At 57.6% G+C, this 207,154-nt stretch carries 189 protein-coding genes, 4 tRNA genes and 2 rRNA genes (1 of these 195 running past the window's edge); 92 read left to right on the top strand and 103 right to left on the bottom strand.

Going from position 1 to position 207,154, the window contains the following annotated elements; genetic code table 11:
* Window positions 1-44 precede the first annotated feature (44 nt).
* The 11 genes from H8K20_RS13070 to H8K20_RS13675 all read left to right on the top strand — a co-directional run bounded on the left by H8K20_RS13070 (window position 45) and on the right by H8K20_RS13675 (window position 14,125).
* Window positions 45-119: transfer RNA gene (locus H8K20_RS13070), tRNA-Glu, on the top strand.
* A 163-nt stretch (window positions 120-282) separates the two neighbouring features.
* A 5S ribosomal RNA gene (gene rrf / locus H8K20_RS13065) occupies window positions 283-399 on the top strand.
* Between the two features lie 386 nt (window positions 400-785).
* On the top strand, window positions 786-974 hold the full coding sequence (locus tag H8K20_RS13060; RefSeq protein ID WP_186488711.1) for a hypothetical protein: 189 nt from the start codon (window positions 786-788) through the stop codon (window positions 972-974).
* A gap of 168 nt (window positions 975-1,142) precedes the next feature.
* The gene (locus H8K20_RS13055; protein ID WP_186488710.1) at window positions 1,143-1,616 is read left to right on the top strand and encodes a hypothetical protein; all 474 of its coding nucleotides are present in this window, start codon (window positions 1,143-1,145) and stop codon (window positions 1,614-1,616) included.
* Between the two features lie 853 nt (window positions 1,617-2,469).
* Entirely contained in the window at window positions 2,470-4,317 is a 1,848-nt protein-coding gene (locus H8K20_RS13050; protein ID WP_186488709.1) for an alpha amylase C-terminal domain-containing protein, read from the top strand.
* Between the two features lie 15 nt (window positions 4,318-4,332).
* On the top strand, window positions 4,333-5,520 hold the full coding sequence (locus H8K20_RS13045) for a glucose-1-phosphate adenylyltransferase (RefSeq protein WP_341480862.1): 1,188 nt from the start codon (window positions 4,333-4,335) through the stop codon (window positions 5,518-5,520).
* Window positions 5,521-5,533: 13 nt separating this feature from the next.
* Window positions 5,534-6,664 carry a glucose-1-phosphate adenylyltransferase subunit GlgD gene (gene glgD / locus H8K20_RS13040; protein WP_105204453.1) on the top strand — a complete coding sequence of 377 codons (1,131 nt, stop codon included), beginning with the start codon at window positions 5,534-5,536 and terminating at the stop codon, window positions 6,662-6,664.
* 1 nt (window position 6,665) lies between these two features.
* Window positions 6,666-8,174 carry a glycogen synthase GlgA gene (gene glgA, locus H8K20_RS13035; protein ID WP_207721585.1) on the top strand — a complete coding sequence of 503 codons (1,509 nt, stop codon included), beginning with the start codon at window positions 6,666-6,668 and terminating at the stop codon, window positions 8,172-8,174.
* Between the two features lie 220 nt (window positions 8,175-8,394).
* Complete coding sequence (locus H8K20_RS13030; RefSeq protein ID WP_105204455.1) at window positions 8,395-10,836, top strand: glycogen/starch/alpha-glucan phosphorylase; 2,442 nt, start codon at window positions 8,395-8,397, stop codon at window positions 10,834-10,836.
* Between the two features lie 200 nt (window positions 10,837-11,036).
* A complete protein-coding gene (locus H8K20_RS13025) occupies window positions 11,037-13,043 on the top strand; it encodes a glycoside hydrolase family 13 protein (protein ID WP_186488708.1) in 2,007 nt (668 codons plus the stop codon).
* Between the two features lie 818 nt (window positions 13,044-13,861).
* Window positions 13,862-14,125, top strand: a complete 264-nt coding sequence (locus H8K20_RS13675; RefSeq protein WP_207721584.1) for a hypothetical protein — start codon at window positions 13,862-13,864, stop codon at window positions 14,123-14,125.
* Window positions 14,126-15,042: 917 nt separating this feature from the next.
* Here H8K20_RS13675 and H8K20_RS13015 read toward each other — a convergent pair.
* The gene (locus tag H8K20_RS13015; RefSeq protein ID WP_154867181.1) at window positions 15,043-16,767 is read right to left on the bottom strand and encodes a phospho-sugar mutase; all 1,725 of its coding nucleotides are present in this window, start codon (window positions 16,765-16,767) and stop codon (window positions 15,043-15,045) included.
* A 168-nt stretch (window positions 16,768-16,935) separates the two neighbouring features.
* Entirely contained in the window at window positions 16,936-18,483 is a 1,548-nt protein-coding gene (gene malQ / locus H8K20_RS13010; protein WP_186488707.1) for a 4-alpha-glucanotransferase, read from the bottom strand.
* 309 nt (window positions 18,484-18,792) lie between these two features.
* Between malQ and rrf (H8K20_RS13005) the strand changes: the two genes are divergently transcribed.
* The 5 genes from rrf (H8K20_RS13005) to H8K20_RS12985 all read left to right on the top strand — a co-directional run bounded on the left by rrf (H8K20_RS13005) (window position 18,793) and on the right by H8K20_RS12985 (window position 22,154).
* Window positions 18,793-18,909 (top strand): 5S ribosomal RNA (gene rrf, locus H8K20_RS13005).
* Between the two features lie 148 nt (window positions 18,910-19,057).
* A complete protein-coding gene (locus H8K20_RS13000; protein ID WP_186488706.1) occupies window positions 19,058-19,657 on the top strand; it encodes a chromate transporter in 600 nt (199 codons plus the stop codon).
* Window positions 19,654-20,253 (top strand): chromate transporter, encoded by a 600-nt coding sequence (locus tag H8K20_RS12995; protein ID WP_105204460.1) that lies wholly within the window; start codon window positions 19,654-19,656, stop codon window positions 20,251-20,253. The genes H8K20_RS13000 and H8K20_RS12995 overlap by 4 nt, the downstream gene beginning before the upstream one ends.
* Window positions 20,254-20,588: 335 nt before the next feature.
* A complete protein-coding gene (locus H8K20_RS12990; protein WP_154866464.1) occupies window positions 20,589-21,146 on the top strand; it encodes a hypothetical protein in 558 nt (185 codons plus the stop codon).
* A 42-nt stretch (window positions 21,147-21,188) separates the two neighbouring features.
* Window positions 21,189-22,154: a DUF308 domain-containing protein gene (locus H8K20_RS12985; RefSeq protein WP_186488705.1), complete on the top strand. Its 966-nt coding sequence runs from the start codon at window positions 21,189-21,191 to the stop codon at window positions 22,152-22,154.
* A gap of 132 nt (window positions 22,155-22,286) precedes the next feature.
* Here the strand turns inward: H8K20_RS12985 and H8K20_RS12980 are convergent, their stop codons facing one another.
* Window positions 22,287-23,459: a PatB family C-S lyase gene (locus tag H8K20_RS12980; protein WP_186488704.1), complete on the bottom strand. Its 1,173-nt coding sequence runs from the start codon at window positions 23,457-23,459 to the stop codon at window positions 22,287-22,289.
* A gap of 391 nt (window positions 23,460-23,850) precedes the next feature.
* Here H8K20_RS12980 and H8K20_RS13670 point away from each other — a divergent pair, with 391 nt between their 5' ends.
* The 8 genes from H8K20_RS13670 to H8K20_RS12935 all read left to right on the top strand — a co-directional run bounded on the left by H8K20_RS13670 (window position 23,851) and on the right by H8K20_RS12935 (window position 31,286).
* Window positions 23,851-25,122, top strand: a complete 1,272-nt coding sequence (locus tag H8K20_RS13670; RefSeq protein WP_207721583.1) for an HAD-IA family hydrolase — start codon at window positions 23,851-23,853, stop codon at window positions 25,120-25,122.
* A gap of 867 nt (window positions 25,123-25,989) precedes the next feature.
* Window positions 25,990-26,160 carry a hypothetical protein gene (locus H8K20_RS12965; protein WP_164998155.1) on the top strand — a complete coding sequence of 57 codons (171 nt, stop codon included), beginning with the start codon at window positions 25,990-25,992 and terminating at the stop codon, window positions 26,158-26,160.
* Window positions 26,161-26,350: 190 nt separating this feature from the next.
* Complete coding sequence (locus H8K20_RS12960; RefSeq protein WP_105204464.1) at window positions 26,351-27,244, top strand: MBL fold metallo-hydrolase; 894 nt, start codon at window positions 26,351-26,353, stop codon at window positions 27,242-27,244.
* 72 nt (window positions 27,245-27,316) lie between these two features.
* Window positions 27,317-28,114: a substrate-binding periplasmic protein gene (locus H8K20_RS12955; RefSeq protein WP_164998156.1), complete on the top strand. Its 798-nt coding sequence runs from the start codon at window positions 27,317-27,319 to the stop codon at window positions 28,112-28,114.
* Window positions 28,115-28,223: 109 nt separating this feature from the next.
* Window positions 28,224-28,904: an amino acid ABC transporter permease gene (locus H8K20_RS12950; protein WP_105204466.1), complete on the top strand. Its 681-nt coding sequence runs from the start codon at window positions 28,224-28,226 to the stop codon at window positions 28,902-28,904.
* On the top strand, window positions 28,897-29,628 hold the full coding sequence (locus H8K20_RS12945) for an amino acid ABC transporter ATP-binding protein (RefSeq protein WP_105204467.1): 732 nt from the start codon (window positions 28,897-28,899) through the stop codon (window positions 29,626-29,628). Before H8K20_RS12950 ends, H8K20_RS12945 begins: the two co-directional genes overlap by 8 nt.
* A 121-nt stretch (window positions 29,629-29,749) precedes the next feature.
* Window positions 29,750-30,229, top strand: coding sequence for a CD225/dispanin family protein (locus H8K20_RS12940; protein ID WP_105204468.1), 480 nt, complete (start codon window positions 29,750-29,752; stop codon window positions 30,227-30,229).
* A gap of 325 nt (window positions 30,230-30,554) precedes the next feature.
* The gene (locus H8K20_RS12935; RefSeq protein WP_164998157.1) at window positions 30,555-31,286 is read left to right on the top strand and encodes a GntR family transcriptional regulator; all 732 of its coding nucleotides are present in this window, start codon (window positions 30,555-30,557) and stop codon (window positions 31,284-31,286) included.
* A gap of 409 nt (window positions 31,287-31,695) precedes the next feature.
* On the opposite strand, the gene H8K20_RS12930 is transcribed toward H8K20_RS12935, so the two are convergent.
* From H8K20_RS12930 to H8K20_RS12895, 8 genes are all read right to left on the bottom strand, one after another.
* A complete protein-coding gene (locus H8K20_RS12930) occupies window positions 31,696-32,499 on the bottom strand; it encodes an acetyl-CoA carboxylase carboxyltransferase subunit alpha (protein WP_105204470.1) in 804 nt (267 codons plus the stop codon).
* Between the two features lie 15 nt (window positions 32,500-32,514).
* Window positions 32,515-33,354 carry an acetyl-CoA carboxylase, carboxyltransferase subunit beta gene (gene accD / locus H8K20_RS12925; protein WP_186488721.1) on the bottom strand — a complete coding sequence of 280 codons (840 nt, stop codon included), beginning with the start codon at window positions 33,352-33,354 and terminating at the stop codon, window positions 32,515-32,517.
* An 8-nt stretch (window positions 33,355-33,362) separates the two neighbouring features.
* Entirely contained in the window at window positions 33,363-34,742 is a 1,380-nt protein-coding gene (accC, locus tag H8K20_RS12920) for an acetyl-CoA carboxylase biotin carboxylase subunit (RefSeq protein WP_154866456.1), read from the bottom strand.
* Window positions 34,743-34,768: 26 nt separating this feature from the next.
* On the bottom strand, window positions 34,769-35,203 hold the full coding sequence (fabZ, locus tag H8K20_RS12915) for a 3-hydroxyacyl-ACP dehydratase FabZ (protein WP_105204472.1): 435 nt from the start codon (window positions 35,201-35,203) through the stop codon (window positions 34,769-34,771).
* Window positions 35,204-35,271: 68 nt separating this feature from the next.
* Window positions 35,272-35,718, bottom strand: a complete 447-nt coding sequence (locus H8K20_RS12910) for an acetyl-CoA carboxylase biotin carboxyl carrier protein (RefSeq protein ID WP_186488703.1) — start codon at window positions 35,716-35,718, stop codon at window positions 35,272-35,274.
* Window positions 35,719-35,755: 37 nt separating this feature from the next.
* Complete coding sequence (gene fabF, locus H8K20_RS12905) at window positions 35,756-36,991, bottom strand: beta-ketoacyl-ACP synthase II (protein ID WP_105204474.1); 1,236 nt, start codon at window positions 36,989-36,991, stop codon at window positions 35,756-35,758.
* Window positions 36,992-37,970: 979 nt separating this feature from the next.
* Window positions 37,971-38,732, bottom strand: a complete 762-nt coding sequence (fabG, locus tag H8K20_RS12900; protein ID WP_186488702.1) for a 3-oxoacyl-[acyl-carrier-protein] reductase — start codon at window positions 38,730-38,732, stop codon at window positions 37,971-37,973.
* Window positions 38,733-38,852: 120 nt separating this feature from the next.
* Window positions 38,853-39,818, bottom strand: coding sequence for a beta-ketoacyl-ACP synthase III (locus H8K20_RS12895; RefSeq protein WP_154866450.1), 966 nt, complete (start codon window positions 39,816-39,818; stop codon window positions 38,853-38,855).
* Window positions 39,819-40,172: 354 nt separating this feature from the next.
* Here H8K20_RS12895 and fabD point away from each other — a divergent pair, with 354 nt between their 5' ends.
* Together fabD and H8K20_RS12885 are read left to right on the top strand one after the other, a co-directional pair.
* A complete protein-coding gene (gene fabD, locus H8K20_RS12890; RefSeq protein ID WP_186488701.1) occupies window positions 40,173-41,093 on the top strand; it encodes an ACP S-malonyltransferase in 921 nt (306 codons plus the stop codon).
* 33 nt (window positions 41,094-41,126) lie between these two features.
* On the top strand, window positions 41,127-41,615 hold the full coding sequence (locus H8K20_RS12885) for a MarR family winged helix-turn-helix transcriptional regulator (RefSeq protein ID WP_105204478.1): 489 nt from the start codon (window positions 41,127-41,129) through the stop codon (window positions 41,613-41,615).
* 198 nt (window positions 41,616-41,813) lie between these two features.
* On the opposite strand, the gene H8K20_RS14340 is transcribed toward H8K20_RS12885, so the two are convergent.
* Complete coding sequence (locus tag H8K20_RS14340; RefSeq protein ID WP_186488700.1) at window positions 41,814-41,987, bottom strand: helix-turn-helix domain-containing protein; 174 nt, start codon at window positions 41,985-41,987, stop codon at window positions 41,814-41,816.
* A 925-nt stretch (window positions 41,988-42,912) separates the two neighbouring features.
* Here H8K20_RS14340 and H8K20_RS12875 point away from each other — a divergent pair.
* The 11 genes from H8K20_RS12875 to trmB all read left to right on the top strand — a co-directional run bounded on the left by H8K20_RS12875 (window position 42,913) and on the right by trmB (window position 53,658).
* Window positions 42,913-44,049: an aldo/keto reductase gene (locus H8K20_RS12875; RefSeq protein ID WP_186488699.1), complete on the top strand. Its 1,137-nt coding sequence runs from the start codon at window positions 42,913-42,915 to the stop codon at window positions 44,047-44,049.
* The gene (locus H8K20_RS12870) at window positions 44,039-44,497 is read left to right on the top strand and encodes an HNH endonuclease (protein WP_129589402.1); all 459 of its coding nucleotides are present in this window, start codon (window positions 44,039-44,041) and stop codon (window positions 44,495-44,497) included. Before H8K20_RS12875 ends, H8K20_RS12870 begins: the two co-directional genes overlap by 11 nt.
* A 169-nt stretch (window positions 44,498-44,666) precedes the next feature.
* Window positions 44,667-45,230 (top strand): pyruvate kinase alpha/beta domain-containing protein, encoded by a 564-nt coding sequence (locus H8K20_RS12865; protein ID WP_186488698.1) that lies wholly within the window; start codon window positions 44,667-44,669, stop codon window positions 45,228-45,230.
* Window positions 45,231-45,302: 72 nt separating this feature from the next.
* Window positions 45,303-46,022: a formylglycine-generating enzyme family protein gene (locus tag H8K20_RS12860; protein ID WP_186488697.1), complete on the top strand. Its 720-nt coding sequence runs from the start codon at window positions 45,303-45,305 to the stop codon at window positions 46,020-46,022.
* Window positions 46,019-47,842 (top strand): hypothetical protein, encoded by a 1,824-nt coding sequence (locus H8K20_RS12855; RefSeq protein ID WP_186488696.1) that lies wholly within the window; start codon window positions 46,019-46,021, stop codon window positions 47,840-47,842. Before H8K20_RS12860 ends, H8K20_RS12855 begins: the two co-directional genes overlap by 4 nt.
* 733 nt (window positions 47,843-48,575) lie before the next feature.
* Window positions 48,576-49,520: a carbohydrate kinase family protein gene (locus H8K20_RS12850; protein WP_105204486.1), complete on the top strand. Its 945-nt coding sequence runs from the start codon at window positions 48,576-48,578 to the stop codon at window positions 49,518-49,520.
* Between the two features lie 66 nt (window positions 49,521-49,586).
* Window positions 49,587-50,735 carry an SIS domain-containing protein gene (locus tag H8K20_RS12845; protein ID WP_186488695.1) on the top strand — a complete coding sequence of 383 codons (1,149 nt, stop codon included), beginning with the start codon at window positions 49,587-49,589 and terminating at the stop codon, window positions 50,733-50,735.
* A gap of 15 nt (window positions 50,736-50,750) precedes the next feature.
* The gene (locus H8K20_RS12840) at window positions 50,751-51,158 is read left to right on the top strand and encodes a secondary thiamine-phosphate synthase enzyme YjbQ (protein ID WP_105204488.1); all 408 of its coding nucleotides are present in this window, start codon (window positions 50,751-50,753) and stop codon (window positions 51,156-51,158) included.
* Between the two features lie 22 nt (window positions 51,159-51,180).
* A complete protein-coding gene (locus H8K20_RS12835; protein WP_105204489.1) occupies window positions 51,181-52,359 on the top strand; it encodes an SIS domain-containing protein in 1,179 nt (392 codons plus the stop codon).
* Window positions 52,360-52,375: 16 nt separating this feature from the next.
* Window positions 52,376-52,780 carry a secondary thiamine-phosphate synthase enzyme YjbQ gene (locus H8K20_RS12830; protein ID WP_105204490.1) on the top strand — a complete coding sequence of 135 codons (405 nt, stop codon included), beginning with the start codon at window positions 52,376-52,378 and terminating at the stop codon, window positions 52,778-52,780.
* 215 nt (window positions 52,781-52,995) lie between these two features.
* Window positions 52,996-53,658 carry a tRNA (guanosine(46)-N7)-methyltransferase TrmB gene (gene trmB / locus H8K20_RS12825; protein ID WP_186488694.1) on the top strand — a complete coding sequence of 221 codons (663 nt, stop codon included), beginning with the start codon at window positions 52,996-52,998 and terminating at the stop codon, window positions 53,656-53,658.
* Between the two features lie 258 nt (window positions 53,659-53,916).
* Here trmB and H8K20_RS12820 read toward each other — a convergent pair whose 3' ends face one another.
* A complete protein-coding gene (locus tag H8K20_RS12820; protein ID WP_186488693.1) occupies window positions 53,917-55,278 on the bottom strand; it encodes an aldehyde dehydrogenase in 1,362 nt (453 codons plus the stop codon).
* A gap of 332 nt (window positions 55,279-55,610) precedes the next feature.
* On the opposite strand from H8K20_RS12820, the gene H8K20_RS12815 reads away from it, so the two are divergent.
* From H8K20_RS12815 to H8K20_RS12805, 3 genes are read left to right on the top strand one after another with little or no spacing between them, the layout of a single operon-like run.
* The gene (locus tag H8K20_RS12815; RefSeq protein WP_186488692.1) at window positions 55,611-56,084 is read left to right on the top strand and encodes a MarR family winged helix-turn-helix transcriptional regulator; all 474 of its coding nucleotides are present in this window, start codon (window positions 55,611-55,613) and stop codon (window positions 56,082-56,084) included.
* Window positions 56,085-56,089: 5 nt separating this feature from the next.
* Complete coding sequence (locus H8K20_RS12810; RefSeq protein WP_154866431.1) at window positions 56,090-57,820, top strand: ABC transporter ATP-binding protein; 1,731 nt, start codon at window positions 56,090-56,092, stop codon at window positions 57,818-57,820.
* Window positions 57,817-59,832, top strand: coding sequence for an ABC transporter ATP-binding protein (locus H8K20_RS12805; RefSeq protein ID WP_243206533.1), 2,016 nt, complete (start codon window positions 57,817-57,819; stop codon window positions 59,830-59,832). The genes H8K20_RS12810 and H8K20_RS12805 overlap by 4 nt, the downstream gene beginning before the upstream one ends.
* Window positions 59,833-60,022: 190 nt before the next feature.
* Here the strand turns inward: H8K20_RS12805 and H8K20_RS12800 are convergent, their stop codons facing one another.
* Window positions 60,023-60,448, bottom strand: a complete 426-nt coding sequence (locus tag H8K20_RS12800) for an RrF2 family transcriptional regulator (protein ID WP_186488691.1) — start codon at window positions 60,446-60,448, stop codon at window positions 60,023-60,025.
* A 347-nt stretch (window positions 60,449-60,795) separates the two neighbouring features.
* Here H8K20_RS12800 and H8K20_RS12795 point away from each other — a divergent pair, with 347 nt between their 5' ends.
* On the top strand, window positions 60,796-60,948 hold the full coding sequence (locus H8K20_RS12795; RefSeq protein ID WP_164998160.1) for a hypothetical protein: 153 nt from the start codon (window positions 60,796-60,798) through the stop codon (window positions 60,946-60,948).
* A gap of 92 nt (window positions 60,949-61,040) precedes the next feature.
* On the opposite strand, the gene H8K20_RS12790 is transcribed toward H8K20_RS12795, so the two are convergent.
* The 4 genes from H8K20_RS12790 to rbr form a co-directional block, all read right to left on the bottom strand.
* Window positions 61,041-61,292, bottom strand: coding sequence for a kinase to dihydroxyacetone kinase (locus H8K20_RS12790; protein WP_105204497.1), 252 nt, complete (start codon window positions 61,290-61,292; stop codon window positions 61,041-61,043).
* A 425-nt stretch (window positions 61,293-61,717) separates the two neighbouring features.
* Window positions 61,718-62,776: an NAD/NADP octopine/nopaline dehydrogenase family protein gene (locus tag H8K20_RS12785; RefSeq protein ID WP_186488690.1), complete on the bottom strand. Its 1,059-nt coding sequence runs from the start codon at window positions 62,774-62,776 to the stop codon at window positions 61,718-61,720.
* A 15-nt stretch (window positions 62,777-62,791) separates the two neighbouring features.
* Window positions 62,792-64,462 carry a cobalamin B12-binding domain-containing protein gene (locus H8K20_RS12780; protein ID WP_186488689.1) on the bottom strand — a complete coding sequence of 557 codons (1,671 nt, stop codon included), beginning with the start codon at window positions 64,460-64,462 and terminating at the stop codon, window positions 62,792-62,794.
* Window positions 64,463-64,977: 515 nt separating this feature from the next.
* Window positions 64,978-65,520: a rubrerythrin gene (gene rbr / locus H8K20_RS12775; RefSeq protein ID WP_105204500.1), complete on the bottom strand. Its 543-nt coding sequence runs from the start codon at window positions 65,518-65,520 to the stop codon at window positions 64,978-64,980.
* A gap of 183 nt (window positions 65,521-65,703) precedes the next feature.
* On the opposite strand from rbr, the gene H8K20_RS12770 reads away from it, so the two are divergent.
* From H8K20_RS12770 to H8K20_RS12745, 6 genes are all read left to right on the top strand, one after another.
* Complete coding sequence (locus H8K20_RS12770; protein ID WP_154866423.1) at window positions 65,704-66,027, top strand: NIPSNAP family protein; 324 nt, start codon at window positions 65,704-65,706, stop codon at window positions 66,025-66,027.
* A gap of 38 nt (window positions 66,028-66,065) precedes the next feature.
* Window positions 66,066-66,749, top strand: coding sequence for a LiaF transmembrane domain-containing protein (locus H8K20_RS12765; protein ID WP_186488688.1), 684 nt, complete (start codon window positions 66,066-66,068; stop codon window positions 66,747-66,749).
* A 177-nt stretch (window positions 66,750-66,926) separates the two neighbouring features.
* On the top strand, window positions 66,927-67,259 hold the full coding sequence (locus H8K20_RS12760) for a hypothetical protein (protein WP_186488687.1): 333 nt from the start codon (window positions 66,927-66,929) through the stop codon (window positions 67,257-67,259).
* A gap of 42 nt (window positions 67,260-67,301) precedes the next feature.
* Window positions 67,302-67,781, top strand: a complete 480-nt coding sequence (locus H8K20_RS12755) for an RNA polymerase sigma factor (RefSeq protein ID WP_105204504.1) — start codon at window positions 67,302-67,304, stop codon at window positions 67,779-67,781.
* A complete protein-coding gene (locus H8K20_RS12750; protein WP_186488686.1) occupies window positions 67,774-68,382 on the top strand; it encodes a hypothetical protein in 609 nt (202 codons plus the stop codon). Before H8K20_RS12755 ends, H8K20_RS12750 begins: the two co-directional genes overlap by 8 nt.
* 1 nt (window position 68,383) lies before the next feature.
* Window positions 68,384-69,529: a DUF2974 domain-containing protein gene (locus tag H8K20_RS12745; RefSeq protein WP_186488685.1), complete on the top strand. Its 1,146-nt coding sequence runs from the start codon at window positions 68,384-68,386 to the stop codon at window positions 69,527-69,529.
* Window positions 69,530-69,601: 72 nt separating this feature from the next.
* Here H8K20_RS12745 and H8K20_RS12740 read toward each other — a convergent pair whose 3' ends face one another.
* From H8K20_RS12740 to H8K20_RS12725, 4 genes are all read right to left on the bottom strand, one after another.
* On the bottom strand, window positions 69,602-70,225 hold the full coding sequence (locus H8K20_RS12740; protein ID WP_154866411.1) for a DUF4358 domain-containing protein: 624 nt from the start codon (window positions 70,223-70,225) through the stop codon (window positions 69,602-69,604).
* A gap of 132 nt (window positions 70,226-70,357) precedes the next feature.
* Entirely contained in the window at window positions 70,358-71,353 is a 996-nt protein-coding gene (locus H8K20_RS12735) for a nucleoside hydrolase (RefSeq protein ID WP_105204508.1), read from the bottom strand.
* Between the two features lie 363 nt (window positions 71,354-71,716).
* A complete protein-coding gene (locus tag H8K20_RS12730; protein WP_105204509.1) occupies window positions 71,717-72,655 on the bottom strand; it encodes an AEC family transporter in 939 nt (312 codons plus the stop codon).
* A gap of 139 nt (window positions 72,656-72,794) precedes the next feature.
* The gene (locus H8K20_RS12725; protein WP_164998163.1) at window positions 72,795-73,043 is read right to left on the bottom strand and encodes a YdbC family protein; all 249 of its coding nucleotides are present in this window, start codon (window positions 73,041-73,043) and stop codon (window positions 72,795-72,797) included.
* Between the two features lie 578 nt (window positions 73,044-73,621).
* On the opposite strand from H8K20_RS12725, the gene H8K20_RS12720 reads away from it, so the two are divergent.
* The 5 genes from H8K20_RS12720 (at window position 73,622) to H8K20_RS12700 (ending at window position 78,605) form a co-directional block, all read left to right on the top strand.
* Window positions 73,622-74,248 carry a 4Fe-4S binding protein gene (locus H8K20_RS12720; RefSeq protein ID WP_186488684.1) on the top strand — a complete coding sequence of 209 codons (627 nt, stop codon included), beginning with the start codon at window positions 73,622-73,624 and terminating at the stop codon, window positions 74,246-74,248.
* The gene (locus H8K20_RS12715) at window positions 74,245-75,045 is read left to right on the top strand and encodes a protein-ADP-ribose hydrolase (RefSeq protein ID WP_186488683.1); all 801 of its coding nucleotides are present in this window, start codon (window positions 74,245-74,247) and stop codon (window positions 75,043-75,045) included. The genes H8K20_RS12720 and H8K20_RS12715 overlap by 4 nt, the downstream gene beginning before the upstream one ends.
* The gene (locus H8K20_RS12710) at window positions 74,969-75,856 is read left to right on the top strand and encodes an SIR2 family NAD-dependent protein deacylase (RefSeq protein WP_186488682.1); all 888 of its coding nucleotides are present in this window, start codon (window positions 74,969-74,971) and stop codon (window positions 75,854-75,856) included. Before H8K20_RS12715 ends, H8K20_RS12710 begins: the two co-directional genes overlap by 77 nt.
* Before the next feature lie 470 nt (window positions 75,857-76,326).
* Window positions 76,327-76,926 (top strand): helix-turn-helix domain-containing protein, encoded by a 600-nt coding sequence (locus tag H8K20_RS12705; RefSeq protein WP_186488681.1) that lies wholly within the window; start codon window positions 76,327-76,329, stop codon window positions 76,924-76,926.
* A 2-nt stretch (window positions 76,927-76,928) separates the two neighbouring features.
* Complete coding sequence (locus H8K20_RS12700; RefSeq protein WP_186488680.1) at window positions 76,929-78,605, top strand: AMP-binding protein; 1,677 nt, start codon at window positions 76,929-76,931, stop codon at window positions 78,603-78,605.
* Window positions 78,606-78,862: 257 nt separating this feature from the next.
* Here the strand turns inward: H8K20_RS12700 and H8K20_RS12695 are convergent, their stop codons facing one another.
* Together H8K20_RS12695 and H8K20_RS12690 are read right to left on the bottom strand one after the other, a co-directional pair.
* Window positions 78,863-80,245, bottom strand: coding sequence for an alanine/glycine:cation symporter family protein (locus tag H8K20_RS12695; RefSeq protein WP_186488679.1), 1,383 nt, complete (start codon window positions 80,243-80,245; stop codon window positions 78,863-78,865).
* A gap of 187 nt (window positions 80,246-80,432) precedes the next feature.
* Window positions 80,433-80,870: an RrF2 family transcriptional regulator gene (locus H8K20_RS12690; RefSeq protein WP_105204514.1), complete on the bottom strand. Its 438-nt coding sequence runs from the start codon at window positions 80,868-80,870 to the stop codon at window positions 80,433-80,435.
* A 362-nt stretch (window positions 80,871-81,232) separates the two neighbouring features.
* Here H8K20_RS12690 and H8K20_RS12685 point away from each other — a divergent pair, with 362 nt between their 5' ends.
* Window positions 81,233-82,516 carry an aminotransferase class I/II-fold pyridoxal phosphate-dependent enzyme gene (locus H8K20_RS12685; RefSeq protein ID WP_186488678.1) on the top strand — a complete coding sequence of 428 codons (1,284 nt, stop codon included), beginning with the start codon at window positions 81,233-81,235 and terminating at the stop codon, window positions 82,514-82,516.
* Between the two features lie 180 nt (window positions 82,517-82,696).
* Here H8K20_RS12685 and H8K20_RS12680 read toward each other — a convergent pair whose 3' ends face one another.
* The 6 genes from H8K20_RS12680 to H8K20_RS12655 form a co-directional block, all read right to left on the bottom strand.
* Window positions 82,697-84,781, bottom strand: a complete 2,085-nt coding sequence (locus H8K20_RS12680) for a PTS sugar transporter subunit IIC/EAL domain-containing protein (protein ID WP_186488677.1) — start codon at window positions 84,779-84,781, stop codon at window positions 82,697-82,699.
* 948 nt (window positions 84,782-85,729) lie between these two features.
* Complete coding sequence (locus H8K20_RS12675) at window positions 85,730-87,046, bottom strand: ABC transporter permease (protein WP_186488676.1); 1,317 nt, start codon at window positions 87,044-87,046, stop codon at window positions 85,730-85,732.
* The gene (locus tag H8K20_RS12670) at window positions 87,033-87,746 is read right to left on the bottom strand and encodes an ABC transporter ATP-binding protein (RefSeq protein ID WP_341480861.1); all 714 of its coding nucleotides are present in this window, start codon (window positions 87,744-87,746) and stop codon (window positions 87,033-87,035) included. The genes H8K20_RS12675 and H8K20_RS12670 overlap by 14 nt, the downstream gene beginning before the upstream one ends.
* An 11-nt stretch (window positions 87,747-87,757) precedes the next feature.
* The gene (locus tag H8K20_RS12665) at window positions 87,758-89,368 is read right to left on the bottom strand and encodes an HlyD family efflux transporter periplasmic adaptor subunit (RefSeq protein ID WP_186488675.1); all 1,611 of its coding nucleotides are present in this window, start codon (window positions 89,366-89,368) and stop codon (window positions 87,758-87,760) included.
* A 383-nt stretch (window positions 89,369-89,751) separates the two neighbouring features.
* The gene (locus H8K20_RS12660) at window positions 89,752-91,353 is read right to left on the bottom strand and encodes a HAMP domain-containing sensor histidine kinase (protein WP_186488674.1); all 1,602 of its coding nucleotides are present in this window, start codon (window positions 91,351-91,353) and stop codon (window positions 89,752-89,754) included.
* Window positions 91,331-92,041 (bottom strand): response regulator, encoded by a 711-nt coding sequence (locus H8K20_RS12655; RefSeq protein ID WP_186488673.1) that lies wholly within the window; start codon window positions 92,039-92,041, stop codon window positions 91,331-91,333. Before H8K20_RS12655 ends, H8K20_RS12660 begins: the two co-directional genes overlap by 23 nt.
* Before the next feature lie 347 nt (window positions 92,042-92,388).
* On the opposite strand from H8K20_RS12655, the gene H8K20_RS12650 reads away from it, so the two are divergent.
* The 3 genes from H8K20_RS12650 (at window position 92,389) to H8K20_RS12640 (ending at window position 95,374) form a co-directional block, all read left to right on the top strand.
* Entirely contained in the window at window positions 92,389-93,555 is a 1,167-nt protein-coding gene (locus tag H8K20_RS12650; protein ID WP_154866370.1) for an FprA family A-type flavoprotein, read from the top strand.
* Window positions 93,556-93,873: 318 nt separating this feature from the next.
* On the top strand, window positions 93,874-94,782 hold the full coding sequence (locus tag H8K20_RS12645; RefSeq protein WP_105204522.1) for an EamA family transporter: 909 nt from the start codon (window positions 93,874-93,876) through the stop codon (window positions 94,780-94,782).
* 22 nt (window positions 94,783-94,804) lie between these two features.
* Window positions 94,805-95,374, top strand: coding sequence for an SLOG cluster 4 domain-containing protein (locus H8K20_RS12640; RefSeq protein ID WP_105204523.1), 570 nt, complete (start codon window positions 94,805-94,807; stop codon window positions 95,372-95,374).
* A gap of 218 nt (window positions 95,375-95,592) precedes the next feature.
* Here the strand turns inward: H8K20_RS12640 and H8K20_RS12635 are convergent, their stop codons facing one another.
* The 8 genes from H8K20_RS12635 to H8K20_RS12600 form a co-directional block, all read right to left on the bottom strand.
* Window positions 95,593-97,077: an HAL/PAL/TAL family ammonia-lyase gene (locus H8K20_RS12635; protein WP_207721579.1), complete on the bottom strand. Its 1,485-nt coding sequence runs from the start codon at window positions 97,075-97,077 to the stop codon at window positions 95,593-95,595.
* Window positions 97,078-97,177: 100 nt separating this feature from the next.
* Window positions 97,178-99,196 carry a urocanate hydratase gene (locus H8K20_RS12630; RefSeq protein ID WP_154866364.1) on the bottom strand — a complete coding sequence of 673 codons (2,019 nt, stop codon included), beginning with the start codon at window positions 99,194-99,196 and terminating at the stop codon, window positions 97,178-97,180.
* Between the two features lie 74 nt (window positions 99,197-99,270).
* On the bottom strand, window positions 99,271-100,818 hold the full coding sequence (hutH, locus tag H8K20_RS12625; protein WP_207721578.1) for a histidine ammonia-lyase: 1,548 nt from the start codon (window positions 100,816-100,818) through the stop codon (window positions 99,271-99,273).
* Window positions 100,811-101,419 carry a HutD family protein gene (locus tag H8K20_RS12620; RefSeq protein WP_186488672.1) on the bottom strand — a complete coding sequence of 203 codons (609 nt, stop codon included), beginning with the start codon at window positions 101,417-101,419 and terminating at the stop codon, window positions 100,811-100,813. Before H8K20_RS12620 ends, hutH begins: the two co-directional genes overlap by 8 nt.
* Window positions 101,416-102,672, bottom strand: coding sequence for an imidazolonepropionase (gene hutI / locus H8K20_RS12615; protein ID WP_341480856.1), 1,257 nt, complete (start codon window positions 102,670-102,672; stop codon window positions 101,416-101,418). Before hutI ends, H8K20_RS12620 begins: the two co-directional genes overlap by 4 nt.
* A gap of 16 nt (window positions 102,673-102,688) precedes the next feature.
* The gene (locus tag H8K20_RS12610; protein ID WP_186488671.1) at window positions 102,689-104,014 is read right to left on the bottom strand and encodes an amidohydrolase family protein; all 1,326 of its coding nucleotides are present in this window, start codon (window positions 104,012-104,014) and stop codon (window positions 102,689-102,691) included.
* Window positions 104,011-105,270, bottom strand: coding sequence for a Zn-dependent hydrolase (locus tag H8K20_RS12605; protein WP_186488670.1), 1,260 nt, complete (start codon window positions 105,268-105,270; stop codon window positions 104,011-104,013). The genes H8K20_RS12610 and H8K20_RS12605 overlap by 4 nt, the downstream gene beginning before the upstream one ends.
* A gap of 374 nt (window positions 105,271-105,644) precedes the next feature.
* A complete protein-coding gene (locus H8K20_RS12600; protein ID WP_243206531.1) occupies window positions 105,645-106,751 on the bottom strand; it encodes a glycosyltransferase family 2 protein in 1,107 nt (368 codons plus the stop codon).
* Between the two features lie 208 nt (window positions 106,752-106,959).
* Between H8K20_RS12600 and H8K20_RS12595 the strand changes: the two genes are divergently transcribed.
* A tRNA-Gly gene (locus H8K20_RS12595) sits at window positions 106,960-107,033 on the top strand.
* Between the two features lie 153 nt (window positions 107,034-107,186).
* On the opposite strand, the gene H8K20_RS13935 is transcribed toward H8K20_RS12595, so the two are convergent.
* The 40 genes from H8K20_RS13935 to H8K20_RS12395 all read right to left on the bottom strand — a co-directional run bounded on the left by H8K20_RS13935 (window position 107,187) and on the right by H8K20_RS12395 (window position 134,644).
* A complete protein-coding gene (locus H8K20_RS13935; protein ID WP_186488669.1) occupies window positions 107,187-108,149 on the bottom strand; it encodes an N-acetylmuramoyl-L-alanine amidase in 963 nt (320 codons plus the stop codon).
* A 2-nt stretch (window positions 108,150-108,151) separates the two neighbouring features.
* Window positions 108,152-108,430 carry a phage holin gene (locus tag H8K20_RS12585; protein WP_186488668.1) on the bottom strand — a complete coding sequence of 93 codons (279 nt, stop codon included), beginning with the start codon at window positions 108,428-108,430 and terminating at the stop codon, window positions 108,152-108,154.
* 11 nt (window positions 108,431-108,441) lie between these two features.
* The gene (locus tag H8K20_RS12580; RefSeq protein ID WP_186488667.1) at window positions 108,442-108,729 is read right to left on the bottom strand and encodes a hypothetical protein; all 288 of its coding nucleotides are present in this window, start codon (window positions 108,727-108,729) and stop codon (window positions 108,442-108,444) included.
* 19 nt (window positions 108,730-108,748) lie between these two features.
* Window positions 108,749-108,895, bottom strand: coding sequence for a DUF433 domain-containing protein (locus H8K20_RS12575; RefSeq protein WP_186488666.1), 147 nt, complete (start codon window positions 108,893-108,895; stop codon window positions 108,749-108,751).
* Window positions 108,892-109,176, bottom strand: a complete 285-nt coding sequence (locus H8K20_RS12570) for a hypothetical protein (protein WP_186488665.1) — start codon at window positions 109,174-109,176, stop codon at window positions 108,892-108,894. Before H8K20_RS12570 ends, H8K20_RS12575 begins: the two co-directional genes overlap by 4 nt.
* A gap of 2 nt (window positions 109,177-109,178) precedes the next feature.
* On the bottom strand, window positions 109,179-110,510 hold the full coding sequence (locus tag H8K20_RS12565; RefSeq protein WP_186488664.1) for a hypothetical protein: 1,332 nt from the start codon (window positions 110,508-110,510) through the stop codon (window positions 109,179-109,181).
* Complete coding sequence (locus H8K20_RS12560; RefSeq protein ID WP_186488663.1) at window positions 110,507-111,544, bottom strand: siphovirus ReqiPepy6 Gp37-like family protein; 1,038 nt, start codon at window positions 111,542-111,544, stop codon at window positions 110,507-110,509. Before H8K20_RS12560 ends, H8K20_RS12565 begins: the two co-directional genes overlap by 4 nt.
* A 1-nt stretch (window position 111,545) precedes the next feature.
* A complete protein-coding gene (locus H8K20_RS12555; RefSeq protein ID WP_186488662.1) occupies window positions 111,546-112,397 on the bottom strand; it encodes a phage distal tail protein in 852 nt (283 codons plus the stop codon).
* A complete protein-coding gene (locus H8K20_RS12550; RefSeq protein ID WP_186488661.1) occupies window positions 112,397-114,253 on the bottom strand; it encodes a tape measure protein in 1,857 nt (618 codons plus the stop codon). The genes H8K20_RS12555 and H8K20_RS12550 overlap by 1 nt, the downstream gene beginning before the upstream one ends.
* Before the next feature lie 165 nt (window positions 114,254-114,418).
* Complete coding sequence (locus H8K20_RS12545) at window positions 114,419-115,024, bottom strand: bacteriophage Gp15 family protein (protein ID WP_186488660.1); 606 nt, start codon at window positions 115,022-115,024, stop codon at window positions 114,419-114,421.
* Entirely contained in the window at window positions 115,021-115,365 is a 345-nt protein-coding gene (locus H8K20_RS12540) for a DUF6673 family protein (RefSeq protein WP_186488659.1), read from the bottom strand. Before H8K20_RS12540 ends, H8K20_RS12545 begins: the two co-directional genes overlap by 4 nt.
* Window positions 115,366-115,377: 12 nt before the next feature.
* Window positions 115,378-115,872 (bottom strand): phage tail tube protein, encoded by a 495-nt coding sequence (locus H8K20_RS12535; RefSeq protein ID WP_186488658.1) that lies wholly within the window; start codon window positions 115,870-115,872, stop codon window positions 115,378-115,380.
* Window positions 115,869-116,294: a hypothetical protein gene (locus H8K20_RS12530; RefSeq protein WP_186488657.1), complete on the bottom strand. Its 426-nt coding sequence runs from the start codon at window positions 116,292-116,294 to the stop codon at window positions 115,869-115,871. Before H8K20_RS12530 ends, H8K20_RS12535 begins: the two co-directional genes overlap by 4 nt.
* Window positions 116,287-116,691 carry a hypothetical protein gene (locus tag H8K20_RS12525; RefSeq protein WP_186488656.1) on the bottom strand — a complete coding sequence of 135 codons (405 nt, stop codon included), beginning with the start codon at window positions 116,689-116,691 and terminating at the stop codon, window positions 116,287-116,289. The genes H8K20_RS12530 and H8K20_RS12525 overlap by 8 nt, the downstream gene beginning before the upstream one ends.
* Window positions 116,688-117,002: a DUF6751 family protein gene (locus H8K20_RS12520; RefSeq protein ID WP_186488655.1), complete on the bottom strand. Its 315-nt coding sequence runs from the start codon at window positions 117,000-117,002 to the stop codon at window positions 116,688-116,690. Before H8K20_RS12520 ends, H8K20_RS12525 begins: the two co-directional genes overlap by 4 nt.
* Window positions 117,003-117,383: 381 nt before the next feature.
* Window positions 117,384-118,217, bottom strand: coding sequence for a hypothetical protein (locus tag H8K20_RS12515; RefSeq protein ID WP_186488654.1), 834 nt, complete (start codon window positions 118,215-118,217; stop codon window positions 117,384-117,386).
* 17 nt (window positions 118,218-118,234) lie between these two features.
* Window positions 118,235-118,789, bottom strand: a complete 555-nt coding sequence (locus tag H8K20_RS12510; RefSeq protein ID WP_186488653.1) for a phage scaffolding protein — start codon at window positions 118,787-118,789, stop codon at window positions 118,235-118,237.
* Window positions 118,790-118,931: 142 nt separating this feature from the next.
* A complete protein-coding gene (locus H8K20_RS12505; RefSeq protein ID WP_186488652.1) occupies window positions 118,932-119,150 on the bottom strand; it encodes a hypothetical protein in 219 nt (72 codons plus the stop codon).
* On the bottom strand, window positions 119,147-120,607 hold the full coding sequence (locus H8K20_RS12500; protein ID WP_186488651.1) for a phage minor capsid protein: 1,461 nt from the start codon (window positions 120,605-120,607) through the stop codon (window positions 119,147-119,149). Before H8K20_RS12500 ends, H8K20_RS12505 begins: the two co-directional genes overlap by 4 nt.
* A complete protein-coding gene (locus H8K20_RS12495) occupies window positions 120,607-122,118 on the bottom strand; it encodes a hypothetical protein (protein ID WP_186488650.1) in 1,512 nt (503 codons plus the stop codon). Before H8K20_RS12495 ends, H8K20_RS12500 begins: the two co-directional genes overlap by 1 nt.
* Window position 122,119: 1 nt before the next feature.
* On the bottom strand, window positions 122,120-123,364 hold the full coding sequence (locus tag H8K20_RS12490) for a phage terminase large subunit (RefSeq protein ID WP_186488649.1): 1,245 nt from the start codon (window positions 123,362-123,364) through the stop codon (window positions 122,120-122,122).
* Window positions 123,348-123,734, bottom strand: coding sequence for a KGG domain-containing protein (locus tag H8K20_RS12485; RefSeq protein WP_186488648.1), 387 nt, complete (start codon window positions 123,732-123,734; stop codon window positions 123,348-123,350). Before H8K20_RS12485 ends, H8K20_RS12490 begins: the two co-directional genes overlap by 17 nt.
* Window positions 123,735-124,212: 478 nt before the next feature.
* Window positions 124,213-124,662, bottom strand: a complete 450-nt coding sequence (locus H8K20_RS14335; RefSeq protein WP_186488647.1) for a sigma factor-like helix-turn-helix DNA-binding protein — start codon at window positions 124,660-124,662, stop codon at window positions 124,213-124,215.
* A gap of 362 nt (window positions 124,663-125,024) precedes the next feature.
* Window positions 125,025-125,273: a hypothetical protein gene (locus H8K20_RS12475; RefSeq protein WP_186488646.1), complete on the bottom strand. Its 249-nt coding sequence runs from the start codon at window positions 125,271-125,273 to the stop codon at window positions 125,025-125,027.
* Complete coding sequence (locus H8K20_RS12470; RefSeq protein ID WP_186488645.1) at window positions 125,270-125,518, bottom strand: hypothetical protein; 249 nt, start codon at window positions 125,516-125,518, stop codon at window positions 125,270-125,272. Before H8K20_RS12470 ends, H8K20_RS12475 begins: the two co-directional genes overlap by 4 nt.
* Window positions 125,487-125,786 carry a hypothetical protein gene (locus H8K20_RS12465; protein ID WP_186488644.1) on the bottom strand — a complete coding sequence of 100 codons (300 nt, stop codon included), beginning with the start codon at window positions 125,784-125,786 and terminating at the stop codon, window positions 125,487-125,489. Before H8K20_RS12465 ends, H8K20_RS12470 begins: the two co-directional genes overlap by 32 nt.
* On the bottom strand, window positions 125,773-126,015 hold the full coding sequence (locus H8K20_RS12460) for a hypothetical protein (protein ID WP_186488643.1): 243 nt from the start codon (window positions 126,013-126,015) through the stop codon (window positions 125,773-125,775). Before H8K20_RS12460 ends, H8K20_RS12465 begins: the two co-directional genes overlap by 14 nt.
* 371 nt (window positions 126,016-126,386) lie before the next feature.
* Complete coding sequence (locus H8K20_RS12455; RefSeq protein ID WP_186488642.1) at window positions 126,387-126,755, bottom strand: hypothetical protein; 369 nt, start codon at window positions 126,753-126,755, stop codon at window positions 126,387-126,389.
* Between the two features lie 13 nt (window positions 126,756-126,768).
* Entirely contained in the window at window positions 126,769-126,996 is a 228-nt protein-coding gene (locus H8K20_RS12450) for a hypothetical protein (RefSeq protein WP_154865206.1), read from the bottom strand.
* A 103-nt stretch (window positions 126,997-127,099) separates the two neighbouring features.
* Window positions 127,100-127,534 (bottom strand): hypothetical protein, encoded by a 435-nt coding sequence (locus H8K20_RS12445; protein ID WP_186488641.1) that lies wholly within the window; start codon window positions 127,532-127,534, stop codon window positions 127,100-127,102.
* Between the two features lie 276 nt (window positions 127,535-127,810).
* Complete coding sequence (locus H8K20_RS12440; protein WP_105204561.1) at window positions 127,811-129,631, bottom strand: DUF927 domain-containing protein; 1,821 nt, start codon at window positions 129,629-129,631, stop codon at window positions 127,811-127,813.
* Window positions 129,567-130,190, bottom strand: coding sequence for a CHC2 zinc finger domain-containing protein (locus H8K20_RS12435; protein ID WP_186488640.1), 624 nt, complete (start codon window positions 130,188-130,190; stop codon window positions 129,567-129,569). The genes H8K20_RS12440 and H8K20_RS12435 overlap by 65 nt, the downstream gene beginning before the upstream one ends.
* On the bottom strand, window positions 130,187-130,717 hold the full coding sequence (locus H8K20_RS12430; RefSeq protein ID WP_243206549.1) for an ERCC4 domain-containing protein: 531 nt from the start codon (window positions 130,715-130,717) through the stop codon (window positions 130,187-130,189). The genes H8K20_RS12435 and H8K20_RS12430 overlap by 4 nt, the downstream gene beginning before the upstream one ends.
* 2 nt (window positions 130,718-130,719) lie before the next feature.
* A complete protein-coding gene (locus tag H8K20_RS12425; protein WP_105204564.1) occupies window positions 130,720-131,157 on the bottom strand; it encodes a hypothetical protein in 438 nt (145 codons plus the stop codon).
* A gap of 57 nt (window positions 131,158-131,214) precedes the next feature.
* Window positions 131,215-131,796: an HD domain-containing protein gene (locus tag H8K20_RS12420; protein WP_186488638.1), complete on the bottom strand. Its 582-nt coding sequence runs from the start codon at window positions 131,794-131,796 to the stop codon at window positions 131,215-131,217.
* Window positions 131,793-132,398, bottom strand: a complete 606-nt coding sequence (locus tag H8K20_RS12415; RefSeq protein WP_186488637.1) for a hypothetical protein — start codon at window positions 132,396-132,398, stop codon at window positions 131,793-131,795. Before H8K20_RS12415 ends, H8K20_RS12420 begins: the two co-directional genes overlap by 4 nt.
* Window positions 132,382-133,323 carry an ATP-binding protein gene (locus H8K20_RS12410; RefSeq protein WP_105204567.1) on the bottom strand — a complete coding sequence of 314 codons (942 nt, stop codon included), beginning with the start codon at window positions 133,321-133,323 and terminating at the stop codon, window positions 132,382-132,384. Before H8K20_RS12410 ends, H8K20_RS12415 begins: the two co-directional genes overlap by 17 nt.
* Window positions 133,324-133,615: 292 nt before the next feature.
* The gene (locus tag H8K20_RS12405) at window positions 133,616-133,774 is read right to left on the bottom strand and encodes a hypothetical protein (RefSeq protein ID WP_164998169.1); all 159 of its coding nucleotides are present in this window, start codon (window positions 133,772-133,774) and stop codon (window positions 133,616-133,618) included.
* Window positions 133,775-134,070: 296 nt separating this feature from the next.
* Window positions 134,071-134,370, bottom strand: coding sequence for a hypothetical protein (locus H8K20_RS12400; protein WP_105204569.1), 300 nt, complete (start codon window positions 134,368-134,370; stop codon window positions 134,071-134,073).
* 46 nt (window positions 134,371-134,416) lie between these two features.
* Complete coding sequence (locus tag H8K20_RS12395) at window positions 134,417-134,644, bottom strand: XRE family transcriptional regulator (RefSeq protein WP_186488636.1); 228 nt, start codon at window positions 134,642-134,644, stop codon at window positions 134,417-134,419.
* Window positions 134,645-134,827: 183 nt separating this feature from the next.
* Between H8K20_RS12395 and H8K20_RS12390 the strand changes: the two genes are divergently transcribed.
* The 6 genes from H8K20_RS12390 (at window position 134,828) to H8K20_RS12365 (ending at window position 138,618) form a co-directional block, all read left to right on the top strand.
* Complete coding sequence (locus H8K20_RS12390) at window positions 134,828-135,253, top strand: helix-turn-helix domain-containing protein (RefSeq protein WP_186488635.1); 426 nt, start codon at window positions 134,828-134,830, stop codon at window positions 135,251-135,253.
* Between the two features lies 1 nt (window position 135,254).
* The gene (locus tag H8K20_RS12385; RefSeq protein WP_186488634.1) at window positions 135,255-135,755 is read left to right on the top strand and encodes an ImmA/IrrE family metallo-endopeptidase; all 501 of its coding nucleotides are present in this window, start codon (window positions 135,255-135,257) and stop codon (window positions 135,753-135,755) included.
* A 277-nt stretch (window positions 135,756-136,032) separates the two neighbouring features.
* Window positions 136,033-136,350 carry a DUF2085 domain-containing protein gene (locus tag H8K20_RS12380; protein WP_341480855.1) on the top strand — a complete coding sequence of 106 codons (318 nt, stop codon included), beginning with the start codon at window positions 136,033-136,035 and terminating at the stop codon, window positions 136,348-136,350.
* A gap of 234 nt (window positions 136,351-136,584) precedes the next feature.
* Window positions 136,585-137,784, top strand: a complete 1,200-nt coding sequence (locus H8K20_RS12375) for a tyrosine-type recombinase/integrase (protein ID WP_186488632.1) — start codon at window positions 136,585-136,587, stop codon at window positions 137,782-137,784.
* Window positions 137,785-137,836: 52 nt separating this feature from the next.
* On the top strand, window positions 137,837-138,157 hold the full coding sequence (locus H8K20_RS12370; RefSeq protein ID WP_186488631.1) for a hypothetical protein: 321 nt from the start codon (window positions 137,837-137,839) through the stop codon (window positions 138,155-138,157).
* Between the two features lie 248 nt (window positions 138,158-138,405).
* A complete protein-coding gene (locus H8K20_RS12365; protein WP_105204575.1) occupies window positions 138,406-138,618 on the top strand; it encodes a helix-turn-helix transcriptional regulator in 213 nt (70 codons plus the stop codon).
* A 235-nt stretch (window positions 138,619-138,853) separates the two neighbouring features.
* Here the strand turns inward: H8K20_RS12365 and H8K20_RS12360 are convergent, their stop codons facing one another.
* The 8 genes from H8K20_RS12360 to H8K20_RS12325 form a co-directional block, all read right to left on the bottom strand.
* A complete protein-coding gene (locus tag H8K20_RS12360) occupies window positions 138,854-139,720 on the bottom strand; it encodes a 4Fe-4S binding protein (RefSeq protein WP_186488630.1) in 867 nt (288 codons plus the stop codon).
* A 6-nt stretch (window positions 139,721-139,726) separates the two neighbouring features.
* Window positions 139,727-140,686 (bottom strand): hypothetical protein, encoded by a 960-nt coding sequence (locus H8K20_RS12355; RefSeq protein WP_186488629.1) that lies wholly within the window; start codon window positions 140,684-140,686, stop codon window positions 139,727-139,729.
* Window positions 140,687-140,973: 287 nt separating this feature from the next.
* Window positions 140,974-141,621 (bottom strand): CatB-related O-acetyltransferase, encoded by a 648-nt coding sequence (locus tag H8K20_RS12350; protein ID WP_186488628.1) that lies wholly within the window; start codon window positions 141,619-141,621, stop codon window positions 140,974-140,976.
* A gap of 203 nt (window positions 141,622-141,824) precedes the next feature.
* Window positions 141,825-143,084 (bottom strand): diaminobutyrate--2-oxoglutarate transaminase, encoded by a 1,260-nt coding sequence (ectB, locus tag H8K20_RS12345; protein WP_186488627.1) that lies wholly within the window; start codon window positions 143,082-143,084, stop codon window positions 141,825-141,827.
* Between the two features lie 199 nt (window positions 143,085-143,283).
* Window positions 143,284-143,372 (bottom strand) — tRNA-Ser (locus H8K20_RS12340).
* Between the two features lie 252 nt (window positions 143,373-143,624).
* Window positions 143,625-144,779 carry an aminotransferase class I/II-fold pyridoxal phosphate-dependent enzyme gene (locus tag H8K20_RS12335; protein ID WP_105204580.1) on the bottom strand — a complete coding sequence of 385 codons (1,155 nt, stop codon included), beginning with the start codon at window positions 144,777-144,779 and terminating at the stop codon, window positions 143,625-143,627.
* Between the two features lie 13 nt (window positions 144,780-144,792).
* A complete protein-coding gene (locus H8K20_RS12330) occupies window positions 144,793-145,884 on the bottom strand; it encodes an iron-containing alcohol dehydrogenase family protein (RefSeq protein ID WP_186488626.1) in 1,092 nt (363 codons plus the stop codon).
* A gap of 111 nt (window positions 145,885-145,995) precedes the next feature.
* Complete coding sequence (locus H8K20_RS12325) at window positions 145,996-146,943, bottom strand: D-2-hydroxyacid dehydrogenase (RefSeq protein WP_186488625.1); 948 nt, start codon at window positions 146,941-146,943, stop codon at window positions 145,996-145,998.
* A 388-nt stretch (window positions 146,944-147,331) separates the two neighbouring features.
* On the opposite strand from H8K20_RS12325, the gene trxB reads away from it, so the two are divergent.
* The gene (trxB, locus tag H8K20_RS12320) at window positions 147,332-148,264 is read left to right on the top strand and encodes a thioredoxin-disulfide reductase (RefSeq protein WP_186488624.1); all 933 of its coding nucleotides are present in this window, start codon (window positions 147,332-147,334) and stop codon (window positions 148,262-148,264) included.
* Window positions 148,265-148,274: 10 nt separating this feature from the next.
* Window positions 148,275-149,567 carry a glycoside hydrolase family 10-like protein gene (locus H8K20_RS12315; protein WP_186488623.1) on the top strand — a complete coding sequence of 431 codons (1,293 nt, stop codon included), beginning with the start codon at window positions 148,275-148,277 and terminating at the stop codon, window positions 149,565-149,567.
* An 82-nt stretch (window positions 149,568-149,649) separates the two neighbouring features.
* Here the strand turns inward: H8K20_RS12315 and H8K20_RS12310 are convergent, their stop codons facing one another.
* From H8K20_RS12310 to H8K20_RS12300, 4 genes are all read right to left on the bottom strand, one after another.
* A complete protein-coding gene (locus H8K20_RS12310) occupies window positions 149,650-149,805 on the bottom strand; it encodes a hypothetical protein (RefSeq protein WP_164998172.1) in 156 nt (51 codons plus the stop codon).
* Window positions 149,806-150,044: 239 nt separating this feature from the next.
* Window positions 150,045-150,176 carry a hypothetical protein gene (locus H8K20_RS14095; RefSeq protein WP_279287518.1) on the bottom strand — a complete coding sequence of 44 codons (132 nt, stop codon included), beginning with the start codon at window positions 150,174-150,176 and terminating at the stop codon, window positions 150,045-150,047.
* An 86-nt stretch (window positions 150,177-150,262) separates the two neighbouring features.
* Window positions 150,263-150,889 (bottom strand): hypothetical protein, encoded by a 627-nt coding sequence (locus H8K20_RS12305; RefSeq protein WP_186488622.1) that lies wholly within the window; start codon window positions 150,887-150,889, stop codon window positions 150,263-150,265.
* A 40-nt stretch (window positions 150,890-150,929) separates the two neighbouring features.
* The gene (locus tag H8K20_RS12300) at window positions 150,930-152,321 is read right to left on the bottom strand and encodes a TrkH family potassium uptake protein (RefSeq protein ID WP_243206526.1); all 1,392 of its coding nucleotides are present in this window, start codon (window positions 152,319-152,321) and stop codon (window positions 150,930-150,932) included.
* 186 nt (window positions 152,322-152,507) lie between these two features.
* Here H8K20_RS12300 and H8K20_RS12295 point away from each other — a divergent pair.
* From H8K20_RS12295 to H8K20_RS14330, 14 genes are all read left to right on the top strand, one after another.
* Window positions 152,508-152,584: transfer RNA gene (locus H8K20_RS12295), tRNA-Arg, on the top strand.
* 1,035 nt (window positions 152,585-153,619) lie between these two features.
* Complete coding sequence (locus H8K20_RS12290) at window positions 153,620-154,039, top strand: prepilin-type N-terminal cleavage/methylation domain-containing protein (RefSeq protein ID WP_186488621.1); 420 nt, start codon at window positions 153,620-153,622, stop codon at window positions 154,037-154,039.
* A gap of 139 nt (window positions 154,040-154,178) precedes the next feature.
* The gene (locus H8K20_RS12285; RefSeq protein WP_186488620.1) at window positions 154,179-154,961 is read left to right on the top strand and encodes a prepilin peptidase; all 783 of its coding nucleotides are present in this window, start codon (window positions 154,179-154,181) and stop codon (window positions 154,959-154,961) included.
* Between the two features lie 34 nt (window positions 154,962-154,995).
* Window positions 154,996-156,183: a type II secretion system F family protein gene (locus tag H8K20_RS12280; RefSeq protein WP_186488619.1), complete on the top strand. Its 1,188-nt coding sequence runs from the start codon at window positions 154,996-154,998 to the stop codon at window positions 156,181-156,183.
* Between the two features lie 13 nt (window positions 156,184-156,196).
* On the top strand, window positions 156,197-157,096 hold the full coding sequence (gene pilM, locus H8K20_RS12275) for a type IV pilus biogenesis protein PilM (RefSeq protein ID WP_186488618.1): 900 nt from the start codon (window positions 156,197-156,199) through the stop codon (window positions 157,094-157,096).
* A gap of 11 nt (window positions 157,097-157,107) precedes the next feature.
* On the top strand, window positions 157,108-157,683 hold the full coding sequence (locus tag H8K20_RS12270) for a hypothetical protein (protein ID WP_186488617.1): 576 nt from the start codon (window positions 157,108-157,110) through the stop codon (window positions 157,681-157,683).
* 1 nt (window position 157,684) lies between these two features.
* Window positions 157,685-158,344: a hypothetical protein gene (locus H8K20_RS12265; RefSeq protein WP_186488616.1), complete on the top strand. Its 660-nt coding sequence runs from the start codon at window positions 157,685-157,687 to the stop codon at window positions 158,342-158,344.
* Window positions 158,295-160,625: a polymer-forming cytoskeletal protein gene (locus H8K20_RS12260; protein WP_186488615.1), complete on the top strand. Its 2,331-nt coding sequence runs from the start codon at window positions 158,295-158,297 to the stop codon at window positions 160,623-160,625. Before H8K20_RS12265 ends, H8K20_RS12260 begins: the two co-directional genes overlap by 50 nt.
* Window positions 160,618-160,977 (top strand): prepilin-type N-terminal cleavage/methylation domain-containing protein, encoded by a 360-nt coding sequence (locus H8K20_RS12255; protein WP_105204608.1) that lies wholly within the window; start codon window positions 160,618-160,620, stop codon window positions 160,975-160,977. Before H8K20_RS12260 ends, H8K20_RS12255 begins: the two co-directional genes overlap by 8 nt.
* A gap of 37 nt (window positions 160,978-161,014) precedes the next feature.
* Window positions 161,015-162,172 carry a prepilin-type N-terminal cleavage/methylation domain-containing protein gene (locus H8K20_RS14270; RefSeq protein WP_186488614.1) on the top strand — a complete coding sequence of 386 codons (1,158 nt, stop codon included), beginning with the start codon at window positions 161,015-161,017 and terminating at the stop codon, window positions 162,170-162,172.
* A gap of 25 nt (window positions 162,173-162,197) precedes the next feature.
* A complete protein-coding gene (locus H8K20_RS12245; RefSeq protein ID WP_154866323.1) occupies window positions 162,198-163,874 on the top strand; it encodes a GspE/PulE family protein in 1,677 nt (558 codons plus the stop codon).
* A gap of 13 nt (window positions 163,875-163,887) precedes the next feature.
* Window positions 163,888-164,946: a PilT/PilU family type 4a pilus ATPase gene (locus tag H8K20_RS12240; RefSeq protein WP_186488613.1), complete on the top strand. Its 1,059-nt coding sequence runs from the start codon at window positions 163,888-163,890 to the stop codon at window positions 164,944-164,946.
* A 417-nt stretch (window positions 164,947-165,363) separates the two neighbouring features.
* Window positions 165,364-168,477: an isoleucine--tRNA ligase gene (gene ileS / locus H8K20_RS12235; protein WP_186488612.1), complete on the top strand. Its 3,114-nt coding sequence runs from the start codon at window positions 165,364-165,366 to the stop codon at window positions 168,475-168,477.
* Window positions 168,478-169,322: 845 nt separating this feature from the next.
* Window positions 169,323-169,853, top strand: coding sequence for a GNAT family N-acetyltransferase (locus tag H8K20_RS14330; protein ID WP_407938514.1), 531 nt, complete (start codon window positions 169,323-169,325; stop codon window positions 169,851-169,853).
* A 97-nt stretch (window positions 169,854-169,950) separates the two neighbouring features.
* On the opposite strand, the gene H8K20_RS12225 is transcribed toward H8K20_RS14330, so the two are convergent.
* The 7 genes from H8K20_RS12225 to H8K20_RS12195 are packed head-to-tail and all read right to left on the bottom strand — an operon-like array spanning window position 169,951 to window position 174,747.
* Window positions 169,951-171,012, bottom strand: coding sequence for a type IV pilus twitching motility protein PilT (locus H8K20_RS12225; RefSeq protein WP_186488611.1), 1,062 nt, complete (start codon window positions 171,010-171,012; stop codon window positions 169,951-169,953).
* Window positions 171,013-171,016: 4 nt separating this feature from the next.
* Entirely contained in the window at window positions 171,017-171,457 is a 441-nt protein-coding gene (locus H8K20_RS12220) for a hypothetical protein (protein ID WP_186488610.1), read from the bottom strand.
* Complete coding sequence (locus H8K20_RS12215; protein WP_186488609.1) at window positions 171,454-171,897, bottom strand: type II secretion system protein; 444 nt, start codon at window positions 171,895-171,897, stop codon at window positions 171,454-171,456. The genes H8K20_RS12220 and H8K20_RS12215 overlap by 4 nt, the downstream gene beginning before the upstream one ends.
* Complete coding sequence (locus H8K20_RS12210) at window positions 171,894-172,379, bottom strand: DUF4860 domain-containing protein (protein WP_186488608.1); 486 nt, start codon at window positions 172,377-172,379, stop codon at window positions 171,894-171,896. The genes H8K20_RS12215 and H8K20_RS12210 overlap by 4 nt, the downstream gene beginning before the upstream one ends.
* A gap of 18 nt (window positions 172,380-172,397) precedes the next feature.
* Entirely contained in the window at window positions 172,398-172,733 is a 336-nt protein-coding gene (locus tag H8K20_RS12205; RefSeq protein ID WP_186488607.1) for a hypothetical protein, read from the bottom strand.
* Window positions 172,730-173,779: a type II secretion system F family protein gene (locus H8K20_RS12200; protein ID WP_186488606.1), complete on the bottom strand. Its 1,050-nt coding sequence runs from the start codon at window positions 173,777-173,779 to the stop codon at window positions 172,730-172,732. The genes H8K20_RS12205 and H8K20_RS12200 overlap by 4 nt, the downstream gene beginning before the upstream one ends.
* 44 nt (window positions 173,780-173,823) lie before the next feature.
* Entirely contained in the window at window positions 173,824-174,747 is a 924-nt protein-coding gene (locus H8K20_RS12195; protein ID WP_186488605.1) for a transglutaminase-like domain-containing protein, read from the bottom strand.
* 291 nt (window positions 174,748-175,038) lie between these two features.
* On the opposite strand from H8K20_RS12195, the gene H8K20_RS12190 reads away from it, so the two are divergent.
* The 4 genes from H8K20_RS12190 to H8K20_RS12175 all read left to right on the top strand — a co-directional run bounded on the left by H8K20_RS12190 (window position 175,039) and on the right by H8K20_RS12175 (window position 186,280).
* Complete coding sequence (locus tag H8K20_RS12190) at window positions 175,039-176,232, top strand: AfsR/SARP family transcriptional regulator (RefSeq protein ID WP_105204620.1); 1,194 nt, start codon at window positions 175,039-175,041, stop codon at window positions 176,230-176,232.
* A 248-nt stretch (window positions 176,233-176,480) separates the two neighbouring features.
* Complete coding sequence (locus H8K20_RS13920) at window positions 176,481-176,933, top strand: hypothetical protein (protein ID WP_243206524.1); 453 nt, start codon at window positions 176,481-176,483, stop codon at window positions 176,931-176,933.
* A 151-nt stretch (window positions 176,934-177,084) separates the two neighbouring features.
* Window positions 177,085-184,128: an InlB B-repeat-containing protein gene (locus H8K20_RS12180; protein WP_186488604.1), complete on the top strand. Its 7,044-nt coding sequence runs from the start codon at window positions 177,085-177,087 to the stop codon at window positions 184,126-184,128.
* 247 nt (window positions 184,129-184,375) lie between these two features.
* Window positions 184,376-186,280 (top strand): NAD(+) synthase, encoded by a 1,905-nt coding sequence (locus H8K20_RS12175; protein ID WP_186488603.1) that lies wholly within the window; start codon window positions 184,376-184,378, stop codon window positions 186,278-186,280.
* A gap of 110 nt (window positions 186,281-186,390) precedes the next feature.
* Here H8K20_RS12175 and H8K20_RS12170 read toward each other — a convergent pair whose 3' ends face one another.
* Both H8K20_RS12170 and H8K20_RS12165 read right to left on the bottom strand, forming a co-directional pair.
* Window positions 186,391-188,238, bottom strand: coding sequence for an ABC transporter ATP-binding protein (locus tag H8K20_RS12170; RefSeq protein WP_341480853.1), 1,848 nt, complete (start codon window positions 188,236-188,238; stop codon window positions 186,391-186,393).
* Entirely contained in the window at window positions 188,225-190,063 is a 1,839-nt protein-coding gene (locus H8K20_RS12165; RefSeq protein WP_186488602.1) for an ABC transporter ATP-binding protein, read from the bottom strand. The genes H8K20_RS12170 and H8K20_RS12165 overlap by 14 nt, the downstream gene beginning before the upstream one ends.
* A 266-nt stretch (window positions 190,064-190,329) precedes the next feature.
* On the opposite strand from H8K20_RS12165, the gene H8K20_RS14265 reads away from it, so the two are divergent.
* The 4 genes from H8K20_RS14265 (at window position 190,330) to H8K20_RS12145 (ending at window position 192,902) form a co-directional block, all read left to right on the top strand.
* The gene (locus H8K20_RS14265; RefSeq protein WP_186488601.1) at window positions 190,330-191,475 is read left to right on the top strand and encodes a CPBP family glutamic-type intramembrane protease; all 1,146 of its coding nucleotides are present in this window, start codon (window positions 190,330-190,332) and stop codon (window positions 191,473-191,475) included.
* Window positions 191,472-192,011 carry a nucleoside deaminase gene (locus H8K20_RS12155; protein ID WP_186488600.1) on the top strand — a complete coding sequence of 180 codons (540 nt, stop codon included), beginning with the start codon at window positions 191,472-191,474 and terminating at the stop codon, window positions 192,009-192,011. Before H8K20_RS14265 ends, H8K20_RS12155 begins: the two co-directional genes overlap by 4 nt.
* Entirely contained in the window at window positions 192,008-192,541 is a 534-nt protein-coding gene (locus tag H8K20_RS12150) for a flavodoxin domain-containing protein (protein WP_105204626.1), read from the top strand. The genes H8K20_RS12155 and H8K20_RS12150 overlap by 4 nt, the downstream gene beginning before the upstream one ends.
* A 205-nt stretch (window positions 192,542-192,746) precedes the next feature.
* Window positions 192,747-192,902, top strand: a complete 156-nt coding sequence (locus H8K20_RS12145; protein WP_186488599.1) for a hypothetical protein — start codon at window positions 192,747-192,749, stop codon at window positions 192,900-192,902.
* 466 nt (window positions 192,903-193,368) lie between these two features.
* Here H8K20_RS12145 and H8K20_RS12140 read toward each other — a convergent pair whose 3' ends face one another.
* The 4 genes from H8K20_RS12140 to H8K20_RS12125 form a co-directional block, all read right to left on the bottom strand.
* Window positions 193,369-194,301: a carbohydrate kinase family protein gene (locus H8K20_RS12140; RefSeq protein WP_186488598.1), complete on the bottom strand. Its 933-nt coding sequence runs from the start codon at window positions 194,299-194,301 to the stop codon at window positions 193,369-193,371.
* Between the two features lie 131 nt (window positions 194,302-194,432).
* Window positions 194,433-195,449, bottom strand: coding sequence for an ADP-ribosylglycohydrolase family protein (locus tag H8K20_RS12135; protein WP_105204628.1), 1,017 nt, complete (start codon window positions 195,447-195,449; stop codon window positions 194,433-194,435).
* An 80-nt stretch (window positions 195,450-195,529) separates the two neighbouring features.
* A complete protein-coding gene (locus H8K20_RS12130; RefSeq protein WP_186488597.1) occupies window positions 195,530-196,456 on the bottom strand; it encodes a carbohydrate kinase family protein in 927 nt (308 codons plus the stop codon).
* 133 nt (window positions 196,457-196,589) lie between these two features.
* Window positions 196,590-197,612: an ADP-ribosylglycohydrolase family protein gene (locus tag H8K20_RS12125; RefSeq protein ID WP_186488596.1), complete on the bottom strand. Its 1,023-nt coding sequence runs from the start codon at window positions 197,610-197,612 to the stop codon at window positions 196,590-196,592.
* A 288-nt stretch (window positions 197,613-197,900) separates the two neighbouring features.
* Between H8K20_RS12125 and H8K20_RS12120 the strand changes: the two genes are divergently transcribed.
* From H8K20_RS12120 to H8K20_RS13910, 5 genes are all read left to right on the top strand, one after another.
* Entirely contained in the window at window positions 197,901-199,238 is a 1,338-nt protein-coding gene (locus H8K20_RS12120; RefSeq protein WP_186488595.1) for an SPFH domain-containing protein, read from the top strand.
* A gap of 77 nt (window positions 199,239-199,315) precedes the next feature.
* Window positions 199,316-200,431, top strand: coding sequence for a TFIIB-type zinc ribbon-containing protein (locus H8K20_RS12115; protein ID WP_186488594.1), 1,116 nt, complete (start codon window positions 199,316-199,318; stop codon window positions 200,429-200,431).
* Window positions 200,428-201,681, top strand: coding sequence for a TPM domain-containing protein (locus tag H8K20_RS12110; RefSeq protein WP_186488593.1), 1,254 nt, complete (start codon window positions 200,428-200,430; stop codon window positions 201,679-201,681). The genes H8K20_RS12115 and H8K20_RS12110 overlap by 4 nt, the downstream gene beginning before the upstream one ends.
* Window positions 201,682-202,069: 388 nt before the next feature.
* On the top strand, window positions 202,070-204,781 hold the full coding sequence (locus H8K20_RS12105) for a bifunctional metallophosphatase/5'-nucleotidase (RefSeq protein WP_186488592.1): 2,712 nt from the start codon (window positions 202,070-202,072) through the stop codon (window positions 204,779-204,781).
* A 584-nt stretch (window positions 204,782-205,365) separates the two neighbouring features.
* Window positions 205,366-207,154, top strand: partial view of a UvrD-helicase domain-containing protein gene (locus tag H8K20_RS13910; RefSeq protein WP_341480852.1) — the 5' portion only. 1,010 nt of this gene lie beyond the right edge of the window; only the first 1,789 of its 2,799 coding nucleotides appear in the window; it begins with the start codon at window positions 205,366-205,368; the stop codon falls past the right edge of the window.

Genomic DNA, 207,154 nt, shown 5'->3' with positions numbered 1-207,154 from the left:
TAATCAGTGGGTCCCGGGTTCGAGTCCCTGATGGTGCACCACATGGCCCGTTGGTCAAGCGGTTAAGACACCGGCCTCTCACGCCGGTAACGGGGGTTCGATTCCCCCACGGGTCACCACAACGCAGAGCGTTGTGGCTAGAAAAACCCTTTGATGAACGGAGTTCATCAGTTTTGCTGGAGCAAAACACAGTGTTTTTCGGGTCACAGGGCAAAACGAGAAGGCGGCCGGAGACCTTTTTTGACAAGTTGGGTACAGCGAGAGCTGATATTCATATATAGAGTCGGTGTTGATGACGCATAGGATCCACCTGTTCCCATCCCGAACACAGAAGTTAAGCTATGTTGTGCCGAAGATACTTGGCGGGAAGCTGCCCGGAAAAATAGGTAGACGCCGACACAAAAAGACCACCTGAATAAGGTGGTCTTTTTTGTGTTTATATATCTCTACATGTCCAATTTATGTGTTTTGCCCCAAACACTGATTTTTCCTGTGTATTATTCTAATAAATAGGTACTGTTTGCACATAAACGCCAAAGATCTCGCCGTTTAAATGATATTCAAATGTCACCGCTTGTAAAAGGAACAGCCCTGTGCTACATTAAAATTACAGAGAGGACTTTCCCGCTTTTCGACATCTATCCCATAGATGATCTCCACATTTTATAGGGATAGCGCATAGAAAAACCTACCCTAGAACTTGCTGCTCTTACCTGCAAAAAGGGGTGATACCCGTGGACCGGTCTTCCCGCGACAATCTTTTTACACGAAAAACTGGTGGTGCAATGCTCACGCGTACCGTAAGTGACAATCGCCGTCACCACTGGGGCTATACGCTGGCAGCTGTTTTGTTTTTGCTGCTGATAGCTGTGTTGGTGGCGATCCCCATCCTCTGCTGGCTCAAAGATGGCACCCCTACAGAGGAGAATCTGCCCAGCGTACCTGCCGGCATAACCACTGACTTTATGTTGTGACGATGCGTAGTGCGCTCCCTTAAACCGCGCCCGCCGCTTCTAAAATCGTTGTCTCCCGGTACTGCTTGACATACGTAGGTAAATGGCGGTATTTTGCCGCTGTACTGGCACATTATAATAACAGATCGTATTTACAAGACCAACAGCGCAAAAAGTGAGGTGTCTGATATGGATGACCGCTCTGCCCGCAATCTGCCCAACTTAAAAAGTAGCCGTGAGGTATTCATCAAGCCGCTGCCGCCCAACGAGCGCGGCCGTCACAAAGTGGCCTACACCGTAGCCGCTGTCATTTTGGCACTGGTGTTGCTGGCTCTGATCCTGCTCCCTGCGCTCTTTCCCAAAGGTTTTCACTCTGTCGACTATGAACCGGGACCCGACGCAAACGCGACCGTACAGGTCGCGTTTTTTTATGCCCACCATAAAGAAATAAGATCATGGCCACATTATCACCTAAAAACAAAAAGGCAAAAAACCAATGCAGCATATACGTATACGGTTAACAAGGCCGACCTGGTTGTCCCCCGCATCATCATCAGTAAACCTAATCCACTCCTGAAAATTGACTGCCTAATATCTTTTTACCGCTGGCAGATACACAAACTAGGTGAGTTTTCCCTCTGCTCCGTCACGCAGCGAATATGAACATGAGCATGAATTCGCCCGCCGATTATATAGAGCAAGCAGTGCCTTTTTCAAAAATGTCACGCTTGCTGCCTAATCGTTTTCCCCAACTTTTACCTACAGTAGCGATCTTCTACTTTGCCCAGTAGTCGGCATGTCCTGTTTCACCTATACGAACCTCGTCGATCAGGCCTCCGCTCCTCCAGTCACCAGTCACCATTCACTGCTATATTCCATACGAACCTATCCTGCCGCCGCACCCATAATATTTATAAATACAGCCAACAGTCAGCGGCCACTCCTCCAGGGCGCCCCATCCCACTACCAGACCCTACCGGTTTCCAAGCTTTAATTCCCACAATACCTACCCTCATTTCGAAACCACTCTTTGCATCTGGCAAGCTGTCTGCCTTCCATCTACAGTCTCCCGCTCCCGCGGTCAGCCATGCTCCATGATTTCCCCTGACTGCCGGTCATTTTCAAGGCAAAAGTTTCGTCCCTTTTTACAGTCTCTCTGCCGCTTTTTCGTACAAGCTGTGCAGCGATCTCGCCACTTGAACGAGCGTTCTGTTCAATAGAACGAAAAAAGCCAAACAAAAATTGCCAAAAGGGAGAAATCAAAGAACTATCTAAAAAATAGTATAAACAATAAATAAATCGTGATATAATGAAAACACAAAATATAGGCAAAATGTTACATTGATGAGTAACTTTTCAGGTATCTGTGTGCACAGACGCCTTGCGTTTTTGTTGTCGCTTTTGCCTATTGGTCAGGGCGGCACAGGCTCGGTCAAAGCTGCACTGCGGCTGACAAAGTCCAAGCATTTTAGCACGGCACCTGTAATACTATTTATAAAGAGAGGGCAGAGAGCGTATGGGGACAACAGAAATTTTTACCCAGTCCGATAGGCAGCGCTTCGACAGCGGCGAACTCGACGTCTGCCAGCAGTTGCTGGGCTGCCACTACATAGAAGAGGACGAGCAGCACCGCTTTTCCGTGTGGGCCCCCAGTGCCCAGGCGGTGCACCTGGTAGGCGATTTTAACAGCTGGGACGACACCGCCACCCCTATGCAGCAGCAGGGCGGCATCTATAGCTGCCAGGTGTCGGGGGTCAAAAACGGCTGCAACTACAAGTACCTGGTCACCGGGGCCGACGGCGTCCGCCGCTATAAAGCCGATCCCTATGCCCTATACAGCGAAGTTTGGCCCGATACCGCCTCTCGCGTGTGGGATATCACCCATTACGCCTGGCAAGACAGCATCTACATGCGCAAGCGGGGTCGCCGCCCCGGCCGCGAAGACGCGGTCAACATCTACCAGATGCATCCCAGCTCCTGGCGGCGGCACGATGACGGCACCGCCTACACCTACCGCGACTTGGCGCAGGAGCTGCCCGGCTACCTAAAGCAGATGGGCTTTACTCATGTGCTGTTCATGCCCATCTGCGAGCACCCCCACGACGGCAGTCTCGGCTACCGTGTTGCCGGTCTCTTCGCCCCACTGTCGCAGCTGGGCACCCCGCAAGAGCTCATGTACCTCATCGACATGCTCCACCGCGAAGGCATCGGCGCCCTGCTCGACTTTCCCGGCGCAGCGCTGGCTGAGGGGCAGCACACGCTGGTCCGCTTTGACGGCACCGACCTCTACGAGCAGCCGCCCCAGGCCGGTCAGCCGCCGCTGCTCGACCTGCAAAAGCCGCAGGTGCAGAGCTACCTGCTCTCGGCCGCCTGTTTCTGGCTGCGCACCTACCATCTGGATGGTCTCTGTCTCGACGGGACAAGCCACCAGTCCCCCGGCGATACCGGTTTTGTCAGGCGCCTGGCGGCCGCCGCCCGCTCCATCTATCCGCGGGCACTGCTCATTGCCCGCGGCGGCGAAGGCGATCCCGCACTCACGCTGCCGCAGGAGGAGGGGGGCGTCGGGTTCGATATGGTCTTGCGCGGCGACTATCCCGGCGAGATGGCTGCCTATGTGCAGATGGACCATCTCTTTCGCCGCGACTACCACGACAAGCCAGTCCTGCCCATCGACCAGCGGGGCGACAACACCTTCCTGCTGGGCTACCCATACAGCCAGGTGATGGGCGGCCGCCACTCGATGATCGAAGGCTGCTTTGGCGACTACTGGCAGAAATTTGCCACCCTGCGCGCCCTGTACGGCCTGCTCTACGCCCAGCCGGGCAAAAAGCTGCTGTTCATGGGCGACGAATTTGCCCAGTTCGTCGAGTGGGATACCGACGGCTCGCTCGACTGGTTTTTACACGAGTACGATTCCCACGCCGGCATGTCCCGTTATATCGCCCGGCTGGGCCGCATCCTCACCAAATACCGGGCGCTGTACGAAGACGATCGCGGCGACGGGGGCTGCAGCTGGCTGCAGCGCGACGACCGCGACAACAGCGTGCTGGTGTTCATGCGCAACTCCAGGCCCTGGCGGGGCCGGGTGCAGCACATCGTCTGTGCGGTCAACTTCACCCCGGTGGTCCGCTACCACTACACCGTGGGGCTGCCCGGTAAAGGGGTGTTGCGCGAGATACTCAGCAGCGACGACGCCCGCTACGGCGGCAGCGGCGTCAAAAACGCCAAGGAGATCGCTGTCCGCGGCGAGTCTTACGCCGGTTTTGCGGCGAGTGCAGAAATAACGTTGCCCCCACTGGGCGCTGCGTTTTTTGAATATGTACCGGCCAGCAGGCTGTCCGGTACCGGCAGAGCAAAAAACTAGGAGGCAGGAGAGATGATTACCAAAAAGAGATGTGTGGCAATGCTTTTGGCCGGCGGTCAGGGGAGCCGCCTGGGCGTACTTACCAAAAAGCGCGCCAAACCGGCCGTTCCCTATGGGGGGAAGTATAAGATTATCGATTTCCCCCTCTCTAACTGTGCCAATTCCGGCATCGATACGGTGGGCGTGCTCACCCAGTACGAGCCGCTGGAGCTCAACGAATACGTGGGCACCGGCGCCCCGTGGGACCTGGATGCCAGCAGCGGCGGCGCGCTGGTGCTGCCGCCCTACATGAGCGGCCAAAAAGGGGAGTGGTACTCCGGTACCGCCAACGCCATCTATCAGAATATCAACTTTATCGAGCGCTACGACCCCGACTACATACTGGTGCTCTCCGGCGACCATATCTATAAGATGGACTACTCCAAGATGATCGACTACCACCGCGAAAAAGGTGCCGACGCAACCATCGCCGTCATCGAGGTCCCCATGGAGGAGGCCTCCCGCTTTGGCATCGTCAACACCGATGAGGAGGGCCGCATCGTCGAGTTTGAAGAGAAGCCCCCGGCCCCCAAATCCAACACCGCCTCGATGGGCATCTATGTGTTCAACTGGAAGACCATCCGCAGCTACCTCATGCAGGACAATGACGACCCCCACTCCGACAACGACTTCGGCAAAAACGTGCTGCCGGCCATGCTGGCGGCGGGCGAAAAGATGTATGCCTATGTGTTCAAGGGCTACTGGAAAGACGTGGGCACCATCGAGAGTCTGTGGGAGTCGAACATGGAGCTGCTCGACGAGACCCCGCAGCTGGATCTGCACGAGGACGGTTTCCGCGTCTACACCCGCAACTACGCCAAGCCGCCCCACTACATCGGTGACGGCGCCCGGGTGAAAAACTCCATCATCGGCGACGGCTGCAAGGTGCTGGGCGAAGTCGAGAACAGCGTGCTGTTCCCCGGTGTCACCATCGGCCGCGGCACCACCGTGCGCGACAGCATCATCATGCAGGAATCCGATATCGGCAAAGCCTGCACCATCGACCGCGCCATCATCGACGAGGAGGTCACCTGTGAAGACGGGGTGGTCATCGGCGGCGACAAAAAGATCACCGTGGTCGGCACCGGCGTGTACGCCACCAAAAATTCAGTGATCGCCGAGGGCGATATGATCGAGCCCGGCAGAGTGCTCAAACAGGATTAGGGGGAAGTAGATTATGATGCGCAACGACGTATTCGGCCTGGTCTATGCAGGCGAGGAAAATATCAATCTGCGGGAGCTGGTGAACCTGCGCTCGGTGTCGGCGCTGCCGGTCGGCGCCCGCTACCGGATGATCGACTTCACCCTGTCCAATATGGTCAATTCCGGCATCCGCAACATCGGTATCATCCCCAAGAAAAACTATCAGTCGCTCATTGACCACGTGGGCTCCGGCAAGGAGTGGGATCTCAACCGCAAAAACGACGGTCTGTTCATCCTGCCCCCCTATGACACCTTCGAGAACACCGGCTCCTACAACGGTCTGGTCGATACCATCAAAGGTGCCGCCGCCTATCTGCGCCGGGCCCGGCAGAAATACTGCCTGCTCACCGGCTCTTATACCCTGTACAGCGGCACCTATAACGAGATGTTCGAGCAGCATATCGATACTGGCGCCGACATTACCATCCTCTATAACGAGGAGAAAAAATGCGCCGAGAGCGGCGGCCATTTCAAAGATCTACGGCTCACACTCAACGACGACGGCCGCGTCACCGACATGCAGTACAAATCCCAAAAATCCAGCGAGAAAAAGGTGGCCATGGATGTCTACCTCATCCGCAAAGACCTGCTGGAATACCTGGTCGACGACGCTATGGCCCACGGCAAATACAACCTCATCACCGACGTGTTCATCAAAAATATCAAGAGCCTCAAGATCTACGGCTACCGCCACAACGGCTACGTGGCCCGGCTCAATTCCACCTCCGCCTACTACAAGACCAATATGGACTTTTTGCGGCCCGAGGTGCAGGAGGACCTGTTCAGCAAAGACCGGCCCATCCACACCAAGGTCAAAGACGGTGCCCCCGCCAAATACGGACAGAGCGCCGTGGTTAAAAACAGCCTCATCGGCTCCGGCTGCATCATCGAGGGCGAAGTGGAAAACAGCATCCTGTTCCGCGGCGTGTACGTGGGTAAAGGCGCCAAGATCAAAAACAGCATCGTCATGCAGGACGGCCGGGTGTACGAGAACACCTCGCTGGATCAGGTCATCGTCGATAAGCGGGTCAATGTGCGCCCCTACTCCAACTTAAAGGGCAACGAGAGTTACCCCCTCATCATCCCGAAAGGTGCGGTGGTCTAATATGGCCGAGACGAAAAAAACAACAGCCAAAAAACCGGCGGCAAGACCCCGGACCAAAAGCGTCAAAAAGCCGGCGCCCAAGCTCAAACTACTCATGGTGGGGGCGGAATGTGTTCCCTTTGCCAAGACCGGCGGCCTGGCCGATGTGATGGGCACCCTGCCCAAAGACCTCATCGCCCTGGGGATCGACTGCCGGGTGATGATCCCCTTCCACAGCGAGGCCAAAAAGAAATACGCCACCCAGACCGAGCACCTGGCCGACTTCAAGATGTTTTTGGGCTGGCGCGAGGTCTACGTGGGGGTCGAGAAGCTGGAGCTGGGCGGCGTCACCTACTACTTTATCGACAACGACTACTACTTCGGCGGCTGCCCCATATATAAAGGCGGCTACGAGGAGGGGGAGCAGTACGCCTACTTCACCCGCGCCGTGCTGGAGTGCCTGGAAAAGATCGATTTCATGCCCGATGTGATGCACGTCAACGACTGGCACACCGCCATGATCCCCATGCTCATCAAGGCCCAGTACCAAAATCGGCCGCAGGGCGGTATAAAAACGGTGTTTACCATCCACAATATCATGTATCAGGGCCAGTTCGACTTCGGCGTGGTGCACGACTGGCTGGATGTAGACCCCCGCTACTACACCCCCGACTTTATCGAGATGGGCGGCAGCGCCAACTTCATGAAAGGCGGCCTGGTCTTCGCCGACAAGATCTCCACCGTCAGCCCCAGCTATGTGGAGGAGCTCAAGACCCCGTATTACGCCTACGGCCTGCACGGGGTGCTGGCCTCTAGGGCCGACGACTTCGTGGGCATCTTAAACGGCATCGACACGGTGGAATTCGACCCCGAGAACGACGCCTACGCCCCCTACCACTTCTCGGCCGGCGACCTGGCCGGCAAACAGCTGTGCAAAGAGGCGCTGTTTGAGGAGCTGGGTCTCACTGTGCCCCCCACCACCCCCCTCATGAGCATGGTCACCCGTCTCACCCACCAAAAGGGCCTTGATCTGGTCATGCGCGTATTCCACGAGATCATGGAGGAAGATGTGGCGGTGGTCATCCTGGGCACCGGCGATGCGATGTACGAAGACTTTTTCCGCCAGATGGAAAAACAGTACCCCGGCCGGGTCTGCGCCTACATCAGCTACTCCAACGCCGTGGCCCACAAGTTGTATGCGGCCAGCGACCTGTTCCTCATGCCCTCCAAGTTCGAGCCCTGCGGCATCTCGCAGATGATCGCCCTGCGCTACGGCACGCTGCCCATCGTGCGCGAGACCGGCGGCCTGCGCGATACCGTATTCCCCTACGACGAGCAAAACGGGGCCGGCAACGGCTTTTCGTTTACCAATTTTAACGCCCACGACATGCTCTACGTCATCCGCTACGCACTGGAGACCATCAGTGACCCGGAAAAACGGAGCAATTTAGTCAAAAATGCCTTTGCCTGTGACAACGCATTTGCAGTCTCCGCGAAAAAGTATTATGATATGTTTACAAGCATAGCATAGTAACAACTGCATTTTACGAAAACTACACCGAGCAAAAGGCCCATCCGGACCGAGGGGCGCAGCCCCGCATCGGTCCTTACACTTTCGCAATACAGGGGACATGGGAGCAGACCGAAGAGGTGTAAAAGCCTGTTCGGCCTGCTCTGTCTTGTAAGGGGCCAGTCACCGCAATCGCTATGATGACAACACCGTTTTTTAGGATATAAGGGGTTATTAGTTTATGAGACAACCAAAACAGTCCGCCGAGGTCAAAAATATCGTCGGCAAGCTCAAACGGCATTTCGGCAAAACGCTCGAGAACGCCACCAAAGAGGAACTCTATAAGGCCAGCGCCATCTGCATCCGCGACGAGATCATCGATAAGTGGGTGGCCGCCAACGCCCAGGTCGAAAAGCGGGGCCTCAAGCGGGTCTACTACATGTCCGCCGAGTTTCTCATGGGCCGCGCCTACACCAATAATCTGGTCAACCTGGGCCTCAAAGAACGCTATCAAAAGGCGTTTTCCAGCTTGGGTCTCGATCTCGACGACATCGCCTGGCAGGAGCGCGACGCCGGTCTGGGCAACGGCGGCCTCGGGCGCCTGGCGGCCTGCTTTTTAGAGTCGCTGGCCACCCTCGATCTGCCGGCCATCGGCTGCGGCATCCGCTACGAGCACGGCCTGTTCCGCCAAAAGATCGTCGACGGCGAGCAGGTCGAGATGGACGACAACTGGTTAGAAGACGGCTGCGTGTGGGAGATGGAGCGCCCCGACGAGGAGGTCGAGGTGCGCTTTGGCGGCCACGTAGAGGAGTTCTGGGACGAGGCCGGCATGCATGCGGTGCACAAAGATTACAGCACCGTCATCGCCGTCCCCTACGACATGCCGGTCGTCGGGTACGAGAGCAAAATGCCCGCCACCCTGCGGCTGTGGAGCGCCCGCTCCAAAGATCCGTTCGATATCAAGACCTTTAACCAGGGCCAATACCTGCAGGCCATGCAGGAAAAAGAGCTGGCCGAGTCCATCTGTAAGGTCCTCTACCCCGACGACAACCACGAACAGGGCAAGATCCTGCGGCTCAAGCAGTTTTACTTCTTCACTTCCGCCACCATGCAGAGCATGGTCCGCTCCCACAAAGAGCGCTATGGCGACCTGCACACGCTGCCCAGCCACGTGGTGGTGCAGATCAACGACACCCATCCCACACTGGCCATCCCCGAGCTCATGCGCATCCTCATGGACCAGGAGGGCTACACCTGGAGCGAGGCCTACAACCTGGTCTCCCGCATCTTCAACTACACCAACCACACCATCCTCTCCGAGGCGCTGGAGTGCTGGGACGAGAATATGTTCAGAGCCCTGCTGCCGCGCATCTACTCCATCGTGCAGGAGATCAACCAGCGCTACTGCGAGCGCCTCAACCGCTACTATCCCGGCGATATGGACCGCATCAGCGATATGGCGGTGGTGGCCTACGGCCAGATCCGCATGGCCAACCTCTGCGTGGCGGTGGCCAGCCACGTCAACGGCGTCTCCCAGCTGCACGGCGAGATCCTCAAAAACCGCCTGTTTGCCGACTCGTATAAGATCTACCCCCGCAAATATCTGGCCATCACCAACGGCATCACCCACCGCCGCTGGCTGGCGGTGGCCAACCCCGGTCTCACCGCCCTCATGACCGAGTATATCGGCGACGGTTTTATCAAAGACTATACCCAATTTGAAAAGCTGATGGACTTTGTCGAGGACGAAGCTTTCCTCGCCAAATACGCCCAGGTCAAAAAAGAGAACAAGGTGCGCCTGGCCCAGTACCTGCAGCGCACGCAGGGCATCACCATCAACCCCGACTCGATCTTCGACGTGCAGGCCAAGCGCCTGCACGAGTACAAGCGCCAGCTGCTCAAGTGCCTGCACATCCTCTACCTGTATAATGCGCTGGCCGAAAACCCCAACATCATCACCACCCCCATCACCTTCATCTTTGCCGCCAAGGCCGCCCCGGGCTACGCCCGCGCCAAAAATATCATCCGGCTCATTAACGCCATCGGCGACCTGGTCAACAACGACCCGCGCAGCAAAGACAAAATGCAGGTGGTGTTCATCGAGAACTACGGCGTCTCCATCGCCGAGCTGCTCATCCCCGCCACCGATATCAGCGAGCAGCTGTCCACCGCCGGGCTGGAGGCCTCCGGCACCGGCAACATGAAGTTCATGATGAACGGTGCCATCACTCTAGGCACCATGGACGGCGCCAATATCGAGATCTTCGACGAAGTCGGTAAGGATAACATCTATATCTTCGGCGCCAACATCCAGCAGATCAGCCAGATGCAGGCCCACAAGAGCTATCGCCCCGGCGAGCTGTTCGAGAAGAACCTCCACGTGCGCGACGCCATCAACCGCCTCATCGACGGCACGCTGCCCGGCGTCTCCGCCCACCAGTTCTCCGACCTGTACCAGTCGCTGCTGTTCGGCGATTTCGACGGGGCCGACAAGTACTTCGTACTCTACGATCTGCCCTCCTATATCCACCGCTTCGCCAAGGCCTATGCCCTGTACTGCGACAACAGCCAGGACTGGTACAAAAAGGCGGCCATCAACACCGCCAAGTCCGGCTTCTTCAGCTCCGATCGCACCATCTCCGAGTACAATCGCAGCGTCTGGAAACTCGAAAAACTCAAGTAGTCTGGCCCGCGTCGGGCAATAAACAGTACGCTGTAAACTGTATAGTTCTCACCAGACTTCACCAATTCACCAGCTGTCAACAGCTCCCACCAGCGCCACACGCCCCGGCTTTGCCCGGGCGTGTGGCGCGTCGTGGAGTTTATGGGTGCACCCGCCGGGTGCCGCCCCCCACACTCTCTAAAAAGGCAGGAACACGCCCTATGACCTCTATGCAGGACATCCGCCACAACAGCGCCCTGTGCGCCTACCGGCTGCCTATGGGCGCCGTCTGTACCGGGCAAAAAGTCACCCTGCGCCTGCAGGCCGACCCCGCCCAGGTCGAAGGCGTCACCGTGCGCATCTTCATAAATGACCAGGGGCAGGATCACCCTATGGCCCTCGACCGCGAGGGGCTGTGGTCCTATACCTTTACCGCCCAGGCCGCCCCCGGTGTCGACTGGTACTATTTCATCATCCACACCATCGCCGGCCACACCCTGTACATGGGCCTGCCCATGGGGCAAACAGCGGGGGAGGGGCAGCTCTACGATGTGCCGCCCTGCTCGTTCCAGCTTACCGTGTACAAGCGGGGCTTCACCACCCCCGACTGGTTCAAGCGCTCCACCATGTACCAGATCTTCCCCGACCGCTACAGCTGCGGCGACCGGGCCGGCGCCCAAAAAGGGCTGGAGTACCACCGACAGATGGGCCGCCTGGTATACCCACACCAGCGCTGGGACGAGCTCCCGCTGTACGAGCCGCTGCCCGGTCAGCCCTACTACGCCCCCTGCGACTTTTTTGGCGGCGACTTAAAGGGTATCGAGCAGCACCTCGACGACCTGCGCGACCTGGGGGTCACCGTGCTGTACCTAAACCCCATCGTCGAGGCCGCCTCTAATCACCGCTACGACACCGCCGACTACAAAAAGGTCGACCCGGTACTGGGCAGCGAACAGGACTTTATCCACCTCTGCCAAAAAGCCGCTACCAAGGGGATCCGCATCCTGCTCGACGGGGTGTACTCCCACACCGGCTCCGACAGCGTCTACTTCAATAAAAACGAGAACTACCCCGGCCCCGGCGCCTATCAGGGCAAGCAGTCGCCCTACTACAAGTGGTATCAATTCGGGGCCGACCGCGACGACTACAAGAGCTGGTGGGGCTTTGACACCTTACCCGAAGTCGACGAGGAGGCCGCCGACTGGCAGCAGTTCGTCATCACCGGCAAAGACAGCGTGTTTAACACCTGGCTGGCCCGGGGCGCCGCCGGTTTTCGGCTGGACGTAGCCGACGAGCTGCCCGACGACGTCATCGAGAAGATGCGCACCGCCCTCAAGCGCCACAGTAAAGACGACGTGCTGCTGGGCGAGGTGTGGGAAGACGCCACCATCAAAGAGAGCTACGGCGCCAAGCGCACCTACGCCCTGGGTCAGGGCCTCGACAGCGTCATGAATTACCCCCTCAAAGAGGGACTGGTCCGCTATCTGCTCGGCGAGCAGTCGGCCGGGGCACTGGTCGATCTGCTGCTCATGCAGCGGGTCAACTACCCCCAGCACATGTACTACTGTCTCATGAACCTGCTCTCCTCCCACGATATCGCCCGCATCCGCACTCGGTTGGCCACCGGCCTTACCGGTCAGGGCATGGACCGCCCCAGCCAGGTGGCAGCCACCCGGGCCATCACCCCCGCACAGGACCAGACTGCCGCCGCCCGGCAAAAGCTGGCTATGGCGGCTATATTCTCGCTGCCCGGGGTACCCTGTATCTATTACGGTGACGAGTGGGGCATGCACGGCCTGCAAGATCCCCTCAACCGCGGCCCCTTTATGCGCCGCGACCGCGATATGGCCGCCTTTACCAAGCGGCTGTCGGCGGTACGCACCGGCAGCGACGCGCTCAAGACCGGTCACGTGGGCTTTGTCCACTACGGCGATGACCTGCTGGGCATCCTGCGTCTCTGTGGCCGCGAACACGACTTTTTTGGTGCCCCGGCCCAAAACGGGGTCACGCTCACCCTTATCAACCGCGCCGATGCCCCCTGCACGCAGACGATCGATCTGCACGCCATCACCAGTGGTCTCAACGCCGCCGGCCTGCACCTGCTGCGGCGGCACAGCTATGCGCTGGCGGTAGACCTGCTCAGCGGCCACAGCGTCGATGTGGCCCGCAGCAAGTTCACCGCCACCCTGCCGCCGCTGTCCGCCGCCATCTTCCAGTTAAAGCCCTAGTGTGCGGTATGCGGCCCTGTGAAAGTCCCACCGCCGATAACGGTGCAAGCTGCCCCTATACGCCCCAGTTACAAACACAGGGGTGGGGTGCCCCCTCATAAACTGCCAAAGAGCCACCGGTTATGCCGGCGGCTCTTTTATCTGCCACAACATCAGTATAACGTATGCGCCGCCCAGCCCCACAATAGGCCCGGCCCGCTGCAAAGTTACATCTGTCCCACCCAGAATAGATAATTACCTCCGCCACCACTGTGCAGCGCCCAATAGTGCCGCTTTTTTCCCTCCCGATCATCTACAGATATACCCCCAACCAAACAATATACTGCTCTTAAAAAGACCTCCCAACACGACAAGCGCGCCCACCCAGCCGGCCCTCTGTGCACGATATGAATCGTCAAGCCGGCAAACTGCCCGCTGCTGCCTGTTGCTGCCCACCGCTGCCTGCTGCTGCCCACCGCTACACACTACCGCCCGCCGCTGCCTGCCCAAACCAGAGTAACTCTCTATGGAGAACTACGGCCAACTGTAACCAAGGCCTCTCGGGGGCCCCGCTTCAACGCCACAGCTCTATTCCCATAAAGCGCCATATTTCCACATAAAGCAATATGGCAATACAGCAATACAGCAATACGGCCATAGCGCCCCTGCAAAATTTCCATCGCCTATATTGTCTATGCGGCCTATGCAGTCTGTGCGGTTTCTGCTGCCCACCCCGCAAAAAGTCTCGCCTTCGCCCATCTTTCCCGTGGCTGCCCAGCAAAAGATCTGTCGCCATCCCCGCCGCACTCAAAGCCATGGCCCGCCGGGCCTGTACAGAGTTGGGTAAGAGCTATCAAGACAGTCGGCTCATCGTGGCCCACATGGGCGGCGGCATCACCGTCGGCGCCCACCATTACGGGCGGGTCATCGACGTCAATGACGCCACGATGGGGGAGAGCGCCTTCACCTCCGAGCGCAGCGGGCGCTGCCGCTGGTGCCGGTCATCGACATGTGTTTTTCGGGCCAGTACTCCCGGCAGGAGATGGTGGATCTCATCACCAACCAGAGCGACTCTGCTGCACGGTTACACGATGACACGATGACAGTATCTTGTGCGCGTCCCTGGTCATACTCTATAAACGCGCATACATACATGCCCATGCTTAGCGCTGCGGCGTCGCTCTTCGCCGGTATCTCAACACGGCACGCCCCAGCATCCGGCTTTTGCCACACTGCTCTGCTTGTCAAAACGGCCATAAGATCATTTCAAACCGGCTCTCCTGTACATCTGTGGCTGCCTGGGTAATACCCACCGCCAAAGTTATAAAATTGTCCTGCGTATCATTTACCACCGGTACCGAATTATGGCCGCCTCCCCAAAACTGGCTCCACCAGCCCAACACCGCTCTATAAAACCCCATCCCCATCCGCATACACCTCTCCCACTTCCTACATCAGCGCCGTCCACCAAAATTCTCTGCCAAACTGCCTGTTGTCCGCCATGTGCTCTGCCTTTGGCTCTGCCGTCAACTTTTTCTGCGCTGCCTTTTACCGCAGTTGTGTACAAGGTGACGTTTCTCTCCCTGCTCGCAGTGTAAGACGTATGTACAATCACTTTCAGCCGCCCCCCAACCCCCTATAAACGTAAAAATACCCACAGCTGCCCCTAAGTAAACTCCGCCCAACGGCAGTAAAGCCGTACACGGCGCACAGCACACAACATACAGTAAACAGACACTGTACACTGTATACAGTACACAGTACACAGTGTACAGCCCCCAAGCACGCAGCACCGTGCAGCCCACAGCACACCTCATCCTCGCCCGGCAGAATATGACCCCGTACCCCACATTTATCCAAACTGTTGCACCCATGCCGCACCACATCCCACAATACATAGCTGGTCGCCCCGTCCCGCAAGTCCTCACATGATCCCCCCTAAAAAATACCTATCTTTCTCCAGCAAAAAAAGCAGTGCCGGCCGGCACTGCTTTTTTAGGATCAGGTATCTTTACAAAAACTACTTGGTCAGCTCATCCATCAGCTGGGTCACTGCCGCCACCACCGCGTCAAACTTGGCTTTGGCCGCCTCAGCAGTCGCCCCGTGGGCCGACACATAGGCTTTCAGCTTGGGCTCGGTGCCCGAGGGGCGCAGAATAAAGCTGGCGTCGTCCAGCGTGTAGGCCAGCACGTTCGATTTGGGCAGAGTCAGTGCCGTCTCGGCGCCGCTCTGCAGGTCTACCGCCTTTTGCAGCTGGTAGTCGGCCAGCGCCTTCACCGGCATCCCGCCGATCTCCTTGGGCGGCTGGTCGCGCAGTGTCTGCACCGCGCCGGTGATCTTGGCGATGCCCTCAATGCCGCTCAGCGTCTTCGACAGTACCGTCTCGTTGTAGGTGCCGTATTTTTTGTACATCTCCTGCATGGCGTCATACAGGGTCATACCCTTAGATTTGTAGTAGCAGGCCATCTCCACCACCAGCATCGAGGCGATGCAGGCGTCTTTGTCCCGCACAAAGGTGCCGCTCAGGCAGCCGTAGCTCTCCTCAAATCCAAATAAGAAGGTCCCCTTGCCGGTCTGCTCGGCCAGCTTGATCTGCTCGGCGATAAACTTAAAGCCGGTCAGCACGCTGCGCATCTCCACCCCGTAGCTGGCCGCCACCACGTCGGCCATCTCGGTCGATACGATAGAGCGCACCACGAACTCGTCGCCTTTAAAACCCTTTGCCGCCGTCTGCGACAAAATGTAATCCATCAGCAGCACGCCGGTCTGGTTGCCGGTGAGCACCTTAAAGCTGCCGTCTCCCTGCCGCACCGCCACACCCAGACGGTCGCAGTCGGGGTCGGTGGCAAACATCATGTTGGCGCCCACCTCGTCAGCCAGCTTGGTGGCCAGCGAAAAGGCGTTGGGGTCTTCCGGGTTGGGGGCCGAGACGGTGGGGAATTTGGGGTCCGGCAGCTCCTGCTCCTTCACCACGCTCAGGTTTTTGATACCCAGACGCTCCAGCACGGTGCGCACCGGAATATTGCCCGAGCCGTGCAGCGGCGAGTACACCACCTTCAGCGAATCCCGCTCCTGCTCGATGACCGCCGGGTTGTAGCACAAACTCAGCACATCGGCGTAGTACTGCTCGTCGATCTCCTTGCCGATATACACCAGCAGCCCCTTTTCCAGCGCCTCCTTTTCGTCCATGCCCACAACGGCGAACGGGTCGTCGATGGCGTCGATAAAGCTGGTCACAGTGGCGGCGTCCTCCACGGCCAGCTGGCCGCCGTCCTCGCCGTACACCTTATAGCCGTTATACTGGGGCGGGTTGTGGCTGGCAGTGATCACCACGCCGGCAGCACAGCCCAGCTTCAGCACTGCGTACGAGAGCTGCGGCACGCTGTGCAGGCAGTCGTACAAATAGGCCTTTACCCCGTTTTGGCACAGTACCAGCGCCGTCTCCAGGGCAAATTTGTCACTGTAAAGGCGCGAGTCATAGGCGATGGCCACGCCCTGCTCCTGCTTGCCGATCTTGTTTACATAGTCGGCCAGCCCCTGGGTCGAGCGCCGCACCGTAAACACGTTCATGCGGTTGGTCCCCAGGCCGATGGTGCCGCGCATACCGGCGGTGCCAAACTCCAGGTACTGGTAAAAACTGTCCTCGCACAGGGCCTCGTCGGCCTCCAGAGCGTCGATCTCCGGCTGGTACTCGGTGCCCGCCAGCGCGGTCTTCCACTGTTTATAAACGTCGGTGTAGCGCATATCTATTCCCTCCATGCTCTCTTCCATCGGCTTTTAAGCCGCCGGTCTCGCGGGCGCCTGCCCGTGTGGTCTCGGTCTATCGGGCCGGTCCTGTCCCGCGCCCGCAGTCGGGTGCGGTCGGTCCGGCTATCAAAGCGGCAGCGCCGCCTTTTCTACACGTTTAAAAGCTTACCTGTCCGCCCGCTCAAAATTTGGCCGATTATGGCCCCCCTCGCCGGCAGACTGCTCCTTTTCGGGCACGATCCGCCCGTACAGCTCGGTCATCTGCCGCAGCTGCGCCTGCAGCGCCGGGGTCAGTTGCCCCTCCCGCAGCCGCCAGGTCCAGTTGCCGCTGGCCGTCGAGGGCGTGTTCATCCGCGCCTCGCTGCCCAACCCCAACAGGTCCTGCACCTGCACGATGGCCAGATCGCACACGCTCTGCCAAGCTGCCCGCAGCATGCTGTCAGCCAGCAGGCGGGGCTGGGCGGCGCCCAGGTATGCCTGTGCGTGCTGCAGCGTCTTGCGCGGCGCAGTGGCGATCCACCCGGCCAGAGTGTCGTTGTCGTGGGTGCCCAGGTACACCACGCTGCCGGGGGTGTGGTTGTGGGGCAGGTACAGGTTGTCCGGCCCGTCGCCAAAGGCGAATTCCAGCACCTTCATACCGGGAAAGCCGGTCTCCTCCAGCAGCTGCAGCACATCGTCGGTGAGCACCCCCAGGTCCTCGGCCACGATCGACACCCGTCCCAGCTCGGTGACCACCGCCCGAAAGAAGTCGAGTCCCGGCCCTTTCTCCCAGTGCCCGCCGGCAGCGGTCCGGTCCCCGTAGGGGATCGACCAGTACCCGGCAAAGCCGCGGAAGTGGTCGATGCGCAGCAGGTCAAACAGCGAAAACGCCACCCGCAGCCGCTCGATCCACCAGCTGTACTGTTCGGCGGCCATCTGTTCCCACCGGTACAGCGGGTTGCCCCACAGCTGTCCGGTGGCCGAGAAGTAGTCCGGCGGCACCCCGGCCACCGCCGTGGGCCGCAGCTGCTCGTCCAGGCAAAACAGCCGGCTCTGGGCCCACACGTCGGCCGAGTCCAGCGCCACGTAAAGCGGCGTGTCGCCAAACAGCAGCACCCCTTTTTTCCCCGCATACCGCTTCAGGCGGGCAAACTGCTTAAAAAACAGGTACTGGATGTACACCGCGCAGTCCACCTGCTCCCGCAACAGCTGCCGGTAGTGCTCCAGCGCCTGTGGCTGCCGGCTGCGGATATCCTCCGGCCAGGTGTACCACGGCTGCTGGTCAAAGTGGCGCTTCAGCGCCACGAACAGCGCGTAGTCCGGCAGCCAAAAGGCCTGCTCCTGCAAAAAAGCATCCACCTGCCGGCGGTCCCGGTCGCGCCCCCGCTGCCAAGCCAGCTGCAGCACCGCCTGTCGGTGCCGGTAGATCTGCTGGTAGTCCACCCGCTGGGGGTCGTCCCCCCAATCAAAGTCGGCGTAGTCCTCAATATCCAAAAGTCCCTCGTCGGCCAACATATCCAGGTCGATAAAATTGGGGTTGCCGGCAAAGGCGCTGGGCGACTGGTAGGGCGAGTCCCCGTAGGTGGTGGGGCCGATGGGCAGCATCTGCCAGTAGCGCTGCCCGGCGCCGTGCAAAAAATCTATAAATCGGTAGGCGGTGCGCCCCAGCGTGCCGATACCCTGTGGGGCCGGCAGCGAGGTGATATGGCACAAAATGCCGCTCGCGCGTTCCATACGGTGATGTCAGCTCCAATCCGTGGCCAACTTCATAAAAACGCATAAAATCCAATGGTGTAATTGTACTGTATGCACTAAAAATGGCTGGCTAAAATTCTTATATTTGTATAGAATATTGTACGGGTTTCTACCGCGTAAGTCAATAAGTCGGGCGCATTTTTTGTCCGCCTCCCAAGCAAGCTCAAGCAGACCCAAGTTAGGCCCCAGCGCTGTCCGCCCGCGTTGCCTTTCAAAAAAAGTATTGACAACAGCCCTGCCGGCCGCTATACTATATTTGTATGTGCAGGGTAACAAAGCCCCCGCACTGCTGGTGTTGATAACGCATAGGCCCCACCTGTTCCCATCCCGAACACAGAAGTTAAGCTATGTCGTGCCGAAAATACTTGGCGGGAAGCTGCCTGGGAAAATAGGTAGATGCCAGCACGCACCGATAGCCCGCTTTCTAAGCGGGCTATTTTCATGTCTGTACCCGCGCCCCACCGCCGCCGGCCGCTCCCGGCCGCACGGTGTCCGCGGCACCCGCTGTTTCGGTAAAAAAGAGGAAGTCAAACCCAAAAAAGGAGAGGATCACATGAAAAAGCCCCCCGCGAAACCCGCGCAGCCCGCACAGCGCGCCCCCGGCATACTGTGGACGCTGTTTTCCACCTTCTTTCGCATCGGCCTGTTCACCTTCGGCGGCGGCTACGCCATGATCCCGCTCATCCAGCGCGACGTGGTCGAGAACCACCGGTGGATAAACGACGACGAGATGCTCGACATGATCGCCATCGCCGAGAGCACGCCCGGTGTGCTGGCGGTCAACTCGGCCACCTTCGTGGGCTACAAAGTCGGCGGGTTCCTCGGCGCCGCGCTGGCTACCATCGGTGTGGCGCTGCCCTCCTTTTTCATCATCTCGCTCATCGCCGTGTTCTACGCCCAGTTCCGCGCCCTCACCTGGGTGCAGTACGCCTTTATGGGCATCCGCGCCGGGGTGGTGCTGCTCATCCTCAACGCGGTGGTCAAGCTCTCCAAAAATCTCAAGAAAAACGCCTTTAATATCATCCTCATTTTAGCCGCCTTCGCGCTGGCCGCCTTCACCGAGATAAGCACCATCCTCATCCTCATCGGCGCGGCCATCTGCGGCCTGGTATTCAGGCTGCGGGCCATCAAAAGCGGGGAGGTGCAGGAATGAGCATCCTCTTAGAGCTGTTTTTCACCTTTTTTAAGATCGGCCTGTTCACCTTCGGCGGCGGCTACGCCATGATCCCCATGATCACCCAGGAGGTCACCGCCCGCGGCTGGATGCCGCTGTCCGGCGTGGTCGACTTCATCGCCGTGTCCGAGTCCACCCCCGGCCCCTTCGCGGTCAACATCGCCACCTTCGTCGGCACCGAGTGCGCCGGTCCCATCGGCGGCATCTGCGCCACGCTGGGGGTCATCCTGCCCTCGTTCATCATCATCCTCATCGTCGCCAAGTGCTTTATGACGGTGCAAAACGACCCCCGTGTCCGCGCCGGTCTGGCCGGCCTGCGCCCGGCAGTGGTGGGCCTCATCGCCGCCGCCGTGTTCTCGGTAGGCAAAACCGCGCTCTTGCACCTCGATGCGGTGTTCACCGGCCTCGAGGGCTTTTTCACCGACTTTCTCAACTGGCGGGCGGTGCTCATCTTTATCGTCATGTTCGTCATCACCCGCTTAAAAAAGCTGCACCCCATCGTGGTGGTGCTGCTCTCGGGGGCGCTGGGCTGCCTGCTCTTCGGCGTGCTGCCCATGTTCCTGCCCATCACCTGATCGGCATTTTGCCGTGTGGGGCGCGTGTATTCGGTATCCGAGCACGCGCCCCACTCTTTCTGCCCCGCTCCTGGTCCGTTCCTGGTCCACTTCAGAGCTGCCCCAGACCTGCCCCCGCCCGCCTTTTGCCCCCCTCACCCAACGCCCCCATTTAGGCCCCGTCTGCGCCCCTCTCAGCTCAAGGCGGCCGCGTTTTGTATTTTTTGCGGCAAGTCGTAAACATTTCTTCAGAATTTTGCGCGGGAAAACGAAATGTTCGCCGCCTATACTGAATACAGAACAAAAGAAGTAACCGCCCGGCGGTGACCGGTGCGGCGCTGAGAGGAGCATATATCATGTATCAAAAAAAATCTGGTTTTCTCGCCGGCCTGTTCTCCATCGTCCCCGGCGCCGGGCACATGTACCTGGGGCTCTCTAAAAAAGGTGCCTCGCTCATGGCGCTGTTTTTCGCCGACTGCTTTCTTTGCAGCATACCCGGCCTGCACCTGCTGTGGCTGGGCATCCCGGTCATCTGGTTTTACAGCCTGTTCGACGCGGTGAACAAATCCAACCTCACCCTGCAACAGCTCTCCTACTGGAAGACCCAGGATAAGTTCTTGTTCGAGGATCTCATCGGTCACGGCCAGCAGCCGCAAAACGCCCACAAGGCCCGCCTGATCGCCGGCTGGGGCCTGGTGGTGTTGGGGGTGTACGCCGTGTTCTACAACTTCCTGCGCCCCTTCCTGTGGGATCTCTACGACCTCATTCCCTGGCTGTACGATCTGCTCTGCAACATACCCGCCGTGCTCTTTAGCCTCGGTCTCATCGCGCTGGGCGTCTACCTGGTGCGCAGCACCCGCCAAAAAGCGGGTAAAGACCAGTCCGCCCCCGGCGGCCCCCAATGCGGGCAGTAGCGGCAACAACCGGCAAAACATGAAAAGAGGAGGCATTTACTTATGGATCAGCCCAATAACGAAAACTTCCAGCAGCGACCCGATCGACCCACTCAGCCCACCCAGCCCACCCAGTCCACCCAACCCACGCAGAGCGAACAGCCCACCGGCGCCCCCGGTCAGGGTGCCGCCCCTGCCGGCGGCCCCCAACCCGGCCCTCAATCCGCTCCCCAGTCCGGCCCCCGGCCCGGTACTGCCGGCCCGTCAGCCCCGCCTGCCGGGGCCTACCGGCAGCCCGCCGCCGTGCGGGTCCCGGCCAAACAGCCCACCCGCCGCGTCGGCACCCTAACGCTGGGGGTGGCGCTGGTGGCCATCGGCGTCGCCGCTATCCTGAGCATCGTCGATCCCAAGTTCACCATGGGCACCTTCTTAAAATTCTCCCCCGCCGTGCTCATCCTGCTGGGGGCCGAGATCATCGTCTACAGCTTTGTCTATAAAAAAGAAAAATTCCGCTACGACGGCCTCAGCATCCTCTTTTCTCTGCTGCTGGTGCTGGGCAGCGTGGGCGGCAGCGTCGCCGGCACGCTCTGGGACGAGTACGGCCCCGCCCGGTACGAGGCCCAGCAGCAGCTGGAAAAAGACGTCTACAACCAGCTGTATAACCAGGTGGCCGACGCCAGCGACGTCTGGGACGTGGATGTCTACACCAATCTCTACCGGCTCAAAGACGGCAAAGTGCCCACCCTCGACGAGCTCAAAGACAGCACCAACATCCACGTGAACGTCACTCTGCGCAGCGGCTACGCCAACGCGCAGGAGTTCGCCACCGCCTGCCGCGGTATCCTCGACCGCTTCCAAAAGACCGGCTTGCCGCTCTTCTCGGTCGACTTCTACTCCTATAATAACAGCGATGAGACTTCCGGCTTCGAGCTGGAGCTGGCCGGCGACCTGCAGATCAAGATGGGGGCCGATCAGCTGGCTCTCAAGGTCCACAACGTGGCCGACGACTACACCGACTACGAGGACTGACCGCCTCGATCCCCCACTGGCAAAACAGAGCGCCCGCCCAGGAGAACAGAGATCGTTCTCCTGGGCGGGCGCTCTGTCTTTGGCCGGCCGTCCCATTGGCCGCCGGGCGTCGGCCGGCGCCTGCCCTGGGGCCTACTGTGCCCCCAGGGCTTTTACCGCCCGCTCTATGCGCGCCAGCGCCTCCTCTAAGGTGGCCCGGGCACAGCCGATATTGATGCGCTCAAAGCCCACCCCTTCCGGGCCGTAATCCTCGCCCCAGGTAAGGCCCACCTTGGCCCTCTCTAAAAACAGCGCCCGCAGCTCTTCTGGCGGCAGCCCCAGCTGTCGGCAGTCGATCCACACCAGGTAGCTGCTCTCCGGCCGTATCACCTGCAGCGCCGGTATGTGCGCCGCTATGTACTGGCACAAAAAGTCCAGGTTGCCCGCCAAATAGGCGCCCAGCTCGTCCAGCCACTGGTCGCATGCGGGGCTGTAGGCCGCCGTCATCGCCGCCACACTAAAAATGTTGGTGGCAAAATCCATCGAGTAACCGCCCATGGCCGCGGCAAACTGCTCCCGCAGCCCCTCATCGGCGATCAGCACCGTGGCGTAGGTCAGCCCCATGATGTTATAGGCCTTGCTGGCGCTGGTGATCAGCACCGCGATTTTCTGCGCCCGCTGGCCAAGGCCCAGTATCGGGTGGTGGGCGTGTCCGTCAAACAGCACGTTCGAGTGCACCTCGTCGGCCACCAGCACCGCCCCGTAGGCGTCGCACAGCTCCACCAGCCGCTGCAGCTCCCCGGCCGTAAACGCCCGCCCGGTGGGGTTGTGGGGGTTCACCATAAAATAGATCTTGGGCCGGTACTGCCGCAGCTTCTCCTCAAAGTCGGCAAAGTCGATGGCGTAGTGCCCGTCTTTTAACACCATGGGGTTGGTCACCATCCGGCGCCCGGCGCAGTCGATGATGCGGGCGATCGGCGAAAAGTGCGGTGCCTGCACCAAAACGCAGTCTCCCGGCTGCGAGTAGGTGTCGATACACATGCGTGCGGCCACCCATACCCCCGGCGCGTTGAGCACCCACTGGGGCTCTATATGGCAGCCAAAGCGGCGGCCATACCAGCCGGTCACCGCCCGGTAATAGGCCTCGGGCTTGGCGTAGTAGCCGTACATGCCGCTGTCGGCAAGGTCCAACAGCGCCTGTCTAATGGCCGGGGCCGAGGCAAAGTCCAGGTCTGCCGTGCCCATGCACAGCACCGCCGGGTCCGGCTGGTTCCACTTCAGCGAGCCGGTGCCGCGCCGGTCGATGGGCCGTGAAAAGTCAAACACAGTATCTCCTCCTCTATATAAGTGGTGTTTACCGCTTTACTATAGCACAGCGCCGGCGGTTTGTAAACGCGCCCCAGTACGGCCGGCGCGCCCTCGACTCAGTCCGACCCAGCCCGACTCAGCCCAACTCAGCCCAACTCAGCCAAGCCCCGATCCGGCCCCAACATTGCCCCGCCCGGTCCGGCCCCAGCGCGGCACATGCCCCTGTAAGCCCGCCCCAAATCCGCCCCAAGCCCGCCTCGAGCCGCCCCCAAACCACCCCCCAAGTCAGCACCAGACCAGGCTACGGCCCCGCCTACCGCTCCCCGCCGCGCTTGTGCGGCCCGCCGGCGCCGTGGTATACTGGCTGGTGCCCGCCCGTACACCGCTCTATCCAGCAAAGGAGTCCTTTATGGCCGATCTGCTACAAGGTAAAAAAGCCGTCATCTTCGATATGGACGGCACGCTCATCGACTCCGTCGGCATCTGGAACCAGGTCGACGCGGCGCTGATCCGGCAGCTGGGCGGCCCCCAGCTGTCCGAGCAGGCGGTGCTGCGGCAGCGCGACGATCTGCTGCGCCGCTACAGCCACCGCCCCCAGCCCTATCTCGACTACTGCTGGCAGTTGGGCGCGCTGTGTCACAGCCCGCTCAGCGCCCGGCAGATACACGATCTGCGCTACCAGATCGCCGGCGACTTTCTGGTCTCGCAGGTAGACTACAAGCCCGGCGTCCCGCTCTTTTTGGCCCAGCTGCGGCAGCGGGGCCTGCTGCTGGCCATCGCCACCACCACCAAAAAGACCAATATGGATATCTACCGCACCAAAAATAAAAACCTGCTGGCCAAAGCCCCGCTCGACAGCACCTTCACGGTCATCTACACCCGCGAAGACGCCGCCCAGCTCAAGCCCCATCCCCAGATCTATCAAAAGGCGGTGGCCGGTCTGGGCCTCGCTCCCGCCGACTGCCTGGTGCTGGAGGACTCGCTCATCGGCGTGCAGGCCGCCAAAGCCGCCGGCTTGCAGGTCGCCGCCATCGCCGACCGCTACGCCCAGCACGAGGCAGAGCAGATCGCCGCGCTGGCCGACTGGCAGTTCGGCGACTACTTTCAGCTGCTGGCCGCCATCCGCGACAGCGCCCCCCGCGGCGAACTGCCGCCCTGTATCCGCCCGCTCACCGCAGCCATGCTGCGCCCGGGCCTGTTTGCCGGCTTTTCCCGCCGCCAGCTGGTCACCGACTGCTGGCGCCGCGAGGCGGGGCACTGGGCGGTGCGCCGCTGCCCCTTTATCGACCAGTGGTCCCCGTCAGACTACGGCTATCTGGTGCAGTGCCTGCAGGGCACCTTGCCCGGCGGCGGAGCGGTGTACGGCGCCTTCATCGGCGGCCGGCTGGCCGGCTTTTGCTCGGTCGAGGGCCCGCTCACCGGCAGCCGCAGCCAGTTCAGCGACCTCACCAGCCTGCACGTCTCGCAGGACCGGCGCGGCCGCGGCATCGGCCGTCAGCTCTTCGCCCAGGCCGCCGCCTTTGCCCGAACAAGAGGTGCCGAGGCGCTGTATATCTCCGCCCACTCCGCCGTCGAGACCCAGGCCTTTTACCGGGCCATGGGCTGTGTCCCCGCCACCGAGGAGCTGGCGTGCCACACCGGTCCCGAACCCTTCGACTGCCAGCTCCAGTATGCGCTCTAGACCGTATCGCACCCGGTGCTGCCGCCCGCAAAAAGTTTTGCCGCCCGCACCCCGCAGCCCTGCTGCCGGCGGCGTCAGCCCATCACCGGGCGTTTTAAAGGCCCCGCACAAGCCCCATATAAGCCCCACACAGGCGTAAAAACGCGCTATAATGTGTAGGGGGTAGGGGCGGTGAGCTCCCCGGCCCCCACCCACTGCCGGCTCTTGCTCCGGCGGTCCGCCGCGGCCGGTCGGTCGGGGGTGGTCGCGCTGTGGTCCGCCTCTGTCTGCGCTGCCGGCGGTGCTCGCCCGCTCCGGCCCTAAAAAAGAGCCTCGCATGCGGGCCGCGGGCCCCCATCCCAGCGGCCAAAAGGGCTAAAACAGCATAAAAAAAGGCCGAGTTTACAATTTCGTAACAATTTGAACAGCCGTCAGCAGCACTTCACCGCGCAGTGCTTTCTCTATAAAACCGCATACCTATGCGCTTTTTGTCGGTCCCTGCCCGCCGCCACCGCCGCTGTCGCCCACAAAAACACCGTTTACCCGTCCGCCTGCCCACCTGCCCACCTGTCCACCTGCGCCCCCGCCCGGTGGAGCGCCAACTTATTTACCCATTTACCGGTCGGCCCCCTCAGCCCCCCAGCCCCCTCAGCACGCTCCACCAGCCATCCGGCCGACAGTCCACAGTGAACAGTCCACAGTCCACAGTCTACAGTCTACAGTTCACTGTAGACGGCATACAGTAAACAGTCCGTCAGCTCACCGGCTCCGCGCTTTGTGCCGCCTCGCGGCAACCTGACCGGCATCAGCCAGCACCGGTCAGCACCGGCCGGAATTGGACCAAATAGATCGTCTCCCGCCGTCCGAGCGGGGGAGAGGAGGATACCAATGTTCGAACCCATCTACTACACCGTGCAGGATATCCGCGGCGACTACGCCATCCTGCTAGACCAAAACGGCATCGAGAACACCGTGGCTATGGCCCTGCTGCCGCCGGGCGTCGACGTGGGCGACGCACTGGTCTACGAAATGCTCTCCTACCGCATCCAGCAGCCATAAACGCTGCATGAATATGCATATTTTCTGGCGTAAATGTATAAAATGGGCATTGTGTACAGATTTAAAACAAAAATAATCCCGAGTTGTTGCAACATTTTTGAAAAATAGGGTAGACATTTGCCGTTTCTGTGCGTATAATTATACATGCACCTTACAAAAGGCGCACAGCACCGATTAAGGAGGAGCACAGATGTCTGAAATGATCGCCGACGCTGTACAGCCCAAGGCCTGGTACAAAGCACTGCCCCGGCCGCAGTACAGCACTCTCACCAAGGTAGACCAGCCCGAGGCATGGTTCGATGTCTATAAGCTCGACCACGACATCTTCGCCATCTATGAGCAGGGCCACTTCCAGGAAGTGATCTCCTATCTCATCCTGGGCGGCGAAAAAGCCATGTTGCTCGATACCGGCATGGGCATCGGCAACATCAAAAATGTCGTCGACGCGCTGACCGACCTGCCGCTGGTAGTCGTCAATACCCACACCCATTTCGACCATATCGGTTGCAACCACCTGTTCGAGCTGGTCCACGTGCTCGACCACCCCGGCGCTGTGCGAAGAATGAAAGAGGGGCTCACCCACGAGGAGGTCGCCGACAATTTAAAAGACGACTCCACCTGGTACCCCTATCCCAAAGAGTTCGATCCCGATACCTACCACATCGAGCCCTGTAACTTCACCACCATCAAAGAGGGCCATGTGTTCGACCTGGGCGGCAGAACGCTCACCGTGCTGTCCACCCCCGGCCACTCGCCCGACAGCCTCATGCTCGTCGACGAGCAAAACAAGCTGCTCTTCACCGGCGACACCTTCTATCCCGCCACCCTCTACGCCCACCTCGACTCCCACGACGGGCTCAAGTCGGTACAGAGCACCTACCGCCAGACCATGGAGCGGCTGGCGGCCCAGTACAGCGACTATACCCTCATCTGCTCCCACAACGAGCCGCTGCGCCCCGGCAGCGTGCTGGGCCAGGTGGCCAAGGCCTTCGCCCAGATCGAAAACGGCGAGGTCGACTACCAGATCGACGCCGAGGGCCTCAAAAAATACACCTTCGACGGCTTCTGTATCGTCACCGTGTAAGATCCCCCGGAAAAACAGGTAAACTGAGCGGCCATGTGCCGCATCCATATAAAAAGAGGAGAGAGTACACTTATGAAAACCATGAAAAAACTGGCCGCCATGCTGGCTGCCTGCGGCATCCTGCTGTCGCTGGCCGGCTGCGGCGACAAAGACAAGACCTTCACCGGCAAAGCCTACGAAAAAGAGATCATGACCCCCGGCGAGATCGTCGTCGGCATCTCCGCCGACTATCCCCCCTACGAGAGCATGGGCACCGACGGCAAAGTAGAGGGCTTCGATGTCGACATGGCCAACGAGCTGGCCAAGTACATGGGCGCCGAGGGCAAAGACGTAAAAGTCACCTTTAAGAATATGGACTTCTCGTCCATCATCACCGCCCTGCAGTCCGGCCAGATCGACGTGGGCATCTCCGCCTTCACCTATGACCCCGAGCGCGACTGCCTGTTCTCCGATCCCTACCTGATCTCCGAGCAGCTGGTGGTGCTGCCCAAGGGCTCCACCGTCAAGAGCCTCGACGAGCTGTCGGGCAAAAAGATCGGTGCCGGCACCGGCACCACCGGTGAAAAGGCCGCCAAAGAGAACATCTCCGGCGCCGAAGTCACCAGCCCCGGCGACTACACCGTCATGTTCGAGGCCCTCAAAAATGGCGCTCTCGACGCGGTGGTCTGCGACGGCCAGGTGGCCAAAAACAACGCCGAGGCCAACGGTTTCGTCATCATGGAAGAGCCCCTGGTAAAAGAGGAGAACTCGGTCATCGTCAAAAAGGGCAACGACGAGCTGCTCAAAGAAGTAAACGAAGCTGTCAAGCAGTTCAAGGCCTCCGACGCCTATGTCGAGCTGCAGCAGAAATGGGGCCTGACCGAGGCCTAGAGCAAAAGTCAAAAAACACAGCAGGCAGGCGGCGGGCAGGGCCCGTCACCTGTTTTCTGCTGTAAGGCCCCTTCGCCAGCCACCGAAAATATACGAGAGGAACTGTCTTATGGAAATGATTCAGAAGATCGTCACCGCCGAAAATCTGATCTTCATGCTCAAGGCGGCCGGTCTGTCGGTGGTCATCGCCACCGCCTCGCTGCTGTTCGGCACCATCCTGGGCGTGCTCGGCGCCGCCGCCAAGATCTCCAAGAGCAAGCTGCTGCGCGGCATCGCCACCGTCTACGTCGAGGTCATCCGCGGCACCCCTATGATGCTGCAGATCCTGTTTTTCTACCTGGGCGTCCCGGCCATCATGCGGGCCATCACCGGCACCCCAATAAACCCCAGCGTCTACCTCATCGGTATCGTCGCCATCAGCATCAACTCCGGCGCCTACTCCACCGAGCTCATCCGCTCGGCCATCCAGGCCGTCGACCGCGGCCAGTGGGAGGCCAGCAAGTCGCTGGGCCTCTCCTACGGTAAAATGATGCGCTACATCATCCTGCCCCAGGCCTTCAAGCGCATCGTGCCGCCGCTGGTCAGCGAGTTCATCACCCTCATCAAAGATTCCTCGCTGCTGTCCACCATCGGCGTGGTCGAGCTGCTGCAGAGCGCCAAGGTGCTGGGTGCCCGCTTCTACAACTACGTCATCCCCCTACTGCTGGCGTCGGTGGTCTACCTGGCCATGACGCTCACCATCTCCCACTTCTCAAAACGCCTGGAGAGGAGGCTTGCAGAAAGTGATTAGTCTGCGCCATATCACCAAAAAATTCGGCCAGCTCAAGGCCGTCAGCGACGCCAGTCTGGAAGTCGAGAAAGGCGAGATCATCTGCCTTATCGGCCCCTCTGGCTCCGGCAAATCCACCTTCCTGCGCTGTATCAATGGCCTGGAGGAGCCCGAGGAGGGCGAGGTCTACATCGACGGCAAAAAGGTCGATACCAAGGCCAAAAACCCCAAAGAGCTCGAGCAGATGCGCGCCAAGATGGGCTTTGTGTTCCAGCACTTCAATCTCTTTCCCCACCGCAGTGTACTCGATAACCTCACTCTGGCCCCCATCCAGGTGTTGGGCGTCTCCAAAGAGGAGGCCGAAAAGCGCGCCCGCGAGCTGCTGGCCCGGGTGGGCCTGGCCGAAAAGGCCGACGCCTATCCCGCCCAGCTCTCCGGCGGCCAAAAGCAGCGGGTGGCCATCGCCCGCAGCCTCTGCATGGAGCCCGAGATCATGCTCTTCGACGAGCCCACCTCCGCCCTCGACCCCGAGATGGTCGGCGAGGTGCTCGACGTCATGAAAGAGCTGGCCCGGGGCGGCATGACCATGGTGCTGGTCACCCACGAGATGGGCTTTGCCCGCGAAGTGGCCACCAAGGTGCTGTTTTTAGACGAGGGCCAGATCCTCGAGCAGGGCACCCCCAAAGACATTTTCGAAAATCCCCAGCACCCCCGCCTGCGCGAATTTTTGAGTAAAGTTCTGTAAAAATAGTAGTATTTCCCCGACAAAACTGATACACTAAAATTAAGGACTTACCGGGCGCCTGGCGCCTGCACCAGTCTGTGGCCCGGCCTGCCGGGCGCATATCAGAGGAGGAGTGACCACTGTGATTACCTGTAAAAATTGCGGCACCACCATGCCCGACGGGGCAGCTTTCTGTACCACCTGCGGCGTCCCGCTCGATGCCCAGGACCAGCAGTCTCAGCAGCAGCCCCCCATCTACAACCAGACCCCCGCTCCCGGCGGCGAGCAGCCGCAGTGGAGCACCCCGCCCCAGCAGCCCCCCATGCAGCCCCAGCAGCCCTACATGGGCGGCCAGCCCCCCATCAAGGGCACCATCTACCTGGTGTTCGGCATCCTCACCACCCTGCTGTGCTGTCTGCCGCTGGGCATCCCGGCCATCGTCTTTGCCACCAAGATCGACCAGATGGTCGCCATGGGCAACATAGCCGGCGCGCAGGAGGCAGCCAAAAAATCGCGGCTGTTCTCCATCCTGGCCGCAGCGCTGGGTCTGCTGGCCGTTATCATCTACTTTGTCTTTGTGGTCGTGGTAGGCGTCAGCATCGGCGGCGGCTACTACTACTGATCGCACCGGTAGCTACATAAGATCGCCCCTTTTAAAAGGGATAGATAGCGCCCGACAAAAGCCCCCTGGCCGGCAAACGGTCAGGGGGCTTTTTGTCGCCTGTTCGGGCATACAGGCAGCGCCCGCCTGTCCCGTGCCAATGTCACAAGCTGTTTTAAGATCATTTTATAAATATTATGAAAATACAGCGAAATACGCAGGTGAAATAACAAATATGACAAAAAAACATAAAAATTTATGGAGAGAATATCGCTAGATATCCACCGCCAGATTGCGCTATAATAATACCAAATACTGAGGTAGCATGTCTAAGGGGGGCAGTGGTGTGGAGCGGAGCTTTCTGTACAACAAGATCAAGCAGGACATCATGGAGCAGATCGAGCAGGGTCTCTATGTGACGGGCGATAAATTGCCCAGCGAGGCCCAGCTGGTGAGCGAGTACGGCGTCAGCCGCAACACCGCCAGCCGCGTGCTCAACGATCTGGTCACCGAGGGGTACGCCAAGCGCCATCAGGGCAAAGGTACCTTCGTCGACAACCAGAAGATCACCCAGGATCTCTCCTACGTCCGCAGCATCTCCAGCATCTTCGAGCAGAACAAAAAAGAGTCCACCAGCCAGGTGCTGGCCTACGAGGTGGTCGATCCGCCCGCCCATGTCAAAAAGTTTTTGCAGCTGCAAGACGGCGAAAAGGCGATTCGCGTCTACCGCATCCGCTACGCCGACAAAGTGCCCGCCCTGCTCAACGAGACCTATCGCAGCCACCCCCGCTTCGGCAATGTGCTCCACTACGACCCCACCACGGTATTGTCTTACGGCTACCTGCGCAAGATCAAGCACATCTACCCGGTCCACACCGAGGAAACGCTCGAGATCACCTTCTTAAATCCCGACGAGGCCGGGTATCTGGGCCAAAAAGCCGGCACCCCCGCTTTTCTGGGCCGCAGTCTCACCACCGACAATACCGGCCAACCGCTGGAGGTCTCCAAGACCATCTACCGCGCCGATATGTTCCGTTTTGCCTCCCACCTGAGCGAGGCCCCCAAAACCGAAAAGTAGCCGCCGCAAACGGCCACCCAGCTGTGTAGGATCGCGTGTCCGCACAGCTTTTTATATGATCCGCATGCCTGCCTCTCCCGGTCCCGCAGCGCCCCGCTGTCCGCCCCGTATCTATATGGGGAGCCGCCGGGTATTGCCGAGCACTGCTGGGCGGCAGTATCATAGGGCCTTGACAGCCTGCCGCCGGCGGCGTATCGTAGATATGGTCAGGTGCCATCGTGGCGGCACCTCGCGCCCGGCTACTGGGGAGATGCAGCTCCTCAGTAGCTCTTTTTTATACCTGCCGCCACTTGGTGCCACTGCTCGCGGATCTTTTCTCCGCCACCGGCCGAAAAATTTGACACCACAACAAAAAACAGGCCGGCCCCACTGGGGCCGGCCTGTTTGGCGCAGATATCTCAAATTCTGTTTAGTTGCTGGCAAATACGCCCATACCGCGAAATTTGCGGTAGCGGTTTTCCAGCAGCGTCTTGGTGCCCAAAAAGCTAAAATCCTCCAGCTCTTTTTCGATCACCTGCCGCAGCTCGATACAGGTGCGGGCGGGGTCGGTGTGGGCGCCCCCCTTGGGCTCGGGCACGATGCCGTCGATCACCCCAAACGAGAGCAGGTCCGGCGCCGTCATCTTTAAGAGCTCGGCGGCCTGTTCTTCCTTGCTGGGGTCCTTCCACAAAATGCTGGCAAACCCCCGGGGCGATATCACCGAGTACACGGCGTTTTCCAGCATGTAGATCTTGTCGGCCACCGCCATGGCCAGTGCGCCGCCGCTGCCCCCCTCGCCGGTGATGATGGTCAGCACCGGTGTCTTTAAAAACATCAGCTGCTGAATGCTCTGGGCTATCGCGTGCCCCTGTCCGCGCTCCTCGGCCCCCACACCGCAATAGGCGCCGGGGGTATCCACAAAAAAGATCACCGGGCGGCCAAATTTTTCCGCCTGCTGCATCAGCCGTATCGACTTGCGGTACCCCTCCGGGTGGGGCATGCCAAAGTTGTAGCGGATGTTCTCTTCGGTAGAGTTTCCTTTGCGGTGGCCGATCACCGTCACCGCCTTGCCGCCAATGGTACCAATGCCCCCCAGTACCGCCGGGTCGTCGCCGTATGCCCGGTCGCCGTGCAGTTCTATAAAGTCCTCAAACAGGGCCGATACATACTGGTCGATGTTGGGGCGGGCAATATTTTTGATGAGCTGCATGCGCTCAAATGCCGATTTAGACATAATTTCCGCTCCCCCCTACTTGTGATGGCCCACATGCAGCGCCAAAATGCGCTGCAGCGTCTCTTTGAGTTCCCCCCGGGGCACGATCTTGTCTACGAACCCGTGGTCCTGGGCAAACTCGGCCGACTGAAAACCCGCCGGCAGCTTGCTGCCGATAGTCCCCTCGATGACCCGCCGCCCGGCAAAGCCGATCACCGCCCGCGGCTCGGCCAAAATAATGTCGCCCTGCATGGCAAAGCTGGCCGTCACTCCGCCGGTGGTGGGGTCGGTGAGCACAGTGATGTAGAGCAGGCCCGCCTGGCTGTGCTTGCCCGCCGCCGCGCTGACTTTGGCCATCTGCATCAGTGAAAAGATCCCCTCATGCATCCGCGCCCCGCCCGAGGCGGTGAACAAAACTACCGGCAGCTTTTTGCGGGTGGCGTACTCAAACAGCCGCGCCAGCTTTTCGCCTACCACACTGCCCATCGAGGCCATCAAAAAGCGGGCGTCCATCACCCCAATGGCCACCGGCATACCGCCGATCTTGGCGCAGCCGGTCACTACCGCCTCGGTCAAGCCGGTCTGTTGGTGCAGGTTCTCGATCTTGTCGGTATAGCCTTTAAACTTTAGGGGGTTGAGGGTGCGCAGCCGCCGGTCGTGCTCTTTAAAGCTGCCCTCGTCGCAGAGCATCTCGATGCGCTGCGGCGCCGACATGCGGCTCTGGTGCCCACACAGTGGGCACACGTACAGGTTGCGTTGGTAATTTTCGCGCAGCACCTCGTTTTTGCACCGCTTGCACACCACAACGTCTTTGGGCTGCTCCACCTCCGGCACGCCCTCCAGCTCCTTGGCGATGTTGCGGTTTTTCTTAAACATGTCTAAGATCACTGTGCATCACCTCCATCGGGCTGGCTAAAGCGCGCCAGCAGTTGACTGCGCTCCAAAAAATTGGTGTCGAAATCGCCGGCGGCAAACTGGGGCGCATGGATGATGGCCATGGCCAGGTCAATGTTGGTGGTGACCCCCTCGAACAGGTACTCTGACAGCGCCCGTTTCATGCGGGCGATCGCCTGGGCCCGGTCCTCCCCATAGCAGATGAGTTTGGCCAGCATGCTGTCGTAGTAGGGGGGGATGCGATATCCCTGGTACACCGCCGAGTCCACCCGCACCCCGGCGCCGCCGGGCACGTTGAGCCCGGTGATCTGGCCGGGGCAGGGGGCAAAGTTGCGGTAGGGGTCCTCGGCATTTATGCGGCACTCGATGGCGTGGCACAGCGGCCGCAGCTGGTCCTGGCGCAGCGGCAGCCGCTCACCGGCGGCAATGCGTATCTGCTCGCGGATCAGATCCAGCCCGCACACCAGCTCGGTCACCGGGTGCTCCACCTGGATGCGGGCGTTCATCTCGCAGAAGTAGTAGTTTAAGTCGCTGTCCACCAAAAACTCCACCGTGCCGGCGCCCCGGTACCCGGCCTGCTTGGCCACCCGCACCGCGGCGTCGCCCATCTCCTGCCGCAGTGAGGCACTCAGCAGCGAGGAGGGGGCCTCCTCCACCAACTTCTGGTGCCGCCGCTGGATGGAGCACTCCCGCTCAAACAGATGGATAGTGTCGCCATGAGCATCAGCCAGTATCTGAAATTCGATGTGGCGCGGGTCCGCCACGAATTTTTCTACATACACGCGGCTGTCGCCGAACGACATGCCCGCCTCGGCGGCGGCATTTTGAAACTCGTGCTCCAGGTCGGCCGGGTCATCCACCTTGCGAATGCCTTTGCCGCCGCCGCCAGAGGCGGCCTTGAGCATTACCGGGTAGCCGATCTCACCGGCGATGGCGGCCGCCTCTTTGGCTGTAGAGACCGCGCCGTCGCTGCCGGGGGTCACCGGTACGCCGGCCTTTTTGGCGGTGTCGCGGGCGGCCACCTTGTCGCCCAGCAGGGCGATAGTGTGGGCGCTGGGGCCAATAAAGGTAAGACCACACGCCTCGCAGGCAGCGGCAAAGTCGGGGTTCTCCGACAAAAAGCCAAAGCCGGGGTGGATGGCCTGGGCGCCGGAGCCCTGGGCGGCGCCGATGATGTTTTGGATGTTCAGGTAGCTGTCTTTGGGGGCCGGCCCGCCAATACATACCGCCTCGTCGGCCAGAGTAGTGTGCAGCGCATCGGCGTCGGCGGTGGAGTACACAGCCACGCTGGTGATGCCCATATCCCGGCATGCGCGAATGATGCGCACTGCGATCTCGCCCCGGTTGGCGATGAGAATTTTATCAAACATAAGTGGGGACCTCCCTGGGTATGTGATCAGCCGATGGCAAAGGTGAGCTCGCCGTAGGCGGCCCGTTTCCCGTTGACGTAGGCTGTGGCTTTGCCGATGCCGATGGGGCCCCGGCGCTTGACGATCTCGACTTCCAGGTCCAGTGTGTCGCCGGGCAGCACCTTCTGCTTAAAGCGGGCGCCGTCGATGCCGCCGAAATAGCCGGTCTTGCCCTCGAATTCCGGCAGCGACAAAATGGCCACGGCGCCGGTCTGGGCCAACGCCTCGATGATAAACACCCCGGGCATCACCGGATTGCCGGGGAAATGCCCCTGAAAAAAGATCTTGTCGGGGGTGACGTGCAGCCGCCCCTTGGCGCGCACACCGGGCTCTAACTCGGTGATCTCGTCGACTAAGAGCATGGTGTCCCGGTGGGGAATGATCTTTTTGATCTGCTCTTGATCTAGCAGTATATCGCTCATATCTGTAACCTCTCTTTATAAAACAGCCGCTGTCTCGTGCTTTTGGCACACCAGCCCGGGCCGGGCCGCTACTGGATGGCCATGACCACCTGGTCGTACTCCACCAGGTCGCCGTTTTGGCAGAAGATGCGGGCGATCTTGCCGTCGCAGGGTGCTGTTATCTCGTTGAGCATCTTCATGGCCTCGATGATGCACAGAGTATCGCCCTTTTTCACCTCTTGGCCCACGGTGGCAAACGGCGGGCTCTGGGGGTCGGGGGCGGCGTAATAGGTGCCCACGATGGGTGAGCGCACAGGGGTGCCCGGCACCTCGGGGGCGGCGGGGGCCTCCGGGGCCTCTTCAGCGGCGGCCGGCACCGCGGCAGCTGCCGCCGGTGCGGCCACAGCGACCTGTTTGGGGGCAAACTCTACCGAGAAAGAAAATTCATCGGCAGTAAAGGAGAGGGCTGTGGCCCCCTCGGCCTTAGCGCGTGAAAGCAGTTCCAGCGCTGTCTCTTTGGCAATACGAATATCCATACTACAGTTCCTCTTCTCTCCTGGTATCCGCCGGCAGTCAGCGGTATTTTCTCACCACGATGGTGGCGTTGTGACCGCCAAAGCCCAGCGAGTTGCTCATGGCCGTCTCCACCGCCGTGTGCAGCGCCGTGCCCGGCACGTAATCCAGATCGCACGCGGGGTCGGGCTCTTTTAAATTGATGGTGGGGGGGATGACGTCCTCGGCCACGGCCATAGCGCAGACAATGGCCTCAATGCCGCCGGCGGCCCCCAGCAGGTGCCCGGTCATCGACTTGGTCGAGGAGATATGTACCTTTCTGGCCGCCTCCTCGCCCAGCGCCAGCTTGATGGCGTTGGTCTCGTACTTGTCGTTGATGGGGGTGCCGGTGCCGTGGGCATTGATGTAACACAGCTCCTCCGGGGCCAACCCCGCCTCCTGCAGCGCCAATTTCATGGCCATGCTGGGCGCCTGGCCGGTGGGGTCGGGGCTGGTGATGTGATAGCTGTCTGAGGTGCTGCCGTATCCGGTGATCTCCCCCAAAATGGTGGCGCCGCGGGCGGTGGCGTGCTCTAAGCTCTCCAGCACCAAAATTCCCGCGCCTTCCCCCATTACAAAACCGGCCCGCCGGCTGTCAAACGGCAGCGAGGCGGCGTCGGGATCGGTCGACTGGCTCAAAGCGTGCATGTTCGAGAAACCGGCCACCGCAATGGGCACGGCGCAGCTCTCGGCGCCGCCGGCTACCATCGCATCGGCGTAACCGTGCTTAATGGTGCGAAACGCCTCGCCGATGGCGTGGGTGCCGCTGGCGCAGGCCGTTACCGGACAAAAACTGGTGCCTTTCAGCCCGTACTTGATGGATATCTGAGCCGACGCCATATTCGAGATCATCATGGGGATAAAAAACGGCGACACCCGGCCGGGGCCCTTGGTAAAGATCTTCTCAAACTCGTTTTGGAAGGTCTCGATGCCGCCGATCCCGCTGCCCACGATCACCCCAAAGCGGTAGGGGTCGATATTGGCGCTGTCCAACCCGGCCTGCCCCATCGCCTCGGCGGCGGCGGCCATGGCCAGCTGGCAGTAGCGGTCCATTTTGCGGGCCTCTTTTTTTTCGATAAACTGGGTGGGGTCAAAATCTTTTACCTCGGCAGCCAAGGTGGCCTTATAGCCGTCGGTATCAAAGCGAGTAATGGGGCCAATGCCGTTTTTGCCAGCCACCGCCGCATCAAAAAAGTCGCGCACGGTGTTGCCGATAGGTGTAATGGCACCCATACCGGTGATGACTACACGGTTCATATGTTTTTCCTCCTGCATATAGGGTGTGCCGCTCTGCCCGGCCGTACCTGTGCGGCAAGATCAGAGCACAAAGACCGTCGTTTTTGCGGGCCGCTTTAGCTGCGGCGGCCCATCTATCTGTTGGGGGTATGGAACATATAAAGACAGTTGCCGGCAAGGCGTCGCTGCCACTGCCCTTTAATAATTGTGTGTCCTATCAAATTCTATCCCCTGCGCGCCTGCCGCGCCGCGCAAGCGGCGGGAGGGGCTTGGCCCCGAGAGCATATCTTGCGCTTTTCGCACTGCCTGGCGGGGATATGAGACAGACCAGACAAAATAAGTCTTATCTGACCGGTCGTGCGAACAGCATCTTCCAAAGGCCCCGAGACCGCAAGAAATGCGTTGCCGCGCAAGCGGCGGGAGGGGCTTGGCCCCGAGAGCATATCTTGCATTTTTCGCACTGCCTGGCGGAGATATGAGACAGACTAGACGAAATAAGTCTTATCTGACCGGTCGTGCGAACAGCATCTTCTAAAAGCACCGAGACCGCAAGAAATGCGTTGCCGCGTAAGCGGCGGGAGGGGCTTGGCCCCGAGAGCATATCTTGCGCTTTTCGCACTGCCTGGCGGGGATATGAGACAGACCAGACAAAATAAGTCTTATCTGACCGGTCGTGCGAGCAGCATCTTTTAAAAGCACCGAGACCGCAAGAAATGCGTTGCCGCGCAAGCGGCGGGAGGGGCGTAACCCCGAGAGCATATCTTGCACTTTTCGCACTGCCTGGCGGGGATATATGACAGACCAGACGAAAGAAGTCTTATCTGACCGGTTGTGCGAGCAGCATCTTTTAAAAGCACCGAGACCGCAAGAAATGCGTTGCCGCGTAAGCGGCGGGAGGGGCGTAACCCCGAGAGCATATCTTGCACTTTTCGCACTGCCTGGCGGGGATATATGACAGACCAGACGAAAGAAGTCTTATCTGACCGGTTGTGCGAAAAGATTACATGGCCAGCCCGCCGTCCACCACCAGCACCTGTCCGGTGATGTAGTCGGCAGCAGGGGAGGCCAGAAAAGCCACCACCCCGGCAATATCTTCTACTGTGCCAAAGCGCCGCAGCGAAATGCCCTGCTTGGCGGCCTCTACTACCTTTTCGGGCAGGGCCTGGGTCATGGCAGTGTCGATAAAACCGGGGGCCACGGCGTTGGCGGTGATCCCGCGGCTGCCCAGCTCTTTCGAGATGGTTTTGGTCAGGCCGATGAGCCCGGCTTTAGAGGAAGCGTAGTTGGCCTGTCCGGCGTTGCCGTACACCCCAGCTACCGACGAGATGTTGATGATCTTGCCGCTGCGCTGGCGGGTCATGCCTTTGGCACACAGCTTGCTCATATAAAAGGCGCTGTTGAGGTTGACATTCAGCACCTGCTGGAACTGTTCGGGTTTCATGCGCAGCATCAGCCCGTCTTTAGTGATACCGGCGTTGTTTACCAGCACATCTACATTGCCCCGGTCGGCGGTGATCTTCTCCACCGCCGCCTCACAGGCGGCATAGTCCGACACATCCCATGCCAACGCGTACACGTCGGCACCAGCCGACTGGCAGGCGGCGATAGACTGCTGCGAGATCTCCTGCGCCAGCTCGTCGTCATTTAAGCAGTTGATGACCAGGTCAAAACCGTCCTGGGCCAGTTTCAAGGCAATGGCCGCGCCGATACCGCGGGTACCGCCGGTGACCAGTGCCAGTGGCTTTTTGTTCTCGTTTGCCATATTCTACACACTCCGTAGGGTAGGGGCTGCCGGCCAACGGCCGGTGCAGCCGCAATGTATCAAAATATATCTATATCATGGTGACCGGATCATGGTGACCGGCCGCAGCAGGTCGCCCATTTAAAACTGCAGGATAGTGGCCCCCACTGTTAAGCCGCCGCCAAAACCAACGGCCAGCACCTTGTCGCCGGGGCGTATGCGGCCCTGTTCTACCTCCTCGCAGATGCACAGCGGTATACTGGCACTGGAGGTGTTGCCGTAGCGGTCGAGATCGATGGCGATACGGCTGGGGTCGAGCCCATAGCGGCGGGAAAAGCTGTCGATGATGCGCAGGTTGGCCTGATGTGGCACCAGCCGGTCGATATCGTCGATGGTGAGTTCTGCCTGTGCCAGCACCCGGTCGATGGCCTTGGGAATGTTCGATACGGCAAAGCGAAACACCTCGCGCCCGTTCATCGACAAAAAGCTGTCCACCGGGGCACAGTCGCCGTGCATATTGTTGCCCCGCAGTGCCGGTGCCAACAGTACGTCGCCTTTATCCCCCTGACACTGGCAGTTCGAGATCGGGTAACTGCAGCTGTCGTCGCTGGACAGCACCAGCGCCGCCGCGCCGTCCCCAAACAGCACACAGGTCGAGCGATCGCGGTAATCGGTAATGCCCGAGAGCCGCTCGGTACACACGATCAAAACATTTTTTGCCTTGCCGGCGCGCACAAAGCTGTCGGCAATGTCCACCGCGAACACAAACCCGGTACAGGCGGCGTTCACATCAAAAGCCACCGCGTTTTTGCATCCCAGCAGGCCCTGGATCATACAGCTCACCGACGGGGTAAAGTTGTCCGGGGTCACGGTGGTGACCACGATCAGGTCGATATCTTCCGGTGCCAGCTCGGCCCGCTGTAGTGCCTGTGCGGCGGCCTGATGGCCCATCTGGGCGGTGCCCATCTCGGCCGAGATGCGGCGCTCTTTAATGCCGGTGCGCTCGGTGATCCACTCGTCGCTGGTCTCCACCATCTGTTCTAGGTCGGCATTGGTCAAAACAGTCTCGGGCAAATAGCTGCCGCAGGACAACACTCTCATTCCCATAAATCCTATATCTCCTTTTATCCCAACTGGGCGGTAGGTCGTAAAAGGCGCCGCAAAACGGTGGCGGCACTACCTCTTATTTTAGCACAAACCGGCGGTAGGGACCTCCCTTTTTTGAAAGTTTTTGCCGAACCGGACCCGGCTCTATACAGCCGCGGTGATTTTGACAAAATGTGCGCCGGCCGCGCGGGAGCAACAGCTGCCGGCAATTAGTTTGATTGACAAACTAATTGTTTTTTATTATAATAAATCACAGTATATTTGTCAAACGAGCGGCGCCTGTGGGCGGCCGGCAGCGGTGGGGAGACCCGCATCGGCACCGGCCCGGCAGCGCCCGTTTTGCAGGAGGACAGTATGTCGATTTCGCTGTTGTTCCCGGGTCAGGGGGCCCAGTACCCCGGTATGGGAAAAGATCTGTACGAGCAATTTTCACTGGCCAAAGAGGTATACACGATGGCCGGCGACATCACCGGCACAGACGTGTGCGGCATGAGTTTTACCGGTACCGCCGAGCAGCTGGCCCAGACCGAGAATGCGCAGCTGTGTATCTTTACCCACTCCATGGCGATCGCCACGGTGCTGCGGGCGGGCGGGGCCGAGGTCGAGGCCGCCGCCGGCTTTTCGCTGGGCGAGTGCTCAGCCCTGTGCGCGGCGGGCGCCTTTTCACTGGAGCAGGGCTTTCAGCTGGTGGCGCTGCGCGGCCAGCTTATGGGCCAGGCGGCTGCAGATAACGGCGGCACTATGGCTGCGGTGATGGGTCTGGCTCCCGATCAGATCGAGGCCTGCTGTGCCGAGAGCGACGGGTATGTAGAGGCGGTCAACTACAATTCTCCCGCACAGACCGTCATCGCCGGCGACCCCGCCGCCGTGCAGGCGGCCGGCGAGCGGTGCCTGGCCGCCGGCGCCAGCCGGGTGGTCCCGCTGGCAGTCAGCGGCGCCTTTCACACCAGGTACATGCAACCGGCAGGCGAGGCCTTGACAGCTCAGCTGGCAGGCATGGCCTTTTCACCGCTGCAGCTGCCGGTCTACACCAACCTGACCGGCCGCCCGCTGGAGTCTGGATGCGACCTGGCCGCCCACCTGGGCCGGCAGATGTGCTCACCCGTGCGCTGGGTAGATACGGTACTCAACATGGTCGCCGACGGCCATCTGAAAGCTGCTGAGTGCGGGCCGGGCAAGGTGCTCACCGGCAACGGCCGCCGCATCAGCCGCGAGATGAAGGTGCACAATCTACAGACCGCCGACGATGTGAAAAAGATACTCGACAGTTTTTAAAACCGCCCCTGCCGGTAGAGGAGGTGACGGGCGTTGGATGAAAAAGACCAGATCAACCTTTTTTTGACCGATATATTCAGCAGCATCCTCACACTGGAGGAAGAGTTCATCGCCACCGTCAACCGCGATCACACCCCGGGCATTTCGGTGACCGAGGCCCACATCATCGAAAAGGTGGGCCTCGATCAGTCCCAGCGCATGGGCGACCTCGCCGCCGGGCTGGGGGTCACCATGCCCACCATGACCATCGCCATCGAGCGCCTGTGCCGCAAAGGGCTCGTCCAGCGCCGGCGCAGCGAGCAGGACCGGCGGGTGGTCAACATCAGCCTCACTGATCCCGGCCGCCAGATCTTTTTGCTGCACCAGATCTTTCACGAAAAGCTGGTAGAGAACCTGACGGCCGCCCTCAGCGACGCCGAGATCGCCCAACTGCAGAGCTTTTTGGGCCGTATCAACCACTTTTTTACCGACCTGGTGGGTAAAGGGATCCTGGCTCAGCAGGTACTGGAAGATCTGGAATAGAAAAAGTCTCCCCGAAACATCTTTTCGGGGAGACTTTTTTGTTGCACGTTATAGATGTACGTCTTTGGGGGAGAGTCTTTTTTGAGTAGGCCGGCCATGTCAAACAGCGCGTTTTTATCCTCGCCGGAAAGCGTTCGGCTCTCGCGATACACGGTGTATGTAAAAGCGACTAGAGTTGCCACATCCATATCAGACGTTTTAGCCACTGCATCCTGGGCCGATGCAGATTTTCCCCAACAGACTGCCTGTTGTCGCACCAAAGTAGCCAGAAGTTTTTGACAGCTTATCGACAGAGAGACGCTTTATCCGCCCAGCCCTGTAGTTGGATAGGGCCGACGGGGAGATACCGGTTTCCCTACAGAGGGCGGTCAAAAAACCATGAGAGGTAAGAAGTTGCCTTCATATATAAAGTATATAGAAACGGACATCTATCCGCTGCATCGGGGCGAATTTGATACGGGTCAGGCATGATCTACATGCGGGGTTGGTGGGGCACATACCGCATGCAGGCTGCATCGTGTTTTCAAATGACGGGTTGGTTTTCGTCCGCTATGGTCATTATAAGACCTTTTTCGAAATCGTATATAGGAATACAGATGAACGCATACGATATATACACGCGACACGCGCCATACGCGCAATGCTTTCAGGAGGATCAGAGAAGACCAGCCGATCTTAGACTCTACCGGCTGCCGTATCTTGGGGACAGTCCACAGCCTTTAAAAAGGAAAATTCGGATTGCCGGCGTATTACGGCGAAATCTGGAGTGCCCCCTGAGGCTGTCTTGACGGACTGTTTTAGAATAAGGAGCCGCTAAAAGACCCGCTTACCGTCGAGGTCTACGGGTGCTTTTCTATGAAAGAGGCGCTGCCTCCAGCATGTGCGGCCATGCTGGAGGTGCTCGGTGATGTGCCCAGAGACGCTCCTCCCCACGTCGTCTTTCAGCTCATATCCCAGATGCGCAATATGCGTCGAAAAATGCAGTATATATTTGTAAGAGATCCGCTGTTTACAGCGGATCTCTTGTTTTTCCAGCCCCGATCGCCGTGTACTTCGCCGCACTGGATCTGAGATGCTTATGCGCTGCTTGACGGTGATAGGAACTGTATCGGCCAACAGATCCTGTCTGGAGCACCTCTTGTAGGGAGAGACATAGAGCAAATTGACTAGGAACAGAAAGAACTGTTATGCATTTCGCGGATAGGAGCACCATCGGGGGTGTGCTATACTGTATATAATTGGATGAATTGATACAATTAGACTGAAATCAGCCAGTAAAAAAGGAGTGGACCAAAGCATGTTGTACAGGGAACTGGGAAAGACCGGCTTTCATGTAAGTGCCATCGGCCTGGGCGGAGAGCACCTGTGCACCCGCGACCAGAAGACGATCGATGCGGTCATCGGCCGCATGGTGGAGGCGGGGGTCAATATTGTCGACCTGTTTATGCCCGAAGAGGACTACCGCGACAAGATGGGTAAAGGGTTGGCCCCTTACCGGCAAAAGATGTTTTTACAGGGCCATATCGGCTCGGTGCTGCAAAACGGGCAGAGCTCCCGCTCGCGCGATATAAAGACGGCCGAGTACTATGTGCGCGACTTTTTAAAGCGCTATCACACCGACTATATCGACCTGGGCATGGTCTTTTTTATCGATACCGAAAAAGACTATCAAGAGGTTTTCGAGACCGGCTTTATCGACTACTGTCTCAAGCTGAAAAAAGAAGGCGTGGTGCGCAAGTTGGGCTTTAGCTCCCATATGGCCAGCACCGCCTACCGCGCGCTGCAGCACGGGGTGTTTGACAGCATGATGTTCGCCATCAACCCCGCTTACGACATGATCCCCACCGGCACGCCGCTCAATGAGATGATCGGCGGGGCCATTGCCGGCCAGCTCGACCCCGAGCGCCGCAAATTGTACGAGTACTGTGAGGCCAACGGCATCGGTATCACGGTGATGAAGAGTCTGGGCGCCGGCAAGCTGATGGACCCGGCCCAGACGCCGTTCTCGGTGCCGCTGAGCGTCACGCAGTGTATCCACTATGCGCTGTCAAAACCCGCTGTAGCCAGCGCGTTGGTGGGCGTGCAGACAGTGCCGGAGCTGGAGGAGGCGCTGCGCTATCTGGATGCCAGCGAGGAGGAGCGCGACTTCTCGGTCATCGCCGGCGACCTGAAAGAGAGCTTCCGCGGCAACTGCATGTACTGCAACCACTGCCTGCCTTGCCCCAAAAATATCGATGTGGCCTCGGTGCACAAGTACCTCGATCTGGCCACTGTCAGCGGCGGGCAGGTGCCCCCCAGCGTCCGCGAACACTATAACGCCCTGGAGCATACCGGCAGCGACTGCATCGCCTGTGGCTCCTGCGAACGGGCCTGCCCCTTTGCGGTGCCGGTCATCGCCAACATGAAGCGGGCGGCCGAGGTGTTTGGCCGCTAGATGTGCGATGCACGACTACGTATTTGATAAGACCAAGCGCCGATACTGCTACCTGCGCGAGCGCGGCCGCTGCTTTTACTGCGGCAAGCGGCTGAATATGAAAAATGCCACCCTCGACCACTACCTGCCCAAAACAGCCGGCGGGCCCGACAGCGTTTACGACCTGGTGCTGTGCTGCCGGTCCTGCAACCGGCAAAAGGGGGATGCCGTGCCCGAGGACTGGCAGCAGCACGTGATAGATAGCTTTTGCCGCGCGGTGGCCGACGGCGCCTTGCCGCTGCCTCCGGGCAGCCGTGAAAAGGTGCTGCAGGCCGTGGCGCAGGGGGTACAGCGAGTCACTTTAGAGGGGGAGCTGGTGCGCTTTGACGGTGCGCAGTTCTCGCTCTACGCCGACAGCCACCGGCTGGTGCGCGCGGTGTATAGGCCGGGCTTTTCACAGGCTCAGTAGCCGTGTCTACAGAGGGCAGGAGGTATTAGACCGTGATCAAAAAGCGCGCGCTGCCCCATCCCGGCAGCTGTCGCCGGCGGTTTTCGTGTGCGCTCGACTGGATGAAGTGGCATGCGCCGCCGGTCAGGTGAGCGACGTCCGCCAATACGAAATGAGAGAGGAAACGACTATGATCTTTACTAAAATAGGCAAAGCAGGTACCGAGGAGACCGCCCGTATCGCCATACAGACCGCCAAGGAGCGGGGCATCCGGCATATCGTCATCGCCAGCTCTACCGGCTATACCGCCCAGTACTTTAAAAACTGCGGGGTGCAGGTGACGGTCGTCACGCTGGCCTACGGCTCGCGCAAGCTCGGGCAAAATGTGATGGATGAGACGGTGCGCCAGCAGCTAAAAGACGACGGCTTTGCCGTGTGCACGGCGGCTCACGCGCTCTCGGCCGGTGAGCGCAGCATCTCCACCGATGCCGGCGGTATGTACCCGCTCGAGCTCATCGCCCACACGCTGTATATGCTCTCGCAGGGGGCCAAGGTCTGCGTCGAGTGCGCAGCTATGGCACTAGATGGCGGCCACATCCCTTACGGGGAGGATATCGTCGCCGTGGGCGGCACCGGCCACGGGGCCGACACGGCAGTGGTGCTGCGGCCGGGATACTCCAAGACCATCTTAAAGAGCAGCATCAAAGATGTGTTGTGCCTGCCCGATAAATCGGTGCTCAGAGAAGAGGCCTGAGGGCCGGTCACCACCGGCCTTTTCAAACTGCCGCGGCGGCGGGCTGCGGCGCGACCGACAGGAGAGATACCTATGGCAAACTATTTAGAGCAAAAGCTGGTGAAAGTTCCGCGTGCCAGCTACATTTACCGGGTGGTACACCGGGTGATGGAGGGCGACTGCCAATGTGAGCACGGCCCTATACCGGTGACGGTGGGCCCCTTACAGGCCGATGTGTACCCGGTGACCAACCACATGTACTGGCTCTTTATGCAGGAGAGCGGGTACCGCCCTGCCGACGACACCAACTTTTTAAAGCACTGGGTAGACGGCAAGTACTTAGAGGGGGACGCCGATAAGCCGGTCACCAACGTCGACCAGAACGATGCCCGCGCCTACGCCGCCCATTACGGCAAGCGCCTGCCCAAAGATTTCGAGTGGCAGTACCTGGCCGCCGGCCCCGACGCGCTCAAGTGGCCGTGGGGCGATAAACTCGACCTCTCTAAAGGGAATTTCTACACCGATGCGCTCAGTCGGGTCGACGCCTATCCACAGGGGGTGTCGCCGGTGGGCTGTATGGATATGTGCGGCAACAGCTGGGAGATGGTCGAGGACACCCACGACGACGGCTGTCACTTCTTTACTCTGTTGCGGGGCGGCTGCTACTACCGCGCCCACCACTACTGGCACGCCGAAGGCGGCCCCCAACCCAACGACGCACATCTGAAGATGCACCTGCTGGCCCCGGGTATGGACCGCAACGCCACGGTGGGTTTTCGCTGCGTCAAAGACTGTGACGGGGAGGAGCTGTGACCATGATCACCCACAACCGAGAAAAACAGACCTTTATCCTGGAAAATAACAGTGTCCGGGCGGTGCTCTGCTACCAAAACGGGCTCAGAATGCAGGAGTTTTCCAACCTGCACAGCGGCCGGGTGTCAAACACCGACCGCGAACTGCTCACCTTTACCTTTATGGGCAGGCAGTACACCTCGGCCGATCTGTCGGTCTGCGGCGCCTATGCCGCCCAAGACAATACCCGCGAGATGGCCACGGTGCTGCTGGAGAACCGCGACCTGCAGCTGTCTATGCGGCTGCACCTGATCAGCGACAAAAAAGATACGGTCACCGTGCTCTTACAGGTAAAAGATCTCTACCGTGAAAAAGTCCCCTACGAGCTGTTTATCCACAGCCCATTTTTGGCCGCGATGCAGATGGCCGGTGCCGGCGACAAGTACTATTACCCGGCCGGTGCCGTGCAGAACCGGGAGGGCAAGCAACTGCTGAAATTGGCCAAAGAGAGCTTTATGAACTCGGATATCAAGCCCCCGCTGGTGGTCACCGATGCCGAGGACCAGTACGGCTTCAGCGTGCGCTTTCCGTCGCTGGCCGATCTGTCTGATGACGGGGCGGTACAAAACCGCAACATGAGTCTTTCTACCATCGCCAGCGCCGAGGAACTGCATGAGCACAGTCTGCCCATCAACCCCGACGCCACCTATGCCGACACCATCGAGTTAGAGATCACCGGCCTCACGGATGGATGGCCGGAGGCATTTCGCCGCTACCGCGCCCAGTGGGAGGCCCCGTACGATTTCAGAGAGTACGATAAGCCCGACCTCAAGTGGTTCAGCGAAAAGTTTTTACACAACTTTACCTTCCTCTACGGCACCGAGGGCTTTGACCCGGTAAAAAAGAAGATCGATGTGGAAAAACTGTTGGCCGAGGGGGATGAATTCGGCGGTTTCGACACCGTCACCGTGTGGAACCAGTACCCCCGCCTGGGTATCGACCGCCGCAGCCAGTGGCAGTTCTTCGACGATTTTCCCGGCGGGCGCCCGGCCATCCGCCAGGCGGTGGAAGAGTTTCACCGGCACGGCGTGCAGGTGTTTATGCCCTATATCCCCTGGGATGCCGGCAGCCACGAGTCGACCGACAGCTTGGGCGACGAGTTTGCCAAGCTGCTGGCCGATACCGACGCCGACGGCTACCAGCTGGATACGCTCAGCGCGATCCCCGAGTCGTTCCGTGAGAAATGTAATGCGGTGCGCCCGGGCCTGGTGATGACCACTCAGTCTCACCCCACCAAAAAACGCCCCATGGAGATCATCACCACCTCCTGGGACGAGTTCTGGGCCACCCGGCCCATGCCGCAGGTAGATATCCTGCGCTATCTGCTGCCACGGCACATTGCGCCGGTCATCTCCCGCTGGTACCGCAAAGAGGATAAAGACCTGCTCATCCAGTACTCCCAGTTCTCGGCGGTGCCCATGGTCATCTGGCAGGATATCTTTGGCCGCTGGATGCCGTTTTGCGCCGAGCAGCGCCAGACCATCAAGGGCTGGAAAGCGGTGTACATGGCTCATCGGCTCACCTATCAGTGCGCCGATCCCATACCGTTTTGGCCCACCAGAGCCGACGACGTATACTGTAACCGCTTCGCCGCTGATGACGGCAGCGAGACCATTTACAGCTTCTATAACGATACCGACAGCGACTATACCGGCCCGCTGTGCCGGGCAGACGGTGCCAGCTGCGAGATCATTTTGGGCAGCGGTGAGGCCGATATACAAAACGGCCTGCTCAGCGGCAGGTTGCCGGCCAGGACCGTGGTCCACGTTCGGGTACAGTAGGGCGTTTACCGGCGCGCAGGGCACAGTGTCTTATGTGCCGGTGCTGGAAAATGAAATATCTGCAAACGGGGAGAGCCTCATCGCCCGATCTGGGCAGTGGGGCTCTCTTTATGTGCATCGGGGCAATGTGTGGTCGCGAAGATGACAGACCTGCACCCGCTGCCGCCGTAGCCCCGAAAGCGGGCGCAGTGTTGCTGTCGCTTATGATAGTTAACACCTGCCACCAGCCACCAGCCACTAAGCCGCATATCATCGCGCGGTGCGCCGTACCGGCGGTAGTCCAAACAGCTGTCCGGCCGGCATCGGGCACTTCCTTTTACAGTTTATCGGCCCGCAGGTCACCAGCTTTTTTCACCTCACGACCGCCGACCCGCGCCGGTTTTGGCCGGCACAGTACGCCTATGGCTGCCGCTATGCAGATCTCGCCACCGGTCAAGGCGCTGCCCGTCTGCCTGGTGTCTTGCCGCCGCACCCCGAAAATCTGCTTAAAAAGTGACGCGACAGCACAGCACAACATGCAAATTGCCCCTAACAAAAGGAACCTCTGGCACAGGTATACAGTTTTTTTGTACAAACTTCTCCCACCGATTTCTGGCCAAAATGCTTGGTTTAGGTGTAATATAGAGACGTAACATGTACAGATTATATATTTTCTGAGTGGACCGGCAGCACTGTTGCCGGTCTGTTCAGGGGTGAGGGGCGTTTTGCCCTATAAATTAGGAGGTGCACCTGTTTGTCAAAAAAATTTATGGCGTCGGGTTATGTCATTATCGACGACATCGAGTATGCCGACGGTAAGACTATCAAAAACCGCCTGGGCGGCGGGGCGGTTTTTGCCATGTCGGGCATGAAGCTGTGGACTGACGATGTGCTGTCGGTCAACTATGTGGGCGAGGATTTCGTCGACTATTTCGGCGGCTGGTTTGGCAAAAACAACATCCCGTTAGAGGGAAACCGTGTGCGGGCCAAGTACACGATACACTACCGGCTGGTATACGCCGAAAACGGCACCTATGTGTGCGTCCCCACCAAAGAGAACCCCGAGGCCTACACCGAAAAACTGCGCGCGCTCATGGACCCGGATATGGAGCTGCTGCAGCCCTATCTGGCCGACTGTGCCGGCCTGGATGTGCTGTTTAGCGCCGATGAGCACCTGTTTCGCGAGATGGACCTGTACCGCCAGCGCTACGGCTTCAAGGTGATGTGGGAGTACTCTGACTTCCGCGCCGCCAGCTACAACAAGATCGAGACGCTGTTTCGCTGCCTGCGCTATGTAGATATGTTCTCTATCAACGGCTTCGAGAGCCAGGAACTGTTTGGCATCAGCGACGAGATGCAGCTGGTCAGTTTCTTCAAAAAATTCCCCGTGCCGGTATTCTTCCGGGTGGGTGAGAAGGGGAGCTACTACATACAGGACGGTAAAGCGCTGTTTTTCCCCATCATCCGCGCCGAGGGAAAAGCCGATCCCACCGGTTGTGGCAACACCAGCACCTCGGCGGTGCTGTGGGCTTACGCCAGCGGTCACAGCATGAAAGATATCGGCCTTATCGGCACCATCACCGCCACCATCAACGCCCAGCACATGGGCCTCATCGGCGACTATACCCCACAGCTGCGCCAGCAGGCGCACGATATGCTCGACCGGTACAGCGCCAGCTACGAGGAAGTCTATATTTAAATAAAGTGGAGTCCGGCGCCTCTCTCCGGCGGCGCCGTCACAATATTATCAAGTGGAGGGAATCTCATGGACAAAATGCAGTTCGACAACGCAATGGCCCGACAGGCCCGCCTGGCACCCGGCTTTGTGCGGACCATCGTCGAGAGCATGGGCTACGACAAGCTCAATAATGCCTTGCCCCTGACCGAGATCTGGGACGCACAGCAGATCGTCATCACCGGCTGCGGCGACAGCTGGCTGGCCGGTATCGCCGCGCGGCCGCTGTTCGAATCGGTCAGCGGGGTGAAAAATGTGCAGGTGATGCGCAATATCGAGTTTAACCGCTATATGGACAAAGGCCAGCTGGGGTTCTCGCCCAACACGCCGCTGGTCATCGGCATCTCCATCTCCGGCACGGTCAGCCGGGTAGTTGAAGCGATGGAGCGCGCCCAGCACTACGGCGCCAACAGCCTGCTCATCACCGACGACCCCGACAGCCCGGCAGCCAAGGCAGCCCGCCACGTGTTGCTGTTGGATATGCCCAAGCCCGGCGAGTACGGCCCCGGCCTGCTCTCTTACTGCGCCTCGGTCTCGGCCCTCATGTGCCTGGCGCTGCGCATCGGCAGAGCCAGAGGCTTCATCACCGACGGCGAGCACAAAAAAATGGTGCAGGCCATCGTGGACTACGCCGCCTCCTACGCGCCGCTCATCGAGGAGATGGACCAGCGCTGCTTTGAGCTGGCCGGCACCTGGAAAGACCTGCGCTGTGTCGACTTTGTCGGCGACTATGCCGACTATGCCACCGCCTTCTTCGGCTCGGCCAAGATCCTCGAGACCTACGGCGGCTACACCACCTACGACGACTCGGAGGACTGGTGCCACATCAACTACTTCCTGCGCGATCCCAATACCATCGGCCGGGTGTTCATCACCAATTCTGACACCCCCAGCTTTAACCGCGTAAAAGAGACGCTGGTGGCGGTCGATCAGCTGGGCAGCCCCTGTATCGTGGTCACCGACGCCGACAAGTCGGAGTTTGCCGACCGGTTCGAGGTGTTCACCACCCCCAAGGCCCCCTACTCCTGGCTGTCGCCGCTGATGCAGCACCTGCCTTACGACTTTATCTCCGGCTACAGCGCCGAGCTGCTGGGTGTCGAGAACTTCCGCCGCGACAACCCTATCTATGTCGAGCAGGGCGGCACCCGCATCCGGCAGAGCAAGATCACCATCGTGTAAGGAGGTAGTGAAGTTATGCTGTATAAAAAGACTTTAGAGACCAGCTGCAGGTTCGATGTAGTGGTCATTTCCGATTTCGTCAAAGAGGCAGTGGCCCAGTCGGGCGTGCAGGAAGGTATCTGCGTGGTGCAGATCCCCCATTCCACCGCCGGTATCTGTTCCACCACCGGTTACCCCGACGTGCGCGCCGACCTGCAGGAAGAGCTGGAGCGGCTGGTGCCGTCCCGCATCGACTTCTGCCACCACGAGAGCCCATACGACGCAGCCGGCCACATCAAGACCGCCCTGTTCGGCTCTACCCTGAGCCTGATCATCTCCGGCGGCGAGCTCGTCGCCGGCCGCAGCGAAGATATTTTGCTGCTGGAATTTGACGGACCGCGCACCCGCAACGTTATCGTGCGGGTCATGAGAGACGACGGCTGACACAGCGAGGAGGTATAGATATATGGACCCCAAAAGCATGAATAACGAGCTGCTGCGCCAGGTGCGCACCGCAGTAGAAACAGTGGATTCGCTCAATGCCACGATGCCCTACGAGCACTTTGCCCGCTGTGTGCCCAAAGAGGATATTTTAAAGACCCGCAAGGTGATCCTCACCGGCTGCGGCGACAGCTACTGCGCCGGCATCGCCGCCCGCCCGGTGTACGAAAACCCCGGTATCAACAACGTGGGCGCCGTCAAGGCCGAGGCCTGGCGCAACATCGAGTTCACTCGCTATTACGACACCTACCGCCGCTGGTGGATCGGTGAGGGAAACGACATCCCGCTGGTGCTGGGTGTCTCCATCTCCGGCAAGGTGCGCCGGGTCATCGAGGCCATGGCCAGGACCAACCACTACGGCGGTGTGTCGGTGGCCTTTACCGATAACCCCGAGAGCGATTTTGCCAAAGAGGCACAGCATGTGGTGAGCCTGGGCGTACCCGAAAACCACCCGGCCCCCTGCGTGACCAGCTATTTTGGCAGCACCTTCGGCCTGATGGCATTTGGCCTTTATCACGGTGTGGCCCGCGGTAAAATGACCGAGGAGCAGGAGAGAGAGGCCCGTCAGGCGCTGGTGGATTACGCCCACGCCTACACCCCCGCCGTGATGGAGGACCTCGAAAACAAGATGCTGGCCATCACCCAGAAATGGATCGATGCCGGCGTGGACAATATGGACTTTATCGGTGACGGCGCCGACTATGCCACCGCTTTCTACGGCTCGGCCAAAATGGTCGAGAGCTTTGGCGGTCTCACCACCAACGACGACTCCGAGGACTGGAACCACATCAACTACTTTATGAAAAACCCCGAGAAGGTGGGCACCTTTGTGGTGGCCAACACCACCTGCCCCAGCTTTGACCGCCTGCTCGAGACCATCCACACCTGCACCGTCATCGGCCGCCCCACCGTGGTCATCACCGACGGCGACGCCAGCCTGTTCCCCGACGGGGTCGATGTCATCACCCTGCCCAAGCCCAAATACCCCTGGGCCAATCCGCTCATGCAGCACATCCCCATGGATTACGTGGCTGCATTCTGGGGCCTGATCAAGGGCATCCCCGACTTCCGTCCCGATTCGCCGGTCCACCAGCTGGATGAGGGAGCGAAGCGCTTCCGCGAGTCGGCTGTCGTCATCATTTAAGGGAGGGCCAAGAAACATGCTGGAGATCATCAAAATAAATACCGAATTTCAGGGCGTACACGATATCACCAAAGAGGTAAACGACGTGGTGGCCAAAAGCGGCATCAAAGACGGCATCTGTGTCATCTCCTGCCCGCACACCACTTCGGGCATCATCATCACCTCTTTTTGGGATAAGCGCGGCCACACCGATATGCAAAAAGAACTGGGCCGCATGGTACCGGCCAGGGCCAACTACCTGCACCAGTTCGACACGCCGTTCGACGCCGCCGGCCATATCAAGAGCAGCCTGATGGGCTGTTCGGTCAGCTGCATCGTCAAAGACGGCAAAGCGACCCACGGCTCGTCGCAGGGCATCTTCTTTATCGAGTTCGACGGCCCCCGCTCCCGCGAGTACTGGGTAAAAGTCATCGAGGGCTAAACACCTCCCTCAAATCCCCGTTAAGGGCTTATATTCCCACATAAAAAAGCAGCTGGGCAGCACTTGCGTGCCCGGCTGCTTTTTTACACCAGGGCTGCCGCCGGTTAAGCGGCCGCTTTGCGCCGACCTCTATTTTGTGGTACAATGTCCACGGCCGGGCGGCAGGCAGTCAAGGCTGTGCCCGGGCCTATCATTTGGCAGAGGAGAAACACCCCATGAGGATGCGTAGAAAAGAGTGGGCCCACCGCGAGTTGGCCGTGTGCCCCTACTATATAAAAGAACCCACCCAGTACCGGGGCCGCTGGGCCGAACAATTTGTGCGCCGCCAGCCGCTGCACCTCGAGCTGGGCTGCGGCAAAGGCGGCTTTATCTCGCAGCTGGCCAGCGCCAACGCGCAGACCAATTACCTGGCTATCGATATCAAGACCGAGGTCATGGGCGAGGCACGGCGCAAGTGTCAGGCCGCATACGAGGCGGTCGGCCGACCGATAGACAATCTCAAGATCATGCCTCAGGAGATACAGGTCATCGAGAAGCTGCTGGCGCCGGAAGATACCGTGGAGCGCATCTACATCAATTTCCCCAATCCTTGGCCCCGCGGCAAACATAAAAAGCGGCGGCTCACCCATACCCGGCAGCTGGTAAAGTACCGGCAGTTTTTGGCCCCGGGGGCCGAGATCCGCTTTAAGACCGATGACGACGAGCTGTTCGAAGAGTCGCAGCTGTACTTTAAAACAGCCGGGTTCGAGATCACTTATCTCACCCGCGACCTGCACCACAGCAATTATACCGAGAACATCGTCACCGAGCACGAGCAGATGTTTGCCCAGCAGGGTATCCCCATCAAATTTTGTATCGCCAAAACACCGCTTTGGTGAGTGTGGTTCCGGTAGGCAGATCATAAATACATAGAAAAAGGCCCAGATATCTGGCATACAGCAGATATCTGGGCCTTTTTGTACCTTTTATGTTGTCCCTGTTGCCCCTGTGGCCGGCAACACCGAGAGCATTCCGGGCACAGCAGCACACTTCTATAAAATGCTTTCGCCGTTGACAGCGCACATATGCGGCAAAAACCATACCCCGGACCCGGCGGCAGCGGTATGTAAAGACCGGTGGAGTGAGCTGGGTACCAGTCAGTGCATCAGCAGCTGCAGCAGTCCCAACTTGTGCCGGTAGGGGGGATAGCGAAACGGGATATCCAGCCAGCAGCCCTTTTGCACCACAGCTTTATAGTGGCTAAAGGTGTCAAAGCCGGCCCTACCGTGATACTGGCCCATGCCGCTGGCCCCCACTCCGCCAAAGGGCAATAAGGGGCTGGTCAGGTGGATGATGGTATCGTTTACACAGCCGCCGCCAAACGGGCACGCAGCCAGCACCCGGCGGCGTACATCGTGGCGCCGGGTAAATAGGTACAGCGCCAGCGGCTTGGGGTAACGCCTGGTAAAGCTAATGGCATCATCCAGTGTGTCGAATACCTGCACCGGCAGGATCGGGCCAAATATCTCGTCCTCCATGGTGGGGGACGATTCGGTGGCCCGCACCAGCGTGGGGGCGATCTTCAAAGCTGCCCGGTCGCAGTCACCACCCAGCAGTACCTCTTCTTTTAACAGGTAACCGGCCAGCCGGTCAAAATGGCGGGCGTTGACCACGCGCGCCAGATCGGGGCTGTGCAGCGGGTCAGACCCGTAAAAGCGCTCGATAGCTCGCGCGACCTCACGCAGCAGCCGGGGCAGGACCTGGCGCTGCACCAGCAGGTAATCGGGGGCCACACAGGTCTGCCCTGCGTTTAAAAACTTGCCCCACACGATACGCCGTGCCGCCAGCGGAATGTCTGCCGACTTCTCCACGATGCAGGGCGATTTGCCCCCCAGCTCCAGCGTCACCGGGGTCAGGTGCCGGCTGGCTTTCTCCATTACCAGCTTGCCTACCCGGGTACTGCCGGTAAAAAAGATGTGGTCAAAAGGCAGGTCTAAAAGTGCCTGGGTCTCCTCCACACCGCCGCATACCACCTGCACCCAGCCGGCGGGTAGGCAGTCTGCCAGCAGTTTTTTTAGAGCGCGGGCGGTGTGCGGCGCATACTCAGAGGGCTTGACCACGGCACAGTTGCCGGCGGCAATGGCTGCCACCAGCGGCTGCAGCGTCAGCAGCAGCGGGTAGTTCCAGGGGGCGATGATCAGCACCGTGCCCAGCGGTTCAGGCGTCACGCAGCTCTTAGAGGGGTAGTGCAGAAACGGCATGGGCTGTGGCTGCGGTGCCGCCCACTGCCGCATGTTTTTTACGGTGTGCCCAATATCCTGCAGCAGCAGGCCCAACTCGGTCTCGTAGCTCTCAAAGGGGCTCTTGCCCAGATCCAGTTGCAGTGCGCCCAACAGCCCCTTTTTGTGCTTTTGCAGAGCAGCGTATAAATGGCCCAGGGCCCGACGGCGCTCCGAGAGGCGGCGGGTGGTGCCGGTATCGTAAAAGTTGTGTGCAGCGGTGAGAATTTCGGTGTGCATGGCGGACCTCCCCAACAGTGTTCCTTTACAGGCATTGTACCACGTTTGCCCCAAACAGCCTAACGAAAAACAGCGAAAGGCGGGCCTGTACCGGTAAAAAATACGCCTGTTTACAGGATAACTGTCTATAATTCACAATTTCGTTACAAACTGGCTGTTGCAAATTACTATAGAGACGCGTATAATAAGGTGCATTAATAATTTACAAGGTTAACTATTTGTGTGAGACAGCGGCAGTAAAAAGCTCCGCTTTGCCGCCGCCAGTGACGTCCAAAAAATGCTGTGCAGGGCTATTGTCTGTGCGGCAGACCAATTTTTTCAGGGGGGGTATTATGGACAGGGACCAGGAGCAGGCGCGCCGCTTTTTAGAGTGGGGCTGTTCACTGGGAGCCAGGCGCCTGCGCAGATCGCCAACCGGCGGCCTGTTTCACGGCGAGATGGCAGTGATGATGCACCTGTATAACGCCGATCAGCAGGGCATACAGGGGGTCACTCCGTCACAGCTGGCCAAAAAACTAGAAGTCAGCCGGGCCTCGGTGACGACTACCCTCAACGGGCTGGAGGCCAAAGGCTTTTTACAGCGCACCGTCAGCCCCAGCGACCGCCGCCGGGCAGTGATCACCGTCACCGATCAGGGCCGTCAAATGATCGCCGGGCGCGTCCAGCGCGCGCTCGACAGCTTGGCCTATGTGGCCAAACAGATGGGGGAGCAGCAGTTCGACGAGATGCTGCGCCTGTGTCAGTTGGCCGTTGGCTACATGCGCGACTACCACCAATTACAGCACGAAACAGATAAGGGGGAGTAGAAAACGTGTTAAAACTCAAAAAATACGTCAAGTACTACCTGTGGCAGATCGCAGCGGTATTTATACTGCTGTACTTTCAGGCCCAGGCAGATCTGGCACTGCCAGACTACATGTCCGATATCATCAATAACGGTATTGCCGTAGGCGACCTCGATTACATCCTGCCCGCCGGCCTCAAGATGTTGGGAGTGGCCCTCATCGGCACGGTGTGCACCGTGGCGGTGGGCTTTTTGGCCGCCCGCATCGCCGCCGGTATCTCGATGCGTCTGCGCGACGATGTGTTCGAAAAGGTCGAGAGCTTTTCTCTGACCGAGTTCGATCACTTCGGCGCCTCTTCGCTCATCACCCGCACCACCAACGACATCCAACAGGTGCAGATGGTGGTGGTGATGATGCTCCGCTTTGTATTCTACGCCCCCATCGTTGGGGTGGGCGGCGTCATCCGCGCGGTGGGCAAAAGCGGCTCGATGTCCTGGCTCATCGCCGTGGCGGTGGTCATGATATTGACCCTCATCATCGTGCTGTTTGCGCTGGCAATGCCCAAATTCAAAATGGTCCAGAAGCTGGTAGACCGCCTCAACCGGGTCACCCGCGAGTCGCTGGTGGGCATGCTGGTCATCCGCGCTTTCGGCAACGAGGCCCACGAGGAACAGCGCTTTGACGACGCCAACAACGATCTCACCAAGACCAACCTCTTTGTAAACCGCATGATCACCCTGATGATGCCGGCCATGATGTTGGTGATGAACCTGCTGACGGTGGCCATCGTGTGGGTGGGCTCTTACTTTATCGATGCCGGTACACTGCAGATCGGTGACATGATGGCCTTTATCCAGTACGCCATGCAGATCATCATGGCGTTCCTCATGGTCTCTATGGCCTTCGTCATGATCCCCCGGGCCAGCGTCTCGGCCCAGCGCGTGTTCGACGTGTTGGAGTGCGAACCGGCTATTAAAGACCCCAAAACGCCGCAGGCCCCCAAAGCCGACCAGACTGGTGTAGTGGAGTTTAAAGACGTGAGCTTTGCCTACCCCGGCGCCGACGAAAACGTCATCCACAACGTCTCTTTTACCGCCCTGCCCGGCCAGACCACGGCCTTTATCGGCTCAACCGGCAGCGGTAAGAGCACGCTCATCAACCTCATCCCCCGCTTTTACGATGTCTCGCAGGGGCAGATATTGGTCGACGGCATCGACGTGCGGCAGATGAGTCAGCACGACCTGCACCAGAAGATCGGCCTGGTGCCGCAAAAAGGTATCCTCTTTACCGGCAGCATCGCCGACAACCTGCGCTTTGGCGACCCCGAGGCTGAGCAGGACGCCCTGGAGGAGGCCGCCCAGATCGCCCAGGCCACCGAGTTTATCGACGAGAAGCCCGAGCGCTTCGAGACCGAGGTCTCTCAGGGCGGTACCAACGTGTCCGGCGGCCAAAAACAGCGCTTGGCTATCGCCCGGGCACTGGTCAAAAAGCCCGAGATCTACATTTTTGACGACAGCTTTTCGGCCCTCGACTTTAAGACCGACGCCGCTCTGCGCCGCGCCCTAAAACCCAAGACCAAAAATTCTACCGTGCTCATCGTGGCCCAGCGTATCTCCACCATCATGCACGCCGAGCAGATCGTGGTCATGGACGACGGCGAGGTGGCCGGTATCGGCACCCATCAAGAGCTGATGGAAAACTGTGAGGTCTACCGCGAGATCGCCCAGTCCCAGCTGTCAAAGGAGGAATTAGCATGAGCGCCGCCCAGAAACGCCGCCATGGGCCCATGGGGGGCGGCGGCATAAAACCGGCCGGAGAAAAGGCCAAAAACTTTAAGGGCACCATGAGCCAGCTCATCGGCTACATGCGGCCCTACTATGTCAAGATCATTCTGGTGTTCGTCTTTGCCATCGCCAGCACGGTGTTCGTGGTCACCGGCCCTAAAATATTGGGCCGCGCTACCGACAAGATCGTCGACGGCTATGTACAGCGCACCGCCTATAACCAGTTTATGGACAATATGCCCGACGGGTTCAAGGCTCCGGCCGGTATGACGGTGGGGGACCTGATGGAACAGATGCCCGCCGAGGCCCGCGCCCAGATCGAGGAGAAGATCCCCAAAAACAACCTGAAAAAGGTAAAGGACCTCGACCTCTCGCAAAAACCCACTATGGATTTTGACGGTCTCACCCAGATCCTCTTGTGGTTGGTCGCCCTGTACGCAGTCAGCGCCGGCTTCTCCTATATCCAGGGCTTTATCATGACCGGCGTCTCGCAGCGGGTCAGCTACAACCTGCGCCGCGATATCTCGCAAAAGATCAACCGCTTGCCGCTGGCCTATTTCGACCGGGTCTCTCACGGCGAGGTGCTCAGCCGGGTGACCAACGATGTAGATACGGTGTCGCAAACACTCAACCAGTCCTTAACCCAAATGATCACCTCGGTGGCCACTGTGCTGGGCGTGCTGTATATGATGCTCTCGATCTCGGTGTGGATGACACTGGTGGCGCTAGTCATTCTGCCCATTTCCATCGGCCTTATCATGCTGGTGGTGCGGGTATCGCAAAAGCACTTCCAAAACCAGCAGCGCTTTTTGGGTGAGGTCAACGGCCATATCGAGGAGATGTACTCCGGCCACAATGTCATCAAGGCCTATAACCGCGAGCAGATCGCCGTCGATCAGTTTAAGACCATCAACAAAAAGCTGCACGGTTCCGCCTGGAAGAGCCAGTTCCTCTCTGGCCTGATGATGCCCATCATGAACTTTGTGGGCAACCTGGGCTATGTGGGCATCTGCGTGCTGGGCGGCTGGATGGCTGTCAATGGGCAGATCAGCATCGGCAATATACAGTCGTTCATCCAGTATTTGCGCCAGTTCAACCAGCCCATCGCCCAAATGGCCTCCATCGCCAACGTGCTGCAGTCCACCGCGGCCGCAGCCGAGCGGGTGTTCGAGTTCCTGGCCGAGAGTGAGGAGGAGCCCGACGGCGATAAACTGTCGGCCCCCGCACAGGTGCAGGGTTCGGTCACTTTCCAAGATGTCTCGTTTGGCTACCGCCCCGACGACCTGATCATCAAAAACTTCTCCTGCGATGTGAAACCCGGCCAGCGCATCGCCATCGTCGGCCCCACCGGTGCCGGTAAGACCACCATCGTCAAACTGCTCATGCGTTTTTACGATGTGAGTGCGGGCTCTATCCTGGTCGATGGGGTCAACATCAAAGATATGAAGCGCCACGATCTGCGCGATATGTTCGGCATGGTGTTGCAGGATACCTGGCTGTATGGCGGGTCTATCAAAGAGAATATCCGTTACGGTAAGCTGGACGCCACCGACGAAGAGGTATATGCCGCCGGCAAAGCTGCCCATGTGGAGCACTTTGTGAAAACACTGCCCGGCGGGTACGATATGGAACTCAATGAGGAAGCCAGCAACATCTCACAAGGCCAAAAGCAGCTGCTCACGATCGCCCGTGCTATGGTCTCTGATCCCAAGATCCTCATTTTAGACGAGGCCACTTCCTCGGTCGATACCCGCACCGAGGTGCGTATCCAGCGCGCCATGCACAACCTGATGAAGGGCCGCACCAGCTTTATCATCGCCCACCGCCTCTCCACCATCAAGGATGCCGATCTCATCCTAGTGATGAAGGACGGCAACATCATCGAACAGGGCAACCACGACGAGCTCATCGCCCAAGGTGGTTTCTACAAGACCATGTACAACAGCCAGTTCGAGTCGGATGATGACAGCGTGGCCGCCGACTGACCTCAAATAGAATGCACCGCGGCTGCCCATATGACCGGTAAATCGTTTAAACCTTTGTGCGTCACACTTAAAAAGAGACCGGGACGCCCCTATCGTGGGGCCCCGGTCTCTTTATTTCTAAAGCCCACCTGCAGCAAACTGAGCTGCGGGTGGGCTTTTTTGGTATGCATCCATACTGGTAAACGGTCTATCACTCGGCAGGCGTTTGCTGGTCGTCGGCCTGCAAGATCTCGGTCAGGCTGTGGGCCCGCAGTTCGGCGTCAAGCACCTTCTGGATGCGGCACAGCTCGCGGTTGACCATACATTTGCGGTCTCCGGTATTGTTGATACAGTCGTAACCATTTTCCACGCACTCATTTAAAAACAAGCTGTCTGAAATAGCCGAGGCGATGTCCAGCAGTGTGGTGTGGTCGGGGTCGCACGACAGTCGGTAACCGCCGCCCTGACCGCGGATCACCGTCACCAGCCCCGCCCGGCTCAACTTCTTGAGTATCTTGTAGCCAAACTCGGTGGGGATGCTCTCCTGCTCGCATATCTGCTTGATGTTGAGCTTTCCGCCACCCGCCAACGCGCGTACCGCTCGAAAAGCGTAATCGATCTCTCTGGTAATAAACATAGTCGCTAAGCCCTCATCCTTTTCTCCTTGGTTGTTTTTATCATATCAAAAAACAGAGTACAGGTCAATTTTTACAGGAGACACTTGTATTTGTACAGGTGACAGGTCACTGTGTACAACTATAGCTGTGTCTACGAACCCAAAACAGGAATTATTTACACAGAAGTCACACAGGATAAAGAAACTCAAATCCATAATGCGTATAATATCGAAAAATAAATACAATAAGTATAATATAAAGATGGCATTAAAATGCAAAAAAATGGGGTTTCTACACGTATGTTCTTGAGCTGGCTGGATGAATATGTTATACTGCCCCTAACATGACCAGAAAGGAAGTGCCGAACATGGCCTGTGAGACCAGCAAAAACAAAGATACCTGTCCCTGCACTGAAAAGTGCGAGAACCACGGTCACTGCTGCGCCTGCATCGCGCTGCACCGGTCCGAAGGTGTCAACGCCCCCGTGACCTGCATGCTGCAGAAGTTCGACAAGAAGTAAATATTTAACTGGGCAAAAAGCGGCCGGGGACTGATCAGTCCCCGGCCGCTTTTTAAACAATATATAAGCCCATGGGTTAAGTAGATGACCGGCTATCCCTTTAACCCGCGCGACTGCCGGTCCATGTCCTCGATCACGATATCAAAGATCTCGCCCAGCGTGGCACAATAGGCCAACACCAGCCAGGGCTCGTTGGTGTGGTAGTGGATCTTGATCAGATCCTCGTCGCCGGTCGCCAACAGACAGTCTCCCGCAAAGTGGTCCACAAAATAGTCGTGGATGGCGTCCTCGTCCAGCCCCTCACCTTCGATCAGCAGTTGGGTGTCATATCTATACGTCAACATATGCTGTGCCTCCTCTAATAGCTCACTTTATACTGCCAGCTTACCACGGGATAAAGTCGCCGTCAACGCACATCGCACCAGATCATCTGGTGATAAGGTTTTTCTGGGGGACATCGTCTCGCAGCGACTATTTATCTTGTCTATCCACCTGATCAGTGTGCTCCTTAGCGGTAGCTTTCCCCGAGGGCTACACGCTAAACGGCCGGTAAGCGACGTGTAAGTACCAAAAGAGCAGGCGCTTTAGGGGAATTTCGGCAAGTATATTTTGGCCGGCTCTCTACCTGTCAGGTCGAGCTCGCATTTTGCCAATGGCATCTCAATGTCCCGCAGCCAAAGACACAGCAGTACCGCCTGAAAAAATGCCCCGGCCATCAGGCCGGAGCACGTCCGTCAATTTCGGCCGATCCCCACCAGTGCGCTGGGTATTACTGCCGCAGCAGCACCGGTTCGCCGTGAATGCCGTCAAGGCTGGTGATCTGCCGGCCAGTGCCCTTAAAATCCACATTGTAGAGCATACAGGCCAGGTTGATGGCAGTATCGATATAAGGTGTATCCACATCGATCAGATCGCCCACGCTGGCAATGGGCACCAGCCCGGTGGGCACATCTTCCCACACATAGCGAGTATCGGTGCTCTTGGGCGCGTACACGTCATTGTAAGCGGGGTTATTTTGAATGGCGTCATACAGGGTGTCGCCGCTGGCGCCGTATACCCGCAGCAGCCACTGCATGGCCGTCTCTACCTCTACGCCCATGCGCCGGGCCACCGCTACCCGCTCCTCGTCGATATGCGAGATAAACGAGGCGACCATCGGCGTGATGGCCTCTTTGTAAAACAAAAACGTCTGCCCCGACTCAATGCGGGTAAAGTTAAATAAGATCGGGGTGGGGTGAAAGATCATCCCGATGTTGGTGAGACCGGTATAGAGGATCGAGGGCACCGCCTGCACCGTGGGAAACAGCTGCTGCAGCAGCTCTACCGTGCGCTGGGTGCGCTCGGGCTTTAGGCAGGCGAACTTTACGTCTTTTTTGATGGAGTAGATGATGGGATGGTTGATTTCGTGGTTGCGGCAGGTAAAGATCAGCGTGTCCGTCTCGCCGATGGTCACGTCGGCCGTACAGCCGCTCTCGGCCAAAATATTGGCAAACTCGTACGAGCCAAACGTGCGGCCGGGGTTGAGCACCACGACTTGTCCATCTTTTAAGTAGGGGGCCATCTGCCGCGCCAGGTGGCGGTGGGCATCGGCCGAAGAGGCGATCATGATCAGCTCGCTGCCGGCCAGTGCCTGGCCCAGATCATGGGTCACCAGCCCGGCTTTCACCGAGGCGTTTACCACCCCCGAGAGGTAAATATCCGGCTCGCGGTTAAAAAAGGCCACCTTTTCCGGGTTGCGGGTGTACATCGATACCTGGTGCCCGTTGTGGATCAGGTATCCGGTAAAAGCCGTGCCGCCGTTGCCGCCGCCAATTACAGATATTTTCACAGTTTTTCCTCCCCTCTAGTCCTGTGCCTGCACCGCTGGCGCGGTGACGGCAGCCCATTCCTGGGGAGTGCACAGCCCCTGCAGACGCTCTCTTTCAGTCAGCTCGCGGCCCGCCTGGCGGTCATAGGCCACACAGCGGCCGCCGATAACAGTGGTGTACAGGTTGCCCACAAATTCGCCGCCCTTAACGATGTGGGGCGCATCGATAAAGCCGCGCTTGATGCAGTCGGCAATGACTTCAGGGCGGGTGAGCGCGTCGTCACGGCCGTAGAAAGCGCAGATAAAGCTCAACAGGTAGCGCACCTCGCGAATGAGCTGGTTTTTGCGCTCGATGACGCGGGGGTCTTTGGCCAAGTCTACCCGGTCCTCCAGCGTGGTCTTGATCACACCGCGCACGATCTTGCAGCTCTCGATGACGTCTTCGGGCGAGGCGATGTGCTCAGCCTCACAGAAGCCCACCACGTGGATGATGTGGGGCTGGATGGTCATCTGTAAAAAAGTGGTGGCCGCCAGCTGACCTTTGGCCACATCCAGGTCGGCACTCAAAAACGGCAGGCCGGCCCTGGTCTGCCGGTAGGTGGTAAAGGTGTCATCGTGCAGGCTCTCCACCAGCTCCACCATCGCCAGCACCCGCGCCAGGTCCATGGGGAAACTCAGCGTGTTGGGGACGTTAAACATGTACTGCGAGATATAGTGGCGCACCCCGGCATTTTTGGCATTGAGTGCAGCTATATAGCTCATGGCCACCGACATGGTGTCGTGGGCGTCGCGCAGGCCCCAGTGGTGGGGCTCGTTGGCCTCTACCGGTATACCGCGCTCGGCGTGCCACCGCATCAGCTCTACCGCCTCGCGCACCGAGGTATCGATATCCCGGTCGCCGCGGCCGTCTAATTTGTTGTACCAGCACAGCGGCACTGCGCACCAGGCGTTATTTAAGGTGTCCTTTAACAGCTGGGCCATATCGAATACGTCGGCGGTGCCGCTGTAGCAGCGGATCAGCGGGTGGTTGCCGCGCTGGGTGGCCTCTTTCAGTGCCACAAAGTCCTCGCGGGTGCGCAACGGTACCCCGCCGGCCCCCTCAAAGTCGGGGTTGCGCTTCTCGGGGTGGAAGAAAAACTGCTGAGTGTTCTGGTCAGGCCCTACCGACACGATGTCCAGCACCCGGCTGTCGGCGATCTTCTCAATGCCGGCCACCGTCTTTTCTACCGAGGGCTCGCCGTAGTGGTGCCGCAGCAGCGGGTAGGGGTACTTGTCGTTTATCCGCTCCACCAAGCTGTCACTGTACTTCTCCTGTTCCTGTGGGCGGCGCCCATTGCGCAAAAAGTAAAGCGAGTCGTCGATGTCGTCGGTCCCGTTAGAGATATAGCTGAAAAAGTCGGTCTCCTCGGCTACTTTGGCTACCGGCCCGGTTCCGCCGAATACCCAGGTGGTCTCAATGCCGTTTTGGTGCACCTTGTCGATCAGCTCTGCCAGCAGCGGCCGCACATTTTCCGGCGTCAGGCGATAACCCACCGCCACCATGGCCGGCTTATGCCGCAACACCTCCTCAACGATGCGGTCGACGGGGATGGCCGGCCCCAAAAACACGGTGTGGTAGCCCTCGCGTTCGGCCAGCTGCAAAAAGTGCACCACGCCGCCCACGTGTACGCAGTTGCCCAGCGAAGCGCCCAGTAAGATCTTATCCATAGTAAAAACCTCCTCTTAAAAAGCGGACTCACAAACAAAAAAACTCTATACAAAGTCCTAGCAAACATTTGTGTAGAGTGGAGGATACAGAAACCTATTGGATTTTTAAAGAAAAATAAAAAGGCCTTATCTCAAAAAACTACTATCACAGTCTGCTAAAGGAAATACCTCCATAGGTCGGGGCGGGTCTGGCACCCCTCTGTTTTCTCTAGTATACCAAAAAAATGGGCAAATCACAATGAAGATATTGTGAATTTTATGAATTAAGCGTGAACAGGTGGAGGTTTAAATGGCGATTTTGTATGAAAAGCGTAAAAATTGATTACAGCATTTTGTCGCAGTTTGCAGAAAAAGCATACCTTTTTGTCGGTCGGCGGTGATCTCTGTCGGCCAAAAATTTTAGCCTACAGCGGCCATTAACTGCGGTATGGCCCGACAGCCGGCACGCATATAAAAGGGGAGATACGCACAAAAAGTCCCGGCAGCATCGGCTGTCGGGACGGATGTGACGAAAGTTATTTGTAGCTCTCGCATTTGATCGCAAAAAATCCTTTGGGGTGATGACATGCGGGGCAAAACGCCGGCGGCTCGGTCCCTTCGTATTCGTAACCGCAGTTTTGACACTGCCATTTTGCCGGAGCAGTCTTTTTGTAAACGCTGTCCTGGGTCATATTCTCAATCAGACTGCGGTATCGCTCCTCGTGGGCCTTTTCCACTTCGCCGATCTCGACGAACAGTTTTTGCAGCTCGGTAAAGCCCTCGTCTTCGGCCTGCTTGGCAAACTGTTCGTACATCTCGGTCCACTCGTAGTGCTCGCCCGAGGCGGCGTCCAGCAGGTTTTCCATGGTGTCTGGTATACCGCTGTACAGGATCTTGAACCACACCTTGGCGTGCTCCCGCTCATTTTGTGCGGTCTCGGCAAAGATCTGGCTGATGGGCACATAGCCCTCCGACTGGGCAGCGTCGGCGTAAAAGCGGTACTTGGTGTGGGCCAGAGCCTCGCCGGCCAGAGCGGTCTTGAGGTTTTTTTCGGTTTGGGTCCCTTTTAACGACTTCATGGGTAGCTCCGTTTCTCCGGCGGATGGTATTGTGCCGCTGCGCCGTGGCCGCCGGTAGGCGCGCGGGAAAGCCGGGGCTTTCTTTATACTGTATACCGTCGATTGCGCAAATATGCCTGGCTGTGCTACAATAAGACTGTCAGGGCCGCGCTCTGGCAAACATATATAAAGGCGGTATGAGTTATGTACGAACTGCGCATCTATCACATAAACCCCGGCAAGCTAGACTTAGTGGTGCAGCGCTTTGAGCAGCACACCTTCCACATTTTCGAGCGCCTGGGTATCCAGGTAGTCGATTTTTGGGTCGACTGCAGCGGCGACGACACGCTCTACTACATCGTCAAGTGGGCCGATAAGGCCGAGATGGACGAAAAGTGGGGCCTGTTCGTGGACGACGCCGAGTGGAAAGCCGCCTACGCCGATTCTGAAAAAGACGGCGAGACCGTACACACCATCGAAAATCACCTGATGGAGCGGCTGGCCGGCGCGCCCCAGAACTGGGCGTAAAGGCAGGCTCTCTCAGCTTACTAGAAAGTGAGGACAATATGGGTAAGCGCATCTCGCGCACGGTGTTGGGGCTCTGCATAGCGGCAGTGGGCATCGGGTATTTGGGCAACCAGTTCTCCTGGTGGCATTTCGACCTGTTTTTTGAGGGCTGGTGGACGCTGTTTATCATCGTTCCCTGCCTGGTTGCCATCATCGAGAGCGGCCCTCACCTGGGCAATCTCCTGGGGCTGGCTTTTGGCATATGTCTGCTGCTGCACCAGCAGGGGGTCCTGCGGCACGGGTTCATCCGGCGCATCGCGCTGCCGGCGGCGCTGGTCATACTGGGCCTCTACCTGGTATTCAGTTCCTTTTCCCGGCGCCGCAGTGTCCAGTATAAGGCCGGCTCTGGCGGCGCCGACTTTACCCAGCATCCCGAGTACCTGGCTATCTTTTCATCCGATTATCCCAAAAATGCGGCCAAACAGTTTGCCGGTGGCAGCGCCACCGCCGTTTTTGGCAATTTGGAAGTCGATCTGCGCGAATGCGCACTGATCGGCGACTGTAAATTCGAGGCCACCTCGGTCTTCGGCCGGGTGCGGATCTTTGCCCCGGTAGATTGCCAGGTGCAGATGCACAGCGTGCCCATCTTGGGCTCAAACCGCTGTAGCGTCATCGCTCAGGGTCAGGGCCCGGTCCTGCATATCGAGGCCACCTCGGTATTTGGCCAGGTCGAGGTGCTGTGAGCGGCCGATAGGTACCGTGTAAAAAAAGAGGAGTCGACCACCGCGTCGGCTCCTCTTTTGCCAAACGGGGCAATAAAAAATATTTTTTGGTGCAAGATTAGAGCGGTCTCATACGTGTTCTCTGTGCAGGGCCGCTCACCGCGGCGCTGACACCACTGTATACAGGAGGAAATATTTATGTACTTTGCCAAGATATCGCTGGCTATCAGTTTGGCCGGCATGCTGCTGGCCGCCCCCGTGCGCACTGCTGCCACGCAGGTGCAACAGCCGGCCGAAGCCACTGCCCCTGCGGCGGCAGCCGCCTATCAGCAGCCTGTTGAGACCGCACCAGTCTGCCCCCGTGAAGACTGTCCCCGCGCAGATTGCCCCTATGCCCCCGGTACGTGTTCGGGCGGCTGTGCGCAGCAGCGCGGGGCGTGCCCAAACGGCGCCGGTAACGGCGGGCGGGGGAGTGGCCATCACAGCGGCGGGCACGGCCAGCAGCGCCGTGACGGCAGTTGCCGCCAGTAGGAGGCTTTTAAACAGCGTTACAGCGTAAAGAGGGTGTAGAAGATGCAGCAGCGGCAGGTAGAGGAGAGCATAGCCCGGCACGGCGACACGGTGCGGCGGGTCTGTTTTTTATACCTGTCCTGTTATGCCGATGTGGAGGATGTATTTCAGGAAACTTTTCTGCGCCTGCTCACCCGCAAAAAGCTGTTTGCCGATCAGGAGCACCAAAAAGCTTGGCTCATACGGGTGGCCCGAAATCTGTGTACCGATCTGCTGCGCCGCAAAAAGCGCCACCCCGCACTGTCGCTGGAGGAGTACGATCACCCCATCCCCCAAAAGGAGGAGAGCGGCCCGGTGCTGGAGGCGGTGCTCGGCCTGCCGCCCAACTACCGGCTGGCCATCTACCTGCACTGTGTCGAGGGTTACGCCGCCGACGAGATAGCAGCCATGGTCCACCGGCGGCCCAACACGGTCTACAGCTGGCTGCACCGGGGCCGGGCGCTGCTGCGCCAAACACTGGAGGGGGGGACGACCGATGCGTGAAAATCTAGACGAGCAGCTGCGCCGGGCTTTTGCCCCCATCGAGGCAGAAGAGCCCATACGGCAGCAGGCAGTTCGCGCCGTGCGTGCCGCCGCCCCAGCCAAACACCGCCGCCACAAGCTGCGGCTGGCGTTTGGCTGCCTGGTCTTGGCACTGGTGCTGGCTGGCGGCGGCTGGTACCGATATCTGGACCCGTCGGCACGGGTGGTGGTGCAGGCCGATGTGCCGGTAGAGCTGGCGGTAAACCGGGCCGACCGAGTCATCGCGGTGCAGGCCGATGGCTCCAGCGAGCTGCTCACCGACCTCGATCTCAAGGGCAAAGAGGTGGGCGAAGCCTGTTCGCTGCTGTATGCGGCGCTGGCCGAGCGCGGCCAGCAGCCCCAGATAACGGTGCACTGCAACGACTCCCAGCGCAGGCAGCAGCTGCAGCGGCGCTGCGGCCAAGGTAAGGCTTCAGCCAGTCAGGGCTCGGCTGCTGCCCAGCCGCAGGGCAGTCAGAGCAGCGCCCAACAGGGTCGGGAGCAGAGCTGTATCAGCTCGGGCAGCTGCGGACAAAAAACCCAGATCGAACGCCGCCAAGGCCATGCCTGGCAGGAGGAATAATATGCCCAATATACTGGATTATATCGACTGGCGAGGCGATCTGCGCTTTGCCGAAGCCCCGTTTTGCGAGGTGGATAACCTCATTTTCTCCTGGCTCGCCTATGTGGATTTCGGCGGTGTCTTATCGGGTGATGGTCCCGCCCAGTCCATCCCTCTGGCCGAGGCTGGGCGCCGTTATGCCGCCACCCACGACCCGGCCGAGATGGAGGATTCGGGCTGTATCACCCGCACCTCTATCCTGCTTTTGCACCGCATGGCCCAAAGCCGCCGCTACGCCGATGTGCAGCTGTGGGGGTATGTGTGCCGCCGCGACCGCGACCAGGTAGAGCAGTTCGCCGCCGTGTGCTGTAGCTGTGACGGTGGCTGCTATGTGGCGTTTCGCGGTACCGATAACACGCTGCTGGGCTGGCGAGAGGACTTTAATATGGGCTTTATGCCGGTAGTCCCCTCACAAAAAGAGGCCCGGCGCTACCTGGAGCGCGTCGCCGCCGCCTGCTCTGTCGGGCTGTGGGTGGGCGGCCACTCCAAGGGGGGCAACCTGGCAGTTTACGCGTCGGTGAACGCCGACCCGGCCGTGCAGCAGCGCATCCGGGCGGTATACAACAACGACGGGCCCGGCTTTTTGCAGGCCATGTTCGAGAGCGAGGCCTACCGCCGGCTGCAGAGCCGCATCCACACCATTATTCCGCAGTCATCGGTGGTGGGGGTGCTTTTGGAGCACAGCAGCCAGTATACCATCGTCGCCAGCGATGCCGTGGGCATGATGCAACACGACGCCATGAGCTGGCAGGTGCTGGGCGGCGCGTTTGTGTATGTGCAGCAGCGCACCCGCAGCAGCGAATTTCTCGACCAGACGCTCAGCGGCTGGCTGGCGGCGCTCACCCCTGAGCAGCGGGGCCGCTTTGTCGATACGCTGTTTACCGTCCTCGACTCCACCGGTGCCGCCACCTTCGACGAGATGTCTAAAATGGGTCTCTCCACCTTGGCGCCAATGCTGCGCTCGCTGGGCGGTATTGACCGGCAGACCCGCAAGATGTTGGGCGAGATGGTGGCGAGCCTGTTCCGGGTGTGGTCGGCGCTGTTGTCCCAGCAGTTGGCGCTGGCCCGCCCTGCCGCGACAGCGTTTCCCGTTAAAAAGGAAAAATAAAAGCGGTGCGGCGGTATACCGATATACCGCCGCACTGCTTTTTTGTGCATCAGATCATTTTTTGGTGGCAGACTACTTGCTGAAAGCCTTGTCGATGATATCGATACCGCGTTTTACCTGGCCGGTGGCAAACTCCAGCAGGTGGTCGGCGCCGTCTTCGATATCGCCGGCTACATCACCGACTGTGCTGCCGACACTGCCGCTCTCCGACCCGGCCGATGACGACCCAGCCGAGCTGCTGTTGTCAGACAGATCTTTGTCTTTGCCCAGCATCACAAAGAACACATAGTCGCCGTGGCGGCGCACCTGGGCGCTCTTTAATTTGGCGGCGTTCTCAGGGTGGTTATCGGCGTCGGCGGCCAGCTTTTGCTGGTGTGCTTTCAGCGCCTTCTCCACATCGTCAGCTCTGCCGTCTTTGGCCTTGATGGCGATAAAGGTATCCACATGCTTGGTCATCATCGGCCCCTCGGCAATGACCTCATCCACCCAGCTCTCATCAATACCGTATGAATCCTTGAGCATGTTGTTGTCGATGGCTACCGAAGGCAGGTAGTCGTCGCCGTACTCTTTTTTGATATCCTCGTGGATCTGGCGCAAGCTCACATCGCTGGTGTTGGAGTTGGAGTCGCTGCCACATCCCACGAACAGGCCGGCACTCAGGCAGAGCACCGCCAGCAGAGAAAGAACTTTTTTCATGGTGTTTCCCCCTACATCTGTGTTTATTTGGTATGTGCGGTCACCACTATTGTGCCAAAACGCCGCGCCGATATGCGCTGTGCGCAAAAAAGGGCCGCCCATCTGGGCGGCCCTTTAAAAATGTTCAGCTGTTTAAAAATTTTTGCAGCGGTCCAGCAAGATCTTGGCAAACAGGTCGCGGTCGGCGTCCAGCGCCACATAGCAGTTGTCAGGCTGGTTGTGGAAGTGGCGGGTATCGATGATGGTCTGCCCATCGGCAAAACCACCCGAGATATCTACATCCACCCGGGTAAAGCGCACGTCTTTGAGCACGTTGGGGTCGATCAGATAGGCCACGCACAGCGCGTCGTGCATAGGGGCCAGGTCGGGCTCGTGCAGCGGCTGGAACTTGTTGTAGGCGGTGGTGCGGATCTCGATCATGTCGGCGATCATGTCGCCCACGGGGTTGTGCAGGGCCAGAAAATCGGCTTTCTCGCTATAGCGGGTAGAGGCCTTGTGGGTAGCGTCCAGCGGTACCAGCGTGATCTTGGCGCCGCAGGTCAACACGATCTGTGCCGCCTCGGGGTCCAGCCAAATGTTGAACTCCGCCGCCGAGGTGGTGTTGGTCTGGTCTTTGCCGCCACCCATGATCACGATCTCCTCGATGTTGTCCACCACCGACGGGTCGGCTCTCAATACCATGGCGATATCGGTCAGCGGGCCGACCGGCACCAGCGTCACCTTTTCGGGGCTGTTTTTAATGGTATCTATGTACCAGGTGACAAAGTTTATGTCCAGCGGTTTAATGGTCGCCTTACCGTTGCCGATCTCTTTGGGGTGGTAGGCGATCTCGTTGCCGTTTTCGTCATACTGGGTCGATGGGGTCTGGGGCTGGCACAACCGGCCGGGGTTCAGGGTGCGCACCAGCGGGGTGGCGGCGCCTTTAATGACCGGGATACGGTCCTGTGCACCCAGCAGCTCCACGACTCGCAGCGTGTTCTCCAACGTGTACTCCAGCGCCTGGTTGCCATTTACAGCACATACGCCCAATACCTCTACTTCCGGGGCCAGCGCCGCCAGCATGATCGCCACTGCGTCGTCCGAGCCGGTATCTACATCCAATATGATCTTTCTCACTCTATCTGCCATGATCTCATTCTCCTTTTTATCTCTTATTGGTTGGGTCACTACTCTCTAGTATAGGGGTGAACGGTGTGTCCGTCAACAAATAATTTTGCGAAATGTACAAATAGAGATTAAAAAAACGCCAAAATATATACAAATGCTCAATATATATTTTAAAACACTTATGTAAATAAGAAAATGCTTACAATCAAAGCGCTGCGATAGAAAGGCTGGATATCTGTCCTCCCTTCCTGTCCCGCACAGCCGGGCAACTTAGATCGCAGCGCTCTCTGCCCGCTTCCGTGCCCGATCAAAAAAGGCCCGGCCACATAATTGGCCGAGCCTTTTTACTGCTGTCAAAACCGTGTCAAAAACGTTACCGCGCGCCTACAGCACCGCCCCGGCCAAAAACATAATGGCCGGTATGGTGATCACCGAGCACACCGTAGTCACCGCCACCACCTTGCCGGCGTACACGTCGTCCGAGCCAAAAATCGTGGCCATCATGGCGGTGGCGCTGGCCGCCGGGGTAGAGGAGGCGATCAGGTTCACCATCACTGCCATCTTGGCCCCGGCAATACCGGTGCGCATAATCAGTGCGCCCAGCCCCAGCACCAGCAGCGGGCAGAGCACCAGGCGCAACAGGGCCACTTTAAACACCCGCACCTCGCTCAGGATCTCTTTGGGCCGCACGTTCGAGACCAAAATGCCGATAATGATCATCGAGGCAGCGGTGTTGATGTTCGAGATGCTCTGCAGGGTACTGGTGAGGATCGAGCCCACATCTATCTGCAGGATATAGATGATAAAACCGATGACGGCACCGATATTCGAGGGGTTGAGCAGGATCTTTTTGGCGTTTAACTTGTACCGCCCACCCGATACTTCCCGTGCGCCATACGTCCACATAAACAGACCCGAGGCACAGATGAATCCGATCAGAAAAAATACCCCGTCCGGCCCCAGGCTGGCCTGTATAAGCGGAATGCCGATAAAGGCGGCGTTGGAGTAGCACACCGCAAAGCGGTCGATGCCCCGCCGGTCGCCATCGGCCCGGCGACAGGTCAGCTTCGAGATGATGATGAGCAACACCTGAATGATAAGGCTCATGGCGATAGACAGCAGCCACAGCGAAAACTCGCTCTTCTTAAAGGGCCGAATAAACGAGTTGATGATCAAAATAGGCGACACCAGGTAGAGCAGAATGTTGCTCAGCGGTGCTTTCAGGTCGTCGGTGATCTTGCCGGCCTTTTTTAAGACCACGCCGCAGGCGGCGATGAGCACCATCACAATGACCTGCTGCGATACTGCCAGTGCTGTTTCCATATTGTCCTCCACTATCCTCTCACAAAACCGTGGCGGTGCCCCGCCGGTGAAAACGCGCCCGCCGCCGCAGAGCGGACATAAAAGGATAGCCAAAGACAGCGCGCCGGCCGCCTTTGGCTACAAGTCACACAGTTGCCCTTTACAGAGCGGGCTCGTCGTCGGGGGCCTCCAGCTCCATCTCCATCAGCAGCTCTTTTAAAGAGTACAGCTCCTCTTTGGTGATGGTGACGCCTTTCCCCATTTTGCTGCCGTCGGGGGACCACTCGCGAATGTCGTATTTGGGCTCCCGGCCATTCCAGCTGATGAGGTTTAATTCCTTGGTCCAGCCCTTGGCGTTCTCGCTGAGCACGCCGATCTTGTCCGTGATCTCGTATTTAAATTCTGCCATAATGGTGTATCGTCCTTTCGCCGTATTGTCGCCGCGGCACCACTGCCCCGGCGGCTTCACTTTTAAAATCTTATCATGTTTGGCGGCAAAAAGAAACTGTTTTTTGCAAAGTAGCCGCTATAAAAATATATCGGCATTCCTACCAGCTCGCAGTATAGTCTTGCCGCCCCGCCGCTCAGTCATACCATCTTGGTCCTCTGTACGGTTTAGACGGCCATCAAAACAGCGCTGCCTGTTAGGCAGTTTTGGTCTGCCGGCAGTGGGGCATGTACTGCCGTGTGCCCAGCGGCGGCAGGTAAAACACCGGGTGGTGGATATTTAGGCGTCAGGTGCGATAGCGGTGGCCGATGGTGGTGCCATCTGTCTCCCATCTGCCACTGCCGTGCTTTTCTGTCCGTGCGTACTGGGCGTCAGTTCGCTACTGCTGTGGCCGCTCCGGTATACTGCAAACAGTGGCTATACATAAATAGTATCTAAAAGATACCATGTTACGAAAAAGTGCTTACTTTACAGCCAGGTGCTGGCGGGATATGTTGTAAGTAGTAAGTAGAAAATATACTGCCCGGAGGTGCCATATCGTGACCGCTCAGGATTACCTGTACATGCTCAGAGATCAAATGCATACTGTCGTGCTCGCCACCGTCGGCAGCGATGGCAGCCCCTATACCTGTGCCATCGATATCATGCTTGCCGATACCGGTGGTCTCTACTTTCTCACGGCCCGCGGCAAGTCTCTCTATCACCGCCTGCAGCAGGATTCCCGGGTGGCCCTGACCGGTGTCTCAGGGGGCGATACGCTGTCCAGCCGGTCTATCTCGCTGCAGGGGCGGGTGCGCGAGATAGGCTCGGCCCGTCTGCCCGAGATCTTTGCCCAAAACCCCTATATGCAAAAGATCTATCCCAGCGCCGATAGCCGCGCTGCACTGACTGTATTCTGTCTCTATACCGGCAGCGGTGAGTACTTTGACCTCAGCTGTCAGCCCATCTTTCGCCAGCGGTTCTCCATCGGTGACGGGGTGTTACAAAAAGTGGGATATTATGTAACGAAACGCTGCACCGGCTGCGGCCGCTGTCAACAGTCCTGCCCACAAAACTGTATCGACTGTTCGCGCGTCCCGGTGCAGATCATCCCATCTGCCTGCCTGCACTGTGGCCGCTGCCAACAGGTGTGCCCCCAAAATGCTATCGAGAGGAGCCGGTCATGACCCAGCAGCAGCGCCTGCAAGACCTCATCCAGTACCTGCTGGCCGAGCGTCCCGACGGCAGTACATTGGCAGTCCCCCAGGACTTACACGGTCAAAAACAGATGTTTCGGGCGCTGCGCAATCTGCGCCCGCCCCAACCGGTATCGCCCGAGTTTTTACAGCTCCAAAACGACTATCTCCAGGCCGAGCTGGCCTTGAGGGGCACCGTCTCACTGGCCGATATACCGGCAGCCGAGCCGGGCCTCTACCTTTGGCGGGGCGATATCACCCGCCTGGCGGTAGACGGCATCGTCAACGCCGCCAACAGTGCACTGCTGGGCTGTTTTGCGCCTTGTCACGGCTGTATCGACAACGCCATCCACAGCGCCGCCGGGGTGCAGCTGCGCCAGGCCTGTGCCGATATCATGCGCCGACAAGGCCATCAGGAGCCCACCGGGCAGGCCAAGATCACCCCGGCTTTTAATCTGCCCTCCCGGTATGTGCTGCATACCGTGGGGCCCATCGTCTGTGGCCGGCTCACCGCTCAAGATCGCCGGCAGCTGGTCAGCTGTTACCGGGCCTGCCTGCAGCTGGCGGTGCAAAATGGGCTCACCAGCCTGGCTTTCTGCTGCATCTCCACCGGTGAATTTTGCTTTCCTGCCCCGGTCGCTGCCCAGATCGCCGTAGATACCGTCCGCCAGTTTCAAAAGCAGAGCGCTAACAAATTGGAGGTGATCTTTGATGTCTTTACCCCGAGCGACTACCGGCTCTACAGCCAGCTGCTTGCAAATAGAGCAGCTGGCAGCTGGCATCCGTAAGGCCGATGCCCTGATCGTCGGCGCCGGTGCCGGCCTGTCGACCGCCGCCGGTTTTACCTATAGCGGCTCCCGTTTTTACCGCCATTTTGCCGATTTTTACCAGAAGTACGGCTTTACCGATATGTATGCGGGTGGTTTTTACCCCTACGCCACGCCGGAGGAGTACTGGGCCTACTGGAGCCGCTATATCCTCATCAACCGCTATGGCCAGCCGCCGGGCAGAGTCTACAGCGATCTGTTGGCACTGGTGCGCGGCAAAGATTATTTTGTGCTCACCACCAATGTGGACCACTGCTTTCAAAAAGCCGGTTTTGACAAACAGCGCCTGTTTTACACCCAGGGCGACTACGGCCTGTGGCAGTGCCAAAAACCCTGCCATTACAAGACATACGACAACGGGCAAACGGTAAGGCAGATGGTTGCCCGGCAGCGCGATATGCGCGTCCCCACCGAACTGATTCCCCGCTGCCCGGTCTGTGGCGGACTTATGACCATGAACCTGCGGGTGGACGGCTGCTTTGTCGAAGATGTCGGATGGCACGCCGCTGCCGGCCGCTACCGTGACTTTTTGCACCGGCACCAAAACGGGGCGGTACTGTATCTCGAGCTGGGGGTGGGCGGCAATACGCCCGGCATCATCAAGTACCCGTTTTGGCAGTTTACCGCCCGGCAGCCCCGATCCACCTATGTCTCGGTCAACACCGAAAAACAAAAGGTCCCCCACCAACTGCAAGATCGAGCACTGTGTATCCAGGGCGATATCGACCCGATCCTCAAACAGGTCAAAAACTGCCTGGAAGCGGGCGAGTAGCCCGCTTGGCACCTTCCGATAGCCGCTCCGCTGCAGCTGTCGGCTGGTATGGGCTGCCATCGCCGTCAGGTCACAGCGCGCAAAAAAGTATTTGACAACCGCCGGGCAGTGTGCTATTTTGGATACAAATCCTCAATATCCCAAATGTGACGATAGGGACAGGATCGCAGCGGAGCAGCGCTACAGAGAGGGACCGGGTGGTGGGAGGTCTCGTGCTGGCGGCGATCAGATCACCCTGGAACAGTGTACCCAAAGGGCCGCGGCCCCGGTAGGTATCTCCGGCTTTTCACCGTTATCTGAAAGCGTGTTGTCTGACACGTCAGAGGGGCCCCTTTTAGTGGGGGCAACAAGAGTGGTACCGCGGAACCTATGCGTTTCGTCTCTTCGAGTTAGAAGAGACGGGGCGCTTTTTTTGTACCCCGGCGCAGCTGTTGCCGCGCCGGGATACGACCAGAGATGGAGGGAAGAACATGCTGCAAAACGAGATCCTACAAATAGCCGAGCGCATTCGCGGCCTGCGGGAGATGCTGGAGATTTCCACCGCCGAGATGGCCGAAGTCACCGGCATGACCGAGGCCGCCTACACCGCCTGCGAGCAGGGGGAAGACGATTTTTCATTTACGTTCCTGTACAACTGCGCCAAGCGCTTCGGCGTCGACATGACCGAGCTCATCACCGGCGATGTGCCCAAGCTCTCCTTTTACACCATCGTCAAAAAGGGGTCCGGCATGCCGATCGAGCGCCGTCAGGGCTTTGCCTATCAGCACCTGGCCTACCTGTTTAAAAACCGCAGCTGTGAGCCGTTTTTGGTCCGCGCCAAATACCGCCAAGAAGAGCAGGACGCCCCCATCGCGCTGTCGCGCCACAAGGGGCAGGAATTTGATTACGTGTTGCGGGGCAAGCTGAAGGTGCGCATGGAAGAGCACACCGCCGTGCTGGAGGCCGGCGACGCCATCTATTACGATTCCGGCCACGGCCACGGCATGATCGCCACCGGCGGTGAAGACTGCGAGTTTTTGGCCCTGGTGCTGGAGGAAAAACACAAAAAAGACAGAGAGGAGCGGGCCTAGAGATGCGAAAACTCATCTATCACGATTTTGTAAACGAGAAGGTGCGGCCTGACGGCACGCTGGAGTCCATCTCCTTTTGCGAGCCGCAGCACTTCAATTTTGCCTTCGATGTCGTCGACCGCCTGGCCGCGTCCCAACCCGACAAAAAGGCCATGATCTGGCTCTCCGAAAATATGGAGGAGCGGGTGTTCACCTTTGCCGATATGAGCCGCTACTCCTCTATGGCCGCCAATTATTTTGCCTCGCTGGGCATAGGTAAAGGCGATGTGGTGCTGCTGGTGCTGCGCCGCCACTACCAGTTCTGGTTCACCATCCTGGCGCTGCACAAGCTGGGGGCTGTGGCGGTCCCCGCCACCGACCAGCTGATGAAAAAAGATTACGTCTACCGCTTTAATGCCGCCAAGGTCAAAGCGGTGGTGGCCACCGCCCGGGGCGATGTGCTGCAGCATATCGAGGATGCGCTGCCCCAAAGCCCCACCGTACAGGTGAAGGTGGCGGTAAACGGCACCCGCGACGGCTGGGGCGATTTCGACGGCCAGCTCACCCGGTTTGCCGATACCTTCCCCCGCCCACAGGGGAGTGCCGCCACCGATAACGACGACCCCATGCTCATGTACTTTACCTCCGGCACCACCTCTTATCCCAAGATCGCCGCCCACAGCTTCACCTACCCGTTGGGCCACGTGGTAACTGCCCGCTGGTGGCACAACGTCGACCCCGACGGGGTGCATTTCACCATCTCCGACACCGGCTGGGGCAAAGCGGTGTGGGGAAAACTGTACGGCCAGTGGCTGTGTGAAGGCTGTGTATTCACCTTCGATTTCGACCGTTTCGACGCCCACCAGATCCTGCCGCTGTTTGCCAAATACAACATCACCACCTTCTGCGCGCCGCCCACCATGTACCGCTTCTTTATCAAAGAAGATCTCACCCAGTACGATCTGTCGTCGCTGCAGTACTCCAACACCGCCGGCGAGGCCCTGAACCCCGAGGTATATAAGCAGTGGTATAACGCCACCGGCTTAAAGCTGATGGAGGGTTTTGGCCAGACCGAGACGACCCTCACCATCGGCAATCTCATCGGCATGGAGCCCAGACCCGGCGCTATGGGCAAGCCCAACCCCCAGTACGATATCGATATCGTCGCCGCCGACGGCCACAGTGCCGTCCCCGGCGAGATGGGCGAAGTGGTTGTACGCACCGATAAAGGCCACCCCCACGGCATGTTTATCGGCTACTATCTCGACGAGGAGAAGACCCGCGCCGCCTGGCACGATAACGTCTATCACACCGGCGATATGGCTTGGCGCGACGAGGACGGCTACTACTGGTTCGTGGGCCGCACCGACGATCTCATCAAGTCTTCTGGCTACCGCATCAGCCCCTTCGAGATCGAGAGCGTCATCATGGAGCACCCGGCCGTGCTCGAGTGTGCCGTTACCGCCGCCCCCGACCCGGTGCGCGGCCAGGTGGTCAAGGCCACCATTGTTCTCACCCGCGGCTACACCGCCGGCGACGACCTCAAAAAAGAGATACAGACCTACGTCAAGCAAAATACTGCTCCCTACAAATATCCCCGTATCGTCGAGTTCGTCACCGAGCTGCCCAAGACCATCTCCGGCAAGATCCGCCGGGTCGAGATCCGCGGCGAAAAACAGCAGACACCGCCTGTTGAGTAAACAGCAAGCCGCACCCTAAAACACCGCACCCCGCGCACGGTGACAAACCAAAAGAGAGAGCCAGACCGGTCACCGGTCGGGCTCTCTCTTTTTTCTGTCTGTCGTTTTCCGTTTAGACTGGCTATACCGCAAGACCCCAAAAGGGGAGATAAGCGCCTTTTATAAAGTAGTTTCTCTATCAGGCCGCGTCCGCTTAGCGGCCCATCCGCGGCCATACCACCCAGCCCACAGCCATAAAGCCATAGAGATACGCGCGGTCAGTGCTGCGTGGCACCGGCTCTGGCAGCCAGCGGGTTTTGCCGGTAGTCGCGGTACAGCTTGGCCACCATACCGCTCATAGCCAGCAGGCCGATACAGTTGGGGATGACCATCAGTCCGTTAAACATGTCAGCCATCGACCAAACCAGCTGCACCTTTAGCAGCGAGCCCAAAAATACGAACACCAGTACCAGCGCCGCATACACCTTCACACCTCTTTGTCCAAACAGGTAGCGGATGTTCTGCTCGCCAAAAAAGTACCAGCCGACGATGGTAGAAAAAGCAAAAAACAGCAGGCATACGGCGATAAAGATCTCACCGGCGCCCCCCAGCACCGACGAAAATGCCGCCTGGGTCAGGTTGATGCCGTCCAGGCCGCCACCGGCCAGCCCGGAGGAGATGATCACCAGCGCTGTCAGGGTCAGCACCACAAAGGTGTCGATGAAGACCCCCATCATGGCCATCAGGCCCTGGTCACAGGGGTGCTCCACCTTAGCCAACGCGTGGGCGTGCGGAGTAGAACCCATGCCCGCCTCGTTAGAGAACAGACCCCGCGCCACCCCGTAGCGGATGGCTTTCTGCACCGCCACTCCTACGGCGCCGCCGGCGATGGCCCCCGGTGCAAAGGCCCCTACAAAGATCTGGCCAAAGGCGCCGGGCAGCGCCCGCGCGTTGATGGCCAGCACCACTACGCAGCCGGCAATGTACACCAGCGCCATAAAAGGTACGATCTTTTCAGTCAGCGAGGCGATGCGCCGCACCCCGCCGATGAACACAAAGCCGCAGACCAGCGCCAGCAGCGCGCCCACCACCCATTTGTTGGCGCCGAACGCAGTGGCAAAGGCGCTCGAGATCGAGTTTGACTGCACCATATTGCCCATAAAACCCAGAGCCAAGATCAAAAATATCGAAAAGCAGGCGGCCAGTACCTTGCCAAAACGACCGGTAAATTTGGCCCGGATGTAGTACACCGGCCCGCCGGTCACGGTGCCGTCCTCTGAGACATGGCGGTACTTCTGGGCCAAGGTGGCCTCGGCAAAAATGGTGGCCATCCCCAAAAATGCCGAGATCCACATCCAGAAAATGGCCCCCGGTCCGCCCATCACAATGGCCGTAGCAGCTCCGGCCAGGTTTCCGGTGCCGATCTGGGCGGCCACCGCTGTGGCCAGCGACTGAAACGAGCTCATACCGCCCTTACCAGCCGCCCCACCGCGCAGTTTGATCTTTGAAAATACTGCTTTAAAGCTGGCGGCAAACTTGGTCACCTGCACCAACCGCAGCCGCACCGTAAAGTAGATGCCGGTACCGCACAAAAGCACCAGCAAAAAGAAGTCCCACATAAAGTCGTTGACGAACTTGACGATCGCCTCTACCCATTCCATTTTCGTACACCCCTCTATCTTTTCTGCCCGGTGCGTACCGGACGCGACAGCTTTTATTATAGCAACCGGGCGCACGATTGTCTATGATATACACACACTTGTGTGCATATATTGGACAAAGACACAAAAAAAGAGAGCCGCGGCTCTCTTTTTTAACGTTTTTGCGCGCCATCGATCCAACTTACGGTTAGGGTGCACAGGCAGCGCATTTTTCCTGCTGGATCTGCACCAGGTCCTGTAGGGTGATCCCGTCCACTACGCCGTTTACCGCATCGTATATGCGCTGGTATACCTCTACCGTGGCGCACTGACCAAAGCGGCCGCACTGGTTTTCCCCAGTCTCCAGACAGGTCACCGGCGCCAGTTCGCCCTCCATCTGCCGCAAGATCTCGCCCACGGTATACGCCTCCGGCGACCGGGTCAGGCTGTAGCCGCCCTGTGGGCCACGGGCACTGCGCACAAAGCCGGCCCGGCTCAGCTGGGTAATGATCTGTTCCAAATATTTTTCCGATATCTGCTGCCGCTGGGCCACCGCCCGTATCGACACCCGACCCCCCTCAGCCGTGTGTATGGCCAAATCGAGCATCAGCCGCAGAGCGTACCGCCCTTTGGTCGAGATCTTCATGGTAAGTCCCCCATCCAGATGGTCCGCCGTGTGCTGGGCAGGCCCATATCATACAAAAATTCTATGGAATAAGTATACCGCAGGGGTGGGGGGAAGTCAAATCGCGTCCCGTCAAAAAGGGCTTGACTTTGATAGGGGAGACAGGTATGATATAAATCATATTAAAATAATAGGAATTATAGGAATAAGATCCGGAGGTGTCGCCGTGTACCACAAAATATGGTTGCTGCCCCGCTTTTTTGCGGCGGGGCGCATGTGTGGGCGCTGATCGCGCTTTATACGCTGGCTCCGGCAGCGACTTATTCGCCCCATACATTGCCGGTCATCCCCGTCCGGCCAACTGCAGAAATGAGGAATACACCGTGAACGACACCTATCACTTCGAGACGATACAGCTACATGCCGGTCAGGAACATCCCGACCCGGCCACCGGCGCCCGCGCCGTACCCATCTATCAGAGCGCCTCCTTCGTGTTCGAAAATTGCCGGCAGGCGGCCGCCCGCTTTGACCTGTCCGAGCCGGGCAACATCTACGGCCGTCTTACCGGCCCCACCCAAGAGGTCTTTGAGCGCCGTATGGCTGCACTCGAGCAGGGAGCAGGGGCGCTGGCGCTGTCCTCCGGCGCGGCAGCGGTCACCTACGCACTGCAGGGCCTGGCGGCCTGCGGCGACCATATCGTGGCCGCCAACACCCTCTACGGCGGCAGTTACAACCTGTTGGCCCACACACTGCCGGCCTACGGCATCACCACCACTTTCATCGACCCCCACCTGCCCGAAAATTTCGAGCGGGCCATTACCCCCCGCACCAAAGCGGTATTTCTCGAGAGCTTGGGCAACCCCAACTGCAGCCTCATCGATATCCGCGCAGTGGCGGCCATCGCCCATCGCCACGGTATCCCGTTGGTGGTCGACAACACCTTTGCCACCCCGTACCTGTTTCGCCCCATCGAGCACGGGGCCGATATCGTCGTCCACTCGGCCACCAAATTTATCGGCGGCCACGGCACTGCCATCGGCGGAGTCATCGTCGACAGCGGCAAGTTCGACTGGAGCGCATCCGGTCGCTTTCCCGCGCTCACCCAGCCCGATCCCAGCTATCATGGGGTCTGCTTTGCCAAAGCCGCCGGCCCGGCTGCCTATATCGCCCGGTTGCGGGCGGTGCTGCTGCGCGATACCGGCGCCACGCTCTCTCCCTTCCATGCCTTTTTATTTCTGCAGGGGCTCGAGACGCTCTCGCTGCGGGTAGAGCGGCATGTGCAAAATGCCATCCGGGTGGCGCAATTCTTGCAGCGCCGCCCCGAGATCGCCCGGGTAAATTATCCCTCTCTGCCCAGCAGCCCCTATTTCCCGCTGGCCCAGCGCGACTTTCCCCGCGGCACCGGCTCCATCTTCACCGTCGAGCTGGCCGGCGGTGAAACAGCCGCCAAGCGCTTCATCGACCATCTGCAGCTGTTTTCACTGCTGGCCAACGTGGCCGATGTCAAGTCGCTCATCATCCATCCCGCCTCTACCACCCACGCCCAGATGACCGGGGAGGAGCTGCTTGGGTGCGGCATAACGCCCGGCACAGTGCGACTGTCGGTGGGCACCGAGCACATCGACGATCTGCTGGCCGATATCAGCCAGTCCCTGGCTGAGCTGTAGCCGCCACGGCGTCAGCTCCAGCTCTAGCACCAGCACCAGCACTAGCACACAGCGCCACCATACAGCAAACAGTATCCCGGCCGCGGACCGGTCGATCGCCCAATAAAAAGAGGACCGGCTGCTTTAATAAGCAACCGGTCCTCTTCTTTCTTCTATATACTGGATACCGGTAAACGCCCACTACTGCCGGGGCGAAACGGCAACCCGCCCCGCCTGTTCACGGCAGTAATCCACAAAGTCGCTGTAGGGCAGCGCCGGGCTGTACAGGTACCCCTGATAGTACTGGCAGCCCAGTTCCAAAAGCACCTGGCGGGTCTCCTCGGTCTCTACCATCTCGGCAGTCACGCCAAAATCCAGCGCCCGCCCCAGCTCCACGATCGATCCCACGATATCCCGGCAGCGGGGATTGTGCAGTACCTGCTGCACCAAACTGCCGTCGAGTTTTACATAGGCGAACAGGTTTTCCCGCAGATACTCCAGCGAGGTCTGTCCCATGCCAAAATCGTCAATGGCCATGCGAATGCCGTTTTGCCGCAACAGTTCAATGTTGGGGGCGATCTGGGCAAAGTCCCCCAGCGCGCTCTCCTCGGTCACCTCCAACACCAGCTGGTGGTTCACCCCGTAGCTGGCCGCCCCCGAGATGATCTGCTCGGTAAAGCTGGTGTCGTCCAGCTGGGCAGCGGTAATGTTTACCGAGATCGTAAACGCCGGCCCCATCTGCGCCCGCAGCTCGCCAATATCCCGGCATACCCGGTGTAAGATCAACCGCGTCAGCGCGTCAAAACAGCCCACCTGCTGGGCCAGCGCAATAGCCAGTGGCGGGTAGATGAGCTGCCCGGCATACTGCCAGCGCAGCAGCGCCTCGGCTCCTACCACCCGCTCTTTTGCATCGAGCTGGGGCTGGTAAAATACCGGTACCTGCCCGTTTTGCACGTCCAGCTGCAGCTGGGCGGCCATAGCTTTGGCCGCCGCCCCGGTCTCGTCGGCGCGCTCCAAATAGTCCGGCCGCAGGTGGCGCTGTTCGTCGCGGCGAAAGCGCTCGGTCAGGTCTTTGGCCATAAAGCCCGCCCGGTGGCGCTGCAGCTGCACCGCCAGGTGCACAAACGGCAGGTACAGCAGCGTGCCCACCACCAAAATAGCCAGCTGTAGTACAGCGCCGGTCCACGAGCCGGTCGCCAGGTATCCGCTAAAAAAAACCGGTGTGGTCCAGCCCACCTCGCTCACTGCCATCGGCACCAGTCCCAGCGCCACCGCCCCGTAGGCCATCAGTGTCGATACCAGCGGCGTCAAAACGAACGGCAGTGCCAATATGGGGTTGAGCACCACCGGCAGACCAAACACCAGGATCTCGTTGATGTTAAACAGCGACAGCCCCAGCGAGGAGCGCACCAGGTCCCGGTGCCGTTGCTGGCGCGATCCCAGCAGCAGCGCCAACACCAGGCACAGTGCCGAGCCGCTGCCGCCGATGCTGGCAAAGGTGTCTAAAAACGATTTGGTGATGATCGCCCCATTGCCCTGCACCAGCAGCGTTTTGGCCACCTGGTCCAGCGCATTGCCGCCGTGCACGCCCAGCACCCACAGGCCATTTTGCACCGCCGTAAACGACAGCCCCGCCCCCAGGTTGGTGTGGGTGCCGCCAAACAGTGATACCAGCGCCTGTGAGATCAGCTGGTTCAAGTTGCCCACGCCGCCCAGCCAGTACAGCAGCAAATGCCCACAGCCAAACACCAGCACGCACACAAAGGTGGGCAGTATGGCCCGCACGCTGGTAAAGTACGCCGCAGTAGACCGCCCCGCCGGCATCGGCTTGCCCCGCCGCACACCGGTCAAAAACAAAAACAGCCGGGTGGCCAGCACCGCGCATAACATAGCGGTGAAAACGCCAATGGTGCCAAAGCAGTCGATGTCCAGCGTATCGCCAAAGGTGGCCACAAAACAGGCCAGCGCCGTCACCATGGCCGGCACCTGGATGCCGCTGGGCGACGGCGCCACCTCGGCGCAGTAGTAATAGCTGATGGCCAGCACCAGATACACCGATAAAAAACCGATGGTGGCGTCAAAGATGAGGTCCAGCAGCTGCGATAACACCCCACCGGCAAAGCTGTGCAGCCAACTCTGCAGGGCGGGGATGGGAAAGCTGTTAATGAGCAGCGCCACCGATCCAGCCAGTACCGCCGGAGTAATGAGCAAAAATCCCTTTTTGATGGACGAGAACACCGGGTTGCGCTCCATCTTATATATGAGAAGCAGCAACTTTTCGTACATGCCCAGCCCTCCCATCCTCAATAAAATAGATACCTATCCTACAGTATACCAGATGTGACCAGTAAAAGTCGAACCATGTTTTTACCAAATATCGGAAAGTCGCTGCTTTTTATTGTCCAAACAGTGTTTTTTTGGCCCTCATTTTCAAATAATATGCCGGTGGGCGGCAGGCTGTGATACGGCAACATGGGTCAGATCACAGCCGTCTCGGCCTTTATCACCGCCGGCAGTGACGGCCGCTCCCGCAGGTGTTTCTCCTTTGGCGGTTTCTCTATGTGCCCGCAGACTCCTATCCAGGCAGTTGGGCTTTAGACCGCAGCGCTCCCGGTACGAATACCTGCGCGGTCCGACCAGAGAGCAAACTGCCGCCCAAAACGCCGGCCGCATCGGTCACTCTTTTTTACCTGCTGTCCGTGGCTTGTCCAGCGCTCTGCCGCAGTTGGTATAGCCGCCTTTTTACCTGTAACCGCCTGCTTTTCCCGGCCCCCTACACATTTTTCTAAAACTTCGGTACTGCGCCGTTTTAAAGGCGATAGTGGTATCTTTTCCACCGCCGTCAAGGTATTTCTGCGGCAGCTATCGTCAGGTGCGCCGTCTCTCACCGTGCAAATATCCCCATATCCCCGGTGCTCCTCCATGCTTACCCAGGCGCCGCACTGTCACCAGTTGCCTAAAGGCGGTCGCGGTAAAAAATCACCGCCATCACTAAAAAAGGGGCTTATCAGTGGCCGACGGGCAGCTGCCTGCCCATCGCTGCCCGTTATGATCACCGGCAAATGTCTATTTGGCGGCATAAAACGACCGCTTGTCCGGCGGCATTCACCGCTGCCGTCCGGCCGTTATCCTGCCCGCGCACCGCCCCTGTCGGTATAAAAAAGAGCACTGCCTTTTGGCAGTGCCCTTTTTTATGTCGTGCAGAGTGCTGATCATCCCTACAAGCGGGCAGTTCTACTCGTAGCGCAACGCGTCGATGGGGTCCATGCGGGCGGCCTTTTTAGCTGGATAGTAGCCAAAAAAGATGCCGATCGCCATCGAAAATACCACCGCCACCGCCATAGCTGCCAGCGACGGTCGGGCCGGGTAGCCCATCATGGTGGCCCCGGCACTGCCCAGGCCAATGCCCACCGCCGCGCCGATCATTCCCCCGATCAGGCAGATGATCACTGCCTCTACGATAAACTGCCACAAAATGGTCCGGCCGCGGGCACCCAGCGCCATGCGCACGCCGATCTCGCGGGTGCGCTCGGTCACCGATACCATCATGATATTCATCACTCCAATACCCCCTACCAAAAGTGAGATGGCGGCAATAGCACTAATGCCCAGTTTTACATTTTGGGTCATCTTGTCCATCGAATTCATCATGCTCTCCATGCTGCTAGCTTTGGCGGTAAAGTATGGGTTGCGGGTATAGTAGCTCATAAAAAAAGTCTGGGTGCGCTGTAAAAACAGCCGACTGTCAGCCTGGTTTTGCGATTGCAGCGTTAAGCTGCGGTAGCCCGCCGGCCGCTGTAACAGCTTTTTGCCGGTGTGGATGGGCAGGTATACTTCGGTATTTGTGGTGCCGTCGTGGGGCTGTGGTGCGGCCCCATCCGGCGGCTGGTAGCGGTACACCCCCACAATGTACAGGTGCAGGGTGCGCCCCTCCACCTCGGCGCTAAAGCTCTCTCCCAGCGCCTCGTCGGCAGTCAGCCGCCCGCCGAAGTACTGCTGTATAAACAGGTCGCTCACCGCCGCCACCGCCCGGCCGTCCTCGCCGTCACCATCGGTTATAAAGCGCCCTGCCTGCAGCGCTAGCCCGGCCACCTTGGCTTGGTCGGCGTTGCACCCCACCAGCGTGGCGCCGGCCTTGTGGCGCCCGTTTTGCACGCTCACACTGCCCAGTTCATCGCGCGCGGCCGCCGCGGCCAGTTGGCCGGCAAACACCCGGCGGTATTCGGCCAGCATCTGGGGGGTGATCAGGTCGCTCTCGGCGGGCTCTCGATATTCAAATGTCTCGCCGTCACCGCCATCGCCGCCCAAAACTTCGGCGTCAGCGCTGTCAAAATAGCCGGGTTCGTCTTTCTGGCGCACCTCCACCGTCACATTGCGGGCACCAAAGCTGGCCATCTCAGCGCGGATTGATGCCGCCATCGAATCGCCGATGGTGACGATGGTGATCACCGCCCCAATACCGATGATGATGCCCAGCATCGTCAGCAGGGCCCGCATCTTGCCCGCGCGCAGGCTGGCCAGTGCCAGCTGTATGTTCTCACTCAAAGGCATAGCCGTGCCCCCCTCTCTTGTCCGATACGATCTGCCCATCCTTTACCGTCACCACCCGCGGGCACTCGCTGGCCAGCGTGCGGCTGTGGGTGATAAGTAGGATCGTCTTGTGCTGCTCCCGGTGCAGCGCGTGAAAAATATCCATCACGCTGCGGCTGGTCTTGCTGTCCAGCGCACCGGTGGGCTCATCGCACAGCAAAATGGCCGGGTCGTTGGCCAAGCTGCGGGCGATCGCCACCCGCTGTTTTTGCCCGCCCGATAGCGCATTGGGCTCGTGGTCGCGCCGGTCGTCCATGCCCACCATCTGCAGCAGCGCGCGGGCACGGGCGGCGCGCTGCTTTTTGTCTATTCCCGCATATACCATGGGCAGCTCCACATTTTTTTGGGCAGTCGTGCGGCCGATGAGGTTAAAGTTTTGAAACACGAACCCGATCTTCTGGTTGCGCACCGCACTCATTTCGTCGCGGCTGGTGGCCTGTACATCGGTACCCTCCAACAGGTAATTGCCACTGGTGGGGGTATCCAGCACGCCAATAATGTTCATCAGCGTCGTCTTGCCCGAACCCGACTCGCCCACCACCGCTACAAATTCACCCGGCCACACCTGCAAATCGATGCCGTGTAAGATCTCCAGCTCGTTTTCCCGCCCCCGGTTATAGGTCTTCACCACGTCCCGCAGCTGGATCAGCGGTCCGCTCATACCGGGCGCCATCACAGCATCTCCTCTTTTTCCAGGTCTCCGGCCGCCTGCCCGGCCAGCTCCTCCCAGCTGGCATTGGCCAGCACCTGGGCCCCTTCGGTGATGTCCGGCCCCGATACCTCGGCGTCAAAGTCGTTTTGTGCCCCCACCGTTACCGGTACCTCTTTATACTTGCCGTCCGGCTGCAGCAGCAGTACGCAGTCGCCGCCGTCTTTGCCGGTCTTCAGCGCGTCCAGTGGCACGGTAAATACATCTTTTTTCTGTGATACGACGATCTCTGCCTTGGCTTTGCTGCCAATAAATAGCCCCTTGGGGTCATGCACAGTAATATCGGCTGAAAAGCCGCTGTCACCACCGCTGCCGCCGTTTGTTCCCTCACCGCTGTTGCCACCGGCTGTGCCCGCCGTCGGCGATATGCGCGAGAGCGTGCCCTTTACCGGCTGTTTGGCCGCGTCGCTGGTTATGTTTACCGGCATACCTACTGTTACCTTGGCGATGTCGTACTCCGGTATCTTTACCGATACGATCAGCTGGTCGGTCGACTGTATGGTGGCCACGTCGCCTTTGCACACGCTGCCCACGTTCACCGCCAAGGCAGTCACCTTGCCGTCGGTCTCGGCCCGCAGAGTGGTCTCCTCCAACTTCTTTTGCAGCTCCTCCAGCTCTTTGCCGGCCGCTGATGACTCGAGCTGGCTGGTGGCGGTGCCTGCTGCTGCCTCCAGCTCGGCGATACCGGCGTCCTGCTCGCCCAAGGTACGGGTGCGCGTGGCCAATGCCTGGTCATAGGCCTCCTGCGCCTGCTGGCGGCTGGCCGCCGCCTGGTCATAAGGGGCCTTGGCGGCCTGTAGCGCCTGTGCATAGCGCTTGTAGTCGTATAGAGTTTTGGCGTCCTCCAGCGCCTGGGCGCACTGCTGCTCCTGCTGCAGCATCTGCTGGTAGTGTTGGTGCGGCGCAGTGCCGGTCCCGCCGCCAGACTGCACCCAGGCGCCGTAAGCGCGCTGTCGCTCGGCGGCGGCCTGGTCGTATGCTATCTGGGCCGGCGCCACGGCAGCGGTCATCGTGTCATAGGCATTTTGGGCCGCCGTGTAGATAGGCGCCGTGCGCTGTACTTCGGTCTCGGCGCCGGCCAGCACCTGGCGGGCGTTCTCCACCAGCTGATCCTGGGCCGCCTGCTCGGTGCCTCTTGCCGTCCTCGCCGCCGCCAGCTGCCGGTAGGCCTTATCTTGGCTCTCCTGCAGCGTCTTTACCTCTCCGCCGGCGGCTTTTTGCTTGTCCGCCAGCTCTCGGCGCAGTTCGCCGTCGTCTAAAACACAGATGATGTCCCCCTTTTTTACCATGTCGCCCACCTTTACGTTGACGCTCTTCACCTTATAGGGCAAAGTCGTCGTCACCGAAGATACCTGGGCGCTCTCCACAGTGCCGCTCACCAGCACCGACTGGTTCAGTTCTCCCTTACTCAATACTACGTTGCGGGCGTATTCGGTACCCGCCGACTCGCCGCCGCCCCGGTGCAGTGCCGCCCAGATCCCCAAAGTTCCACCAACGGCCGCCACACCCGCTAAGCTCAAAGCCACCGTTTTTTTGTGCTGCCGCACAAAGGCCAAAAATGCTCCTTTTTCCATCTGTCTGCTCCTTTTCACGCACAGTTTTTACCTGTCTCTACCATACCGCCCCAACCTTTAGCCACCCTTTACAAAACATTAAGGTTTGTAAAGAAAAAGGTAGCCGCCTCTAGTTTAGAGCCGCCGCCCGCGATGGTTGTCTCTATACGGGCAGCGCCTTATGCCCGTCTTTCCAGTTTTCACAAGCAGCCCGCCATCGGGCTGCTGTCTGCAGTATCCTCCTTACTTTATGATTTTAGATCGCTGCCCAAATCGCTGCCCGCGCGGTATACCGCCAATATGTGGTGTGGCCTGCAGCCCCTGCGATCGGCATGGTAAGACAAAAAAGAGCGGAGACAGGAAAACTTTCCTGTCTCCGCTCTTTTTGTGTGGTCCCGCCGGGTCTACAAGTGTTTAGCCAGCGGTAAAGTCATTACAAATTGGGTCGAAAAGCCCGCCTGCGGCGGATAGATCAGAGCGATATCCCCACCATGAGCAACCGCGATCTTTTTGGCGATCGACAGCCCCAGCCCCGATCCCTGACGGCTGTTGCGCGACTCGTCGCCCACCACAAAAGGCGCAAAGATGTCGGCGGCGATCTCCGGCGGAATACCCACTCCGTTGTCGGCGATCATCAGCTCAGCGCCCGTGCCTGCCTGCCGCAGCAAAAAGGTAATGGCCGTGCCGGCGGGGTTGTGGCGCAGCGCGTTGCCCACGATGTTGTCAAACACCCGCCCAATGGCCGCAGCGTCCAGCATGCAGTACAGCGGCGTCTCGGGCAGCTCTACCTCCAGCGCAAAGCCCGCCAGCTCTATCTCGGTGTACTTGCCCGCCAGGTACTCCCGCACCAGCTCACACAGGTCCTGCCGCCGCAGCTGGGGCGCAAAGTCTGGGTGGTCCAGTTTCGAGTACTCGTAAAAAGTGGCGATCAGCCCGGCCAGCGCGTCTGATTTCTGGTAGATGGTCCGCAGGTACTGGTCTCTCTTCTCGGCGGGGATGAGCCCGTCGCTTATGGCCTTGGCATACCCCTGTATCACCGTAATAGGGGTCTTCAGGTCGTGAGAGATGTCGGCCAGCATCTTCTGTTTTTCCCCCTCCAGCTGTGCCCGCTGTCGCTCGCTCTCCTGCAGCCGCGCCTGCAGGCTGTTAAAGTCCTGGCAGATCTGTTCAAACTCCCGCGGCCCCCGGTACTGCAGCGGCTCCCCGGTGTGCCCGGCCGCCAGCTGGTCCATGGCCCGGCCCAACATCCCCAGGGGCTTGTTCACCTTGCGGTCCAGCCAAAATACCAGTACCAGGATCACCAGCACATACACCACCAAAAAACTGCTGATATCCCGCCACCATATAGCCGTCAAATATTCGTACTCGGCCTCGTCGAAGTAGGCTGCATACATGAGCAGGTCGTAGTGCCGCCCGTCGCTGCCGGTAAAGGGGTACCGCCACAGCGTGTGTTCGCCGGGGCCCGTCTGGGTAAACAGCGCAAACGAGGTCTCGTCCAGCCACACTGCACCGCCGGGCAGCTGGCCGTAGACCAGGTTGTGCCAGTCGTCAAAAAGCGCTACCTCCTGGGCCGCATAGTTTGCCTCATAAAGCGAGTTGCGGGTCACCATAATGTAGCTCTGTCCATCCACCGTCTCCTGCTCGGTCACGGCGATGTAGGTGTTTTTCTGGTAGGCGGGCACGCAGGCGATCTGCTGGGGGGTAAAGGGGTTGTCCGGGGCGCCAGTGGTCTTGTAAACGGTCCGTCCTGCGCTGTCTACCACCTGTATATATCCCTTGCGCCCCAGCAGCCGCCGGGTGGGAAAGCGGGTGTACCTGCCGGCCTGTAGGGCCGGCAGGTACTTTTGCATATCGGTCCCGTCAAGGCCCTGCATCCGCTGGTTAAAGTCCATGTTGGCCAAGGTGAAGATCAGCCCCGCCGCCACCGCGATCGCCAAAGTAAAGCCCAGATAATTGCGCAGCAGCAGCGAAAAAAAGCTGCCTCTAATCTTTTTGTGGTCTCTCAATTTTGTACCCCAACCCCCTTACGGTCTTGATGTAGCGGGGCTCCTTGGGGTCGTCCTCCAGCTTGTCCCGCAACTTTGAGATGTGCACCATCATGGTGTTCTCATCCCCCTCAAAGTAGCTGCCGCACACCGCCTCGTACAGCTGCACTTTGGTAAAAATGCGGCCCGGCGCCCCCATCAGGTGGGCCAGTATCTTGTATTCGGTAGGCGTCAGGGCAATTTCCCGCCCATCTTTTTTTACCGTCAGCGCGTGGGTGTCTAAAACCAGCTGCCCCACCTGTACTTGCCGCCGGTCAGCCTCCCCGCGGCGGCGCTGGTTCAGTTGGTAAGAGCGGCGCAGGTTGGCCTTTACCCGGGCAATAATCTCCAGCGGGTTAAACGGCTTGGTCAGGTAGTCGTCGGCGCCCAGCTCCAGCCCCAGTATCTTGTCGCTGTCGGCATTCTTGGCCGACAATATGATAATGGGCAGGTCATAGCGCTGCCGTATGGCCCGGGTCAGTTGAAAACCGTTCAGTCCGGGCATCATAATATCCAGCACCGCCAAGTCGATGTGCTGGCGCTCCACGATTTTTAGCGCCTCGTCGCCGCCGCCGGCAGTCAGTACCCGGTAGCCCTCACTCTCCAGATACAGTTTTATCAGCTCTACGATGTCGGCGTCGTCCTCCGCCACCAGTATGGTCCGCTGCACAAAAATCCCCCCTCTGCTGCCGGTCGCCCGGCACAAGCGATCTCTCTAATACCCATTATACAGATATTTTACCGGCCATACCTTTATTTTTCCTTAAAAAGAACCTGAAGATTTCTAAAGGATCGGCCCATTTTATGTTCCGGTAAAGCGCAGATTTTGTCACCGGCAGCAGCGAGCCGTCTTGCGCCCGCCGCACCGGTCTGGTAAAATAGGAGCGGACAAGCCAGCGGCAGCGCCTGCTCTGTCCCGCGGGGCCCGGAGCCCCAGCGCATCTGCCACATCGCGCGGCCCCGGCACTCGCCCCGGTCCGCTTCACGTTTTTGCTTTTATATAGGAGGGATTTTGCCATGTCCGCACCCACCGTCACCAGCACTATCCGCTACATCGGCGTAGACGACAAGACGATCGACCTGTTCGAGAGCCAGTACCCGGTCCCCAACGGGGTATCGTACAACTCTTACGCCATCCTCGACCAAAAGCTCGCCATTCTCGATACCGTAGATCCCCGCGGCACCGAGCAGTGGCTCAAAAACCTCGAGCAGACACTGGCCGGCCGCCAGCCCGATTACCTGGTCGTCTCCCATATGGAGCCCGACCACGCCGGCAACATCCAGCGCCTGTGCGAGATGTACCCCAACTTGCAGGTGGTGGGCAACGCCAAGACCTTCACCATGATCGGCCAGTTCTTCACTCTCGATCTGCCCGACAGCCGCAAGGTGCTGGTGGGGGAGGGGGACACGCTCTCTCTGGGCGCGCACACGCTGCAGTTTTTCATGGCTCCCATGGTCCACTGGCCCGAGGTTATGGTCACCTATGAACAGTCCGAAAAGGTGCTGTTCTCCGCCGACGGTTTCGGCAAGTTCGGCACGCTCGACACCCAGGAGGACTGGGCCTGTGAGGCGCGCCGCTACTACTTTAACATCGTGGGCAAATACGGCGGCCCCGTCCAGCAGCTGCTCAAAAAAGCCGCCGCGCTGGATATAGAGATCATCTGCCCGCTGCACGGCCCGGTGCTGCGCGAAAACCTGGGCTACTACATCGGCCTGTACGACACCTGGAGCCGCTACCAGCCCGAAGATGAAGGCGTCCTGCTGGCCCATGCCTCCATCCACGGTCACACCGCTAAAGCCGCTGAAAAGATGGCCGAGATCCTGCGTCAAAAAGGCGCTGAGGTGGTGCTGTGCGATCTCAACCGCACCGACGTGTCCGAGGCGGTGGAGGACGCTTTCCGCTACAGCAAGATGTTGCTGGCCGCCGCCTCCTACGACGCCGGCCTCTTCCCCAGCATGGAGGCTTTCCTCCACCACCTCAAGGCCAAGACTTATCAAAATCGCGCCGTGGCTCTGATGGAAAACGGCTCCTGGGCCCCCTCGGCCGGTAAATGTATGAAAGCGCTGCTGGGCGAGATGAAAAACATTGATCTGTGCGAGCAGATGGTCAGCATCCGCTCGGCTATGAAAGAGACCGATCTCCCCGCTATGGAGGCGCTGGCCGACGAACTGCTGCAAAAATAAAGCGAAAAGAGCCGTCCGGGCATCCCGGCGGCTCTTTTTCATGTTTATGCGCGCTGCCGCCATACCAGGGCAGGAGAGACCGGCCCCATACCTCCGCTCGCCGGTATCGGATAGCTGCCGGTGATAGAGATATAATGACCGAAAAAACGCAGCGACTGGTATACCTGACAAAGTACGGCCGACAAAAGGTGTGGAGTTTTTCTCTGTTATTTTGGCGCGCAGTTTCTTATAATCGTAGAGGTGGCCGCCTTTACCGCGCGGCTGCCGTCCCGGCGTCTGGGACCGGGCCGATCTTTTACATACGGGGGTCACACATACATGATCTATCTGCTCTGGGCCATTCTCTTGTCCGGCATGGTCTCGATGGTATTTAAGTTTATCGAGAAGAAAGACTGTGAAGGCGATTACGTCACCTGGGTCAACTACCTCTTTGCCGCCTCTTTTTCCCTGGTGCGCGCCTTTCAGGGCGGGCTGGCCCAGCAGTGGGGAAAAATGGCCCAGTGCACGCCCTCGACGCTGCTCACCCAAAAAACAGTGCCCAACACGCTGCTGCTGCTCACGGTGCTGGGTGCCGTCTCCGGCATATGCTACCTGGCCAGTCTGCTGCTCATCCGGGTGAGCATCGCCAAAAACGGGCTCAGTATCACCACCATATTCGGCAAGTTCTCCTTTGCCTTTACCGCGGTGTTCACGCTGCTCCTGTGGCGCGAGTTCCCACAGGGCCTGGGTGCCGTGGGTTTTGCCATCGCCGTGGTGGGGCTGCTGCTCATGTCCGGCCGCCGCGGCGCCAAAGAGATCCAGAGCGTCGGGGTGCTGTTTGGTCTGGCCCTCATCAACAGCACCATCGAGATGTTCAGCAAACTGTTCGTGCAGTACGGCATCGAGCGCTATAAAGACCTGATGGTCTTCACCATATTCGGCTCGGCGGCCGTCTACTGTACCGTATATGTCGCCCTACAGCTCAAAAAGAAGACTATCCGCCGCGGCATCCGCCTGCGCGATATCCTGGCCGGTGTCGCTGTAGGTCTGCCCAATGTGCTCACCACCACCGTGCAGATGCGCGCTCTGGAACGTCTGCCGGCAGCAGTGGTGTTTTCCAGCATCTCGGTGGGGGTACTGTTCCTCACGGTGCTGGTGGGCCGTTTCGTGTTCAAAGAGAAGATCACCCGCCGCCAGGCGCTGTGTTCGCTGCTGGCGTTCGCGGGCGTCGTGCTCATCAATCTGTAACGAGAAAGGAAAGGTACAAAGCATGAGAAAAAGTATCGCCATCATCGGCAACGCCGGCCTCCCGCCGGAGCACCAGAACTACCAGCTGGCTTTTGCCGCCGGCAAGGCGCTGGTCGACGCCGGCTACCGGGTGCAGTCGGGCGGGCTCACCGGCGTTATGGAGGCCGCCTTCGCCGGCGCCCACGCCTCAAAAAATTACCGTGAGGGGGATACGCTGGCCATCCTGCCCTCCTTCGACCGCACCAGCGCCAACGCCTACGCCGATATCGTGGTGCCCACCGGTCTCGACGTGATGCGCAACGCGGTGGTCATCAACGCCGACGCAGTCATCGCCGTGGGCGGCGGCGCCGGCACGCTCAGCGAGATGGCCTACGCCTGGAGCTTTGGCCGCCTGCTCATCGCCTACAAAAATGCCGAGGGATGGAGCAGCAGATTGGCCGATACCAGGCTCGACGACCGGGTGCGCTGCCCGCTGCCCGACGATCGGGTGTACGGCGTGCAGAGCGCCGAAGAGATGCTGGCCGTGCTGTCCGAGCACCTGGAGCACTACGCGGCTCCCCATCTGGGCATCGGTCACCGCCCCATTCAGTAGCCGCTTATCCGCCCGCCGGGCAAATACGCCAAAAAAGCGAACACACCCACAGTGCCCCCGACCCCTGCCGCTACGGCTGTTTTTACACATCCGCTGCCGGCAGCCGATCAGGCCTGGGCGTCTCCGCCGGCTGTCACACAGTATTTAAAAAAATAGAGGGCCTCTGTACCGGTATGCCGGTGCAGAGGCCCTCTTGCAGGTAACGGCATGTCCGCCGGTCACACCGCCGGCATCTTTCCCGCTAAAATAAAGTCGGCCAGCAGCTGTACATAGGGGGCAAACAGCTCGTCACCATCAAAACCCGGTACTGCGCCGTTCAAGGCCTCCCGCAACTTGGTCAGGTAGGGGGCGCTGGGCAGGTCATCCCCCTTTAAATAGTTGGCCTGGAGCACACACAGCAGCTCGGTGGCCAGCACCCAGGCCAGCTTTTGGGCAATGTCCAGGCTGCGCTTGGCGCTGTTGTAGCCCATAGCCACATAGTCCTCCTGTCCGCCACAGGTGGGGACCGAGTCGACGCTGGCCGGGTGGCACTGCTGGCGCATGTCGCCCAACAGCCCCGCCTGGGTGTACTGCAGCCCCATAAAGCCCGAGCACAGGCCGGCCGCAGCGGTGAGAAACGGCGGCAGTCCCCCCTTACCAGAGAGCAGCCGGTCGGTGCGCCGCTCCGACATCTTGGCCAGCATCACCGCCGCGGTGCAGGCGCTGTCCATGCAGAGCCCCACAAAAGAGGAGTCGGGGTTGCACCCCGATATGACCGTATCCTCCTCCCAAAATACCGCCGGGTTGTCACAGCAGGAGCACAGCTCCCGCTCCAATACGGTCCGGGCGTGCAGCAGCGTCTCCGCCACCGCCCCGTGCAGCTGGGGAATACAGCGCAGGCTCATGGCGTCCTGCAGGGTCGTGCGGCGGGCGGCCTCCACCCGGGCCGAACCCTGCAGCACCGCCCGCACCCGGCGGGCGCTCTCCCACTGGGTGGGGTGGCGGCGCAGCTCCATCAGCCGCCGGTCAAAAGCCCGGTCAGTGCCCCCCAACACCTCCAGCGACAGCGTGCCGATACAGTCGGCCGCCTGCAGGCAGAGCAGCATGTCGTGCAGTGCCAGGCACCCCAGCGCACAGGGGCTGGTGGTGCCCGATATCAGCGAAAGCCCCTCCTTAGGCCCCAACACCACCGGCTCTATACCGCGCGCCTGCAGCTGGGTGGCTGCCGCGGTGGGCCTGCCGTCCGCCCCCCAAAACTGTCCCTCGCCGATCAGTGTCAGGGCAATATGTGCCTCCACGCTCAAATACCCCACCGACCCCTGTGCCGGGGCCCAGGGGACGAGCCCCTCGTTTAAATACCGCACCAGCTGCTCCAGCACCTCCAGGCCGATCCCGCTGTGGCCGGTGCCGCAGTTCTGCAGCATCAGCACCATCACTGCCCGGGTCTGCTCGGCCGTCAGCGGCGCTCCCACCGCCGTGGCGTGCGAGCGCAAGATGTTTTGCTGCAGCTGAGCGGCGTCTGCCGGCGGTATCGCCCGGTCGCACAGCACGCCAAACCCGGTAGTCACCCCGTACACCGGCCGCCGCTGCTTCACCACCTTTAGCACCGCTGCCCGCCCGGCCTGTACCCGTGCCCGGTACTGGTCGCTCAGTGCCACCGCCTGCCCCCGGCGGGCAATATCTACCAGCTGGTCAAGGTCCAGCTCTCTGTCTAAATAGATCAATATGGCTCCTCCTTTTTAGGCTCCCATTTAGGTCCCAACAGGTAAGAGGGCAGGCCCACCGTCCGGCGGGCCTGCCCTCTATCAGGTCTCTGTAAAAAAGCTACTGGGCGTCCGCGATCACTTTGGCGATCAGATCGTCGCTGGCCACGAACGGCAGCGTGATGTGGTCCTTGCCGCTGTGGGTGCGGTTATACTCCACACAGGTCTCAATGGAGTTCTCGTTGCGGGCCCAGGCGCGGCGCGACACACCGACCATGGTATCCCATGGCATAGCTACGCTCAGAATGGCATCCACCCGCTCGCTGCCGTCGAGCACCATGCCAAACCCGCCGTTGATCGCCTTACCCACACCGACACCGCCGCCGTTGTGCAGCGCCACCAGGCTCATGCCGCGGGCGCAGTTGCCGGCAAAGCACTGGGTGGCCATGTCGGCCATGATATTCGAGCCGTCTTTGATGTTCGAGGTCTCGCGGAAAGGCGAGTCGGTGCCGCCGGTATCGTGGTGGTCGCGGCCCATCATCACCGGGCCGATCTCGCCGTTTCTCACCATCTCGTTAAATTTCAGGGCGATCTTGGTGCGGCCGATCGCATCCTGGTACAGAATACGGGCCTGGGTACCCACCACCAGCTTGTTTTTCTTGGCGTCGCGCACCCAGATGTAGTTGTCGCGGTCCTGGTAGCGGCGGTCGGGGTCGATGCAGTCCATGGCCGCCCTGTCGGTCTTGTCCAGGTCGGCGGGGTCGCCGCTCAGGCACACCCAGCGGAACGGGCCATAGCCGTAGTCAAACAGCTGGGGCCCCAAAATATCCTCTACATACGAAGGGAAGATGAACCCGTCTTTTTCGTTCACGCCGTTTTTGGCGATATCTTTGTTGCCGGCATCGTAGACCGCCTTCATAAAGCTGTTGCCGTAATCAAAGAAATAGGTGCCTTTTTCGTGCAGCGCCTTGATCAGGTGGTAGTGCTTGGTCAGGCTCTCATCCACCAGCTTGGCAAACCCGTGCGGGTCGCGGTCGAGCATCTCGGTGCGCTCGTCAAAGGTCAGTCCCTGGGGGCAGTACCCGCCCGAGTAGGCCGCGTGGCAAGAGGTCTGGTCGCTGAGCAGGTCCACGTGGATGCCGTTTTCCAGCAGGTACGAGAGCAGGTCCACAATGTTGCCGTGATAGGCGATCGCGCAGGCGGTCTTGTCGGCCAGGTGGCGCTCGGCAATAGCCACCGCCTCGGCCAAGCTGTCGGTGCGCTCGTTTACCCAGCCCTGCTCAAAGCGGGTCTGGATGCGCGAGGCGTCCACCTCGGCGATGATCGACACGGCCCCGGCGATGTAGGCCGCCTTGCCCTGGGCGCCGCTCATGCCGCCCAGCCCCGACGACACGAACAGCCGCCCGGCCAGGTTGCCCTCCTGGGGAATGCCCAGCTTCAGCCGCCCGGCGTTGAGCAGGGTGTTGAAGGTGCCGTGCACGATGCCCTGCGGCCCGATATACATCCAGCCGCCGGCGGTCATCTGGCCGTAGTTGGCTACACCCAGCGCCGCGGCGCGGCTAAAGTCGTCCATGTTGTCAAACTGGCCCACCATCAGCCCGTTGGTGATGATGACCCGCGGCGAGTACTTGTGCGAGGCAAACAGCCCCACCGGGTGGCCCGATTCCAGCACCAGTGTCTGCTCGTCGGTGAGCACCTCCAGGTACTTCTTGATCAGCCGGTACTGCATCCAGTTCTGGCATACCTGACCGGTCTCGCCGTAGGTCACCAGCTCATAGGGGTACAGCGCCACGTCAAAATCCAGGTTGTTGTCGATCATCACCTGAAAGGCTTTGCCCTCGGTGCAGTTTCCCTTATACTCGTCGATGGGCTTGCCGTGAATAGCCCCTTGGGGTCTAAAGCGATAGCCGTAAATGCGGCCGTGCTCCTTGAGCTCCTGCAAAAACTCGGCCGCCATCTGCTCGTGGTGCTCCTCGGGGATGTAGCGCAGCGCGTTTTTCAGGGCCAGCGCCACATCGGCGTCCGATAGCTCGCTCTCCCGCCGCGGCGCGCGGCGAATACCCTCTACAAATTGGGGGTAGGCGGGTAGCTCCTCATCCAGACAGATGGTCATGGCCTGGCGGGCAGTGTTGTTGTCCATGTGTTTTCCTCCTTTTGGCTGTATCACGTGTCGGGCGCAGGCCCGTCTGTTACGCAAATGGGTGTGTCGCTGCCTCAGGCAAAGTCGGGCAGCGCGCTGAACACCAGCTTCTGTATCTTCTCCGAGCGCACCAGCTGGTTCATCTTCTCAATGTCCAGCCGTATCTCCCGGTCGGTGTCAAAAAAGGCCACTTCCCGGCGCACCAGATCATGTATCTGACCGGTCACCGGCGCCTGCTCGCCGTCGCGAAAATCGACGCCCTGCACGGCGGCCATCAGCTCAAAGGCCAGCACCGACAGCGTGTTCTGCACGATATCGGCGCTCTTTCTGGCGGCGGTGGTGCCCATGCTCACGTGGTCCTCCTGGTTGGCCGAGGAGGGGATCGAGTCCACGCTGGCCGGGTGGGCCAGGACCTTGTTTTCCGAGACCATCGAGGCCGCCGCATACTGGCAGATCATATAGCCCGAGTTGAGCCCCCCGTGAGGGGTGAGAAAGGCGGGCAGCCCCTCGCTCAGCGCGGGGTTTACCAGCCGCTCCAACCGCCGCTCCGAGATGTTGGCGATCTCCGCCGCGGCAATGCCCAGGTAGTCCATGGCCAGCGCCAGCGGCTCCCCGTGGAAGTTGCCCCCCGATATCACCGCCCCGTCCTCCAAAAACAGGATGGGGTTGTCGGTGACCGCATTGAGCTCTACCTCAATGACCTGGCGCACGTGGTCCAGTGCCCCGCGGATGGCGCCGTGTACCTGGGGCACACAGCGGATCGCGTAGGCGTCCTGTACCCGCAGATCCTGGCTCTTTTCCAGTATCTCGCTGCCCTCGGTCAACAGGCGGATGTTTTTAGCCACCAGCATCTGGCCGGGGTGGGGGCGCAGCTGATGGATGCGGGGGTCAAAGGCATTTTTTAAGGCGGTCAGCGCCTCCATGCTCAGGGCGCAGGTGATGTCGGCCAACTGGGCGGCGCGCAGCGTGTCGTAATAGCTCAGCGCGCCAACAGCGGTCATGGCCTGGGTGCCGTTTATCAGCGCCAGCCCCTCTTTGGCCAGCAGGGTATAGGTCGGCAGCCCCGCGCTCTGCATGGCCGCGGCGCCGCCCATGCGCTGGCCGCCGTAAACGGCCTCACCTTTGCCCAGCAACACCAGCACCATATGGGCCAGCGGGGCCAGATCGCCGCTGGCCCCCAGCGAGCCCTTTTGCGGCACGATGGGGTGCACCCCGGCGTTTACCATGTCGATCAGCGTACATACCAGCGCCGGGCGGATGCCCGAGTTGCCCACGCAGAGCGCGTTGGCCCGCAGCAGCATCATACCCCGCACCACCTCTTCGGGGAAGGGGTCACCCACCGCCGTGCAGTGCGACACGATCAGGTTGTTCTGCAAAAGAGCCATGCTCTCTTTGTCTACCGACACTTTCGAGAACTCGCCAAAACCGGTCGAAACACCGTAGGCCACCCGCCCCTCGTCGATGATCTGCTCCACCATCTCCCGCGAGCGCTCCATGCGCGCGATCGCCTCGCCGCTCACGCGCACCTTGGCCCCAAAACGGGCCACCGCTACCAGCTGTTCTATGCTCAGGTGGTGTCCGTCTATCTCGATCTCTTTTATCTCTTCCGGGTGCTTACACATGGGCATCCCCTCCTCTATGTACTCTTTTCTGGCCGGCATCTGCCGGCAGTGCAAAACGGGCCGCCACCAGGTCGGCGTCAGCCGCCGCCCGCAGCAGACATGCCTCGTCGGTGTACAGCAGATCGCCCGGCCGCAGCTCTACCAGCTCACCGCGGCATACCGCGGTGCAGCTGCCGGCGGCACAGTACAGCGCCAGCTGTTCCCCGGCGCCCAGCTCGGTCTCGCTGCCGGCTGTCAGCGGCAGGTGGGTAAGCGAACCAGTCGCCCCGTTTTGGCACATCAGGTTCAGGTCGGTAGCCACGCCTTCGCTCACCGTCTCCCAGCCGCCGTCAAACCGGTCCGACTGGTAGGGTCTCAGCGCGGCGGTGTGGTGGCCGCGGTGCTCCAGCACCACACTGCCCGCCAACACCATCAGCTCCCGCTGTATGCCGGGCAGCGGGGTAAAGGTACTGCGCGCCTGCTCCACCGTGGCGGTAGACAGTCGCACCCAAAAGGTGCGCTCGGCATAGCTGCCGTCGGGCGGCAGTATCAGCAGCTGGGTGGTGGTGCCGCCCGCCCAGCGAGCGGCGGTAAAGTGCTCTTTGCGGTATAGCTGTATCACGGTCGGCCACCGTATACCAGCCGGCCTTTTTTGTAGACCTGCTCCACGATATTCACGCCCGAGTGGTACACCAAAAAGCGGTAATCCGGGTAGCGCAACAGCAAAAAGTCGGCCTGCTTGCCCGGTTCCAGGCTGCCGATACGGTCAGCCCGCCCCACCGCCGCCGCGCCGTTTAGGGTCGCGCCGGTCAGCACCTCCTCAATGCTCAGGTGCATATGAATGCCCGCCAGCGCCAAAATCAGCGGTATCGAGTTGGTAAAGCAGCTGCCGGGGTTGTAGTCGCTGGCCAGCGCCACCGCACAGCCGGCGTCGATCATCTTGCGCCCGGGGGCATAGGGGTGGGCTAGGCAAAAGGCGGTAGAGGGCAGCAGTGTGGCCACTGTGCCCGCGCCGGCCAACTTGGCAATGCCCAGGTCCGATGCCATCAGCAGGTGGTCGGCCGACACCGCGCCCAGTTCGGCGGCCAGCTCGGCCCCGCCCAGCGACACGATCTCATCGGCGTGCATCTTTAAGCCAAAGCCCATCTCCTGCGCAGCGCGCAGCAGCCGGCGCGACTGCTCGATCGAAAATACGCTGTCCTCACAGAACACGTCGCAAAAAGTGGCCAGCCCCAGCTCTTTTACCCGCGGCAGCACCTCTTTTATCATAAAGTCCACATAGCCGTCGGGGTCCCCGCGGTATTCCGGCGGCACCGCGTGCCCGCCCAAGTAGGTGGGCACTACCTCCACCGGGTGGTCGCGGTCGGTCTGCTGCATGGCGCGCAGCTGCTTTAGCTCGCAGTCCAGGTCCAGCCCGTACCCGCTCTTGCCCTCCATGGTGGTCACGCCCTGAGCGAGCATCTCATCCAGCCGCTGTAGCCCCAACCGGTAGAGCTCCTGCTCGCTGCAGGCCTTGGTGGCGTTTACCGTCGACTGTATGCCGCCGCCCATCTTCATGATCTCCAGGTAGCCGGCCCCCTCCAGCCGGGCCAAAAACTCCTCCGGCCGGTATCCGCCGAATATGTAGTGGGTGTGCGAGTCCACAAAGCCCGGCACGATGCTGTGCCCGGCGGCGTTCACCACCTCTACGCCCTGCAGGTCTCCCACAGCGGCAGTCACCTGGTCGGTGGGGCCCACCTCTTTTATAATGCCGTCCTCTATATAGATAGCGCCGTCCGCGATCTCCTGTATCTGGCGCATCTCGCTGCCCCGGCGGGCGCTCCTGCCCCGCGGGGTGGCGATCTGGCTGGCGTGCTCGATCAGTATTCTTGTCACAATGCCCCTCCTGTTCCTAGTCGGCGATCTGGCGCATAATGGTCTGCACCCGGTCTACGATCTCATTTTCGCTCACCGTCTGCAGCACCCCGTCGGCCACGGTCAGCCGCCCGTCGACCACCACCCGCGCAATAGCGGTGGGCTGCATCGAGTAGACGATGTTGGGCAGTATCTGCTCGCCGCTGTCCGAGATGGGCTGCATCGACATGTCGCGGCTGCGTATGCCCACAAAGTCGGCCTTGTACCCGGGCGCTATCTGGCCCACCGGCAGCTGTAATAGCTGCCCGCCGTTTTTGGTGCCCATGTCAAAGGCCTGCTGGTAATTGACCGAGAGCGCGTCCAGCGTGTGCGCCTTCTGCAGGATCGAGGCCATGCGCATCTCCTCAAACACGCTGATGCGGTTGTTGCTGCAAGCCCCGTCGCTGCCCAGGCCGATGTTGACCCCGGCGCGCATCATGCGCGCGATGTCGGTCACTCCGTCGGCCAAAAACATGTTGCTCGAGGGGCAGTAGCACAGCTGTGCGCCGCGGCTGCCCAACAAGTCGATCTCGCTCTCTTTTAGCCACACCCCGTGTACAATGGCCATGCTCTCGTCCACTACGCCCAGCCGGTCCAAAAATTCTACCGGCGTGGCGCCAAACTCCGCCTGTACCTGCTCCACCTCAAACGGCTCTTCCGCCACGTGGATGTGGTAGCGGCAACCCAGCTCGGCGGCCAAGGCGTGGCCGGCCTGTACCATCTCGGGGGTGGCGGCGTGCAGGCTGTGGGGGGCCGGCAGTACCGTGGTCATGTCGTCATCTTTGTATTTGCGGGCCAGCAGGCGGGTGTTCTCCACCGCCTGCTCTACGGTCTCCACATAGCCGCTGGGGGCCCCGTTCCAGTCGTACATGGTCCGGGCCAGCACCAGTCGAATACCCAGGTCTTTAGCCGCCTGCACGATCATCTCGTCGCTCTCGGTGCCAAAGTTGTGCAGGTAAAAAAAGTCGCAGACAGTGGTCACACCGCACTTCATCATCTCGCCAAAGGCAAACAGCGCCCCGCCGTAGATGTGCTCCTTTTGCAGTCGTGGGCTGTACTTGTAAAGCGAGCCGTCGCGCCACTCCAAAAAGGGGCGGTCGGCACAAATGCCCCGCAGCAGGCTCTGAAAGCAGTGGTTGTGCACATTTACCGTGCCCGGCAGCAAGATCAGGTCCTTCCAGTCGCACACCGCCGCCCGGGGGTATTTTTGCTGCAGGTCTTCCAGCCGGCCCACCTCTTTTATGGTGTCTTTTTCGGTGCACACGGCCATCCCGGTCAAAAAGGCGCCGTTCTGGTACAGGTATTGGGGGGCGTATAACTTCATCGGTCCAACTCCTCGTCTAAGTGCTGCACCGCTGCCAATAGTACCCGGCCCGCGGTGTAAATGTCCTCTGCCCGCGTGTACTCCTGGGGGCAGTGTCCCAGTCCGTCCACGCTCTGGGTAAACAGCATGCCCGCCGGGGTACTGCGGGCTATGTTGGCCGCGTCGTGCCCGGCCATGCTCGCCATCACTCGCTCCGGCTGTCCGCACTGGGCGCTGGCTGCCAGCAGCGCTTTTTGCACCAGCGGCGACATCTGTGTCTCCGCCTGGTCCAGCACCAGACGGCGGTGTATATGCACCCCGCGCTGGTCCGCCACCCGGCGGGTCATCGCCTCCATCTTCTGCAGCACGTCGGCCCGCAGCGCCGGGTCACAACAGCGCATCTCAAGGGCCATCACCACCCGCCCCGGTATAATGTTCGAGGCGTTGGGCCACACCTCGATGTGGCCGATGGTCCCCACCAGTTGGGGGTCGTCATATGCGCGCAGCAGCGCCTCAAATTCCAGTGCAAACAGGCTGGCCGCCAGCAGCGCGTCCCGGCGGTGGGGCATCTGGGTGGTGCCGGCGTGGTTGGGCGTCCCGGTCACCTCTACCGTCTCGCGGTAAATACCGGTAATGCAGTCCACCACGCCCACTGCCAGCCCCTCGTCAAACAGCACCCGCCCCAGCTCGTTGTGGCACTCTATAAAACAGGCCCAGTCGCCCGGCCGCAGCCGGTTTTGATCGGCCGCGCCCGGCTCTCCGCCCAGTCGGGCCACCGCCGCGGCCAGCGTCTCGCCGGTCACGGCGTGGCGCTGGCGCATCAGGTCTGCGCTGCCCAGCCGGCCGGCCAGCACCTTGCTGCCAAAGGTCGATACTCCGTAGTCACTCGGCTCCTCGCCGGTAAACGAACAGATGCACAGCGGGTGGCGCAGCGCCGTCCCCGCGTCCTGCAGGCTCTGGGCCAGCTCGGTAGCCAGCAGCACGCCCATGGCCCCGTCGTACTTGCCGCCGTTTGGCACCGTGTCGTGGTGCGAGCCCACGGCGATGGGTGCCAGCCCCGGCTCTCTCCCCGGCAGCACCGCATATAAGTTGGCCACGGCGTCACTGTGCACGGTCAGGCCCATCTGTTCCCAGTAGGCGCGCAGCCACTCTCTGGCCTGCAAGTCGGCCGGGGTGGCCAGCTGGCGATCTATACCACCGTCCCGGTTTTTACCAATTTTGCAAAGCGCATCTAAATTTCTTTCTAAACGGCTGCTGTCGATATCTTCTATGGCCAAGTCGGCACACCCCCAAAACTACCCGTTAAAAAGCACAAAAAGGCGCTGGGGCAAACTGTCCCAAACGCCTTCGTCTCGCTTTTCAAAGTCCTATCAGTCTGTCAAGGTTTTAAGTCAGTCTATCACGGCAAAAATGGCATGTCAATGGGGTTTTATGCTGCTATCACAGTAAAGCGCGGCGGCTGCTTAGAGCAGCTTTTCTGTCGTCCGCGCGGCCGGTTTAACACACTGCTATAAAAAAGTGCGCGCCGTCATACAGGGCTTTTAAGGCCTCTGTATGGCGGTGTGCACAAAAATAAATGCGCTTCTGTTTTTGCATGAAAAGTGATCTGAAATTGCAAATTATAGGGCCGTGTTTACAAATATTTTACATTTTAACGAGCTGTTTTGGCCCGCTTTTTTGTCTGCTTGCGCCCCAGCAGCTCCCCTAAATACTGTCGGTTATGGGCGACGGCCGGCTCGTCGGGCCGCAGTGCCGCCGCCTTTTCATTGTAATCCCACGCCTTTTGGTAGTCGCCCAGCCGGTCGCAGCACAGGCATAGCTGCAAATAGGGGATAAAATCATAGCATGCCGGGCTGTAAAACCCGCCCCCCTCTATCCTCGGCCGCGCTGCCGCCTGCTGGTACCAGTACGCGGCTTGGCGGTACTGGCGCCGGTTTATAAACAGATGCCCAATATCGCAGCACACCTCGGCCCGGGGCTGGTCGTATAAAAACGAGCTGAAAAGCGCCTGTAGCGCGCCGCTGGGGTCATCCAGTGCACGGCAGCACTGCGACAAGGTGCGGCAGGCCTCCACCTGGTTTTCCACCCACCCCTCGGGCCGCTGTAAAAAGGCCTGCAGTTCCTTTTTTGCCCGGTCGTACGCACCGGCATAATAGAGCTCCCGCCCGTAGTAAAATTGCTGTCGCGGGTCAAACGGCTGTCCTTCCCGGCGCATGGTCTCAAAAATGCGCAGGTTGCGCCCAGGGTCGTTGCGGTGTAGCTTGTGGTGGGTGATCGCCGCCTGCGTATACAGCACCTTGCCTCGGGGCTGTATCACTTCATGCACCCGCCCCACCCAGCGAAAGCCCACACTGCGCCGCAAAATGCGCTCCCGGTAAAACGAGAGCGTCGGCCGCCCCAGCTTGTCAAAGCCAGTATTATAGCGCACCATCAACACGTCGGCGCCAATACCTTTTTTCTTTATCCGCAGCAGCTGTCGCAGGTCATCCGGCAGCACGATATCGTCGGCGTCCAGCCACAAGATATAATCGCCGCTGGCTTTTTCAAACGAAAAATTGCGGGCGGCGGCAAAGTCGTCGCACCAGTCAAAGCTGTACACTTTATCGGTGTAGGCGGCGGCGATCTGCGCGGTGCGGTCGGTCGAGCCGGTGTCGACGATAATCACCTCGTCCACCAGCGCCCGCACGCTGTCTATGCACCTCGCCAGCACTGCCTCTTCATCCTTTACGATCATGCACAAACTGATGCTGTCTGCCATGGGGCACCTCCAGATATGTTTTGTCCCCAGACTATGTAAAACAGTGCCCCGAGGTGCGCCTTTGGTCACTTTTGGACACCGCGTGTAGCATCGGCCTATGTTCCCGTACCGGATGCCCGCACATTTTTGCCACTGTGAGATTTTGTAAAAAGGCCTTGACCTGTACGGTGAAAAGCACTATACTAAATAGGCAATCAAAATCAAATATGCAGGCGTAGTTTAGTGGTAAAACATCAGCTTCCCAAGCTGAGGTTGTGGGTTCGATTCCCATCGCCTGCTCCATCAAAAAAGCGCCTAACCATGCGGATTTAGGCGCTTTTCCTATTTCTGTAAAGAAAGTGAGTACGACTTTAGTACGACACTTTCCCCAAAATAAAAAAAGCCCCCAGCCATCCGAAAGGACAGCCGGGGGCTTTTGCTATGTGCTATGTAATTTTAGTAATAAAGCTCGTTAACGCGCGCTTGGACAGCAGCAGGGTCATAACCAGCGGCAGCCAGGCGAGCTTTGCGGTCTGCACCGTTTCCCCAATTGCCTGCATAGACCTCACGGGCAATATCATCGAGAGATTTAGAGGGTGCAGGTGCAGCCGAGCCGTATAGGATCTCGTTCACTTTGTTCTGTACAGCGTTCGGGTCATATCCGGCAGCCGATAGCCTGGCTTTACGATCAGCGCCGTTGCCCCAGCCCCCGTTTATAACCTCTCGGGCGATTTCGTCAACGGTCTTTTTCGGGGCCGGCGCAGGGGTGGGGTCTGCGCCGTACAGGATCTCGTTTACCTTATTTTGCACGGCACTCGGGTCATATCCGGCAGCTCTCAAACGGTTTTTGCGGTCGTCACCATTGCCCCACTTACCGGCGATAACCTCACGCGCAACGGTATCAATATCTTTACCCGGAGCAGGCGCGGGGGTAGAGCCATCGCCCATGTGTGCCTGGATCATATTCAAAAACCTTTGCCAGCCCAGGTCCAGGGTACGGTGTGGGCAATATTTGCCGTTGTAGTCCTGGTGTTTGGTCACACGATCGATGCCCCAGCCGCGCTCTTTGAGCAGTTGAGCAATAAACTCGGCAGCACGCTTTTCAGCAGCATCAAATTTAGGACCGCCAGACAGACTGTAGCAAATCTCAATAGAAATGCCCTGCCGGTTACCGGTGCCGTTTGCGCCATCCCCGGCATTCCAGCTGTTCCGGTCCAGGGGTAGGCCCTGAATAATCTCTTTGTCGTCAACAGCAAAATGGAACGATACCTCGTTATCGTTTCGCTGCATATAGGCGACCTCATTGCGAGCGCTGGCATCGTTGGCGGTATTATGTACGACAATCCTTGTAGGGTTCATTGCATACGGACATTTGGTATTGTACCTATTCTGTGGGAGATCGATTTTTACGACATTCATAGCTAGTCCTCCTTTTTCGGGGCTAGATAGCCCATTGCCTTTTTGCTATCACTCAGTCCAGCGGTGGTGGGGTCGTTCACGATGCCCCACACCGATACCACTACCGACACCAGTATCACCGGATTTTTTACCGCCTGCACCAAAATGCCGGCCAGCGCCGTCCAGCTGGTCATATCGCTCCACTGTAAGCCCAGATAGGCCAGGATAGGCAGCACGATGGCCGTCGCCAACTGTGCCCAGAAAACTGGGTTTTTCATTCGTACTTTCCAGTTGATCTTCATGTTGTGACTCCTTACCTCAGTACTAACGCCAACAATGCACCGATGATGCCGGATGCAATTACCGTGCATGCTGCTTGTACAATTTTCTCCCAGCGGTCACCGGGTCTGCGCTCTAAATCGGTTAACCTGGCCACTGTGTCTGATTGGGTTTGCTGCATAGATCGCATTTGAGTGGCTAACTCCCGCACAGATAACGCCAGATTTTGCAGCGCATCCTGCGACTGTTCTAGTTTATCGATACGGCGGGTATTAGATTTAGACCGTTGTTCGACTGCCGCCACAGTCTCTATTACATCCATTGTGCCTCCCTTACTGCAGTCACTCTACCATCCCCAGCTCTGCCTTGATCTCCGATACTTCTTCCGGAGTCAAACGAGGATAGTCGTCCAATACCTGTTCCAGGCTCTCTCCCTCTTTTGTTCGCCGCTCGACCACACGACACACAATGCGTAGCATAGCTGTCATATCGCGTCACCTCCGTACATCATGGCTGCCAGCGCCTCCTCTACGTCTGCCACGCGGTCGTCTATCGTTGGCAGGGGAGGCGTCGGGGTAGGATCGTGTTTTGCGATGACGGCGTCAGCGGCGTCGGAATATCCATCATCCACGGTCAACACTACGCGCCCATCGCCAAATACTTCGAGGCTTACTCTAGGTACCTTAGCAGCCTCAAGCTCATCAGACAGCTTGTTTTCGTTGATTTGTCCTCCTGCCGAGACGGATATACCAACATCTTTTATGGCCATTTTTACGCCCCCAGTCTTATCAAATAAAATGCCGATGTCTTATTGAGAGTAACTTTTTGCGCGTTCGGGTCACAACTATAAGATATTGTGAAATAGTCATTAACATTGAGATTTGCAATAAATTGTACGCTACCACCAGCGTGTACGGTCCAACTACCGGGGATGATTGTAGGTCCAACCGAATATGATGTTGATCCGCGACGTAAGAGCGTATCGATGGTGAGACCGTTAATTGCAATGCCTGATGTCTGCCCCACAAAGTATAACCGGATAATCACTAGATACTTGCCGGCGGTCTTAATTACAGGCATACCGGACGCGTTTAGGCTTGCAAGGCTGGCCGTATGGCTATAACAGCCCAGTCTGGTGTCCTGAAACTGGAAATTACCGCTATATCCAGATGTGACCAAATCGCTAGACCTGCCAAACACAGCATATTTTACGTACTGGTCTATCTCGGATTTTGTGTATGCTCCAATGGCTCCCGGCGTGACGTTGAAAGTCTGCGCACTACTGCCATTATAGGTCTTGTTGGCGGCCCCATTTAACTGCAAGGTCAGGGCATAAGGGTTTGGTAGCGAGGCAGGGAAGTCAGTAATTTGGCTCTTTGGGTGTGTGTGGGCAAAATCGGTTATTTGGCTTTTGCTGTGGGTATGTACTTCATGCGCTGCGCTTAGCAGTTCAGGGCCTGCAACTATATCCCCCCTCTGGCCGTTGATCGACAGTACGATATCACCAGACTTTACGTCTTGGATGGTCTGTCTGAGGTCGTCCAGTGTAGCTTGGATTTGGTCAAAATAGGGGGTAGTATCGAGATCGCCAATAGTCTGCGCAACGACACCACAACGTGTATCATCTAGCCGGGTGTCAGTTATCCGCTGTTGGGTGATTGTACCGGTGTTTTTAGCTACGAAGATATCGGCCAGACCTAGCTCCCAAACAGTATTGTCTCGTGTAAGTGGGGGTGCTACTGGCGTATTTGCGGCAGTACCTTTGCGCACATATAGGTCGATGGATCGGACATCCAGACCGAGATCTAGACGGGCCACGACGGTATCAATGCGGTCTAAGCTATCACTGGCCTGGACGGCTAACACACGCTGTGTCTCTTCGATCCCAATGGCACCGCGGATATGGCACACACCTGGCAGCACTTTGACATTCATACCGGTGTCGATCGTGACTTGCAGTGAACTGGTGGGGTCATAGAATACGCCGTCCGAAAAGTATTGTGCAAAGACCTTGCGCAAAAAATCAGAGTCTACCGCTCTGTCGTACAGCGGTAGACCCTGCTCGTCATATGTGACCCGACTGGTAAATGGGTAACTTCTCATGCGATCCTCGCTTTCTTGTAAGCGGTAAGCTTTTTGTTTCCGAGCTCTATACTGACAGTGTGCTGGCCTCTCTTGATGACCTCGTGTACAGATACGATACGCGCTTCTAGACTCACACCGATATCGGAGATCACCACATCGACACGATCGCCAAGGTCGAAATCTCTTAAATACTGAAATGTGCCCTGCGATACATCTACCTCGATGTTCTGCACAACTTGGTAGTCAAGCAGCTTTTCAAGCCCTTTTTGCCGTAACCCAGCAAGATATTCTTCTTCGGTCTGTTCGGCAGCATCGTACCGTTCGTTTTTGGCGTCAACAAACAGCATTTGCCGGTACCCGCCAGACGATAGGTCTGCATAAGCAACTTTTCGCGCTGTTCCTTCGCCTTCGCCGGCTACGACCGCATAATTTTTGTAATTCGAGCTGTCTAGAGATGCTTGAACTTTTGATAAGTTGCGGAATCCATCTGAGAATACAACAAAATTGTTTACTGTCTGGGCTTGCGTGCGATCAAGGCCTTGCCAGACTGCATATGTGATCTTATTCTGCTGGTAATCGTATAGGCACCGCTGGGAGAGCTCCTGTGTCTGCAGTTTCTCGTATCCTACAGTACCTAGGTGTCCCCCAGTCTCTTGCCATATGACGCTATTCCCCAGCCCAGCAGCAGCTCCCAGAGACAGGAGCGGTATATCCCCTTTATAAGCCTGTACCATGCTGCGCACAGTAGTCTCCATCATGCCACTAGCATAAAATGTGGGGTATACGATCTTATCATCTAAGATCTTTTCGAGGAAGAATCCACTCAGCTGGACAAAACGCCCCTTTATTGTCTCTTCGAGCTCGATTTTTTGAATGATACCGGTCTCGGGCCGGTCTGGTGTGTAGAGATACGTCATCGCCGGGTCATAATCGGCGGCCAAAATTTGTACTGAAAATTGGCCAAACGTGTAGTACTCGCGCTCCCACTGTAGGTTAATGTAAGGCACATAGACCAGCGGCTGAAATTCCTTATTGAGGGCCAACAATTCCATACTATACCCCCAAATACTGCTTGTTGTAATAGAGCACTACATGCAGCGCATTTTCGCCTGTTTCTGCTGCATAAGAGACTGTATTTACTCCGGGCTCCATACGCATTGCAGTGAAGTTGCTGGTCCGATCGATCTTTGCCAAAATGTTCTGGCCATTTTTAGTGACAGTAGCACGTTCAAAATCTATCTCTATCACGTCGCCTTGCTGCATGGCATCCAAGATACGGACGTAGAAACCATCTTTTATAAGCCGCGGATTTACCACTGTGCTATCTGCGGACAGCTTTGCCCGAAAATATCCAGGTACGTCGCCGTCATAATCGAATACCACATCACGACCGAAATTATAGGTAGATACCAGCACCCCTACGGTTGGGTGATCCATAAAGGGGAAGCCCCAGCGTGGAGTAACAGCGGCGATATCTTGGCCAAAGTCATCTTCACTCTGCCAATAGGGAATGGGGCAGAGAAGCATCACGGTAAATGACTGTGGTTCATAGATATAAGCGCTTTCTGCCTTAAGAGCTGTTAGAACGCCGGATATCCATCGGGTGCGTCCCATGTAGGTGAGATGCACTTTATAGTTGCGCTTTGGGTTGAAGTAGGCTAGCGCCGTGTGCCGTAGAGCCTGATTTTGCGCCAGATCCATAACAGTCGCTGAGATCTCTAACTCTCTGGCTTTAACGCGTTGTCCAGTAATGGTGTCACCATCCCCAACAGCATTATCTTCACTGAAAACCTCATATTCAGCTGCAGCTGCGCCATCTATTTCTGTTGCACCCCAATCTGTTTCATCGATGACGAGTTCTGCGCCGTCATCTCGGACAAAGCGCACGATCACATCGGTATCCATTATCTCGCACCTGCCAATCCATAAGTCTGTTGTATGCGCAGGGCCCGTGCTATTTCGTCTGGGGCCTGCATGGGCTGCTCGAAAGTGACGTACTGTACGTTGCTGACGTTTTGTGTGCCAGTCACCGGCTCCTGCTGGGCTACAGCAGCTGTGTAGACACCGGCTCCCACCTGGTACTGTGCCTGTCCAACTGCCTGCTGGGCGGCTTGTACCATCTCATCTGCGGCCATTTCAGCTGCATGCACAGCTTTATCGGTATCCGCCTCGACGCCGATAGCCATACCAGCCGGCAACATCTTACCCACTTGATCGCGCATGACACGGGACGGCGATTTGATACCAAAAAACTTCTTGATGCTGTCCAAGGCCTTTTTGGCAATGTTTTTTGCCGCATCCCAGAGCGCACTACCCATGGACCCAATACCATTTATTAGACCTTTGATGATGCTCTTGCCTAAATCGATCCAGTCGATATTTTTTACAGCGTCCCAGATCTGGCTCATCAGCTCGGGGAATTTAGCTATTAAATTCCCAGCCATCTGGCCAATACCCGATATGAGGGATGTGATGATCTGTGCGCCAGCGGAAATGATCTTTGGTAGGTTTTGAGCGATTGCGACTACCAATTTGACGATAAGAGCCGGGATCTGGGCAACTAGGTCAGGTATGGTTTTTACCAGACCATCAATGAGGGACAGGATCAGCTTGGTTCCGGTGTCTATTATCTGCGGTAAGTTGTTAACAATGGTGTCCACTAATGTGGATAGCGCCTGCATGCCCGCAGTGCAAACCGTAGGCAGGGCATTGATGATTGCTTGTGCAAGAGTGACGACGAGCTGCGCACCGACAGTAATAATCTGCGGTAGCAGGCCGTAGATCCCGGTGGCCAGCGATGTGATGATACCGGTAGCGCCTTGCCCCAATGATGGCAGCATCGCCTGTATGCCGCTCAAAAAAGCGGTTACTAAGCTGACGGCAGTTTCAATAAGCTGCGGGGCCGCCTCTAATAGCATATTTACGGCTTCGGCAATGATTTGTCCGGCAACCGATATAGCGCCCTCGATGCCCTGCTCCTGCACTGCTACCAGCAACTGATCTACCCAGCCATTTATCGTGGGTAGCAGTGTGCTGGCAATGCCTTCAGATAATCCCTCGGCCATGGCGCCAGCTAAGGCACTTGCATTGTCGGATAGGGTGGATAGCTGGCCGTTTAACGTTTTAGACTGGGCCTCCATCGCACCATAAAACTGGCCGCCAGCAGAAGTGGCAACATCCAGCGCTCCAGATAGCTCTTCGAAGGACACCCCGCCATCAGAGACTCTCTTGCGGACCTCCTCCATGGTCTCGCCAGTCTGCTCAGCGATGATATTCAGAGGGTTAAATCCCTGATCTATCATCATGTTGATCTCTTCCATGGATGCGCGGCCGTTGGACTGGATGCGGCCAAATGCAGTCGCCATGGTGCCTAATTTTTGGGCATCGCCCATTGCCACGTCGCCCAGCTTGCGGAGGGTATCTGGCAACTCATCAGCTGAGCTGCCAAAGGCTAAGAGCGTTTTCGACGCATCAGCTAGATCAGACATGGCTAGAGGCGTCTTGGCCGCCAGTGTCTTTAAGCTATTGGTCAGTGTATCGGCAGCTTCAGATCCACCCAGCATTGTGGTGAAAGCTGTCTGGTATTGCTCCATCGAGGCGTTATACTGTACGCCGGCCGCCGCTACTGCTCCGATGGCAGCGACCGAGGCAGTACCGATAACAGCCAGGCCTTTAGACGCCAATTTACCCAGCTTGCCCAGTCCCGTACTAAATCCGGACGAGTCTAGCTTCGTGTCACCTTTTACCGTAAAGTCGGCCAATCCTGTTCCCACCTCTCATCGAGACGCGGGCACTTGATGGCACTGGTCAGAGTTTTACTTCGAATTCTTTCTTGCAGTTTTTATTTTTACAGCGGATAAAAACACCCCGGCACGTTGCTGTCGGGACATAACGCACAGGCATTCGGTAGCCACAAAATGGACAGACTACTTGCTTTTTTGCTGTATCCATATCTGGGCCTCCCTATACCGTTTCAGTGCCTTATCGCGCATATCTGCCTCGCGTTGCGCTGCAGATAATCGGTTTTGTATATCTGGTGTTTTGATAGCCCAAAGCCGCTGTAGCTTTTGATAGTGTCTCTTTTCTGGACCTTTCAATTTGCTGGTATCCATGGCTCTGTATCCCATGACTTTGCCCATGGTGCAACTGTCAGGCAGAGCAGATAACAGGGCTAAAAACTCCCACCAGTGCAGCGGCTCGGCTTGTAGGCTAATACCATACACCTGCCGGAACGCAGCATAGATCAGACCGGCATCCTGCTCATAATCGTAAACTCGCTTTTCTGCGCCACTAGCGGCGCTCGAGCGTTGCTCGTCTACACCCCCGCGGTAAAACCATAAAAGCCCATCCCAAGCACTTTCGAAACTTGGGACAGGCTTTTTGTATAGAAGATCAATAGCTAACTGCACTTTCTGTAGGTTATCGATATCTGGATCGCGCATGAGCAGTTCAAACTGCACCATATTACGATAGTCGGTGTAAACGGGGATACCATTCACACGATCTGGCGCATTGTCGATCAGCAGGTTCATTTTGCCTTGCGACGAGCGGCCCGGTTGGGGGAGTATTTGGATAGACGTGTATTCGCCTGTTGTGCCTGAGTGCTAACTTCTTCTAGCAACAACTCGATAGCGTCCAAGTGTTCGCGCAGATCCGATTTACCTCGTATGATGGCTTTGGCTGTACCCGCCCCAAATAAATCATCGAAAAGTTTGGCAGCCAACGCACATTGCTGGCGAATAATATCCCCCAAAGTGGCGTCTTGGGGGATATCCTGTTCGCCTTGCTTCATGTCAAGGAAAGCCTTCTCGTATTTGTCCGAAAAGTCCGCGTCAAACATGTTTACGACAAGTTCTACGCCGTTGATTAACATAAATAGCCCCCCTTACGCACCGGCAGAATAGGTGTATTCTGTAGGTGTCGATGTGCTCTTTAGATCAGCAGAGAATCCAGCGTTTGCCCCAGCCTCTCCGGTCTGATCGTCATTTACAATGATTGCTACTGAGCCTTTTTCGCCTTTGCCGGTGAGCATACTGAAATATACATAGGGTACCACCACTTCATTGCCACGGCCGAATTTTACGGCATGGCTCATGCAAAAGCCCTGGAAGGCATCGCCCTCATAGCGCTCGCCTGAGACGGCAAACGATCTCTGAGTACCGGTCTTGGTCGTGACCAACCCAGTGCGAATATATTGACTGTCAGTTGTTTGGGGGTTAAGTGCCGCCTCGTGACTGGTGATACCGGTCTGTACCACCGTATAGTCGGCCTCTCCGGTTGCCTCTCCGATTTTGACAGCCAGCACGAAATCATCGTTGGTCGCAAAGCCCTCATAATCGGGTTTTGGCGTGATACCAGCCATCAGTTCTGATACTTTCAATGTCTTGCCCCTTTCTGATAATAGGTCAGTTGTAGTTGGATCTGATAACGAGCGGTGTTAGCACCTACCTCGTACAGATAGTGGCTAGAGGTTATCTCTATAGATCTGGCTTGCTGTCCGTCATCTAGTTTCGGATATTTGCGCTGTCGATTCTGATCTTCCACCCAGGTTTCGAGTTGGCTCCAAAAACCACTATTCGCTATGTTTTGAAGCACGTCAGCGCTGTACTCCGACCGCGATGCTACGACGAAACTTGCTGATCGCATGGTGGAGCCATCCATATACTTGGTCAATACAGGTACACCAGGGACCTCTTCCACGGTGTATTCCATAGGTTCAGCACCAAGATAATTGATGCTGAAACGGTCATTTTGGTCAATCAGCGGGCAACTGCGCAGCCACGTGCGCACAGATTCAGTCATTGTTCACCTGCTTTCTGAGAAAAGCTGCCAGATGTTGCAGGTTATCGGCTTTCATACGGTCTCCCCACTGAGGTCCGCGCAAAGCGCCATGCATGCCACCAGGTTTGCGCTTACTATGGTAGATTGACCCAGCATACGGTGTATTCCAGATCAGCTCTCCTTCGCCTATATTGCTGGCGATTTGTGCTGAGTTTTTGGTAGCACCGGTGTCCATAGCGACGTACTTATCGCATAACCGTAGGCACTCCACATCAAAGCGGGCCTGCGCGGTGTTTAGCCGATCCGTCCATTCAGGTCCAAACTGCGGATCCCATTCGATACGGGTAGACACTTTACCACCCTTGGACCGCTGCTCTACCACACATCCTCTTGGAGTTTTGACAATAATCTTGCTCATTTGGCCATCACCAGCCAGTGCGGGTTTAGACCTCTGCGGTTATCGCTATAGCCAATGATGGTGGATGCGATATTTGGGGGAGATGATGTGTTGACCTCACCGCGGATAATGCGGTCGCCTACAGCTATATCAATGGCCATTGTTCCTGGTATGCGTACCTTTACTTCGTTAGCATAGGCAAGCCCCGTCTGCACACTGGTAAGCGTATGCTGGTACCAGTGCGCCGCGTATATCGCATGACTATAGGTATCTACCCCTCTTGCCCCGTCCCACCCTCTATGCCAAATGGTAATTGATCCGTTGGTGGTCATCAGCATACCCCCGTCCACATGAGATTGACAGGCCAAGTAAGATTTTGGCTGCAGACCTTAGCGGATGTAGCCATATCTTGTCCCTCTTGACGCGCCACATAGCTTACGCTATACCCATCGTTGCTCTCGCTTGCTATAGCGCCATGTCCAGTCTGTTCGCTTGTGGCGTCTTGGAGGTGCAGCTCATCTGCCAGCTCGCAGCAGCACCATTTTATCCGGTCTGCCATAATGTCTGGTGCATGGTCTGCTCTGCCAAAAGTCAACTGGTCGATAAGTCTGCTGGCCCGGGCCCCAAAATAGGTATATGCTTCTGCCTCCAACTTCCCGCCATATGTCTCAGTGTAGTAGGAGTAGTCAGCATACAACATCTTTCATATCCCCTTAGCCGCCAATACCAGCGGTTTTCTTGATGTACACAGCAGTAGCCTTGGTGACTTTGTGGTCATAGACTTGGCGCCCCTGAATGGCGGTGGCGCCGATGTACTTACCGCTGCCGTTGATATCCTGGTTATGTACCGGGACAGCCCACTCTTTTACCCGGCAGCACCAGTCAGGATGACCGGCGATAAATTCGGTGGTGGCACTTAAGGTCGCATCCTCAAACACCAGGAAGCCGGCAATCCGGCCCAGAGCACCGGTCTGCTTGACCTCGTCGCCCAGGTTGCTGGCAGAGATAAACTCCGGGCTTTTGAGGATCAGCGAATAGGTCGCAGGAGTACAGGCGAGCCAACGGCGATTATCATTGGGCACCTTAGCCTCACTCATTTTGGTACGCACGTCTACGATGGATTCGTATACGGTGTTCTTGGTCAGAGCAGTCGTATTGCCAAACGTAGTTGCTGCAGCCTCCAAACAGGCGGTAGCATCCTGCTCCATTTGCAGAGCCAGCGAGTAGCCAGCAGAGTCCAGCCGATCGGCTACCAGGTTATCGGGTACGCTGGCAGCGTCGTAGCCGTCCACAATCTCGTTCACAGCATAGTCTTTGGTGATCGCCATGCTGACATAGGCGGTAGAGCCGTTAGTACCAGCAACGCCGTTGGCCTTATCATAAGACTGGACAGATACCTCCGTGTCGCGTACCGGGATTTTTACATTGCCCGCTTTGGGGTCACCTTCGTAGCGATTGTTGAAAAACACGCCGTCTTTTTTGACCAAGGTGTAACGCAGCTTGGCGTCTACCAGTTTGGAATAGCGATCCTGTGCAGTGTGTGCCATAGTATTTTTCCTTTCATCTAATCGATTTTTAAGTTCGGGTTGAGGCGGGCAAAGGCTGCTTCGACGCCATCTTCAGTACCAACCGTACCGCCAGTTCCATGTTCTGCGCCCGTAGCAGCTGTTTGAAGTCCACTGTTCGCAGCGTCATCGCTACCGAATGCCCAACCGTTCTCAGACTGACAGCGTTCCAGTTGGGCTTTGATATCTTCGGCCTGGTTTTTACTGGTTTTCAGTGACTCGATATCCAGCAGGCTACGTATAGCCTTCACATTGCGACCCTTGGCGTCTCGTATTGCCCCGTCTAGCATGGAATCAAAGGCAAACGCCTCTTTTTGGGCCTGCATGTCACTCTGCAGCTTGCTTATCTGCTCTTTCAGGCTGTTGACGTCCACACCCTCAAAAGCTTTCAGCCCGTCCGTTGCAGTTTGCAGCTGCCCTGTCAGGGTCTCGACCTGCGCTTGCAGCTGGTTTACTGGGGCCTTGGCGGCGTTGATGTCAGCACCATTCAGATCCATAATCTTATCGATAGCATCTTTGGCGAGCCCCATAGCCTCTAACTCTTCACGTTTCATTGATCTCCTTCCTGCCTACGCTTTGATAACGCGGGTCGCCTCCGCTTGGCTGGCCAAGTTTTACGCCGTTCCGGGGCAATTTTTTGTATAACAAAAGGGCCCCTACCTTTATGGTAGAGACCCTTACGCTATTAATTTGACACTACGCATATGGCGCTAAGAATGTGAGCAGGTCAGCACAGTGGGTGCCGATCTCGTTTTCTCCAGTACCTTCCTCATTCATCCCGTGGTACGCGATGTGGTCTTCCAGGATATTAACCATTTTCTCTATTTGCTCATCGGTTAAGTCGGTTGATGGGTCAAATGGCAGCGGTACGCTTTTCAAAAAAACCAACTGTTCTTCGTTAAATGGAATTTTCATGTCATTTTACCTCTCTTTAATTTAGCGACTGTCTTTCTTCCTGTTTTCCACACGCTGGTAATATTGCCTGTGTCTGGGTTTATAGCAATAGTAGCACGTTCTCCAATCAGCTTATAGCTTGGCCTTCCCAAATCATCTACCTTTATTTTGCCTTTTTCAAGCCAGCGTGTCAACGCATCTGCTATATCTTCTGCTGATACGGACCTTATTCGCGCTCGTAGATATACATGTTCCGTGCCCTGCAGAACAGTGCCGTCAGGCGCTTTCAATCCATCAAGTGCTGCCCGGAAGCGTTGCATATCGCGCTGGATAGCCGTGGCCTTTGCTGCTTGGCTGCGCCCAAAGCCCAACACCTGTTGACGGAAATTGTCTCCACGCATACCAGTTTGGCTTGAGAAGTCCGCTTGTGTGGCTCTCCATTTAGACAGCCGCACAGATGCTTCACCAACATCCAGTCCAGCGGCCTCCATGGCCTTGTATTCGCGCTTCCAACGCCGAATCTTACGTTCTATTTTGCGCTGTACTTGCGACGCATCATATACGGACAGAGTTTGGCCCTTATATTCCACTGCAGTACTATTTAACTTGTTCAGTTCTCGGCGCGTATAAGAGTTTCTGGACAGGCCCTCAAAATATGGGTAGAAACTGTGTCGGCAATTCCAGCCACAGAGACCGGCGCCTGTCCCATACCCAGTGGTAGATACAAAATCTGGGTATTTGGGGTGATGACCGCTACGGCTGAAAATCTTGCCCTGCCAGGCGGCATGCTCCGGTCTAGCACCGGCGTGTGCAGTGGTCTCCACAAGATCACAGCCCATTTCTGTGGCCCTGGCATCGCTGAGCTGGCCAGCAGTCTGATTTATCCCGGTGAGCACCGCCCGGCGCACAGCTACGTCCAGTTTATCTGTGCGACCTGATGGGTAGGTGATGGCATCCAACCCTTTAGACGTCAGACTTTTGACTGCGCTTCGGATGGCGTCCTGGTAGCTGAATGCACCAGAGATCATGTCCATATACGCTGCATCAAGCGCGCGCTCAAACTGTCGAGTCGCGGTATTAGCTGTTGTACTGGTCAAGTTTTCAAATAGCCCACGGGTCTTTGCTACTCCTGATGACAGTATGCGCTGTAACACAGGACTATTACTGATGGCTAAAGGAGAAAGCCCAGCCGCTCGATAGATCATGTCGTCGTAATATAATGCCTGCTCACCGGCTTCTAGAAAAAGCTGATTGATTTCCCCCTGAGATTTGCCTGTCAGGCGCTGCAGATGTGAGCGAATAAACGCCCGCTCTGCTCCCAACTGCTCTGCCCGCCAAGACTGCCACTTTACTGTATCAGTGACAGACTGCACTTTAGAGATGCGTCGTGCCATATCTTCTAAAATGCGTTCTTCCATGCCCGTATACAGCTCCACTACGCGGTCGGGCAAATGGTCCAGGTATTGTGGGTCTAACATCAGCCATCACCGCCAAAGCCCATGATAGTATCTGGGCTGGCCATTTCAGATGCCGCCTCTTGTACGGCTCTCATAGCCTCGTCTCGGTTCATACCTCGCCATTCCATGTTGTATCTGTACTTAGGTATAAAGCCCTCAAGGGCGTCTCGCATATCCTGCTGACGACGGGTGCCTGCATCTATGATGTAGCTGTCGTCCCAGTTGATGGTTACTGCTGTATCCGGATCTACTGGCTGCCCAAGCACTGCTTTGCCGGCCCACAGCAGAGACCGCAGGATAGACTGTACTGCTGCTTCTATGCAGGTGTGATGTTTGTTTGCGTGCTGTACCATGTCCTGCCGGTCACCTGTGTACTGGGTAGCGGTGGATATATTACCACCATCAAACTGGTAGTGGTGTGTGCCAAGCCCACATTTGAAAGAGAAGTAGTCCAGTGCATCCTGTACGGCTTTGCCGTTGGCATCTACTCGTAAATCGGGGTTATATTCGTAGACATCTTGTTTATCTCCGTTGAGGCTGTCTGTATCACCAGACTGATAAAAAAGCTGCTGTTGGATATCATCGGGGGCAACATGTCTCTCATTGCCCTCTGAATCAATCCAGCTCTGTATCAGCTTTTTGTTGTAGAAGACCTTCTTACCACCGAGATAAATATCGCGATGATAATTGTTAAATGCCACGTCACACTGTTTGGCTTGGTCTATTGCCTCGGCAAACACCGCCATACCGAGCCCAGCGCCACCGTCTATATTTTTTACAGCGGCAGGGGAGAACAGGGAAAACCACGGCACTGCGCTGCCGGTATCTATATAGGGCAGCATGCCGGCCGGCAAGGTGGTAGCCTTGTAGTGGGCCCCATCGCTCTGTTCCTCATCGCTGACAAAATACTCGTTGGTAATGCGATACTGTTTAGTGCCCTTACCGCTTATCAACTGGTGAGTCTGTAAGTATACGCAGCTCTTCCCACCGGTAAATACCTCACTAGCGAACGCCACATCAATGACTTTCCCGTGCCGCACAGTAATGGGTAGGATGCATTCAGCTGGTAGATAATCCAGATATAGCCGTGCGCCCGGCGAGATCTTTATCATGTTATCAGCTACTTGTAGATCCTCGACGCCCATAACAAATGCACCGGTGCCGCTACGCATGGTCAACTCGACCAGAGCATTAGCATTCGGCCAGAAGCGCAGATCTGCCAGCAGTCCACCAGTTTGCTGTTGATCTTCACCCAGCAGCCACACAGCGCTGGTTCTGTCCTGTATCGTGACAGTTGTCCGTTCGTTGAGCAGTAGCCCTGCCCAGTCCTCGCACACGCGTTTGGGCATCCGCATCCGGTACATCTCGCGTTTATGTTTGGCACCATCCAGGCCGGTCTCGTTGTTCGTGTGGAAATTTGGCACATATCCCTGCCAATATTGCTTCCACCTGGCGATATGCGCGTAGTAGCTCCCCTGGATGTTCCACCCTTTTTTCTTGTTAAGAAAAGCAATAAATTGTGTGATGTCCATATCAGCTCAACCTCAAATATCGTTTGTAGTCCCGTTCGATGGTGTACTCAAAGGCGTCTAAGGTGTCAATATCCGTTGTACCGTCGTCAAGACGTTCATCTTTTCCGCTGCCTTTGCTTTTCCAGAGCGCAGAGGCTAAGGCGTCTCTTAGACCTTCGGCCTGGTCGGTATACCAGAATCTTCCGCCGCCCATGAGTATGGCGGTTAAGTGGATCCTATCAGTAATGGAGATTTTGGCGGCGTTGTGTATCCTCCCAGCCAGCCAAGCATATCGAGTAGTCCGTAGATATGACTGTAGGCCGCGTATTAACACCTGCTCAGCACTATCACAATACACAGCATCTATTTTGCCGAGACTTGTAAAAACAGCCTCCGCGAAACATAGAAATGATTGGTAGAGATCATCTGGTGTGGTGCCTTGAGCGGGTATGCGTTGGCTCATTAGCCCAACAGCACCCTGGTACCCTGGCAGTACACCAGTAGCTACAAAAGAATGCGCCGATCCAGTGCCTCCGAAGTCTATGCCGATATGTACACGCCAGATAGGCTTGTTATTAGGCCAGATAAACTGGTTGGATCCAGCCGCGATGCTATCGGCAAAGCCGCGATATATAATGCCTTCTGCGGCCGCCCATTGGCCGAGGATAAAGCGGTTGTAGTACACGGTGCCGGCATATTCCTTCTTCAAGTTTTCGACGAATTCTACCGGGAGAAAAGGGTTATCGTCTATGGTAGATGTTTGACAGTAGGTATCTGCGTCGCTGTCAATGAAAGTTTTTACAAAGTGGTGCGGATCTGCTGGGTTTGCCGTGCCATCGAAATAGCTGTGTGCACAGCGCAATCGGCTTTTAAGCATCTGAAATACATCCTCGTGCCAGGTCGTCATCTCGTCGCCATAGGCATACTCGATGGTCATACCCTGTATACGGGCGACGTGTTTGCGGTTATCTGCGCCAAGTATGTGCACACGGTGCCCAAATAGACGAGCCGTATTGTCACTGCTAATAGCACCAACAAGCTTATCGCCCCATATATCACGCATGGGATCCAGAATATTGCGGGACAGTGTACCTTGTGTATTACCCAGCAGAACGGCGGCGCCTTGCCCCCGTAGGGCCATCAGGCGCTTAGGGACAACTATGGCGTAGTCCAGCCAGCTTTTACCGCTGCCGGTCGCGCCTACTTTGATGTTCCAGCGGTGGCCGCAGCTCTGCAGATATTCTATCTGCTTATTCGATAACGCCATCGATCCCCTCGAGCAGTTCCGCTGCTTTCGTCAATTGGTCGGCCGCCTGATCTTCGCGTGGAACTTCTTCACCCAGCAGCTTGACAATCACTGTAGCTGCCCGAGCATCCCCTTTAGTGGCCTGCTCAACTAACCCCACGATCATTGCCATCTGGTTGTCAATATCGTCGTAGTCAAGATATTTCCGGTTTAGTTTATTGGCCCGCCTGCCATCCGATACAGGTAGGGATAGGTACAGTTCAGCCGCCTCTCTCATGCTGCGTTTGCGGCGACGGGCCGCCCCCGAGGCAATGCCGCCTTTCCTACCACATTCTCGTGCTTCATCCTTGCTTCGCTCACTGAACGGTATAAGGTTTTCATTGTTGGCCACGTCACCACCTCTCCGTCTTTTGCCCCGATCCCATCCCTCTGCCGTATATGCATATCGCGTGCGGCAGCACACCCGTTTTGCAATAAGAAAAGCCCTGCACTTTTGTGCAAGGCTCTCATATGCTTTTCTCATGAAAAAGATGAACAATCGTTGCTGACTTTTTCGGATAGCCCGCAAGACGGACAAGGTACTGCCAGGATAGCATCTACCTATCTATGCGGCCTATCTGCACCATGATATGCCATATGTCTTCTGTCTGACACATGGCACCTCCTGTGTTAAACAAAAGAGCCTACACGAAATGTGTAAGCTCTCAATATATCGTCCTCCACTGGGCCACATCGTTGAGAGGTGCGGGAGGTCCTGTTTAATACTCTGCGTCTCGGCGGTCCGCCTATGGTGCGGTGTCTACTACGCAGGATGGCTTTACTGCGGTACGCTTTCGCGCACTACTTTACGTTACCATTCTACAGCCATCTTAGCACGACATACCACGACATGATTGTATTGCCTCTTTCTGTAGTCTATCTACCTGTCGAGCTGAGTACCCCATTTGCCCGGCTGTCTCCTCAATTGTCAGACCCTCTATGTACCGCAGCCGTAGCACCTGCCTGTGTCTGCTGTCCGGTAGCTTGTTGATCTCGCGCTCTAGGCTGTCTGCTAGGTCCAGTAGTTGATCTCTGCGGATTGATCTCTCTGATAATTTGTGAGATATCTCCAGGCTGTACCTGCGTGCCTCGGTAGCCGTCAGGTCTATCCCCGATACCGTCACACATCCCTCAGTATACGGATACTCCCGAGCAGATGCCTTGACTACATCAGTCGCATAAGGTATGGCATCACGTAGCCGCTCTATATCCGCTGTAAGCTGTGATATCTCTCTGCGCAGGTGTGGCAGCTGAGCCAGCTGGGCTGCTATATCAGGCATTGAGCACCTCCTTGACCAGTCGTCCATAATTGGGATTGTTCCTCGTGATCTCGACTATCTCCGCCATCGTGCCGGGGTATCGAGTATCGCTTTGACGTTTTACGGTCTTTTCTTTTTCTCTTTCTCTCTTTAACCGGCCATAGTACAGCGAATTGCACCGGGCGCTGCAAAACTTCTTCCGTCTAAACGGCAGCACATTGCCGCAATTTATGCACCTGCGCGCTTCGGTGCCCCTGTACTCTGCGGCCCACCACTTTCTTTTGCACTCACGGCTGCAAAATCGCTCTTGCTGGCCCAAAAGTGGAGCGCCACAATTTACACATGTTTTGCCGTTTGGCTCTCTATTCATCCGATTTGCCCCCTTAGAACTTGAATTCTTCCAGCTGTTCAAACTCGATGCCGATAGTTGCAAGGTCCTTGTCCAGTACAAGCAGCATATCGGGGTCATCGTCCAGCTTTTTAGCAATGCGGGCAGCACACTGCATTGTTCTGTACAGGCGTTCTTTGCCGTGCCCATGTGCGTTGTGTTCTGCAATCAGCATCAGTTTCATAGTCTGCCGCACAATGGCCCGGCGCTCTCTGATTTTCATTGACGGCACACGTGCTTTCACTCGGGCACCTCCTCATATGTAGCGGCAAATATATCCGGCTTGCAGGGGTAGTACTCGCCAGCTATGCCGCGGATGATATAGTCTCCAATGCTCGCAATATGGCAGCCCTCCAGCGTCTCGATATACATGGTCTGTGTGCGCTCATCCCAGACTGCATTTTTCCCGGCAAAAGACATTATTTGGCACAGGTTTTCATCTGTATAGCACATAGCCTCAATTATTATCGGCTTTTTTCTGTATTTCATTTGGCACCTCCTCTCTCATCTTGGCGCCGCAGTTGGGGCAGTAGTTAAACACGCCGTGCGGCATACCGTAGTTTTCGCCACACTTAGAGCAGTAGCGTGTTGTTCCAATCAGATACGGCTTTTCAATCCATTGTCCATGCGGTATCAAGCTATCGCGGTCAATAGTCGGCTGCCTGTCTATGATCTGCTGTGCACATACCGCGTCCTGTACATCGCCAAAGTGCTCCCCAAAGTCCTTTTTGGAGGCGTCTGCGTCAATCGGTCTCATGGTACACCCCCTTTGGCTCTCCATAACACTTTTTCACGGTCTTTTTGATCTGCTCTAGCTCGCTTGCAATGTAATGCAGCATAGACAATATCTCTTTTCCGACGTCCGTTTTCTCGCGGAATAATTCGCACGCCTTTGTGTCCTTGTGGCAAATACAGTATTTTTTGTCGCACATCCCGCCGCGCTCTCCGTCAGCATCAAAGTACTCACAGTTTTTACACATTTTCATGGTCTGTCTCCTTTGGCTCTCCGTACGGGCAATAGTAGTCTGCCGGCGTTTGTAATGTACAGCACGGCGAGGGGCCACGCGCGCAGTGCTCTTTGTGCCAATGCTTGCACTCCCCGCACCGCACAATCGGCGGGGCCTGGCGGGTGTTCCAGGCTTCGAGAGTGCGAACGCGTCCAAGCTCCCCGCGGCCTGTGCTATAGTAATCTCGTGTAAATGTGGTATTACAACTCGGACAGCGTATCTCAATACCGCGCAAGTCAGTCTCTGTAATGGTCGGGAACTCATTACCACATTGGCACGGCAGCACAATCCCCTGTCTGGTACACTCCTCCTGTGCCTCTCGGTCGCCCAGCTGGGCGCGACGTACTAGGTTAGTCATGGGCGGGGTCCTCCTCCATTGGCTCGTTCCAGCAGTCTTCACAATCAGCGTTATCTATACAACTTCCCCCATAAATAGTTTTACGGCATGCCGCCGGTGTCCCATAGTTGTCTTTCGGCGCTTTCGGAAACTTGCTCAAAAAGTCTTGCGCATACGTCTTGGCCGGGTGCTCTTTGGCCCACTGCTTGACGATATTTTCCGCCCTTTCCGGGTCGATCAGTTCAATGTCGCTACAGTGGCACTTTAGTCCGTTATTTTGCGGATGAAAAGCGCACTCCCCACAATCTTCCATGCACGCCCGCATTTTTAGGTTGTATTTGACCATCCGCTGTTTGATTTTTATGTACTCGGTAAATTCCATCGTTGTGCTCCCTTTAAATTTCGACGCTATATCCGTGCGATATAAGCCATTTTTTACTGTTGCTTTTCTGCTCAGGTGTTGCACTGTTTATAACCAAAATAGCCTTATGGACTCCAGCCCAGAATATGTCCCCATCGATGGGCGCAGAAACACCGTATTTTTTACAATAGGCTAGGATTTTGCTCTTTTTTAGCGAAAGAAAAGCAGCATCCCGATCTTTTACAAACTGCTTTATATCCATCTATTTTCCCTCCACAATCCAAATCTGCTTGTCCTTCACACCCCACTCTAGGGCCTCTCCATGCGTCTCAACCGCCATATCTATGCGCCGGTCTGTCATCGGATCATGTTTCTTCATTCGCTTCACGTCCTCTTATTTCAGCTAAGACGGCCTGATAAGTCACGTCCTCACCCAGTAATTTGCCCAGGCTATGAGTAGCGGTTGTGAAGAGTTCTTTATATGACATACCACAGCGCACACCCTTTAGGATCCTCGACAAGTCATCTCCTGCCGCAAGGATATTAAACTGATATTGCTTATAGCTGGCTATTTGCTGCATATGCCTGCATCTGGCCAAACGATAGCTGTTTTGCAGCATTTTTCGCTCCTTACTAGCGCGATCCCGCAGAACATGCCCAGCACGCAGGTCAGTATATAGACTGCGCAAGGCCAAGAAGCACATCTGGTCTTCTAAATCTCCATCAGGCATTGGCGCGTTTTGACTGGCGCCCAATTCCAGTAGGCGGAAATCCTTGCGATATGTCAGATCATTATTCACATGTACATCCTCCTTTCTGTGTAAACTGTGTACCTGTGTGTAAATAAAGGTTACACGCTTTTTTTGGCTTATCTATGCGGTTTATAGATGTTTGTGTAAATGTGTAACCATTTCCGATGTACACTAACGCGCGAGAGTGTTTTTTCTGCAAGTGTGCAGATTTTTTTATTTTCTATATAGGGACCCTTTAAAAAGGTCATACAGGTTACACATTTACACAACCGCATAACCATGCGGTTTTTCGGCCCCCTAAGGTTACACAAAGGTTATACACGGTTACACATCTGGCAATAATTCGTCGGTTTCGGGCGCTTCTGCCGGCAAGATCAGCACCACACAGTTGCACGGAGCTCGATTTATGCGCTTGGTCATGGTGTAGCCTTTTTCGCGGGTCTGGATCTTTTTATCCTGTTTAGCCCAGCTTAAAAACGCCTGAGGATTAAATCCCTGCTCTTGGCAAATACGGTTAAAGACGCTGCGTACGATGTAAGCGTGTCCGCGATCAATAGCTCCCCACACCTCATTTTGGTCGCTCTCCCCGCAAAAGCGGTGCCGGTTTTGCACCACATATTCACAGAGGAAGTCATAGCAGCGGCCATTGACATCCACACTGGCTCTAGTGCGTAAAAATTCGGCGATATCAGCCAGAGTCAGGGCTTTGTCGTCAGTAAATATCCATCTGGTCGCCAGCTCGTCAGCGGTCAATAATAGAGCAGCAGCCATGGCCTGTTTCTCGGTGGTATCGCTCTGCTGAAGCTGAACTAAATACCTGGAAAAGAGGCGTTCTGCCTCCTGTATACCAGCCTCATCCAGTTGCTGTACAAATAGCGGACCGGCGAATCCATAGTTTCGCTTTACCGCGTTGGCTGTGCCGCGTGGATCTCTAAATAGCTTTTCTCGGCACTCTACCTCTACAATACGGTTGACGGCGCCACCACCGGATGAGGCGCTGGTGATCGGCATCTCACCAGAGGTAAGGATGCAGTTCTGCCAGGTGGGGGTCTTATCTGTGCCACCCTGCCGGTTTCCCCGGGTGCGGCCCACTCCCTCAGATAGCATATAGATATCTTTATCGAACTCTTTCTTGTCCTTGGCGATCTGCAACTCATCCAGTATCAGCGGCAAGCTGTTGCAAAACGCCGCCGAGCGCTCGCGGCCCACCGCAGTTGAGTTGAATGTGTGTATGTACCGCCCCATCTCCGGACAGGCCCAAACACTGGCCGCCAACATCAGCCCCACCGTTTTGCCGCTCTCAGTGCCGCCCCACAGGTGTACGAAAAAGGGAAGGCAACCCAACGGACCGACAAGTACGCTGGCAAAAGATGCCGCGAGCACGATACGGGCGGTAATGCTGTCCTGAACCCGTGCTTTACGGGCAATATCCAGCCAAGTGTCAAAGCTGCCGGCAGTGCGTACGCTCTCAAAATAGGCGCGAAAATTAGCATCCCCATCAAATACCAGGTTGTCCACATAGGGGGAAAAGCCTTCTCCAGAGATCCAGCCCAACCGGCCGACACTCTGCTTTTCGGGGATCATGTCATAGTTTAGTCCCTCGATATCATGTAGGTAGCGCACCATATAGGCGGCGTTTTCGGAGGTCACCGCCACACCTACATTGGCCAGTTCTAAAATGCTCTGTCTGCTGGCCAGAGTGCGTTTGTCTGCTGTGGTATGGCGCCACTGTCTGCCCTTGCGAAAGGCCAGCACCAGCTTTTCAACCCCCGTGTCGATATTGCATAGGCGCATGACCGGTAGGATGGGGTGATTGCACGCCACGATCTCCCGATAGTCCTCGTCTATGCTCACCCCGTACTCATCAGCCCGCCAGGGGCCTGTCGTGAGCTCTATCTCCTGTCCTTCGAATTGGGTAACAGACATAGCATATACGGGTTGGCTAAGTGCTCGCTGTTTTTTCACATACTCACCAAAGGCTTTTTTAAAGCCGGTGACCCGCACTTTACGCGCCTGCTCACTGACCCGTTGGGTCATGCGCTCCAACACAAATTTGTCGTCAAAAAATTGGTACAGGAACTCATAAGGAGCGGTGCCCTCTAGAAAATCTTCCCGCGTGAATGCCGGGACCTGTATCACCTCCACCTGTTAAGGCCTCCCATCTGTCAAAATTTTCAAACATTTCTAGCCAAAGACCTACAGCCGGGATCCGGTGAAAAGCAAATGCCCATTCTTGAGGAAGTTCCGGAGGTTGGCCGGATCCGTCCCATGTGGGGCGGCATGACTCTGTCATTCGATTCAGCCCCCGAAATTCGGCTAAATAAGCTGCTGTCTGCTGCTGGTAAAGCAGTTTGTCACGCTCCAGCTTTTGTAGCTCTAAGGCCCGTTTTTCTGCGGCTGCTTTGGCCCTGCGGCGCTCTTCTGGGGTGCCTCTGCCACGCAGTAACCCCAGCGAAAAGTCTTCATCCAATCGCACTAGAGCCTGACTATAACTGAGGTCAAAGAGCTGCATCACCAGATCGATAACCGACCCATGTGCACCACATACAAAGCAGATAAAGCGGTCTTGTGTATAGGCAAAGTTCTTGTGTTCACCGCGATGGATGGGGCACGGAATGCGTCCCTTAGGCGATAGCTCCACTCCGTAATAGGACAAAGCCTGCGGGATGCTCACGCGATCTTTTATGATGTCTGCGGCATTCATGTAAACCCCCCTTCCAATCTCTGCCGAGCCCAATAATAGAGAATCCCATACAGGATCCTCCCGCTTTCTTGCGGTCGACAGAACACCACCGTGATACCGTATTTTGCCTGCCAGGATAACAGGCTGGCTGCCAGTGCTTTGGGAGACAGTTGGCTGCGGTATCTGTGGTCAAAGATATCTTGCCAAGTGGCGTTTTCTATGAGTAGGAATACCTTGACCCCGGAGGCGCGAGCGCGCAAGAACTCGGCTTCAAACCGGCGGCGGTCCGCCGTAAAGTTTCCCGCGATCTCGTCAATGTTGGCTTTGCGCTCGATGACAACCTCATCCTGTAGGCTGTAAAAACCACCTGTTCCATCAGGTATCAGGGCAGTGTAGTCTCCAAAATCCAGTTTTCCACGCTGTACAGCAATCTTTTGGCCGGCCAGGGCTGACTCCACATGTTCCCATACCTGTTCTCGCGTATCTGCTAGGATCTCGAGCCTTTTCAGGCGGTCTTTGATCTCTTTTTCACTGTATCGTCTGCGCATGATCAAAAAGGCAGGTCATCATCGTCGAGATCTACCTGGGAAAAGTCGGACACCTGTTGCCGTTGCGGGGCTTCTCCCTGCCATTCGGGCAGATCCGCTTGTCTCTGGGGAGAGATAAAGCGGCGCACCTTCATGTAGCCGTTGTCGTCCTCGATGAGCTTGGCGGCGCCCATGGCTCCGATCCATCCCAGGATCTCATTGTCCCCCTCGGCGATCTTGAAGCTGTCTTTTAGCTCGGTGAGGTTGCGGTTAAACCACTGATTCTTCACGATATAATGCTTGATGGTGATGTCTGAACCGTTGGGCTTTACGGATACGATCAGCATAGGGTTGCCACTGGTGCGACTGACTGCCTCTTGCACTTCGGTGATGACCACACGGTAGTCGCCCGGGGTCAGGTGGTGATACTCTTCTCTTTTGTAGCCGTCAAAAATGCTCATGTATATTCCTCCACTTAATGGTGTGAAAAATCAAATTGTATATGTCTTTCAGCTGATCTAATCAGATATCTCATCCATATGAGTAGCCTGCATGTCGGCCAGATGTAGAGCCAGTGCCAGAGGATACTTGTCAAAAGCCGCCGACTGGGCATAACTGCCGCCCTTTACTGCTTCATCGTATCCGCCCATGTGCCAGCGGATCGCCACTGCTTCTTCTGTAGACAGCCGGATAAACCGCTCGATGAGGAATACCGACTTCTCGCCGTGGCCATAGGGGAACTGATCTTCAACCTGATAAAAGGGTGCCTTTTCCCACTTGCCGGTCTGCTCGTTTTTTACATTGCGGGTGCTCACTTTATAGAAATTTGCCTTACAAAGGTCGTGCAACAGTGCACAGATAGCAATACTTTCTTCTCGTTGTGTGTGAGCCTTTATATCTTCTGCCATCTCAGCGCGAAGTCGCTGATACACATGGACGCTGTGTTCGCACAGGCCGCCCGGATAGGAGCCATGAAAACGCGTCGAGGCTGGTGCTGTAAAAAAATCGGTCGTTTCCAACCAGGCTAAAAGCTTGTCCGCTCCGGTCCTGGCAATATGCGTGCGATAGATCTGTAAAAACTCCTGTTTAAACTCGCTCATCGTGCCCTCCAATTTTTAAAATAGATTTCTGACAGTTGGCTGTGATCCAGATAGTGTAGAAAATCCACTATCGTTTCTTCTATGGGTGGTGTGTCCTGACGCGTATAGCGTTCTTGATAGAGGTCATGCCCATCACTTACTAAGTAGGTAAATCCTGCAGCTTCCGGGCACAGGGCCAAATACATGGGGTGCTGTGGACTATCTAAATACTTGCCCGACCGGTAGCGATGAGAGAATTTGATATCGTATATTTCGCCAGCTTTCAGCACATCCAGTCGACCGTATAATAGCAGCGGCACACCGGATACCTGCCGCCGGCAGGAGAGCGGCACTTGCATGGCCCCGCCCTGCACAACTTGTGCCACCTGCTCGATACCGGCAGCCCATTTGTGCTTATCCGTTGAGCTGGTACTGGCACATTCGGCGGTCACCAGATCCTCGAAATCGATACCGTCCTGCATGGCTTTCGACCGTTCGGTCGGCTCACGCCGTAGGACTCTCAAAAAGTCCTGATGGGCTCGCTCTGTATCAGCGGCTCGATATTGCCAAAGCCAGGCCTGCAGCAGCGATTGCGTGAGCAGATACCTAGTTCTTGGACACATAACAGCCAGCCTCTTTGTCCCAGCGCAGGCCCAATTCTTTTACCCGTGCAGAAAGCCGGGAAGAAGCCTCTTTTTGGCTGGTCAGATGGTGCTCCATATGCCGTAACAGCTCAGCTGCCTGTGTTGCGCTGTCGGCATCCTGTACAGCACTCAGCACTTTCTCGATCTGTGCCATGGTCTGTTGGTAGGCATCCTGCTGACCAGCTACTTGATCAGCCTCAGCTTGTATGTAGTCACGGGCGCGGGCAAACAGCTTTGTTAAAAAGTCGTTGGGCGTTCCCTCATCCAGCTTGGGCATTTTGATCAGGCCCTGCACTCCATAACAGCCTTTGGCAAAATACTGTTCGGTGGGCGAAAATCCCAGCACCCGGTCATCTCCGACCATCTGCAAAAAACACCCCAGATCGCAGGGCTGCCACACGATATCGCGGGCAGCGCCTTCGCATAAGAGTCTCTGGCGGGTTACATCGCCGTCACGCTGCTCCACTGTATGGAACACATAGATGATATTTTTGTTCTGGACATACTTTAGCTGGTTGGTAAAACGGACAAATTCCGCTTTTACGGCGCCAAATCCTTTCAGGGAGATCGCACCATTCTTCTGCCGGTTAAGCGTGGGATTTTGGCGCATAGCCCAGTCCTGCAGAAAGGTGACGAAGCTACCGCCGGTATCGATCACGACGGTCTGACAGCGCTGTACAGTAGGGCTCTGCATATCCTGTAGTACCTCTTCGTAGGTCTCGGCCTCGATGGTAAGCTTACGGTGTGCGGCCCGGACGCGGGACACTCCCTTATCAAAGTCGATGAGTACCGGGTTGGGGGCAGACAGCGCCAGTGTAGTCTTACCGGTGCCAGGGCTGCCGCTGATGATCATGGAAAAGCGCTTATTGGTAAAATCCATCTCTGATGGCTGAATGATTGCCATTTTAGTTCTCCTTTCCTCTCGCGATCTTCATAGATCCTCTTGCAGGTGCTTTGGTTTAGTGCGGCCAGTATGGACCATCCAAGCAGCAAAATCAGCCAGATCGCTCTGTATGTACTCTTCTACGTCTTCTTCGCACGCTTCTCCGTATATCGCTACGTCCACGCAGTCCGCACAGTACGGGTGATTGCCCAGCAAATATGCCGCGGGTGCGCCACAGCATATACAGGTAGGCGGCGCATAGATGCTGTTCGAATTGGGACATTTGAGATCACAGGGACTATGCCGGCAGATATCACACATCTGTCTCATTCTCCTCTAAGGCACGGATGGTCTGCACAGCCTCCTGGATAATATCGATATAGACATCCGCCTCTCGTCCCAATGTGCGTCCTATGAGCAGATCTGACATCAATTCGATGCGTTCTAATAACACAAAAGATTTTTCACTCATGACGGGTGCCTCCTATTTGACAAACCGGTCGATCGGTTGTACATTATGGTTGCAGATTCTATTTTTGGGCCCGTCCTCAGTGTTGCAGCACTGGGGGCGGTCTCTTTTTTGCTTGTGATTTAGCTGACTGTACCAGTGGTACTCTACTGAAACTACTAGGCCCAAAAGACAAATAAGTCCGGCAAAGAGTGACTGAGCCGGTGAGATTCCACCGCCATCAGACATAGCAGCCGTTAGAAAAAGCCCGAGTGCCGACAGCGTACCGGCTATTTTATGTATCATGCAGCCACCTCCTTTCATAAGCCACTCACGCACATGCTTAGCCGATACCAAAGCCAAAACTGTGTGGATGGAATTTTGTAAATGCCATTGCGGCCGCCCTGCATAGGTTTTGCTACACCGAATGGACAGTGTCCAGAGGATAAAACCTTTTTAAAAGCATCTTTATCCATTCCCAGAAACTGCGCTGCAGCCTCTGCGGGAATGAGCCTGGGATATCGAGTAATAAGCTCGTCCAGTTTTTGCAGATCTTCGATTACTGAGGCAGGCGCTTGTAGCAGTGACTGCACAGCGTGTTGATAAGTATTTGCGCCCATGGCGTTTCCTCCTTTCTATTTTTTGTCAAATGGTTTACTGTCCGATTTAACGGATAGTTTCTGTGCTATCATCTAGCTGTAGGATACGGTTGATGCTGGCGACGATCTTGGGAGCTGTGCGCTGGCCGGTGAAAATTTTATATAGATACCCGTTGTCAACATACATACCGGTATCCTTTTTAATTTCCTCTTCAAGCCACTGCTGCGTTTCGCCGATTTCCACCAATTTTTGCTTTGCTTTTACACCAAACGCACAAAGTTTACATTTAGACATGGAAAACCTCCTTTCTATGTTGACAAGTACTTGTACACGTACTATTATGAAAGTGTCAACAATCTATAGCACGTCGATAAGTACTTTTCATGTCTTTATATTAGTACTTATCTGCGTACAAGTCAATGCATATTGTGCTTATAAAAGTACATTTGTAGACTTGTACAAAATGGAGGTACTTTTATGCGCACATTATATGAAACACTGTCTTCCCTTTGTGCAGACAGGGGAATAAAACCTGGCAAGATGTGTGCTGATTTAGGCTTTAGTCGCAGCACAGTATCGGATTTAAAAATGGGCCGAAAAAAAACTTTATCATCAGAATATCTGGCTAAGATATCCAATTACTTTGGAGTGTCTGTTGACTATCTACTAGGTAACGAAACAGAAAAAGCGCCCACCCTTACAAAAAAGGATGAGCGCGATATAGCCCGTCAGCTCGAGACATTGAGTCAATCGTTGGAGAGCGGGGAGGGGCTGATGTTTGATGGGGATCCACTTAGCGATGAAGCGCGTGAATCAATCCTACAGGCTATGAAATTGGGGCTAGAGGCCGCAAAACTGCGGAACAAGGAAAAGTATACCCCTAAGAAATATAAGAAGGGATAGAATGAAAATCAAGCAACTGGCAGACCAAACAGCTGCCAAATACCGTACCAGAGACCCATATGAGCTGGCCCGGGCGCTTGATGTTATCGTCATTGACGCACCATTACAAGGTGTGCGCGGTTTTTGCCACCGTATCTCGCGGTGCAAGATCATCTATATAGATAATAGTTTAGATGACTGGCAACGTCGTATTGTGTGTGCGCACGAGCTAGGCCACCTGCTTATGCACAAGGATCTAAACCGTATCTATATGGATAACCACACATACCTACTATCAAGCCGGTATGAGCGCGAGGCTGACAAGTTCGCTGTGTGCTATTTGTACGACGATGACTACATCCAGCAGCTACAACTAGGCACAGTACAGCAGGCGTCTGCCGCAATGGGTGTGCCCGAGCCGTTAGCTGAGTATAGGATGCTCTGTACGCCGCCTACACTTTTTCAAGACACAATCAAAGACCAGCCAACAGCTGCCTCTGTCGACTGGCCAAAAGATATGTAAATGGGACCAACCATCTACAGAACTATTTTATCATTTTTTTGAGGAGGAAGTAAACAATGAAATGCCCTAAGTGTGGAAGTGAGAACTGTCAAATTATCCAGGAGACAAATGGAAAAACAAAAGGATTTGGCGCAGGCAAAGGCTGCCTTGGCACCTTGGTATTTGGCCCTGTAGGTTTTCTATGCGGTTTGTGTGGAATGGGTAAAGGAAAGACGAAGACGAATACATATTGGGTTTGCGGAAATTGCGGAAACAAATTCAAGGTATAGACATTTGGATGAAACTTATGCGCATAGGTGAGTTTTCCGGATGTCACCAGATGCCAAAACGCAGTTTTTTCATTCATGGATATCAGTTCCCGGTATGCGCTCGTTGTACAGGATTACTTGTTGGAAATATACTGTCAATTTTGCTGATACCTGTTATTCAACCAAAAGCTGTAGCAGTCATCCTTCTATTGCCCTTGGCACTGGATGGGCTTACACAGCTGGCCAATTGGCGGGAATCAACCAATTGGCTTCGTTTCTTGACAGGTGTTTTAGGAGGATATGGACTTTACACAGCATTTCTGTCACTACTAATTCTGATATTATAAAAACCTGCCCAGCGCTTGCTACACTGGACAGGCTCTCGAAATTACGGTAGACTTCTCTCCAAAAAATCTACACTTATATGATACCACATAAAATTTGTACGCGCAAGGTGAACTTTTAATCAAAAATATAAGCCAGCATATAGCTGCAACTATACACTGGCTCGAGTAAGGGTAGATGATCTTGACGGACAATCTACCCTCTTATAATACCACAGCTTTATAGGAGGGGCAATCATGGCGCGAAAAAAAGCCACTGCAAGAGAGAAAAAGCAGAAGCTAATAGAGATCAAACGCAAGGTAGGGGAGAGGCCAGACGGATCAGCGATTAGAAAGTCATTTTACGGCCACACAAAAAGGGAAGCCGAGCAAGCATATGAAACATATAAGCTGGACCTGGCCAACGATATGCCCGTAGTAGATACGACCACCACAGTGACAGAATGGGCGCCGCTTTGGCTGAAAACGTATATATTAGGGACTGTGAAAGATAATACATACGCCAATAACTACGAGATACCTATCAGAAGGCACATCCTCCCGTACTTTAAGGATAAACCGATGTCTTCGATCAAATCTGTGGATATTCAGGCATTTCTAGACCATGCGCTAAAAAAGGTCGAGCCCGGATACGTCGGCAAAATGCGATCGCTACTCGATGGTATGTTTGAGACGGCTGTTGAAAACAGGATTTGCCTGCAAAATCCAGTAACGCGCAGCGTTAAGGTTAAAAAGAAAGTGTCTTGTAAAAAAGATGGGCCCGCATTCTACACAGCGGAGCAGATAGATTTGATTATTGACTACGCGAAGACACATAAGAACGGGCTGTGCATACTGATACTGCTCGTGTGTGGTGTGTCCCGCAGCGAACTATTAGGGTTAAAGTGGACGGATATCACAAGCGATAGAGTGATGCATATTCGTAGGGGAGTAGTTGACCAAAAGAACGCCTTGACAGGGAAGTGGGAAGTATACGTTGGCAATGACGAACTAAAAAATGAGTTCAGATCAAGAGATTATCCTTTGCCAGACTGGTTATACAAGATGATCTTACAAAAGCCTAAAACAATCTATTTAGGCGGTAGTGTGCGAAATAAAACACCACTAAAGGCAGTAAATACAGAATTTATTTTTCATAGCGCAAAAGGCGGCGTGCAAAGTCCACACAACTGGACTTATTATGTGTATCAACCATTTATGCGCGAAATGATTAAGTACTATGCGAACAAAAAAGTAGACATGCCGCTGCTGTCTGCACACAAGCTACGGCACTCGGCTGCTTCCTATTGGGCAAACGCAGGTATGAGCCTTTTTGCCATTTCAAAACTTGGTGGGTGGAGTGACTTAAAGATGCTTTCCAAGGTGTATGGACATGGTGATATCGATATGCTGAGGGCAGAGCTAAACCGAGTACAAAAGGCAGATGGGCAGTCATAAAAAGTACGACACTTGTACGACACTTTCCCCCGTTTAATAGCAGTGGGCACCAGTGCTGAAAATTAAAAAATCGCATAGGTATGCGGAAAATGGCATTGCATTGCCATCTGTGAAAACAATGCATTTATTTTCCCAAGCTGAGGTTGTGGGTTCGATTCCCATCGCCTGCTCCATCAAAAAAGCGCTTGACCATGCAGGGTCAGGCGCTTTTTCTTTTTCTGTCAAAGTAGTCAATGCGGTATCAGTACTGCTTTTTTACCGTCCTGCCACATGGCAACCTGCACCTTCAAAAGGTATATCCCGTCTGCCGGCAGTTGTCGAGCAACGGCTTTTCCTATATAGTAGATCTATAGATATATCGGCGCAGAGCTGACCGACCGGATGGCCCAACTGCCCACTGCGCAACACCCAAATCACCTCAAAAAGTGCCGGGACATAGTATCCCGGCACTTTTTATTTGCTGTCTTTCCCACCCGGCCCATAGCAGACAATGCTGATGACATTTGCATATCCGCTTTACAGATATGTATCAAATCTGTGCATATTGAAATTGTCAAGGCATGATAATGTCTGGAAAATAAAGCGGTTCATTTTTACAATTGTGGCGGGGGAGTGAGAACTTTGGATTCCAGAGAAATTTTATCACAAAATCTGGTGCGCTATCGGTCAGAGCATGATCTCTCTCAGGAAGATATGGCTTGGGAGAGCCATATGAGCGTCCGTGGCTACGCGCAGATCGAGCGCGGCGAAGTGCAGACCTCGCTGCGCATGCTCGACAAGCTCAGCCGCAGCACCGGCCTGTCGGTGACCGAGTTGCTCACGCCTCATAAATAACACGATTGTGAAATAGTTGAACAACATATAACATCTACAGTTATTACAGTATATCTAAAACAGTTACGGCATGTGGCAAAAATGGGGCGCAGCAGCGCACAGGGGCAACCGCCCAATGAGCATACAAACGCCTGGCAGCGGCAGCTAAGGTCGTCATTGCCGGGCTATTGGTGCGCATGGAACGAAATAGACATCTGTCGTGACGCCTTCTTACATGAGCCGTTCCTGCCCGGATTCACGGGGCAGATCTCAGCAGATCGGTCGGCTGGCCGGGGATCGCCGACTCGCAGGGGACAGCTACCTGACATTTGCCGCAGCCGTAATAGTCGCCATAGGCGATGTTGGTGTCCATCACCATGCGCCCACATAAGGCGTTGCTCTTGCCGCCCTGCAGGGTAATAGCCCCTACCGGACAGTGCCGTATACAGGCGCCGCAGCGGGTGCAGTAGGCGTCATAAGTGTGGTAGGGCCGCTCGTCGGGCTCTATTGGAGCGTCGGTGAGCAGACTGCCCAGTCGACCAGCTGTTCCCCGGCGGGTGATGAGCGCCCGCGACAGACTAAAGGTGCCCAGTCCGCACACATAGGCGGCGTGCCGCTCAGACCAGTTGGTAGTGTTGCCAAATCGAAATTGACGGTCGCCGGGAAAAGGTGCGTCGTCGATGCGAAAGCGCTCGTCCAGCAGCGGTATCATGGCAGTGTAGCCCCGCTGCTGCAGACCTTCGCACAGGTGTCGGGCCAGCTGCGTCACCAGCGCCTGCCCCTCTATGCGGGCATGCAGCCAGGCCAGCGCCGGCCAGCTGAAATTTTGCCGGTTGGCGTGCCGCACAGCAGCAGTAAACGGCAAAAAGAACGACACCACCGATACGCTGCCCGGCATCCACTGTCTGGGTGTCAGGTAGTGTGGCCCAATGATCTGCGGGCTCAAAAAGGTATCGAACAGGGGGTCATCGGCCCGCCCAAAGCCCAACAGCGGCGCGTCAAATATCTGTAGTCCGGCCAGCGGTGGGGCCAACGCCTGCTGAGGGGTGATCGTGTTGGCTCCTTGACCGGCAACGTACTGTGCCGCCCTGCACTCGAGCCACTGTTTTAAGTCGCTGGGCATAGTGTCTCACACCTCCCTGGCCGTATATCTCATATCGTGCTGTGGCGCCCGCGACGCCAGCGCTTCGTGCAGCCACAGCGGGTATAAAAGCGGCCCGATCCAGTGGGGCGCCACCACCGGCAACGGCAGTGAATCCACCTCAAAGCGCTCCGGGTGTCCGGTTAGTACCAGCAGCGGCCGCCGGCATATAGTTGCAGCGGCAACTGCCCGGTCAAACGTGTCGCGGTGTTGGCCGCCGGCGATGAACACCGCCGCCTGTCTCGAGTTGCGGCCCGGCAGGTTTTGGTGCAGCCAATGCGCGCTGTTCATGTCGGCCGCCGGCACGCACAGGGCCTCTTCCAAGTACCACGCCAAATACTGTGCCGCCGCCCGGTCGGGGCCGTCGGCAACGCAGTGCACGCATGTCGGCTGCACCGCCGTCAACCACCGGTGCAGCTGTTGAGCCACCGGTGAGGCCCGGTCATCTCCGTCCGACGGCTCAAAGTACCCCCGCAGCAGACTGGCGCCATCCGTCCGCTCTCGACCCTGTGCGCGGTGCAGAGCTTGTGCCAGCAACAAACTGCCCCACACAGCTATCATGTAGGAAAGCAGTGGATGGCCGGCCAATGCGCCATCACCACACACCGCCTGCCGCTCATGGGCCAACCGGGTAAGGTCGACCAGCAGATGATCGCCCGAATCGGGCCAAGCCCAAGGGCAGTCAGTGGCGCCGCCACCGGTATATGGCTGCCCCCGGTAGGCCTGTACCAGCGGCAATATGCCGTTCGCTGCCGGCGGTGCAAACAGGGGGCACATGGCCACCGCCGCCATATAGGTGGCTCCGTCTCCCACCAAGCTGATCCTTCGAACCGCCGCCAGTTGCGCCGCCGTCACTGTCCGCGCAATGTCGCGCTCAGTCACCGAGTCCATCACCCAGCGCGCCATGCGGGCAGTTACACTGCCGGGTGCAAAGTAGGCCCCTGGCATAAGGCTCCTCCTCTCTATACGAAACAAGCAAAAGCTGTGTTCTATAAGCTAATACTATCATACCGCCGCCATCAGCCACCGGCAAGCTGCATATCGCACAAAGTGACGGCACGTCTCTTAGCAGCAGCACCAGATAGCTTGTTTTTTGCCGCCAGCAGAAGCTTTTCATCCGCAAGACTCCCCTGGGTTCCCCTTTAAAAAGTAGGCCTAAAACAGTTAAAAAGAGCGGGAGGATCATTCCTCCCGCTCTTACATAATAACTTTTTATGGCAGCCGTCCGATGCCCATCACAAGCCGCCCGTCAGCGGCAGCTCAGAGAGTTCTCCCCGGGTCAAATAGGGCAGGCAGTACCTGATCTTTTCGACCGGCCAATCCCACCAGCACAGCTGTTGTAGCCGCGCGACCGTATCGCGGTCAAAGCGCTCCTTTATGGGCCGGGCGGGCACGCCGCCCACTACAGTGTAGGGGGCTACATCGCCGGTCACTACAGCTCGGGCGCCGATAATGGCTCCGTCGCCGATATGCACGCCCGAGAGCACCACCGCCTGGTAGCCGATCCACACATCGTTGCCGATGATGATGTCGCCCCGATTGTCCCAGGCGTCGGTCACCTGCCGCCTGTTTAGCCCCCACTCTTCAAAAAACAGCGGGAACGGATAGGTGGACAGAGAGCGCTGAGTGTGGTTGGCGCTGGTAAACAAAAACTTTGCCCCGCAGGCGATCGAGCAGAACTTGCCGATGACGAGCCGGTCACCGTTGATGGGGTAGTGGTACAGCACATTGTTTTTTTCAAATTGGGTGGGGTCGTCGACAAAGTCGTTATACATCGTATAGTCGCCGACGACGATGTTGGGTCCGGTGACCACGCGGTTCAGGTATACCGTCTCGGTGTCGCCGGTACGCGGATAGGGTGATCTCTTCTCTGGAACAGCCATAGTGTCCTCCTGCGCGATTACGGCAGGCGGCACCGGCGCGCCGGCACAGCGCCGCCCGCATTTATGCGGCCATTCCAGCTGTGGCAATACACCTCTTCAAAATCGTCACCTTCCCGTCGGGCTTTTGCCCGGTATCTCCTAAATAGGGCAGGGCCGCCAGTCATACAGGGCGGCCCGCCTTTTCCCCAGTGGGGCATACTCTCTTATTGTGCGGGATGCGCCGCCAGCACTGCCTGCAGTGCCTCTTTTACGATCTCCAGTCCCTTTTGCAGGTTGTCGTCGCTTATGATCAGCGGCGGCATGATCTTCAGCACATCGTTGCCGCGCCCGGCCCGCTCGATGACCAGCCCCCGCTCAAAGCAGGCGGTGATCATCTCTTTGCTGGCGCCGGGTATGCGGGCGAAATCAATGCCCCACATCAGCCCAATGCCCCGCACCTGCAGCCGCTCGTCCAGCGGCAGTATCTCGCGGTGCAAATACTGGTCGACGATCGCACCTTTGCGGAGGGTCTCGGCCTCGATATCGTGTTCCAGCATATACTCCAGCCCCGCTTTGGCCGACACAAAGGCCAGCTGGTTGCCGCGGAAGGTGCCGGTGTGCTCGCCGGGAGCCCACACATCCAGCTGCGGCTTTAACATCACCATAGCAAAGGGAAGTCCGTACCCGCCGATAGATTTAGAGAGGGTCACGATATCCGGCACGATGCCGGCGCGCTCAAACGAGAAAAAGGTGCCGGTGCGCCCACAGCCCACCTGTACATCGTCGACGACGAGCAGGATCTCATATTTGTCGCACAGCGCCCGCAGCCGCTGCAGCCACTTTATGTCCAGCGGGTACACGCCGCCATCGGCCTGTACCGTCTCGATAACGATGGCCGCCGGCTTGGCAATGCCCGAGTGGTCGTCGCACAGGATCGTCTCGATATACTCGATGGTATCCAGCGCGGGGAACATGTACGGGGCGGGGATGTGGGTCACGTCGTGCAGCGCCACCCCGGCCCCGGTGCGGGAGTCGGCGTCGGTGGTCAACGACAGCGAGCCCATGGTCATGCCGTGAAAGGCGCCCATCAGGGCAAAAATACCGCTGCGGCCGGTGTACTTGCGGGCCAGTTTCAGCGCCGCCTCTACCGCGTTGGTGCCGGTGGGCCCCACGAATTGCAGCTTGTAGTCGAGCCCGCGGGGCGCCAATATGGCCTCCTCAAAATACTCGATAAAGCTGCGCTTGGCCGTGGCATACATGTCCAGCGAGTGCAGGATCTTGTCCTCCTGCAGGTAGCGGATCAGCTTTTCCTTGATGTAGTCGTTGTTGTGACCGTAGTTCACCGCCCCGGCACCACAGAAAAAGTCAATATACCGTCTGCCGTTCTCGTCGGTGAGAATGTCATCTTTGGCGTACTCGAACACGGTGGGGTAGTTGCGGCAGTAGGAACGGACTTCAGATTCATACTGTTCAAAAACGTTCATTTTCCCTCTCCTCGTCAAAAAAGACCAGTGCCAATCTATTTTTACAGGTGGGGCAGCACCGATTGGTGTCATTCACCGTTTATACGTACACAAATATCATATCTCTAGCGGGCGGCGTTGTCCAGCTTTTGCGCAAATCTATAGAAATTTGTAAGGATTACAAAAAGGCCCGGACGATTTCGTCCGGGCCTTTTTACACTGGCGGAGCGGGTGGGATTCGAACCCACGGAGCCTTGCGGCTCAACTGATTTCGAGTCAGTCCCGTTATGACCACTTCGATACCGCTCCATCTATCTGGGCCAGAGCAGCGCTCTGACCTAGATATTATAGCAAACCCCATTTAAAAAGGCAAGTGGGGTGAGCGATTTTTTCTCGTTATCGTTCTAGCACAGCCGGTCTTTAGCCCCACCGCGGCGCAACTGCGCCACAGCGGGGCGTCCCAAACGCCGCCAGGAGCAGTGCGCAGTCAACTGTACGGCCATTTCGGTCCGGCACAAAAGCCCTGCAGCTGTGTCAAGCGGGAGCGGCCCCGCCTGTCGGCTAAAACTGGTGGGGGTCCAGCCGGTCAAAGGCCTCTTTGAGGGCCGGCACGCCCACGGTCAGCGCCAGCCGTACGTAGCCCTCACCACAGGCGCCAAACGCCTCGCCGGATATCGCGTTGATGTGGTAGTGCTCCAGCAGTCTCCGGCAAAAAGCCGCCGAGGTCAGCCCGGTCTTTTGGATGTTGACAAACAGGTAGATGCTCCCCCGCACCGGCAGTACCGAAAGGTAGTCGATCTGGCAGATGCGCTGGTAGGCGTAGTCCAACCGGGTCTTAAACTCGTCGATGATGGCCGGCTGTACCTGATGGCGCAGCTTCAGCGCGTGCAGCGCCGCCCGCTGTGAAGGCGCCGGCGCAGTGTACACCACATTTTCGTTGATATCCCGCATCACCGCCACGATCTCGGGCGGCGCCAAGTTGTAGCCGATGCGCCAGCCGGTCATACAGTAGTCCTTCGAAAAGCTGCACACGGTAATGGTGCGCTCGGCCAGCCCGGGCAGGGTGGTCACTGGGATAAACGGATTTTCAAAGCTGAAGATGGTGTAGATATCGTCGGCGATGAGCAGAAGGTCGTACTGCTCGGCGATCTTTCCGACCTTCTGTAAGGTCTCCAGCGACAGGCAGCTGCCGGTGGGGTTGTTGGGGGTGTTTAAAATAATGGCCTTGGTGCGGGGGGTAATGAGCCCCTCCAGCCGCCCGATGTCGATCTGAAAGTTCTCGCTCTCATAGGTGGGCAAAAACACCGGTACGCCGCGGGCCAGCTCCACCTGGTAGGGGTACGGGGTAAAGTACGGGTCGGGGATGATGACCTCGTCGCCGTCGTCCAAAATGGCCTCCAGCGCCAGCCACATTCCGTGGCAGGCACTGGCCGTCACGATACACCCGTCCCCGGGGATCTCGTACCGGTACATCTCGCGGTAATACGCACCAATGGCCTGCAACAGTTCGGCGTCGCCCAGGGTGCCGGTGTAGTGGGTGTGCCCCAGCTCGGCGTCGGCCATGGCCGCCTCGATGATGCGGCTGTCGGTGGTCAGGTCGGGGTCGCCGATGGCCAGGTTGATCAGGTCGGGGTACAGCCCGGCCAGCTTACCGCTGGCAGCCATGGCTGTATCGGTGTTTTTCCAGTACCGCTTGGCAATGTACTTGTTTTTCATGTCACTGCGCCCCCTATACCTTGGCCGGCGCCGCCAGCGCCTCTACCTGCTCAATGCCGGCCAATACCATCTCGCCGGTAATGGGCCAAGGCAAATACTCCATGTCCGCCCCGGCCAGTGTCTCGGCCAGTATGGGGGCCAGCTCCTCCCGGTCGCAGCGCACGCCGATGTCGGCCAGGCAGGTGGGCAGCCCCATGTCTGCAAACAGCTGGTACAGTTCTGCCAGCTCCTGCTGCCGTTTTTCTACCGCCAGCTGTACCAGCACCCCATACCCCACCACGTCGCCGTGCAGGTAGTGCTCCTCAAAGTGGGGCAGGATGGTAAATCCGTAAAACAGGCTGTGGGCCAGCGCCCCATTATACTTGTCCTGTATCAGCACCGATACCATGCCGGTGGTGGCGATGATGGCCAGCACCACCTGCTCCAGGGCAAAGGTGGCTATGTCTTGCCGGCAGTCGGCAAGCGCCTGCAGGCCGTAGCGGCGAATGGGTCCCACACACAGCCCGCTCACCTGTACAGCCAACGCGTCAGAGTGGGCCAGCTCGTCGTTTTGGGCCGATAGCGCGCACTCGTAATGTTTGGCCACCGTATCGCCGATACCGGCGCGCAGGTACTTGACCGGCGCCTCGGCGATGATCTGGGTGTCGATGAACACATGGGCGGCCGGCCCGTCGAGAAAGTAAAACGAGTCGAAGACGCTGTCGGCCGTGTACACGATCGACTGGGCCGAGGTGGCCGCGCAGGTGGCGGCGATGGTGGGCAGGCAAAATACCGGCACGCCCGCCCGCTGGGCGGCGCCTTTGGCGGTGTCCAGCGCCTTGCCGCCGCCCACGCCCAGGATCATGTCGGCGCCGCACTGCCCGGCCGCTGCGGCAACCAGATCGATATTCTCATAGGTGCACTCACCGCCGTACCACAGCGGGTCAGCCAGCTCCACGCCGGTGCCGGCCAGCGCCGCCTGTATCTTGGGCAGCGCCTTTTCCAGTGCCGTCTTGCCGCCCACGGCCAGCGCCTTTTTGCCGCAGGTCAGGCAGTGTGCCGCCAACTTGTCGTAGGCGTCAGCGCCGATGGTGTAGCTGGCCAGCGAGACAGAATAGTCAGACATAAAGAGCCTCCTTTAAGTGAAAAAGAGAGCGCGGATACACGCCGCCGGGACCGGCCTGCGTGGCCCGCGCCTTCTGAGTAGTCAATAGGGTCAAAAGAAGTAAGATCGCTTTTAATAGGTCTTTTTAAAGTCCACCGCCCGCACCGGCTTGCCGCTTTGCAAAAAGCTGGCGATGTTGGCCGCAGCGATCTCGGCGATCGCCTTTTTGGTCACCTGGTCGTTCGAGCGGCCGGTCACGTGCGGGGTGATCAGGCAGCCCGGCTGCCGCCACAGCGGGTGGTCGGCCGGCAGCGGCTCCGGGTCGGTCACATCCAGCGCCGCCCCGCCCAGGCGGCCGCTCTGCAGCGCCTGCAGCAGCGCCTCGGTGTCCACCGCGGTGCCGCGCCCCACATTGATGAGCAGCGCGCCGGGCTTGCACCGGGCCAACTGGTCGGCCCCCATCAGGCCGCGGGTGGCCGGGGTGTCTGGCAGGCTCATGGCAATAACGTCTGCCCGCGGCAGCAGCGCGTCCAGCTCGCCGGTGGTGTGCAGCTCGTCAAAGCCGGGCAGCTCCGTCGCCGGCGTATTTTTTACCCCGATGGTATAGCCGCCCAGCGCCTGTACCTTTTGGGCGTAGTGGCCGCCGATATCACCGGTGCCCAGGCAGAGCACCGTGGCCCCCGCAGCCCCGGCTCCGGCCGGCAGCATCTCCCACGCCGGGTGCGCCATATTGTCGCGGTACAGGTGCAGGTTTTTCTGCAGGCACAGCTGCATGGCCAGCATAAATTCGGCGATCACGTCGCCGTACGCGCCGGAGGCATTGCACAGCACCACGTCGTCGCCGGGATACACTGCCTTGTCGGTGTAGCCGTCGGTGCCGGCGCTGATGAGCTGCAGCAGTTTCAAGTTGGTCGCCTGGGGCAGCAGTGCATGGGCCGGGTTGCCCACGATGATGTGGTACTGGCCGATCTCCTGCGCGGTGAGCGGTCGATCAAAAAAGGTGACCTCGCAGCCGGCAGCGGCTTCGCGGATCTTCTGCTGCAGCGGCGGGGAAAAAGGGGAGATGACGGCGACTTTCATGGGCTTTCCTCCTAGCGGTAACGGTGTGACTATATTTTATGTTGTTACTGTAGCACAGCCGGGCAAAAATGGCAACGATTTTTTAAAAAATATCCATATAAATGTATAAATATTCTCATATACAACGAATTGTCTCCTGATATTCCCCAATATCATGTATATCTTACACATGTTGGACTTCCAAAGCCCACCTGTATCGCCGCCGTGCTCACCGCCGCATCTCGGTTGCGGCTCGGTTGCGACGGCGCCAAAAATGGGGTATGATAATGGCATAAACAGGCAACACTGCCTGTATAGTAGAAGTAGTGGACAAGGTGTGGCTGCCGCCCGGGGGCGGTGGGCTGCTGTGTGCCGGCGCCACACCTGTGAACAAATAGGAGAAACGATCATGGAGAGACAGCCACAAGAAGTAGATATCCTCATCATCGGCGCCGGCACGGCCGGCCTCACTGCGGCGATGTACGGCGCCCGCGGCGGCAACTCGGTCATCGTGCTCGAGAGCAACGTGCACGGCGGGCAGATCATCAACACCTGGGAGGTGGAAAACTACCCCTCCATCGCCAAGATCTCCGGGGTAGAGCTGGCCACCAATATGTACGAGCAGGCTGTGTCCCACGGGGCCGAGGTGCGCTACGAGCAGATCGAGGGGCACGATTTTTCCGGCCCCATCAAAACGGTGTATACGGCCCAGACCGAGTACCGCGCCAAGGCGGTCATTTTGGCAAACGGCGTCATCAGCCGCAAGCTCGATATCCCCGGCGAGCAAAAATACACCGGCCACGGGGTGTCCTACTGCGCCACCTGCGACGGCAACTTCTATAAAAATAAGGTGACGGCAGTCATCGGCGGCGGTAATACCGCGCTGGAGGACGCGCTGTTTTTGTCCAACCAGTGCCAAAAGGTCTATATCCTGCACCGCCGCGATACCTTCCGCGGCGAGCAGCACAACGTAAATGCGGTCAAAAAGCGCGCCAATATCGAGATTCTCTACAACACCATCCCCCTCGAGATCCAGGGGCAAGATAAGGTGAGCGCGCTGCGGTGTCAGAACGTGGTCACCCAAGAGCAGCAGACACTGGTCGTCGACGGCGTGTTCGTGGCGGTGGGCCGCATTCCCCAAAACACCCCTTTTGCCGACAGCATACAGCTCGATGAGAGCGGTTTCGTGCTGGCCGGAGAGGATACCAAGACCAGCGTCCCCGGTGTATTCGCCGCCGGCGACACCCGCCAAAAACAGGTGCGGCAGCTGGTGACTGCCGCCGCCGATGGCGCCGTGGCCGCCGTTATGGCCGGCAGCTACATCGCTGCCGAGCTGGCGTAGGGGGGCGCACATGGGCAAAAAGATAACCCCCAAAAAGCAGGCCCGGGGCCAGCGCCGGGGCGGCGGTCAGGGGCTGGCCCTGCTCATCGCCCTGGTCATGGTGGGGGCCACCTTCATGCTGATGCGCGGTCTCTCCGGCGGCGACGGCAAAAAGTCGGCCAGCAGCGCTGCACCGTCGGTAGTCACTGCCGAAGAGAACTCGGTCAAAAACACCGGCGAGTACCGGGCGGTGTGGTTTTCCTATCTCGACTTGCAAGATCGCCTGCAGGGCAAGACTGAGATGGAATTTACAAATAGTATAAATTCTGCTTTCGATAACTGTGTGAATATGGGGCTCAACACCGTGATCGTACAGGTGCGCCCCTTCAGCGACGCGCTGTACCGGTCCCAGCTGTTTCCCTCCTCCCAGTATATCACCGGTAAACAGGGCGACCACATGGCTTTCGACCCGCTGGCAGTCATGGTGCAGTCGGCCCACGATAGAGGCCTCACCATCGAGGCCTGGGTCAATCCCTACCGCATATCCAGCACCGAGGGAACGGCCCCCTGTACCGAAAATCCGGGCTACAAGTGGTTTGCCGACGAACAGACTAAAAACGACTGGGTGGTCCAGGTGGGCGAAGGTCTCTATTATAACCCCGCGATCCCCGAGGTACAGCAGCTCATCGTCGACGGCGTGGCCGAGATCGTGAAAAATTATCAGGTCGACGGCATCCATTTCGACGATTACTTTTACCCCTCCGGCATCGACGACAGCTTCGATGCCGCCGCCTACAGCCGCTACACCGCCGCTGGCGGCACGCTCGCGCGGGGCGATTTTCGCCGCCAAAACGTCGATACACTGGTCAAGCAGGTATATCAGACCGTGCACAGCCTGCGATCCGACTGTACTTTTGGTATCAGCCCACAGGGAAATGTGAACAACTGCTACGACAGCATGTACAGCGATGTCAAGACCTGGTGTGCGCAAAAGGGGTATATCGACTACATAGCGCCCCAGATCTACTGGGGGTACGAGCACCCGCTGCCCAGCGCCCGCTTCGACGTCAAGATCAGCGAGTGGAACGCCTATATGAAAGAGCCCTCGGTCAAGCTGTACATCGGCCTGGCCGCCTACCGGGTGGGAGACAGCGAGAGCGGCTTCACCCAAAACGGCGACGATCTTGCCCGCATGGTCAAAGACAGCCGCACCAAGACCAGCTATAGCGGGTTCATCCTCTTCCGCTACGACAACCTGGCCCAGAGTGGCGAAGTGGTGGGCAAAGAGATGCTCAACCTGCAAGAGCTGCTACAGGATAAATAGGCGTCGCCGTACTGCCTGCATGCAAAAAAAGGCCCCGACAGCCGCGTTTTGAGCGGTGGTCGGGGCCTTCTATTTGGCAGAGCTATTTGCCGCGTCGGCGGTAGGCGATGGTAGAGACGAGCAGCAGCACCAGCACCGCGGCCAGCGCCGCGCCCAAAATGGGCAGCAGGGGGATGCTCTTAAAAAATTCCAGAATGCCTCCCCCGTGGCCAGGTAGGGCCATCAGAGCCGAGAACATGACCGGCACGTCCTTTCTGTGAGAAGGTGTAGAGAGCAGCGATCTTTCTCTCTGTCTCTATCATACCCACTCCCACAGCGCCCGGCAATAGAGTTCACCACACTGTAGCTTTCTCGAAAGCAAAACGTAAGATTTGGCGCCGTTTGCCTCTCCCCCACCTGGCCTGTCCGCCCGCCGCCGGGCGGAGACGACACCGGTAAAAAAAGCGGGCCCCCAGGTATTTGGGGGCCCGCCGCCATTTAGTCCTCCAGGTCAAGGGGAATATAGTGTTTAAAAAAATCGCGGTAGCGGTCGTTTTCCCGCTCGGTGAGGAAGGCCAGCACCACTGCCGCCAGCGTCACCAGTACCAGTAGCTTACTCAATAGTTTCACAGCGATCACGTCCTTTTCGCCCCGGGCGCAAAGCCCAAAATACGGGGTCTGGCCCCACCCTCAGTATAGCACGGCCCGGGCCTGTTTTAAAGGGAAATAAAAGGAATATCGGCAAAGCCGTCACAGCGGTAAGGGGTGCGGTTTTGCAGGTCGGTGATGGGGCTGACCGAGCCGAAATGCTCCATGGCCGGGTTGTGGCACAGAATATAGATATTTCCGCGCATCACACTGGCCGGCGTCAGTGTGTGGGTGCCGTACAGCCGGTCCAGCAGCCGGTCCGACAGCAAAAAAGTCAGTCCCCAGTAGTAGCCGATCTCGTTGCTGCCCCCCTGGGTCAGGGGGGTAAAATCGGCGGTGATCTCGCCGGTCAGGTCGTCTATCTGCTCCTGATCTGTGCACAGTTTGCCGGTAAAGCCGCCAAAAATGTCGCCGGTCACGTTGATATAGCGCGCGCTTACCTCGGGGAAGGGACACAGCGAGATCGAGGCACAGCAGTTTTGCAGCTGGTCGGCGGTGTTTTGGGCAATAGGCAGTGTAGCGGCGTTCTCATACACGGCAAAGTTCACCAGTATGCCGGTCCCCTCCACCGCCGCGATGCGGGCGTGTAAAAAGGGTTTAAACGAGCCGCTCTCAAAGGGAAACGAGGTCGGCACAATGGCCGGCAGCATGTCAAAATCGGGGAAGTTGCGCATGTGTACAGCGGTAAAAGGCATAACAGATAGCTCCTCTCGCCCGGTCACCAGCCGGCGGCCGTCAGCCCACCAGCAGCTTGCCCTCGGGCATCACGCGGTTCTTGGCCTGTTTTTTGGGCATCGCCAGCGATATTGCCAGCGATGCGGGCCCCACTCGGCCTATAAACATGGTCAGGCTGGTCACGATGTGGGTCAGCGCGGTGCCCTGTTCGGTCACGCCCACCGATAGCCCAACGGTGCCAAAGGCGCTGCAGGCCTCAAAAATGGCATTGATGGGGGTCTTGGCCGGGCCGGGCCGCATCGACAGGTACATCACGATCGATACGCCCAGCACGATCATAATGGCCATACAGGTGATCGAGATGGCCTTGTATACGGTCTTGGGGTCTATGCGGTGGCGCAGCATCACCGTCTCGCCCCGCCCACGCGACATGCTCACCACCGTCATCACTAGCACGGCAAAGGTGGTCACCTTAATGCCGCCGCCGGTCGAGCCGGGCGCCGCGCCGATAAACTGCCAGATCGAGGCAAACAGCTTGGTAAAGCCGCTCATGTCCGCCAAATTGATCGAGTTAAAGCCTGCCGTACGGGTCGAGACCGACTGGAAGTACCCGGCCCCCAGCTTTTCCAGGGTAGACAGCCCGCCCATGGTCTGGGGATTATTCCACTCAAAGGCGCAAAAGAAGATGGTCCCCCCCACGATGAGCCCGCCGGTCAGCATCAGCACGATCTTGGTGTGCAGCTGCAGCTTTTTGGTCTTGCGCCAGTCCCACAGGTCCCGCCACACCACAAAGCCCAGCCCGCCAATGATGATCAGCAGCGAGATGGTCCCGATAACGATGGGGTCGTCGGTGTAGTGGATCAAACTGGAGTAGGCTCCCTCGTGGCCCAAAATGTCAAATCCGGCGTTGCAAAAAGCCGATACCGCCAAAAAAATGGAGGTGTATATCCCCTGCGCCAAGCCGAACCGGGGCACGAATGAAAAGCACATGATGATCGCGCCGATGCCCTCGATGCACAGCGACACCACCACCACCATCCGCAGCAGCTGCGACAGGTTCACCATCGACTGGGCGTTGATGGATTCCTGGGCCAGCGACATGCTCTTAAAGCCCAGCTTGCGCCCCATGGCCACCGTAAAAAAGGTCACCAGCGTAATGAGCCCCAACCCGCCGATTTGGATGAGGGTCAAGATCACCAGCTGCCCAAAAAGTGAAAAGTGCAAATAGGTGTCAAACACGATCAGCCCGGTCACACAGGTGGCCGAAGTGGCGGTGAACATCGAGTCCAGCAGCGGCGTAAAACTGCCGTCGCGGGAGGAGATGGGCAGGCTCAACAGCAGAGTACCCGTCAATATGACCAGCGCAAAGCTGATGACGATGAGCTGAGTCGGTGACATGGCCGCCTTTTTATCTCTGGGCTTGGCCGGTGTACCGGGGCGTAAAGTAGACATATAAAAAAGCCTCTTTTACAAAAAATTTGCAGGCATAAACCTGCAGCCGTATCCAACGCACCACAAGTATAGCAAAGGCCCCTTTGTTTTTCAATATGGCCTATGCCAGTTATTTTAGACCGTATCTTGCTTTTTTAGTGCGTTTTTAGTATACTAAGTGCTGGCTTTTATAAGGGCCGAAGAATTGCGCCTGTAGCTCAGTCGGATAGAGCGACCGCCTCCTAAGCGGTAGGCCGGAGGTTCGAATCCTCTCAGGCGCGCCAAGCCGCCGCAGACAGTTTCGTCGTCTGCGGCGGCTTTTGTTTTGGCCCCATTTACCCCTGCATCACCCCGCTTGCCCCCGCACCCCCACCGTGGCAGGTCAGCGGTCAGGCGGGTATAAAAATGCCGGCAAATACACCTGTTAAGCCGTTTTTCGGCAGCGGCCGTTGGCGGCTTACACCGCGCGCAGCCGGTTTTACATTGGGCGGTGCCGGCCACCCGTCGCCCCCGGCGTGCGCCGGTACTCTTCCGCCGCTGTGCCCGGTGCCCGGTGCTTTTGTACCCGTCGGCACCCCGTCAGCGCACTCGGCCTGTGTGGGCCCGGCGCTGCTGTCGGCTGCCCGGCAGCTTTTTTAAAGCGCTCACTTTTGGGCAGATATCTGCCCGCTCGGCCCCCAGTAAAAAAACACAGTATTAAATTTGTATAAAGAGGTTTTGGCGGTGCCGCACGCTATCCCGGCACCAGTCGAGAGCGATGTCCCCCTATTAAATAGTATAAAGAATATATAAAGAAAGACCGCAACCGCGAGAGATTTTACTGGAATGGGATCGCCGGTGTTGAGCCGGATGGGCAGTCGGCTCCGCCCCGCCGCCTGCCCATCCATATGCCCCAATAGGCTATTCTATGCGGCTCGCCCCACAATAGCAGCGCGCTGTCCTGTTTTGCCCCCTAATTGCGCCCGCTGCCATATAGGACGGCACTCCCGGTCACACTGTCGGTGGCGCACACACACCACCGCCCGGTCTCCAACACGCAAAAAAGCCCATCACACTGCGCATTTTTGCCATTTTTCGCCCGACGGCGTCCCGGCCGGTCTCCCAGACCTGTGGCCCGGCTGTCTAAAAGGCATAAACAGAGCGGCAACTGCCCCATGCCGGTTAGAAGTTTGACAGTTTTTCACTAGTTAAATTGACTTTTTATGACCTCCGCGGTATACTTTAACAAACGAAATCTGTGCACATGCGGTCTTGTACACAGATGGGCGCGATGTGGGGGAGAGACCGCGCACAATTATTTTAGAGAAGGTGTCGACAATATGAAAAAGACCATGCAAAAACTCAAAGACAAAAAGGGCTTTACCCTGGTAGAGGTCATCGTAGTACTGGTGATCTTGGCCATCCTGGCCGCCATCGCCATCCCCGCGCTCACCGGCTACATATCCAAGGCGCAAGAGAAAGCTGCCACATCCGAGGCCCGCACTGTTTTTGTGGCTGTACAGACATTGGCTTCTGATCAGTTTGTTGAAAATCCGACGGCTGAATCCATTCAAGTCGATAAGACGACCGATACCTCCAATACGGTTGCTAAAGAAGTCGAGAAATTAAGTGGTCAGGCGGTAACATTTACCGATCCTCCGAAAGTTTCTAGCGGTAAGGTAACTTATTTCAAAATCGAGACTTCCGGTGGATATATAGCGGCCTATAATAATGGTAAATACACAGTTACAAAAAAATAGTTAAACAAAATCGCCCTGTCCCGTAACGGGCGGGGCGATTTTACCATGGGGCTGCCCCGGCAGCTCCATAACGCGTGCAACAGCGCCCCCGCCCGCACATCAGGCGGGGGCGCGTTTGCTTTTCGGGGGAGGTCTGCACATGCTGCTCTGGGTGGCCTATGCGTTGCTTTTGGGCATCGTCTTTCTGTTCGGCGCCTGTGTCGGCAGCTTTTTAGGGGTGGTGGCCGACCGGGTGCCCCGCGGCCAGTCCATCGTCAGGGGGCGCTCTTTTTGCCCCCACTGCCACCGGGAGCTCTCCCCGCGCGAGCTCATTCCCCTCGTCAGCTTTCTGTGGCAGCGCCGGCGCTGTCGCCACTGCGGCGCCCCGATCCCCTGGCGGCTGTTTTTTACCGAGCTCGCCGGCGGCCTGCTGGCGGTGTGGGTGCTGCTGTCGCAAAACTGCACGTTTAACAGCACCTTCTGGGTCTATCTGGCCATCTGCTTTGCGCTGCTGGCCATAGCCCTCACCGATCTCGCCTCCATGCTCATCCCCGGCGGCCTTATCGCCGCGCTGGCGGTGCCGGTGCTCGGCAGTCTGCTGCTGCCCCAGTCGCCGGGCCTGCCGTCCCGGCTCATCGGCCTCTTCTGCGTCAGCGTGCCCATGCTGCTCATCACGCTGGCCATCCCCGGCAGCTTTGGCGGGGGCGATATCAAGCTGGTGGCGGTGTGCGGCTTTTTGCTGGGGTGGCAGCGCACCCTGCTGGGGCTCTTTTTGGCGCTGCTCTCCGGCGGCGCCTACGGCAGCTATCTGCTCATCAAAGATCGCCGCAACAAAAGCCGACACTTCGCCTTTGGCCCGTTTTTGTGCGGCGGTGCATTTTTGGCCCTGCTGTACGGCCAGGACCTGATCAACTGGTACATCGGCCTCGTAACGGGCTGGTGACCTCCACCCAAATATCCAGAGAGGAGCGCAGTGTATGCCTCTTTACCGATACACGGCCAAAACTGTAGAGGGCCGGCAGGTCTCCGGCCAGCTGGAGGCCGACGACCCCCGGCAGCTCTCCACCGCGCTGCACCAAAAACAGCTGTTTTTGGTGCGCAGCAAAGAGCTCACCGGCGACGACAGCCGGGTGCGGCTGCGGGCGCCCGAGCTGGCCGATTTCTGCCGCCAGCTGGGCACCATGCTCTCCTCGGGCATCTCGCTGGTGCGGGCCGTCGATATCATTTTGCACCGCGATGTAAAGCCGCGGGTGCGGCAGGTGTACAGCCAGCTGTACCGCTCGCTGCAGCAGGGCATCCCCATGTCCGAGGCCATGCGCCAGCAGCGGGGCGCCTTTCCGCCGCTGATGATCAGCATGTTCTACGCCGGCGAGTCCAGCGGCCAGCTCGACACGGTGGCCACCAAAATGGCCGCCCATTTTGAAAAGGAGCACAAGCTGCACACCAAGATACGCGGCGCCACCATTTACCCCATCATCCTGCTGTGTGTCACCGTGCTGGTCATGCTGGCCATCTTCCTGTTTGTGCTGCCCCAGTTTTTCACCCTGTTCGAGGATATGGATACCCTGCCCGGCCCCACCCGGGTGGTGCTGGCCATCAGCAACGGGCTGCAAAACCACTGGGCCGCCGTACTCATCACGGTGCTGGTGCTCGTCGGCGCCTTCGCCATCCTGCTCACCTCGCCGCAGATCCACACCTGGCTGGATCGGCAAAAGCTCAGGCTGCCGGTGGTGGGCAAACTGCTGCGCATCATCTACACCGCCCGCTTTTCGCGCACGCTGTGCTCGCTCTACACCAGCGGTCTCTCTATGATCAGCGCCCTGCAGATATCCCGCACCACTGTGGGCAACCGCTATATCGACGCCCAGTTCGACCAGGTCGTCGAGCTGGTGCGCAGCGGCACGCCGCTGTCGCGGGCCATCCAGGTGGTCGACGGGTTCGACAGCAAGCTCTCCTCCACCATTCTCATCGGCGAGGAGACCGGCCGTCTCGACGACATGCTCGGCTCGGTGGCCGATTCGTTCGATTACGAGGCCGAGATGGCCACCCAGCGCCTCACCACCTTCATCGAGCCGGTGCTCATCATCTTCATGGTACTGGTCATCGGCTTTATCATGATCTCGGTGATGATGCCCATCTATCAGCTGTACGGCACCATCGGTTAATAAGGGGGAAACCATGTCCACCAGCATCTATCTGTCCAGTCAGGACGTCACCGCCGTAAGCGGCTCTATCGGCAAAAGGGGCGTCGAGATCACCGGTTACGCCACCGCCCCGCTGCCCGAGGGGGCCATGATCAACGGCGTCATCACCGACGAGCGGCCGCTGCTGTCGGCCCTCGCGGACCTCACCAAGCAGGGCCGGCTCGGCGGCAAAGATCTGCGCCTGGTCATCGACTCCAGCTCCATCCTCACCCGGGTCGAGACGGTGCCCAAGCTGGGCCGCGCCCAGCTGCTCGCGCTCACCCGCAACACCTTCGCCGACTCGGCCACCGGCCGCGAGGACCTGCTCTACGACTACGCCCAGCTGCCCGATACCGCCGACTGCCGCCAGCAGGTGCTGTGCAGCGCCGTCGAGCGCCAGCTCGTCGGCAGCTACGTATCGCTGTTCGGCGCCGCCGGGCTGGCACTGTCGGCCATCGGCATCGCCCTGGACGGGGTCATCCAACTGCTCGATATCCTGCCGCAGCTGCACCAAAAACACTATATCCTGTGCATGGTCGACGGCAACGTCCTCATCACCGCCCTGTTTTTAGCCGGCAGCTACCGCATGAGCAATCGCCAGCGCCTGCTGGGCGCCCGGGGCACCGCCGCCTGCCGGGCCGAGATGGCCCAGAGCGTCTCCTCCATGGTGCAGTTCGCCTCGGCTCAAAAAACCGGCTTTTCCCCCGATACCGTGTACTTCAGCGGCCTGCGCCCCGAAGAGCAGACCGTCTGCGGCGAGATAAACGCCGCCCTGAGCCTGCGGGCCGAACCGCTGCCCACCACCCAGGCCTTTTCCGTCCAAAAGACCGACCCCAGAAAGCCCTATGCGGTGAGCGATTATCTGTTTGCCACCAGCGGCCTGGGCGAGAAGTGAGGCGCCAAAATATGAGACATATGCAAAAGAGGATCGATTTTTACGCCGTCTACCGTCAGGGCGGCCCGCGGGCCAAAAAGAGCAGCCGCAAGCTGGGTAAGATCCTGCTGCCGGTGTTGGCGGCGGTGTTGCTGGTCGCCGCCTGGGGCGGCCTCACCCTCGACAGGCTGCGCTTAAAGTCCCAGCTCGACGAGGTGACGGGCTACCTGCAGAGCAGCGCCGTCACCCTCAAACTGGCCCAGGCCAACTCTTTACAAGAGAAGATCAGCAGCGCGCTGGCCGACAAAGAGGCGCTGCAGCAGGCGGCGCAGAACATCGCCTCCTACCCCGACTACACCAGCACCGCCCTGCAAAAGGTAAAAGACTGCCTGGGCGACAGTATATCGGTCAAGGTCCTCGCCTTCGACGCATCGCTGGGCGCGGTGGTGGTCACCGGCACCTCGGCCTCCGCCAACGACGCAGCTGCCTTTGCCGCCGCGCTGCGCGAGACTGGGTTTTTCGCCGACATCACCTACATCGGCTACGCCGCCGACAACAGCTGGACCTACGAGTTCAGCATGACCGCCCAGCTGAAGGGGGTGCAGTGAGATGGCCGATCTGTCTAAACGCGAAAAGTTGCTGCTCTACATCCTGCTCTGTGTGACGATCTTGGCCGGGGGCCTGTACCTGCTGGTGCTGCCGGCAATGGACAGCCGGCTGGAGGTAAAAGACCAGCTCAGCGCCAAACAGTCCCGGCAGGAGCAGGTCGAGCAGACCATCTCCGCCATCGACAGCGACAAGCAGTCGCTGCAGACCATCGAGCAGGATATCGCCGCTTTCCGCGAGAAATTTTTGTCCGGCCCGCAGGAGGAAGATATCGATTCCCTCATCACCTACCTCATGCAGAGCAGCGGCGTCAGGCCGCAAAAGCTCGAGATGCAGCCCCCCGCCGCCTTCTCGCTGCCCGCCTACGGCCAGCAGCCCGCCGCCGATAGCGAGAGCGACCCCGGCGGTGAGCCGCAGGTCCCGGTAGGCGGCGTGCAGGTCGTCGCCGTACAGGTCAGCGGGCAGGGCACCATCGAGGACGTGACGGCCATGGCCGACCTGATCCACGAGATGCCCTATCTGCGCATCGCCGCCATGGATGTGACACTGCCCTCGGGCTACACCTACGAGAGCGGCGCCTACGACGTGATCATGGATCTAGAGGTTTATCTATATGAACAGCCGGCAAACGACAGCGAAAACCAAACAGGCACCGCGGCGTAACAGCGGCTCCCTGCTGGTGTGGGTGAGTGTGGCACTGCTGCTCATCACCATACTGGCCGGGGCGGTGCTCAGCATCGCTATGGCCTACGCCCAGCGCAGTACCGACAACAACGCCGACCGGCAGGCCTATTTTACCGCCCGCTCAGCCTGCAACGCCATCGGCGGCGAGATCTGTCAGGGCACTGCCGGCGGTCAGGGCCTGCTGCAAAAGCTGCCGGTGGGCAGCAAGCTGCAGGTGGAAAATTTTGATTTTCCCCAGAAGATGGGCAGCTGTACCGCGCTGGTCGAGCGGGTCGATATCGACACCATCGATATCGCCGCCACCGCCACGGTGGGTCGGCGCCGCCGCACCGTACACCTCAAACTGAACCGCACCGCCGGCGGCCAGCAGGACAGTGCCATCACCGGCTTTTTTGGCCTGGTCGGCGAAACGATCGAATTTGGCAGCGCCCTAAAGACCGGCGCCGATACCGATGTATACGTCAGCGGCGAGGACAGGTCGGGCTGGGGCGTACAGGTGTCCGGCACCGCCCTCGACCTGGGCGGCAGTCTGTACAGCAGGCCGGGCGTCACCGTCAGCGGCGGCACCTACGGTAAGCACCTGCACGTCGCCGGCAGCGTGGTGTCCAACGGCCCCATCCAGCTCTCGGGCTATCTCGATATCGCCGGCAGCGTCTACTCCACCACCAGCTCCCAGTGCGCCGGCGGGGTCACCGTCGGCGGCACCGTCACCCCCGCCGCCGGCGGCGCGGCCCAGCCCTCTAAACTGCCCGAACTCGATACCCCCACCGTGCCCAGCTGCCCGCCCGACGCCAACGCCGTATACGACAGCACCTTCTTTAACAAGACCCTGGGCGTCTCGGGCCAAAACGCCCACTACCAGATCCAGAAAGACGGCCTGCAGGTCACCATCAACACCGCCGAAGATGCCGGCAACTGCTTTTACTACATCCCGGCGGGCACCACCTTTACCGTCGCCGGGCAGGAGCGCCGCGCCACCAACAGCGGCACCGTCGCCCCTGCGCCCAACCTCTATTTTATCCTGGGCGAAAATGCCCGGCTGGTGGTACAGGGGGACGAGTTCTACGGCTACGTCTACGGCCCGTCCTCCTCCCGCGTCGACTTTACCGGTAGCGCCACCGCCTACGGGGCCGTGCAGGCCGGTACCGTCTCCTTTGACGACCTCACCTTCTACTACGTGCCCCCCACCGGCGGCACCTCCTCCGGTGGCAGTCAGGGTCAGGGCGAAGCCGCCGGCTTTACCGGCTTTTACGCTGCTGCGGCCACCGCCAAAAAAGGCGGCCTGTTCGCCGGTGGCGAAGGTACAGTGCAGTTTGGCCGGGCCGATCTCAACTTGCACTTTAGCTCCACCAAGCCCCTGCAGCTCGAGCCGCACTTCATCAACGTCGGCACCGTCATGTTGGCCAGCGACGACAGCGTCCTGGGCGCCGTCTCCGGTGACATGTCCATCGACGGCGACCTGTATCTCGACAAAGTCGTGATCGGTACCCCCGAAAAGCCGGTCACCGTCACCTGCACCGGCAAGCTGGTGCTCAGTGGCGGCAGTGTGGTGTACGGCACGGTGGTAGCTGACGCCGTGGATATGACCATGAACGGCGATATCGTCGGCAGCGTATCCACCGTGCAGCCGCTCTCTCAGGCCGATGCCGCCCGGGTCCAGGGCAGCATCCAGGCGGTGGCGGCAGTGCCGTTTGCGCACCCGGCCCCCGCCCGCCCCCAGGTGCTCCCCATACCCGATGACTCGCTGGTGGAAAAGCTCACCAACAAGACGACCGAGATCGGCCACGTGGGCCGCGATGCCTACTACTACCTGCCGCAGGGGGCAAACCTCAATCTCAGCAGTCTCACCGTGGCCGAAGACGCCCAGCGCATCTTCATCTATCTGCTCGACGGCGCCGAGCTCAAGCTCGACGACCTGTACGGCGGCGACCCCGAGCACCCCCAGGTGGTGTTCTCACTGGGGGAGGATGCCGCGTTCATCTACAATAATCGCAGTGGACCAAGTGAAGATGCCGAGCCGCTGTGCGCCTATATCGCGGGCGGTACCGGCAGCAGTTTCACCATGAAACAGGGGACCGACTTTTACGGCGGTCTCTACGTCGACAGTCTCGATATCGGCGACTGGGTGCGGCTGCACTTCACCGGCGATATCACCGCCGGCGGCCAACCGGTGGTGCCGCCCGACGAAGACCTGCCCACCACCGGCGACACCTGGAGCTTTGGCATGTATTCCGGTAAGGGGGTGTCTCAAAATGGGTAAACGCCTGCGCGACCGGCGCGGTATGACGCTGGTCGAGACCATAGTGGGCCTGGCGGTGCTCTCGCTGGCTCTCTCCATCCTCTACCTGGGCTTTTTTACCGCCGGGCAGCTGTTCTCACGCGGCGGGGTGGTCAAAAATAAGGGCCAGCATGCCGCCGGTGTGCTGGAGGGGGCCACAGACCCCGACGGTGCCACCGTCCAAAGCGACGAGCGGGGGCAGGTGACCATCAAGCTGTCCGACGGCAGCACCCTGGTGCTGTCGGGCAACTGCCGCGGCGTCACCGACGCCGAGAACGGGCAGATACACTTTTATAAGTACGACAGCGACAGCTATCAGAAAAACGCCGGTTAAAAGCTTTGGCCGGCGCCGGGGAGAGGAGGGACATCCGGTGCGCAAAAAACACAGCGGGGGCTTTACCCTGGTCGAGGTCAGCGTATCCATGGCTATTTTAGCCATCGCCATGGGGGCCACCATCTCCATCTTCCTCATGGTGTTTAACCTCTTCGGCCACGGCGCCAGCGAAAACGAGGTCAAGCAGCTGGGCGACGATATCTACCGCCACCTCTCCCGGCGGCTCACCTACTGTACCCACCTGCAGGTGTTGCCCCAAGACAGCGATATCCCCCACGCCTACGCCAGCGAGTACACCGTCGACGCAGATACCGGCCACCTGTCATACAAGACCGGCGACGACCCGGCCTACGACTTTTACGGCGACGAGTGGTATAAAAAATGCAAGGTGCAGCTGCTGGTCACCGCCCGCGCCGACGGCCGGGTCGAGCTGCAGGTACAGGTCCTGCAGGATGGCAAGGTGGCCTACCGCACCGCCTCCACCATCGAGCTCATCAATATTACCTTGGCCGGTACCGCCCCCGAAGGCGTGCTCGATACCCCGCTCACCGACCCCTACCTCATCCTCGACGACACCGAGATCATCTCCGACAAGGTCAAAACACCGGTCCCCAGCCAAATGAAAGAATATGTGCTCACCGCCTTTTCCGACTTTCAAAAAGATAAAGCCGAATATAACGCTATGGCCTGGAACGATCCCCGCAAAGCGCAGAAAAAGCAGGAGATCATGGATAAATACGGCGTCTCCAACGTGGCCAGCTTTTCCAACGACCAGATGCGCGACTACGTGCGGAGTACCTATTACGGCGGCACCTGGCCGGATATCGACCTGGGCCTCGAGCGCTTCAGTGTCGAGAACACCAACAAGCTAAACCCCTATGTAAAGGGGGACTTAAAAGATATCGCCCCGCTGGAACTGCAGTTCCACGCCGCCAATGTCCCCGGCACCAACGATCCCGATAAGATGAGTATCGTCATCTACGCGGTGCAAAAAGGTCCGGCAAATAGCAACAACCACTCCATGTGGCGCCCGCTGGTGGTGTACGATCCCTACGACAGCTACTGGTATGCGCCGTTCCCCACCACCGGCGGCACCAAACTGGGCACCTATAAAGATGCCAACGTCGCCACTCCCCGCCCCGACGACAAGGCCTATTACGACAACTTGACCGAGCTGTGGAACCCCCTCAAATGACCGCCACCGGAAAGGAAGCAGAGCGATGAAGAACATACGCATCGGCGAGGTGCTGCTGCAGAGCGGCGCCATCACCGAAGAGCAGCTGCAGCAGGCGCTGCAAAAGCAAAAAGAGGACAGCGGCAAAAAGCTGCTGGGTGCCGTGCTCATCGAGATGGGCTATGTCACCGAGCGGCAGATGCTCACCGCCCTGTCGCAAAAATTGCAGCACCCGCTCATCGAGCTCGACACCTATCAGGTCGACCTCACCGCCGTCGAGAAGATCCCCAAGCAGCTGGCGTCCAAATACGGCCTCATCGCCATCGATACCGAGGGCGCCGCCCTCAAAGTGGCGGTGAGCGACCCGCTCAACTTCTACGCCATCGAGGACATCCGCCAGATCGTCAACCAGCCGCTGGCTATCTGCCTGGCCGAGTCCCGGTCCATCCAGTCGGCCATCGAGTACTACTACGCCGAGATCGACGCCAAGCTGGCGGCCAGCTCGGCCAACACCTTTGCCGTGCAGGAGCAGATCGCGGTGGAGGAGGACGATTCCGGCGACGAGGACGCGCCGGTGGTCAAGCTGCTCAACTCGCTGCTCCTGCGCGGCTACAGCACCGGTACCAGCGATATCCACATCGAGGCCGCCGAGAGCCAAACGCTGGTGCGCATGCGCGTCGACGGCATCCTGGTCGACTATGTCAGCGTGGCCAAGAGCCTGCACCCGTCACTCATCGCCCGCATCAAGATCCTGGCCAATCTCGATATCGCCGAAAAGCGCCTGCCGCAGGACGGCCATTTCAAGGTCACCCTCGACGGCAGCCAAATGAACATCCGCGTGTCGGTCATCCCCACCGCCTACGGCGAAAAGGCGGTGCTGCGCTACCTCACCACCAACACCCTCATCGATCGTTCCGGCCAGTTCGGCATGAGCGACCAAAATTACCAGAAAATGCTGGCCATGCTGCAAAATCCCCACGGCATCATCTACTTCACCGGCCCCACCGGCAGCGGCAAGACCACCACCCTCTACATGATCCTCGAGCATCTGGCCCGCCAGCCGGTCAACATCTCCACCATCGAGGACCCGGTGGAGCGCAACATCCCCAAAGTCAACCAGATGCAGGTCAACAACACCGCCGGCCTGCACTTTGAAAACGGCCTCAGCTCGCTGCTGCGGCAAGATCCCGACATCATCATGGTGGGCGAGACCCGCGACAACGAGACTGCCGCCATCTCGGTGCGGGCGGCCATCACCGGCCACCTGGTGCTCTCCACCCTGCACACCAACGACGCCATCTCCTCCATCGTGCGGCTGGAGGACATGGAGATCGAGCCCTACCTCATCGCCAACTCGGTGGTGGGGGTGGTGGCCCAGCGGCTGGTCAAAAAGGTCTGCCCCCACTGCGGCTATGCCTACGCCCCCGACGAGGCCGAGCGCGCCGCCTTAAAAGACGACCGCATCACCAGCGTGCGCCGGGGCAAAGGCTGCCATCTGTGCAACCACACCGGCTATAAAGGCCGCACCGCCGTGCACGAGATGGTGGCCATCGACGGCCCCATCCGCCGCATGATCACCGCCCGCGCCCCGGTGGACGAGATCTTTGCCTACGCCCGCCAAAAACAGGGCATGGTCACTTTAAAAGAAGAGCTTTTGCGGCTGGTGCGCGACGGCGTCACCACCGTGGAAGAGATGCTCAAACTCACCTATTACGCCGATTAAGGGGGAAACTGCGGTGACACTGGAAGAACTGATCGCCTACGCCCGGCAGACCGGGTGCTCCGATATCCACCTCACCCAGGGCCGGCCCACCGTGCTGCGGCGGCTGGGCCAGCTCGTAAACGGCGAGCTGGGCGACGACGCGGCCCAGCAGCAGGAGCGCATACTCTCGCTGCTGGGCGAGCGCCAGCGCCAGGCGCTGGAAACGGGGGAGGATCTCGATTTCTCTTTTGCCTGCGGCAGCGACCGGCAGCGGGTCAACGTGTACCGCCACATGGGTAAGCTCTGTGCCGCCATCCGCCTGCTGGCGGCAGATATCCCCACCCTCGATGAGCTGCACCTGCCGCCGGTCATGCACCGGCTGGCCATGCTGCCGCGGGGCCTGGTGCTCATCACCGGCCCCACCGGCAGCGGCAAGTCCACCACTCTGGCGGCCATGATCGATGCCATCAACCGCAGCCGCAGCTGCCATATCCTCACCATCGAAGACCCCATCGAGTACGTGTACGCCCCCGCCCTGAGCATGATCCACCAGCGCGAGGTGGGGCAGGATGTCGGCAGCTTTGCCGGCGCCCTGCGCTCGGCCCTGCGCGAGGACCCCGACGTGATCCTGGTGGGGGAGATGCGCGACTACGAGACCATTTCCGCCGCCGTTACCGCCGCTGAGACCGGGCATCTGGTGCTCTCCACCCTGCACACCCCCGGCGCCGCCCAGTCTGTCGACCGCATCATCGACGTGTTCCCCTCCCACAGCCAGGGTCAGATACGCATCCAGCTGGCCGGGGTGTTGGCGGGGGTCATCACCCAGCAGCTGCTGCCCAGAGCTGACGGCAGCGGCCGCGTCGCCGCCACCGAGGTGCTGCTGGGCACCGATGCGGTGCGCAGCCAGATCCGTGAGGGCAAGACCCACCAGCTGTCCGGGGCCATGCAGTCCAGCGCCGAGACCGGCATGCACACCATGGAGGGCGACCTGGCCCGCCTGGTACGCGACCAGGTCATCAGCCCCCAGCTGGCGATGGAGCGCGCCGCCAACTTGGCCGAGCTGCAGCAGTACCTGCCCCAGCTGGGCTTTTAAAAGGCGGCTGCCGGCGCGGTGCGGTGCGGGTGGCAGATGTTTGTCCCAACATCTTGCATTTTGTTTTTTTTCGTGGTATATTCTTAAAAGAATAGACAAAAAACATTGACAGAGACAGTAGGTCCTGACCAAAAGCCCAAGCGAGCCGGGGTGGGTGCGAGCCCGGCGCCAGTAGGTCTTTACTGAACATCCCTCTGTAGTTGCACGCTGAAAGGGCCGCCGCCCCAGTAGGTCGCTGCCGGTTTTCCACCGTTATCGGAAGCGCATATGTTGGTATGTGGCAATAGGTGGTATAGCGAAGGCACGGTCTTCGTCCTGTTTGGCAGGGCGAAGACCTTTTTCTTTTACAGTACCGGTCTGTCGGCCCGGCAGCGCATACCGGTAAAACGCAAGCATCTTTAACAGGAGGTCATTTGCATGTACAAAAAAGTGCCCACGAACCTGAACTTTGTGGCCCGCGAACAGGAGATCGAGAAATTCTGGCGTGAAAACGACATCTTCAAAAAAAGTGTCGACAGCAGAAGAGAAGGGGAGACCTTCACCTTTTACGACGGCCCCCCCACCGCCAACGGCAAGCCCCATATCGGCCATGTCGAGACCCGCGCCTTTAAAGATATGATCCCCCGCTATCACGCCATGAAAGGAGCCATGGTCCCCCGCAAAGCCGGCTGGGACACCCATGGCCTGCCGGTCGAGCTGGAGGTCGAAAAGCTGCTGGGCCTCGACGGCAAAGACCAGATCGAGGAGTACGGCCTGCAGCCCTTTATCGAAAAGTGCAAAGAGAGCGTCTGGAAATATAAAGGCATGTGGGAGGAGTTCTCCGACGCGGTGGGTTTCTGGGCCGATATGGAGCACCCCTACGTCACCTACGACAACGACTTTATCGAGTCGGAGTGGTGGGCCCTCAAGCAGATCTGGGAGAAGGGGCTCTTATATAAGGGCTTTAAGATCGTGCCCTACTGCCCCCGCTGCGGCACCCCGCTGTCCAGCCACGAGGTGGCCCAGGGCTATAAAGACGTAAAAGAGCGCTCGGCCATCGCTAAATTTAAAGTCAAAGGTGAGGACAGCTATATCCTGGCCTGGACCACCACCCCCTGGACGCTGCCCTCCAACGTGGCGCTGTGTGTCAACCCCGACGAGCAGTACGTCAAAGTCGACTGCGGCGGCAGCGTGTACTACCTGGCCGCCGCGCTGGCCGACACGGTGCTCAAAGAGGACTACACCGTGCTCGAGACCTACATCGGCCGCGACCTGGAAAACATGGAGTACGAGCCGCTGTTCCGCTTTGTCGAGCCCGACAAAAAGTGCTGGTACGTCACCTGCGACAGCTATGTCACCCTCACCGACGGCACCGGCGTGGTGCACATCGCCCCCGCCTTCGGCGAGGACGACGCCAACGTGGGCCGCAAATACGACCTGCCCTTCGTGCAGCTGGTCGACGGGAAGGGCCAAATGACCGCCGAGACCGACTGGCCCGGCGTGTTCTGCAAAGACGCCGACAAAGAGGTGCTCGTCGACCTCGACAAGCGCGGGCTCCTGTTCGCCGCCCCCAAGTTCGAGCACTCCTACCCCCACTGCTGGCGCTGCGGCACCCCGCTCATCTACTACGCCCGCGAGTCGTGGTTTATCAAGATGACCGATGTGCGCGAGGATCTCATCCGCAACAACGACACCGTCAACTGGTACCCCGACAGCATCGGCAAGGGCCGCTTCGGCGACTGGCTGGAGAACGTGCAGGACTGGAGCATCAGCCGCAACCGCTACTGGGGCACCCCGCTCAACATCTGGGAGTGTGCGTGCGGCCACCGGCACGCCGTCGGCAGTATAGCAGAGCTCAAAGAGCTCTCGCCCGACTGCCCCGACGATATCGAGCTGCACCGCCCGTATATCGACGCCGTCACCATCACCTGCCCCCACTGCGGCAAACCCATGAAGCGGGTGCCGGAGGTCATCGACTGCTGGTTCGATTCCGGCTCCATGCCGTTTGCGCAACACCACTACCCGTTCGAGAACAAAGAGCTGTTCGAGCAGCAGTTCCCGGCCGACTTTATCTCCGAGGCGGTCGACCAGACCCGCGGCTGGTTCTACTCGCTGCTGGCCATCTCCACCCTGCTGTTTAATAAGGCCCCTTACCGCAACGTGCTAGTCATGGGCCTGGTCACCGACGAGGACGGTCAGAAGATGTCCAAGTCCAAAGGCAACGCCGTCGACCCCATGGAGGCGCTGCAGACGCTGGGCGCCGACGCCATCCGCTGGAACTTCTACGCCGGCGCCGCTCCCTGGCTGCCCAAGCGCTTTTCTGATAAAGTGGTGCGCGAGGGTCAGCGCAAGTTCATGTCCACCCTGCAAAACACCTATGCCTTTTTCGTGCTGTACGCCAACATCGATAAATTTGATGCCACACAGTATTCTTTGGATAAAAATAAACTATCTGTAATGGATCGGTGGCTGCTCTCTAAACTCAATAGCCTTATCTTAGAGGTGGACGGCGATCTGGAAAACTACCGCATCCCCGAAGCCGCCCGCGCGCTGCAGGACTTTGTCGACGAGATGAGCAACTGGTACGTGCGCCGCAGCCGCGAGCGCTTCTGGGCCCAGAGCCAGAGTCAGGACAAGCAAAACGCCTATATGACGCTGTACACCGCTCTGGTCACCGTGGCCAAGCTGGCCGCCCCCATGGTTCCCTTCATGACCGAGGACATCTACCAGAACCTGGTGCGCAGCATCGATGCCACCGCCCCCGAGAGCATCCACCTGTGCGACTATCCGGTGGCCGACCAGAGCTATATCGACAGAGAGCTCGAGCAGGCTATGGACCAGGTGCTGCAGATCGTGGTGCTGGGCCGTGCCGCCCGCAACGGCGCCAACATCAAAAACCGGCAGCCGGTGGCCAACCTCTACGTCAAAGCCGACTGCGTGCTGGACGAGATGTTTAAAAACATCATCGCCGATGAGCTCAACATCAAGGCGGTGCACATGGTGGAGGATGCCGGCCGGTTCACCTCCTACAGCTTTAAGCCCCAGCTCAAAATACTGGGTCAGAAATACGGCAAAAAGATCGGTGAGATCCGCCAAAAGCTCGCCGAGCTCGACGGAAGCGCCGCCAAGGCCCAGCTCGACGCCACCGGCTCCATCGCTCTGGCGCTGTCCGACGGCGACATCAGCCTCACCGAGGAGGAACTGCTCATCGAGACCGCCCAGGCTGCCGGGTACGAGACGGTGTCCGATCGCGGTATTACCGTGGCACTGGATACCCAGCTGACCGAGGCGCTCATCGAGGAGGGCTTTGTGCGCGAGATCATCAGCAAGGTGCAGTCGATGCGCAAAGAGGCCGACTTCAACGTGCTCGACCACATCTGCCTGTACCACGCCGGCAACGACAAGATCGCCGCCATCATCGACCGCAACCGCGACACCATCTGCCACGACGTGCTGGCCGACAAGGTGGTGTCCGGCCAGACCGCCGGCTTTGTCATGGACTGGAAGGTAAACGGCGAGGCGGTCACCTTCGGCGTCGAGGTGATCGGCTGAGCGCTCTCCGCGCACCGCCGCCTCCATCCCACTAAAAATACCCGGTAAAAAAGAGGTATCGGATCTGTCTTCCGATACCTCTTTTTCTGTAAGAAGATCACACTGCCTGTTTTTTTATACTGGTCGCCCCCAGGACTGATAAACGGTCTTGACCAACCTGATTAGCCGGACTGCCGAACCGCCGCGTCTTGTGCTATAATGGCGGTGTGCCCTGCCTCAAATAGTCGGTCCTGATAAGTAGTCCCGGTACAGCATGGATCGATACCAGCAAAACGGCCGTAATATGACCTCAAAATGGCAATATCGTGCGCAAACAGTGCGTTTACTGCTGTTTTTTAGCCAGAAAGGAGCCCAAAATGCCACCCATCGACGCCTATTCCCATCAGTGTGGGGTAATGGACAGCTTTGCCGAGATGGTCGCCGCCGGGGTCAAGCCGGTCGCGCTCACCCATCCCCAACCCAGTCAGGCCACCCGCGACCGCTATCTCCCGTACGCCGAAGGATTGGCCGACCGCTATGGGGTGCGCTATTACTGTGAAAACGGCGGCCTGGTCACCGACTTGTTTCCCGCGTCCCTCAACCGCGGCACCTACAACCTGGTCTTTTACCGCGACCGGGCCGCGATCGATGCCTACCTGTCCATCCACCGCCATAAGGCCGCCCTGCAACAGGCGGGCCGGTACGCTGGCCGCCCCCGCTTTTCGCTGGCCTATCAGCTGGGGCGGCTGTTGGGCTACAGCGGCAGCGACATCCGCCGCATGGTGGCCCAAAACGGCGACCGCGAGCCGGTCGATCCGATGCCCGCCCGGCCACTGCCGGTCCCGTGTGCCGGGCAGCCGGTCGAGATAGGCGATATTTCCCGGAAAAAAGATCACTTTTTATCTCCGCTGGCCGCCCTGCTGGAACAGACTTTTCCACAGGCGTATAAAAATTGTGGAGAAGAGGAGGCTGACGCGCTGCTCTCGCCCGGCCGGGTGGCACTGGGGGCGCTGGCTGGCGGCGAGCTGGTGGGCTTTGTGGGGGCTATGCCCCAGTACGGCCAAACCGGCTGGGAGCTGCACCCGCTGCTGGTCGCCCCCGCCTGGCAGCGCCGGGGCATCGGCACCCGCCTGGTGGCGGCGCTGCAACAGCGGGTGGCTGCCCGGGGCTGTTGCTGTCTGTACCTGGGCTGCGACGACGAGTTTGGCGGCACCAGTCTCGCGGGGGCCGACCTGTACCGCGATACCTGGTCACAGATAGAGAACATCCACCTCACCGGCGATCACCCCTATCCCTTTTACCAAAAACAGGGCTTTTCCATCGTCGGCGTGTTTCCCGACGCAAATGGTCCCGGCCGGCCCGATATCTGGATGGCCAAGCGCATTGTTTCAGAGTAAAAAAGATAAGCTGCCGTCCCATACGTCACACACCAAAAAAGCGCCTATTGCCGTGGCAATAGGCGCTTTTTATTGCGTTTTTACAATTTGGTAACAATTACAGGCCCAACCGCTTGGCCATCAGGTCGGGGGTCAAACTGTACTCCACTGCGGTGCGGGCGTCGATAATGCCCTGCTTTTGCAGCTCCAGCAGGCTGCCGTTCATGCTGCGCATCCCCGACCCGCCCCCGGCCGCGATCACCGAGTCGATCTGGTGGATCTTCGACTCCCGTATCATGTTGCGGATGGCGCTGTTGCACATCATGATCTCAAAGGCGGGCTGTACCCGCTCGTCCACCGTGGGCACCAGCTGTTGCGATACCACCGCCTCCAGCACCATCGACAGCTGTACGCGCACCTGGGCCTGCTGTTGCACCGGAAATACGTCGATGATACGGTCTACCGAGTTGGCCGCGCCCACGGTGTGCAGCGTCGAGAGCACCAGATGGCCGGTCTCGGCGGCGGTCATGGCTACATTGATGGTCTCGTAGTCGCGCATCTCCCCCAGCAGGATCACATCGGGCGCCTGGCGCAGTGCCGCCCGCAGCGCCACCACATAACTGCTGGTATCCGTCGAGATCTCCCGCTGGCTGATGATGCTCTTGCTGTGCCGGTGCAGGTACTCCAGCGGGTCCTCCAGGGTGATGACATGGGCGTTGCGGGTCTGGTTGATGCGGTCGATGATACAGGCCAGCGTGGTGGATTTGCCGCTGCCGGCCGAGCCGGTGATGAGCACCAGCCCCTTCATCTTCTGCCCCAGCGCCAGCACCTGTTCGGGAATGCCGATCTGTGCCGGGTCGGGCAGGCTGAACGCCACTACCCGTATAACTGCCGCCAGCGATCCGCGCTGCTTGTACACGCTCACCCGAAAGCGCGACACCCCCACCAGCGAGAACGAGAAGTCATCGTCCCCCCGCTGCTGTAGGGCCGCCGGGTCGCGCCCCTCAGCCAGGTAGTAGATGCCCATCACCAGTTCCTGGGTCTGCTGAGGGGTCAGCCGCTCGGTCTCCATGCGGGTGATGTGGTTGTTGATCTTGTAGCTCAGCGGCAGGCCGGCTATGATAAAAATATCCGACGCGTGCTTGGCCGCCGCCTGCTTGAGGATATCGATAAGTTCCATGACTCTATCCTTTCTCACCGCCTGCAGCAGTGCCTTCCCCGGTCACCGGCTGCAGGTGCTGGTACAGTACACGCCCGGTGGGCTGCCCGCTGGCATCGGTCTGCAAAAGTACCTCCGCCATCAACCGTGTGCTACCACTCTGGGTGCTGTAGGTCAGCAGCAGTCCTTCCTCGGTCTGTTCGGCGCTGCCGCCGGCTGCCTGCAGCGGTCCGGTGATATCCTGCCCGGCTCGCAGCGCCGTTATCCACTCCGACAGAACAGTCTCGGCCTGCTCCTCGGCCGTATAGTACTGGGTGGCGGCATGGTGGGCCTTTTGGGCCAGCTTGTAGTCGGCCCGGGCCGAGGCCAAACTCAGCGCCGAAAATGTGGTGAGACACAGCACGGTAAAAACGGTCAGGATACAGGCGCCGCCCACCGTCACGCCCCGCCGTTTGCCGCCGCTCACGATGCCACCTCCCCACTAGCTCCGGTGTACAGAGCCGTCTGCAGTGAGCAGATGTCGGCGCCGTCTTTTTGTACCGACGCCCGTATCCGGCACAGGCTGTCATTTGTCTCGGTAGTAGCTGTTAAGGTATATGCAGCCCGGTCGCGGTCACTTGTCTGCTGCCACTGGCTGTCAAAATAGATGGTCAGCCGCCCGTCCTGGACTACACCGCCGCCCATTGCCGCCACCTGTGCAAAGTCGCCCCTGCTGGCTTTGGATTGCTCCAGTACCGTCTGGGCCTGCAGGGTGGCTTGGGTCAGATCGGTAGCCCGGTCGCCGGTATTGCTGGCGGCGGCAAACAAGTTTAAACACACCGCCCCCGCGCAGGCAAAAAACAAGATCACGATGATGAGCTCGATCAAAAATGCGCCGGAGTGGCGGCGCCCCGCTGTCTGGCTCATACCGCCGCCTCCCCCCGTGCAAAGCAGACCGAAGTCGCACCCTGATGACCGTAAGCACCGGTTATCGATACCCGTAAAAGCCCGGGCGCCGTCAGCTGCAGCTGCAGCGTGTCCAGTTCCATGATCTGTTGGCCGTCGGTGGGGTTCACGGCGGTGCCCGGCTGTACCGTCACTTCCCGCAGCTGCCCGTTGCCGCAAAATATCCAGGTCTCGTACAGTACGGCCCCCTCGACGCTGGTCAGCACCAATGCGTCCTGCCCGGCCACCGCATCCAGCCGCAGCTCTCCGCCTTCACATTGGCGCACCTTTTGGGTAATGTACACCAGCGAGGTGCGCAGGTCGTAATTGCGATCCATTTGGGTGTTTACATTTTGGTAAACCCGCGAGCCCAGCAGCACCAGCAGCAGCGAGGTGATGACGAACAGGCAAAACAGTCCCAGGCCAAACAGCAGGTCGCTGGTGTGGCGGCGCTTGGTCTCCATGTGCGGTTCCTCCTCTCGCTACTGCTCCTGCGGCAGGTAAAAGACCGATATCTGGGGCATCAGGTTATCCCCCAGCGGCTGATAGTGGTATACGAAGTGGTCGTTGTCTAGCAGCAGACCATAATTTTTCTGCAGATACGACAGGTCTCTCGGGTAGCGGCCCTCAATGGCATAGCACTGCACCGCCGCCCGGCGAATAGCCTGCCCGGCAGCCTGCTGGCGCTTTTCGGCGGTGCTGCGGCTCATGCTGTTTACCCCGCACACCACTAATATCACCATGCACAAAAACAGTGCTGCCGCCCCCAAAAGGCCGGTGTGCCGTCGCCGCGGCCCTTGTATGAATGCCTTTTTCATAGTGACGCCATCACTCCCATCAGCGGCAGGATCACCGACAGCAGGATCATTCCCACCAAGATCGAGAGCACCGCCACCACCGTCGGCTCAATGGCCCCGATCAGCCCGTCGGTGCGGCGCTCCACCTCCTGCTGGTACATGGCGGCGATCTGGGCCATCACTGTATCGATCGCCCCGGCCTTAGCCGCCACGGTGAGCATGCTCAGCTGCAGCCCGCCAAACAGCCCGGTGGCCGACATCGCCTGAATAAATGTCTGGTCGCCGCCCTGCATCAGCTGGCGGGCCCGCTGTATCTTCTGAGCAGTATCGGGGTCCTCTACCAGCCGCTGGCACATCTCCAGCGACTGGTCGGTGTCCAGCCCGCTGGCCAGCGTGAGCGACATGCAGGAGGCAAAGCGCCCCATGGCTGTGGCCCGCCGCAGCTTTTTAAAACAGTGCCGCGAGAGCACTGCCCCGATCTTGCGCCCGCCCGGAGTGGCCCGCAGCACCAGATAGAGCACCGCCAACACCAAGACGGCCAGCAGTACCCACACTGCGTTTTGACTCAGGGCGGCGCCAAAGTGCATCAGTCCCAACGCCAGCGGCGACATGTCGCTGCCCAGCTGCAAAAATACCTGCCGAAATACCGGCAACACCTTGATCACCAGCACCCCGAGTACCACCAGCATCATGGCCACCATCACGCTGGGGTAAAGGATGGCGTCTTTTATTCCCTGACGGATGGCCTGGGTGCGCTGATAGTGCTCAGCCAGCGCGGCCAACACCTGATCGATGCGGCCCGACCCCTCACCGACCTGTAACATGTCGGCCACGTAGTCGGGAAAGCGGCCACACTGGGCCACTGCCGCCGACAGCGGCTCTCCCATTTCCAGCGCGTCGATCATCTGCTGCAATATTTCGCGGCTGTATTTGTCGCTGGTGTCTTCCAGCATCACGTAGAGCCCCTCTTGGGCGGGGATGCCGGCCTGGGTTATGACTGCCAGCTGTTGGCAAAAGCCGGCGATCTCGTCGGGGGCCAATTGGCGTAGCTTTTTCTGTGCTGCCATATCGATACACTCCTTTAAGCGCGGGGGTGCGGGGCCGCCGCTTTTCAGTACACGTACAGGGGGTTATAGTTGTCGCCGTTACCCACAAATTGATTGAGCCCTTTTTTGGCCGCGTCAAAGGTGGGGTCCATGCGCACCCATTTGTCGCCTTTGAACTCGATGATCTTGTTCACCCAGCCCACGCCGTCTATGTGCACATTGATCCAGGCGTGGTACACCTGACCCGAGTACCCCACCACCAGCTGGGTGGGGATGCGCTGGGTGCGCAGCATCGCTGTGGCCAGCGCCGCATAGTCGAAACAGATCCCTTTTTTATTTTTGAGCACCTGGTCCAGATCGGGCAGATAGCCCGCCTCGGTCTGGACCTTTTGCGCCAGATCGGTGTCGTAAGAGATGTTTTTTAAGATGTAGCGATATATGTTCTCCACCACATCCAGGTCGGTGTCGGCCGATCTGGCCAGCTGGCTGCCCAGAGCTACCGCCTGGCTGTCGGTGGTGTACTGCACGTATTGGTTGGTGTGCAAAAAAGGGGCAAACTCGTTTTCTAAAGTCACTTCGGCAGTGGTGCCAAAGGCCTGGGCATAGCGGTCACCCTGCGTGTTTTCAAAGACGTTGATGGTGTAGGAACCATTTCCCTCTGACAGAGGGAACACTGCCGCCACCCTGTCGGTGCGCACGATGTAGGTGTATACGTTGCCGCTGGGGGGCGTGATCTGCAGCCGAACCTTGGGGTTTTGCCCGCTGTAAGTCACCGCAACACAGCCCTGCGCAGTACCAGAGAGATCTACGAGCACCCGGTCGTTGCCCCGCACATCGCTGCCGGTGGGGGCGGTGAGCACCTGGGGAGTGGCGTCCCAGCTACCCTGCTTATCGGGGTCGGGCATGCCGTCGTCGCCACAGCTGCAAAACAGCAGTAAACACAGTGCGGCGCAGAAGACCGGCGCCAGAAATCGCCTTATTCTATGCAATAGCCAGCGCCTCCTCTTTGCCCGGTGATTAGACGGACCAAACTAACCTTACTATAACAGAGTAAATTTGCCTTGTAAAGCGGACTGGTAACAACAGGATATACTGGGGCAGTAAATTGGGAAAGTACAAAAATAAGTTGCATAAGCGGCAGAATTCGAGTATATTTATATTGTAAAAGCAAAATCTACTGTACAAATTTTGGGTATTTGTCACAAAAACCATCATACATATTGCAGAGACATTCCTGCTTGAGACTGCAACACCGCACAGCGCAAAGGGGGGCCACACCGTTGGGTGAGATATTAAAGGTAAAGATGTTAGGTGGGTTCAGTGTTACCTACGGCGAGACACCCGTCATCAAAGAACAGTCCCGCGAGAGCAAAGCCACTTCGCTGTTTCGCTATTTGCTGGCAAACCGCGACCGCATTGTGCCGCAGGAGGAGCTCATCGAGGTGCTGCTGGGCGACGATGACAGTGCCAACCCCCTCAATGTGCTCAAAAATCTGGCCTATCGGGCCAGAAAACTGCTGACCGCTGCCGGTCTGCCCGAAAAGGAGTACATCTACGCCAAATCGGGTGGGTACGGATTTACCAGCAGTTTGCCCTGCCAAATAGATGTTGAGCAGTTCTGCGAGCACTGGGAATTGGCGCGCAATACCCGTGACGGCGAAAAACTCAGCCATTATTTGCGGGCTATCGCCCTGTACGGCGGTGACTTTTTGCCCCGCGCCTACAGCCAGACCTGGGTGATGAGCCGCACAGTGAAATATCAGGGCATGTACCGCGACTGTGTAGAGCAGGCCTTTTCGATGCTGTGCCAGCGCGAGGATTACGAGCAGGCGTTGCAGGTGGCCGACCGGGCGGTCACGCTGTACCCCTACGAGGAGTTCTACCGACTGCTGTATATTTTTTGCCTGTACCAGATGGGCCGCACCCGCGAGGCGGTCAGCGAGTACGAATCGACCACGGCGATGCTATTTGACGAGCTGGGGGTAGAGCCCTCAGAAGAAATGCGGGCACTGTACCACAAGATCACCGGCTCGCTGGAGCATGTGGAGCGCTCGCTGGACGATATCCTCAGCGAGATCATCGAGACCGAGGACGCCCACGGCGCCTATTACTGCAACTACCAGGTGTTCATAAACACTTTTCGCTTTGTGGTGCGGCACATTCAGCGCAACGGCGACTCGGCTTTTGTGGCACTGTGTACCTTTACCGATCAAAACGGCGACCCGCTGCCGCCGGAAAAATTAAAGGCCGGTGTGCAGGCCTACCACAATGCGATCGCCTGTTCGCTGCGCCGCAGCGATATCTATACCCGCTACAGCAAGAGCCAGTTTTTGGTGCTGCTCATGAAGATCGATCAGGAGAACTGCCGCATGGTCATGGGCCGTATCGCCAACAATTTTCGCCGTTTCTGCCGGGATAAAGATATTAAAATGGCGGTCCGCTACACCTCTGCGCTGGCCAAGAGAAACCTGTGAGTGCCAACTGACCTGGTGCAGTCACGAAAAAGTTTATAGAAAAGCGACCGGAGCAGAGTGCTCCGGTCGCTTTTTGCCGTGTGATTTTATTTACCTATATAAAAGGCGCCGCATGCAGAGAGGGGCGCTCCCACCGGTCAAGTTGTCACAATGAGCGGGTCAAAAAATCGGAGAAGAACTTTTAAATGTGACCTGTCTTGTGACCGCCAGATGATATGATTTAGGCATAAGGAAGAGGGGGGAAGCCCATGCAAGAGAGTATCATCCCCATTAACGCCCCCGCTGCCGTATGCCTGTGTATCGACTCGAGTTGTGAGACCGCCCTGCAGGGCAGGGCCTATTACGCCGATGACCAGCCGCCTATCTGCTTTACCGAGCTGGGGCGAGTGGTGTTGCAGCTCGATCACATCTTCGATGAGATCGGCCCACAGGCATCGACTCAGGGCCGGCGCTTTGGCCGTCAGGCGGTACCGGCAGTGGAGAAAAAGGAGGGAACGCCCATGGCGCAGATCACCAAGCACCGCGGAGACAAAGAGACGTTCGTCGTGCAGATCCAGTACCGGCAAAACGCCACCTGGCAGGGCAAAGTCACCTGGGCGGATAAAGATGAGACCAAATCTTTTCGCAGCGCACTGGAACTGATCAAACTCATAGACAGCGCGCTCGACGAGAGCGAGAGCACTGTTTCGCAGAACGACTGAGTGAACAAAATCGGGCGGTGCGAAATATTCGCGAAACAAACAAAAAAACCGATGATCTTGTAGGAGATCATCGGATATCTACACAAAAATTAGAAGCACACACAGGTGAACGAAAAGGTTCACATTATGGTTCAAGAGGGAAGGTGTCGAGATGAAACACAAAAAAGGTTTACGTCGGCTGATATCCCTGATGCTGGTGGCAGTTATGTCTTTTGGCCTGCTGCCGCTGTCTGCCTTTGTGCAGGCTGCAGAGGGAGATACAGCCACACACACCGTAACTTTCTACGATTGGGACGGCAGCCAGATCGGCGAGGCCCAGCAGGTAGAAGACGGTAAGGCCGCCACTGCGCCAGAGCATCCTGGTCGGGATGGCTGGGTGGCCGACGGCTGGGACAAAGACTTTTCTAACGTGACTTCCGACCTGGATGTCACCGCCCAGTATAAGAAGTTAGAGTCCCGTACCATCACCATCAACTATTTCTACGAGAACAGCACCCGCGTTGCCGCTCAGCCCTATGTGGCCAGCGTTATCGCCGGCGAGTCGTTTAGCGACCGGGTCATCTCCCCCGATGTGGTGGGCTTTAGCCCCGATCAGAGTATCGTCGATATCAGCATCGACAGCGTGACCGAGGACAAAGTTTATACGGTATATTACCTGGCTAACGGCAGTACCGCCTACAAGGTACAGTACCTGCAGCAAAAGGTAGACGGCAGTGGCTACGACGTGGTAGACGAGTTGCCTCTTTCGGCCACCACCGGTACTGTAGTGACCGCCCCGGATAGAGAGTATGCCGGTTTTACCAGAAAAGGTGATCTGCCCAGTGCCGAGGTGGCCGCTGATGGCGGTACCGTGCTGCAGGTCTATTACGACCGCAATACGTATGCTATCTATTACCATACAAATGGGGGAAACTATATAGATCCTACAGTGGCCCTGTACGGCGCTGATGTTTCGCAGCCCAGTGATCCCACTCGTGCGGGTTATGATTTTGCCGGCTGGTATGTAGATGAGACACTGGAAAATGCTTATAAGCACCCCAGCACTATGCCGGCTACTGACCAGAGCGTCTATGCTAAGTGGGAACCTAAAAGCAGTACAAAATATACAGTTGTTTACTGGCTGGAAAATGCGACCAATGACGGCTATGACTACGGCGGCATCAAAACAATGTATGCGCGTCCGGGAACTACAGTCAGCGGCAGTGACACGAATCCCACGCAGGGCTATGTTTTTAACAGTGCCAAGACTGATAAAAATGTAGTCGTCAATGGTGATGGCAGCACGGTTGTAAACGTGTACTATGACCGCGGGACCTATACAATTACTTTTAAAGTTTTTAATGATGGATACTTCGATGACGAAGATGATCCACGCGACTATACGACTAAATCAGAGTGGACTATTACGGCCAAATATGGTCAAGAGATCCTAGACCAGTGGCCAACTCCTGAGGAGACTATTAAATGGCATAGAGAAGCAGGCTCTAGCTCTTATTTACTGAACCTTAAATACATGGAAAATCATAACATTGTATTATATGGTACGGTAACGAGTGGCTCTTATAAATATACTGCTTACCACTGTGTAGAGTCTTTGACTCAGCGCTCTGGCGGTGGTCGTATCTATAAAAATGGCATCTACTATGACATTTATGCAACCGTATCTTACAAGACAAATAGTAGTGGCATTACTATAGATAAAAATAGTACTTATACTATTCCCGGCTTTAAAAATACCGGTTGGGATAACTATGAAAAAGACGGTAACAAATATAACCGAGTCGGCTATATTTACTATAGCCGCGATGTGTATACTCTAAGTTTCTACAATAACAATCAGGTAGAAAAGTCTTATAGCAAAGTCAAATACGAAGCCAATATAGAGAAATACAATTACGTGCCTACCACCAATCCCTTTGGCTCCGATTATACGTTCGGTGGCTGGTATACCACAAAAGAGCTTTACCCCGAAAGCAAGTTTAACTGGAACGATGCCACGATGCCCGCTGGTGACCTTCAGCTCTACGCCAAGTGGGACCCGCCGGTATACACGGTCAAATTCGATTTGAACGGCGGCAGCGGCAGCATCAACAGCCAGGAGATCACCAAAGGTGGCCTGGTGAGCGAGCCCCAAGAACCTACCCGTGAGGGCTATACCTTCGAGGGCTGGTACAAGACCGGTGAAAATGCCCACTACCTGTTCGAGCGCGAAGTACACAGCGACTTTACCCTCAAGGCCAAGTGGTCGCCCCGTACCGATATCACCTACACCGTAAAATATGTGGATGAAAACGGTGAAAAACTGGCTGACCCCAAGACCGTGACCGGCCAGACCATGGGCAGCACCGTCACCGAGACGGCCAAGGTCATCGACAGCTATCTGCCGGAGGCCCTGACCAAGAGCACCACGCTCAAGGCCAAAGGTAACGAGATCGTCTTTACCTACAAAAAGTTTACCGAGGTAGACTACACCGTCTACTACATCATTAAAAACGCCGGCGGTTCTGAAAAAGAGCACAGCAAAAAGACCATGACCAGCAAAAATGCAGTGGTCACCGAAAACTACAAGAACATTGCCGGCTACACCCCTGATGCCTATCAGAAAACGCTGCAGCTGGTGCAGGATGAGTCGAAGAATGTCATTAAATTCTACTACACTCAAAATGCACAGGTCAGCTACACCGTTAACCACTACGTACAGAAACTGGGTGGCGGTTACGAGCTCAAAGAGTCTGATACGACCAAGACTGGCTCTATCGGCGCTAAAGTAACAGCCAGTGCCAAAGACTACACGGGCTTTACCTACCAGAGCGCAATCAGCACCGATACGGGTATTATTCCCAGCACCGGTACGCTGACTCTCAACCTGTACTACACCCGCAATAACTACGGATATACCGTAAAGTATTTAGAGCAGGGTACCAACAAAAAACTGGCAGACCCCTACACCGCCAAAGCCGCTTACGGCGATGACTTGACAGTCAATGCCAAAGGTATCGCCGGCTACAGCGTGGTGGGTGAGAGCAGCCAGCAGCTGACCATCAGCGAGAACCCCAAAAACAATGTGGTCATTTTCTACTACACTCTGCGCACCGACCTCAGCTACACCGTCAACTACCTTGAAAAAGGTACTGATCCGGCCAATGTGCTGCGGGAGCCCTCTGTAGTAGGCGGCCAGACCCACGGCGACACGGTCACCGTTACCGCGCCGGCCACCATCCAGAAAAATGGCAAGGTCTACAATCTGGACGGTGCTGACAGCGTGCAGATCGAGATCAAAGAGACCGGTAACGTAGTGAACTTCTACTACACCGAAGCTGCCTATAACGTCACTTACGATGCCAACGGCGGCAGCGGCGAAGTAAAGGATGATAAGACCTATAAGCAGGGCCATGAGGTCACCGTTAAGTCGGGCGATGCACTCAGCTACACCGATCATGTGTTCCTGGGCTGGACCACTACCGCTTATGAGCCGTTTACCCAGGCCCCGTCGGCCGATATCGTCTTCTATCCGGCCGGTACAAAGGTACCAATGACGAGCGGCGGCATCACCTTCTACGCCGCTTGGGCGATCGATCAAAACGGCCCCGACAAAGGCCCGGATGAGATCCCCGATTACGAAGAGTACAGCGTAACTTACAAAGACGGCTTTGGCGATGGCTCGATCACCGACGAAGCCATCTACCCGGCAAACTACACCTACACCGTTGCCGGCAAGCTGTTCGACCGCACCAATTACGACTTCCTGGGTTGGAAAGATCACAACAATACGCTGGTCAACGCCAACTATAAGGACTACAAGATCCTGGGCGATACTACCTTTACCGCCCGTTGGACCCCCACCGCCTTTACCATTACCTATAAGGGAATGGACGGCGCTACGCTGGGCGAAGGCAACGAAAACCCGGTGACTTACACCGTTGAGACCGATACCTTTACCCTCTTTAACCCCGAAAAAGCGGGCTACAAGTTCTTGGGTTGGAGCGGTACCGGCATTGACGACAAATCCGACCAAGTAGTGGTGGAGCAGGGCTCCAGCGGCAACCGCGAATACACGGCCAACTGGGAGCGCATCGATTATTCGATCAGCTACGACCTGGATGGCGGTTCGCTGGCAGCAGATAAGCAAAACCCCACCAGCTACAATGTTGAGACCGAGACCTTTACCCTCTTTAACCCCGAAAAAGCGGGTTACAAGTTCCTGGGTTGGAGCGGTACCGGCATTGACGACAAATCCGACCAAGTAGTGGTGGAGCAGGGCTCCAGCGGCAACCGCGAATACACGGCCAACTGGGAGCGCATCGATTATTCGATCAGCTACGACCTGGATGGCGGCTCGTTGGCAGCAGATAAGCAAAACCCCACCAGCTACAATGTTGAGACCGAGACCTTTACCCTCTTTAACCCCGAAAAAGCGGGCTACACCTTTACTGGTTGGACCGGTACTGGTCTCAGTGGCGCTACGCTGGTAGTCACCATCGAGCAGGGCTCCACCGGCGACAGAGAGTATACTGCCAACTTCACCAAAGACAGCTATACCATTCAGTATGCCGGCCTGGAGAACGCTGTGGTCGAAGAGAACCCCGCCAGCTACAGTGTAGATACCGAGACCTTTACCCTCAATAACCCCACCAAAGACGGCTATACTTTCCTGGGTTGGAGCGGTACAGATGTCGACGGTATGTCTAAAGAGGTAACGGTGCAAAAAGGCTCTACCGGCAACCGTGCATACACTGCCAACTGGCAGCCGGAGATCTATAACATTCAGTATCGCGGCCTGGATGGTGCTACCGTCGCCGAGAACCGCACCACCTACACCATCGAGACCGATACCTTTACCCTGCATAACCCCACCAAGAGCGGCTACAACTTCCTCGGTTGGGAGGGGACCGGTTTTAGCGGTACAGCCCAGACTGTTACCGTGACGAAAGGTTCTACTGGCGATCGCGTCTACACCGCCAAGTGGGAGGCTATTGACTACCGTATCGATTACGAACTGGCCGGCGGCAGCTTGGCTCAGGACGAGTCGAACCCCACCAAATACACCATCGAGACCGAGACCTTTACCCTGCATAATCCCACTCGGACCGGCTACACCTTTACCGGTTGGACCGGTACCGACCTGGAGGGCGAGACCGAGACGGTCACCGTGGAGAAAGGTTCTACCGGTGATCGCATCTACACCGCCAACTGGGAGAAGATCGGCTACGACATCGAATACGATCTGGCTCAAGGCGTTCTGCCCGAAGGCAAAGAGAATCCCGTACACTACGATGTTGAGACCGAGACATTTACCCTGAACAATCCCACCAGAAGCGGCTATACCTTTGCCGGTTGGACTGGTACGGACCTAACTGCCCCCACCATGACGGTGCAGGTAGTTAAGGGCTCGACTGGAGATCGCAGCTATACCGCTCACTGGACCGAAAACTACGACGACACCAAGGCGCTGACCTACTATGTAGAGTACTGGCTGGAAGGCGAGAGCACCTATGCAGCCCGTGAAGTAAAGACCGAGCAGATCTGGGTCGAGAGCGACAGCTACAAAGTCAACGCTGTCGACGAAAAGACTTTTGCCGGTTACACCTTTAAAGACTACACTGTAAATGGCAGTCAAGTGGCTACGCCGATAACCGTTTATAACGGCCAGACCATCCGTGTCAACTACACCATCAACCCCGATGACACCAAAAAACTCACCTACTACGTAGAGCATTATATCGACGGCGAAGAGACCTATCGCGACCGCGAGAAGGTTGAAGTGGACATTTGGGCTGCGGCCGACAGCTACAGCGTAACAGCTGTACAGCTGAAAGACTACACCGGCTATACGTTCCGCGCCTATAATGTCGAGCTGCCGTACGAAGTGTCTGAAAACGGCGTCATCAAAGTCTACTACGAAAAAGACCTCACGGCGCAGAAAGAACTGACCTACTATGTCGAGCACTGGGTAAAGGGCGAAGAAACCTACCGCGATCGCGTGCCGGTAACCGAAAAGATCTGGGTCAACGATAACACATTCAAAGTCACTGCTATCGCCCAGAATATCTACACCGGTTACAAGTTTGACAGCTACAGCGTAGAGCTGCCCTACCAGGCTAAAAACGGCGACGTCATCCGCGTGAACTACGTGCGCGATGACGACCAGCAAAAAGAGATCACCTACACTGTTGAGCACTGGGTGGAGGGCGAGACCGCTGCCCGCGATACCGAACAGGTGACCAAGTCTGTCTGGGTCAATGACGATACCACCGAGGTAACGGCTGTTGCGCAGAAGACCTATACCGGTTACAAGTTTGACAGCTATAGCGTAGAGCTGCCCTACCAGGCTAAAAACGGTGACGTCATCCGCGTGAACTATGTGCGCGATGACGACCAGCAAAAAGAGATCACCTACACTGTTGAGCACTGGGTGGAGGGCGAGACCGCTGCCCGCGATACCGAACAGGTGACCGTGCGTGTTTGGGTTGGTGACGATACTGCCGAAGTGACTTCTATCGCCCAGAACACCTACGACGGCTATCAGTTCAGCAGTTACAGCGTAGAGCTGCCTTATCAGGTCAAAGATGGCGATGTCATCCGCGTTAACTATGCGGCTGAGCCGGCCCCGGTCGTGCCTCCGGTAACACCCGTCACGCCGACCACTCCGCCGACCGACGCCACCCCTGCAGGTCCCGTAACTCCGGTGACCCCTGCAGCACCTGATACCCCGGCTGCCCCCGAGACCCCTGTTGTGGAAGAGCCTGCTACCCCTGAGGTCGACACACCTGAAGTAGAGATCCAGGATCCCGAGACCCCGCTTGCGCAGTCGCAGTCCAGCTGGGCGCTGCTCAACTTGCTGCTGGCTATCGCTACCGCTCTGGTATCGGTCCTGCTGATCGTGGGCTACATCCTGGGCAGAAACCACAAGAAAGATGAAGATGAAAACAGCCAGTACGCCCGTCAGGACGACGAAGATGCCGATATCCTCAAGCGCAAAGGCATTTGGCGGCTGCTCAGCCTGGTACCTGGTATCGGTTCCATCATTGTGTTCTTCCTCACCGAGGATATGCGCAATCCCATGATCTTTACCGATAAATGGACCCTGCTGATGCTCATCATTGCCGTGGTACAGCTGATCATCTCGATCCTGTGCATCAAACGCCGCAAGGATAACGACCAGAAAGACGATCCCGAGGCTGTGAACGCACAGTAGTATCAAACACAAAACAGTAGAGATATGTCTACTGCCTAACGAAAGAGAGACCGCCATATGGCGGTCTCTCTTTTAGTGTGTCTGTGTTGCCAGATCCTGTATATGGGCAATTTTTACAATGGCTGAAACTTTCTGTGCGGTCTGCGTCCCACAAAGCGCCAGTTCGTGACAAGTTCGCTTGCCAGCGGCACGGTGTGGGCAGTATGATGAAGTGCAGATAAAACGGCAAGAGGAGGGGCATGTACAGATGGATTATGGTTTTGTCAAGATGGCAGTGGCTACCCCCGCTGTGCAGGTGGGGGATTGCAACTATAATGCACGCAGGACAGCAGCGGAGATGGATCGCGCCCAGCGCGCTGGAGCCGCTTTGCTCGTACTGCCAGAGTTGGGCCTTACCGGCTACACCTGCGGTGATCTGTTTTTGCAGCATACTCTGCAACAGGGAGCGCTACAGGCATTGCAGCAGCTGTGTGCAGTCAGCAGTCAAAGCGATATGATCACCGTGGTAGGCCTGCCGCTGCAGGTGGGTGGCAAGCTGTATAACTGTGCTGCTGTTCTGCAAAAGGGGCGTATCTTGGGATTGGTCCCTAAGCGCAACCTGCCCAATTACGCCGAATTTTATGAGGCGCGCCACTTCGCCCCCGGCCCAGTAGCAGTTCGGGATATAGAGCTGTTGGGACAGACGGTACCTTTTGGCGGGCAACTGCTCTTTGCCAGTAGTGCCAAGCCCAACTTCACCTTTGCTGTCGAGATATGTGAAGACCTGTGGGTGCCTGCTCCGCCCTCCATCGCCCACGCGTTGGCCGGTGCGGCGGTGACCTGCAATCTCTCCGCCAGCGACGAGACGGTGGGCAAAGCGGAATATCGCCGCCAGCTGGTAAGCAGCCAGTCAGCCCGGCTGTGCTGTGCTTACCTGTACGCCGATGCCGGGGAGGGGGAGTCCAGCACAGATATGGTGTTCGGCGGCCATAATATTATCGCCGAAAACGGCACCGTATTGGCCGAGACACCCCTATTTGAAAACGGGCAGCTCGTCGCCGACATCGACCTGCAGCGCCTGTGGGCAGAGCGCACCCGTATGAGCACCTACCCACCTGTTGATGGGGCATACCGCACGGTATATTTTGAGCAGCGGCCGATATGTACGCCACTGTGCCGTGAGGTGGAAAGATTCCCCTTTGTGCCTGTCGACAGCGCACACCGTGCCCGCCGCTGCGAGTCGATCTTGACCATGCAGGCCCAGGGCCTTAAAAAACGGCTGCTTTCTACAGGTTGCAAAACGGCTGTCGTCGGGATCTCTGGCGGGCTGGATTCTACGCTTGCCCTGCTGGTCACGGTGCGTGCGATAGAACTCTTAAAACGCCCGCACCGGGATATCACGGCGGTCAGTATGCCGTGCTTTGGCACGACCGACCGCACGCGGAAAAATGCCGCTGAACTATGTGCCGAACTGGGGGTATCCTTTCGCGAGATCGATATTACAGCTGCTGTTACGGGCCATTTAGCCGATCTGGGCCACGACCCGCATATCGCCGATATCACCTACGAAAATGCCCAGGCCCGTGAGCGCACCCAATTGCTGATGGATCTTGCCAACCAGACAGATGGCCTGGTAGTCGGCACAGGTGACCTGTCAGAGCTGGCGCTGGGCTGGGCCACCTATAATGGCGACCACATGTCGATGTACGCCGTCAATGCCTCGGTCCCCAAAACTTTGGTGTACCACCTGGTGAGCTATGTGGCAGAGCGCAGCAGAAAACGCTTAAAAAGCGTGCTAGAGGACATTTTAAGTACGCCTGTAAGCCCTGAGTTGTTGCCGGCAAAAAACGGCCAGATCGCACAAAAAACAGAGGATCTGGTAGGACCCTATGCGCTGCACGATTTTTTTCTCTACCATGTGGTGCGCTTTGGCTTTTCCCCGGCAAAGATCTGCTTTTTGGCCGAGCACGCCTTTGCCGAAGAGTACCGGCACGAGACGATCGTACGCTGGTTGCGGGTATTTTACCAGCGCCTTTTCTCTCAGCAGTTTAAGCGGTCCTGTCTGCCCGACGGCCCCAAGGTGGGCTCGATTACCTTGTCGCCCCGGGGGGATTGGCGGATGCCCAGCGACGCCAGTATCGCACTGTGGAAACAGGAGCTCGACGCACTTTAAGATCGCAGTTTCTGCTAAAAAACACCGGCAAGACGCTGTTGGAGACAGCTCTTGCCGGTGTTTTTTCTATTTGCTTGGTGTAACCTTGTGCGACAGTAAAGGGGCCGCAACTACTCTTCGACACGGCCCTGCCGCAGTACTTGCAGGGCAGATTCTTCCTCGAACTGGCGGGTATACAAGTCGCGGTAATAGCCGCCTTTTTGCAGCAGCTGTTGATGGGTGCCGCGCTGCACCACCCGGCCGTCTTTGACTACCAGTATAACGTCAGCTTTGCGGATCGTGGACAAGCGGTGAGCAATGAGAAAAGAGGTGCGGCCCTGCAGCAGTTTTTCGGTGGCGTTTTGAATGAGCTGTTCGGTGCGGGTGTCAATAGAAGAGGTGGCCTCATCCAGCACAAAAATACGCGGGTCAGAGAGGACCGCCCGGGCAAAAGAAATGAGCTGCTTTTCGCCGGTAGAGAGCAGGTCGCCCCCTTCACCCACATCGCTCTGGTAGCCGTCTTTAAGGCGGGCGGCAACTGCGTCGGCATGAACGCTCTCGGCCGCGGCAATAACTTCCCGGTCGGTGGCGTCCAACCGTCCGTAACGGATATTTTCCATCACAGTGCCAGAAAACAGGTGGGGACTCTGCAGCACATAGCCGATATTTTGGTGCAGCCACAGCTGCGAGCGCTCGCGGTAGTCGCGCCCGTCGATGAGGATCTGACCCTCGGTGGGCTCAAAAAAGCGGCAGGCCAGGTTTACCAGCGTACTCTTGCCGGCACCGGTCTCGCCCACGATGGCCACAGTGGTGCCGGCGGGAATGTGCAGATCGAAGTGGCGCAGCACATAATCGCCGCCATCTGGGTATTTAAACGAGACATCGCGAAATTCTATATCGCCGACAAGCGGTTCCCAATTTTGCTTTAGAGGGCTGAACACATCGCCGTAGCGCGCGGTCACAGCGGGGCTGTCGGTAATGGCGGGCTGCTGGGAGAGCAAGCTGTTTACCCGCTCGATATTGGCCTGTACCGAAATGACATCCGAGAGGATGCGGGCGATCTGCTGAATGGGTTCGAAGATGCTGACGGCGTAGCTGATAAAAGCCGACAATGTGCCCAACAGCAACGCGCCTTCGGCGACCATATTGCCGCCACTGGCCAGCACGATGGCGGTGGCCAGCGACCCCAAAAACACTACGGTGGGGATATAGACAGCCCCCAGTCGGGCGGCCTTGACCGAGGCGCGCTGCATCTGTCCTGTGAGATGTGAGAACTGCTGCTCGTTTTGCTGCTCGATGACCAGCGTTTTAGAGGTCTTGGCCCCGGTGATCCCCTCGTTGTAAGCCCCCATAATGGTAGAGTTGAGCTGCCGCATCTTGCGGTTTTGGCGCAAAATGCGCTTTTGAAAATAGACAGTGAGCAGACTGATAGCCGGTACGATGAGCGCAATGAGCAGTGCCAGCCGGGCATTTAGGGCCAACATGGCGCAAAAGGTGCCCAGCACATAGGTCAGCGCCCAGAGAATATCGACCAGGCTCCAGGCCACCAAGCCGGCAATGCGGTTGGTGTCGCTCATGACCCGGGCCAGCAGATAGCCCACAGGCTTTTGGTTGTAGTAGGAAAAAGAGAGCTTTTGCAACTGTACAAAACAGGCCCGTTTTAGGTCTTTGCCCAGCTGCATCTCTGCCACCATAGAGCCGCGGGTAAAAAATACCACCGAGAGCGCCTGCAATGTGCAGACAGCCAGGTAACACAGGGCAAAAACACCCAGACCCTGCAGCGTGCCGGTCTGTATAAAATGATCGATAGCATAGCGCTGAAACAGAGGGTAAGAGATATCGATGGCAGCCACCAGCAGGTTGAGCCCCACCACCGCCGCCAATATTTTTTTGTAGGGGCGCAAAAACGGCAGCAGCGACTTCCACACAGACCCGTCAATGCTGCGCCTGGCGCGCGCCCGCCGCTCAGTCTGCTTCACGGCCCACACCTCCCTCTTTTAAGCTGGCGGCATCTTCACCGCGCAGCTGTAGATCGTAGATACTGCGGTAAATACCGCCCTTTTGCAGCAGCTGTTGATGGGTGCCCATTTCGGCGATCCGGCCGCCGTCGAGCACCATGATACAGTCGGCGTGCAGCAGTGTGGTGACCCGATGCGAGATGAGGATCACAGTGCTCTGGTGCATGTGCGCATCCAGGGCGGCACGGATCTTGGCGTCGGTCTCGGCGTCGACAGCCGAGAGCGAGTCGTCGAGCACCATGATGGGGGCATTTTGCATGAGCGTGCGGGCAATAGCCACCCGCTGTTTTTGCCCGCCCGAGAGCGTGACGCCCCGCTCGCCCACCAGTGTGTCATACCCGTCGGGAAAGCGGTCGATAGCGCTGTGCACACAGGCGGTTGAGGCAGCGCGGCGGACCTCCTCGGGAGAGGCGTCGGGGTGGGTGGCGGCAATGTTTTGGTGTACAGTGCGCGAAAAGAGAAACGGCTCTTGCAAGACCATGCCGATATTGCGGCGCAGCCAGGCGAGTTCGATATCGGCGATATCGGCGCCGCCGATGGTGATGTGGCCGCCGTCTGGCGGCAGATCGTACAGCCGGTCGAGCAGGTGGATGAGTGTCGATTTTCCCGAGCCAGTATCGCCCAGAATACCCAGTGTGGTACCGGCCGGGATCGTGAAACTGATATCGTGTAGCAACGGCTTTTGCCGGTCGTAGCCAAAAGTGACGTGTGAAAAAGAGATGTCTCTATCCATCGGGGGGCGCTGTGCGCCGGGGCGGTCACTTTCCGGTGTGCAGTTTAAAATGTAGCGCACCCGGTCCATAGAGACGCCGGCTTTGCTCATTTCAGACAGAATGCGCCCCAGGCTGCGCACCGGCCAGATCAGGGTGAGATTATAAGAGCAGAATGCCAAAAATTCCCCCAGAGTTATGGCGCCGCTGGTGGCCTGGACCGTACCGGCTACAATGACGGCGATGATCTGCAGGCTGGTGATCATGTCGCCAATGCCCCAGTAGTAGCTCTGCAGATAGCCGAGCTTGATCCACAGTTTGGCGAAACCGGTGTTTTTCTCGTCGAAGCGGTCCAACTCAAATTGTTCGCGGCCAAAGGCCCGCACCACGCGCACACCGGTTAGATTTTCCTGCACCACCGATGAGAGCTCGCCTTCGGCCTCGTCGGCCGCTAAAAAGCGGCGGGCTATCTGGCGGTAAAAGATGGCCGAATAGAGCAGGATAAGCGGTAAAAAGGCGGTGGCGATGAGCGAGATGGAGATGTTCATAGAAAACATGACCCACAGCGAGATGCCCAGCAGCGAGCTGGTACGAAACACCTCTAGCAGCTGGCTCGAAACAAAGCTGCGCACCACCTCTACATCAGAGGTGCAGCGCTGGATGATCTCGCCGGTCTGGTGGGTCATATGCCAGGCGTAGGGCAGCTTTTGAATGTGGCTGTACAGCGTGTCGCGTATGGACTTGGTAAAGCGTTCTGACCCGCGGGCGATGCTGACCCGGTAGAGGTATTGCGATAGCCAGGCCAGGGCCGAAATGAGCAGGATGAGCCCGGCGGCCAGCAGCAGGTCGCGCCGAGTGCCAGGTGCCTGACCCAAAATGGGCCCTGCCAGTAGCGGGTCTAAAAAGCTGGGCTGTCCGCCGAGTATGCTGTCGACGGCCACCTTGACGATCTGCGGCAGCAGAGCGCCCAGGGCAGTGCCGGCCAGTGAAAAAACGACGGCGCTGACAAAGTGATGGGCAGACCCGCGCAAAAAACGGCCGATGAGCCCGGCGCGGGTGATCTGTTCTCGGGGCATATATAAAGACCTCCTCTCTTATAAAACGGTACAAGTATAAACAGTATACCATATCTTGAGATCAATGGCAGCACCTGGATAAAAAAGCCCAGACCGGCGCTGTCGAGCGGGCGTATTTACGCTTTGTTCAAACAATAGCGATTGATTTTGACCGGTGCCGATGGTACAATTTATGTATCCTTTACGCGGGGACAGGTACTTTGGATCACCTGCCCCCGCTCGGCGCAGTTTGGCGCCACATACCTGACAGCAAAGGGGGGTAGCCAGTGGCACGGCAGAATGGATTTTTCGAGCGCGAGAACGGGCAGCAGGTGTTTGCCCAAATGCAGCCCGAGCAGGACCCACTGCGCCGTCACACCGGTGTGGGCCTGCGGCCCGACTTGGCCCCCGAGGACGAGGAGGGATATGCCTACGCCCCGGGCTACGGCTTTATACGGCTGTCGCGCAGTGAGCTGCAGCGCGCCAAGATCCGCCGGGCAGCCAATGTATTGGGCTTTGGGGTGATGCTGTCGGTATTTTTAAATTCAGTGGTCTCGAGTACACTGCTGCGGGTGGTGGCGCCGGTGCTGCCGGGAGTGAGCGTGCTTGAAAACGGCGATATTTTGGCCTCGCGCCCGGCACTCTACACCATCCAGCTCCTGGTCTACATATTTAGTCTGCTGCTGCCTTTTTTGCTGGTCGGTGCACTGCTGGGTTATACGCCCAAGCGGGATCTGCCCCGTCGGCGGGCACAACTGCCCTACCTGTGTATGGCGGGCCTTTTTTTGCTGGGCCTCAATGTGGTGGGCAGTATGCTCTCGGGGCTGTTTACCAGCATGGCCGCCCGCGGTGGTGTGCGCTTTATCCAGCAGTACGCCGGGTCGAGCACCAGCTGGCGCAGTTTGGCGGTATATGCGGTGCTGTGGTCGGTAGTGCCGGCAGTGGTGGAGGAACTGGTGTACCGGGGCGCAGTGCTGCAGCCGCTGCGGGCCATGGGCGACCGCTTTGCCGTGGTGGTGAGTGCTGCGGTGTTCGCCATGGGTTGTCGCAGTGTGGTATCGGTGCCGGGAACCTTTTTTGTGGGCCTGTTTTTGGGCTATGTGGCTATAAAATCCGGCTCGATCTACACCTGCATGATCCTGCACGGTCTCAACAGTGCCTTTGCCATTTTTATGGAGGGGGCCCAGCCGTTGATGGGGCGGGGAGCCTATCAGGTGTTTTTGTGGAGCACCTGTGCGCTGGTACTGCTAGGCGGTATCCTGGCAGTGATCCTGATGGCTCGGCGCAGCAGCAGTATGTTTGCCATCACCGACTTAGAGGACGTAAATACCCTGACTACCAAGCTGTCCACCTTCGTCTCGTCCAGCGGGTTTCTCATCGCGGCGGGCGTAGTGCTATTTTTGCTGTTGGGACAGTTGAGGCTTACCGGATGAGCGGGTCGCAGCGGCTCAGCCCCGAGGAGATAGAGCGCTTTATGGCGGCGGCGATTGAGTGTGCCGAGATCGCCGCCGCTCAGGGAGAGGTGCCGGTAGGAGCGGTGGTGGTGCGGGAGGGCCGTATCGTGGGATGGGGCTACAACACCCGCGAGCACACCAAAAATGCGCTGGACCACGCCGAGATGAAGGCTATAGACATGGCCTGCCGCAACTTGGGCGGCTGGCGGCTGCCCGGCTGTGCGATCTTGGTGACGCTGGAACCCTGCAGCATGTGTGCGGGGGCCATTATCAACGCCCGTATCGACCAGGTGTACTACGGCGCCAGCGACCCTAAATTTGGCGCCTGTGGCAGTGTGACCGACCTGTTTTCCCAGCGGTTCACCTACCTGCCCCACACCGTGCAGGGCGGGGTAGAGGTCGGCCGCTGCCGGGCGCTGCTGGGCAACTTTTTTAAGGAGCTGCGGGCCCAAAAGAAGGCCGCCCGTTCGGCTGCCGGCCCCCCTGAAAATACGACTGAGGAGCAAGATACATGAACACCACGGCAGTGATCTACAAGAGCCGTTACGGCAGTACGCGCCGCTATGCCAGCTATATCGCCCAGGAGTTGGGCGCCGACCTGTACAGCTGGGAACAGATCGATGCCGGCCAGCTGCTGGAGTACGAGAAACTGGTATTCGGCGGTGGGCTGTATGCTGGAAAAATGGCCGGAATAGGAAAGATCAAAAAATACCTGCCCCAGCTGTGGGGCAAAAAGATGGCTGCCTTTACAGTGGGCCTGACCCCCTGTAGCGATGCCGGCTACTATCGGCAGGTAGACAGCCACAACTTTAATTCCGAGATGCGGGCCGCCATTCGGGTGTTTCACTACAGCGGCAATCTGGAGTACGACCAGCTGGTCTTTTCTCATCGGCTGCTCATCGGCCTTTTGCGGCGGGGTCTTCAGAAAAAGGGCAGTGATGACCACACCTCTGCCGATGAGGGCCTGTTGACCGCGTTGGATCGGCACGAGGACTGTGTGGATGTCGACCAGACGGTGGAGCTGCTGACGTATATGCAGGAATAGAGTATCGGCTGGAAAACAGCTTTTGGAAGTGAACGCGCCCGGATGAGACCGGGCGCGCTTTTTGGTATAGAAGAGACCGTATGACAGTAGAGTTCAGATCGCTGGCCCGCGGCGATTACCGTGCTGCGCAAGCGATGATCGTGCCTGGCGCACCAAAAATGCAGTGGAGCTGTGGGTGTACAGCCGCTACTTCTGATGGCTGGAGATGACGCGCGCCACCAAGGCGATCGGTGTATACATCGACGAAATGCTGGTGGGCGTACTGCTGGCGGATATAGAAGGGCAGCCAAAACTGGGAGTGCCGGTACTGTATGGGGTACTGGTAGAGGTAAAGGTGAAGGCGGTGTCGCTGCTGTTATAAGTGTTTTACAGCGGGCACGCAGACCTGTACGACACGGCGAACGAGGAGATGCTCCGATCCTTTCAAGAGCGCTGTAGACGCAGGGAAAGATCGGCTTTTTGCCGTTGACCCCGCACAATAGACAGTGGTATAGAAACGTTGCTGCTGCGTGCGTTAGAGCAAAAAGAGCAGGGGAACAAGATCCACCTCTTTACAGATTCGGGCTGTACATACCAGTTTTACGCGTACTGGGGATCTAGCCGGGCGGGGACGCGGGAGATCGTGCTGGGCCCGAGTGGCAGAAGCAGCAGCGCTCTTGTTACTTGTATCACAAGCAGCTGTGGGTAGATCTCATATAAACAGACAGATCTTAATAGGTATGGCGCTCGATATACATAAAGACCGGGCGGAGCTATGATGCTCCGCCCGGTCTTTATGCATGTGGAATACTGTTTCGCTGTATGAGGTATTGTGGGGCACCGGGGAGTTAGACTCTGCCGTAGTGCTCATTTACCAGCTGCTCAATGGTAGACAGATCACAAATGCCGCCGCGGGGACCAAATACGGTAATGGCTCTGGCGGCTGCCGCATTGGCGAAACGCGCACAGTCATCCAGCGGATAGTCGTGCAGCATGCGGTAGACAAAGCTGGCGTTGAAGGTGTCGCCAGCACCGGTAGTGTCGATCGGTTTGGTGGGGATACCGGCTACCCGATAGCTTTTTTCGGGGGTGTGTACTTCACAGCCGTCGGCACCCAAGGTAATAACGACGACCTCGACCCCGTAGCCAAAGAGCGTTTGCAGGCACTCCTCTTTTGACTGCTGTTTGCGAAAAGCGTCGAACCCCTGATCGTTAAAAGAGAGCGTATTGGCGCGGGTGATGTAGGTGAGGTCGTTATCCTCCTCTACCAGACCCTCCACATCCAAAAACAGTTTACAGCCGTTGGCTTTGGCCTCATCTAAAACGGCAGGAGCATTTTCGATCTGCTGCAGTGTGCGGATAATGGTATAGATATAGGTGGCCCCATTTAACAGCTGCTGATGGTGGGGCGTTATGATGCGGGGTGCGCGCTTTGTATCTACCACGCACACCACTCGCTCACCTTCTTGGGTGACGATGATACATTTGGGGTCGGCCATCTGCTCGTCGAGCATGATGTAGTCGACGTTCATGCCCGATTTGCGGATCTCCTCCTTGATGTGGCGGCAGACCGGGCTGTCGCTCTGGGCGTCGATAAGATAGGTCTGGTGACCGTAGCCGGCCATCACTCCGCCGGCGTTGGGCACCATCCCCCCCACCAGGCTCCCCTGGGGCACTAGCATCATCTTGTCTCCCATCTGGCCCCAGCGGTTGGTCTCGTAGTACTCGTCCATGCAGGCTTCGCCGATGAACACTACATAGCGGTCGTTTTTATCGCTCATAGATCTCTTGCCTCTCTTATGAAAAGAAGTATTGGGGTAAAAAGGGGCGCCTGCTCAAAAGATACCCGGCCCTGTGTATTGGGCCGGGTATCCCGGTAGCGGGCGCGCCCGCATACATGTGTAGGGTAAGTTTAGTCGATCAGCGCGTCAAGGGCTTTGGCGGTCCCCTCAAGATCGAACTTGTTGACCCGATCGATGGTGGTCAGGTAGTGAGCCGGCAGCGCATCGATACCGGCGTAGGCACCGGCGATAGAACCGACGATGGTGGCCACGGTATCGGTGTCGTCGCCCATGTTGACGGCGGCCAGGATAGCCTCGACCGGATCGCCTTTGGCGGCAATGAGCAGGCCAAACGCCGCGGGTACTGCCTCGTTGGCGCGCAGGCCACAGCCGATGATGGCGGCGATCTCACGCATGGCATCCTCTAAGCTCTCGCTCTGCATGGCGATGGAGACGGCCAGCTTGATGCGCTTTTCGACCGAGGCGCCAGCCAGCCGCTTGCCGACTTTGCCGCCTTTTTCGTAGCCCACGCGGGCGCCGTACAGGCCGGCCTCAACAATGCTAAACAGGTCGGCGTCGTCCTCCATGGCTTTGGCACAGGCGGCTGCTACTGCGCAGCCAGCAGACAGTGCGATATCGTTGCCGTGGGTGGGCATGCACATGGTGATGGCATCGTCGATGGCAGCATCCAGGTCGCCGGGATGGATGTAGCCGACTGCTTCGATCTTCATGGCCGAACCGTTAGAGGCCTTGGCGTTGTCGCAGGCCAAGAAGGGGTAGGGACCCTGTACCGGATGGCCCTGCAGGGCATAAACGGCAGCTTTGGTGGTGGGGCCGGCAAAGGCCTCAAAGTAGCGGGGGTCGGCCGCCCAGTCGAGCAGGGCATCAGAGGCGGTCTTGTCGTTGATGACGCCTTTGTTTTTGATGATGGCCAATGCGGTGTAATACGCAAGAGAGAAGTCGTCGCTGACAAGTCCAGCCTCGGCGCCGCGGGCAAAGGTGTCTTCCGGTGCCTGGCGGAAATCGCGTACAAAGCCGCCGAAATACTCTTTGATCAGGTCCATAGATCTGGTCTCGGTGACGGTGCCGATCGAATCAGCCGCAGCAGCCAGTGTGAGGCCGCCTAAAATTCTCTTATAACGCTCCATAATCGTGTTCCTCCTGAAATATTAAATATTACGGTTGTATGTGTAGCAGCCGTCGCCGGCTGTCCGTGCGCAAAACAGTTTTACTGCTGGCCATAAGACTGCATAAAGTCTTGTACGGTAGCCACATCAGTCACCCCGCCCTGAGGGCCAAGCTGAGTTACGGCCCGCGCCGCGGCGGCAGCGGCGAATACGGCCGCCTTTTTCAGGCACATGCCCTGCAGCAGCCCGTAGACAAAGCTGGCGTTGAAGGTGTCGCCGGCCCCGGTGGTGTCGATCGCCTTGACCGGAAAAGCGGGGTAGTCAAACAACATATCTTTCGAGTAGACGCTGCCGCCCTTACTGCCTTTGGTGATGACCACCAGCTTGGCGCCGTTTTCCAGCAGTGTCTTGCAGTAGATGAGCTCGTCTTTGCCGCCCGAGAGCACCTCGAAATCGTGGTCGTTGACAAAGATGATATCGCACAGCGGCAGGTATTTCTGATGGATCTCGTCGGGCTGATAGCTCTCCATATCCACGCAGACCGTGGCCCCGCACGCCTTGGCTTTGGCGATGACTTCATAGCCGTTTTCAATGCCCTCGATCTGGTCGAGGGTGGTGTAGATATAGGCCGCTCCACAGAGCCCCTCGATCTGCTCAGGGGTGAAGGAAAAGCGCTCGTGCTCCTCGGGAATGCCCACAAAGATGGTGCGCTCGCCGTCGACCAGATAGATGTTGCAGACGCAGGCAGTATAATTTTTATCCTGCCGGTAATAGGCCATATCCACCCCGCCGGCTTTGAGCGTATCGAGTACGAACTGACCGTCGGGGGTGGTGTCGACCATGCCCATAAGATAGGTGTGGGCACCGTAACCGGCCAGCACATTGCAGGCGTTAGAGACCAGACCACCCACATATTTGCCAATGGGCCGGGCCACGATCTGCACGCCCAGTTTGGGCCAGTGGGAAAGCGTAAAGTAGTTGTCTACTCCGCCGCTGCCCACACAGATGACGTATTGTTCTTTTTGCATATAATAACCCTCACTTTCGTCTGTGTAGCGCGGGGGTATGCCCCGCTATGCACACAGAGTCAGTAACTGTCACCATTTTTAAAGTAGCCGCCTTTTTGCCGCTGCAACCAGACATTGGGGCAAAGCACATCCACTATAAGAGCTCCTCTATCTGCCGGGCCAAGCCGCGCAGATCAAATTTGTTTTTCTCCTCGATGAGGTCGAGGTAGTGTTCCGGCACACCGGTGGTGCCGGCATAAGTACCGGCGATACAGCCGGCGATGCAGGCGATGGTATCGGTGTCACCACCGATGTTGGCGCCGCCATATACCGTTTTCATCACGTCGCCCCCGGCAGATACGAACAGGCCAAAAGCGGCAGGTACCGCCTCAACGGTCATCAGGCCGTTGCCGATGATGTCGCGTACCTCGCACATGCCTTTCTCCCAGTCGCCGCCGGCTTTCATACCGATAGAGGCCGCCAGCCAAATGCGCTTTTCGACCGAGGGGCCAGCTGCCTGATCGCCGACCTTACCGCCCAGTTCCATGCCGCGGCGGGCGCCGTACATGCCGGCCTCCACCATCTCGTAGATACCGGCAGCCGGATCGAGCCCCTTGGCCACGGCGGCGGCTACAGCGCAGGCACCCGAGAGCGAGATATCACTGCGGTGAGTGGGCAGGCAGACGGTGATGGCATCGTCGATGGCCCGGTCGATATCGCCGCCGGAAAACAAACCCATGGGACCGATCTTCATGGCCGCACCGTTGGTGGCTTTGCCGTTATCTGCCGCCGGAGTGATAGCACCGGGCTTTTTCTCCACTTTTTTGCCTTTCATGGCCTCGATGGCAGCGCGGGTGGTGGGGCCGACATTATAGTCGAAGTACTCGGGGTACTCGCACCATTTGAGTAGCGCCTTCTGGGCAGCTTCGGTGGTGGCGTGGCCGCCGTTTTCAGCAATTGCCTGTGCGGTGAAGTAGGCCAGCGAGAAGTCGTCGGTGACCATACCGGCAGCGGCGCCGTGGGCCCAGGTGTCGAGCGGCGAATCTAAAAACTCGGTCACATAACCGCCAAAATCGCGCAGGATCATGGCGGTGGAGCGCTCCTCGGTGGGGGCACCCATACTGTCGCCCATAGCGCCACCTATCAGGTTGCCCAGTATCTTGTCGTACCTTGTCATTGTTACAAGACTCCTCTCTGCTCGCAGATGGGCCGGCCACCCAGCCGGCCCAAACGCATTGTCTACCACCAGTATAGCACACCCCACCCGCAGCCGCATATGCACAGCTGTGCCACATTTGGGGTAGGGGTTGTCGGCAAAATCAACAAAATCGGCGGCCGAAAAAGTTTTATTTGACGAATACAAATCTATCGGAGCAGGCGCATATCTGTGTTATAATGTGAATGTCTACAGATTTTTCGACGCCGAGCGACAGCCCGCGCGTATAAACGAAGGAGGAAACAGGCTATGGGCATTATTAAAGCAGCCATGAATGCCATCGGCGGCGGCTTGGCCGACCAGTGGTTAGAGGTATACGAGGCCTATGATATGGGCGATGACACCGTGATGTCGCCTGGTGTAAAGGTGCGTCAGGGCGACCGGAGAGACCAGAATTATAAAGGGACTGCCGACCTGATCTCCAACGGGTCCATCATCCAGGTGAACCAAAACCAGTTCATGCTGCTGGTAGATGGCGGCAAAGTAGTGGACTACACCGCTGAGCCCGGCTACTATAAGGTGGATAACTCCTCGGCTCCTTCGCTGTTTAACGGGCAGTTTGGCGAGGCGCTCAAAGAGACTTTTGAGCGGGTGAAGTTCGGCGGCGTGAGTCCCCTGCAGCAGAAGGTGTATTTCATCAACCTGCAGGAGATCAAAAATATTGCCTTTGGCACCGTCAATCCCATCAATTATTTCGATAACTTCTATGGCGCCGAACTGTTTTTGCGGGCCCATGGATTCTTCTCTATCAAGATAACCGACCCGCTCAAGTTCTACGCTGAGGCCATCCCCCGCAACGCCGCTAAAGTGGACATCACCGATATCCACAAGCTGTACCTGTCGGAGTTTCTCACCGCTCTGCAGACCTCCATCAACCAGATGTCGGCCGATGGGGAGCGCATCTCCTTTGTGGCCTCCAAGGGACAGCAGTTAGCCAATTACATGTCCACCGTGCTGGACGACGACTGGAACGAAAAGCGCGGTATGATCGTCGAGAGCGTGGGCATCAGCTCTATCTCGTACGATGAGGACTCGAAAAAGCTCATCAATCAGCGCAATCAGGGTGCTATGCTCGCCGACGCCAGCATTCGTGAGGGCTATGTACAGGGGGCCATGGCCCGCGGTATGGAGGCTGCCGGCAGCAACTCCGCCGGTGCGGCGGCCGCCTTTATGGGTATGGGCATGGGGTCGCAGGTAGGCGGTGGCTTTGTGGGTGCTGCCTCGGCCTCCAACCAGGCACAGATGCAGCGCCAGCAGCCCGAGCCAGCTGCAGCTAGCGGGGCGGAACCGACTCCCTCCCCAGTTCCAACCCCAACACCAGCCCCAGCGGGTTGGACCTGCCCGGCCTGCGGTGAAAAAGATAATGGCGGAAAATTCTGTCAGAACTGTGGAGCCGCCAAGCCGGCTCCGGCGGAGGTGTGGACCTGCCCGGCCTGCGGACAGCAGGAGAACAAGGGGAAATTCTGCTCGAATTGTGGCGCTAAACGGCCAGAGGGCCCAGAACCTGGTACGGTGTGCCCTGACTGCGGTTGGCAGGGAGAACAGCCAGTTAAATTCTGTCCGGAATGCGGTAAAAAGCTACAGTAACTATAAAAGGCGTAAAATGGGCGCCAGCCGAATGGCGGCTGGCGCCCATTTTGAGGAAAAGAGGAGGTGTGTGCGCTGTGCAGACGGTCACCTATGACTGCCCCAATTGCGGGGCGGGACTCACCTTTAACAGCGACACCCAGAAGTTCGACTGCAAATTCTGCCTGAGCAGCTTTACAGTTGAGCAGATGGACGAGATCTATAAAAAGAAGAAAGAGGGGGAGGTGCCCGACCCGCTGGCCGGCGAAGGCGAGACCGAGAGCGGCCAACCAGTGGTGGACGAGGCCCCCAAAAGTGGCGGTGAAGAACAGGATTATGCCTCCCAGATGCGCGTGTGGAGCTGTAACAGTTGTGGGGCACAGATACTGGCAGATGAGAATACCGCCGCCACGTTTTGCCCCTATTGCCAAAACCCCACCGTTATACCCGGCCAGGTACAGGGTAAATTCGCGCCCAAACAGATCCTGCCTTTTCGGCTAAAGGCCGATGCCGCACAGGATGCGCTACAACGCCTTTGTAAAAAGCGTCCACTGCTGCCTGGTGACTTTAAAAAGACACATCAAATAGAAAAACTCACCGGCATCTACACGCCGTTTTGGCTGTACGACTGTGCGGCCGACGCCTCACTGCAGGCCAGAGCCGAGCGGGTGCAGCACTGGTCAGATTCCAACTACCGCTACACCAAGACAGATGTGTATTCTATAACCCGCGGCGGTCAGCTGCAATTTGAAGACCTGCCGGTAGACGGTTCGAAAAAGATGGACAATGCGCTGATGGACGGTATGGAACCGTTTGATTTTGGTCAGCTCAAACCTTTCTCGATGGCCTATTTGTCGGGATACCTGGCCGAGCGCTACGATGAAGATGCCCAACAGCTGTATCCGCGGGTGCGCGACCGGGTGACATCCACCAGCCAGCAGCTGCTCAAAGATACCATTATGGGCTATGCGGCGGTGCAGGTGTCCTCGGCCAATACCCAGATCAAGCAGATCCACGCCGACTACGTGATGCTGCCGGTGTGGATGCTCAACACCCGCTATAAAGGCGAGACCTATACATTTGCCATGAACGGCCAGACTGGTAAAATGGTGGGGCGGCTGCCCCTCAGTAAAAAGCGTATGCTGGCCTGGTTTGCCGGTGTCTCGACGGTGGTATTTGGTCTGATCATGCTGGGGGGAGGGCTGCTTTTATGACAGATCAAAAAAAGCATAGCCCACAGCGGCTGGCAACGGTGCTGCTGGCACTTGTGCTTGTGGTCATGGCAGTCTTGCCGGCCAGCGCCGCCATGCAGACAGATTATGCCGGTATTTATGATGACGCCGGCCTGTTTGTGGACAGCGAGCTACAGCAGCTCTCGCAGCAGTCGGGGGAGCTTTCGGCCCGATACGGTACCGATATCGTTGTCGTCACCACCGGAGATAAGGGCGGCCAGGACCAGTACGACTTTGTACAGGCACTGTACCAAAACAACGGTCTGGGTAGGGGAGACACCCGCAGTGCACTGTTTTTGCTGCTGGATATGCAGGAATACAAGGTCTATCTGCACTCAGTGGGGGCAGTGAACAACTACCTCACTAATGATGATCTGGATACCCTGACCCGCGATATCGTAGAGGCTATCGATGAAGATAACTATCTGGCAGGTAGCCAATTGTTTTTTGATCGGGCAAAGCAGCTGTTGGCGCTGATGGATACCGGCAACATCGGGGGAAACTTGTTTGGTGGTGCTCAAGACACCGGATATCAGAAGATATACGATTACGCTGAGTTGCTGGACGATGAACAGGAAAAAGAGCTGTCGCAGGCGGCGGTAGAAATCGCCGACCAATACCAGATAGATATCGCCGTGCTGACTATTGATGATAATCAGGGCAAGTCGTCGATGGCATTCGCCGATGACTTTTACGACTATAATGGTCTGGGCTGCGGTGAAACAGGCGATGGACTGATCCTGCTGATGGATATGGACGCGCGCAAAATCTGGATATCGACCAAAGGCAAAGCCATCGAGCTGTTCAGCGATCGCAATATCGATGATATCCTCGACGTGATCACCCCCAAAATGAGCGATGACGACTATTATAAAGCGGCCGACAAGTTCCTCTCGATGAGTGCTTACTGCATTGAGCATGAAGGTAAGCGGGTGAGCTCACAGTTTACTCCCGGCTTTATTTTGCTGGCTCTGGGCATCTCTTTGGGCGTGGGCGGCATTACCATATGGGTGATGTATGCCGGACATAAAAATATTGCCGGTGGCGGCGGTACAGCTGGCCGGCGCGGTGCACAGAGCATGCAGCTATATATCAAAGAAGACCGTTTTGTGAGCACACACACCAGCCGTACCGCCATACCAAAAGATAGTGGAGGCCACAGCGGCGGGGGTTCATCGACACATACCAGCTCTAGTGGCAGTAGCCACGGTGGCGGTGGCCGCAGTTTTTAAAGGCTTAAAGTAGTGTGCATCTATTTGCATAAATATTAGTTTAAAAAGGCCCGCTCGATCAGCGGGCCTTTTTTTGTACCAGTTGGAGCTGTCGAAGAAAAGCACATTGTGTAAATAGTAAGTGAGAATAATTGCCAAAATTAAAGAGATACGATTGGCTATGCATCCAAAATCGCAAGACTCATTGTGTAAAATTTATGTAAAGTATTGACAGAGATGCTTTAAAACCTATAATGAAAACAGAATTTGTAACTTTTCGTTCATATTTATTTTTGTAGATAAGAGGCAAAAAGAGCAGGTCCTTTTTGCAAGACCTGCCCAAAAATATGAAGAGAATGTACCCTGGATGAGTGTGAACGAAAACGTACACTTAATAAGGAGGATGTACATGAAAACCTTTAAACGGCTCATATCGATGGTCGTGACGGTGGCTATGGTCTTCAGCCTGGTACTGCCGAATGTCTCGGCACAGTTACCAGCGGATAGCGAGACCATCACTATTTTCCACACCAACGATATGCACGGGGCCATCGCAACGACAGATGAAAATGCCGAAAAGAAAGTAAAAGGTGCTATCGGGCTTGACCTGGTGGCGGGTATTCACGCAGATACGCCAAATTCTCTGCTTTTAGATGCCGGCGATTTTTCTCAGGGCAACTTTAATGTCTCCCACGACAATGGTGCCACAGCTGTTAAGCTGATGAAGATCGCTGGTTATGATGCGGCGGCTCTGGGCAACCATGAGTTCGATTACACGCTACAGGATATGTATAATAATATTGCTTTGGCGGCAGACGGTTCTGACGGCCAGAACGCTTTTAATGTGTTGGCTGCCAATGTGAAGGGGCTAGACCCCGCTTTACAGCCCTATACCATTAAAGTCATGGATAGTGGACTGAAGGTAGGTATTTTCGGTTTGCTGTCTCCCGAGACAGCCGTTACTGCCAATCCCACCAAATTGCAGGGCATTACTTTTGAAGATGTGGCGGCTACAGCGAATGCCACAGCCGAAAAGCTGCGTACCGATGAGCACTGCGATGTTGTCATCTGTCTGTCTCACTGCGGCTATGACGATGTATCTTCAAAAACAATCTTTTCGAATAACATCGCCGAGGCGGCAACTAAACCGAGCCAGAAGATCGATGTGATCATCGATGGTCACGCACATCAGGTCATGCTGGGTGACGGCAGCAAAAGAGCAGGCACTTATAATACACTGATCGCCTCTACGGGCACTAAGCTCGAGTATGTGGGTAAAGTGGAGTTGACCATTGATAATAGTGGAAACGTGAATACGACTTCTACTGCGTTGAGTTATGCAGATATCAAGGGTCATTCTGATGCCGCCACAAAAGCAGCGATCGACAAAGTGACCGAGCAGCTGGCCCCTGTTTTAAACGAAGTAGTGGGCAAAGCCAAATCAAATCTTTGGGGCGGCAACGTAGGCCCTAATAGCGTTAGTATCGCCCGCCGGACCGAAACCAATATGGGCTCGTTGGTAGCTGATGCCCGCCGGTGGCAGGCGCTGGCACACTTTAAAGATGATGCGCAAAACAATACCAAGCCGATTGTGGTGTTGCAGGGCGGCGGTGGCGTCCGCAGCTCTATACCTGCTGGTGATATCACTATGAGCCAGGTGTTGACTGTGCTGCCTTTTGGCGGCTCGGACGCATATGTAGGCGTCACCCCAAAACTATTTTACGAAGTAGTTGAAGCCGGACTGAGTGCTATGACTGGTCAGGATGCTAATACGGGTGCTCTATCGGCTGACGGCAGTGTTCATGGGCGTTTCCCGCAGGCCTCCGGTTTCCGTTATACCTATGATGTGAACGGTACGGCAAGCGATGTTGGAAACAAAGTGATGGGGACCCGTTTAAAAGATATTTATCTGGTAAATGATGATGGGACAGAAAAACTGCTTGACAGAAATGATGATTCCACCGAGATGATCTTAGTCTGTAGCGACTATGAGATCGGCGGTGGTGACGGGTATTATATGCTGGGCGATACGAATAAGATAGGTGAGGACAATGGGTCTGACGTAGCGCTTGTCAACTATATCAAGTACTTGATGACTCAGCCTGGCAATACAGATGGTATCTCTTATCCCCTAGACTCTGGCCGTATCAAGATCGTGAACTCCAACTATCATGGCACTTCTTTTAACGCCACGGTCAAGGTGTCTCAAGATGGAGTAGTGCTCAGCGGGCGTGAATTTGAAGTGTACTCTGACGGTGTGCTGGTTGATACGGTAACTGCAGATGAAAATAGTGTTTTGACCGTTGCGCTGAAGAACGGCCCACAGGAAGTAAGTGTAAAATCAGTAGATTCTGGAGTTGGATCTGGTGTGGTCTATATGGATAATATCGCTGGTTTGCTGTATCAAGAGATCTCAGCTGATTTCCTGTCGATCAATGTGTTAAACATAGAAGAGACGATCAATAATCTTCCGACTGAGATCAATTCCGATGAGGATATTGAAAATGTGTTTACCATATTAGAGGCCATTAACAATTTGAGTAGTGCAGAGTATAAATCTCTGAACAGCGATGTTGTTAACAAACTAAATAATACCATCGAGAAAATCGCCATCTATAACCACTCCTGCGGCAATGTCGTCGTTTCTGGCGATTTGCCTTGGTATGTAAAGGTAACGGCTACTCCTATGGATGGGAGTGAAGATGCAGCGGCTGGGTTGGTAAAAGGTATTCCTAGTGGTAAAACACTGGCTGATATCTACGAGATCAAGCTGTATGATATGCTCAACAGAGCAGACTATACTGTCGAAGGTTCGGTCGATATAACGTTGGTTTCGGATGGTATTCAAAACAAGCTGAAAAATATCCAGGTCGCACATCTGAAAGTTGATGGAACGGTCGAGTTTTTAGATGCTGTTGTCGAGGGTGATCAGGTCAGTACTTCTACTTCTTCGTTCTCCGTCTTTGGTATCGTGGGCGAAAAAGTCGAGACATCCGGTAACGTCAACAAACCAAACGATTCTGCCAATACAGGTGATGATTTCGCAATGGCTACGGTAGTTACCTTTACTGCTCTGGCCGGAGTGGCATTTGTTGCCCTGCGCAAGAAAAAAGAGAACTAGAGTGTCTATATAGTGCTTATGTGCTCATAGAACGAGAGTGCCTTCGGGCACTCTCGTTTTTCTTGGGAAAATGAGGTACAATACAGAAAATATGTACAAAACCGGCCTTTTTGACACATTTTGCAGTATAATAGAAAAAGTAATTTGTTTTGCTCAAACATTCATCTGAGGATTAGGGAACCTATCCAACAGTAAAGAGAGGTGAATACGCTTTGTATATAGCAGACCTGCACATCCACTCAAAATATTCTCGGGCCACCAGTAAAGACTGCGATGTCCCCCACCTGGATCAGTGGGCACGCCGCAAAGGTATTCAAGTAGTGGGTACCGGTGATTTTACACACCAGGCCTGGCGGCAGGAGCTGCGCGAACGGTTGCAGTCAGCTGAGGAGGGCTTCTATACACTGCGCCCGGAATACCGCATACCCGACCAAGTCGCTGGGCAGGTATGCGATCCGCGCTTTGTGGTGACCGGAGAGATAAGCTGTATCTATAAAAAAGACGAGCGCACAAGAAAAGTACACAATGTGATATTGCTCCCCAGCCTGGAAGCGGCAGATGAGCTGGCCCGCCGGCTGGAGGCAGTGGGCAATATCCACTCGGACGGTCGGCCTATTCTGGGCCTGGATAGTCGTGACCTGCTGGAATTGACGCTGGAGAGCTGCCCGGAGGCAGTATTCGTACCCGCCCATATCTGGACCCCGCATTTTTCAATGTTTGGTGCCTTCTCCGGTTTTGAGACGGTGGAACAGTGCTTTGGCGATCTGAGCGGGCACATCCACGCGCTGGAGACGGGGCTCTCCTCCGACCCGCCCATGAACTGGCAGGTATCGAGTATTGATGGATACACACTGATCTCGAATTCCGATGCCCACTCACCAGCTAAGTTGGGGCGCGAGGCAAATCTGTTAGATACAGAGCTCTCTTACCCGGCGATGGCAGCAGCGATCTGCACTGGGGAAGGCTTCGCCGGGACGCTGGAATTTTTCCCCGAAGAGGGAAAATATCATCTGGATGGCCACCGGAACTGCGATCTGTGTATCGAGCCAGCCGAGACGGTACGGCTGGGCGGTCGCTGTCCGGTGTGTGGAAAAAAGATCACGGTAGGCGTGCAGCACCGGGTAGAGGAATTGGCTGATCGGGCACTTGGTACGGTGCGGCCGGGCGCAAAACCTTATGAGAGCATCGTCCCACTGCCAGAGATCATCGCCGCCTCGACGGGAGTTTCGGCAACTAGCAAAAAGGTGCAGAGAACCTATCTAGAGCTGTTGCGGCAACTGGGGCCGGAGTTTTTGATTCTGCGGCAGCTGGACACAGCGGAGATCGAAAAGGTAGCCGGCCCGGCTATTGCAGAAGGTATTGCCCGACTGCGCCGTGGTGAAGTACAGCGCACTCCCGGTTATGACGGCGCTTACGGTAAAATACAGCTGTTTGATGAACAGGAGCTGGAACTGCTCAACGGCCAGATGACGCTGTTGGTACCAGAAAAGAAAAAGAAAGCACCTCAAAAGCGCGAGGCATTGCCGCTGACAGGTGGCAGCGCAGATAAGCAGCCAGTAGAGCCAGAGGAGAAGCGGCGTTTATCAACAGGCCCACTGGATGGCCTAAACGCCGAGCAGCTAGAAGCTGCTACCGCCACAGATCCGGTAATAGCAGTTATCGCTGGTCCGGGTACGGGTAAGACCAAGACACTGGTAGCCCGAATCGCGCACCTGATCGAGCAAGGTGTTTCGCCTGCAAACATTACGGCAGTCACCTTTACCAATCAGGCGGCAACTGAGATGCGTCAGCGTTTAGAGGATATGTTGGGCGGTAAGTCGGCACTGCGCGGTCTGACGGTGGGGACCTTTCACAGCATTTGCTTAAAGCTGTTGGGAAAGGTACAGCTACTCAATGATGCGGCGGCAGCGGAGATCGCCGCTCAACTGATTCAGGAGTATGGGCGCAAAGAACGGCCTAAGAAATTATTGCAGGCTATTTCGGCGGCCAAAAATAGTCGAAAGACCGGCGAGTTAGACGATATCGTGGCTGCATATGACCAAAAGTTACAAGTGTACGGCCTGACTGACCTGGATGATCTGTTGTTGCGCGCACTGCAAAAAGGACCGGGACGATCGGCCCGATTCACCCATCTGCTGGTAGACGAGTTTCAGGATATCAACCCGGTTCAATTTGATCTGGTGCAGTGCTGGGCGGCAAATAGCCAGAGCTTGTTTGCTATCGGCGATCCCGACCAGGCGATCTACGGATTTCGCGGGGCAGATGCCCACTGCTTTGAGCGGCTGTCTGCCGGCGACCGACCGGTACGTACAGTGGTGTTGCGACAAAATTATCGCAGCACGCCGCAGGTGCTCGACTGCGCCCGCGCCGTGA

This window comes from Neobittarella massiliensis (ex Bilen et al. 2018) (genome assembly GCF_014269355.1).
In the GTDB taxonomy this organism is placed as follows: domain Bacteria; phylum Bacillota; class Clostridia; order Oscillospirales; family Ruminococcaceae; genus Neobittarella; species Neobittarella massiliensis.
This window is presented reverse-complemented; position numbering and strand designations above follow the sequence as displayed.

What these genes read in the sequence shown, in the direction of transcription:
- accC (WP_154866456.1), bottom strand. Translation starts at nt 34,742, where the DNA reads ATGTTTGATAAAATTCTCATCGCCAACCGGGGCGAGATCGCAGTGCGC.
- H8K20_RS12425 (WP_105204564.1), bottom strand. Translation starts at nt 131,157, where the DNA reads ATGAGCATTTTTGACGGCTACAAAAGAGAAGAGTATCACCACCTGACC.
- H8K20_RS12270 (WP_186488617.1), top strand. Translation starts at nt 157,108, where the DNA reads ATGAGACATATGCAAAAGAGGATCGATTTTTACGCCGTCTACCGTCAG.
- H8K20_RS12450 (WP_154865206.1), bottom strand. Translation starts at nt 126,996, where the DNA reads ATGGATATAAAGCAGTTTGTAAAAGATCGGGATGCTGCTTTTCTTTCG.
- H8K20_RS12560 (WP_186488663.1), bottom strand. Translation starts at nt 111,544, where the DNA reads ATGGAATTGTTGGCCCTCAATAAGGAATTTCAGCCGCTGGTCTATGTG.
- H8K20_RS12400 (WP_105204569.1), bottom strand. Translation starts at nt 134,370, where the DNA reads ATGGGCGCAAATACTTATCAACACGCTGTGCAGTCACTGCTACAAGCG.
- H8K20_RS13060 (WP_186488711.1), top strand. Translation starts at nt 786, where the DNA reads ATGCTCACGCGTACCGTAAGTGACAATCGCCGTCACCACTGGGGCTAT.
- H8K20_RS12290 (WP_186488621.1), top strand. Translation starts at nt 153,620, where the DNA reads ATGAAAAAGACCATGCAAAAACTCAAAGACAAAAAGGGCTTTACCCTG.
- H8K20_RS12835 (WP_105204489.1), top strand. Translation starts at nt 51,181, where the DNA reads ATGGACCCCAAAAGCATGAATAACGAGCTGCTGCGCCAGGTGCGCACC.
- ileS (WP_186488612.1), top strand. Translation starts at nt 165,364, where the DNA reads ATGTACAAAAAAGTGCCCACGAACCTGAACTTTGTGGCCCGCGAACAG.
- H8K20_RS12545 (WP_186488660.1), bottom strand. Translation starts at nt 115,024, where the DNA reads ATGAACCTGCTGATCGACAATGCGCCAGATCGTGTGAATGGTATCCCC.
- H8K20_RS12580 (WP_186488667.1), bottom strand. Translation starts at nt 108,729, where the DNA reads ATGGATGTAATAGAGACTGTGGCGGCAGTCGAACAACGGTCTAAATCT.
- H8K20_RS12700 (WP_186488680.1), top strand. Translation starts at nt 76,929, where the DNA reads ATGCGAAAACTCATCTATCACGATTTTGTAAACGAGAAGGTGCGGCCT.
- H8K20_RS12120 (WP_186488595.1), top strand. Translation starts at nt 197,901, where the DNA reads ATGGGCATTATTAAAGCAGCCATGAATGCCATCGGCGGCGGCTTGGCC.
- H8K20_RS12795 (WP_164998160.1), top strand. Translation starts at nt 60,796, where the DNA reads ATGGCCTGTGAGACCAGCAAAAACAAAGATACCTGTCCCTGCACTGAA.
- H8K20_RS12155 (WP_186488600.1), top strand. Translation starts at nt 191,472, where the DNA reads ATGAGCGGGTCGCAGCGGCTCAGCCCCGAGGAGATAGAGCGCTTTATG.
- H8K20_RS12610 (WP_186488671.1), bottom strand. Translation starts at nt 104,014, where the DNA reads ATGAAGTTATACGCCCCCCAATACCTGTACCAGAACGGCGCCTTTTTG.
- H8K20_RS12675 (WP_186488676.1), bottom strand. Translation starts at nt 87,046, where the DNA reads ATGCCTTTGAGTGAGAACATACAGCTGGCACTGGCCAGCCTGCGCGCG.
- H8K20_RS13055 (WP_186488710.1), top strand. Translation starts at nt 1,143, where the DNA reads ATGGATGACCGCTCTGCCCGCAATCTGCCCAACTTAAAAAGTAGCCGT.
- H8K20_RS12350 (WP_186488628.1), bottom strand. Translation starts at nt 141,621, where the DNA reads ATGGCTGTTCCAGAGAAGAGATCACCCTATCCGCGTACCGGCGACACC.
- H8K20_RS12280 (WP_186488619.1), top strand. Translation starts at nt 154,996, where the DNA reads ATGCCTCTTTACCGATACACGGCCAAAACTGTAGAGGGCCGGCAGGTC.
- H8K20_RS12455 (WP_186488642.1), bottom strand. Translation starts at nt 126,755, where the DNA reads ATGGAATTTACCGAGTACATAAAAATCAAACAGCGGATGGTCAAATAC.
- H8K20_RS12815 (WP_186488692.1), top strand. Translation starts at nt 55,611, where the DNA reads ATGGACAGGGACCAGGAGCAGGCGCGCCGCTTTTTAGAGTGGGGCTGT.
- H8K20_RS12255 (WP_105204608.1), top strand. Translation starts at nt 160,618, where the DNA reads ATGGGTAAACGCCTGCGCGACCGGCGCGGTATGACGCTGGTCGAGACC.
- H8K20_RS12830 (WP_105204490.1), top strand. Translation starts at nt 52,376, where the DNA reads ATGCTGGAGATCATCAAAATAAATACCGAATTTCAGGGCGTACACGAT.
- H8K20_RS13670 (WP_207721583.1), top strand. Translation starts at nt 23,851, where the DNA reads ATGGCCGATCTGCTACAAGGTAAAAAAGCCGTCATCTTCGATATGGAC.
- H8K20_RS12325 (WP_186488625.1), bottom strand. Translation starts at nt 146,943, where the DNA reads ATGAAAGTCGCCGTCATCTCCCCTTTTTCCCCGCCGCTGCAGCAGAAG.
- H8K20_RS13030 (WP_105204455.1), top strand. Translation starts at nt 8,395, where the DNA reads ATGAGACAACCAAAACAGTCCGCCGAGGTCAAAAATATCGTCGGCAAG.
- H8K20_RS12845 (WP_186488695.1), top strand. Translation starts at nt 49,587, where the DNA reads ATGGACAAAATGCAGTTCGACAACGCAATGGCCCGACAGGCCCGCCTG.
- trmB (WP_186488694.1), top strand. Translation starts at nt 52,996, where the DNA reads ATGAGGATGCGTAGAAAAGAGTGGGCCCACCGCGAGTTGGCCGTGTGC.
- H8K20_RS12690 (WP_105204514.1), bottom strand. Translation starts at nt 80,870, where the DNA reads ATGAAGATCTCGACCAAAGGGCGGTACGCTCTGCGGCTGATGCTCGAT.
- trxB (WP_186488624.1), top strand. Translation starts at nt 147,332, where the DNA reads ATGGAGAGACAGCCACAAGAAGTAGATATCCTCATCATCGGCGCCGGC.
- H8K20_RS12180 (WP_186488604.1), top strand. Translation starts at nt 177,085, where the DNA reads ATGAAACACAAAAAAGGTTTACGTCGGCTGATATCCCTGATGCTGGTG.
- H8K20_RS12705 (WP_186488681.1), top strand. Translation starts at nt 76,327, where the DNA reads ATGCTGCAAAACGAGATCCTACAAATAGCCGAGCGCATTCGCGGCCTG.
- H8K20_RS12140 (WP_186488598.1), bottom strand. Translation starts at nt 194,301, where the DNA reads ATGAGCGATAAAAACGACCGCTATGTAGTGTTCATCGGCGAAGCCTGC.
- H8K20_RS12420 (WP_186488638.1), bottom strand. Translation starts at nt 131,796, where the DNA reads ATGAGCGAGTTTAAACAGGAGTTTTTACAGATCTATCGCACGCATATT.
- H8K20_RS12955 (WP_164998156.1), top strand. Translation starts at nt 27,317, where the DNA reads ATGAAAACCATGAAAAAACTGGCCGCCATGCTGGCTGCCTGCGGCATC.
- H8K20_RS12330 (WP_186488626.1), bottom strand. Translation starts at nt 145,884, where the DNA reads ATGTCTGACTATTCTGTCTCGCTGGCCAGCTACACCATCGGCGCTGAC.
- H8K20_RS12300 (WP_243206526.1), bottom strand. Translation starts at nt 152,321, where the DNA reads ATGTCTACTTTACGCCCCGGTACACCGGCCAAGCCCAGAGATAAAAAG.
- H8K20_RS12555 (WP_186488662.1), bottom strand. Translation starts at nt 112,397, where the DNA reads ATGGATACCGATGTGATCGTGCGCTTTGTCCGAGATGACGGCGCAGAA.
- fabZ (WP_105204472.1), bottom strand. Translation starts at nt 35,203, where the DNA reads ATGAGCGATATACTGCTAGATCAAGAGCAGATCAAAAAGATCATTCCC.
- H8K20_RS12640 (WP_105204523.1), top strand. Translation starts at nt 94,805, where the DNA reads ATGAGAAAAAGTATCGCCATCATCGGCAACGCCGGCCTCCCGCCGGAG.
- H8K20_RS12410 (WP_105204567.1), bottom strand. Translation starts at nt 133,323, where the DNA reads ATGGCAATCATTCAGCCATCAGAGATGGATTTTACCAATAAGCGCTTT.
- H8K20_RS12570 (WP_186488665.1), bottom strand. Translation starts at nt 109,176, where the DNA reads ATGGCCATAAAAGATGTTGGTATATCCGTCTCGGCAGGAGGACAAATC.
- H8K20_RS12565 (WP_186488664.1), bottom strand. Translation starts at nt 110,510, where the DNA reads ATGAGAAGTTACCCATTTACCAGTCGGGTCACATATGACGAGCAGGGT.
- fabD (WP_186488701.1), top strand. Translation starts at nt 40,173, where the DNA reads ATGTCGATTTCGCTGTTGTTCCCGGGTCAGGGGGCCCAGTACCCCGGT.
- H8K20_RS12355 (WP_186488629.1), bottom strand. Translation starts at nt 140,686, where the DNA reads ATGCCAGGGGCCTACTTTGCACCCGGCAGTGTAACTGCCCGCATGGCG.
- H8K20_RS12470 (WP_186488645.1), bottom strand. Translation starts at nt 125,518, where the DNA reads ATGAAATACAGAAAAAAGCCGATAATAATTGAGGCTATGTGCTATACA.
- H8K20_RS12415 (WP_186488637.1), bottom strand. Translation starts at nt 132,398, where the DNA reads ATGTGTCCAAGAACTAGGTATCTGCTCACGCAATCGCTGCTGCAGGCC.
- H8K20_RS12985 (WP_186488705.1), top strand. Translation starts at nt 21,189, where the DNA reads ATGGATCAGCCCAATAACGAAAACTTCCAGCAGCGACCCGATCGACCC.
- hutH (WP_207721578.1), bottom strand. Translation starts at nt 100,818, where the DNA reads ATGTGTAAGCACCCGGAAGAGATAAAAGAGATCGAGATAGACGGACAC.
- H8K20_RS12150 (WP_105204626.1), top strand. Translation starts at nt 192,008, where the DNA reads ATGAACACCACGGCAGTGATCTACAAGAGCCGTTACGGCAGTACGCGC.
- H8K20_RS12390 (WP_186488635.1), top strand. Translation starts at nt 134,828, where the DNA reads ATGCGCACATTATATGAAACACTGTCTTCCCTTTGTGCAGACAGGGGA.
- fabG (WP_186488702.1), bottom strand. Translation starts at nt 38,732, where the DNA reads ATGGCAAACGAGAACAAAAAGCCACTGGCACTGGTCACCGGCGGTACC.
- H8K20_RS12310 (WP_164998172.1), bottom strand. Translation starts at nt 149,805, where the DNA reads ATGTTCTCGGCTCTGATGGCCCTACCTGGCCACGGGGGAGGCATTCTG.
- H8K20_RS12695 (WP_186488679.1), bottom strand. Translation starts at nt 80,245, where the DNA reads ATGGAATGGGTAGAGGCGATCGTCAAGTTCGTCAACGACTTTATGTGG.
- H8K20_RS12515 (WP_186488654.1), bottom strand. Translation starts at nt 118,217, where the DNA reads ATGGCACACACTGCACAGGATCGCTATTCCAAACTGGTAGACGCCAAG.
- H8K20_RS12680 (WP_186488677.1), bottom strand. Translation starts at nt 84,781, where the DNA reads ATGTACGAAAAGTTGCTGCTTCTCATATATAAGATGGAGCGCAACCCG.
- H8K20_RS12210 (WP_186488608.1), bottom strand. Translation starts at nt 172,379, where the DNA reads ATGGAGACCAAGCGCCGCCACACCAGCGACCTGCTGTTTGGCCTGGGA.
- H8K20_RS12650 (WP_154866370.1), top strand. Translation starts at nt 92,389, where the DNA reads ATGTCCGCACCCACCGTCACCAGCACTATCCGCTACATCGGCGTAGAC.
- malQ (WP_186488707.1), bottom strand. Translation starts at nt 18,483, where the DNA reads ATGGAACGCGCGAGCGGCATTTTGTGCCATATCACCTCGCTGCCGGCC.
- H8K20_RS12765 (WP_186488688.1), top strand. Translation starts at nt 66,066, where the DNA reads ATGGGTAAGCGCATCTCGCGCACGGTGTTGGGGCTCTGCATAGCGGCA.
- H8K20_RS12755 (WP_105204504.1), top strand. Translation starts at nt 67,302, where the DNA reads ATGCAGCAGCGGCAGGTAGAGGAGAGCATAGCCCGGCACGGCGACACG.
- fabF (WP_105204474.1), bottom strand. Translation starts at nt 36,991, where the DNA reads ATGAACCGTGTAGTCATCACCGGTATGGGTGCCATTACACCTATCGGC.
- H8K20_RS13050 (WP_186488709.1), top strand. Translation starts at nt 2,470, where the DNA reads ATGGGGACAACAGAAATTTTTACCCAGTCCGATAGGCAGCGCTTCGAC.
- H8K20_RS12130 (WP_186488597.1), bottom strand. Translation starts at nt 196,456, where the DNA reads ATGCAAAAAGAACAATACGTCATCTGTGTGGGCAGCGGCGGAGTAGAC.
- H8K20_RS12435 (WP_186488640.1), bottom strand. Translation starts at nt 130,190, where the DNA reads ATGAATGCCGCAGACATCATAAAAGATCGCGTGAGCATCCCGCAGGCT.
- H8K20_RS12800 (WP_186488691.1), bottom strand. Translation starts at nt 60,448, where the DNA reads ATGTTTATTACCAGAGAGATCGATTACGCTTTTCGAGCGGTACGCGCG.
- H8K20_RS12865 (WP_186488698.1), top strand. Translation starts at nt 44,667, where the DNA reads ATGATCTTTACTAAAATAGGCAAAGCAGGTACCGAGGAGACCGCCCGT.
- H8K20_RS12305 (WP_186488622.1), bottom strand. Translation starts at nt 150,889, where the DNA reads ATGCCTTTTACCGCTGTACACATGCGCAACTTCCCCGATTTTGACATG.
- H8K20_RS12750 (WP_186488686.1), top strand. Translation starts at nt 67,774, where the DNA reads ATGCGTGAAAATCTAGACGAGCAGCTGCGCCGGGCTTTTGCCCCCATC.
- H8K20_RS12495 (WP_186488650.1), bottom strand. Translation starts at nt 122,118, where the DNA reads ATGGACATCACACAATTTATTGCTTTTCTTAACAAGAAAAAAGGGTGG.
- H8K20_RS12315 (WP_186488623.1), top strand. Translation starts at nt 148,275, where the DNA reads ATGGGCAAAAAGATAACCCCCAAAAAGCAGGCCCGGGGCCAGCGCCGG.
- H8K20_RS12405 (WP_164998169.1), bottom strand. Translation starts at nt 133,774, where the DNA reads ATGAGTGAAAAATCTTTTGTGTTATTAGAACGCATCGAATTGATGTCA.
- H8K20_RS12175 (WP_186488603.1), top strand. Translation starts at nt 184,376, where the DNA reads ATGGATTATGGTTTTGTCAAGATGGCAGTGGCTACCCCCGCTGTGCAG.
- H8K20_RS12805 (WP_243206533.1), top strand. Translation starts at nt 57,817, where the DNA reads ATGAGCGCCGCCCAGAAACGCCGCCATGGGCCCATGGGGGGCGGCGGC.
- H8K20_RS12840 (WP_105204488.1), top strand. Translation starts at nt 50,751, where the DNA reads ATGCTGTATAAAAAGACTTTAGAGACCAGCTGCAGGTTCGATGTAGTG.
- H8K20_RS12525 (WP_186488656.1), bottom strand. Translation starts at nt 116,691, where the DNA reads ATGAGCAAGATTATTGTCAAAACTCCAAGAGGATGTGTGGTAGAGCAG.
- H8K20_RS12490 (WP_186488649.1), bottom strand. Translation starts at nt 123,364, where the DNA reads ATGGCGTTATCGAATAAGCAGATAGAATATCTGCAGAGCTGCGGCCAC.
- H8K20_RS12910 (WP_186488703.1), bottom strand. Translation starts at nt 35,718, where the DNA reads ATGGATATTCGTATTGCCAAAGAGACAGCGCTGGAACTGCTTTCACGC.
- H8K20_RS12520 (WP_186488655.1), bottom strand. Translation starts at nt 117,002, where the DNA reads ATGACCACCAACGGATCAATTACCATTTGGCATAGAGGGTGGGACGGG.
- H8K20_RS12285 (WP_186488620.1), top strand. Translation starts at nt 154,179, where the DNA reads ATGCTGCTCTGGGTGGCCTATGCGTTGCTTTTGGGCATCGTCTTTCTG.
- H8K20_RS12790 (WP_105204497.1), bottom strand. Translation starts at nt 61,292, where the DNA reads ATGTTGACGTATAGATATGACACCCAACTGCTGATCGAAGGTGAGGGG.
- H8K20_RS13025 (WP_186488708.1), top strand. Translation starts at nt 11,037, where the DNA reads ATGACCTCTATGCAGGACATCCGCCACAACAGCGCCCTGTGCGCCTAC.
- H8K20_RS12740 (WP_154866411.1), bottom strand. Translation starts at nt 70,225, where the DNA reads ATGAAAAAAGTTCTTTCTCTGCTGGCGGTGCTCTGCCTGAGTGCCGGC.
- H8K20_RS12575 (WP_186488666.1), bottom strand. Translation starts at nt 108,895, where the DNA reads ATGACAGCTATGCTACGCATTGTGTGTCGTGTGGTCGAGCGGCGAACA.
- H8K20_RS12725 (WP_164998163.1), bottom strand. Translation starts at nt 73,043, where the DNA reads ATGGCAGAATTTAAATACGAGATCACGGACAAGATCGGCGTGCTCAGC.
- H8K20_RS12710 (WP_186488682.1), top strand. Translation starts at nt 74,969, where the DNA reads ATGTCTTTACCCCGAGCGACTACCGGCTCTACAGCCAGCTGCTTGCAA.
- H8K20_RS12215 (WP_186488609.1), bottom strand. Translation starts at nt 171,897, where the DNA reads ATGAGCCAGACAGCGGGGCGCCGCCACTCCGGCGCATTTTTGATCGAG.
- H8K20_RS13015 (WP_154867181.1), bottom strand. Translation starts at nt 16,767, where the DNA reads ATGCGCTACACCGACGTTTATAAACAGTGGAAGACCGCGCTGGCGGGC.
- H8K20_RS12540 (WP_186488659.1), bottom strand. Translation starts at nt 115,365, where the DNA reads ATGTTAATCAACGGCGTAGAACTTGTCGTAAACATGTTTGACGCGGAC.
- H8K20_RS12225 (WP_186488611.1), bottom strand. Translation starts at nt 171,012, where the DNA reads ATGGAACTTATCGATATCCTCAAGCAGGCGGCGGCCAAGCACGCGTCG.
- H8K20_RS12965 (WP_164998155.1), top strand. Translation starts at nt 25,990, where the DNA reads ATGTTCGAACCCATCTACTACACCGTGCAGGATATCCGCGGCGACTAC.
- accD (WP_186488721.1), bottom strand. Translation starts at nt 33,354, where the DNA reads ATGTTTAAGAAAAACCGCAACATCGCCAAGGAGCTGGAGGGCGTGCCG.
- H8K20_RS12500 (WP_186488651.1), bottom strand. Translation starts at nt 120,607, where the DNA reads ATGTTAGACCCACAATACCTGGACCATTTGCCCGACCGCGTAGTGGAG.
- H8K20_RS12395 (WP_186488636.1), bottom strand. Translation starts at nt 134,644, where the DNA reads ATGTCTAAATGTAAACTTTGTGCGTTTGGTGTAAAAGCAAAGCAAAAA.
- H8K20_RS12385 (WP_186488634.1), top strand. Translation starts at nt 135,255, where the DNA reads ATGAAAATCAAGCAACTGGCAGACCAAACAGCTGCCAAATACCGTACC.
- H8K20_RS12460 (WP_186488643.1), bottom strand. Translation starts at nt 126,015, where the DNA reads ATGAAAATGTGTAAAAACTGTGAGTACTTTGATGCTGACGGAGAGCGC.
- H8K20_RS12380 (WP_341480855.1), top strand. Translation starts at nt 136,033, where the DNA reads ATGAAACTTATGCGCATAGGTGAGTTTTCCGGATGTCACCAGATGCCA.
- glgA (WP_207721585.1), top strand. Translation starts at nt 6,666, where the DNA reads ATGGCCGAGACGAAAAAAACAACAGCCAAAAAACCGGCGGCAAGACCC.
- H8K20_RS12745 (WP_186488685.1), top strand. Translation starts at nt 68,384, where the DNA reads ATGCCCAATATACTGGATTATATCGACTGGCGAGGCGATCTGCGCTTT.
- H8K20_RS12780 (WP_186488689.1), bottom strand. Translation starts at nt 64,462, where the DNA reads ATGGATAAGATCTTACTGGGCGCTTCGCTGGGCAACTGCGTACACGTG.
- H8K20_RS12665 (WP_186488675.1), bottom strand. Translation starts at nt 89,368, where the DNA reads ATGGAAAAAGGAGCATTTTTGGCCTTTGTGCGGCAGCACAAAAAAACG.
- H8K20_RS12860 (WP_186488697.1), top strand. Translation starts at nt 45,303, where the DNA reads ATGGCAAACTATTTAGAGCAAAAGCTGGTGAAAGTTCCGCGTGCCAGC.
- H8K20_RS12125 (WP_186488596.1), bottom strand. Translation starts at nt 197,612, where the DNA reads ATGACAAGGTACGACAAGATACTGGGCAACCTGATAGGTGGCGCTATG.
- H8K20_RS12820 (WP_186488693.1), bottom strand. Translation starts at nt 55,278, where the DNA reads ATGCACACCGAAATTCTCACCGCTGCACACAACTTTTACGATACCGGC.
- H8K20_RS13935 (WP_186488669.1), bottom strand. Translation starts at nt 108,149, where the DNA reads ATGAATGTCGTAAAAATCGATCTCCCACAGAATAGGTACAATACCAAA.
- H8K20_RS13920 (WP_243206524.1), top strand. Translation starts at nt 176,481, where the DNA reads ATGCAAGAGAGTATCATCCCCATTAACGCCCCCGCTGCCGTATGCCTG.
- H8K20_RS12265 (WP_186488616.1), top strand. Translation starts at nt 157,685, where the DNA reads ATGGCCGATCTGTCTAAACGCGAAAAGTTGCTGCTCTACATCCTGCTC.
- H8K20_RS12165 (WP_186488602.1), bottom strand. Translation starts at nt 190,063, where the DNA reads ATGCCCCGAGAACAGATCACCCGCGCCGGGCTCATCGGCCGTTTTTTG.
- H8K20_RS12530 (WP_186488657.1), bottom strand. Translation starts at nt 116,294, where the DNA reads ATGACTGAATCTGTGCGCACGTGGCTGCGCAGTTGCCCGCTGATTGAC.
- H8K20_RS12715 (WP_186488683.1), top strand. Translation starts at nt 74,245, where the DNA reads ATGACCCAGCAGCAGCGCCTGCAAGACCTCATCCAGTACCTGCTGGCC.
- H8K20_RS12600 (WP_243206531.1), bottom strand. Translation starts at nt 106,751, where the DNA reads ATGGCAGACAGCATCAGTTTGTGCATGATCGTAAAGGATGAAGAGGCA.
- H8K20_RS12770 (WP_154866423.1), top strand. Translation starts at nt 65,704, where the DNA reads ATGTACGAACTGCGCATCTATCACATAAACCCCGGCAAGCTAGACTTA.
- H8K20_RS12465 (WP_186488644.1), bottom strand. Translation starts at nt 125,786, where the DNA reads ATGAGACCGATTGACGCAGACGCCTCCAAAAAGGACTTTGGGGAGCAC.
- rbr (WP_105204500.1), bottom strand. Translation starts at nt 65,520, where the DNA reads ATGAAGTCGTTAAAAGGGACCCAAACCGAAAAAAACCTCAAGACCGCT.
- H8K20_RS13000 (WP_186488706.1), top strand. Translation starts at nt 19,058, where the DNA reads ATGAAAAAGCCCCCCGCGAAACCCGCGCAGCCCGCACAGCGCGCCCCC.
- H8K20_RS12430 (WP_243206549.1), bottom strand. Translation starts at nt 130,717, where the DNA reads ATGCGCAGACGATACAGTGAAAAAGAGATCAAAGACCGCCTGAAAAGG.
- H8K20_RS12335 (WP_105204580.1), bottom strand. Translation starts at nt 144,779, where the DNA reads ATGAAAAACAAGTACATTGCCAAGCGGTACTGGAAAAACACCGATACA.
- H8K20_RS12260 (WP_186488615.1), top strand. Translation starts at nt 158,295, where the DNA reads ATGAACAGCCGGCAAACGACAGCGAAAACCAAACAGGCACCGCGGCGT.
- H8K20_RS12505 (WP_186488652.1), bottom strand. Translation starts at nt 119,150, where the DNA reads ATGAAAATTCCATTTAACGAAGAACAGTTGGTTTTTTTGAAAAGCGTA.
- H8K20_RS12360 (WP_186488630.1), bottom strand. Translation starts at nt 139,720, where the DNA reads ATGCCCAGCGACTTAAAACAGTGGCTCGAGTGCAGGGCGGCACAGTAC.
- H8K20_RS12960 (WP_105204464.1), top strand. Translation starts at nt 26,351, where the DNA reads ATGTCTGAAATGATCGCCGACGCTGTACAGCCCAAGGCCTGGTACAAA.
- H8K20_RS12375 (WP_186488632.1), top strand. Translation starts at nt 136,585, where the DNA reads ATGGCGCGAAAAAAAGCCACTGCAAGAGAGAAAAAGCAGAAGCTAATA.
- glgD (WP_105204453.1), top strand. Translation starts at nt 5,534, where the DNA reads ATGATGCGCAACGACGTATTCGGCCTGGTCTATGCAGGCGAGGAAAAT.
- H8K20_RS12670 (WP_341480861.1), bottom strand. Translation starts at nt 87,746, where the DNA reads ATGAGCGGACCGCTGATCCAGCTGCGGGACGTGGTGAAGACCTATAAC.
- H8K20_RS12995 (WP_105204460.1), top strand. Translation starts at nt 19,654, where the DNA reads ATGAGCATCCTCTTAGAGCTGTTTTTCACCTTTTTTAAGATCGGCCTG.
- H8K20_RS12730 (WP_105204509.1), bottom strand. Translation starts at nt 72,655, where the DNA reads ATGGAAACAGCACTGGCAGTATCGCAGCAGGTCATTGTGATGGTGCTC.
- H8K20_RS12585 (WP_186488668.1), bottom strand. Translation starts at nt 108,430, where the DNA reads ATGAAGATCAACTGGAAAGTACGAATGAAAAACCCAGTTTTCTGGGCA.
- H8K20_RS12895 (WP_154866450.1), bottom strand. Translation starts at nt 39,818, where the DNA reads ATGGGAATGAGAGTGTTGTCCTGCGGCAGCTATTTGCCCGAGACTGTT.
- H8K20_RS14335 (WP_186488647.1), bottom strand. Translation starts at nt 124,662, where the DNA reads ATGCCTGATATAGCAGCCCAGCTGGCTCAGCTGCCACACCTGCGCAGA.
- H8K20_RS12875 (WP_186488699.1), top strand. Translation starts at nt 42,913, where the DNA reads ATGTTGTACAGGGAACTGGGAAAGACCGGCTTTCATGTAAGTGCCATC.
- pilM (WP_186488618.1), top strand. Translation starts at nt 156,197, where the DNA reads ATGTCCACCAGCATCTATCTGTCCAGTCAGGACGTCACCGCCGTAAGC.
- H8K20_RS12105 (WP_186488592.1), top strand. Translation starts at nt 202,070, where the DNA reads ATGAAAACCTTTAAACGGCTCATATCGATGGTCGTGACGGTGGCTATG.
- H8K20_RS12990 (WP_154866464.1), top strand. Translation starts at nt 20,589, where the DNA reads ATGTATCAAAAAAAATCTGGTTTTCTCGCCGGCCTGTTCTCCATCGTC.
- H8K20_RS12735 (WP_105204508.1), bottom strand. Translation starts at nt 71,353, where the DNA reads ATGGCAGATAGAGTGAGAAAGATCATATTGGATGTAGATACCGGCTCG.
- H8K20_RS12645 (WP_105204522.1), top strand. Translation starts at nt 93,874, where the DNA reads ATGATCTATCTGCTCTGGGCCATTCTCTTGTCCGGCATGGTCTCGATG.
- H8K20_RS12760 (WP_186488687.1), top strand. Translation starts at nt 66,927, where the DNA reads ATGTACTTTGCCAAGATATCGCTGGCTATCAGTTTGGCCGGCATGCTG.
- H8K20_RS12145 (WP_186488599.1), top strand. Translation starts at nt 192,747, where the DNA reads ATGACGCGCGCCACCAAGGCGATCGGTGTATACATCGACGAAATGCTG.
- H8K20_RS12630 (WP_154866364.1), bottom strand. Translation starts at nt 99,196, where the DNA reads ATGGACAACAACACTGCCCGCCAGGCCATGACCATCTGTCTGGATGAG.
- H8K20_RS12110 (WP_186488593.1), top strand. Translation starts at nt 200,428, where the DNA reads ATGACAGATCAAAAAAAGCATAGCCCACAGCGGCTGGCAACGGTGCTG.
- H8K20_RS12205 (WP_186488607.1), bottom strand. Translation starts at nt 172,733, where the DNA reads ATGAAAAAGGCATTCATACAAGGGCCGCGGCGACGGCACACCGGCCTT.
- H8K20_RS12135 (WP_105204628.1), bottom strand. Translation starts at nt 195,449, where the DNA reads ATGGAGCGTTATAAGAGAATTTTAGGCGGCCTCACACTGGCTGCTGCG.
- ectB (WP_186488627.1), bottom strand. Translation starts at nt 143,084, where the DNA reads ATGAACGTTTTTGAACAGTATGAATCTGAAGTCCGTTCCTACTGCCGC.
- H8K20_RS12930 (WP_105204470.1), bottom strand. Translation starts at nt 32,499, where the DNA reads ATGTCTAAATCGGCATTTGAGCGCATGCAGCTCATCAAAAATATTGCC.
- H8K20_RS12950 (WP_105204466.1), top strand. Translation starts at nt 28,224, where the DNA reads ATGGAAATGATTCAGAAGATCGTCACCGCCGAAAATCTGATCTTCATG.
- H8K20_RS12510 (WP_186488653.1), bottom strand. Translation starts at nt 118,789, where the DNA reads ATGAAACGTGAAGAGTTAGAGGCTATGGGGCTCGCCAAAGATGCTATC.
- H8K20_RS12245 (WP_154866323.1), top strand. Translation starts at nt 162,198, where the DNA reads ATGAAGAACATACGCATCGGCGAGGTGCTGCTGCAGAGCGGCGCCATC.
- H8K20_RS12200 (WP_186488606.1), bottom strand. Translation starts at nt 173,779, where the DNA reads ATGGCAGCACAGAAAAAGCTACGCCAATTGGCCCCCGACGAGATCGCC.